Source organism: Parabacteroides sp. PFB2-10 (genome assembly GCF_029893085.1).
Classification (GTDB): domain Bacteria; phylum Bacteroidota; class Bacteroidia; order Bacteroidales; family Tannerellaceae; genus QVMG01.
The window spans coordinates 115,344-346,029 of record NZ_JARXWI010000002.1 but is presented as its reverse complement, the minus strand read 5'-3'; the positions used below and the strand labels follow the sequence as shown (position 1 = coordinate 346,029).

The 230,686-nt window shown below is 45.1% G+C and carries 192 protein-coding genes, 1 tRNA gene and 3 pseudogenes (1 of these 196 running past the window's edge); 109 read left to right on the top strand and 87 right to left on the bottom strand.

From position 1 onward, the window contains the following. The 8 genes and pseudogenes from M2137_RS03295 to M2137_RS03260 form a co-directional block, all read left to right on the top strand. A protein-coding gene (locus M2137_RS03295) for a M16 family metallopeptidase (protein ID WP_280765055.1) crosses the window boundary here: on the top strand, positions 1-2,593 show its 3' portion. The gene continues 260 nt to the left of window position 1, outside the view; 2,593 of the gene's 2,853 nt are visible here — the last part of the coding sequence; its start codon lies beyond the left edge, outside the window; it ends in the stop codon at positions 2,591-2,593. Beyond that, positions 2,593-3,045, top strand: coding sequence for a DUF4268 domain-containing protein (locus tag M2137_RS03290; protein WP_280765030.1), 453 nt, complete (start codon positions 2,593-2,595; stop codon positions 3,043-3,045). The genes M2137_RS03295 and M2137_RS03290 overlap by 1 nt, the downstream gene beginning before the upstream one ends. Before the next feature lie 55 nt (positions 3,046-3,100). Further along, positions 3,101-5,626, top strand: a complete 2,526-nt coding sequence (locus M2137_RS03285; protein WP_280765029.1) for a M1 family aminopeptidase — start codon at positions 3,101-3,103, stop codon at positions 5,624-5,626. Positions 5,627-5,674: 48 nt separating this feature from the next. Continuing rightward, positions 5,675-6,394: a DUF3784 domain-containing protein gene (locus tag M2137_RS03280; RefSeq protein WP_280765028.1), complete on the top strand. Its 720-nt coding sequence runs from the start codon at positions 5,675-5,677 to the stop codon at positions 6,392-6,394. Between the two features lie 120 nt (positions 6,395-6,514). Continuing rightward, positions 6,515-8,659 carry a hypothetical protein gene (locus M2137_RS03275; RefSeq protein WP_280765027.1) on the top strand — a complete coding sequence of 715 codons (2,145 nt, stop codon included), beginning with the start codon at positions 6,515-6,517 and terminating at the stop codon, positions 8,657-8,659. 129 nt (positions 8,660-8,788) lie between these two features. After that, positions 8,789-9,868: pseudogene (locus M2137_RS03270) on the top strand (glycoside hydrolase family 88 protein); the annotation flags it as partial. Positions 9,869-9,921: 53 nt separating this feature from the next. Continuing rightward, positions 9,922-11,571 (top strand): glycoside hydrolase family 28 protein, encoded by a 1,650-nt coding sequence (locus M2137_RS03265; protein ID WP_280765054.1) that lies wholly within the window; start codon positions 9,922-9,924, stop codon positions 11,569-11,571. A 17-nt stretch (positions 11,572-11,588) separates the two neighbouring features. Further along, positions 11,589-12,047 (top strand): VTT domain-containing protein, encoded by a 459-nt coding sequence (locus M2137_RS03260; protein ID WP_280765026.1) that lies wholly within the window; start codon positions 11,589-11,591, stop codon positions 12,045-12,047. Positions 12,048-12,062: 15 nt separating this feature from the next. On the opposite strand, the gene M2137_RS03255 is transcribed toward M2137_RS03260, so the two are convergent. Beyond that, positions 12,063-13,565 (bottom strand): hypothetical protein, encoded by a 1,503-nt coding sequence (locus tag M2137_RS03255; protein WP_280765025.1) that lies wholly within the window; start codon positions 13,563-13,565, stop codon positions 12,063-12,065. A gap of 207 nt (positions 13,566-13,772) precedes the next feature. Next, a complete protein-coding gene (locus tag M2137_RS03250) occupies positions 13,773-15,311 on the bottom strand; it encodes an alpha-L-arabinofuranosidase C-terminal domain-containing protein (RefSeq protein WP_280765024.1) in 1,539 nt (512 codons plus the stop codon). A 312-nt stretch (positions 15,312-15,623) separates the two neighbouring features. Between M2137_RS03250 and M2137_RS03245 the strand changes: the two genes are divergently transcribed. From M2137_RS03245 to M2137_RS03220, 6 genes are all read left to right on the top strand, one after another. Beyond that, entirely contained in the window at positions 15,624-18,050 is a 2,427-nt protein-coding gene (locus M2137_RS03245; protein ID WP_280765023.1) for a DNA translocase FtsK, read from the top strand. 45 nt (positions 18,051-18,095) lie between these two features. Continuing rightward, the gene (locus M2137_RS03240) at positions 18,096-18,749 is read left to right on the top strand and encodes a LolA-like putative outer membrane lipoprotein chaperone (protein ID WP_280765022.1); all 654 of its coding nucleotides are present in this window, start codon (positions 18,096-18,098) and stop codon (positions 18,747-18,749) included. Positions 18,750-18,812: 63 nt separating this feature from the next. Beyond that, positions 18,813-19,766 (top strand): thioredoxin-disulfide reductase, encoded by a 954-nt coding sequence (gene trxB / locus M2137_RS03235; protein ID WP_280765021.1) that lies wholly within the window; start codon positions 18,813-18,815, stop codon positions 19,764-19,766. Then, a complete protein-coding gene (locus M2137_RS03230) occupies positions 19,766-21,244 on the top strand; it encodes a family 10 glycosylhydrolase (protein ID WP_280765020.1) in 1,479 nt (492 codons plus the stop codon). Before trxB ends, M2137_RS03230 begins: the two co-directional genes overlap by 1 nt. 90 nt (positions 21,245-21,334) lie before the next feature. Further along, on the top strand, positions 21,335-22,765 hold the full coding sequence (locus M2137_RS03225) for an RNase adapter RapZ (protein WP_280765019.1): 1,431 nt from the start codon (positions 21,335-21,337) through the stop codon (positions 22,763-22,765). Continuing rightward, positions 22,762-23,499 (top strand): nucleotidyltransferase family protein, encoded by a 738-nt coding sequence (locus tag M2137_RS03220; RefSeq protein WP_280765018.1) that lies wholly within the window; start codon positions 22,762-22,764, stop codon positions 23,497-23,499. The genes M2137_RS03225 and M2137_RS03220 overlap by 4 nt, the downstream gene beginning before the upstream one ends. 76 nt (positions 23,500-23,575) lie before the next feature. Here M2137_RS03220 and M2137_RS03215 read toward each other — a convergent pair whose 3' ends face one another. The 6 genes from M2137_RS03215 to uxuA all read right to left on the bottom strand — a co-directional run bounded on the left by M2137_RS03215 (position 23,576) and on the right by uxuA (position 31,848). Next, the gene (locus M2137_RS03215; RefSeq protein WP_280765017.1) at positions 23,576-25,063 is read right to left on the bottom strand and encodes an IMP dehydrogenase; all 1,488 of its coding nucleotides are present in this window, start codon (positions 25,061-25,063) and stop codon (positions 23,576-23,578) included. Positions 25,064-25,436: 373 nt separating this feature from the next. Beyond that, the gene (locus M2137_RS03210; protein ID WP_280765016.1) at positions 25,437-26,252 is read right to left on the bottom strand and encodes an SDR family oxidoreductase; all 816 of its coding nucleotides are present in this window, start codon (positions 26,250-26,252) and stop codon (positions 25,437-25,439) included. 30 nt (positions 26,253-26,282) lie between these two features. Continuing rightward, positions 26,283-27,689 (bottom strand): glucuronate isomerase, encoded by a 1,407-nt coding sequence (uxaC, locus tag M2137_RS03205; protein WP_280765015.1) that lies wholly within the window; start codon positions 27,687-27,689, stop codon positions 26,283-26,285. A 41-nt stretch (positions 27,690-27,730) separates the two neighbouring features. Next, the gene (locus tag M2137_RS03200; protein ID WP_280765053.1) at positions 27,731-29,221 is read right to left on the bottom strand and encodes an altronate dehydratase family protein; all 1,491 of its coding nucleotides are present in this window, start codon (positions 29,219-29,221) and stop codon (positions 27,731-27,733) included. Next, on the bottom strand, positions 29,218-30,657 hold the full coding sequence (locus M2137_RS03195) for a tagaturonate reductase (protein ID WP_280765014.1): 1,440 nt from the start codon (positions 30,655-30,657) through the stop codon (positions 29,218-29,220). The genes M2137_RS03200 and M2137_RS03195 overlap by 4 nt, the downstream gene beginning before the upstream one ends. A gap of 15 nt (positions 30,658-30,672) precedes the next feature. Continuing rightward, entirely contained in the window at positions 30,673-31,848 is a 1,176-nt protein-coding gene (uxuA, locus tag M2137_RS03190) for a mannonate dehydratase (RefSeq protein WP_280765013.1), read from the bottom strand. 343 nt (positions 31,849-32,191) lie between these two features. Between uxuA and M2137_RS03185 the strand changes: the two genes are divergently transcribed. Continuing rightward, the gene (locus M2137_RS03185) at positions 32,192-33,397 is read left to right on the top strand and encodes an L-serine ammonia-lyase (protein ID WP_280765012.1); all 1,206 of its coding nucleotides are present in this window, start codon (positions 32,192-32,194) and stop codon (positions 33,395-33,397) included. 30 nt (positions 33,398-33,427) lie between these two features. Here M2137_RS03185 and M2137_RS03180 read toward each other — a convergent pair whose 3' ends face one another. From M2137_RS03180 to M2137_RS03165, 4 genes are all read right to left on the bottom strand, one after another. Further along, the gene (locus tag M2137_RS03180; RefSeq protein WP_280765011.1) at positions 33,428-34,270 is read right to left on the bottom strand and encodes a histidinol-phosphatase; all 843 of its coding nucleotides are present in this window, start codon (positions 34,268-34,270) and stop codon (positions 33,428-33,430) included. Between the two features lie 34 nt (positions 34,271-34,304). Then, positions 34,305-34,661, bottom strand: coding sequence for a four helix bundle protein (locus tag M2137_RS03175; RefSeq protein ID WP_280765010.1), 357 nt, complete (start codon positions 34,659-34,661; stop codon positions 34,305-34,307). A gap of 48 nt (positions 34,662-34,709) precedes the next feature. After that, the gene (kbl, locus tag M2137_RS03170) at positions 34,710-35,903 is read right to left on the bottom strand and encodes a glycine C-acetyltransferase (RefSeq protein ID WP_280765009.1); all 1,194 of its coding nucleotides are present in this window, start codon (positions 35,901-35,903) and stop codon (positions 34,710-34,712) included. 167 nt (positions 35,904-36,070) lie between these two features. Continuing rightward, complete coding sequence (locus tag M2137_RS03165) at positions 36,071-37,186, bottom strand: 6-bladed beta-propeller (protein WP_280765008.1); 1,116 nt, start codon at positions 37,184-37,186, stop codon at positions 36,071-36,073. 239 nt (positions 37,187-37,425) lie between these two features. Here M2137_RS03165 and M2137_RS03160 point away from each other — a divergent pair, with 239 nt between their 5' ends. The 5 genes from M2137_RS03160 (at position 37,426) to M2137_RS03140 (ending at position 43,760) form a co-directional block, all read left to right on the top strand. After that, positions 37,426-38,376 (top strand): NAD-dependent epimerase/dehydratase family protein, encoded by a 951-nt coding sequence (locus M2137_RS03160; protein WP_280765007.1) that lies wholly within the window; start codon positions 37,426-37,428, stop codon positions 38,374-38,376. A gap of 410 nt (positions 38,377-38,786) precedes the next feature. Next, positions 38,787-41,582: an ATP-binding protein gene (locus M2137_RS03155; protein ID WP_280765006.1), complete on the top strand. Its 2,796-nt coding sequence runs from the start codon at positions 38,787-38,789 to the stop codon at positions 41,580-41,582. A gap of 127 nt (positions 41,583-41,709) precedes the next feature. Further along, positions 41,710-42,453 carry a hypothetical protein gene (locus M2137_RS03150; RefSeq protein ID WP_280765005.1) on the top strand — a complete coding sequence of 248 codons (744 nt, stop codon included), beginning with the start codon at positions 41,710-41,712 and terminating at the stop codon, positions 42,451-42,453. Beyond that, positions 42,440-42,817, top strand: coding sequence for a GtrA family protein (locus tag M2137_RS03145; protein WP_280765004.1), 378 nt, complete (start codon positions 42,440-42,442; stop codon positions 42,815-42,817). Before M2137_RS03150 ends, M2137_RS03145 begins: the two co-directional genes overlap by 14 nt. 4 nt (positions 42,818-42,821) lie before the next feature. Then, on the top strand, positions 42,822-43,760 hold the full coding sequence (locus M2137_RS03140; RefSeq protein ID WP_280765003.1) for a glycosyltransferase family 2 protein: 939 nt from the start codon (positions 42,822-42,824) through the stop codon (positions 43,758-43,760). A gap of 3 nt (positions 43,761-43,763) precedes the next feature. On the opposite strand, the gene msrA is transcribed toward M2137_RS03140, so the two are convergent. Continuing rightward, entirely contained in the window at positions 43,764-44,261 is a 498-nt protein-coding gene (gene msrA, locus M2137_RS03135; protein WP_280765002.1) for a peptide-methionine (S)-S-oxide reductase MsrA, read from the bottom strand. A 243-nt stretch (positions 44,262-44,504) separates the two neighbouring features. Between msrA and M2137_RS03130 the strand changes: the two genes are divergently transcribed. After that, positions 44,505-44,579, top strand: a tRNA-Pro gene (locus M2137_RS03130). A gap of 153 nt (positions 44,580-44,732) precedes the next feature. Here the strand turns inward: M2137_RS03130 and M2137_RS03125 are convergent. Next, on the bottom strand, positions 44,733-50,714 hold the full coding sequence (locus tag M2137_RS03125) for a choice-of-anchor J domain-containing protein (RefSeq protein ID WP_280765001.1): 5,982 nt from the start codon (positions 50,712-50,714) through the stop codon (positions 44,733-44,735). Positions 50,715-51,519: 805 nt separating this feature from the next. Here M2137_RS03125 and M2137_RS03120 point away from each other — a divergent pair. Then, positions 51,520-53,166 carry a diphosphate--fructose-6-phosphate 1-phosphotransferase gene (locus M2137_RS03120; RefSeq protein ID WP_280765000.1) on the top strand — a complete coding sequence of 549 codons (1,647 nt, stop codon included), beginning with the start codon at positions 51,520-51,522 and terminating at the stop codon, positions 53,164-53,166. Positions 53,167-53,242: 76 nt separating this feature from the next. Here the strand turns inward: M2137_RS03120 and M2137_RS03115 are convergent, their stop codons facing one another. From M2137_RS03115 to M2137_RS03105, 3 genes are all read right to left on the bottom strand, one after another. Further along, positions 53,243-53,443 carry a hypothetical protein gene (locus tag M2137_RS03115; RefSeq protein WP_280764999.1) on the bottom strand — a complete coding sequence of 67 codons (201 nt, stop codon included), beginning with the start codon at positions 53,441-53,443 and terminating at the stop codon, positions 53,243-53,245. Between the two features lie 32 nt (positions 53,444-53,475). Continuing rightward, entirely contained in the window at positions 53,476-53,676 is a 201-nt protein-coding gene (locus tag M2137_RS03110) for a hypothetical protein (protein ID WP_280764998.1), read from the bottom strand. A 154-nt stretch (positions 53,677-53,830) separates the two neighbouring features. After that, the gene (locus M2137_RS03105) at positions 53,831-54,232 is read right to left on the bottom strand and encodes a hypothetical protein (protein ID WP_280764997.1); all 402 of its coding nucleotides are present in this window, start codon (positions 54,230-54,232) and stop codon (positions 53,831-53,833) included. Between the two features lie 136 nt (positions 54,233-54,368). On the opposite strand from M2137_RS03105, the gene M2137_RS03100 reads away from it, so the two are divergent. Both M2137_RS03100 and M2137_RS03095 read left to right on the top strand, forming a co-directional pair. Further along, positions 54,369-55,265, top strand: coding sequence for a 1,4-dihydroxy-2-naphthoate polyprenyltransferase (locus M2137_RS03100; protein WP_280764996.1), 897 nt, complete (start codon positions 54,369-54,371; stop codon positions 55,263-55,265). A gap of 140 nt (positions 55,266-55,405) precedes the next feature. After that, complete coding sequence (locus M2137_RS03095) at positions 55,406-56,623, top strand: 6-bladed beta-propeller (RefSeq protein WP_280764995.1); 1,218 nt, start codon at positions 55,406-55,408, stop codon at positions 56,621-56,623. 69 nt (positions 56,624-56,692) lie between these two features. On the opposite strand, the gene fldA is transcribed toward M2137_RS03095, so the two are convergent. Next, the gene (gene fldA / locus M2137_RS03090; RefSeq protein ID WP_280764994.1) at positions 56,693-57,205 is read right to left on the bottom strand and encodes a flavodoxin FldA; all 513 of its coding nucleotides are present in this window, start codon (positions 57,203-57,205) and stop codon (positions 56,693-56,695) included. Positions 57,206-57,430: 225 nt separating this feature from the next. Between fldA and M2137_RS03085 the strand changes: the two genes are divergently transcribed. Continuing rightward, positions 57,431-57,922 (top strand): GNAT family N-acetyltransferase, encoded by a 492-nt coding sequence (locus M2137_RS03085; protein ID WP_280764993.1) that lies wholly within the window; start codon positions 57,431-57,433, stop codon positions 57,920-57,922. A 5-nt stretch (positions 57,923-57,927) separates the two neighbouring features. On the opposite strand, the gene M2137_RS03080 is transcribed toward M2137_RS03085, so the two are convergent. Beyond that, positions 57,928-58,857 (bottom strand): cation diffusion facilitator family transporter, encoded by a 930-nt coding sequence (locus M2137_RS03080; protein ID WP_280764992.1) that lies wholly within the window; start codon positions 58,855-58,857, stop codon positions 57,928-57,930. A gap of 206 nt (positions 58,858-59,063) precedes the next feature. On the opposite strand from M2137_RS03080, the gene M2137_RS03075 reads away from it, so the two are divergent. The 3 genes from M2137_RS03075 to M2137_RS03065 all read left to right on the top strand — a co-directional run bounded on the left by M2137_RS03075 (position 59,064) and on the right by M2137_RS03065 (position 61,362). Beyond that, entirely contained in the window at positions 59,064-59,852 is a 789-nt protein-coding gene (locus tag M2137_RS03075) for a DUF3108 domain-containing protein (protein WP_280764991.1), read from the top strand. A 236-nt stretch (positions 59,853-60,088) separates the two neighbouring features. After that, positions 60,089-60,598: a hypothetical protein gene (locus tag M2137_RS03070; protein WP_280765052.1), complete on the top strand. Its 510-nt coding sequence runs from the start codon at positions 60,089-60,091 to the stop codon at positions 60,596-60,598. A 311-nt stretch (positions 60,599-60,909) separates the two neighbouring features. After that, positions 60,910-61,362 (top strand): thioredoxin-like domain-containing protein, encoded by a 453-nt coding sequence (locus M2137_RS03065; RefSeq protein ID WP_280764990.1) that lies wholly within the window; start codon positions 60,910-60,912, stop codon positions 61,360-61,362. An 81-nt stretch (positions 61,363-61,443) separates the two neighbouring features. On the opposite strand, the gene M2137_RS03060 is transcribed toward M2137_RS03065, so the two are convergent. Then, positions 61,444-62,817, bottom strand: coding sequence for an aminopeptidase P family protein (locus M2137_RS03060; RefSeq protein WP_280764989.1), 1,374 nt, complete (start codon positions 62,815-62,817; stop codon positions 61,444-61,446). A 209-nt stretch (positions 62,818-63,026) separates the two neighbouring features. Between M2137_RS03060 and M2137_RS03055 the strand changes: the two genes are divergently transcribed. The 5 genes from M2137_RS03055 to M2137_RS03035 are packed head-to-tail and all read left to right on the top strand — an operon-like array spanning position 63,027 to position 66,339. Next, positions 63,027-63,371, top strand: coding sequence for a hypothetical protein (locus M2137_RS03055; RefSeq protein ID WP_280764988.1), 345 nt, complete (start codon positions 63,027-63,029; stop codon positions 63,369-63,371). A gap of 24 nt (positions 63,372-63,395) precedes the next feature. Continuing rightward, positions 63,396-63,809, top strand: coding sequence for an ATP-binding protein (locus tag M2137_RS03050; protein ID WP_280764987.1), 414 nt, complete (start codon positions 63,396-63,398; stop codon positions 63,807-63,809). Between the two features lie 21 nt (positions 63,810-63,830). Next, complete coding sequence (locus M2137_RS03045; protein WP_280764986.1) at positions 63,831-65,210, top strand: [Fe-Fe] hydrogenase large subunit C-terminal domain-containing protein; 1,380 nt, start codon at positions 63,831-63,833, stop codon at positions 65,208-65,210. Beyond that, the gene (locus M2137_RS03040; protein ID WP_280764985.1) at positions 65,197-65,541 is read left to right on the top strand and encodes a serine kinase; all 345 of its coding nucleotides are present in this window, start codon (positions 65,197-65,199) and stop codon (positions 65,539-65,541) included. Before M2137_RS03045 ends, M2137_RS03040 begins: the two co-directional genes overlap by 14 nt. Positions 65,542-65,598: 57 nt before the next feature. Further along, entirely contained in the window at positions 65,599-66,339 is a 741-nt protein-coding gene (locus tag M2137_RS03035; RefSeq protein ID WP_280764984.1) for a PHP domain-containing protein, read from the top strand. A gap of 279 nt (positions 66,340-66,618) precedes the next feature. Here M2137_RS03035 and M2137_RS03030 read toward each other — a convergent pair whose 3' ends face one another. After that, entirely contained in the window at positions 66,619-67,806 is a 1,188-nt protein-coding gene (locus M2137_RS03030) for a DUF4861 domain-containing protein (RefSeq protein ID WP_280764983.1), read from the bottom strand. A 164-nt stretch (positions 67,807-67,970) separates the two neighbouring features. On the opposite strand from M2137_RS03030, the gene M2137_RS03025 reads away from it, so the two are divergent. Next, positions 67,971-69,008, top strand: coding sequence for a DUF6383 domain-containing protein (locus M2137_RS03025; protein WP_280764982.1), 1,038 nt, complete (start codon positions 67,971-67,973; stop codon positions 69,006-69,008). Positions 69,009-69,038: 30 nt separating this feature from the next. Here the strand turns inward: M2137_RS03025 and M2137_RS03020 are convergent, their stop codons facing one another. Further along, the gene (locus M2137_RS03020; protein ID WP_280764981.1) at positions 69,039-70,328 is read right to left on the bottom strand and encodes an AAA family ATPase; all 1,290 of its coding nucleotides are present in this window, start codon (positions 70,326-70,328) and stop codon (positions 69,039-69,041) included. A 225-nt stretch (positions 70,329-70,553) separates the two neighbouring features. Here M2137_RS03020 and M2137_RS03015 point away from each other — a divergent pair, with 225 nt between their 5' ends. The 10 genes from M2137_RS03015 (at position 70,554) to glmM (ending at position 80,955) form a co-directional block, all read left to right on the top strand. Next, the gene (locus M2137_RS03015) at positions 70,554-71,432 is read left to right on the top strand and encodes a DUF3078 domain-containing protein (protein WP_280764980.1); all 879 of its coding nucleotides are present in this window, start codon (positions 70,554-70,556) and stop codon (positions 71,430-71,432) included. A 141-nt stretch (positions 71,433-71,573) separates the two neighbouring features. Beyond that, entirely contained in the window at positions 71,574-72,083 is a 510-nt protein-coding gene (locus tag M2137_RS03010) for a TlpA disulfide reductase family protein (RefSeq protein WP_280765051.1), read from the top strand. A 52-nt stretch (positions 72,084-72,135) separates the two neighbouring features. Continuing rightward, positions 72,136-73,866, top strand: a complete 1,731-nt coding sequence (locus tag M2137_RS03005) for a bifunctional metallophosphatase/5'-nucleotidase (RefSeq protein WP_348538024.1) — start codon at positions 72,136-72,138, stop codon at positions 73,864-73,866. An 11-nt stretch (positions 73,867-73,877) separates the two neighbouring features. Continuing rightward, positions 73,878-74,543 (top strand): lipoyl(octanoyl) transferase LipB, encoded by a 666-nt coding sequence (gene lipB / locus M2137_RS03000; protein ID WP_280764978.1) that lies wholly within the window; start codon positions 73,878-73,880, stop codon positions 74,541-74,543. Positions 74,544-74,747: 204 nt separating this feature from the next. Beyond that, positions 74,748-75,341 carry a sigma-70 family RNA polymerase sigma factor gene (locus M2137_RS02995; protein ID WP_280764977.1) on the top strand — a complete coding sequence of 198 codons (594 nt, stop codon included), beginning with the start codon at positions 74,748-74,750 and terminating at the stop codon, positions 75,339-75,341. Positions 75,342-75,672: 331 nt separating this feature from the next. After that, a complete protein-coding gene (gene rpe / locus M2137_RS02990; protein WP_280764976.1) occupies positions 75,673-76,323 on the top strand; it encodes a ribulose-phosphate 3-epimerase in 651 nt (216 codons plus the stop codon). 39 nt (positions 76,324-76,362) lie between these two features. Next, positions 76,363-77,607: a ComEC/Rec2 family competence protein gene (locus M2137_RS02985; RefSeq protein WP_280764975.1), complete on the top strand. Its 1,245-nt coding sequence runs from the start codon at positions 76,363-76,365 to the stop codon at positions 77,605-77,607. A gap of 246 nt (positions 77,608-77,853) precedes the next feature. Then, positions 77,854-78,903, top strand: coding sequence for a bifunctional oligoribonuclease/PAP phosphatase NrnA (locus M2137_RS02980; protein WP_280764974.1), 1,050 nt, complete (start codon positions 77,854-77,856; stop codon positions 78,901-78,903). 72 nt (positions 78,904-78,975) lie between these two features. Next, the gene (locus M2137_RS02975; RefSeq protein ID WP_280764973.1) at positions 78,976-79,557 is read left to right on the top strand and encodes a DUF4827 family protein; all 582 of its coding nucleotides are present in this window, start codon (positions 78,976-78,978) and stop codon (positions 79,555-79,557) included. Between the two features lie 9 nt (positions 79,558-79,566). Further along, positions 79,567-80,955: a phosphoglucosamine mutase gene (gene glmM, locus M2137_RS02970; protein WP_280764972.1), complete on the top strand. Its 1,389-nt coding sequence runs from the start codon at positions 79,567-79,569 to the stop codon at positions 80,953-80,955. 81 nt (positions 80,956-81,036) lie between these two features. Here glmM and M2137_RS02965 read toward each other — a convergent pair whose 3' ends face one another. Next, complete coding sequence (locus M2137_RS02965; RefSeq protein WP_280764971.1) at positions 81,037-83,322, bottom strand: cation:proton antiporter; 2,286 nt, start codon at positions 83,320-83,322, stop codon at positions 81,037-81,039. Between the two features lie 384 nt (positions 83,323-83,706). Between M2137_RS02965 and M2137_RS02960 the strand changes: the two genes are divergently transcribed. The 3 genes from M2137_RS02960 to M2137_RS02950 all read left to right on the top strand — a co-directional run bounded on the left by M2137_RS02960 (position 83,707) and on the right by M2137_RS02950 (position 89,199). Next, on the top strand, positions 83,707-85,440 hold the full coding sequence (locus M2137_RS02960) for a T9SS type A sorting domain-containing protein (RefSeq protein WP_280764970.1): 1,734 nt from the start codon (positions 83,707-83,709) through the stop codon (positions 85,438-85,440). 124 nt (positions 85,441-85,564) lie between these two features. Next, entirely contained in the window at positions 85,565-87,046 is a 1,482-nt protein-coding gene (gene proS / locus M2137_RS02955) for a proline--tRNA ligase (RefSeq protein ID WP_280764969.1), read from the top strand. Between the two features lie 299 nt (positions 87,047-87,345). Then, complete coding sequence (locus M2137_RS02950) at positions 87,346-89,199, top strand: biotin/lipoyl-containing protein (RefSeq protein WP_280764968.1); 1,854 nt, start codon at positions 87,346-87,348, stop codon at positions 89,197-89,199. A gap of 84 nt (positions 89,200-89,283) precedes the next feature. On the opposite strand, the gene M2137_RS02945 is transcribed toward M2137_RS02950, so the two are convergent. Together M2137_RS02945 and M2137_RS02940 are read right to left on the bottom strand one after the other, a co-directional pair. Next, positions 89,284-91,368, bottom strand: coding sequence for an insulinase family protein (locus M2137_RS02945; protein ID WP_280764967.1), 2,085 nt, complete (start codon positions 91,366-91,368; stop codon positions 89,284-89,286). 32 nt (positions 91,369-91,400) lie between these two features. After that, complete coding sequence (locus M2137_RS02940; protein ID WP_280764966.1) at positions 91,401-92,723, bottom strand: pitrilysin family protein; 1,323 nt, start codon at positions 92,721-92,723, stop codon at positions 91,401-91,403. Positions 92,724-93,670: 947 nt separating this feature from the next. Between M2137_RS02940 and M2137_RS02935 the strand changes: the two genes are divergently transcribed. The 13 genes and pseudogenes from M2137_RS02935 (at position 93,671) to M2137_RS02875 (ending at position 105,250) form a co-directional block, all read left to right on the top strand. After that, positions 93,671-93,871: a hypothetical protein gene (locus M2137_RS02935; RefSeq protein WP_280764965.1), complete on the top strand. Its 201-nt coding sequence runs from the start codon at positions 93,671-93,673 to the stop codon at positions 93,869-93,871. Positions 93,872-94,131: 260 nt separating this feature from the next. Next, the gene (locus M2137_RS02930) at positions 94,132-94,710 is read left to right on the top strand and encodes a hypothetical protein (protein WP_280764964.1); all 579 of its coding nucleotides are present in this window, start codon (positions 94,132-94,134) and stop codon (positions 94,708-94,710) included. Positions 94,711-95,072: 362 nt separating this feature from the next. Beyond that, positions 95,073-96,362 (top strand): L-serine ammonia-lyase, iron-sulfur-dependent, subunit alpha, encoded by a 1,290-nt coding sequence (locus M2137_RS02925; RefSeq protein WP_280764963.1) that lies wholly within the window; start codon positions 95,073-95,075, stop codon positions 96,360-96,362. 100 nt (positions 96,363-96,462) lie between these two features. Next, complete coding sequence (locus M2137_RS02920; RefSeq protein ID WP_280764962.1) at positions 96,463-96,849, top strand: LytTR family DNA-binding domain-containing protein; 387 nt, start codon at positions 96,463-96,465, stop codon at positions 96,847-96,849. Continuing rightward, positions 96,846-97,496: an FHA domain-containing protein gene (locus M2137_RS02915; protein ID WP_280764961.1), complete on the top strand. Its 651-nt coding sequence runs from the start codon at positions 96,846-96,848 to the stop codon at positions 97,494-97,496. Before M2137_RS02920 ends, M2137_RS02915 begins: the two co-directional genes overlap by 4 nt. A gap of 183 nt (positions 97,497-97,679) precedes the next feature. After that, positions 97,680-97,940 carry a hypothetical protein gene (locus M2137_RS02910; protein ID WP_280764960.1) on the top strand — a complete coding sequence of 87 codons (261 nt, stop codon included), beginning with the start codon at positions 97,680-97,682 and terminating at the stop codon, positions 97,938-97,940. After that, positions 97,937-98,032: pseudogene (locus M2137_RS02905) on the top strand (zinc-ribbon domain-containing protein); the annotation flags it as partial. The gene M2137_RS02910 and the pseudogene M2137_RS02905, both read left to right, overlap by 4 nt. A 39-nt stretch (positions 98,033-98,071) precedes the next feature. Next, positions 98,072-98,452 carry an FHA domain-containing protein gene (locus tag M2137_RS02900; protein WP_280765050.1) on the top strand — a complete coding sequence of 127 codons (381 nt, stop codon included), beginning with the start codon at positions 98,072-98,074 and terminating at the stop codon, positions 98,450-98,452. A gap of 14 nt (positions 98,453-98,466) precedes the next feature. Next, positions 98,467-99,273, top strand: coding sequence for a protein phosphatase 2C domain-containing protein (locus M2137_RS02895; protein ID WP_280764959.1), 807 nt, complete (start codon positions 98,467-98,469; stop codon positions 99,271-99,273). A gap of 43 nt (positions 99,274-99,316) precedes the next feature. After that, positions 99,317-101,170 carry a serine/threonine-protein kinase gene (locus M2137_RS02890; RefSeq protein ID WP_280764958.1) on the top strand — a complete coding sequence of 618 codons (1,854 nt, stop codon included), beginning with the start codon at positions 99,317-99,319 and terminating at the stop codon, positions 101,168-101,170. Positions 101,171-101,176: 6 nt separating this feature from the next. Then, a complete protein-coding gene (locus M2137_RS02885) occupies positions 101,177-102,121 on the top strand; it encodes a hypothetical protein (protein WP_280764957.1) in 945 nt (314 codons plus the stop codon). 12 nt (positions 102,122-102,133) lie between these two features. Continuing rightward, positions 102,134-104,359 carry a hypothetical protein gene (locus M2137_RS02880; protein ID WP_280764956.1) on the top strand — a complete coding sequence of 742 codons (2,226 nt, stop codon included), beginning with the start codon at positions 102,134-102,136 and terminating at the stop codon, positions 104,357-104,359. Positions 104,360-104,362: 3 nt separating this feature from the next. Continuing rightward, the gene (locus M2137_RS02875) at positions 104,363-105,250 is read left to right on the top strand and encodes a serine acetyltransferase (protein WP_280764955.1); all 888 of its coding nucleotides are present in this window, start codon (positions 104,363-104,365) and stop codon (positions 105,248-105,250) included. Between the two features lie 121 nt (positions 105,251-105,371). Here M2137_RS02875 and M2137_RS02870 read toward each other — a convergent pair whose 3' ends face one another. Together M2137_RS02870 and M2137_RS02865 are read right to left on the bottom strand one after the other, a co-directional pair. Beyond that, positions 105,372-105,944, bottom strand: a complete 573-nt coding sequence (locus tag M2137_RS02870; protein ID WP_280764954.1) for a transposase — start codon at positions 105,942-105,944, stop codon at positions 105,372-105,374. Positions 105,945-106,104: 160 nt separating this feature from the next. Next, positions 106,105-106,482: a transposase family protein gene (locus tag M2137_RS02865; protein ID WP_280764953.1), complete on the bottom strand. Its 378-nt coding sequence runs from the start codon at positions 106,480-106,482 to the stop codon at positions 106,105-106,107. A gap of 777 nt (positions 106,483-107,259) precedes the next feature. Here M2137_RS02865 and M2137_RS02860 point away from each other — a divergent pair. From M2137_RS02860 to M2137_RS02775, 18 genes are all read left to right on the top strand, one after another. After that, positions 107,260-108,441 carry a 6-bladed beta-propeller gene (locus tag M2137_RS02860; RefSeq protein ID WP_280764952.1) on the top strand — a complete coding sequence of 394 codons (1,182 nt, stop codon included), beginning with the start codon at positions 107,260-107,262 and terminating at the stop codon, positions 108,439-108,441. A 96-nt stretch (positions 108,442-108,537) separates the two neighbouring features. Next, positions 108,538-109,677 carry a carboxynorspermidine decarboxylase gene (nspC, locus tag M2137_RS02855; protein WP_280764951.1) on the top strand — a complete coding sequence of 380 codons (1,140 nt, stop codon included), beginning with the start codon at positions 108,538-108,540 and terminating at the stop codon, positions 109,675-109,677. Positions 109,678-109,766: 89 nt separating this feature from the next. Further along, on the top strand, positions 109,767-110,720 hold the full coding sequence (ftsY, locus tag M2137_RS02850) for a signal recognition particle-docking protein FtsY (protein WP_280764950.1): 954 nt from the start codon (positions 109,767-109,769) through the stop codon (positions 110,718-110,720). Positions 110,721-110,723: 3 nt separating this feature from the next. Next, entirely contained in the window at positions 110,724-112,022 is a 1,299-nt protein-coding gene (rimO, locus tag M2137_RS02845; RefSeq protein ID WP_280764949.1) for a 30S ribosomal protein S12 methylthiotransferase RimO, read from the top strand. Between the two features lie 54 nt (positions 112,023-112,076). Next, on the top strand, positions 112,077-112,367 hold the full coding sequence (locus tag M2137_RS02840) for an HU family DNA-binding protein (RefSeq protein ID WP_280764948.1): 291 nt from the start codon (positions 112,077-112,079) through the stop codon (positions 112,365-112,367). Then, the gene (locus M2137_RS02835) at positions 112,360-113,364 is read left to right on the top strand and encodes an HU family DNA-binding protein (RefSeq protein ID WP_280764947.1); all 1,005 of its coding nucleotides are present in this window, start codon (positions 112,360-112,362) and stop codon (positions 113,362-113,364) included. Before M2137_RS02840 ends, M2137_RS02835 begins: the two co-directional genes overlap by 8 nt. 161 nt (positions 113,365-113,525) lie before the next feature. After that, entirely contained in the window at positions 113,526-114,521 is a 996-nt protein-coding gene (locus M2137_RS02830) for an AAA family ATPase (protein WP_280764946.1), read from the top strand. Positions 114,522-114,612: 91 nt separating this feature from the next. Then, entirely contained in the window at positions 114,613-115,482 is an 870-nt protein-coding gene (locus M2137_RS02825) for a DUF58 domain-containing protein (protein WP_280764945.1), read from the top strand. Between the two features lie 7 nt (positions 115,483-115,489). Continuing rightward, on the top strand, positions 115,490-116,497 hold the full coding sequence (locus M2137_RS02820) for a hypothetical protein (RefSeq protein ID WP_280764944.1): 1,008 nt from the start codon (positions 115,490-115,492) through the stop codon (positions 116,495-116,497). Positions 116,498-116,499: 2 nt separating this feature from the next. Further along, on the top strand, positions 116,500-117,486 hold the full coding sequence (locus M2137_RS02815) for a VWA domain-containing protein (protein ID WP_280764943.1): 987 nt from the start codon (positions 116,500-116,502) through the stop codon (positions 117,484-117,486). A gap of 12 nt (positions 117,487-117,498) precedes the next feature. Next, positions 117,499-118,515, top strand: coding sequence for a VWA domain-containing protein (locus M2137_RS02810; RefSeq protein ID WP_280764942.1), 1,017 nt, complete (start codon positions 117,499-117,501; stop codon positions 118,513-118,515). 8 nt (positions 118,516-118,523) lie between these two features. After that, positions 118,524-119,255, top strand: a complete 732-nt coding sequence (locus M2137_RS02805) for a tetratricopeptide repeat protein (RefSeq protein WP_280764941.1) — start codon at positions 118,524-118,526, stop codon at positions 119,253-119,255. Between the two features lie 27 nt (positions 119,256-119,282). Then, positions 119,283-121,115 carry a BatD family protein gene (locus tag M2137_RS02800; protein WP_280764940.1) on the top strand — a complete coding sequence of 611 codons (1,833 nt, stop codon included), beginning with the start codon at positions 119,283-119,285 and terminating at the stop codon, positions 121,113-121,115. Then, on the top strand, positions 121,115-121,888 hold the full coding sequence (locus tag M2137_RS02795; protein ID WP_280764939.1) for a tetratricopeptide repeat protein: 774 nt from the start codon (positions 121,115-121,117) through the stop codon (positions 121,886-121,888). Before M2137_RS02800 ends, M2137_RS02795 begins: the two co-directional genes overlap by 1 nt. A 27-nt stretch (positions 121,889-121,915) precedes the next feature. Continuing rightward, entirely contained in the window at positions 121,916-122,623 is a 708-nt protein-coding gene (locus M2137_RS02790) for a phosphatase PAP2 family protein (RefSeq protein ID WP_280764938.1), read from the top strand. Between the two features lie 115 nt (positions 122,624-122,738). Then, on the top strand, positions 122,739-123,014 hold the full coding sequence (locus M2137_RS02785; RefSeq protein ID WP_280764937.1) for a DNA-binding protein: 276 nt from the start codon (positions 122,739-122,741) through the stop codon (positions 123,012-123,014). Positions 123,015-123,132: 118 nt separating this feature from the next. After that, positions 123,133-124,248, top strand: coding sequence for a universal stress protein (locus M2137_RS02780; protein WP_280764936.1), 1,116 nt, complete (start codon positions 123,133-123,135; stop codon positions 124,246-124,248). Positions 124,249-124,878: 630 nt separating this feature from the next. Further along, a complete protein-coding gene (locus tag M2137_RS02775; protein WP_280764935.1) occupies positions 124,879-125,559 on the top strand; it encodes a queuosine precursor transporter in 681 nt (226 codons plus the stop codon). On the opposite strand, the gene M2137_RS02770 is transcribed toward M2137_RS02775, so the two are convergent. Both M2137_RS02770 and rplS read right to left on the bottom strand, forming a co-directional pair. Then, positions 125,554-126,177 (bottom strand): HAD family phosphatase, encoded by a 624-nt coding sequence (locus M2137_RS02770; protein ID WP_280764934.1) that lies wholly within the window; start codon positions 126,175-126,177, stop codon positions 125,554-125,556. The genes M2137_RS02775 and M2137_RS02770 overlap by 6 nt on opposite strands. Positions 126,178-126,268: 91 nt before the next feature. Next, entirely contained in the window at positions 126,269-126,616 is a 348-nt protein-coding gene (rplS, locus tag M2137_RS02765; RefSeq protein ID WP_280764933.1) for a 50S ribosomal protein L19, read from the bottom strand. 225 nt (positions 126,617-126,841) lie between these two features. Here rplS and M2137_RS02760 point away from each other — a divergent pair, with 225 nt between their 5' ends. Continuing rightward, entirely contained in the window at positions 126,842-127,351 is a 510-nt protein-coding gene (locus tag M2137_RS02760; protein ID WP_280764932.1) for a TlpA disulfide reductase family protein, read from the top strand. A gap of 676 nt (positions 127,352-128,027) precedes the next feature. On the opposite strand, the gene M2137_RS02755 is transcribed toward M2137_RS02760, so the two are convergent. The 5 genes from M2137_RS02755 to M2137_RS02735 all read right to left on the bottom strand — a co-directional run bounded on the left by M2137_RS02755 (position 128,028) and on the right by M2137_RS02735 (position 132,839). Then, the gene (locus M2137_RS02755) at positions 128,028-128,936 is read right to left on the bottom strand and encodes a dihydroorotate dehydrogenase (protein ID WP_280764931.1); all 909 of its coding nucleotides are present in this window, start codon (positions 128,934-128,936) and stop codon (positions 128,028-128,030) included. Continuing rightward, entirely contained in the window at positions 128,924-129,706 is a 783-nt protein-coding gene (locus tag M2137_RS02750; protein WP_280764930.1) for a dihydroorotate dehydrogenase electron transfer subunit, read from the bottom strand. Before M2137_RS02750 ends, M2137_RS02755 begins: the two co-directional genes overlap by 13 nt. Positions 129,707-129,765: 59 nt before the next feature. After that, entirely contained in the window at positions 129,766-130,209 is a 444-nt protein-coding gene (locus M2137_RS02745; RefSeq protein ID WP_280764929.1) for a helix-turn-helix transcriptional regulator, read from the bottom strand. Positions 130,210-130,996: 787 nt separating this feature from the next. Beyond that, positions 130,997-132,019, bottom strand: a complete 1,023-nt coding sequence (holA, locus tag M2137_RS02740) for a DNA polymerase III subunit delta (protein WP_280764928.1) — start codon at positions 132,017-132,019, stop codon at positions 130,997-130,999. A gap of 43 nt (positions 132,020-132,062) precedes the next feature. Beyond that, positions 132,063-132,839, bottom strand: a complete 777-nt coding sequence (locus M2137_RS02735) for an AMP nucleosidase (protein ID WP_280764927.1) — start codon at positions 132,837-132,839, stop codon at positions 132,063-132,065. 115 nt (positions 132,840-132,954) lie between these two features. Between M2137_RS02735 and M2137_RS02730 the strand changes: the two genes are divergently transcribed. Further along, on the top strand, positions 132,955-133,416 hold the full coding sequence (locus M2137_RS02730) for a type I restriction enzyme HsdR N-terminal domain-containing protein (protein WP_280764926.1): 462 nt from the start codon (positions 132,955-132,957) through the stop codon (positions 133,414-133,416). 52 nt (positions 133,417-133,468) lie between these two features. Here the strand turns inward: M2137_RS02730 and M2137_RS02725 are convergent, their stop codons facing one another. The 9 genes from M2137_RS02725 to M2137_RS02685 form a co-directional block, all read right to left on the bottom strand. Continuing rightward, a complete protein-coding gene (locus tag M2137_RS02725) occupies positions 133,469-133,675 on the bottom strand; it encodes a hypothetical protein (protein WP_280764925.1) in 207 nt (68 codons plus the stop codon). Between the two features lie 416 nt (positions 133,676-134,091). Beyond that, the gene (gene nqrF / locus M2137_RS02720; RefSeq protein WP_280751644.1) at positions 134,092-135,351 is read right to left on the bottom strand and encodes an NADH:ubiquinone reductase (Na(+)-transporting) subunit F; all 1,260 of its coding nucleotides are present in this window, start codon (positions 135,349-135,351) and stop codon (positions 134,092-134,094) included. A 28-nt stretch (positions 135,352-135,379) separates the two neighbouring features. Next, positions 135,380-136,000: an NADH:ubiquinone reductase (Na(+)-transporting) subunit E gene (gene nqrE, locus M2137_RS02715; RefSeq protein WP_280751645.1), complete on the bottom strand. Its 621-nt coding sequence runs from the start codon at positions 135,998-136,000 to the stop codon at positions 135,380-135,382. Positions 136,001-136,026: 26 nt separating this feature from the next. After that, a complete protein-coding gene (gene nqrD, locus M2137_RS02710; RefSeq protein WP_280764924.1) occupies positions 136,027-136,656 on the bottom strand; it encodes an NADH:ubiquinone reductase (Na(+)-transporting) subunit D in 630 nt (209 codons plus the stop codon). A 4-nt stretch (positions 136,657-136,660) separates the two neighbouring features. Then, positions 136,661-137,344: an NADH:ubiquinone reductase (Na(+)-transporting) subunit C gene (nqrC, locus tag M2137_RS02705; protein WP_280764923.1), complete on the bottom strand. Its 684-nt coding sequence runs from the start codon at positions 137,342-137,344 to the stop codon at positions 136,661-136,663. A gap of 18 nt (positions 137,345-137,362) precedes the next feature. Further along, complete coding sequence (locus tag M2137_RS02700) at positions 137,363-138,565, bottom strand: NADH:ubiquinone reductase (Na(+)-transporting) subunit B (protein ID WP_280764922.1); 1,203 nt, start codon at positions 138,563-138,565, stop codon at positions 137,363-137,365. 23 nt (positions 138,566-138,588) lie between these two features. After that, a complete protein-coding gene (locus M2137_RS02695; protein WP_280764921.1) occupies positions 138,589-139,962 on the bottom strand; it encodes a Na(+)-translocating NADH-quinone reductase subunit A in 1,374 nt (457 codons plus the stop codon). 175 nt (positions 139,963-140,137) lie between these two features. Beyond that, on the bottom strand, positions 140,138-141,439 hold the full coding sequence (locus M2137_RS02690) for a type II toxin-antitoxin system HipA family toxin (RefSeq protein WP_280764920.1): 1,302 nt from the start codon (positions 141,437-141,439) through the stop codon (positions 140,138-140,140). 1 nt (position 141,440) lies between these two features. After that, positions 141,441-141,794: a helix-turn-helix transcriptional regulator gene (locus M2137_RS02685; RefSeq protein ID WP_280764919.1), complete on the bottom strand. Its 354-nt coding sequence runs from the start codon at positions 141,792-141,794 to the stop codon at positions 141,441-141,443. A 148-nt stretch (positions 141,795-141,942) separates the two neighbouring features. Here M2137_RS02685 and M2137_RS02680 point away from each other — a divergent pair, with 148 nt between their 5' ends. Further along, on the top strand, positions 141,943-143,205 hold the full coding sequence (locus tag M2137_RS02680) for a DUF5103 domain-containing protein (protein WP_280764918.1): 1,263 nt from the start codon (positions 141,943-141,945) through the stop codon (positions 143,203-143,205). Positions 143,206-143,207: 2 nt separating this feature from the next. Here the strand turns inward: M2137_RS02680 and M2137_RS02675 are convergent, their stop codons facing one another. Both M2137_RS02675 and dnaB read right to left on the bottom strand, forming a co-directional pair. After that, positions 143,208-144,140: a DMT family transporter gene (locus M2137_RS02675; RefSeq protein ID WP_280764917.1), complete on the bottom strand. Its 933-nt coding sequence runs from the start codon at positions 144,138-144,140 to the stop codon at positions 143,208-143,210. A 5-nt stretch (positions 144,141-144,145) separates the two neighbouring features. Beyond that, entirely contained in the window at positions 144,146-145,669 is a 1,524-nt protein-coding gene (dnaB, locus tag M2137_RS02670; protein WP_280764916.1) for a replicative DNA helicase, read from the bottom strand. 415 nt (positions 145,670-146,084) lie between these two features. On the opposite strand from dnaB, the gene M2137_RS02665 reads away from it, so the two are divergent. Both M2137_RS02665 and M2137_RS02660 read left to right on the top strand, forming a co-directional pair. Next, positions 146,085-146,549 (top strand): META domain-containing protein, encoded by a 465-nt coding sequence (locus M2137_RS02665; protein ID WP_280764915.1) that lies wholly within the window; start codon positions 146,085-146,087, stop codon positions 146,547-146,549. A gap of 182 nt (positions 146,550-146,731) precedes the next feature. Further along, the gene (locus tag M2137_RS02660; protein WP_280764914.1) at positions 146,732-149,020 is read left to right on the top strand and encodes an NADP-dependent malic enzyme; all 2,289 of its coding nucleotides are present in this window, start codon (positions 146,732-146,734) and stop codon (positions 149,018-149,020) included. A gap of 68 nt (positions 149,021-149,088) precedes the next feature. Here M2137_RS02660 and M2137_RS02655 read toward each other — a convergent pair whose 3' ends face one another. Continuing rightward, entirely contained in the window at positions 149,089-150,276 is a 1,188-nt protein-coding gene (locus M2137_RS02655) for a pyridoxal phosphate-dependent aminotransferase family protein (RefSeq protein ID WP_280764913.1), read from the bottom strand. 187 nt (positions 150,277-150,463) lie between these two features. Here M2137_RS02655 and M2137_RS02650 point away from each other — a divergent pair, with 187 nt between their 5' ends. Together M2137_RS02650 and M2137_RS02645 are read left to right on the top strand one after the other, a co-directional pair. Beyond that, positions 150,464-151,435 carry a diacylglycerol kinase family lipid kinase gene (locus M2137_RS02650; protein ID WP_280764912.1) on the top strand — a complete coding sequence of 324 codons (972 nt, stop codon included), beginning with the start codon at positions 150,464-150,466 and terminating at the stop codon, positions 151,433-151,435. Positions 151,436-151,509: 74 nt separating this feature from the next. After that, positions 151,510-152,214 carry an MgtC/SapB family protein gene (locus M2137_RS02645; RefSeq protein WP_280764911.1) on the top strand — a complete coding sequence of 235 codons (705 nt, stop codon included), beginning with the start codon at positions 151,510-151,512 and terminating at the stop codon, positions 152,212-152,214. A 5-nt stretch (positions 152,215-152,219) separates the two neighbouring features. On the opposite strand, the gene M2137_RS02640 is transcribed toward M2137_RS02645, so the two are convergent. From M2137_RS02640 to M2137_RS02630, 3 genes are read right to left on the bottom strand one after another with little or no spacing between them, the layout of a single operon-like run. Continuing rightward, complete coding sequence (locus M2137_RS02640) at positions 152,220-152,522, bottom strand: Dabb family protein (RefSeq protein ID WP_280764910.1); 303 nt, start codon at positions 152,520-152,522, stop codon at positions 152,220-152,222. Positions 152,523-152,558: 36 nt separating this feature from the next. Next, complete coding sequence (gene serB / locus M2137_RS02635; protein ID WP_280764909.1) at positions 152,559-153,791, bottom strand: phosphoserine phosphatase SerB; 1,233 nt, start codon at positions 153,789-153,791, stop codon at positions 152,559-152,561. After that, a complete protein-coding gene (locus M2137_RS02630) occupies positions 153,731-154,072 on the bottom strand; it encodes a hypothetical protein (RefSeq protein WP_280764908.1) in 342 nt (113 codons plus the stop codon). Before M2137_RS02630 ends, serB begins: the two co-directional genes overlap by 61 nt. A 223-nt stretch (positions 154,073-154,295) precedes the next feature. Here M2137_RS02630 and M2137_RS02625 point away from each other — a divergent pair, with 223 nt between their 5' ends. The 5 genes from M2137_RS02625 (at position 154,296) to M2137_RS02605 (ending at position 159,693) form a co-directional block, all read left to right on the top strand. After that, a complete protein-coding gene (locus M2137_RS02625) occupies positions 154,296-155,417 on the top strand; it encodes a PCMD domain-containing protein (protein ID WP_280764907.1) in 1,122 nt (373 codons plus the stop codon). A gap of 39 nt (positions 155,418-155,456) precedes the next feature. Then, positions 155,457-156,230: a porin family protein gene (locus M2137_RS02620; protein WP_280764906.1), complete on the top strand. Its 774-nt coding sequence runs from the start codon at positions 155,457-155,459 to the stop codon at positions 156,228-156,230. A gap of 48 nt (positions 156,231-156,278) precedes the next feature. Then, a complete protein-coding gene (locus tag M2137_RS02615; RefSeq protein ID WP_280764905.1) occupies positions 156,279-157,424 on the top strand; it encodes an iron-containing alcohol dehydrogenase in 1,146 nt (381 codons plus the stop codon). 190 nt (positions 157,425-157,614) lie between these two features. Continuing rightward, the gene (locus M2137_RS02610; RefSeq protein ID WP_280764904.1) at positions 157,615-157,974 is read left to right on the top strand and encodes a BlaI/MecI/CopY family transcriptional regulator; all 360 of its coding nucleotides are present in this window, start codon (positions 157,615-157,617) and stop codon (positions 157,972-157,974) included. A gap of 12 nt (positions 157,975-157,986) precedes the next feature. Then, positions 157,987-159,693 (top strand): M56 family metallopeptidase, encoded by a 1,707-nt coding sequence (locus tag M2137_RS02605; RefSeq protein WP_280764903.1) that lies wholly within the window; start codon positions 157,987-157,989, stop codon positions 159,691-159,693. 41 nt (positions 159,694-159,734) lie between these two features. Here M2137_RS02605 and M2137_RS02600 read toward each other — a convergent pair whose 3' ends face one another. From M2137_RS02600 to hisG, 10 genes and pseudogenes are all read right to left on the bottom strand, one after another. Further along, on the bottom strand, positions 159,735-162,059 hold the full coding sequence (locus tag M2137_RS02600; protein ID WP_280764902.1) for a UvrD-helicase domain-containing protein: 2,325 nt from the start codon (positions 162,057-162,059) through the stop codon (positions 159,735-159,737). Between the two features lie 45 nt (positions 162,060-162,104). Next, positions 162,105-162,578, bottom strand: a complete 474-nt coding sequence (locus tag M2137_RS02595; protein ID WP_280765049.1) for an NAD(P)H-dependent oxidoreductase subunit E — start codon at positions 162,576-162,578, stop codon at positions 162,105-162,107. 6 nt (positions 162,579-162,584) lie between these two features. Further along, positions 162,585-164,333 (bottom strand): annotated as a pseudogene (locus M2137_RS02590) (NADH-dependent [FeFe] hydrogenase, group A6); the annotation flags it as partial. Between the two features lie 8 nt (positions 164,334-164,341). Next, on the bottom strand, positions 164,342-166,135 hold the full coding sequence (locus tag M2137_RS02585; protein ID WP_280764901.1) for an NADH-ubiquinone oxidoreductase-F iron-sulfur binding region domain-containing protein: 1,794 nt from the start codon (positions 166,133-166,135) through the stop codon (positions 164,342-164,344). A gap of 29 nt (positions 166,136-166,164) precedes the next feature. Continuing rightward, on the bottom strand, positions 166,165-166,563 hold the full coding sequence (locus M2137_RS02580; protein WP_280751657.1) for a (2Fe-2S) ferredoxin domain-containing protein: 399 nt from the start codon (positions 166,561-166,563) through the stop codon (positions 166,165-166,167). A 502-nt stretch (positions 166,564-167,065) separates the two neighbouring features. Beyond that, positions 167,066-167,500 (bottom strand): lipocalin-like domain-containing protein, encoded by a 435-nt coding sequence (locus M2137_RS02575; RefSeq protein ID WP_280764900.1) that lies wholly within the window; start codon positions 167,498-167,500, stop codon positions 167,066-167,068. A 13-nt stretch (positions 167,501-167,513) separates the two neighbouring features. Continuing rightward, positions 167,514-168,644 (bottom strand): bifunctional histidinol-phosphatase/imidazoleglycerol-phosphate dehydratase HisB, encoded by a 1,131-nt coding sequence (gene hisB / locus M2137_RS02570; protein ID WP_280764899.1) that lies wholly within the window; start codon positions 168,642-168,644, stop codon positions 167,514-167,516. Then, positions 168,641-169,681, bottom strand: a complete 1,041-nt coding sequence (gene hisC, locus M2137_RS02565) for a histidinol-phosphate transaminase (protein ID WP_280764898.1) — start codon at positions 169,679-169,681, stop codon at positions 168,641-168,643. The genes hisB and hisC overlap by 4 nt, the downstream gene beginning before the upstream one ends. Positions 169,682-169,741: 60 nt before the next feature. After that, on the bottom strand, positions 169,742-171,055 hold the full coding sequence (gene hisD / locus M2137_RS02560) for a histidinol dehydrogenase (RefSeq protein WP_280764897.1): 1,314 nt from the start codon (positions 171,053-171,055) through the stop codon (positions 169,742-169,744). A gap of 2 nt (positions 171,056-171,057) precedes the next feature. Next, positions 171,058-171,909, bottom strand: a complete 852-nt coding sequence (gene hisG / locus M2137_RS02555) for an ATP phosphoribosyltransferase (RefSeq protein ID WP_280764896.1) — start codon at positions 171,907-171,909, stop codon at positions 171,058-171,060. A 556-nt stretch (positions 171,910-172,465) separates the two neighbouring features. On the opposite strand from hisG, the gene M2137_RS02550 reads away from it, so the two are divergent. The 5 genes from M2137_RS02550 (at position 172,466) to M2137_RS02530 (ending at position 178,376) form a co-directional block, all read left to right on the top strand. After that, on the top strand, positions 172,466-173,725 hold the full coding sequence (locus M2137_RS02550) for a phosphoglycerate kinase (protein WP_280764895.1): 1,260 nt from the start codon (positions 172,466-172,468) through the stop codon (positions 173,723-173,725). A 205-nt stretch (positions 173,726-173,930) separates the two neighbouring features. Next, on the top strand, positions 173,931-174,902 hold the full coding sequence (locus tag M2137_RS02545) for a phosphatidylglycerol lysyltransferase domain-containing protein (RefSeq protein ID WP_280764894.1): 972 nt from the start codon (positions 173,931-173,933) through the stop codon (positions 174,900-174,902). Next, complete coding sequence (locus tag M2137_RS02540; protein ID WP_280764893.1) at positions 174,850-175,794, top strand: GNAT family N-acetyltransferase; 945 nt, start codon at positions 174,850-174,852, stop codon at positions 175,792-175,794. The genes M2137_RS02545 and M2137_RS02540 overlap by 53 nt, the downstream gene beginning before the upstream one ends. Before the next feature lie 324 nt (positions 175,795-176,118). Beyond that, positions 176,119-176,637 carry an FHA domain-containing protein gene (locus tag M2137_RS02535; RefSeq protein WP_280764892.1) on the top strand — a complete coding sequence of 173 codons (519 nt, stop codon included), beginning with the start codon at positions 176,119-176,121 and terminating at the stop codon, positions 176,635-176,637. Positions 176,638-176,648: 11 nt separating this feature from the next. Further along, positions 176,649-178,376 carry a tetratricopeptide repeat-containing serine protease family protein gene (locus M2137_RS02530; protein WP_280764891.1) on the top strand — a complete coding sequence of 576 codons (1,728 nt, stop codon included), beginning with the start codon at positions 176,649-176,651 and terminating at the stop codon, positions 178,374-178,376. Between the two features lie 52 nt (positions 178,377-178,428). On the opposite strand, the gene M2137_RS02525 is transcribed toward M2137_RS02530, so the two are convergent. After that, complete coding sequence (locus M2137_RS02525) at positions 178,429-180,027, bottom strand: ABC-F family ATP-binding cassette domain-containing protein (RefSeq protein ID WP_280764890.1); 1,599 nt, start codon at positions 180,025-180,027, stop codon at positions 178,429-178,431. Between the two features lie 277 nt (positions 180,028-180,304). On the opposite strand from M2137_RS02525, the gene M2137_RS02520 reads away from it, so the two are divergent. Then, the gene (locus M2137_RS02520) at positions 180,305-181,351 is read left to right on the top strand and encodes a mechanosensitive ion channel family protein (RefSeq protein ID WP_280764889.1); all 1,047 of its coding nucleotides are present in this window, start codon (positions 180,305-180,307) and stop codon (positions 181,349-181,351) included. Positions 181,352-181,362: 11 nt separating this feature from the next. Here the strand turns inward: M2137_RS02520 and M2137_RS02515 are convergent, their stop codons facing one another. The 10 genes from M2137_RS02515 to nfo form a co-directional block, all read right to left on the bottom strand. Then, positions 181,363-182,049 (bottom strand): hypothetical protein, encoded by a 687-nt coding sequence (locus tag M2137_RS02515; protein ID WP_280764888.1) that lies wholly within the window; start codon positions 182,047-182,049, stop codon positions 181,363-181,365. Positions 182,050-182,051: 2 nt separating this feature from the next. Beyond that, a complete protein-coding gene (locus tag M2137_RS02510) occupies positions 182,052-182,627 on the bottom strand; it encodes a sigma-70 family RNA polymerase sigma factor (protein ID WP_280764887.1) in 576 nt (191 codons plus the stop codon). Positions 182,628-182,633: 6 nt separating this feature from the next. After that, positions 182,634-185,165 carry an ATP-binding protein gene (locus M2137_RS02505; protein ID WP_280764886.1) on the bottom strand — a complete coding sequence of 844 codons (2,532 nt, stop codon included), beginning with the start codon at positions 185,163-185,165 and terminating at the stop codon, positions 182,634-182,636. A 33-nt stretch (positions 185,166-185,198) separates the two neighbouring features. Further along, on the bottom strand, positions 185,199-185,552 hold the full coding sequence (locus M2137_RS02500; RefSeq protein ID WP_280764885.1) for a hypothetical protein: 354 nt from the start codon (positions 185,550-185,552) through the stop codon (positions 185,199-185,201). A 191-nt stretch (positions 185,553-185,743) separates the two neighbouring features. Continuing rightward, a complete protein-coding gene (locus M2137_RS02495; protein WP_280764884.1) occupies positions 185,744-188,119 on the bottom strand; it encodes an ABC transporter permease in 2,376 nt (791 codons plus the stop codon). A gap of 23 nt (positions 188,120-188,142) precedes the next feature. Beyond that, complete coding sequence (locus M2137_RS02490) at positions 188,143-190,488, bottom strand: ABC transporter permease (RefSeq protein WP_280764883.1); 2,346 nt, start codon at positions 190,486-190,488, stop codon at positions 188,143-188,145. 207 nt (positions 190,489-190,695) lie between these two features. Next, positions 190,696-191,730, bottom strand: coding sequence for a Fic family protein (locus tag M2137_RS02485; RefSeq protein WP_280764882.1), 1,035 nt, complete (start codon positions 191,728-191,730; stop codon positions 190,696-190,698). Between the two features lie 205 nt (positions 191,731-191,935). After that, positions 191,936-192,430 (bottom strand): porin family protein, encoded by a 495-nt coding sequence (locus M2137_RS02480; RefSeq protein WP_280764881.1) that lies wholly within the window; start codon positions 192,428-192,430, stop codon positions 191,936-191,938. Positions 192,431-192,460: 30 nt separating this feature from the next. Next, entirely contained in the window at positions 192,461-194,116 is a 1,656-nt protein-coding gene (locus M2137_RS02475; RefSeq protein ID WP_280764880.1) for a C69 family dipeptidase, read from the bottom strand. Between the two features lie 253 nt (positions 194,117-194,369). Next, positions 194,370-195,206 carry a deoxyribonuclease IV gene (nfo, locus tag M2137_RS02470; RefSeq protein WP_280764879.1) on the bottom strand — a complete coding sequence of 279 codons (837 nt, stop codon included), beginning with the start codon at positions 195,204-195,206 and terminating at the stop codon, positions 194,370-194,372. A gap of 199 nt (positions 195,207-195,405) precedes the next feature. Here nfo and M2137_RS02465 point away from each other — a divergent pair, with 199 nt between their 5' ends. The 3 genes from M2137_RS02465 to M2137_RS02455 all read left to right on the top strand — a co-directional run bounded on the left by M2137_RS02465 (position 195,406) and on the right by M2137_RS02455 (position 198,342). Continuing rightward, on the top strand, positions 195,406-195,981 hold the full coding sequence (locus tag M2137_RS02465; protein WP_280764878.1) for a superoxide dismutase: 576 nt from the start codon (positions 195,406-195,408) through the stop codon (positions 195,979-195,981). A 431-nt stretch (positions 195,982-196,412) separates the two neighbouring features. After that, positions 196,413-197,789 (top strand): MATE family efflux transporter, encoded by a 1,377-nt coding sequence (locus M2137_RS02460; protein WP_280764877.1) that lies wholly within the window; start codon positions 196,413-196,415, stop codon positions 197,787-197,789. Continuing rightward, the gene (locus tag M2137_RS02455) at positions 197,761-198,342 is read left to right on the top strand and encodes a Crp/Fnr family transcriptional regulator (protein WP_280764876.1); all 582 of its coding nucleotides are present in this window, start codon (positions 197,761-197,763) and stop codon (positions 198,340-198,342) included. Before M2137_RS02460 ends, M2137_RS02455 begins: the two co-directional genes overlap by 29 nt. A gap of 1 nt (position 198,343) precedes the next feature. Here M2137_RS02455 and M2137_RS02450 read toward each other — a convergent pair whose 3' ends face one another. The 5 genes from M2137_RS02450 to M2137_RS02430 all read right to left on the bottom strand — a co-directional run bounded on the left by M2137_RS02450 (position 198,344) and on the right by M2137_RS02430 (position 204,250). After that, positions 198,344-199,600: an ABC transporter permease gene (locus tag M2137_RS02450; RefSeq protein WP_280764875.1), complete on the bottom strand. Its 1,257-nt coding sequence runs from the start codon at positions 199,598-199,600 to the stop codon at positions 198,344-198,346. An 11-nt stretch (positions 199,601-199,611) separates the two neighbouring features. After that, positions 199,612-200,790, bottom strand: coding sequence for an ABC transporter permease (locus M2137_RS02445; protein ID WP_280764874.1), 1,179 nt, complete (start codon positions 200,788-200,790; stop codon positions 199,612-199,614). Beyond that, positions 200,787-201,794, bottom strand: coding sequence for an efflux RND transporter periplasmic adaptor subunit (locus M2137_RS02440; RefSeq protein ID WP_280764873.1), 1,008 nt, complete (start codon positions 201,792-201,794; stop codon positions 200,787-200,789). The genes M2137_RS02445 and M2137_RS02440 overlap by 4 nt, the downstream gene beginning before the upstream one ends. Positions 201,795-201,835: 41 nt before the next feature. After that, positions 201,836-203,179, bottom strand: coding sequence for a TolC family protein (locus tag M2137_RS02435; RefSeq protein ID WP_280764872.1), 1,344 nt, complete (start codon positions 203,177-203,179; stop codon positions 201,836-201,838). A 165-nt stretch (positions 203,180-203,344) separates the two neighbouring features. Further along, the gene (locus M2137_RS02430) at positions 203,345-204,250 is read right to left on the bottom strand and encodes a hypothetical protein (RefSeq protein WP_280764871.1); all 906 of its coding nucleotides are present in this window, start codon (positions 204,248-204,250) and stop codon (positions 203,345-203,347) included. 158 nt (positions 204,251-204,408) lie between these two features. Between M2137_RS02430 and M2137_RS02425 the strand changes: the two genes are divergently transcribed. The 3 genes from M2137_RS02425 (at position 204,409) to M2137_RS02415 (ending at position 207,480) form a co-directional block, all read left to right on the top strand. Continuing rightward, positions 204,409-205,266, top strand: coding sequence for an MBL fold metallo-hydrolase (locus M2137_RS02425; RefSeq protein WP_280764870.1), 858 nt, complete (start codon positions 204,409-204,411; stop codon positions 205,264-205,266). Between the two features lie 272 nt (positions 205,267-205,538). Next, on the top strand, positions 205,539-207,062 hold the full coding sequence (gene guaA / locus M2137_RS02420; RefSeq protein WP_280764869.1) for a glutamine-hydrolyzing GMP synthase: 1,524 nt from the start codon (positions 205,539-205,541) through the stop codon (positions 207,060-207,062). A gap of 151 nt (positions 207,063-207,213) precedes the next feature. After that, the gene (locus M2137_RS02415) at positions 207,214-207,480 is read left to right on the top strand and encodes a hypothetical protein (RefSeq protein WP_280764868.1); all 267 of its coding nucleotides are present in this window, start codon (positions 207,214-207,216) and stop codon (positions 207,478-207,480) included. A 59-nt stretch (positions 207,481-207,539) separates the two neighbouring features. Here the strand turns inward: M2137_RS02415 and M2137_RS02410 are convergent, their stop codons facing one another. Genes M2137_RS02410 through M2137_RS02395 form a run of 4 tightly spaced genes read right to left on the bottom strand, consistent with a single transcriptional unit; the run spans position 207,540 to position 211,194 of the window. Continuing rightward, positions 207,540-208,238 (bottom strand): 16S rRNA (uracil(1498)-N(3))-methyltransferase, encoded by a 699-nt coding sequence (locus M2137_RS02410; RefSeq protein ID WP_280764867.1) that lies wholly within the window; start codon positions 208,236-208,238, stop codon positions 207,540-207,542. 12 nt (positions 208,239-208,250) lie between these two features. Continuing rightward, positions 208,251-209,567: a nucleoside transporter C-terminal domain-containing protein gene (locus tag M2137_RS02405; protein ID WP_280764866.1), complete on the bottom strand. Its 1,317-nt coding sequence runs from the start codon at positions 209,565-209,567 to the stop codon at positions 208,251-208,253. Beyond that, positions 209,564-210,235, bottom strand: coding sequence for a bifunctional nuclease family protein (locus M2137_RS02400; protein ID WP_280764865.1), 672 nt, complete (start codon positions 210,233-210,235; stop codon positions 209,564-209,566). Before M2137_RS02400 ends, M2137_RS02405 begins: the two co-directional genes overlap by 4 nt. 35 nt (positions 210,236-210,270) lie before the next feature. Then, entirely contained in the window at positions 210,271-211,194 is a 924-nt protein-coding gene (locus tag M2137_RS02395) for a DUF5106 domain-containing protein (RefSeq protein ID WP_280764864.1), read from the bottom strand. Positions 211,195-211,768: 574 nt separating this feature from the next. Here M2137_RS02395 and M2137_RS02390 point away from each other — a divergent pair. From M2137_RS02390 to M2137_RS02375, 4 genes are all read left to right on the top strand, one after another. Next, on the top strand, positions 211,769-213,214 hold the full coding sequence (locus M2137_RS02390; RefSeq protein WP_280764863.1) for a carbohydrate binding domain-containing protein: 1,446 nt from the start codon (positions 211,769-211,771) through the stop codon (positions 213,212-213,214). 104 nt (positions 213,215-213,318) lie between these two features. Then, positions 213,319-215,022, top strand: a complete 1,704-nt coding sequence (locus M2137_RS02385; RefSeq protein WP_280764862.1) for a glutamine--tRNA ligase/YqeY domain fusion protein — start codon at positions 213,319-213,321, stop codon at positions 215,020-215,022. A gap of 29 nt (positions 215,023-215,051) precedes the next feature. Beyond that, complete coding sequence (locus tag M2137_RS02380; RefSeq protein ID WP_280764861.1) at positions 215,052-216,527, top strand: tetratricopeptide repeat protein; 1,476 nt, start codon at positions 215,052-215,054, stop codon at positions 216,525-216,527. Between the two features lie 6 nt (positions 216,528-216,533). Beyond that, complete coding sequence (locus tag M2137_RS02375; protein WP_280764860.1) at positions 216,534-217,397, top strand: DUF368 domain-containing protein; 864 nt, start codon at positions 216,534-216,536, stop codon at positions 217,395-217,397. Positions 217,398-217,486: 89 nt separating this feature from the next. Here the strand turns inward: M2137_RS02375 and M2137_RS02370 are convergent, their stop codons facing one another. From M2137_RS02370 to M2137_RS02350, 5 genes are all read right to left on the bottom strand, one after another. Beyond that, on the bottom strand, positions 217,487-217,894 hold the full coding sequence (locus tag M2137_RS02370) for a DUF5856 family protein (RefSeq protein WP_280764859.1): 408 nt from the start codon (positions 217,892-217,894) through the stop codon (positions 217,487-217,489). A 125-nt stretch (positions 217,895-218,019) separates the two neighbouring features. Beyond that, positions 218,020-219,330, bottom strand: coding sequence for a threonine synthase (gene thrC, locus M2137_RS02365; protein ID WP_280764858.1), 1,311 nt, complete (start codon positions 219,328-219,330; stop codon positions 218,020-218,022). A gap of 33 nt (positions 219,331-219,363) precedes the next feature. Continuing rightward, positions 219,364-220,569: a cofactor-independent phosphoglycerate mutase gene (locus tag M2137_RS02360; RefSeq protein ID WP_280764857.1), complete on the bottom strand. Its 1,206-nt coding sequence runs from the start codon at positions 220,567-220,569 to the stop codon at positions 219,364-219,366. A gap of 62 nt (positions 220,570-220,631) precedes the next feature. Beyond that, positions 220,632-223,070, bottom strand: coding sequence for a bifunctional aspartate kinase/homoserine dehydrogenase I (thrA, locus tag M2137_RS02355; RefSeq protein ID WP_280764856.1), 2,439 nt, complete (start codon positions 223,068-223,070; stop codon positions 220,632-220,634). A gap of 252 nt (positions 223,071-223,322) precedes the next feature. Further along, entirely contained in the window at positions 223,323-224,255 is a 933-nt protein-coding gene (locus M2137_RS02350) for a DMT family transporter (protein WP_280764855.1), read from the bottom strand. A gap of 79 nt (positions 224,256-224,334) precedes the next feature. Between M2137_RS02350 and M2137_RS02345 the strand changes: the two genes are divergently transcribed. Further along, positions 224,335-225,066 carry a copper homeostasis protein CutC gene (locus tag M2137_RS02345; RefSeq protein WP_280764854.1) on the top strand — a complete coding sequence of 244 codons (732 nt, stop codon included), beginning with the start codon at positions 224,335-224,337 and terminating at the stop codon, positions 225,064-225,066. On the opposite strand, the gene tatC is transcribed toward M2137_RS02345, so the two are convergent. Together tatC and tatA are read right to left on the bottom strand one after the other, a co-directional pair. After that, on the bottom strand, positions 225,061-225,903 hold the full coding sequence (gene tatC, locus M2137_RS02340; RefSeq protein WP_280764853.1) for a twin-arginine translocase subunit TatC: 843 nt from the start codon (positions 225,901-225,903) through the stop codon (positions 225,061-225,063). The genes M2137_RS02345 and tatC overlap by 6 nt on opposite strands. Positions 225,904-225,912: 9 nt before the next feature. Then, entirely contained in the window at positions 225,913-226,110 is a 198-nt protein-coding gene (gene tatA, locus M2137_RS02335; RefSeq protein WP_280764852.1) for a twin-arginine translocase TatA/TatE family subunit, read from the bottom strand. A 138-nt stretch (positions 226,111-226,248) separates the two neighbouring features. Here tatA and fabD point away from each other — a divergent pair, with 138 nt between their 5' ends. Continuing rightward, positions 226,249-227,127: an ACP S-malonyltransferase gene (fabD, locus tag M2137_RS02330; protein WP_280764851.1), complete on the top strand. Its 879-nt coding sequence runs from the start codon at positions 226,249-226,251 to the stop codon at positions 227,125-227,127. Between the two features lie 129 nt (positions 227,128-227,256). Here fabD and lon read toward each other — a convergent pair whose 3' ends face one another. Next, complete coding sequence (gene lon / locus M2137_RS02325; RefSeq protein ID WP_280764850.1) at positions 227,257-229,710, bottom strand: endopeptidase La; 2,454 nt, start codon at positions 229,708-229,710, stop codon at positions 227,257-227,259. 110 nt (positions 229,711-229,820) lie between these two features. On the opposite strand from lon, the gene M2137_RS02320 reads away from it, so the two are divergent. Further along, positions 229,821-230,534 carry a methyltransferase gene (locus M2137_RS02320; RefSeq protein ID WP_280764849.1) on the top strand — a complete coding sequence of 238 codons (714 nt, stop codon included), beginning with the start codon at positions 229,821-229,823 and terminating at the stop codon, positions 230,532-230,534. Positions 230,535-230,686 lie beyond the last annotated feature (152 nt).

Genomic DNA, 230,686 nt, shown 5'->3' with positions numbered 1-230,686 from the left:
CATCGAAGTAAAATATGAAGCATTAGCCCAGACGACAGATCAGGCAGAGCGCGCACAGATACAACAAGAGATTAATGCCTTAAGCGTAAAAGCTGCCGACTATGTGGTGCCGAATGAGTTCGACCGATTGATCACGCGTTATGGCGGTTCCGGATTGAATGCCGGCACTTCCTATGATTATACGGTCTACTTCAATACCTTTTCTCCGCAATACTTCGCTCAATGGGCAGAGATCAATAGCGAACGGTTGCTGTCGCCTGTTTTTCGTCTTTTCCAGAGTGAACTGGAAACAGTTTATGAAGAGAAAAATATGTATAGCGATATGATGGGTAGTCAGGCAATAGAGCGGTTGACAGAACGTTATTTCCGCCCGCATCCCTATGCGTATCCAATACTGGGAAATACCGAAAACCTGAAGAATCCAAGCCTGAAGGAGATGCGGAAGTTCTTCGAAACCTATTATGTGGCTTCCAACATGGGACTCATTCTTTCCGGCGATTTCGATGCGGAAGAGGTGATGCCTATCCTTGAGAAAACATTTTCACGTATTCGACCGGGCAATATCCCTCGGAAAGAACCTGTCGAGCTGCCCGATTTCAAGGGAAAGGAATCGGTCGATATAAAGTTTCCTGTTCCGGTAGTAAAGGCGGTAGCCTTGGGATTTCGTGGTGTCCCGGCGAATCACAGTGATCAGGTGGCACTGAATATAGCCGTAGGTCTGTTGAATAACTCCAATGGTACCGGATTCTTAGACAAACTGATGGTCGACGGCCAGGTTTTATCAACCATGGCGTTGAATGAAAGCATGAATGAGGCAGGCATCCTGGGTGTTGTTGTTATCCCGAAACTTCTTTTCCAAAGCAATAAAAAGGCGGAGAAGCTGGTGTGGGAAGCTATCGATAAAATTAAAAACGGAGACTTCAGCGAGGAAACATTCCAAAGCCTCAAACTGGAACAGAAGCGGGACTATATCTCCAGCCTGGAAGATATCAACTCGCGTGCGCAGTTGATGATGCGTATCTACTCACAAGGCAAAAGCTGGCACGACTATATGGAAAGCCTGACGGCTATCGACCGGCTGACGCGGGAGGATATCAGTGCGATTGCTCGCAAGTATTTTTCCGACAACCATCTGCATGTCACGAAGAAGACGGGGAAATACCCGAAAGAATATCTGCCGAAGCCTGCATTCACACCGGTTACTCCACCGCACAGAGACTCTTCTTCCGTGTATGCCCGTGAGCTGGAAAAGCTTCCGGTGAAAGAAATACAACCGCGCTTTATCGATTTCAAGAAAGATGTAGAAAGAATCACCCTGCAGGAACAGGCCACCTTGTTTGCAACCGAGAATCCGGTTAATAACATCTTCACCTTGAACCTTTCGTATGGTGTGGGCACACTGGAACGTCCGGTATTGCTCTATCTGGCGAGTTACCTGAATTACATCGGGACGGAGCAGAAAACATTCAATGAGTTTCGCGAACGCTTGCAGGTATTAGGCAGTACCCTCTCGTATGAAGCAACCGATCAGGAGTTTATTGTGAAGGTAACAGGCTTCGACGATCATTTTAAAGAGACCGTAGCCATGGTTTCCGAATTCCTTACGTCACCTAAAGCGGATGAAAAGAAAATCAAGCAGGTGATCGATGAAGCGAAAATAATGGAGAAGGGCTTTGTGAAATCGAATGACAACCTGGCCAAAGCCCTACTTGAGAAAGTGAAATACGGGGAGCGCTCCCGCTACCTGAAGAAGCTGCCCCTTTCCGATGTGAAGAAACTGAAAGGAGCGGATCTGTTAAAAGAGTTTTCCTCCGTACAGAAAGTGGCTTGTCATTTCCATTACACCGGGACACTTGCGGCAACCAAGGTGGCCGATGTATTGAAGACAACCATGCCCCTCACCATGCAAACCGCGAGCCAATCGCCCATATACCGCGAGTCGTTGGAATATGATAAACCAACGGTCTTCTTCCTAAATATGCCGGATCTCTCGCAATCCATTATCTATGGATACACCAAAGGGGATCAGATAACCGATATGCACTTGCGCCACGCCTCCAGGCTTTTTGCCGGTTATTTCGGTGGCGATATGTCTTCTATTATGTTTCAGGAGATCCGTGAGTTTCGTTCGTTTGCCTATCGTGTATCAGCCTCTTTTGTTGTTCCTCCGTTTAAACAGGCCGGACAGCCTGGTGAGTTCATTACCATGCTCTCCACGCAGGGCGATAAAACCCTGGATGCTCTGACCGTATTGGATGAACTGATCAAGAATATGCCGGAGAGACCGGAGAGATTGGATGCATTCAAGCAGACGTTGAACAACTATATTAGCAACGATTACCCCTCTTTCCGGCGCATATCCTCCAAACTAGCCTCTTATTTGCGCGAAGGATACAGCGAGGATCCGAACAAAGCCTACCTGGCCGATATCCAGCAGATGCAAATGGATGATATCATCCGTTTCTATGAATTGAATGTAAAGGATAACCCAATGGTTTATATGATTGTTGGAAACTCCAAACATATTGATATGAAACGCTTGGCACAGTTTGGCACCATTGTAGAACTGAAAAAGAAAGATATCTATCGTTAATGTATAGCCGCGAAGAACTGAAGCAGTTGAAAGTAGAGTTTTGGGAGGGTTTTGCCGCCTACTGTGAGGTGCAACCCTATCTGCATGGACGAAAGAAGATGTGGAGACTCTACGATACAAAGGTGAAAGGGGTGGAGCTTAAGTTTGACGCCAACCGCCAGGGCGCTTATGTTATTCTTGAAGTGAATCATTCCAAAGAAGAATCCCGGCTCGAGATGTTTGAAAAGCTGACCTGGTATAAAGAGTCATTGGAGAAGGGCATGGAAGAGTTGATCTGGGATATCTGCTTTGTACGCGAATCAGGTGAACAGGTTGCCCGGGTTTATACCGCTCACGAAGGAATAGACATACACCGGCGTACGCATTGGGGAGATTTCTATCGCTTTATGGCAACGCAGATGTATCAATTGGAGAAGAACTTTCTGGCGATAGCCGACTATCTCAGAGACTGAAAGATACTTGGCTTTCCTGAAAGACTACATAGTTTAATCCGTAAATCTAACCGGTATGACAAAGACAAATAGCCTTTTAGGCTTTTTATTGGTGTGTGTATTTATCTCTTGCAAACCCTCTGTGGAAGAGGATAAACACGGTCATTTATTAAACCAGGGCGTTAGCGCAGAACTAGCTGAATTTCGAAAAGAAAACTACCGGGAAATAGCCTATTCACTACACTTCGATATTCCCGATTCACTCGGACAACAACTCCAGGGCAATGCAAATATTTCGCTTGTTATAGCCAACAACCAGCCACTCATTCTTGATTTCTTTACAAAAGAAGAGTGGATAAAAGAAGTTGTTTTGAATGGCGAGTCGATTGATTACCGGTTTAAAAACGGACATATATTTATCTATCCGCCGGAAGGCCGGGAAGTGTCCAAGCATACGTTATGTGTCCGCTTTGCCGTCAACAGCCACTCCCTAAACCGTGAGAATGAGTTTCTGTACACCTTACTTGTCCCCAATAAAGCCCACACGCTCTTCCCCTGCTTCGATCAACCGGATCTAAAAGCGAATTATACCCTTTCCCTGCATCTGCCCAACGGATGGGAAGCCGTTAGCAACAGCCCGGTAGAGTCTGAAAAAGACGGAGTGATCCGTTTCCGGGAGACAGAACCGCTTAGCACCTATCTCTTTGCCTTTGTTGCCGGAAAGTTCGATAAGGAAAAGCAGGAACGCAACGGTCGTGAAATAACCCTTTACCATCGGGAAACCGATCCCAAGAAGGTTGCCCAATGTCCTGACATTGCTAAAGAGGTCTTTGATGCTCTGGAGTGGATGGAAGAATACACCACGATCCCTTACCCATTTGCCAAATATGACCTGATTATTCTTCCCGGCTTCCAGTTTGGTGGAATGGAACACACAGGAGCCACACTCTATAACGATCGCCGTATGTTCCTAAACGAACAACCTACATTAAATGAAAGACTTAGTCGGAGTTCCCTGATCGCTCATGAGACGGCACATATGTGGTTTGGCGATTATGTCACCATGAAATGGTTTGATGACGTATGGACCAAAGAGGTCTTTGCCAATTACTTTGCGGCACGCATGGTTGAACCATTGTATCCGACTGTCAACCACGACCTGAACTTCCTACGCAGCTATTACCCGGCCGCCTATTCGGAAGACCGAACCGCCGGTACCACCTCTATCAAGCAGGAGCTCGATAACCTCACAAACGCTGGCCTAATCTACGGACAGATCATCTACAACAAATCGCCGATAGTCATGGAAAAGCTGCTCGGCAGGCTGGGGGAGGAGTCTTTCCGTAAAGGCATTCAGGAGTATCTTCATACCTATGCCTATGGCAACGCTACCTGGGAGGAGTTGGTAGCTATTTTTGATAAATACACGGAGGAAGACCTGGAAGAATGGAGTCATGTGTGGATACATGAAAAAGGTATGCCGGAGATCGAGGCACATATCGAAAACAAGCAGTTGGTTGTTACTCAATCCGATCCTCTGAACCGGGGACTTATCTGGCCACAGGAAATAAGCTATACCCTGGTGGATGGGAACAGCCGGAAAACCATCCCCATTGTCTTTAAAATAGATTCACCCTCCATACGCATCGATTTTCCAGAGGCAAACAACCCCATTATATTGCCTAACAGCGACGGAAAGGGATATGGCTATTTCCCACTTAGCGAAGCCGACGCCCGTCATGTCATGATGAAGTTAAAGAGAAGCCGGGATGATGTCTTCTGTGGTTCTCTGTTGATCACCCTGTATGAAAATGTGATCCGAAAAAACATAGATCCTCAATGGTATGTGCAAGAGATACTGAGTTATATCTCCCAAAAGAACAACCCTTTACTAAATGCCATGGCACTAAGTAATATGGCTCGTTGTGTACAGCTATTCTCCATCGATACCCCTCCGGTCGAAAAGGCTTTGTGGCAGATGGTACATACGCATCCCGACCGCTCATTCCGCCTGCAGGCATTCCGTACCTATGCATCCCTGGCCGATAGCAACACAGCCATCGACCGCCTCTATACGGTATGGAAAAACAAAGAGCAACCGGGCGCTTGCCTGTTAAGCGAAAATGATTATACCGACCTTTCTTATAAGATGATGATGTATAAGCCCGACCTCTTGTCGGATATTTATCAGGAACAAATTAATCGGATTACTAATCCTGACCGCCGGGAACAATATGCCTTTGTCTCCACATTCATCCGTCCCAAAGAGGAGGAGGATCGTTTATTATACTTAGTAAAACTGTCTTATGCCATATCTAATTATAGCGAACCCTGGATCGTAAGTGCATTGAACTACCTTTACCATCCCAAGTTGTTGAAAGAGGAGGAAATAGAAAGGCTTGTGCATATGGGAGTCTATCTGGCAGAAGTAGCTAAGGAGCAGGGTGATATATTTCTTCCCACCAACTGGTTGCATGCTATCCTCTCTGATCAAACATCAGAAAATGCGCGCAAAGCCGTTGATAATCTTTTAGACCGTGGTGAAGAACACCCCCTACTGGTTAACAAAATTCTGCAACAGGCAGACCATTTGTATAGATAATAGGATATCAGGCACAACATATAATCACACAGAAAAAGAGAAAAGGGTATGGATAAAATAGCATTTATTATCATCGGGTTGTTCTTTATCGGCTTAGGCTTCATGCTCCACAAATGGCCTATGTTGATATCGGGGTATAATACCATGCCCAAAGAGCAGAGGGATAAGATTGATATTAAAGCGATTGCCCGCATTATGCGCGCCTGTTTTGCAGGGATGGGTGGCATATTGATTGTTATGCCGTTTCTGTTTGACCTGATCGGCCTTTCTTCCTGGAAAGATTCCCTACTATTGGTGGTTGTTTTTGGCGGAATAGCCATTATGATGGTCTTGGTCAATATGAATCCTTCTGTTAGGGCCATTGTACATACAAAAGCCCAAAAGATCACATTTTTGGTCGTAATTCTTTTCCTATTACTGATTTTCGGTGGTTTATATAAAACGGCTCAGCCGGCCCATATAACGGTTGCAAACAATCGATTAGTGATAGAAGGATCGTATGGCATATCTATTCCGCTGGAGCAAATAAAAGAGGTAGAGGTGACCAATACAGCCCCTTCGATGGATTATAGAAGGAATGGTTTGTCCTTCTCCCGTTATCACAAAGGGCATTTCCATTCAAAAGAAAAGGGTGCCCATCTGCTCTTTCTTCATAGCGGGCAACCTCCTTATCTGATTATTACCACCGAGAAGAATCAACGCATTGTGATTAACCGCTCCACCCCGGAGGAAATTTATCAACTCGAGCAGCAGATTAAGCGGGATTGAAAGAGGAATCTCTATAAATGCATCATTTTACAGGTAATTGTACATATTTACGTGTCGCGATTTGGGGTTTAGCTTACTTTTGTATTCTTCAACGAAAACTACATAAAAGAAGAAATACAAATGAAGAAACAACTGAATGTAACAAAATGGATATGGGCTGTTAGTGTGCTGTTCCTACTGGCCTGTACCGAAAAGGCATCCGAGAAGATCGACCGCTATGCCCTGGTAGAGCGAAATAACCCGCATGTAACAGAGTTTGAAGAATTATCTTCTCTATCGGTCGGTAATGGGAATTTTGCTGTGACAGTAGATGCCACCGGCTTGCAGACCTTTCCGGAACTATATGCTGCTGGTGTGCCGCTGGGAACACAAGCGCAATGGGGCTGGCATAGTTTCCCTAATACAGAAAAGCTGACACATGAAGAAACATTGAAAAACTATAATTTTCGGGGTTGGGAAGAGCCATACGCGGTACAATTCAATGACCCGGGACGCCCGCAAGACGCTGCCAACTATTACCGGATCAATCCCCATCGTTTGCATCTGGGGTATATCGGATTAGAACTGACGGACGAAAATGGCCAAAAGCTGAAAGTAGACGCCATCCAATCAATTAACCAGGAACTAAATCTCTGGGATGGAAGAATCGACAGCCGTTTCTCTATCGGTAACGACTCTGCCAGTGTAAGAACCGCCGTAGACCCGGTGAAAGACCGCTTGGCAGCTGAAGTGAATTCCGCAATGATCAGCAAAGGAACAATGCAGTTAAACCTGCGCTTCCCTTACCCTACCGGTCAGCACTCCGACGACGCAAGTGACTGGAATTCTCCGCAAAAGCATAAAACAGAGATTGTCTCCCAAGATGAATCCTCATTCGTATTGAAAAGAACATTAGACGAAACGGTCTATTATCTGACTGTTACATACAGCGGAAAAGCGACTGTTATAGAGAAAGAGGCTCATTATTTCGTTATTACTCCCGAAGCAGACAACTTCCATATCGCCTGTGAATTCACCGATCAAAGTCCGGCAAACAAAGTATCCATGGTAGAGGAAACCTTTACCGCTTCGGCAGCCTACTGGCAGGATTTCTGGCAAAGAGGGGGTGCTATTGATTTCTCTCGTTGCACAGACGAGCGTGCACCGGAACTGGAACGCCGGATCCTACTTTCACAATACATCATGGCCATACAGTCGGCCGGTATGTATCCTCCGCAGGAGACCGGATTGACCTATAACAGCTGGTATGGGAAATTCCACCTGGAGATGCACTGGTGGCACGCGGTTCATTTCGCCTTATGGAACAGGGCGGATCTGTTAGAGAGAAGTATGGACTGGTACACGCAGGCCTATCCTGTGGCAAAGAGTATCGCTGAGCGGCAGGGATTCAAAGGTGCTCGTTGGATGAAGATGACTGATCCTTCGGCTACCGAAGCGCCCTCCAAGGTAGGTTCCTTCCTGATTTGGCAACAGCCCCATTTTATCTATATGGCCGAACTGATCTACCGCAATAATCCTTCGCAGGAGGTGATTGACAAGTATGCTTTTCTGGTTAACGAAACAGCCGAATTCATGGCTTCATTTGCTACTTACGATGAACTGGAAGGCCGTTATATCCTGAAGGGTATTATCCCCGCGCAGGAGACCCTAAGGGCATCGGAGACCATCAATCCGCCCTTCGAATTGTCCTATTGGCATTACGCCATGTCGGTTGCCCAGCAATGGAGAGAACGCGAAGGCAAGAAACGTAAGCCGCAATGGGATGAACTCATTGACAAACTATCGCCTCTGGCTTATCAGGATGGATTGTATCTGGCTTCGGAAGATGCCGTCGATACCTACATCGATATTCGCTTCACTTCCGATCACCCGGCCATATTAGGGGCGTTGGGTATCTTACCACAGTGCAAATTGGTACGCCCGGATTATATGAAAAATACGCTCAACTGGATATGGGATAACTGGAACTGGGGGAAGACCTGGGGCTGGGATTACCCAATGACTGCTATGAGTGCTGCCCGTCTGGGGGATACCGAGAAAGCGGTAGGTGCTCTGTTGATGGAGAAACGTACCAATACCTATCTGGTGAATGGGCATAACTACCAGGATTCCCGCCTGCGCATCTATCTGCCTGGCAATGGAGGATTACTGACGGCTGCCGCCATGATGTGTGCAGGTTGGGATGGCAACACGGTGAAGACCCCGGGATTTCCTAAAGATGGTACATGGAATGTGGTGTGGGAAGATTTGCAACCTATGCCCTAAGTGACGGAGAGTAATATAAACGAACGTAAAGATTCAAAAGCCATAGATAATATGAAACGACAGATATTATTAATAGGATTATTTGTTCTAACGACATGCGCTATAAATGCCCAGAAAACAGCCATTCACTTTGCTGAATCGGAAATGAAACGTTTCCCCGAAGCCTGGCAACTGGATCATGGCAAACGCCTTTATTTCGGATATGGACAGGGGTTAGGATGCCGTGCGATGCTCAAGGTATGGGAGAAGACAAACGACCCTAAATACCTGAACTATGTGATTGCATGGGCTGATACCATCATCAATGAGCAGGGCGAAATTCATCTATACGATGTAGCCACCTATAATATCGATTACATCAATTCCGGAAAGGTATTGTTCGAAGTCTATAAGCAGACCGGAGACAAGAAATACCGCCTGGCTATGGATCGGCTGGTTGCTCAAATGAAGGTGCATCCCCGTACCCATGAGGGGGCTTTCTGGCATAAATTAATCTATCCTCATCAGGTATGGCTCGATGGACTCTATATGGGTTCTCCTTTTCTGGCGGAATATGCTGTCACCTTCGATCAGCCACAATGGATAGATGATGTGGTGAATCAATTCCTTGTTTGTGCGCGGCACACATACGATGCCCAGACCGGACTCTATTACCATGCCTGGGATGAGAGCAAAAACCAACGTTGGGCCAATAAAGAGACCGGACAGTCGCCTAATTTCTGGGGACGGAGCATCGGTTGGTGGTTTATGGCCTTGGTAGATGTATTAGACTTTATCCCGGCTGATCATCCAAAATGTCCGGAACTTATTCGTATGATCGAAAGATTGGCAGAAACACTTCCCCGCTATCAGGATAAAACGGGACTATGGTACCAGGTGGTCGACAAGGGTGATAAGGCAGGCAATTACCTGGAAGCCTCCGTTTCCTCCATGTTTATGTACAGCTATGCCAAAGCGGTAAACAAAGGATATATCGATCCAAAATACAGGAAGATAGCCGAAAAGGCGTACGATGGATTAATGAATACGCTTATTGTGACCAATGATGATGGCACCCTGACATTGACACAATGTTGCGCTGTGGGCGGCTTGGGAGGAAACCCTTACCGTGATGGTAGTTTTGAATACTATATCAATGAACGTATCCGTGAGAATGATGCCAAGGCAAATGGTCCCTTTATTATGGGTTGCCTGGAGTTAAACAAATGATGTATCTCAAAAGAAAGAATATGAAAAAGATACAATTTATGATGGCAGTCCTGATGGTGATGGTCTGCTTTTCATGCGATAAGAAGGTGTCGGATAGTCCGTATGCCTATCTATACAAAGACCTGCCGTTTGATATGCCGGTCATAACACCTCCTGTTTTCCCTGATTATAGTATCTCTATTACCGAATTCGGCGGCATTGGGAACGGCATTAACCTGGAGACAGATGCTTTTGCCCGGGCTATCGACCACCTGTCGGAGTGCGGAGGAGGACGCCTTGTAGTGCCTGCGGGTGTTTGGTTTACCGGTCCTATTGTATTGAAAAGCAATATCAATCTACATCTGGAAGAGAGGGCTATTATTCTCTTTTCCCCGGATAAAGATTTATATCCATTGGTAGAAACCTCTTTTGAAGGATTGGATACCTATCGTTGCCAATCACCTCTTTCCGGAAGAAACCTGGAGAATATCGCCATTACCGGCGAGGGGGCCATCGATGGAAACGGCCATTACTGGCGCCCGTTGAAGAAAGACAAAGCCACAGAAAGCGTATGGGAAGCGACCATTGCCAGAGGAGGCGTATTTAAACGGGATGATTATTGGATGCCTTCGGCCGCCTATCTGCATGGCGATACGACCAGTAATATGAATGTGCCGCAAAATCTTCAGACTCCCGAAGAATGGCAGGCATTGCGCGACTTCCTCCGGCCGGTCATGGTTAGCCTGATTGACTGCAAAAATGTATTCCTGCAAGGGGTAATCTTTCAGAACTCACCGGCCTGGAACATCCATCCGTTAATGTGTGAAAATTTGATTATTGACGATATACAGGTGCGCAATCCATCGTATGCCCAGAACGGCGATGGGCTGGATCTGGAATCGTGCAAGAATACCATTGTGGTCAATAGTACCTTTGATGTGGGTGACGATGGCATCTGTATCAAATCGGGCAAAGATGAAGATGGGCGCAAACGTGCCCGCCCCTGTGAGAACCTGATCGTACGCAACTGCACCGTATTCAAAGGCCATGGCGGCTTTGTTGTCGGAAGTGAAATGTCCGGAGGTGTAAAAAACATATCTGTCTCTCATTGTCAGTTTCTGGGTACCGACGTTGGATTGCGATTTAAAAGCCGGCGGGGACGCGGAGGTATTGTGGAGAATATCCATATATCACACATCAGTATGTTTGATATAGCCACCGAACCTGTTTTGTTTAATCTCTATTATGGCGGAAAATCTGCCGTAGAAACTCTGGAAGATAATGATCAGCCGGAAGCAGTAAAAGAGATCTTACCCCCGGTCGACGAAACTACCCCAGCATTCAGGGATATCTATATCCGGGATATTGTGTGTCATAATGCGCGCCGTGCCATGTACTTCTACGGATTGCCCGAACAAATGATCAACAATATACAAATAGAAAATTTCATTGTTTACTCCAAACTGGGAGCAGAATTGATAGAATCTGAAAACATAACCCTAAAGAATGTACAGATCTATACAGAAACAGCCCCGGCTATTCTTTTCAACAATGTAAAGAATGTTACGATAGAAGGATTCAAAACAGACCCTTCTTTAGGAACTATCTTTGCCGTTGGCGGCACACGGACGGAAAATATAACAATCAACACCACCTACAAAAAAGAAAAACTACATATCGCATCCTATCTCGATCCGGATGTTGTAACTTGCGCGAAAAAATAGAATAAGCGACAAGAATCATGGAATGGCTGCTTAACTTAGGCTACGTAGGCCTTTTTATCGGATGCTGCCTGGCGGGAAGCTTTATTCCGGTCAGTTCCGATGTGTTTCTGATCGGGATGCTACTCGCCGGAGGCAATGCCTGGATATGCCTGATTATCGGAACCATCGGATACTGGATCGGTAGCATGACCTCTTACGGCATTGGTTGGTTAGGCAAACTGGAATGGCTGGAACGACTGAAAATAAAGAAAACAAATATTGCTAAACAAAAGAAATACATTGACAAATATGGTGTCTGGGTAGCCCTCTTCGCCTGGATTCCTTTCCTGGGAAGTATGTCGATCTTTACATTAGGCTTTTACAAAGTAAAACCCAAAACCTCAGCTACCCTTATGTTAATCGGTTGCTTCTTCCGCTTTTTCCTTTGGACATTTATCCTAAAAGCTGCTCTGGGAGAACTGACAGAACTGGTGTGATAGTAGCAAAAGCGACTACTTCCCAAATATCGATTCTCGTATACACAAAGGCAATCCACTGCATGATTCTGAGATAGAAATATTCCAGTTCTCATCGATTTCTAAGCCGGCATAGGCCGCATACTTTGTATAGTCTATCGCACACGTAGTTTCCACATAACGACGCATTTCCGTCAAAGGCTGGCCGGCGACTTCAGTACATATCTGCCAGAATTCTTCCTCCGTAAAGCCACGGTTTTTCTCTTTGTAATATTGCCAATAGAGGGCTCGCATAACATCATCTAAGCTCCGGCGGTTATCCGTCATCTGCCTGATCTCTATATCCATCAATAGGCCAATAATAGGCCCCTTATCATAGTAAGATATACGGGTATCCGCGCCATTGGCATTGCGATTAAAGAAGTTTAGCCATATATCATAGCTGCTTTGCCGGAGGCTCATATGATTTTTACCGGTGTTGCCCTCAACCTTCCGGATAACGGCACTCATCTCTTTCAGGAAATAATCTTTATTGATAATACCTGCCCGCAAAAGGATCGGTAGCTCATAATAGACAGTAAACCCTTCGGATATCCAGAGTAGTGGCGTAAAAACCTCTCTATCATAATCAAAGGGACCTAATTCGATAGGGCGTATGGTTTTTACATTATAGAGGTGAAAATACTCATGTGTAATAAAAGAGAGAAAACCATGATACATCTCTTCTGTTTCAAAATGATAAGTTCCATAGGTAAAGCAGGCTTGCGAATTGAAATGTTCCAGGCCACCTCCGCCTCTTCCCATCAGAATAAAACAATAATCTTCATAAGGGACATCACCGATCAGCGCCGTACAGGTAGATATAATCTTCTTTAGATCACCCGTGAAGTCTTGTTCCTCTATTCCTTCCGGCGTTTCTAAAGCCAGTTCGTAGTGGTGTCCTTCATGCGTAAAATAACTGACCTGCTGGGTTCCGATATAAACAGGAGAGTCATAAAGAATATCAAAGTCAGCTGCATAAAATGTATTAGCATCTTCTGTTCTTTTTAGTCCGGTAGATATCTGTTTCCATCTGTCAGGTAATGTAAAACAAACCGATACGGGAGATTCCTTTTTCCCCTCAATATGCATATAGACACCATTTCCAGGGATAAAAGCCTTATCAGAGGTAACCATACATTCGGCTACACTTTGCGTATTGGCATACACACGATAGGAGAGGGTTATATCACGAAAAGCGCCATTGTTTATTACCCAACCATTCTTACCTTCTTTTTCCCAGGAAATAGGATTACCTTCTGAATCAAAGGCATTAAAGTCAACCACATTTTTGGGATAATCAATAATAATATAATAACCGGGTGCCCAGACCGGCATACGTAAAGTGGTTGTCTCTTCCGAAAGACCGGAAAGGGAAAGATTGAGATGAATATAATGCTCTTCCGGATCAAAAGAAACATCATAATGTATTCCCGTTTGCGAAAAAAGAGAAAGGGAGAAGAATATCCCCAACAGAAAAAGATAAACAGACCTTTTCATTTGTGTATATTTGTTTGTGTTTTTATTGTAGTTATCAGCCGCTTCGTTCCTTACAATCTCTGTATCACCCACAAATGTAAATATTCTCTTCAATCCATCAAATAATAAAGAGAATGATCTCACGATAATATAAAAGAAAAGGACGGGAGAGGTATAAAAACCATCTTCCGTCCTTTTTGTTATAAGGTGTTTATATGCGGAGTTTGTTTATTTCAAACTAAATACCACTACGCTCATAGGAGGCAATTGGGCTTCGATAAGATCACCTTTCTGTTTGAAATCTTTGTATTCGGTTGCTTTGATCTTATTCGGCTGATCGAAGGAGTTATGATCGGTGAATGACTTAGATGTCAGGACTTCTCCTTTTACACTCTTCGCATTGTAGCCGTTTAGATTAACCTGGGTAGCCAGGGTTGTTGCCGGATTCAGATTCACTAATGAAATATGAACAACGCCATTCTCATCAATAGAAGCAGAGGCATTCAGTCCGTCTATTTCCTCTTTCCCGTAAGTATATTTAGGAGCATCTACGAAGCTCGGCAACAATTTAGCATCCTGATGTACCTTATACATTTTGAATACGTGATAGGTCGGTGTCAATAACATCTTTTCCTTATCGGTCAATACCAATGACTGCAATACATTGATGGTCTGTGCCAGGTTAGCCATACGTACACGGTGGGAGTAGTTATTGAAGATGTTCAATGTTGATCCGGCAATCAGTGCATCGCGAAGGCTGTTTTGCTGATAGAGGAATCCCGGGTTTGTGCCAGGCTCTACGTCGGTCCAGATACCCCATTCGTCAACCACCAGGCCAACACGCTGTTGACGGTCATAACGATCCATAATCGCGGTATGCTTTTGCAGGAGTTCTTCCATAAAGAGACAGCTCTTCATGGCACCGAAATACTCATCTTCTTTAAAAGTAGTTGCTGAACCTTTCTTGCCCCAGTTGCCTGTGGCAATGGTATAATGGTGCAGAGAGATACCCCACATCGAACGGATATTCTTCATGCAGACTTCCATCCAATTGTAATCCGCGCCGTTCGGGCCACAAGCGATCTTGCGTATTCTATTTCCTGAATAGTCGCGGGCATAGGTCTGGAACAGGCGATACTGATCGGAATAGAATTCCGGTGTCATATTACCACCACAACCCCAGCTTTCGTTACCAATGCCCCAGAAGCTAACGCCATACGGTTCCGGATGTCCATTGGCCGCGCGTTGTTTAGCCAGGGTAGATTCTCCGGCAAAATTGAGGTATTCGATCCAGTCGCGCATCTGTTCCGGCGTGCCAGAACCCACATTGGCAGAGATATAAGGATCACAGCCCAATAGTTCGCAAAGTTCAAGGAATTCATGTGTTCCGAAGCTGTTGTCTTCCGTTACGCCTCCCCAGTGGCTGTTGATCGTAACAGGACGGTCTTCCGGTTTTCCAACCCCGTCGATCCATTGGTATTCATCGGCATAACATCCACCCGGCCAACGCAGGTTGGGGATGTCGATGTCGCGCAAGGCTTTAACGATATCCATACGGATTCGTCCTTGTTTTTCTACTGGTAGATTAGGATCCACCCAGAACCCGTCGTAAATACAACGTCCCAAATGCTCTGCAAAGTGGCCATAAACGTGTTTGCTGATCTGTTGTTTGGGTTGAGTCACCTGCACGGTGACATGGGCTGTTTTCTGTCCAAACATACTGATAGAAAAACAGCCAAGCATCAGTAAGATAATTCCTTTTTTCATGTTATTAAAAATTTAAATAAGAGTGAGTAATAGAAATAGACTATAAAGTGGCTATATCCTTTTATTTTCAGTCGCTAAAGGTAAGTAAAAGTAATTGTTTTTTCAAAATAAAAACAAGGTTGTCTGCCTATAAAGAGAGATAGTGATATGTACAGAGTGAGATGATAAAATTGACTTCTTAAAGGAGTAATTTGACAATCGGGGAAAACTCCCGGATGTTCTCAGCGGCGTATTCCAATAATTCTATTTACCTTTGTAGGTTAGATGGGCGGCGTGAGACGGCCCATGGTTCTAATATTAAGCATTGGGTTGATGGCAAAGAAAAAGAATACGAAACAGGATAAGCGAAAAGAGAAGAAGGAGGGTGGATTTTTCAAATCGTTGAAGGCCTTCTTTACGAATGAGCGTACGCGGTATATTACCGGATTGATCATTTGCTTGTTTACGATATATATCGGTTTAGCGTTGATCTCCTTTTTCTTTACCGGAGGGGCGGATCAGAGCAAAATAGAAAATGTGCCTCTGACCGATCTGGTTAATAACAAAGGTTCGGTGGCGAATTGGACAGGAGTGCGGGGAGCCTACCTGGCGGATCTGTTGATGAATCAATGGTTTGGTATCTCCTCTTTTATGATTTTGCTGTTTTTCGGTACGTTGGGCACCCGCTTGATGAAACTGACAAGAGCCAAGCTACTGAAGCGTTTCCTGTTTTGCGCGGCCACGATGATATGGGGTTCGGTATTCTTTGCTTTTGTCTTTGTCGCCGGCTATGAAGATACCTTTATCTATCTGGGCGGTTTGCATGGGTATTATATTTCCGAATGGCTGATCAGTAATATCGGTATTCCGGGCACGCTCCTGTTGTTGTTGGGTAGCTTCCTGATTATCGCGATCTTTTCAAGCAAACGGACTGTGCCTTTCTTGCAACGAATGCTTTCGTTTGGCTGGTTGAAACGGAAAAAGAAGGCGAAAAATCCGGATGAACCGGAATTTCAGTTTGGCGGATTCGATCCGGAAGTGTTAACGGAAAATCCGGAAAGCGACGCCTATCGGTTTGTGGAGAATAACGATAAAGAGGTAACCTTCGAGGTGAATGTGCCGAAAGACGAAGAGTATATCCCGGAGATCGAAGAGGAAGATAGTGAGAATGAGGATGATGAGGAAGAAGATCCGGCTTTCACCATAGAAGTGCCCGAAGGCGATATCGAAGAGGCCAATCCGGACGAGATGGAGCCATACGATCCGAAATTAGACCTGTCGAGCTACCGTAACCCTTCGGCTGAATTGTTGAAGAAATATGAAATGAAAGATTACCAGGTCGATATGGAAGAGCAGACCGCCAACCAACGCCGTATCAAACAAACACTGGAGAACTTTGGTATCAATATATCTTCTATCAAAGCAACCGTAGGCCCGACGATCACCCTCTATGAGGTGATCCCGGAAGCGGGGGTGCGCATCTCCAAGATCCGTAATCTGGAGGACGATATCGCTTTGAGTCTGTCGGCTTTGGGTATCCGTATTATCGCGCCTATGCCCGGAAAGGGAACCATTGGGATCGAGGTGCCGAACAAAGATCCGCAGATCGTATCCATGCAATCGGTTATTGCCTCCCGGAAATTTCAGGAATGTAAATATGAACTCCCGATCGCTTTGGGTAAGACCATTACCAATGAGATCTTTATGGTCGACCTGTGTAAGATGCCTCACCTTCTGGTGGCCGGGGCCACCGGACAGGGGAAATCGGTCGGGTTGAATGCGATCATCACCTCATTGCTCTATAAGAAACATCCTTCGGAACTGAAGTTTGTACTGGTCGATCCGAAGATGGTAGAGTTTAGTATCTATGCAGAGATCGAGCGCCATTACCTGGCCAAACTGCCGGATATGGACAAAGCGATCATTACCGATTTTACGAAAGTGATCCATACGTTGAACTCGCTTTGTAAACTGATGGACGACCGCTATGACCTGTTGATGAAGGCGCATACGCGTAATATCAAAGAATACAATGAGAAGTTTATCAATCGCCGGTTGAATCCCAACAAAGGCCATATGTTTATGCCCTATATCGTGGTGGTGATCGATGAGTTTGGCGACCTGATCATGACAGCCGGAAAAGAGATCGAATTGCCGATCGCCCGTATTGCCCAGAAGGCGCGTGCGGTAGGTATTCACATGGTGATCGCGACCCAGCGCCCGACCACCAATATCATTACCGGAACCATCAAAGCCAACTTCCCGGCACGTATGGCGTTCCGTGTGACCTCGATGATCGACTCACGTACGATCTTAGATGGGCCGGGCGCTAACCAGTTGATCGGGCGTGGTGATATGCTCTTCTCGCAAGGGAATGATATGATCCGTGTGCAATGTGCCTTTGTCGATACCCCCGAAGTGGAAAGTATTGCTACCTATATCGGAGAACAAACGGGTTATCCGACCGCGCACCTTTTGCCCGAATATGTGCCTGAGGGTGAATCGTCTGCTCCCGGCAATATCGACCTGTCGGATCGGGATCCGTTGTTTGACGAAGCTGCCCGCCTGATTGTTATCCAGCAGCAAGGATCCACTTCGTTGATTCAACGCAAATTTGCTATTGGGTATAACCGCGCCGGACGTTTGATGGATCAACTGGAAGCGGCCGGTATCGTAGGGCCTTTCGAAGGCAGCAAGGCACGGCAGGTGTTGATTCAGGATGAGTATTCGTTGGAACAGTTGCTGAATGGACTTAAGTAATTATTAATGGTTAATTATTAATTATTAATTGAAGAGGGGTGTAAAATGATGAAGAATAAATTAATACGATATATAATAGCTGTTGTCCTACTGGGTGTTGTTGTTTTGCCGACAGCGGCACAGTGTGGGGGAGAGGTGCTTGATAAAGCGGCAGCGGCTTTTGAAGAGGCGAATGGTATCTCAGCCCGCTTTGCGATGAATATGCGTGCCGAAGGGGCAGGTCTCATAGAGAGCTTTGAAGGGCAGTTGCAGATGAAGGGCGATAAGTTCACCCTGTTTATGCCCGATGTGCGTATCTGGTTTGACGGGAAAACCCAATGGGCGTATATGGTGGGAAATGAAGAGGTGAATGTGACAGAGCCTACGGGCGAAGAATTGCAATATCTCAATCCGGCGCTCCTGTTGGGTTCTTATAAAAAGGAATACAAAGCGGAGTTGAAAGGCGAAAGCAGCACAGCAAGTGGGCGAATGGCTTATAATGTCGAATTGACTCCCAAGAAAAAAGGGGATATCACACGTGTGACCCTGCAAATTGAGAAAAAAAGTTATTTGCCCGCGCGTATTGAAATTGATATGAAGAATGGTTCCCGAACCCTTATTCAGATTGATGAAATAAAAATGGGGATAAACCAACCGGATGCCTTTTTTGTTTTTAATACAAAGGACTATCCGGATGCGGAGGTTATCGATCTTCGCTAACTATCCGCCACCGCTTGAGACTGAAAAACACAAAATAAAAACAATTAACAGAGATTATTGAATATGGAACATCCGTCGATAGAAAAGGTACGTTGCCTGATTATTGGTTCCGGCCCAGCCGGATATACCGCAGCGATCTACGCTGCCCGTGCAAACTTAAGCCCTGTGCTTTATGAAGGAATTCAACCGGGAGGTCAGTTGACCACCACCACTGATATAGAAAACTTCCCGGGTTATCCGGAAGGTATATCCGGTTTCGATATGATGCAAGACCTGAAGAAGCAGGCCGAGCGTTTTGGAGCTGATGTGCGTATAGGTATTGCAACAGGAAGTGATTTCTCCCAGATCCCGCTGCGGGTGACGATCGAGGGCGAAAAGATCATCGAAGCCGACACGGTTATTATTGCCACCGGAGCAAGTGCAAAATACCTGGGTCTGGAGGATGAAGCGAAATATGCGGGTATGGGCGTATCGGCCTGTGCGACTTGCGATGGCTTCTTCTACCGGAAAAAGAGAGTAGCGGTTGTGGGTGGAGGCGACACGGCTTGTGAAGAGGCGCTCTACTTGGCGTCGCTGGCCGAAAAGGTTTACCTGATTGTGCGCAAACCTTTTCTGCGTGCCTCAAAGGTGATGCAACAACGCGTGGCAGATAATCCGAAGATTGAGGTCTTGTTCGAGCATAACGCGATCGGACTCTTCGGTGAACATGGCGTGGAAGGCGCCCGTCTGGTGAAACGCAAAGGCGAACCGGATGAATCAATTGTGGATATTGATATCGATGGCTTCTTCCTGGCGATCGGTCATACGCCCAACTCGAAGGTGTTTGCCGACTGGCTGGAGACCGATGAAACCGGCTATATCAAGACGATAGCGGGAACGCCGCGTACGAATGTGCCGGGAGTCTTTGCCGCGGGTGATGTGGCCGATCCGGTATACCGTCAGGCTATTACGGCTGCCGCGTCAGGTTGCAAGTCTGCGATCGAAGCGGAACGCTATCTGATGGAAAAAGGCATTTGATGAGAAGAATCTGCTTCCTCTTTCTTTGTTTTTGGGCTGTTGTTTCTCTTTGGGCGGTGGATCCTCCCCGCACAGAGATTAGGGCGGTGTGGCTGACCACGATCTACGGGTTGGACTGGCCGACCTGTCCAGCCACCACTCCTGCCGGGGCAAAAATACAACAGGAGGAATTGATTCATCTATTGGATCGTCTGGAAGAGGCGAACTTCAATACCTTGTTTGTGCAGGTTCGTTTGCGGGGTGATGTGATCTACCCATCGATTATAGAGCCCTCCTCAAAGGTTTTTTCCGGAAAATATGGGCAGTCGCCCGGCTATGATCCATTGCAATTTGCGATCGAAGCATGTCATAAGCGGGGCATGGAATGTCATGCCTGGCTGGTGACCTTCCCGGTAGGGAATGACAAAACCGTCGGGGAGCAGGGCGCGCGTTCTGTTGTGAAGCGATATCCTAAAATGGTTAAGCGTCATCGCGGGGAATGGTACCTGGATCCGGGTGTTCCTGAAACGACTGATTATCTTCTTTCTTTAGTGCGTGAACTGGTCTCTTCGTATGATATTGATGGGGTTCACTTTGATTATATCCGCTATCCCGATCAGGCACAGACTTTTCCTGATAAGGTGGCGTATACGGTGTATGGGAAAGGAAAATCGCTGGCGGAGTGGCGGCGGGATAATATAAACCGGCTGGTTGGTCGCCTTTACGACGAAGTGAAACAGTTGAAACCCTGGGTGCAAGTCAGCAGCTCCCCTTTGGGGAAATACAGTTCGATCGAGCGGATGCCAAATGCCGGGTGGACGGCCTACGAGACCGTGTTTCAGGATCCCAAGCAATGGATGGACGCAGGAAAGCATGACATGATTGTGCCGATGATGTACTATCAACATGATCATTTCTTTCCGTTTGTGGACAATTGGGCGGAAATAGCGGGAGAGCGTTTGTTTGTTTCCGGGTTAGGTGCTTATCGAACGGATAAAGAGGAGGCCAACTGGACGGTTTCGGATATTACCGATCAGATAGACTACAGCCGTTATAACGGAGCGGAAGGTTCTGCCTTCTTCCGGTGCGCGCATATTCTGGACGACAGGAAAGGGCTCTATTCCGAAATCAGGGACAATTACTATCAATATCCGGCGCTTTTGCCGCCTTTGACCTGGCTCGATGACCGCGTGCCCGCTTCTCCTGAAGAGGTTTTTGTCGAGCGAAAAGAAAATCAATTGCGTCTTTATTGGGAAAAACCGGAAAACGAACCGGAGGCGTTGACCTATACCCTTTATTACTCTTTGACTGATAGCTTAGATACAAACAAGGCACAACATATTTTATCCACCGGAATATATGGGACGGAAGTCTTTTTACCCATTGATCCGGCCATCGAAAGAGGCTACCTCTTCCGGGTAAGTGCCTCCACCCGTTACCATATAGAAGGGAAACCGTCGAAGGAAACATATTACTTTCAAACTGAATATGTTAAGTGACTTGCACCTGAATGTTGAAAAGTAATTGCCGCAGGGGAGGCGGGATATTATGTAAATATATTGTACCTTCGCGATGAAAACGCGTAGTTTATGATAAAAGACGAACTTTCCAGGCTCTACAATCAATATACCGGGCATCCGGTTACCGATCTGATCGAATTGCCTTCCTCTGGATCCAACAGGCGCTACTTCCGGATCACAGGTTCCATACCGGTGATTGGGGTAAGCGGTACGACACCGGAAGAAAACAATGCTTTTCTTTCGATGGCTACTCATTTTCGGGAAAAAGGATTGCCGGTGCCGGAAGTGTATGCCGTTTCGGATGACAAACGTTTCTATTTGCAGGAAGATCTGGGTGATACCCTGCTCTTTGATGCGATAGAAAAGGGACGTAAAAGCTGTGTGTTTACGGAAAAAGAACGGAATCTGCTTTTTCAAACGATCGCATTGTTGCCTAAACTGCAATATGTCGGTGCCGAAGGATTAGACTTTTCGCAATGTTATCCGCAACCGGAATTCAATGAACGTTCGATATTATGGGATCTTAATTATTTCAAATATTGCTTCCTGAAAGCGACCGGCATGGAGTTTCAGGAGAATCGTTTGGAGGATGATTTCCAGAAGATGTGTGATGTGCTTCTGCAAGATAAGACACCTACATTTATGTATCGCGATTTTCAGTCGCGTAATGTCATGGTGAAGGACGATAAGCCGTGGTTTATTGACTTTCAAGGAGGGCGTAAAGGGCCGGTCTATTATGATGTAGCCTCTTTCCTTTGGCAGGCAAAAGCCATGTATCCCGAAGGGTTACGCCAGGAGTTGCTCGAGGCTTATATGGAGGCGCTTGCTGAATATACAGTGGTTGATAAGGCGTTGTTCCGTCATCGCTTGCGCCATTTTGTTCTTTTCCGTACGCTTCAGGTGTTAGGTGCTTATGGTTTTCGTGGCTATTTCGAGAAGAAACCGCATTTTATGCAGAGCGTACCATACGCTATAAAGAACCTGAAAGAACTGCTCCGCGAAGACTTTCCGGAGTATCCTTATCTCTATCAGGTATTGAAAGAGTTGACAGGACTGAAACAGTTTACAGACGATATACGTCGCCGCACGCTGGAAGTGAAGGTGATGAGCTTTGCTTATAAGAAAGGCATCCCCAATGATACGACCGGTAATGGCGGTGGATTTGTATTCGATTGCCGCGGAGTGAATAACCCTGGCAAGTATGAACGCTACAATCAGTTTACGGGATTAGACGAGCCAGTGATCGAGTTCCTGGAAAAAGATGGGGAGATCACCACCTTTTTGGAGCATGTCTACACCATCGTCGATTCTTCTGCGCAGCGTTATTTGGATCGTGGATTTACGGATCTGATGGTGTGCTTTGGCTGTACCGGCGGGCAACATCGTTCGGTTTACTCGGCACAACACCTGGCTGAGCATCTGCATAAGCGGTTTGGTGTGAAGGTGACCTTGATACACAGGGAACAAAATGTGGAACAAATTTTTGACTCGACAATATGAAAGCGATGATCTTTGCGGCTGGTATGGGAACACGCCTGAAGCCGATGACAGACAAGACCCCTAAGGCTTTGATAGAAGTGGATGGAAAACCCATGTTGGAACATATTATCCTGAAGCTGAAAGGTGCCGGATTTAATGAACTTGTGATTAATATTCATCACGAAGGGCAGCAAATTATTGACTTCTTAGAAGCGAAGAATAACTTTGGTGTTCATATCGATATATCCGATGAGCGCGATTATCTATTGGATACCGGAGGAGGCATTAAACATGCTGCTCGTTTCCTGCAAGGGAACGAACCTTTTTTGGTGCATAATGTAGACATCTTTTCCAATGTCGATTTGATGAAACTCTATACGGATCATGCCAAAACCAATCCATTGGCAACCTTGTTGGTGAGTAACCGCAATACATCGCGCTACCTTCTCTTTGATAACGCGCATAAGCTATGCGGATGGCGTAATAGGGAGACCGGCGAGGTGAAATCCTATTATCCTGATTTTGATCCGTCGATGTATACCGAATATGCTTTTGGCGGCATTCATGTGATATCGCAGGAAATATTCGAATGGATGGATGAATGGACCGGGAAGTTTCCTATCATTAACTTTTACCTGTCGATCTGTGCCCGCGCAACTATTCAGGCCTATCCGATGGAAGACCTAAAGCTATTGGATATCGGTAGCCTTGAGTCTCTGGCAAAAGCAGAAGAGTGGGTGGTAGCTAATAGATAACGTTGAATTACATGATAAAAGAAAAGGGGAAGTATTTTCGAATACTTCCCCTTTCTTTTTTATATGGATAATCCTCTTATTCTTTGAGAATCACATCATGCGCGCCACCTTCCACAATACTGGTGGACGATACCAAGGTGATCTTCGAGAAATGTTGCAGATCGGGTATGGTCGTGGCTCCGCAGCTACACATCGTAGCCTTCATTTTGCCCAGGGTAAGATTCAGGTTGTCTTTCATCTTCCCGGCATACGGCACATAGCTGTCGACTCCCTCTTCAAATTTCAATGACTCATTGCCGCCCATATCGTAGCGTTGCCAGTTCTTCGCGCGGTTTGACCCTTCGCCCCAGTATTCTTTCACGAAGCTATTGCCAATCTTTAGTTTCTTGGTAGGCGATTCGTCGAAGCGGGCAAAATAGCGTCCCATCATCAGGAAGTCGGCGCCCATCGCCAAGGCCAATACCATGTGATAGTCGTGTACCAAACCGCCGTCGCTACAAATCGGGATATAAACTCCTTTTTTGCGGTGGTAGTTGTCGCGTGCCTGTGCTACGTCGATCAGGGCTGTCGCTTGTCCGCGTCCGATACCCTTCTGTTCGCGGGTGATACAGATCGATCCACCGCCAATACCCACTTTTATGAAATCGGCTCCGGCATCTGCCAGGTAGATAAATCCTTCTTCGTCGACTACGTTACCTGCGCCCACCAATACCTTGCCGTCGTAGGTCTCTTTGATCCACCGCAGGGTTTCGTATTGCCATTCGGAATAACCGTCGGACGAGTCGATACAAAGCACATCAACCCCGGCTTCTACCAACGCGGGTACACGTTCTTTATAATCCCTGGTGTTGATACCAGCTCCGACAAGCAGTTTTTTATCTGCAGCAGAAAGCTCGTATGGATTCTCCTTATGGCTGTCGTAGTCTTTGCGGAAGACGAAGTATTGCAGACGCTGTTCATCATCGATGATCGGCAGTGTGTTCAGTTTGTTATCCCAAATGATTTGGTTAGCCTCTTTCAATCCAATACCCACTTTGCCGACTATCAATTCGGAAAACGGGGTCATAAAATCTTTCACCGGAGTGTCCGGTGCATCTTTTTCGATGCGGTAGTCGCGGCTGGCCACGATACCCAATAATTTCCCGTTGGGTTTACCATCGTCTGTGATACCGATGGTGTTATGTCCTGTCTTTTTTACCAGATTGATCACATCGGCTAACGTATGAGTAGGCGTCAGATTGGAGTCGCTGATCACAAATCCTGCCTTAAACTTCTTAACCTTTTTGACCATCTCAACCTGGCTTTCGATCGGTTGCGATCCAAAAATAAACGACAATCCACCATTACGCGCCAACTCAATGGCCAGTTCCGGTCCGGAAACAGATTGCATGATCGCAGAGACAACCGGAATGTTCAGGTTGATAGCCGACGGACCCTCTCCCGTGTAGCGCACCAAAGGTGTTTTCAGGGAGACATTGTCTGGAATGCATTTTTTTGTTGTTAAACCGGGAATAAGGAGGTATTCTCCAAAAGTTCTTGATACATCTTTTAAGTAGATAGCCATATTGTGTCCTTTCTTTAGGTGGAGATGAAATAATCGACAAAGGTAGTTATTTTCTATCTATTATAAAACAAGTGGAATATCGAAAAACTCAAGTGTAAGCAGAAAGGGGCATTTTTTAGTTAAAACGAGAGTTGTTTGCTTACACTTCAATTGTTAACAAATGTTTACTCCCGGGAGTTTGTCAAAAAAGTCCTGCCTTTTCTCCAACATTCTCGGGCGGAAATATCATTTTGTCATTTTATGATTTTCAAAAAAGCCTGCCAGGGGAGCATCCGATCTTCAACTGTCAGGGGTGTGAAAAACGAATAAAGTGGATACAAAAAAGCCCGGACAATATCTATTAGTCCGGGCTTTTTCTATAAATGGATAGGGTTTACACACCGCTAAAGGCAGAGAATCCTCCGTCGACAGGCAATACCACACCGGTAATGAAGCTGGCTGCTTCACTGCACAGGAACTGCACGGCTCCATTCAGTTCGTTGATATCGCCGAAGCGTTTCATCGGGGTTTTTGCCAATACCTTCTGGCTGCGTTCGGTCAGCGAACCGTCGGGGTTGATCAATACCGCCCGGTTCTGGTCGCCAATAAAGAAACCCGGAGCAATCGCGTTTACGCGTACGCCTTCTCCATATTTCAGCGCCATCTCGGTAGCCAGCCACTGGGTGAAGTTGCTTACGGCCGTTTTTGCGGCAGAATAACCCGGTACACGGGTAATCGCCGAATAGGCTGCCATGGAGGAGATGTTGATAATGCTGCCCGACTTCTGCTCAGCCATAATTTTGCCGAACACCATAGAGGGATACACCGTTCCGTTCAGGTTCAGACTGGTCACCTTTTCCCATTCGGCCACCGGCATATCGAAGAATTCCTGGTCGGGACGCAGGGTGCCGCCCGGGGTGTTTCCTCCGGCAATATTCAATAGGATGTCGATCCGTCCCCATGCATCCATAATCTGTGCGGCCACTTTCTTCAGGCTCTCGATATCAAGCGCGTTGCCGACAAAGCCGATCACCTCGCCACCCTCTTTCCGTAACTCTTCGATACGGGTGTCTAATTGCTCCTGACGGATGTCGATGGCTACTACCTTTGCTCCGGCTTTGATAAAGCTCTTGGCAATGCTGCCGCCCAATACGCCACCGGCTCCGGTGATCACGGCTACTTTTCCTTCTATACTAAAAGAACTATTCATACTTTTTATTTTATAAATGATAAGTGGTTTTTAATCGAAATTGAAATATTGTTTGGCATTGTAGTAACTGATATTCTCAACTATTTGTCCAATAAAATCCATCTCGCTTGCGGGAAGCTCTCCGTTTTCGATATCGTTGCCGAACAGGTTACACAGGGTGCGGCGGAAATATTCATGACGCGGGTAGGAGAGGAAGCTGCGCGAGTCGGTCAGCATACCTACAAAGCGGCTTAACAATCCTAAAAGCGATAGGGCATTCATCTGTTTTTCCATGCCGTCTTTCTGATCGAGGAACCACCAACCGGAGCCAAACTGTATCTTACCCGGTACACTGCCGTCCTGGAAGTTGCCCAACATGGTGGCAATCATTTCGTTTGCGCATGGGTTGAGGTTGTAGAGGATTGTTTTTGCCAGTTTACCGTTCACGTCTAAGCGATCCAGGAACTTCGACATCGCTTTGGAGGTGTTGAACTCACCGATGGAGTCGAATCCGGTGTCGGCGCCAAGTTGACGGAACATGCGGGTGTTGTTATTGCGGATCGCTCCGTAATGGAACTGTTGTGTCCAGCCTTTCTCCCAATCCATTTCAGCGAAAATAACCAGCATGGCTGACTTGAACTTCAAAATTTCTTCTTTGGAAAGCATTGTTCCACCATATACTTTGTTGAAAATCGCTTTAATCTCCGCATCGGTATAGTCTTCGGCGTAGAACTCTTCGATGCCGTGGTCCGACAAACGACAACCATTTTCGGCAAAGAAATCATGGCGTTTGCGCAGGGCTGCGATCATATCGTCAAAAGCAGCGATCGTTACACCGCTCACTTCAGACAACTTTTCTACGTAAGCCCGGAAGTCGGCAGGCACTTCTACTGCCATTGCCTTATCGGGACGCCAGGTGGGTAGCATTTTTATTTCAAAGCCCGACTCGCGGGTCTGCTTGTGGTACTCGAGGCTATCGATCGGATCGTCGGTGGTACAAACGGCTTCTACGTTGTAGCGTCTCATCATACCACGAGCGGAATATTCCGGTTGCTTCAATTTATCGTTACACTCGTCGAATATCTCACGAGCGGTTTTCGGATTCAATACCTTATCGATACCGAAGGCTGTCTTAAGCTCCAGGTGCGTCCAGTGATAGAGTGGGTTGCGCATGGTGTAAGGGACTGTTTCCGCCCATTTCTCAAACTTTTCCCAATCGCTGGTGTCGCCGGTGATAAAACGTTCGTCGATACCATTCGTACGCATCGCGCGCCATTTGTAATGGTCGCCACCCAGCCATATTTCCGTCATGGAACGGAACTGATGGTCGTCGGCTACCATTTGCGGTATCAAATGGCAATGGTAGTCGATGATGGGTAATTTGGCGGCATGATTGTGATAGAGATCCTGCGCTGTTTGTGTTTTCAGTAGGAAATCTTTGTCCATAAATGTCTTCATACTATTATCTTTTAAGTGTATTTATAATTCAAAAAATAGGATTACAAGGTGACGCCGGATTTAAAAATAGCTATTTCCCGGTACTCACTCTTCTCGTTGTTGGTGCGTGCGCCGTTGGCTACATCCAAGATGAATTGGGTGAAGCGTTCGCCCAACGCCTCCATAGTCTCTCCTTCCAATAAGCTGCCGGCGTTGAAGTCGATCCAATTGGGCTTATGTTGGTAGAGGTTGCTGTTGGTTGATATTTTGGCCGTAGGTACAAAGGTGCCGAAGGGTGTGCCTCTTCCGGTGGTGAATAATACCATATGGCATCCTGACGCCGCTAAGGCCGTACTGGCTACCAAGTCGTTGCCCGGCGCGCTCAACAGGTTTAACCCCTTTGTCTTCAAGCGTTCGCCATAGAGTAATACATCTTTCACCATGGATGTCCCCGCTTTTTGGGTACAGCCTAAGGATTTCTCTTCCAGGGTTGAGATGCCTCCCGCTTTGTTCCCCGGCGAAGGATTTTCGTAAATGGGTTGTTTGTTCTCGATGAAGTAGGACTTGAAATCGTTGATCAGATGCACTGTTTTCTGGAAAATGGCTTCCGATTGGCTGCGGTTCATCAGGATCGTTTCCGCCCCGAACATCTCGGGCACCTCCGTCAATACGGTGGTGCCGCCCTGAGCTACCAGGAAATCGGAGAATACGCCAAGCAAAGGATTGGCCGTAATACCGGAGAATCCATCCGAACCACCGCATTTCAGGCCGACACGCAGCTCACCAAAAGGAATATCTGTCCGCTTATCCTGTGATGCCAACGCGTAAAGCTCGCGGAGAATCTGCATGCCTGCCTCTATTTCATCATCGACCTTTTGCGATTCCATAAAACGAATACGCTCGGTGTCGAAGTCACCCAGGAACTCCCGGAAAGCGCCGATCTGGTTGTTTTCGCAACCCAATCCGACAATCAAGACGCCTCCCGCGTTGGGATGGAGCGCCAGGTCGCGCAATATCTTACGCGTATTCTCATGGTCATCACCCAATTGCGAACAGCCGTAGTTGTGCGGAAAAGCAACGATAGCGTCAACGCCTTTATCATCACATTCCTTGCGGAAGTTCTTTTCCAGGGCAGTCACAATGCCATTCACGCAACCTACCGTCGGGATGATCCACAATTCGTTGCGGATCCCCACATCACCGTTCTTTCGGCGATAGCCTTTGAAGGTGATCTCTTGGGAGGGGAGTAGGGTGGGTTCCGGCACAGGGCTAAAGGTATACTCCTGCAGCCCTTCCAGGTTCGTTTTGATATTCTGTTCGTTTACCCAACTTCCTGCCGGAATCTCTTCACGGGCATGACCGATGGGTGAACCGTATTTGATGATATGGTCGCCTGTCTTAAAGTCTTGAAGCGCTATTTTATGCCCGGCAGGTATCTCCTCTTTGAGCACCACCGACAGGTTGCCTGTTTGCAGTGTTTCGCCGGCTGCCATCTTTTCGATGGCAACCGCTACATTATCTGCCGGATTGATATGAATAAATCTTGCCATCAGATAATCTCTTTAACAACTTCCAGCATTCCTTTTTCCGCAATCGCATCCAGGTAACCGGTCAACAACTCGGTCAGACTGGAAATCAGATTCAGGTCTTCATTCCAGATAAAGGAGGCAGCCAATACCCCTTCGGCTACCTTTTGTGTGGAACCGGTTGCCCAAAGCTCGTTCAGTAACTGCATGATTTCCGGCGCATCGTTTGGTGTGCAAGGCGCTCCGTCGGCACGGGTTCCCCCTTTATAATAGGTAATGATAGCCGCTAACCCCAACACCAGGCCTTTCGGCAGTTCGCCTTTGCGCTTGAGATAGGTCTTCAGACCCGGTAGATCGCGTGTTTCAAATTTGGGGAAGGAGTTAAGCATAATAGAGACCACGGAGTGATCCACAAAAGGATTGTTGAAACGTTCCAGTACATCGTTGGCAAATTGTTTCAATTCTTCTTTCGGCAGATCAAGTGTTTCCATCAATTCGTCGAACATCACCTTATGGATATACTTCCCTAACACCTCGTGTTGGCAGGCATCGCGCACGATGTCCACGCCGGAAAGATAGGTGACCGGAGCCAGTACCGTATGCGGACCGTTCAACAGCGTCACTTTCCGTTCGTGATAAGGCGCTTCGCTGGGCACGAACAATACGTTCAATCCTGCCTTGTCGGCTGGAAACTCGTTGGCTACCGATTCGGGTGCCTCGATTACCCAGAGATGGAACACCTCGGCCTGCACCACCAGGTTGTCGTTGTATTGCAGTTTTTCTTTGATGGCATCGATATCTTTCCGCGGGAATCCGGGTACGATGCGGTCGACCAAGGTGGCATACACACCGCAACATTCCGTAAACCAGGATTTGAACTCCTCTTCCAGGTTCCAATGTTCGATGTATTGATAGATTGTTTCTTTCAATTTATGCCCGTTCAGGAAGATCAGTTCGCAAGGCAAAATGATGAATCCTTTACTCTTATCGCCCTGGAATGTTTTGAAACGATGATAAAGCAGTTGTGTCAGTTTGCCCGGGTAAGAAGAAGCTGGTGCATCGGACAGCTTGCATGCCGGATCGAACACGATGCCTGCTTCGGTCGTATTGGATATGACGAAACGCATTTCGGGTTGTTCCGCCAGTTGCAGGAATGCCTGGAAGTCAGTGTAAGGGTTCAGGGCGCGACTGATCACGTCGATGCGCGTCAGGCTATCTACCTTTTCGCCTTTATCCAATCCTTGCAGATTCACGTGATACAGGCAGTCCTGTTTGTTCAGCATGTCGATCATCCCTTTATCGATAGGTTGCACTACGACAACGCTGCTGTTGAAATCTGTCTTTTCGTTCATCACCTGGATCATCCAGTCTGCAAAAGCACGCAGGAAGTTTCCTTCACCAAATTGAATAATACGTTCCGGATAGGCCGGTTTGTTCATGGTTTCTTTGTTTAATTCTTTCATGATTAATAGATATACTTATGAATTTGTTTTACATGTGCGGACGGTAGCAATCACCCCGTCCATTTGTGCCAGGGCATACATTCTTCCATAAAAAGAATAGCCCGGATTATAATTTTTTTCTTTATCGTCGAGCATAAGTTTGCCGTGGTCGACCCGCATAGGCAGCGAAGGCTTCTCTTGTTCAAAGATGCGAACCAATTCGATCAAATGGCCACGCCCCTGCAAATGGGAGGCTTCGATGAAATTGCCGTTCGGTTGTATGTCTGTGCTTCTCAGGTGTACGAAGTGGGTACGGGAGGCAAAGGCACGAGCCAGGGCGGGTACGTCGTTTTGCAAGCCGGAGCTCAATGAACCCGCGCAGAAGGTCAGTCCGTTGTGCGGATTATCAACTGCGGAAAGGATCCATTCGATGTCTTCTTTGTCGGTTACAATGCGAGGCAACCCCAGTACTTGGCGTGGCGGATCGTCAGGGTGTACGCACACATCAATGCCGTACAAATCGCAAACCGGCATGATACGAGTCAAAAAATACTTCATATTTTCGCGTAACTGATCTTTTCCAATGCCGTCGTAAAGAGCCAGTAAGCGGTTGAAAATAGCCACCGGATTCTTATCGCCTTCTTTGATATTTCCGTTGATGAAGCCTTGCGTTTTTACGATGATTGTATCGATAAGTTCGTCTTTCTCGGCTTCCGTAATGGTTTTGTCCAAGGCATATACCTGTTCCATCTCTTCGGGAGTATAGTCTTTTTCGGCTCCTTCGCGTTTCAGGATGAAACAATCGAAGTAGGCAAAACGGATCTTATCGAAAAAGAGGGTAGAGGTGCCGTCTTCCAGCGTGTACTCCAGCTCAGTCCGTATCCAGTCGATCACCGGCATAAAGTTGTAACAAACTGTTTTTACACCCGCCTGTCCCAGATGGGTAAGGCTTTCAATGTAATTGTCGATCAGCCGGTCGCGATCCGCTCCCCCATACTTAATGGATTCGCTCACCGGAAGGCTTTCCACAACCGACCATTCCAAACCATGCGATTCGATATAATTCTTGAGGTCTTCAATAGCTTCTAAAGTCCATACTTCCCCATTAGGAACATCATGTAAAGCGGTAACGATACCTTCAACGCCAATCTGGCGCAACATCGAAAGAGTTATTTTATCTTTCTTTCCAAACCATCTCCAGGTCTTTCTCATCTTTTGTTAATTATTTATGTTATTGCAAATGTAGGCAGTTTGAACAGACAAAGGTGGTAAAATATGTGGAAAATAGTGGAAAAATTGTTCACATAACTCTTTTCTTGTTCCTTTTCTTTCATCTTTTTCACGCTTTATCTGTAAATGAGTATTTTTCGTATGTATGATCAAGTATTGGAATATTCGATTTTCAAATTGACCAATTTGTTTTACACTGGGCTAAGCGAAATATCATTTTGTCAATTCCTTGTCGATCTGTTTCCTTTCCGCAGAAAAGGGCTTGTAATAGTAAGAAAATGATATCTTTGCACCGGTAAACACAAATAATGAAACAAAGGTATTTATGGAATCAATCAGACAGATTTTTCGCATAGGCTTTGGGCCTTCAAGCAGCCATACGATGGGACCGCGTCGCGCCGCTCAGATTTTTTTAGATCGGCATACCGATGCTGCCTCTTTTCAGGTGACTTTATATGGTAGCCTGGCGGCTACGGGCAAAGGGCATATGACCGACCAGGCTATATTGGATGTGCTTAAGGCGGCGGCTCCTACGGAAATCGTATGGGAACCGAAGATATTCCTTCCTTTCCATCCGAATGGGATGTTGTTCAAAGCCTTCAATGGGAAGGGCGATCTGCAGGAAGCGTGGACTATCTACAGCATCGGAGGTGGCACCCTGGCCAATGAAGAGTTCAATGAGCAGAAGACGGAAGAGATCTATGACATGAATACCATTCATGATATTCAGCAATGGTGTGAGAAAAAGGGCTTTTCTTACTGGGAGTATGTGGAACAATGCGAAGGGGAAGCCATCTGGGATTATCTGATGGAAGCATGGGAGGTGATGCAGGAAGCTGTTCGCCGTGGTCTCGAAGCCGAAGGCGTGCTTCCCGGAGGTCTGGGCATACGGCGCAAAGCCTCTGACTACCTGATCCGGGCGAAAGGCTATGGTGGCAGCATCAAGAGTCGGGGCAAAGTGTATGCCTATGCCTTGGCTGTTTCCGAAGAGAATGCCTGTGGTGGTCAAATCGTGACGGCTCCTACCTGCGGCTCTTGCGGTGTCTTGCCGGCTGTGTTGTTTCATCTGAAAAAATCGAGGGACTTCCGTGATTCGCGCATCTTACGTGCCTTGGCTACGGCCGGTTTGTTTGGCAACGTTGTGCGTACGAATGCTTCTGTTTCGGGTGCTGAGGTCGGATGTCAGGGTGAGGTTGGTGTGGCTTGTGCCATGGCAGCCGGAGCGGCCAACCAATTGTTTGGGGGAACACCGGCGCAGATCGAGTATGCTGCCGAGATGGGCTTGGAGCATCACCTGGGACTGACCTGCGATCCGGTTTGCGGCTTAGTGCAGATACCCTGCATCGAACGAAATGCCTTTGCCGCTGCCCGCGCGTTGGATGCCAATACTTTTTCAACCTTCTCGGATGGGAAACACCGGGTCAGCTTCGACCAGGTGGTGGAAGTGATGCGCCAAACCGGAAATGACCTCCCAAGTCTTTACAAAGAAACCTCGGAAGGTGGTCTGGCAATCAATGTAAACGAAAGATAAAGATAAAAAGAGATAGGTGTCTCTCTCTTGTCAGAGAGGCCTATCTTCCCATTTGCCTTGCAGGAGCTCACGGGTGTGGGTGAACCCAGCCTCTTTCAGGAGTGCCAGGGCTTCCTCCCGGCCATCATTCACCAGGTGAGGAAAGTGTGTGTCGGAATTGACCATAACAGGTATCTTCTTCTCACGTAACAAAGTCAGAAACTGGTTGTGTGGAAACAGTTGTTGCTTACGGTGATAGTTCTTGGTGTTGAGTTCTACCATCAGTCCTTTTTTAGCGATCAATTCTATACACGTATAAAAAAGATCTTTGTACCAGTCAGCCTCCAAAGAAAAACCGGGATAGCGATGACCATTCTGGTATATCTTATCCACATGCCCTACGATATCAAATCCCCCTAATTCCACCATCTGGCAAACAGCTTGGTAATATTCTTCTGTCAACTGGCGGATATCTCCATTGTAAAAGCGATCGACAGCTGCCGCAAACTCCTCATACGGACCATCGATACAGATCATATTCTCCTCCGTTAACACCTCTGATTGTGGAATGAAATGAACGGAACCAATGCGGTAGTCTAATGGCAATTGCCGAAAATAGTCGATCGAAGGATTATATGTGTCGTCCAAAAAATCAATTTCAAGCCCGGTATATACCTCTATCTGATCTCCATATTCCTTTTTCAAACGATCGATTTCCGACAGGTAAGCCGGCATATCTTTGGCCGACATATTCCAAAAGGTCTCGAAAGGAAGCGGAGCATGTGAGGAAAAACCATACGCTCTGAATTCCTGATGAATGGCTTCTTTCAGAAACTCCTCCGGAACGTCACGCCCATCACAATAGGTGCAATGACTGTGAAAATTGCTTTTCATAATGGATAATTGACAATTGATAATTGATAGCTGTTTACCTGTCTCTGGTGTTCTTTGCTGTTTTTATTATGCATGTTAATAATTTGATTAACTCCTGGCAATCAGGCAATATGGATTCATATTCTGTTTCTTTTATGTATGTTGTGTCTTTTAACAACATGATCCAGTATTCAGACTCGCATGCCTCTTTTAGAGCAATACTCAATTTGTGGATGAAATCAGCTTTCGATTGAGCCTGTAAGCCCTCCTTTATCATTGCTCCGACAGCTGTTCCAGATCTTAACAACTGTTTTGATAATACATACTCATGCCTTTCGCCTAAAACTTTATAGAGATTCACTATTCTAATAGCAAATCTATATGATTTGTCTTTCACAACATTCTCTTTCATGTTTAATCATAGTTAAGGTTTTGTAATAAATCTATCAATTATCAATTGTCAATTATCAATTACCCGAAGCTCTTTCCCAATTTTAATAAACGCTTCAATCGCTTTATCTAAATGTTCGCGTTCGTGGCCGGCGGAGAGCTGTACGCGGATGCGAGCCTGGTCTTTCGGAACGACCGGGTAATAGAATCCGGTAACATAGATACCCTCTTCCTGCATACGGGCAGCAAAGTCCTGAGAGAGTTTGGCATCGTAGAGCATAACGGCACAAATAGCCGATTGTGTCGGTTTGATATCAAATCCAGCCGCAATCATTTTGTCGCAGAAGTAGTTCACATTCTCCATCAGTTTGGTGTGCAACACATCGCTCTCTTTCAATATGCGGAACATCTCCAGGCTGGCTCCGATAATGGCGGGAGCCACTGAGTTAGAGAAGAGATAGGGGCGTGAGCGCTGGCGCAACATATCGATAATCTCCTTTTTGCCGGTGGTAAAGCCACCCATAGCGCCACCAAAGGCTTTGCCCAGGGTGCCGGTAAAGATATCGATGCGTCCGTAGCAATCATACTGTTCGGCCACGCCGTGTCCGGTTCTGCCGACCACACCGGCAGAGTGCGATTCGTCGACCATCACCAACGCGTCATACTTTTCAGCCAGGTCACAGATCTTATCCATTGGTGCCACATTTCCGTCCATCGAGAAGACTCCGTCGGTGGCAATCACGCGGAAACGCAGTTCCTGTGCCTCCTGCAAACAACGCTCCAGGTCGGCCATATCTGCGTTGTTGTAGCGATACCGTTTTGCTTTACACAACCGTACGCCATCGATAATCGAAGCATGATTCAATGCGTCAGAAATAATGGCATCCTCCGGGCCAAACAAGGGTTCAAACAGACCGCCGTTTGCATCGAAGCAGGCCGCATAGAGAATGGTGTCTTCGGTTTGGAAATAATCGGCAATGGCCGCTTCCAATTCTTTGTGCAGATCCTGGGTGCCGCAGATGAAACGCACCGACGACATACCGAATCCATGGGAGTCCATTGTGCGTTTGGCTGCGTCAATAAGGCGTTGGTTGTCGGATAAACCTAAATAGTTGTTGGCACAAAAGTTCAATACATGACCGCCTCCGCTCACTTCAATATCCGCGCGTTGAGGGGTAGTGATAATACGTTCCTTCTTGTAAAGACCTGCCGACTGGATATTATCCAGCTCCGTGGTCAGGAATTCTTTCATTTTTCCGTACATAATCTGTCTTTTATTTAGTGTTTAGTTAGAATGTATTTGAGAAACAAAGATCCTGTTTTTTTCTTGAAATCGGGTGAAAAAAGAGATAAAAAATGGCGATCTATTCAAGTCTATACCTGAGAACCAGCTCGGTTCTCTTTCCCTGTTATGCGTTTTTTGAGAAAGGTTTACCAATCTTTCAATCTATAAAAGAACAGGACCGGGTTGTCTTCTTCAGATATTTTTTCTTTGAAGTGGGATTGTGATATTATCTCCTCAATATGTAATAATGAATTTGCATTGACGGCAGAAGTAATATATCCATTTTGAATTAATTTCGGATTCGAAAAATAAGGAAATTCAGGATCTCTTTTGTCTCCAAGCCGGATATGTTTTATTTCCCCGTTTTTACAATTAATTACAGCCAAATGATTTCGAATGGCATATTCCTGATGAAACAGCGGAAATGTCAAAGCAATGAAATCATCTGATTTATTAAAGCATCCTACACGGGTCACCACAGAAGAAAAGGATAATTGACTATGTAATTCCATTCTTTCCGTCTTTTCGTAGTCTTCAGGTAGTTTGTTTTTTGTATTGAAATCAAGTGTGTACACAGCCGTCAGATCATTGTCGGTTAACGCATATATATTGTAATCATACTCATTAATTATCATCAACTCCTTTGAATCTGTTTCGTAGAATGGAGAATGATGAGGTAGATAGCTGTCTATTTTGTCATAGGGAGAAATCCTGTTAATGAAAGAGTTAGACGTGAGGTCGAACAGTGCGAAGTCATACATGGAAGGGTTTGACTTTCCCGAATACAGATACGCTAACTTGTCATTTATTAAATGAAAATAGTTGTAATAGGTATCTAAAGGCGTCGTTTTTATCCATTTGCCATCTTCGCTGTACACAATAATGCGATCTCTTGCTAATATATAGATATGCGAGTTTGCGATTGCTATATCAGTGAGTGAAGCGTATTCTCCGGGACCTTGTCCGATTTTGTGTATTCGATTGATAAATTTCCCGTTTTTGTCGAAGATGACAATTGCTCTACTTCTCGCATCTAAAATATAAATACGATCTTTTGTCAGCTCTATTTTGGTGATCTCATTGATAAGACTTTCGTCGCAGGTCTCAAGAATAGTATAGGTGTAATGACTATCCAACATGGAGGATAATTCATCCTGTTGATTTATATCTATGGAAAGAATACTTTTCTCCGTATGTGCGTTTGGAGAATGGCAGGAAGTTATTCCGACTATCAGTAATATGAAAACAATAAATTTCTTCATCCCCTATGATTTATTTGAATTTCGAAAGATAATGAAATATATTGACTTCGCAAATACTGATTTCGATCCCCAGACAGAGAGTGTTACCTTTAGGATGTGATCTTTATATAGACGATCCAGTTGCAGGGCTTTTTCTTCGATTCAGGTGAAAAAAGAGGGTAAAAAAGAGATAAAGAATAGAATTCTATCTACCTTTGTAGAGGAAAAAACTTAAAACTAAATTTTAAACGCATAAACGCATGAAGAATGTATTAGTGATTGGAGCTACTGGTCAAATAGGCTCTGAACTGACAATGAAGTTGCGCAATCTTTATAGTGGAAACATTGTGGCAGGATATATTCCCGGGGCTGAGCCTAAAGGAGAATTGAAGGAGTCGGGTCCCTCTGCCATTGTGGATATTACAAACGAACAACTTATTGCCGAAACGGTATCGAAATACAATATCGATACGATCTACAACCTGGCAGCATTGCTCTCTGCTGTCGCTGAAATCAAACCTCAATTAGCTTGGAAAATCGGAATGGACGGTCTGTTCAATGTGTTGGAAGTAGCGCGTGAAAAGAAATGCGCCGTGTTTACTCCCAGCTCTATCGGTGTGTTCGGAGAAAATTCACCGAAGGACAAAACGCCGCAGGATACGATTCGTAATCCGCACACGATGTATGGTGTGACGAAAGTCTCCGGCGAATTGTTGAGCGATTATTATTATGTACGCTTTGGGGTCGATACCCGTTCGGTACGTTTTCCGGGACTGATCTCTTATGTGACCCCTCCGGGCGGAGGAACGACCGACTATGCCGTGGATATCTATTATTCGGCCGTCAGAGGCGAAACTTTTGAATGTCCTATTGCTGCCGGTACCTTTATGGATATGATGTATATGCCTGACGGTTTGCGCGCGGCTATCGAAATTATGGAGGCTGACCCGACGAAGTTTGTACACCGCAACTCGTTTAATGTGACGGCCATGAGCTTCGATCCGGAGATTATTGCCGCCAGCATCCGTCAGTATATTCCGGATTTCAAGATGGAATATAAGGTAGATCCCCTGCGTCAGAAGATTGCCGATTCGTGGCCAAACTCGTTGGATGACACCTGTGCCCGCGAAGAGTGGGGCTGGAAACCGGAGTACGACCTGGACAGTATGACCAGAGATATGCTTGCCAAATTGCGTGAAAAAGGAATTTGATTCTCTTTTTTCGAAGAGATAGAAAAGCCATCCTGCTTTTGCGGGATGGCTTTTTTTGCCTCTGTTTCGGAATGGATCGGATTGGATTGTGCGAAATGTTAAAATCGCGATTGTAAGCAAAACAGCCGTTTTACTTACAAATCCATACGTTAAAAAGTGTTTCTCCCGGGAGTTTGTCTTCAAAGTCCCGCTTTTTTGCGCGCAAAATCCCGCTGAAATTACAAAATGATATTTGTGGGTTTTGATGAAAATGTCAATTTTAACATTTGCAAACAAATGGGTATTTTTTATTTATGAATGAACATAACAGGATTTTTATACCTTTTTTTTAGATAAATTGTTGAGAAAGAACGCTGAAATGTTAACTTTGTGCCTTGAAAAACAAAGTGTGTGAACTAATTTATTACAGTATGAGTTTATCCGGTGTGAACGAAAACACGAAAAACAACCCTGAGTCACAAAGAATACAGGCGATAAGCGATATGCTTGATCTTGGCTGGTGGGAAATAAAACTAAATGAAAAACAATTTATCTGTTCGGATTCTATTGTCGATCTGTTGGGCTTGCCATCGAATGAAATAGATTTACAGGAGTTTTATAAAATGATACGTGAAGACTACAGGGCGCGTGTTGTTGAGAAGATTACGACTGATTCCGAGTTGCAAATAGTTCACCTGGCTTTTCCTCTCTATGTGAACGATCATATCGTTTGGGTAAATAGCCGCTTTAAGAAAGATGTCGACAGAGATGTCGTAGCCGGTTTGTTGCATCAGGAAAAACGGCAGGATGATGAACAGGTAGGTATTGCTAACGAAACCGTCAGCAACCTGATCTATCAGTTGAATGGTATATCCAAGTCGTTGTTTACTTTCCTGCAGAGCGAAAACCTGGATGATATGGTAAATAATATCCTGCAGTCTTTGGTTAATTATTATAGTGCGGAAAGGGCGTATATCTTTGAGTTCAACTGGAAAGATATGAACCAAAGCAATACCTACGAAGCTGTAAGCCGTCCGGGACTGGAGGAGATCCATAACCTACAGAATGTGTTCTTTGAGCCCGATACTTGGTGGAATCAACAAATCCTGACCCAGAACCCGATCATCCTGAACACTCTGGATGACCTGCCCGAATGGGATATAGTCGATAAAGAGTTTCTGGCCGCGCAGAATATCAAATCGCTGATGGTCGTTCCTTTTGTGAACCAGGACAATACGATCTGGGGCTATGCCGGTATCGATATCGTAGACAAGCAACGCAACTGGGCGGAAGAAGACTACCGTTGGTTCTCCTCATTGATGCATATTATCAATATCAGTTTTGAATTGGCCAAGTCGAAGGCACGGATCCAGGAAGATAAGGAGTATCTGCAGAACCTCTACCAGCACATGCCGATAGGCTTCCTGCCGGTCGAGCTTGTGTATGACGAAGAGGGCACGCCGGTTGATTTTATCTATACTAATGCCAATAAAGAGATAGAGCGCATCACCGGACGCAAGGCGGAAGAAATAGTCGGACTGAAAGGCTCCCAGTCAAGAGCTTTTGGCGATCTTCCGCATTTGGTAGAGGTGGTCAATACCGATAAGCATATCGAATTGGATTATCCGATGCCTGATATCGATAAGCATTGCCGGGTTATCAAATTTTCTCTGAAGGAAAACGAAGTGATCTCCCTTGTATTGGATGTAACCGATATAGAGAAGGTACATAAGGCTTTAGAGGATAATGAAAAACTATTACGTTCGGTCTACGATAGCCTGCCTATCGGGTTTGAGTTGTTTGACAAAGACGGCTACTTGATCCAGAACAACGAAAAAGCGCTTGAGATACTTGGATTGGATAAAGCAGGGCCAACGGAAGGGTTTAATATCTTCATGCATCCGATGATTCCGCTGGAAGAACAGAAGAAAGTGAAGCGGGGAGAGATTGTCGATTTCAAGATTAAATACGACTTGAATCAACTGCGAAGTGTCTATGATGCTGATTTTACAGAAATGCCGATGCAAGACCTAACGGTAAAGATGGCACCTGTTATGGACGATCAGGGGCAAATACAATATTACCTCTGTCTTATCATAAATAATACAGAAACCACCAATGCCTATCTGAAGATCCAGGAGTTTGAAGAATATTTCTCCTTGGTTGCCAATTTGGCGAAGGTGGGTTACTTTAAATGGGACCTAAACAGCCGGACAGGATTTGGCATCAGTCAGTGGTTCCTCAACCTGGGCATGTCGGCCCAGTCTGCGTTGAATGACAATCTGATGGATGTATATCAGCATTTGCATCCGGATGACTTCAGGGATATCCAGGCCTTCTATGAAAAGGCGGTTGCGGGCGAAGCAAATAGCTATGAAAAAGAGATTCGTGTACTCAGCGATGAAGAGAAGATGAAGTGGCTGCGTTGCACCTTTATCGTGAAGAATAATTTGCAGGATGAGACACGCGAACTGATCGGTGTTAGCTATGATATTACAGAGTTGAAAGAGATGATTCTGGCCAAGAACAAAGCGGAGGCGTTAGACAAATTGAAATCGGCCTTCCTGGCGAATATGAGCCATGAGATCCGTACGCCGCTGAACTCGATCATCGGTTTCTCCGACCTATTGGCTGAAACGGAGGATGAGAAGGAACGCAAAGAGTTTATAACCATTATCCAGAAGAACAACGAGCTGTTGCTGAAGCTGGTAACCGATATCCTTGACCTGTCGAAGATTGAGTCGGGCACTTTCAATTTTGCCAAAAAAGAATATGGCGTGCGTGCATTGTGCGAAGAGGTGATGCAATCCTTTCAGACGCGGGAACTGCCGGTGGGCGTCGAATTGCAGTATGATGACTCTGAGCCGGACAGCATGATCTATGCCGACTCAAGCCGGGTGAAGCAGGTGCTTATGAACTTCATCACCAACTCGCTGAAGTTTACCGAACAGGGACATGTCAGATTAGGCTATCACCTTGTTGAGGGCGGATATATCAAATTCTATGTCGAAGATACCGGCATGGGTATTTCGCCGGAGAATATTGAAAAGATATTCGACCGCTTTGTGAAACTGAATGACTTTGCGCAAGGCTCAGGCCTGGGGTTGTCTATCTGCCGAAGCCTGGTGGAAGGGATGAACGGACAGATCGGCGTAGAATCGAAACCGGGCAAAGGCTCCTGTTTCTGGTTTACGATCCCTGTCTACGAAGCCGTTTCTGTGGAGTAATTCCTTGCTTCAACAATTCAATAAACAAAAGACTATCTTTCGAGGTAGTCTTTTTTATTTGGGAAAAAGGAGTACCTTTGTTATAATTTCAGGTTTGTGGCGAAGTGATAATTAAAAAGTGAGATCTATGAAGAAAGATGAAGATGTTTTTAAAGAATTTCGCGACTCCTTCAGCAAAATGGAAGGGCATTTCCATGTTTTAGAGCAACGTGTGCCTGTCGACAGACAGATGGAATACTTCAAATACGCGGAGAATATGCGCAAGAATGAATCACCGGATCCTTTAAACGATGAAGAAAGTGAAGGGGTTTATCAGTTATTGATGCGCGAAGACATCCCGGAAGAAGAGAAAAAACATCTTTTGACCACTTTAGCTTCCGCGAAATCTGTGAGAGCTTATCGTCTGTTGGAAGAATATGTGCAACATCCCGACACGGCTATTGCCGATTGGGCCTATATGGCCTTGATGGAGTCGCGCATCTCGTTAGAGTCAGAACTCTCGGACGAAAAACAAATCTATATATCGACCGGATTGGGCGGAAAAGAGGAAAAACTTCGTTTCTATGTACTTATCCTTTCCAAAGAAAAGAAGACGTTTGAGGAATACCAACGGCAGGTGATCGAGCGGGAATTTGCTTACCTGTTGCCTAAGCAGGATTGCGATATCGAACGGCTGACGATTGAAGACCAGTACGTAGAGCTACTCTTTTTAGTACCGATACGCGCCGATATTAAGCGGGTATTGGATAGTCTCATTACAGAATGTAACCAGTATGGCGACTTTCTGTCGAAAGGATTTACTATTACCAACGTGAAAGAACTGACAAAAGAAGAAATCACAGATATGATCATGCAGGATGGAGACAATTAAGCAGGCATTGAAATATGGTGTTGTCGGCGTGAGCAATACCTTAATTACGGCTGTTGTTATTTGGGTTATGATGAAAGTGTTCGGAATATCGGATGTGGTGTCCAATATTACCGGATATGTGGCAGGAGTATTGAATAGTTTTATTCTCAATAAGCAATGGACCTTCCGGAGCACACAGGGTTGGCTGGTGAGTGCCTTGCGTTTTGGTGCTGTTTTTGGCGTCTGCTACCTGCTTCAATTAGGTTTGTTGTTATACCTGAACCGTACACTTACGATCGATCCCTACTACAATCAATTGATCGCTATGGTGTTTTATACGGTCATCAATTTCATAATGAATAAATACATTACCTTTAAATCATAGAATCATGAAGAAACTGGCGCTTATCATACCGTGCTACAATGAGGAAATGGTAATAGCGGAAGCCTACCGCCGCACCAAAGCGGTACTTGATACCATACAAAATCCGACAGAAATTATATTCATAAACGACGGTAGCCGGGACAAGACCCGTGAGTTGCTCGAAGAAATAGCGAAAAAAGACGCTGAGGTCAAGGTGATTCATTTCTCCCGTAACTTCGGGCATCAGCCGGCTGTGACGGCCGGTATTCACCATTGCGATGCCGATCTGGCTATTATCTTAGACGCTGACATGCAAGATCCACCTGAATTGATTCCGGACATCTTAGCCCTACAGGAACAAGAAGAGGCGAATGTGGTTTACTGCGTCCGTAAATCCAGAGCCGGAGAAAGCCGATTCAAGCTATTGACGGCAAAAATGTTTTACCGAACCATGAACTCCATGAGTGAAGTGGATTTCCCCTTAGACACGGGTGACTTCCGCCTGATCGACCGAAAGGTGATGGATGAGTTCGACCGCCTGAAGGAAAAAGGGAAGTATATCCGCGGGCTGATCAGTTGGGTTGGCTTCAAACAGGTACCGTTCTACTACGAACGCGAAGCACGGATTGCCGGAGAGACAAAGTATCCGCTGAGCAAGATGTTTAGTTTTGCCTCCAACGCGCTGCTCTATTTCTCGAAACGTCCGTTGAAGCTCGCACTCGGACTGGGCTTTGTGGCGGTGGTTGTAGGCATTATCCTGGCCGTTTGGTTTACACTGGGGAAGATTTACGGCTTCAGCAATGCTGAGTCGGGCTGGACCTCCATTATGTTTACTATCATCTTCTTTGGCGGTGTCCAGCTTATTACGGTAGGGGTCTTAGGCACTTATATCGGGATTCTCTTCGATGAGATCAAGGCGCGTCCCGAGTATATCGTCGATGAGAAAAGAAATTTCAACGAGTAATTATCAGAAAATCTTCCGGTAGATGTGGCAATAGGGCGTTCCGTTCGATTTGTCGTAATACTTTTGGTGATACTCTTCCGCGATCCAGAATACGGAGGCCGGTTCCATAGCCGTTGCCACAGGGTGTCCCATAGCGTTTAATGTCTCCATAACCTCTTCGGCTATCGTTTGCTGGTAATCATCGCCCGGGAAGATAACCGAACGGTATTGGCTGCCGATATCCGGTCCCTGCCCACCGATCTGGGTGAAGTCGTGCGTTTCGAAGAAGAGTTTCGTCAATTGGCGGTAGGTTGTTTTTTCGGGATCGTAGACCACCATGATCGTTTCTACATGGCCGGTATCGCCGGTTTTCACCTCTTCGTAGGTCGGATTCTCTTTCCGGCCGCCCATATAGCCGACAAAAGTCTCCACTACGCCGGGAAATTTATCAAAATGATACTGTGTTCCCCAAAAACATCCCGATGCGAAATAAGCAATCTCTGTACTATCCGGATAAGCCATAAGTTCTCTCTATCTGTATTTATAGGAAACAAAAATACGGAATAAAAGCGAAATAAGGTAGGTAAACGTTATTCTCATAATCTTTTTTAAATATGAGAAAAAATTCTCACCGGCGTGAGAAAAGATTCTCTGCCGATAAGAATTAAAAAACAAAGAAATTATTTTGACTTTTAAAATAAAACCCTACCTTTGCAACCGCATTGAGGAAGCGACCTTTTTGCGAAAGAAAAAAACAAAGATATTCGGGGTGTAGCGCAGTCCGGTTAGCGCACCTGCTTTGGGAGCAGGGGGTCCCAGGTTCGAATCCTGGTACCCCGACAAAAGAAAGGTCAGACAGTAACAAATACTGTTTGACCTTTTTCTTTTATTCCCTCTCTTCTTCAGGAAAACGAAACGAGACTGCCTCTGATGAGACAGTCTCGTTAATATAAGTAGAGTATGTGATAAGGGGAAACCCTTATCAAGTTCGTTTTACTTCACAATCACTTTAAAGCTTTCGCCGTCGACAACCACGATATAGTTGCCTGCCGGAACCTGGCATACGGTTTCGCCTGCTTTGAGCGGTGCAATCTGAAGCGTCTGTCCACCCATTGAATAAACGCGGATATCACCATTTTCTGTCTTGCGATTTCCTTTATGCTCGATAAAGATATGTCCTTCGGTAGTCCATACTACATTATCTGCATTCTCTATCTGGCCAATAGAAACCGGATCACCGTACAGACTGATAGTCATATCTTCTGTCACAGGAACATTAAAGGTATAAAGAGTTGCTCCATCCTTCTTTTCAATCGCCGTAGCTTCTTTTATATCCTTTTCGTTGATCACCAGGTAGGGTTCATCGAGTTTAACGTCGTCATCCATCCGAAGAGTCAACACAAAGTTTTCTCCATGGTTGAATTTATAAGTACCCGGTGTCGGATCGGTCGTGATTAATTCAGCAATAGCCGGATCATCCAGGCTGAATGTTACCATATGAGTGGCTACAACACCGTCGATAGATACTGTCACATCACTAATCACTCGCTTGATAACATAAGACTGATTCTGATTGTCAACCAAAGTATGTCCCTTATCAACCGTAACGTTCATTTCAGAAGCGTCATAATCATCAGCAACAAGCACTTTGAAAGGATAGTCTCTACCACGCAACACCTTGCGATTGTCTGTGTTATAAGAGATACCATCGAGGGTTGGCAGTGTGATGTTATGAACCGCATACGTTACCATAGCTTCTTTGCTTGGCAATGATTCCAAATCATACAGATTGGTTGCAGTCACCCTGTAAGCATTTACTTCCGAGAGAACCTGGTCGGTATAAGTCAATTTATCTGTTGAACCTACCATCCGTCCATTGCGATAGATCGCATAGCGCGTCGGTTCGTTCGGAATATCCTCTACCGATACAGTGATCAACCAGTTGTAATTTAATCCCATAGCCCCAATACTTTCGAATGGTTCTCCTGGCACTGCAATTAGGTCTCCCTTGCCTTGAACGGCAGGTCCTACATCGACTGTCGGAACATAGTTGACTGCATCACCACTAGGAAGTTTCTGAGTAAATGCATATCCAATATACATATCTTGGGTTGCATCGATTTCAACATCTTTATCCAATTCAATACTTATCACTTCGCCTACTGTCGGGTTGGCTACCTTTTGCGAATGAATAAGTTCTTCACCACGACGAATATTTATGGTAATACCGTCTTCTGGTTCTGACGTAAGATGCAGATTAACTGATTTGATTTTCGCACCATTATATTTATACGTTTCTAAGCCTGTCAATTTTATTGCCACTTCAAAGTCACCTCCAGTAGCTGATCCAATCGAGTTACTTGTTGGTATACCGTCCGTAAAGGCCAACTCGGCTGTTGGAATCTCAGTTGTTACACCCGTTGCTTCTCTTTCCACCGGCTTGATACTGGCTGCTGTAGGAAGAGACATCACAGCGACCTCCAGATTACTTTGTGTTTCTTCAGAGAACAGATTTTTGAAAGTCGTTTTAATGACTTTGTTTGTATCCTTATCCCTAAGTAGCATAGGCTTGCTAATATCAATCTTTCCTGATTTGATATCATCAATCATCTGTTGTTCTTCCGGTGTATAGGTAGGAGCAATGCTTGTGGCAGGCGCCTTTTTAACGAATGAACCAGCAGTCGCCTTTGTTTGAACAGGAGCATTAATCATATTATATTCTATATCCGGAGCGGATCCTGTACCAATATAAATATCATCCACACCCAACATGAAACAATCTGATGAAACACAGTTGATGGCTACATATTTAGCATCAGCCGGTATAGTATAGCTATAATTTGTCCAGGTCGTAGAAGGTTCTACATATGCACCTTCAGAGATAACCGTAAAGTCTTGCTGTGCTTTGCCGGTAGTTGAATAGGCTACTTTGAACCGCTCTAACCCGAATGAACCAGAAACAGATTTTGCCCAGAACGAGAAGGTAAATTCAGTATCGAATTCTAACAGCGGACTAATCAGCCAGTCATTATTTTCAACACCAGCCGAGTTTGATGCGCATCCTAAGTAATTCTTACCACTATGCGGCGCAAAGCTATCAGACGTACTAGCAGCCGGTGTCGTCTCTGACGGAGTATAGACAATAAAGGCACACGGCTTTTCGGAATTCGGATAGTCATAATCTGGATCCTCTGTTATTTTAAAAGGAATGCCTTCATCACCATCGATAAAGCTCCATCCAATAGCGCTTTGTGGATCGAGTGTAAACGGTACGTAATTCTCTATATCGTCGAAATACTCCACCTGAGGCAAGCCCGTTTCCCAGTTTAATTCAACATGTCCATCCACATCCATTACTTTAGCTGTCAAGTTGGTTGGAGTGGTCGCTGCCTGTTCCACAATGACATATTTCGAAATAAGACCACCAGCCAATGACACAGTGATTAAACCACGTCTGGCACTACCGGTATTCTCTTGCACCGTATAGGTAAAGCCTCCATCGCCTGTACCTTCCTCATTTTGAATAGTTATCCATGAGCTCGCAGTTGCTTTCCAAGGTATAGAAGTGTGAACTTCAACCCTACCTGTTCGCGAATCCTTATTCTTCCATTTCGTAGACAAATCACCATCTAACTCAAAGGGAACATAGGTAAACTTAGGTACAATATTCATTGAGATAGCTACATCTGTGAAGATATCACTATATGGCATCCAACCCAAAGGCAAATAAAAAAACCCAAATACATCAAGATAATACTCCGCATAGGCCGTATTCTTAGGAGTAGCACCTCCTCTGATCACAGAAGTGGTAATGGCACCAACAGCCTTGTTTTGCCTAAACCCATCTACCACAACATAAAATGCTTCGTTTATAACTAATGGTTCATCGAAGGTAACGGTAGTATACCCATTGAGGTTGATTGCGGCAAGTGGCAATACTTTCTCTACCAAAGTAGCGCCCGGCAGACCGCCCGCTTCACGAGCAATTTTTACTGTCAGATCGTTACCACCCGATATACTTCCAACTGAAATCGAAATATCGACAGATTCGATCTTTCCCAGTTCAACCGGCGCATCGAACCTTTCCGCCATAGCACCAATATCCCCTTTATTTGTACCAGAGAGATATGCATTCTCCGCGTAACTATACACCGTCATACCCTTTTCTCCTGGCAGCAGATTCCATATATCACCTGTTGTATAACCGATCTTGGCAAAGTTTTCAATTTCGACCTTATCGCTTCCTTTGCTGTTGGAAATGCCCAATTCAAAATCAAAATCACCCGTTTTGTCGTATACAACCTTGCCGGGGTTTTGCTTTTTAGAGGAAGCTGGTGTTGCACCGTAGAATTTCCAATTCCACTTGGTAGGATACTTATTCGATTTATCGGCAAAATAGACATTCGCTTCTTTCGGAGCAAACGGACCGAAAGTGGTCAAGGTATATCCTCTTTCCACAATAGCTTCAAAATTTGCTTCGGGCGTTTCTGCCACTACCGTAACAGCATCCTCAAGGGTGTAACTATGCTCTCCTTGATAGTTCTTCACAAACAGGGTGATATCATACGTACCTGGGGTGAGGTATTGTACCTTTGGTTCCTCCACTGTGGATGTTTCAGTAACAGCTCCCTCGAATCTCCAATCATAAAGGATAGGAGGCCCTGTAGACAAATCGGTCAGTTTGATATAATCACCTACGTTGATGGTTATTTTTTCTCCTGGGAAAGCCTGTGTTAATTGAACGCCATCGAGCCCAGCCAGGTTTCCACCCTGTCCATAATATTGCCAGGCTATCTGAACCTCTTTGCCTGCAAAAGCTGATAAGTCAACCCTTTGGTGATACCAATTCCAGGCGAATGACCCACCAATCTCGGTTGCATTGCTCCACACTGACACTGGTTCATTTCCGTCTTCTATAATATAACAAGTCAGTATACCATTTTCCAAAGCAAATGACCCATATCCAGCGTAGAATTCCATTCGAGCATTATTTGGTATCATCACGGTTGGCGTTTTCAGCCATGTGTTAACAATATTTTCCTCATCACGATTGACCATTGCGGAATAGCGGCTATTCGGATCGATTGTACTGAAAACAGGAGCAGAACCACCCGGGTTAGCTGAAATCCACTGATTTGTACTTGTGCTTGCTGCATCATTCTCTATAGCCCATCCTTCTGGCAGAAAATTAGTACTTGATATTCTTTCATCAAACCCTTCTGCCAAAACTATATCTTCCTTTATAGCAAATAAGGCCACCGGGGCTTCCGGATTATCTCCTTTTTCGATAACATTAACTTCTAAAGTTAAAACAGACTGATTCGCTGTCCCTTTATTAATCGTCAGGGTTGTTGTATATTTACCCGGTTGGTTATAAGTGATCGTATGCGGTCCTTTCTCAGTTGATGAGGTAATATTTCCTCCCACGAAGCTCCACTCGTACGTATCAGCCTTATCTGAGAGGTCTTTATAAGTAATGGAAGTCAGCACATAAATAGTTGTTCTACTTGCAAAGAAATTAGCAGCTGGGCGTCCGTTTTCCACATAGGTACCTTTTAATGTGGTTGCTCCTGTACCTTCCGGATCGAGATAGCCAACCATTTTTTCTTCGGCCTGATCCCAGTGATAATAAAGCTTACCATAGAGGTTTCGACCATACGGATTAGAACAAGAAGAACTCCCTCCACTTAGTGTGCCGACAACCAAACCATTTTGATTAAACAGAGGAGAGCCAGACGAACCTCCTTCGGTCACACTATGTCCATTTTTCGTGGCTGCAAAAAGCACATTCCAATGCGCATTTTCTGCACCGACCGAACCGTCACTTCCGTTCCAGGAAGCATTGGTCGCGGCTGTCGTTACCGTTGATATCTTTTTCACATCCCCTCCAGGATGATGGATACCTACACCGCTTGTCATAGGCGTGTTTGTTCTATCCCAACCATTGAAATAGACTGGCCAGTTAGGTTGCTCATCCAGCTTTAACAAAGCTCCGTCAGAAGCCCCATTGATCGGAATACTTACTAACATCTCTGATCCAATAAGAGTTTTTACATCGTCACGAACGGCAATGCTGCCACAAGTATCATATTCATAATCAAAATAGTATTGCGCCATTTTAAGATCGTCTGCTGAAGCAACATTATTGCCGGATGTAAAACAATGGAATGCCGTAAGGTAGTATGGGGTCAGATCCTGAGCCGTGTTATTGATCAGCGTACCGGTACAAAGATACATTCCGGTGCCAATAGGTGTTAACGATTTGGCAACCCCGGTTTTCTGCACCTGCCAGTTATCGCCTTCTTCACAATTGATATCTACCATACAACTACCGGATTCACCAGCCCGGAACTGGGGACGGGTGTCGTAGGTCTCCATGTAGTTATATCCGTAGCCAATGCTGGAAATATGGATACGTGGCTGGTATTCCAACGGTATCAATATGTCTTCCTCCGCCTTGTTCGGACTCACATACTCCAACGTAAATTCGTCGCCCGACAGCAGCTGGGTAGAGAACACACCTCCTGACGGATTTGTACGGCTGGTGTATGCTCCCAACACCTGTGTCTGGTCGGCATTGTAGATGAATAACTTGCCACCTTCAGGAATATAGAATTCCTTGTAGGTCAAAAGCGTAGCGATAGCACCCGGAGCACTGATCGTGTACCGGAGTATCCGCTGACCGTTCGATAGCGTTGTCCACTCCCCGCTTTGCAGCAGGTTGATATTCTCAGGAATCAGCATGGCCGCGCGAAGCGGTACTCCCAACGTCTCTCTTTCGAGGTCTTCGCGAATAAGTTCATTCACGTCGAAGTCGATCTTTGCCTCATAAGGCACCGAAGCCTGGCGCAAAGAAAGAGAGGGGTATTCAAAACTGGGAGGAAGTCCTCCTTCGCTGATCTGCGCCGTAGCGCTGAACTGTCCTGTAATAAGTAGGAATAACAGGAACGTAAAAAGTGTTAGTCGTTTCTTCATATATCTATGAATTAAAAATGAAAAAATGGTTTTATCTTATTCGCTGATAGTCTTAGAGTTTGTATTGAAACAGAGACAATAACAAAACCTTTTTAGTCCTTACACAAATAGTAAAGTAGAGATTGTTATTCAAACAATTTAGCCAAATGTAAACATTATTTTCATAAAAAAAATATGTGGCATGATTTTTTAAAAAATATATGAAGTAGCCGAATGAATTATCAAATCAATTGCGCCAAACCCGCATGAATTGCCGAAACTTCGTCTATTTTATGGTATGTAAGTATTCTGTTTACTCTCTTTCAAGTCCTTACAATCATTACGATCGTTAAAGTATCTAAAATGATTTTGTCTAAAATGTAAGTAAATGCCGTGTGTTTGTTTCAATTTGACACAGTGAATAAATGTTAAATTACTCGTTTTTACCCGAAATGCCAATTGATATTTGGCCGTTTGGGCTCATTTTCCTGCCATAATTCTATCGTCGATGCGCCTCGACAGTACTGTCGAAGCGCATGGACAGAACTGTCGATGGGCATGGACAGTACTGTCGAAGCCCATCGACGATAGAATTCTCCGTATGCTTTGGCCTTTCCGACTATTCGATTGCTTCGTTTTTAACATATCGTTTTGTAAAGCAAAAGAGGGTTTTAGCTTACACTTTGTTTTTTAACATTTGCTGTGGGCGGTGTGAACAAATACTCTTTCTATTGTTTGGCTTATCCTTTTCAGAATGAAAAAAAAAAGCGATATTTGCAGCGTTTTTAATAGATGTAAGCAATTCTAACTAACAAATTTGATAAAAATGACAAAAAGTGCATTACAAATTGCCAGAGCGGCCTATCAGCCGAAGGTGCCTGTGGCATTAAAGGGTGCGGTAAAGGCTGTGGATGGCGAATACACCCAGTCGGTTGCCGATCAGGAGGATATCAAGGCTCTGTTCCCGAATACCTACGGGATGCCGATCGTTACGTTTGAAAAAGACAATGCGCCGCAAGCGATGCCTGCTATCAATGTGGGAGTGATTCTTTCGGGCGGCCAGGCTCCGGGCGGACATAATGTGATTGCCGGGTTGTTTGACGGTATCAAAGCGGTGAACGCTGGTTCCCGTTTGTATGGTTTTATTTTAGGACCTGGTGGTCTGGTAGATCATAAATACAAAGAACTGACAGCCGATATCATTGAGGAATACCGCAATACCGGTGGTTTCGATATCATCGGTTCGGGACGTACCAAATTGGAAGAGAAGGAACAATTCGATAAAGGATTGGAAATTCTGAAAGAACTGGATATCAAAGCCCTTGTTATTATTGGTGGGGATGATTCAAATACGAATGCTTGTGTATTGGCAGAATATTACAAATCGATCGATGCCGGTGTGCAGGTGATCGGATGTCCGAAAACAATCGATGGCGACCTGAAGAACGAACAGATCGAGACCTCTTTCGGGTTCGATACGGCTTGTAAAGTGTATTCTGAAGTGATTGGAAATATTGAAAGAGACTGTAACTCAGCTCAGAAATACTGGCACTTCATTAAACTGATGGGCCGTTCGGCTTCTCATATTGCGCTGGAGTGTGCTCTGCAGACGCAACCTAATATCTGTATTATTTCGGAAGAGGTAGAGGCTAAGAATCTGTCGCTCGACGATATCGTTACCTATATTGCTTCGGTGGTTGCCAAACGGGCGGAACAAGGAGATAATTTTGGTATTATTTTGATCCCCGAAGGATTGATCGAGTTTATCCCGGCCATGAAGCGCCTGATTGCCGAATTGAATGACTACCTGGCCAAACACGATGTAGAATTCAAGATGATCAAAAAGAGCGAGCAGCGTGCTTATATACTTAGCAAACTGACTAAAGACAATGCAGATCTCTACGCCAGCCTGCCGGAAGGTGTGGCACGTCAGCTGACGTTGGATCGCGACCCGCACGGAAACGTACAGGTATCGTTGATCGAAACAGAAAAACTGCTGGCAGAAATGGTTGGAAAGAAACTGGCTGAATGGAAGAAAGAGGGCAAATTTGTAGGTAAATTCTCTTCTTTGCATCATTTCTTCGGTTATGAAGGACGTTGCGCGGCTCCTTCCAACTACGATGCTGACTATTGCTACTCACTGGGATATACCGCTTCCTGCCTGATTGCAGCGGGTAAGACCGGCTATATGTCGTCTGTACGCAACACAACGGCTTCGGCCGATAAATGGATCGCCGGTGGTATTCCTGTGACCATGATGATGAATATGGAACGTCGCCATGGCGAAATGAAACCGGTTATCCAGAAAGCGTTGGTGAAACTGGATGGGGCTCCTTTCAAGGCATTCCAGGCTAAACGCGACGAATGGGCATCGAAAACAAGCTATATGTACCCGGGACCGATCCAATATTTTGGACCTACCGAAGTATGTGATGCACCTACTAAAACATTACAGTTGGAACAAGCGAAATAAATTGTTCCCGACATAAAAAGAAAACAGGCCGTTTCAGTATCGAAACGGCCTGTTTTTCTTTTATAGAACCAATATCTTATTCTTCGCTTATCTCCGGCTCTTCTTTCTTTTTGGAACCAAAGAAACGTAAAGCGATAGACAGGACTGCCGTTACACACAGAATACCGATGCTGGTATTTCTTGTTGTCATATTTTCAAAATCGGAAGTGGCGACTAATACCAGACCAATAAATGACAACATCATGATGGCATCCATCAGATCTTTGTTTATCTTCATTTTCTTTTTTTGATTTAGGGGTGAAAAGTCGCTTATTCTTCAATGGCCTCTTCAGTGTTTCCTGATTTACTCAGGCCTTTCATTACACCGAACAAGCCGCCGCAAAGCGTTGCCATCACAATGATCAGTTTCAGATAATCATTGGTGATCAATGAACTACACGCCAATACACAACCGGCAATGATGAGCAGAATATACAGATAGATGCTTATTTTATTATTTTTCTTAGACATACTGTTTGTTTTTTAATCGTTAATAATACATGTTGTTAGGTTGGTCGAATCGAAATAAGAGTTTACGAAAATGCACGATCAAACAACCATAGGCCGGGTGTTTTAATGTTGCGGCATACGGCTATTCAGGATAGCATAAGAATGAAAATATGTACTAAATAACGATTTTCCGAAGGGAAAATACATGAGATCCCCATCGGCAAAACAGGGAGGAGTTTAGGGTGGTTTGACAAAGAGATCTGTATTCCGAAATCTTTTGGATTTGTTCGGCTCCTTTGATACGTGCCTCATGCAGGATGCGTGTGGCTGTTTTTATGACACGGATGTTAGGAATATGAAAAGTCGACTGAATATGTCGGCGAGGTGTCAGACAGTTGCTGTTTTTCATATCTTTGCTGATCATCTCGAACCGATGTTGCAGGTCGGCAGCTTCACTCTTCTCTTCGATATAGGATTCGCTCATAGCCATACGGCTTTCACCCTCGATGATCTCTTCCGGAGTCGAGAACATGAGCAGCGTCAAAAGAATTCCCATAAAGTATAGAAAGTGCTTCATGCCTGCAAAGATAGCTTTGTTTTATGATATAACAATTTATAAACAGTATTGTTTAGATATAATTAAAATAGTAGATGATAGCACACTATAATTTATTCCCGGGGAATGGACTATCTTTGCAATATAAATATAGATAATGGAAGATGTTTTGAAAAAAAATAGGATGAAGGCATGGGTAGAAGCGGCCCGTCCGCGTACCCTGTTCGCCTCTCTCAGTCCGGTTCTTGTTGGCTGGGCGTTGGCTGAGCACGATGATACATTCTTTTTTATCCCGGCTATTCTATGCCTTTGCGTTGCGTTATTGGCTCAGATCGCCAGTAATTTCGCCAACGACTATTTTGATTTTAAGAAAGGTGCCGACCGGGAAGATCGCCTTGGCCCCGACCGGGCAGTCGCTTCCGGGTGGATCTCGCCCAAAGCGATGCTGGTGGGGACGTTTCTTACGCTCGGAGCGGCCTGCCTATGCGGTTGTCTTTTATTGTTTTATGGCGGGTGGATCCTGTTGCCGGTAGGTCTATTGATGGCGATCACCGTACTAGCCTATTCGGCGGGTCCCTTTCCGTTGGCTTATAATGGATTGGGCGATGTGTGCGTGTTGCTGTTCTATGGCGTCGTGCCTGTTTGTTTTACCTACTTTGTGCAGGCGGGGACGTTTACGCTCTCTGCTTTTTTATTATCATTGGCGGTGGGTTTTTTGTCTATCAATATATTGGTTGTTAATAATTACCGGGATTACGAGCAGGATAAAATATCGCAAAAACGAACCACAATTGTTTTGTTTGGCAAGCGTTATGGGCGCATCATCTACCTTGTCAACGGTCTATTGGCTGGAATATTAACAATACCTGTTTTCTACAGAAAACCATGGTGGGTCATATTATTCTTTATTCTTTATTACATTTTATTTCTCAGAATCTGGCGACTCTACATGCGACTGGAAGGCAAAGCCCTGAATAGTATACTGGGGCGTACCTCCATGATGGTTTTCCTTTACACCTTATTGGTAAGCATTTTATTATTGTTTTTTGCCTGAAGATAAACTAATCGGTCAAAACTGATTGACTCAATGTGAAGTACGAAATATTGTTAAAAGAATAATTAAACCGATTGTTGTTAACTTATTAACTGATATATTGCATTCATATTGAAAATATCCACAAGCAATTAAACTATATGATCAAGAACAATTATCTTTTCTTATTGTTAGCCTTTATTCTCGTGTGTGCCTCCTGTAGTAAAAAAAATACCTCCCAGGCTTATTGGGAAGATGCGCCGGTCGTAGCTGAACGTGTGATGGTGGAAGGAAATGAATTAATTAAACTAAATCCGGATCTATTGACTGATACGATTGTTTTCCCTTTGAGCTATTTTACGGAAGAGCTCGAGATCATAAAATTGGACGATCGTGATGAAGCCTTGGTTTCGCCTCAACAGAAAGCGATTATTTCGGACAATTATATTCTTATTCTTGCTGAGCAGAATAATCCCTGTAAGTTGTTTGACAGGAATGGGATGTTCATTTCAGATATTGGAGGAGTAGGAAATGGTCCCGGTGAATATAGAAATGTTCGCTCCTATCACCTGGACGAAGCCAACAATCGGATCTACCTGTTTGGCGGTTATAGCTCATCTATTCTGGTGTATGATTTTGCAGGGAAAGTATTGGATCCGATCACATTACCGCGTCAGTTGACCGAATGTGCCTTCCGTGTGAAGGGCGATCTGGTGGAAATCGTTGCCAAACCGAATGATCAACCGCAAACTATTGCCTGGATGCAAACGCTGAATGGAGAGATGCTCGATTCGATTCCCGCCGAACATCTTACCTTAAATAAAGGAGCCTGGGCGCTTCGTTTTTATTCAGATAAACAAGAAGACCTGTTTGCTACCCATTTTATGACACTGCCAGGTCGTGCAGATACCTTATATCATATAGATTTTAATGCGATGAAGGTCATACCTCGTTTTATGATGGATTACAGTAACCGGGAGATGCAACCACATAGCTACGAGGAGTGGAAGGATTACTTTGTCGGAAGCACCAGTGAACAGATACATATTGTCACGATGAGTGAGGATGGCACGAGCGACAGAAGGACTGAAGGCGAAAAACCTGCTCACTATATTGTGGACAAGAAAACACTGAAAGGCAATTGTTTCCGGATTGAGAATGATTTTATGGTTGGGCAGGATATTGTCTATCAGCCAGTCTATCTGTTCGAGAATGGTTATTTTGTCCGCAATGTAGATCCGGGAAATCTGGAAGAGATGCTGGAGAAAATGCTTCAGTCAGAAGCCTTAAGCGACAGTATGCGTAAGAAATTTACACGCGTCCAGGAACAGATGGGCGACGACGATAATAATTATATTCTATACGCCAGGGTGAAATAAATCGTTTCGCACGATGTTTATCATAGAAAACAAGAGAGGTTGACCCTAAAAAGTCAACCTCTCTTGTTATTATCCATTCAGGCACTCCTGCTTGAGTTGTTCGATCCAACGGCTTATACGCCCGTCGGTCTCGTTGCCTTCATTGTCTTCATCGAGAGGGAGACCGACAAATTTGTCACCCTCCAGCGCTACCGAATCATCGAATGAATACCCCTCGGAAGAAACCGCGCCGCAGAAAGTGGCTCCTGTACCCTGCAACTCTTTATAGATAACGCCGACCGCGTCGCAGAAAGAATCGCTGTATGACGAGCTGTCGCCCACGCCGAAAATGGCCACCGCCTTGCCCGAGAGGTCGGCTTTCTTCAGTTTGGGGAGAAAGCCTTCCCAATCGTCCTGCAAATCGCCCACACCCCATGTGGAAGAACCTAATATCAATACATCATAAGCCGCCGCATCGTCAACACTTGCTTCGCCTACATTATACACATCCGATGAATCTATTCCTAATTGACCGGCCATACGTCCGGCGATATCCTCCGTTGTTCCGGAAGATGAACCATAAAAAATTGCTGTTTTCTTCATTCTATATTTTTTTAATGACTATTTACAAAGAGCCGTTTTCCGTATCTCTCCGGAAAAGAGCTCCTTTGACTCTATGCAAATGTCAGATAAACGCGCATGGCGGGCAATACCTATTAATATGTATTCTATCCGTATTATTTGCTTAGATATAGGTATGTTTTCCGCTGTTTTCGCTTTGTCAACTCTCCGGGAAGAAATATCTTTACTCCAAATAAACCGAATGATATGTTTACAATACGGAAAACAACCGAAGAGGATATCCCTTTGGTTCTTGATATATTTGCTTACGCCCGTCAATTTATGGCGCGGACGGGTAATCCGAATCAGTGGATCAATGGCTATCCGACACGCGAGCATCTGTTGCAGGATATGACGGAGGGCAACAGCTATGTATGCCTGGATAGTGAAGGAGAACTTGTCGGCACCTTCTATTTTAAGATAGGAGAGGAGCCAACCTATGCGCGGATCTATGAGGGCGAGTGGTTGGATTGCGAGCCCTATGGCGTAGCGCACCGGATCGCCTCCTCGGGCAAACAGAAAGGGATCGCTCTCTATTGCCTGGATTGGTGTTTTAGGCAATGCGGCAATATGCGTGTCGATACCCACCGGGAGAACCTGGTGATGCAATCTATTCTGCAAAAGATGGGCTATAAAAGGTGCGGAATTATATATTTGTTAAACGGAGCGGAGCGTATTGCCTTTCAGAAAAACAGCTAAAGCGCTTATTCAATCATCTTCTTATCGATACCGAATTTCTCGATCGCATGGCATTTGCCTTCGGGTTCAACATGTACCACAATATCATAGACATTCTCCACGTACTCCTTGATGCTGCATTCAACGGCATCCGCAATCTCATGCGCCTCGTTTAGGGTAATCTCGCCATCCACCTCAATATCGAGCGCAATCATATACATGCTGCCGATCTGGCGGGAACGTACGCGGTGGGGATTATGCGCCCCCGGCACGCGTTCGACGGCCTCGAATATTTTTTCATAAATGGTTTCATCTTTCACACCATCCATCAATTCGATATTCGATTCCATAAAGATGCTGATCGAAGTCTTGATAATAAAGCCACTGATCACTAACCCGGTGATGGCGTCTAAGATCGGTAGGTGCAATATAAAGGTGAAGAAGAGTCCCAATAAGACACTGATAGAGATGATCACGTCGTTCTGCATATTCTTTGCGTTGGCAATAAGCATAGAGCTGTTGATCTTCTTACCCTGCTTGATCTGATACCAGGCCAGTCCCCATTTGCCGACAATCGAGAAAACCGTTACATACAAGGCCAGCATACCGGGTAGTTCGCGGGGCTCGGTGGAGAATATACGTTGGATAGAAGAGATCAGCATTTGAGCTCCGGCGTAGAAAATCACCAGCGACAGAATCTTGGTGGCTATACTTTCCGCCTTCTCGTAGCCGTAGGCATATTTCCGGCTGGGCGGTTTGTTGATGATCTTCGCCGTGAATATCATCACAATGGAGATAATCACATCGGTGGCCGAGTCGATCCCGTCTCCCAATACCGCCAGGCTTCCGGCAACCAGCCCGATAACGATTTTAGCAATGGAGAGAATCGAGTTGCCGATCGTGCTGATCCATGATGTACGAATGAGTATTTTTTCTCTTGATTCTGGCGGTGTCATTTCTTTTGATTCTGGAATAAGTCTGCACAAAGATAGCTCTTTTCCGGCAGGCAGGATGAACATTCCCTACTTTCTTTGGTTATTATAACAAGCCGTGTGTTGTGTTACATTTTAAAGAAACAGGTTAAGAATAATTAATCACACCTGCTTTTTGACGCTTAATCACGTCTTATCTATATAACTGGAAAACAAATAGAAGATCGAATATGAAGAATAATAGCTGTTTTATATTGGTTGCCCTGTTGCTTTTATTGGCCTCTTCGGCAAACGCGCAACAGAACAACCGCCCTTTACCCTTCCGCCCGGGTGAAGAGCTAACCTATGATATGCACGTGAAGGTTGGTATTATCAGTGCCAAGGCAGGTACTTCCCAGCTGACGGTCAGTGAAGATGTGTATAACGGGCAGAATGCTTTTCGTTTTAACTTATTGGCTAAATCGAGTGGGATAGCTAAAAGCATCTTTTCTATGGAAGACACATTGACCTCTTATACAGCAAAGGATCTGAAGCCGCTGGCTTATCTGAAGGATGCACACGAAGCCGGTGATCACACGATCGAGCGGGCTTCCTATATCCATTCCTCAGAGAATATAGAAGTGAAGGCACGCCGGATCAGAAACGGTGAGCTGCGTTTTGATACGCTTTTGGTGTCCAAACGTCCGGTGTACGATATGCTAAGCATTCTTTATTATGCGCGGACGTTTGATTATTCGTCTATGAAAAAGGGAGACCGCCTGCCTGTCGCTTACTTCACGGGCCGCCGGATGGAAAATATGCTGATTGAACATCAAGGCTTTCAGAGCATCCGGGCGAATGACGGGCGCGATTATGATTGCATCAAATTGGTGTTATTGTTGGATGAAAAGGTTTTTGAAGACGGGGATGCTGCTATGACGGTTTATATTTCAAACGACCAGAACAAAGTTCCTATCCGTGTCGATTCCAAACTGAAAATAGGGACAACCCGGATTGTGATCAATAAATATAAGCTATAAAGAAGAAAATCGTCTGATTGTTGTCGGATTCCAGATCCTCAATAAAACCAACATTGATCCTTTTCTGTCTGGGGGGCTTTGATTGTTTTTCAAACTCTTCTGTTGAAATCTATAAAAAAGGACAAAACAATTGAAAGAAATCCATACATTTGGCTATATTTGCGTATAGCCTTACTATTTAATGTCTCATAGAGAACCTGGAACCTTAATAAGTCCTGACTGGCAGGCAATACATGATGCGTATACAATTTGAAATAAGAGAAGAGTTGGCAGATATTGTCGCGGAGATTCTTGATTCTGAAAAATGGCATGCACACATTTTGGAAGAGGGGGATGGCTTCAAAAGAGTATCCATCAAAGATCCCCAGTTTGATTCAAAAGCCAATATCGAGATCTGGCGTGAAGAAATACACATACGAACCGCCTGGTCGAATTATACCTATCGTATATTTAAACAACATAGAGGGGTCTGGTGTGAATACATTGGCGCTTACAGGGGATTGCTCGAACAAACATTGCTTCCGCAGCTTACTCCCAAAGAAAATATCCTGGATGTCCTGGTGATGGATAGCACCCTGGTGCAGGATGGTGAGAGCGAAACATTGCGGAAATATGGTGAGAAACACATGCGGCGTAAGCAGCTTGCGGAAGACAGGGAGGAGGAAGCGTCCGTTTTGGCCTACCATCCGCAGGTGGTCTATGATGAATACATCAAGACCGGTGTTCCGATGCCGCCTGTACGCTAAGGAAACGTCGGTTCTTACCTGTTGTAAAACATATTCCCGGGTGAAATAATGCCGGGTGAATCACTTGTGGGATTCCATAAAAAGTGTATAAAATTTGGTTTGTGCCTCCCTTTTGTTGTATCTTTGCCACCGTTTTGTAAGGGAAAATGCCTTGGAGAAGGATACGTTCCTACAATTATATCCTGAAAATCAGGAGTCGGTGAACATAAAACAAGACAAATACTACTAAGGTTCCCGATCAAGTTAAACGTAAATAGAACATTATGAGGGTAAGAACTTATGTTCTCGTTGCTCTGGTTGGCCTACTTTTTATGTCATCCGGATCAAAAGAGTCTGTATTGACGGTGGGTATTAACCCCGGCGATATAGCTCCGGGAATAGAGTCTTTAGAAAACGGAAGAGTTGTTGATTTCCGGAATCAGTCGGGACGCTACACATTAGTGAATTTCTGGGCGGCTTATGACGCTGAATCACGTATGCGCAATGTCCGTCTGATGCATGCAGTCAACCGTCTTGGCACAAGCCAGGTGGATGTTTATTCGATTTCTTTGGATACCAAACAATCGATTTTCTACGAAACAGTGAAATCTGACGGGTTAGACAGCATGGCACACTTCCAGGCGGAACCGGACAAACAATTCGCTCTACGTAAGGCGTATAAATTAGATCGGGGCTTTAACAGCTATCTGATTGATGACAAAGGAATGATCGTTGCATCTGATGTTACGCCGGAAAAATTAGCTGAAGTATTGAGAACAATTTGATCCTTAATAAGGGTGAACAAAAAAGAAAGAGTCATCTCCATAGTGGGGATGACTCTTTCTTTTTTATAGCAGTTAATGTAGTTAGCGCAATGCCTCTACCTCTTCCGCATGCAACGGAATTTTCTTTCCTAAAAGACGGGCGCCATCGGCTGTGATCAGGTAATCTTCTTCGTTACGCAGGCCGCTGAAGCCTCTGTAGGTCTCCACTTTGTCGTAGTTGATGAATTCGGCAAAACGTTTTTCGCTATGCCACATATCGATCAGTTCGGGAATGAAATAGATGCCCGGCTCGATAGTTAATACGAAACCCGGTTCCAGTTCACGGCCCAAACGAAGAGACTTACGACCGAATTGTGTGCTCTTCGCGCGTCCGTTATAGCCTACGTACACCTCTCCGAGGTTTTCCATATCATGCACATCCATGCCCATCATATGTCCGAGTCCGCAAGGCATAAACAGGGCGGCAGCTCCCGCTTTCACAGCCTCTTTCGTATCTCCTTTCACAAAGCCCAGCTCTTTCAGCCCATCCATAATAACAGTCAGGGAAAGATCGTACACCTCTTCAAAATTGACTCCCGGACGCAAGGCGGCAACCGCAGCTTCATGAGAAGCTACCTGGATATCGTAGATCTCGCGTTGGCGGGTAGTGAACTGCTTATCGGCCGGAATCGTAGACGACATATCACCGCAGTAGCCCATAGGCGTTTCGGCACCGGCATCTAATAACAGCATATCACCGCTCTTGATCCGGTTCCCGTGGTAATGGTTGTGAAGTGTTTGTCCGTTGATCGTCGCAATAATAGGGAAGGAGAGCTGGTAGTCGTTTTTCAAAGCTGTTTGGGCAACGATGGCTGCTATTTCGGCTTCAAGCATACCCGGGCGCACCGCTTTCATCGCTTCGATATGCATATCGGCAGTCACATTGCAGGCTTTCTCTAACTCAATGATTTCTTCTTCCGTTTTATAGTTACGCTGGTTAGCAACGCCATAGATGAATTCCACCGAAGGCTTTTCCGTTCCCGGATATATGCCTAACCAGTCTTGCAACTTAATCTGATGTTCTGGACGGTAAACAGGCAGGTAGTGAATAGGCTGCTTCTTGGCCTGAGCCGCTTTCAGGTAGTCGGCAATCTCTTTATAGGGACGTACCTCGGTGATACCTGCCGCTTCGCTCTTTTCTTTCAGCGTAGGTTGGGTGCCCATCCATACGATGGCATCGATTGTCAATTCATCACCGAAGATAATCTCCCGGTCATTGTCAACGTCGATAATTGCGTTGAGTCCGGCATAGGAGAGTCCGAAAAAGTAAAGAAAAGTGGAATCCTGTCTGTAGTGGTACGTGTTATCGGCATAATTCATACCCGATTCATCATTTCCAAGGAATAACAGCAACCCGGATCCGAGGGTTTGTTTTAGTTTAGCGCGTCTGGCTACATAAGTTTCTTTTGCAAACATGGCATTAAATGATTTTAGTTTGTTCTTTTCAAGATAGTGAAAGCCGAACACAGTGTTAAGCTCGCTTAGACTATGCGAAGGCATATCCTACCTTTGTGTAAAGGTAAGAATTAATTAAGAAATGGCTTTAAAATTGACAATTATTAGTATATTTCGAAACTTAAGCGTGATGTGAAATGCGAAATGCATAAATTAGTTGACGAAAAATTATGAAAATACAACAAGTAAAGGAATTGACGGAGGCAAACATTGTTTGCGGTGCTACCCAGTTAGATAAAGAGGTTTCATCGGCTTTTGCCAGCGATCTGATGAGTGATGTGCTCACGTTGGATTGCAGTGAAGTGATGCTTATTACCGGTTTGTGCAACTTGCAAACCATCCGGACGGCGGAGATGGCGGAAGTATCCTGCATTCTTTTTGTCCGTGGGAAAAAAGTAACTCCTGAAATGATCGAGCTCGCAACGGAGAATCAGATGATTCTGCTTGAAACCCCTTATTCCATGTATCGTGCAGTTGGTTTATTGTATAATAACAATCTGCGGCCGGTTTACTAAACAAAAAAGAATGGAGGGCGGACTATGCGATTCAGATACGAACTGGAAGGTGGCAACTTCTCGAGAGCCGGATATGCTTCGAGTGAGATCAAGAAAACTCTAAAGCAGTTATCGGTTGATCCGAAGATCATCAAGCGGATAGTCGTGGCTTTGTATGAGGCGGAAGTGAATGTGGTAGCCCATGCCTGGCGAGGCGAAGTCCTGGCGGAAGTCGATGCCGAGAAGATAACGATACGCTTGAAAGACGAAGGACCGGGCATACCCGATATACCGCTGGCTATGCAGGAGGGCTATTCCACCGCTTCGGAGGCGGTGCGGGAGATGGGATTCGGTGCCGGTATGGGACTGCCCAATATGAAGAAGAATGTGGACGAACTAACCGTCGAAAGCCAGGTAGGCATAGGAACAGAGGTGTATATGCTTACCAGGTTCTCATAAGATTAGAGGAGGAAATGTAACATGAAAGAAGATAATTTTTATCATGCGCTCGAGATCGACAATGATCTTTGCATGGGGTGTACGCGCTGTATGACGAAATGCCCGACGCGTGCTATCCGTATCAAGGATGGCAAAGCCACGATACACAAAGACTGGTGTGTGGATTGCGGAGAATGTCTGAAAACATGTCCGGTTCATGCTATCTATGTGGGGCAGGACGACTTCCAACGCATTTTCGATTATACATGCCGGGTGGCTTTGGTGCCGACCGTTTTTACCGGACAATTCTCCAAGTATACAACGGAGAAAGAGATCATGAGCGCGATCTATGAATTGGGCTTTACGCATATCTTCCCGGTGGAATTTACCACCGATATGGTCTGCCGGGAGATGATCCGACAGATGGAGAATGCCGATGAGAAGCCGGTGATCAGCTCTTTTTGCCCGGCTATTGTACGCTTGATACAGGTACGATTCCCGGTGTTGGTAGATAATATCCTTTTGGTGAAGCCCCCGGTGAATGCCTCGGCTACCTATTACCATAAGGTGTTGGAAGACGAAGGGTTCACACCGGACGAGATCGGTATATTTTACGTCACTCCCTGTGCGGCGAAGATTGCCGCCCTGAAAAGCGAAGAGGGCTATGAAGCAGCCATTCGCGGGGTGATTAATATGGATACCTTATATAATAAGGTGTATCATGTTTTGAAAAACCGCCCTAAAGATCATAAGTCCGATTGCGAATTACCTCCTTCACTTACCAAGAAAGAGATGCGTTGGAGCCAGACCGGTGGCGAATCCAAGCATTTTCCGGGACGTAGCCTGGCGATCGATGAGATACATAATGTGATTGATTTCCTGGAACGCATGGAGACGACGGATGAGGTGCGCAATGTGGACTTCCTGGAGTTGCGTGCCTGTAGCCGTAGTTGTGCCGGTGGGGTATTGACGGTGGCCAACCGTTTCCTTACCGCCGAGCGTATGATGAAGCGATCGGTCAACCGCGATAAGGTGCCGATGATCTATGCTGCCGAGAATATCGATGCGTTGGCTTATCTGAAGCAGCACATTATGATGCCGCCGATACCACCCAAACCCAAACTATTGTACGACGGACCGCGGGAAGAGATTCTGAAAAAGATGGAACAGGTACGCAACCTGATGTGCTACCTTCCGGGAATCGATTGCGGCGCCTGCGGCAGTCCGAACTGCCGGAGCCTGGCGGAAGATATTGTTCGTCATGAAGCGCAGTTCAGTGATTGTGTCTTTATGCAGCGTAATATGGAAAAACACGGAAAGCTGGATAAAGAACATGCTTTCCGCCTGATAGAAAAAACATGGGGCAAAGATCGCCTCAATAAAGATTGTTATAAGAAAGGAGCCAAATATGAAGGTCAATGAATTAGTAAACAAACTTCACCTTACCCTTTTTTGCGGAGAAGGTGGCATGAATAATAAGATAACCGGAGGGTACACCAGTGACCTGTTGAGCGATGTGATGGGGAATGCCGAAGAGGGCATGATATGGATCACCTTGCAAACCCACCAGAATGTAATGGCAGTAGCCGCCTTGAAAGATATGGCGGCTGTCCTGTTAGTCAACGGACTGAAACCCGACAAAGAGATGTTGGAAAAAGGAGAGAGTGAAGATGTGCCCATTCTGGGAACCACGCTTTCGGCTTTTGAGGTGAGTGGGAAAATCTATGAGATAATTATGAATTATGAATTATGAATTATGGATTTCAGGGATATTATCTTCTTTCATAATTCATAATTCATAATTTCTTTCATGACCCAATACAAAGTAGACCTCCACATCCACACCTGTCTTTCTCCCTGCGGGAGCCTGGAGATGAGCCCGTCACGGATTGTCGACAGAGCTATCGAGCAGGGATTGTCTGCCATTGCCATCACCGATCATAATGCCACGCAGCAATATCCCGCCATCAGGGAGTTGGGAGAGGAGAGGGGATTGGTTGTTTTTCCGGGAGTAGAGGTCGCTACCCGGGAGGAGGTGCATTGCGTGGTCTTGTTCCCTTCCGATGATGTCCGGGTCGAATTTCAAGCCTATATAGACAGGTATCTGCCTCATATACCCAACAACCCCGAACGCATGGGCGATCAGGTATGGGTCAACCGCAACCAGGAGATCGAAGGAGAGATTCCCTGGTCGCTCATCTCCGGCATCGATCAAAGCATCAATGAGGTAGCTACCTATGCCAAACAGCAGGATTGCCTGTTTATTCCTGCCCATATCGAACGACCTTCGTATAGCCTTATCAGCCAGTTGGGTTTTATAGACCCGACGCTTCTCGTCGACGCCCTTGAATACAATAATCAGGAACGTTTTGATTCTCTGATAGGAAAAAACAATTATCTCAAACACTATGTTTCCTTCACTGCCTCCGATGCCCATTTCCCTTCGCAGATAGGCGAGAGACCCTCTTTCCTCGAAGCCGATAGCCTCTCTTTTGATTCTCTCCGGAAAGCTTGCCGCAAAGACAACGGTTACCTTTTACGGAAAACCTGATTTAGACATCTCGCAACAATGTGAATGAATGTTAATATATTCATTTTTGCCAAAACAACCAACTTACGATTTGTAATTTCGGCAGGACTTTGCGCGCAAAAAAGCGGGACTTTGAAAACAAACTCCCGGGAGAAACACTTTTTAACGTATGGATTTGTAAGTAAAACGACTGTTTTGCTTACAAACGATATTTTAACATTTCAGTATGGGTTGTTCTAAAACAAAAGGCTCCCTCCTGAATGAGAAAGCCTTTTGTTCTGAACTATTATAGCAAGGATCTTATTTAACGGATACGCTTAATGGGTTGTTTACTTTTTCTGTGAAGTTGCGCATGTAAGTAAACCAATTTTCGGCTGATTCGAAGCCATACTTGCTCCATCCGCCACCAAAGTAATAGGTATAGTCGCTGCCCGGTTTGTAATCGCTGATGGCTAATACATGGCCATACGCAGGAGCTGCTTCTTTCAGCGGTTGGGTGCGCGGAACAACAGCACCAACAAAGATCTGGCCATTTAGCGGATCGATCGGATCGGCATAGGCAATGTATCCCTTTTCTGCATTGGCTTCGTACACCTCACTCGGAGCATGCATAACAAGTCCTGTGGCCAAAGGGGTTGTCTCCGTCAGGTTCTCGAACCGGATAGTTGCTTTATTCAGCTGCGAACCGGCATCGAGTGAAATGATACGGTTTTCGATCACGTTTTCGTTTTCGCCTACTTTCAACGGGTTATAGGTCAGAGAAACGGTGAAACGCAACGGTCCGTTATCTAAAATGGTATAGGTTTTATAGGCATACGGCATGATAAGTCCCTCTGCGTTCATCAAAGCGGAGGTGCCGGCTCCCAGTGTCGGGCCAACGGAGTAATAATCGAGTCCGTCGCCATGATCCACATGATAGGAAACCGACTGGGCAAGTTCCTGGGCTGCTTTCGGATCACTTTTGCGTAGTTCGGCTATCTGAGCGAGCGTCTCAGGGTTCAGCTCTTTTGCGTAACGGGCTTCTACCACCGGATAGGCCACCTTCTTAGCCCAGATATCATAACCAAATGCGCGTTCACCGGTAGCCTGAAGAGCTGGTCCGTAGGCACGGAAGGCCACCCGGTCGTTCTCCCAGGCTATATCATCGACGCGCTCGGGATATTGTTTTCCGGTTGCAATCGTTTCGTATGCCTGAGGTGTTCCGGCTTTTAGGGTATAGACACGCTGTGCATCGGCTTCTACGGATGCCTGGAGAATAATCATCTGATCATGAGTGATCTGATAAGGGATTTCAAGGCCGTCGGCATCCGTAATGATAAACCCGTCGGCATAGCGTGCCTGGATTGCGGCTGTCTGGGAAGCCGAGATTTCAATCATTTCCTGTTGTCTGTCTAAAGCAAGGGGGTTGGCAACCGTGATTTGCAGATCTTTTTTCTCACCACAGGCAGTAAGCATGGCCACTACCAGGAGCATAATCATTTTCTTCATACGTACACTCTGTTTTAAAAAGGTAAATTTATGGGCGCAAATATACGAAGAAGCTAAGATTTTACTGGGCTAAAATTAGGACAAACTGCAAGAAAAGGGTGGGGGATACAAAAGAATTACCTAATTTTGCTATTCAGATTAATCCTACATGAAAATATATGTTTATGAATAAGAAATTATTTTATGTGGTTATGGCCGGATCTCTCCTGATGGGATCTACTGTTTATGGCCAATTCAATCCATCAGCCACACGGGCTGGGAGCTCCTCTGAGTGGGTGATGGAATTCTTTCGGGTAAACGATCCGGCTTCGTTCCTTTATGAAGATGCCAACAGCAACTATTCGAAAGAGAAAGGGATGAATTATTTAGGCGTAGAAAGTAAAGGCAACAAGAGTAATAATGCCATGATTGTTAAGTACACACGGGGAAAGATCATGCCGCAATACCTGGTGATGCTTGGAAAATCAATCGAATACGAAACGGAGATGCTTTGTTCGATCTGTCACGATCCGGCCTGCAGCCACTCCAAAGAGGAGGTCAATTATACATCTGCCCGTTTCCTGGTCAGCTTGAAAGACTCTGTTGATTATTACCAAAATAATAAGGCCATGTTGGAAAAGTTTCTCTGGAATGGCTATACCCGCCTGGCTTTTGTGGATGGGAAACTCTATGGTGACTCGGTGTTGGTGATACAAAACTCTTCGTTGCCGGCCAAAGCCAACCGGATCAATGTGGTCGATGTCGATGAAAAGGGCGAAGGCAAACACTTACCGGTACTCTTCTCATTCCGCCTGCTTTCGACAGATAATGAGGATGGAGAATTTATGATTGAGTCGCATGCCGACCGAGTGGGTGCCGGATGGGCAGAATGGATCAAAATACAGAATGGGGTGCCGGTTCTTGTGGAAACGGTTTTCGGCGCCAATCAGGTGAGCGAAAGCGAAGTGTTCGATGTGGTTTATTCCCGGGAAGACCCAGTGGCTACCCTGGAGGTGCCCGAAGCGCGCATAGCTGTGCTGTCGGATTACGGCACGGTGACGGTGAAAGGGGCTGCCGGGAAGCGGGTGACGCTGGTGAATCCGGCCGGACAGGTGATCATTAGCCGCCGGTTGGCATCCGACGAAACGGTTATTTCAGCACCGGCAGGCGTTGTGATCGTGTCGATCGATGACCAGTTCTCAACCAAGGTATTGGTGAAATAGCAAACAAGGTTCACTTTGTCTGTGCTAAATTCATGAAGGAACAGCGATTGCATATAAAGGAATATTGACAAGCCATTCTTCCAATCTATAATCAGACATGGAACAACGCAAGGCTACTTCGGGATCGTATTTTTCGCAATAGGACTTCAAGCTCTTAGCTTTTAGATTTTCTTCGGCTTTCACCTCTATAGGGATAAGATTTCCTTCGTGTTGCACAACAAAATCAACCTCCGCCAAGCCTCCATCGGCCGACCAATAAGCGACAGGTATATCTCTATTTACGATTTGTTGTAATACGTATTGTTCTGTGAGTGAACCTTTGAATTCTTCAAAGATAGCATTACCGTTTAATAATGTTTTTACATCAATATCACCCATCGCTGCCAGCAATCCTACATCAATTATGTATAGTTTGAATGCAGAACTCTCTTCGTACGCTTTCAGTGGAATGCCAGGTTTCGATATTCGATTGATTTGATAAACCAAACCACAATCGATGAGCCATGACAATGCCATCTCGTATTCTTTGGCACGGGCTCCTTTTTTTATTAAACCGTAAACAAATTTCTTATTTTCTTTGGCAAGTTGGGTAGGAATCGAGTTCCATAGCATTCGAATACGAGGCACTATTTCGTTGGGCGCGTGTTTCGAAAAATCCTGTTCATAGGAGATTAGTATATCCTTTTGAATCCTTCTTATTTCATTAAAATCATTTTCTTGAATAAACGTAGACACAACTTCCGGCATGCCTCCTACATAATAATATTGACGTAATAAATGGATGTATTTATCTTTAAAAGTCTTGATAAGTATCCAGTCTTTGTTCTTTAACAGGTCTAATAAGTCCTCTTCTTTGACAGCCAACAGGAATTCTTCAAAGTTCAACGGATAAAGATCCATAAATTCAACCTTGCCAACAGGAAAGGATTTGGTACTATGCAAAGCTACTCCCAACAAAGAACCGGCTGCTATGACATGATACTCTGGGGCATTCTCCTGAAAATACTTCAATGAGGTAAGTCCCCCTTCAGCTTCTTGTATCTCATCAAGAATAATTAGAGTATCCGTCGCATTGATTCTTACCCCGGTCTCGATTTGCAAGGCGGCAATAACACGTTGAATATCGAAGTCTGAAGAAAAAAGAGATTGTAATCCTTTTGAACTTTCAAAGTTGACATACGCAGTTTGTGCATATTCTTGCTTACCAAACTCCTTAATCAACCATGTTTTGCCCACTTGACGAGCTCCCTTGACAATAAGGGGTTTTCTGTTTACCTTTGCCTTCCACTTTTTGAGTGTCTCTATGGCTAATCTTTCCATATTTTAGTCAAATTACATTTTATCGAACGAATAATTGCGTAAATATACAAAATATCGAACGAATAATCTCGCTATCACACACAAAAGTGAACGAATAAAACAAAAAAGAAGAGGTTTGTTTGTTTCCACCTATTGCTTGGAAGTCTCATTTCCTTAAACAAATGGTTATTTAACTTGTTTTATAAGTAGATAAATATAGATGTATAATTTAAGAAAAATAGAAAGATGAAACGTTTACTGTTTACACTGGTGATGATTTTTTCCGTTGTAGCATTGTATGCACAAGATGACAAAGGGTATAAAGATGGTGAGTGGGTGCTTTCGGGCGTGACGGGCTTAAACCTGTCTCAAACGGCTATGAGCAACTGGTCGGCCGGGGGAGAGAATTCGGTTGCCGGAAATGCTTACCTGAATGGCTCCTTGTTGCACAAAAGTGGAAACTGGCTTTGGCAAAACACCTTGGTGTTAGATTATGGCTTGTCGCAAAACAAGACCAACGGGACACAGAAGACTAATGATAATATCAATTTCACGACCCAGCTGGGGTATTCCACCAATAATAAATGGTTCTACACCCTGATGGGCGACTTCAAGACACAGTTTGCCCATGGCTACAAGTATCCTGACCGGGACAACTATATTTCCACCTTTATGGCTCCTGCCTATTCGAATATCTCGTTAGGTCTGGAGTTCCGGCCGAAGGCTAATTATTCGATCTATCTATCTCCCATTTCCGGAAAGATGACCTTTGTAAACGATGATTACCTGTCGGATCTGGGGTCGTTTGGTGTGGATCCGGGAAAGCGTTTCAAAGCTGAATTCGGTGCCTATCTGAAAGCACGTGTTGAGCAACCGGTGATGGAAAACGTAAACCTGGTATCTACGGTTGATTTCTTTACTCCGTATAATGATCAGTTTGGCAATGTGGATGTTAACTGGGATATATTAATCAGCATGAAGGTTAATAAGTTCCTTTCTGCCACCCTGAATACAACCTTGAAATACGATAACGATGTGAAGACGGTCGATGCTGAAGGTAATCGCAAAGGGGCGAAGGTACAATTGAAAGAGGTGTTAGGAGTTGGCATAGCCTATCATTTCTAAAAAACAGACATTACTTTCTTAGTCCTTGATTTTGTTGGCTTGCAGAGAAAAAAGAATCTGCAAGGTTAATTTTATGTATTCTAATTGAAGTGATTTTGTTTGATTACCATTATCTTTGTGGTAAATAACACCATGAAAAATATGAAAGCGTATGTATTGACTCTTTGTCTGTTTTTGGCAACTGTCATGGCAAAGGCACAAACCTCCGAACAGGATATCGTGAAAGTAGGCGACGCCATGCCGTCATTTACTATATCCCTTGACGATGGAAAAAAGATCAACTCCAATATTTATGCAGGCAAAGTAGTTCTGATTAACTTTTTTGCCACCTGGTGTCCTCCCTGCCAGAAGGAACTGGCAGAAGTACAAGCAACCTTATGGCCAAAATATCAAAACAATAAAGACTTCATCCTCCTGACAATCGGACGTGAACATTCGGTGGCAGACCTGCTTACCTATAATGAAAAGAAAGGATTTACGTTTCCTTTGTATCCGGATAAAGACCGGTCGATTTATGGAGCCTTTGCCAAAAGTCTGATCCCCCGTACCTATCTGATCGATAAGAAAGGGAAAGTAGTCATGGCTACGGTTGGTTTCAATCAGGAAGATTATCAAAACTTATTAGCAAAAATAGAGGAGTTACTTAAATAAAAAGGGAGAATTATCTCCCTTATTTTGTTTATTCATGAAATATAACCGAAACATAAAACGATTGTTCTTTTATATTCTATTATGTTCTATTTCTTGTGGCATATCAGCACAGACAGAGACGATAGAGTTAAAGTTTATAGAGACCAGCGATATACATGGGAATTATTTCCCTTTTGATTACATAGAACAACAGGAGTCAAAGGGAGGATTGTCACGTGTCCATACGTATGTAGAGCAACAACGCACGCTGTTTGGAGAGAATCTCCTCTTGTTTGATAATGGCGATATCCTTGATGGCCAGCCTTCTGTTTATTATTACAATTACATGGATACGGTATCTGCGCACCTATGTGGCGAAGTGATGAATTATATGCGTTATGATGCCGGCAATTTCGGGAATCATGATATTGAAACCGGAGAAGCAGTGATGAATAGATGGGCACGGCAATGTGCGTTTCCGATCCTCTGCGCGAATCTGTTGCAAAAGTCAGATAACAGTATCTATACGCAGCCTTATGCTGTGTATGAAAGGGAAGGAGTCCGTATCGCTGTACTGGGATTGACCACGGCTGCAACTCCGGCCTGGGTATGTAAAAGCCTTTGGGAGAATCTATATTTTGAAGAAATGGAAGAGGCGGCTCAGAAATGGATGCGAACCATTCGTGAAAAGGAAAAGCCTGATATTGTGATAGGTCTCTTCCATTCCGGGAAAGACACCCGTATCCTGTCCGATCGGTATACGGATGATTTCTCTTTGCAAATAGCCCAGCAGGTTCCCGGATTCGACATTATCATGATGGGACACGATCATATTCCTTATTGTGAGAAGATTGTCAATATCGCAGGCGATAGTGTGTTATTAGTGAATCCCGGACATAATGGGATGAAGGTGGCCGATATTTCGATGAAACTCCACCGGGTTGACGGACAAATCACCGGAAAACAGCTGAAAGGAGCCCTGGTTGAGATGGATTCTATCGAGCCGGATAAGGCTTTCCTGGAAAAGTTTAACTCGGCTCACCAGACTATTCAGCAGTTTGTTTCTAAGAAGATCGGAGTCTTTACCGAGACGATCACCACACGCCCGGCCTATTTCGGCTCTTCCGCCTTTGTAGATTTTATTCATGAGCTGCAATTAGACATAAGCGGGGCTGATATTTCATTTGCTTCTCCTCTATCTTTTGATGCGCAAATCGAAAGAGGGAATGTGCGTATCGGGGATATGTTTAAACTCTACAAGTATAAGAATCTCATTTATACAATGGAGCTGACAGGCAAAGAAATACGGAATTACCTGGAAGAATCGTACGGTATATGGACACAGCAGATGACATCTCCCGAAGATCATATGTTACTATTAAAAAACAGTACCTATGGCGGAAAAGAGCAGTTTGCCAATATGTATTATTATTTTGATTCGGCTGCCGGTATTATCTATACGGTGGATGTGACGAAAGAAAAAGGAGAAAAGGTGAATATCCTCTGTATGAGCGACGGACGGCCGTTTTATGAAGATAAACTTTACGATGTAGCATTGACCTCATACCGGGGAAATGGAGGAGGAGAACTCTTAACGAAAGGCGCCGGTATCTCTGTCGATGAACTGGATAATCGCATTAAAACGATCTCGGAAAATGATTTCCGTTATTACCTGATTAATTATATCAAAGAAAATAAAGTCATACATCCGCGCGAATTGAATCACTGGAAGTTTATACCGGAAGATTGGGTTACCATTGCTACGGAAAAAGATTACCAGTATTTATTCGGCGAAAAAGACTGACCCACCTGTTTATGGAACCATATAAATATATAGACTTAGGACGCATCGACTATGCGGAAGCACTGGAACGGCAGACGGCTACATTCGATCTTTTATTGGATGCCAAAAGAAAGGAGGAAGAAGGCGAGTCGATCCTCTATTTCTGCGAGCATCATCCGGTATTCACCTTGGGGAAAAGCGGAAAGAAAGAGAATTTGTTGATTCCGGAAGAGGTATTGAAAGAACGGGGAGCCTCGCTCTATTATATCAACCGGGGAGGGGACATCACCTATCATGGCCCCGGGCAGATTACCGGATATCCGGTATTTGACCTGGAGAGATGGTCTATTGGCTTGAAGGAGTATATCCACCGCCTGGAGCAAGTAATCATTGATTTCCTTGCGTTGTACGGCCTGAAAGGAGAACGCTTGGAGGAGGCGACCGGGGTTTGGATAGAGCCGGAGGTAAAAGGAAGAGCGCGTAAGATCTGCGCTATCGGTGTGAAAAGCAGCCGCTTTGTAACCATGCATGGCTTTGCCCTGAATATAAATACCGACTTATCCTATTTCTCATTGATTAATCCCTGTGGATTTATCGATAAAGGGGTGACCTCTTTAGCGCAAGAACTGGGCGAAAAACAAGACTTTGAAAAGGCAAAAGAGGAGCTGCAGAAGTGTTTTTCGACCTATTTTACGTAACTAAAACAGGGGAGTTTGTACTGAAAACCGTCCGTTTTGTTGTGGAAACCGGGGTAAAAGGGACAAATTGAGGACTTTCCGGAATAAATAATTTGCCCGATTGAAATAGTTTTCTTTAATTTGTATTCGAAATAATCTAAGTTTAACTAAAAAACAAATTGCCTATAGCATATACATTACTCTATAAATCAAATTATATAAGTAATGAATACATTGAAATCAATGACCGACGAGCAGTTGGTTGTTTTGTATGCTAAAGGTGAAAACGCAGCTTTTGACGTATTACTTAATCGTTATAAGAAAAGCATCCACTCCTATATTTATTACATCGTACACAACAGAGACCTGACAGAAGATATCTTTCAGGAAACTTTCGTGAAGGTAATCATGACCATCAAGCAGGGACGTTATACGGAAAACGGCAAGTTTAAAGCCTGGATTACCCGTATTGCGCACAACCTGATTATTGACCATTTCCGCCAGGAACGCAGTGAAAACACCCTTTCCAATGATGATGTAGAGGTTGACTTGTTCAACAATATCAAATTGTGCGACCGCACGATCGAAGACAAAATGGTACGCACACAGGTGCTTTCGGATGTAAAGAAACTGATCCGCTTTTTGCCGGAAAGCCAGCGCGAGGTATTGGAAATGCGCTATTACCAGGATTTAAGCTTCAAAGAAATTGCCGATCTGACCGGTGTTAGCATAAATACAGCACTGGGACGTATGCGCTATGCCATCCTGAATATGCGCCGCATGGCTGAAGAGAACCGGATGGAACTTTCTTTAGCATAATAAGTTAAGAAATTATGATTTTCATGCAATAAAGTTGAGGCGGTATCGTTTTATAGGTAAACAACAATAAAACAAGGTTTGCCTATGAAGAGAATATCTACTCAGCGTATGTTTGAAAATAGTAACATAAGAAAAAGCAGCCGTAAAAAGGCAACAGGCACTCCACGTCAGCAGACGTTGGATTTTTTAGCTCAATTTGCACGGGTTTACAGAGTTGAACCTGCCTTACGACAGGATCTCTGTTCGTTCGTTTTGAACTAAGAAGCTGCAAAAAGAGGGTATCCATGAGGGTATCCTTTTTTTGTATATCTTTGCAAAAAACTTTAATGAAATGAAACATCTGATAGCTCCGTCTCTGCTTGCCGCAGATTTCCTTCGTTTACGTGAGGAGATAGAAATGATTAATAAAAGTGAGGCTGATTGGCTTCACATGGATATTATGGACGGGGTATTTGTTCCCAATATCTCGTTTGGTTTCCCTATTCTTCAGGCGGTGAAAGAGATTTGCACCAAACCGATAGATGTGCATCTGATGATCGTTGAGCCTCATAAATATATCAAAGAGGTAGCTGCATCCGGCGCCTATATGATGAATGTGCATTATGAAGCCTGCACGCATCTTCACCGGACTGTGGAAGCCATCAAAGAGACAGGCATGAAAGCGGCGGTCACCTTGAATCCGCATACGCCCGTGCATCTATTAGAGGATATATTACAGGATTTGGATATGGTTTTATTGATGTCTGTGGATCCCGGTTTCGGCGGACAGGCATTTGTAGAACGTTCTTTAGAGAAGACAGCCGCTTTGAAGTCGATGATCCGGGAGAGAGGATTAGAGACATTGATTGAAGTGGATGGCGGAGTCAACCTTTCAACCGGCAAGCAGCTTATTGAAGCCGGAGCCGACGTCTTGGTTGCCGGTAGTTTTGTCTTTAAAGCAACAGATCCGATCCGATCTATTAAAGCACTGAAAGACTTATAATAACGGGGCGTTCAGGCTCGAGAAACCTGACACTTAACTATGATTGCAGAGATACAAAAGCGGCCTTTTGTACGATTACTGCTTTTCTGGACAACGGGCATTCTATTGGCGATGAATCTTCGCTCCAATCTTCTTGTGGGCGGGCTGTTATTGTTTCCCTTTTGTTTATTTATTTCAACTATTCTAATTCCCTTGTTCTACAAACCCACCCTTGCCTATGCCCATCGCTGGAGGTGGGGATGTGTGATAGCCTTTTTAATCATGGCGTTGGCCGCTTTGCATACCATCCCCCGCGACGACACACTTTCTTCGCCACCCTCCCTGGTGGAAGAGAATGCCATCTTGCTTCGACAGGGTTTTGTTGAATCGATCGACGAACTCTCGTTATCAGAGGAAGAAAAATCTTTTCTGGCAACCATTCTCTTAGGCTATAGAGAGTCCCTGCAGCGAGAGACACGCGAAAAATTCGCCGCAACGGGCATCTCCCATATCCTTGCCGTAAGCGGTTTTCACGTGGCCATTGTCTGTGGTTTTATAACCGCCCTTTTCGGCTGGCTGCCGAAGTCTAAGGCAGGCATATGGATACGCTACTTATTAACCATGGCGTTGTTGTGGGTTTTTGTCGTGACAACGGGCATGGCACCCTCTGCCATACGCGCCGGGATTATGCTTTCGTTCTATCTGACAGGGCGTGTACTCCGGCGCGAATCCGATTCATACAACACATTGGCAGCGGCCGCCTTTTGTATGCTGGTGTATAACCCACATTACCTTTTCGATATCGGCTTCCAATTGAGCTATACGGCTGTCTTTTTTATTTTATATCTGCGTCCTTTTTTTGACCGAATCGGTCAACTACGCAATCCAATTATCAGGACGTTATGGCAATGGCTCACCGTTTGCCTCTCGGCACAGCTTGGCACAACATTCCTCTCACTCTTTTATTTCAAACGGTTTTCACTGGTGTTTGTCCTGGCCAATCTGCCTGTTATGTTGTTCTCTACATTGTTGATACCCATGGGGCTGTTATGGTTGCTTCTGCCTGGCTTTATTCCTCTGCAGATAGGCGTAGAAAAACTAACCCATTGGACAATAGAGTTTGTATATCTTCTGTATGAACTGCCGGGGGCTTCCGTCCTGATTCCTTTCGATCTGTTTTCTTTGATTACAGGCTATTCGGCTCTTATCGCCGGCTTGGTCTACCTCTTTAAGGGGCGTCCCTGGCAATTGATTTTGAGCCTCTCGCTTTTTGCCCTCCTTTTAATCGAACCACTTATTCACTGATCGCCCCAAAAAGTTTCTTTGAGCCCCTTTTTTTCTCTATTATCAAAATAAGCGATTGTAAGCAAAATAGCCCTTTTGCTTACAAATCCATACGTTAAAAAATGTTTCTCCCGGGAGTTTGTGAAAAAAGTCCTGCCTTTTTGCGCGCAAACTCCCCCGAAAATTACAAATCGTAAGTTGGGGGGGGTGACCTATAGCATGGGAAATAAAAAAACCGTACATTTGCTCTCTAAATAATTTTTAGACATGATTACCAAAATTCTACCCGAAGAGAAAATTCAAAAAGCCCATAAATACATTGAAAAAGGAAACAGCTTTGTGATTGTTTCCCATGTCTCACCGGATGGAGATTCGTTGGGATCTTCGCTTGCGTTGTATCATTTCCTGTTGAATTATGGGAAAGACAATGTTTCGGTTATTGTACCCAATGAGTTTCCCTCGTTCTATAACTGGATGCCCGGACGGAAAGAGATTATCATCTATGAGAAATATACTGAATTTGCCGATCAATTGATTCAAGATGCGGATGTAATATTCTGCCTCGACTTCAACGAACCCAAGCGAATGGACAAGATGGCTCCGGCGGTATTGGCTTCGGAAGGCCGCAAGGTGATGATCGATCATCATCTGAATCCGGCTGATTTCTGCCGCGTGGTGATCTCACATCCGGAGATGTCGTCGACCAGCGAGATGATCTTCCGTTTTATCAGCCGGATGGCTTATGTGGAGTTGATCGATAAGAAAATTGCCGAATGTATTTATACCGGCATGATGACCGACACCGGTTCGTTCACCTACAACTCCAACCATCCGGAGGTCTATTCGATCGTGGGTGAGCTTATCAAGCGAGGCATCGACAAGGATAAAATCTACCGGAATGTGAACCACGTCTATTCCGAATGCCGCCTTCGCCTGATGGGTTTTGTGTTGTATGAAAAGATGAAGGTTTACCCTGAACAGCATGCGGCGCTTATCACCCTGACTGAGGAGGAGTTGGCACGTTTTGATTATCAGGTAGGCGATACGGAAGGCTTTGTAAATCTTCCTTTGAGTATAGACGGTGTGCATTTCACGGTCTTCCTGCGCGAAGACAAGGAGTATATCAAAGTATCACTGCGTTCGGTGGGTAGCTTCCCTTCCAATCAGTTCGCAGGCGAATATTTCAATGGAGGCGGTCACCTGAATGCTTCCGGAGGGGAATTTTATGGCAGTTTGCAAGAAGCCATCGCTGTTTTTGAAAAAGGATTAAAGGAATTTAAACCTAATAATTCGGAAGAAATGGTTAATCGTGACTGAGATATGGGAGATAATAATTACATTTGCAGTCAATTACTTCTAATTAGTTATACTTAAAATAATAGGGTACAGATGAAAAAAGGTTTTAATATCTTGTTGATGATGTGTGCAATACTGTTTGTATTGTCGTGTAGTAACCAGAAGTCATTCACAGATATGTTGAATGCAGAGAAGAAAGCTGTTAAAAATCTATTGGCAGACAGTGGATATGTGGTACTGAAAGATTACCCGAAAGATGGCAAATTCAAGGCAAATGAGTTCTACAAACGGGAGGATGAAATCTATATCCAGGTAATTGACTCGGGCAATGGCGAACGGGCGAAAGCACGGCAAACCATTTTGGCTCGTTTTAGCGCCAATCGCTTCACCTTAGATTCAACCGAATACCTGACACGTATATCCAACTATCGGGTAGGAGGAACATACCCGGTCGAATTCTTTTACGGTTATACCACTGTAAACGCCCAGAAAGCTCCCACCTCTTACCAGTCAGCGCTTGAATCGTTTATGAGCGAAGGGCTGGCTGTGGGTTTGGAATATGTTGGTAACGGAGGGGTTGTGAAGCTAATTATCCCCTTCAAGAAAGGTTCAGAATATGATATGAACCAGGGAAATCCGGTCTTTTTTGAAATATTAGAATACAAATTCGATTAAACAAACCTTATGACGCTGATTAAATCTATTTCCGGTATCAGGGGTACTATCGGTGGAACCTCCGATGACGGCCTGAACCCCTTAGCTATTGTTAAATTTGTGGCGGCTTATGCCACCTTTATCCGAAAACAAACTAAAGCAACAACAAACAAGATCGTCGTAGGACGGGATGCTCGTATATCCGGTCCTATGGTGAAACAGATCGTACTGGGCACCTTAACCGGTATGGGCTTCGATGTGGTCGATATCGACCTGGCAACGACTCCTACCACCGAACTGGCTGTTGTTTGGGAGAATGCCTGCGGGGGGATCATCCTGACGGCCAGTCATAACCCGAAACAATGGAATGCTCTGAAATTATTGAACGAGAAGGGTGAGTTTCTTAATGCGGCGGAAGGTGCCGAAATATTGGCGATTGCCGAAAAAGAAGAGTTCATCTTTGCCGATGTTGATCACCTGGGCACGGTCACAACAAACACCTCTTACAAAGATAAACACATCCAGAGTATTCTGGATATGGAACTGGTCGATGTGGAAGCTATCAAAGCGGCTAATTTCCGCGTGGCTATCGATGCGGTGAACTCAGTAGGAGGTCTTATCTTGCCTGATCTACTGCACGCGTTAGGTGTGGGAGAGATCTTCAAACTCCACTGCGCGCCTCATGGCAATTTCGCGCATAACCCGGAACCGCTTCCTGAAAATCTGACGGAGATATCCCGGTTGATGACGCAATCCAAGGCGCATGTCGGCTTTGTGGTCGACCCGGATGTGGATCGTTTGGCAATTGTTTGCGAAAATGGCGATATGTTTGGCGAAGAATATACCCTGGTAGCTGTGGCCGACTATGTATTGAGCCATACGCCCGGTAATACGGTAAGCAACCTGAGCTCCAGCCGCGCGTTGCGCGATGTTACGAAACAGCATGGCGGCAACTATACCGCAGCGGCCGTAGGAGAGGTGAATGTAGTTGCCAAAATGAAAGAGACGCATGCTGTGATAGGCGGAGAAGGCAATGGCGGGATTATCTATCCGGCAAGCCATTACGGGCGGGATGCGCTGGTGGGTATCGCCTTGTTTCTGACTCACCTGGCTAAGAAAGGCATGAAAACAAGCGAATTGCGCGCCACTTATCCTCCCTATTTCATTTCGAAACAGAAGGTGGAACTGACGCCCGACATCGATGTAGATGCTATTCTGCTCCGGATAAAAGAGCAATTCGCGCAATATGACATTACCGATATCGACGGTGTGAAGATCGATCTTCCCGACAAATGGGCGCATTTGCGCAAGAGCAATACCGAACCGATCATCCGTATCTATTCCGAAGCCCCCACCATGGCGGAAGCGGAAGCCTTTGGTGGAGAAATCATCAAGATTATTCAGGAATTGAGCGTGTAAGCTGTTCCGATATCTTATTAAAGCAACAATCCCGCAGGACAAACGTCTTGCGGGATTGTTGCTTTATGGCCTTATCATTTTTCACTTCTGGTTTAAGATCAGTGTAGACGGCATGGTTTGCAACGCCTCTTTTCTGTTTTCCGAAATAAGGTTCCATGTTTCATAACTAACCAGCATGAAATTGTAGTTATCCAACAGATCCTCCGTAATATCTTTTTGGGAAAGGAGCTTCGTATTGTTCTTTTCAGACACAAAGGCTTGGATCTTTTGATCGATCAATTCGCGACCGGGAGTAGCAGCCGTCGTTCGGTCGAGCACAACCGCCTGCCCATGCGTCGACTTCAATAGGGTCTGGGCATAGTCGAACAGGAACAAATCGTCCACTCTGTCGATGAGAATAATCACCTCTGTCGCCTTTACGAAATTACGATTGACGAATACCCCCACCGGACAGCGCGCTCCTTCGATGAAATATTTCGTTTTGTCTTTCAGTAAAGCACCCGGAAAGAACCACGACTCCGCCTTCAAACGCCGGAGATAACGCCCTTGTCTCTCCCTGTATTCCGTGGCAGCTATATCATCCGGCAGGTCGCTCCAGGTGATACCGGCACCGACCAACAAGAAGTCATAGCCCTCTTGGTTGACGATATTACAAATATCCTGACTGGCATTATTGGAAATCTCATAGCGCGTTTCGATCTGCATATTCAATTTCTTAGCCCCGTAGAGGATAGGACCAAAGCTCACCTCCTCGAAATTGTCGGTATGCAACGGATTCACATCGGGGCCAATCGTCAGGTGAAGCGCCGTTACGTCCAGTTTGTTTTCTCCTTTTGAAAACATCTGATGGGCAACATCAAGCATCACCTGCCCGTTGCTGGCTCGCCCGAAGGATATCAATATCCGGAAAATACCCGCCAGGTGTTCCAGCCGTTTTTGTTCCACAAACTTATCGTGCGTGCGGAAGCAAAACTTAATGAAAGAGATCAAAGGTGTTGTCATAAAGGTTGTTACCAATGTCATCAACACCAGCATCACGAAGATAGTGGGGGAGAGGATGCCCATATCCAGACCAATGGTCAGGATAATCAACTCCATCAACCCGCGCGTATTCATCAGGGCGCCGATATAAAGGCTGTTTTTCCAGCTTTCGCCCACCACACGCGCAGAGATCGTCGCACCACCAAATTTACCAATGATCGCTATCAATATAAACAAGAGGCACATACCCCATAAACCCGGTGTATTCAAAAGTCCTATTTGAGTGCGCAATCCCGACGAAGCAAAGAAGAGAGGAAGGAAGAGGGAGAGCGAAACATCTTCGACCTTTTCCGTCATGATCTTACGGAATTTGATATTGCTCGGCATGATCACCCCGGCCATAAAGGCGCCAAACAGGGCATGCAATCCAAGTATCTCCGTCAGGTAGGAAGAGGCCAACAGGATAAGAAACATAAAAGCAACCAACCCTTTGTCGATCACCTCTTTGTTGTGATAGACTTGTCCGATCATGCGCAGGAAAGGACGTACCACGAAAAACATCACTGCCATATAGACCCCGGAGAAGAAGATGTTATAGACCGCGCTCAGCATGCTTCCGGCTTGCGCGATGGAGATCACAACAGCCAACAGGCACCAGGCAGTGATATCGCCATTGGCAGCACTGGCCAGCGAAATGGTTCCAAGATGTGTCTTGGTAAGCCCCCTTTCCTGAATGATACGCGCCAGTACCGGAAAGGCCGTAATGCTCATGGCAATACCGATAAACAAGGCAAAGGAGAGGAAAGGTGTTGCCGGATCGGCATATTTATCGTACACAAAATAGGCGGTAAGCATGCCCAAAAAGAAGGGAACCACCGTGCTGGTATGGCTTATCAATATCGTCTCTTTGAGCTTTTTTCGCACCTCGTCCAAGTCTAATTCCATGCCAATGGCATACATAAAAAGGATTAAGCCGAACTGACTGAGCAGCGTGATATTGGCAAGCGACTCTTCGGGAAACAAAAATCCGTTTATTTCCGGAAACCAATGCCCCAGAATAGAAGGTCCTAAGATAATACCCGCCAGGATTTCCCCAATAACCGTAGGTTGCCCAATCAGTTTAAACAGCCAGCCAAACAGGCGACAGGCAAGAAGAATAACGATGATTTGCAATAGGAGGAGTCCGAAGTCGGATTGTATGTGCTCGAGAATAATGTGGCGGAAAACAGCAAAACCATCTGTAAGTGTAGTCGGCGTATCTTCATTAAAGATCATCAGATCATCCATCTGCTGGCTTTCCCCTTTGACTGCTATAAAATACATCAGGGATCCAAAGACAATAATCATCACCAGATAAAATGCTAAGCCCTTTGTTCCTTTGCTCATATATCCACACCACTTTTCGCAAATATAGTAAAAAATCACTATTTTTCTCTAAAATATAGTAGAAACTATTCTTTGTAAATCGACAATGTAAATAAATGTTAATACGCTCGTTTTGGAGAAACCCCCAATTTACGATTTGTAATTTCCACGGGACTTTGCGCGCAAAAAAGCGGGACTTCGGAGACAAACTCCCGGGAGAAACACTTTTTAACGTATGGATTTGTAAGCAAAACGGGCGTTTTACTTACAATCGATATTTTAACATTTCAGTATGGATTGTTCTAAAACGGATCTTTTTCTTTTGTTTTTCGGCCATTATTAGTCGAGTTTTACCATTTTATTCTTATTTTTGGAAAAGATAAACGCCTATTTAAATAATGTACTATGAAAAACTTTCTTTTACCTAAAGGTATCCTGGTCTTACTGTTCGTTTTAATGGCGGGCACTGCTTTTGCGCGACCCTATGATGGGGAAGTGTTTTCCCTGAAACAGCCCGACGGCTCCTCTGTTACCGTAAAGATATTCGGGAATGAATTCTATCAGGATGTGGAGAGTATGGATGGGTATACCCTGATTCGTGATGAAGTGACTCATGAGATTTGTTACGCTTTGCTCTCTTCCGACGGCAATGAATATGCCTCGTCGGGTATACGGTACGCCGGAGGTGAGACACCTGCTGCCGTTAAATACCTTGTGCATCCGGGCATTCGGATATCAAAAGAGAGTATCAAAAGAAAACAGGAGGAGACCCGGCGGGAGCTTCATTTCGATAAAAAGCCGGAAGTTTCTCTGCGTTCGGCAAGAGTCTTACCCGATACGGTGTATGGGGTGGTTGTCCTGGTGGATTTCCCGGATGTAAAATCGGCTATCACCCGGGAGCAGGTTCTTGCTTTTTGCAATGGTGATAACTACAAGGAGTTTGGTAATTACCAGTCTATCAAAGAGTATTTCCAATGGATCTCCAACGGGAAATTGACTTACCTGAACTATGTGACCGACTTTCACACCACCACCAACCGGAAAAGCTATTATGATACGGTGAACGGCTATACGGATGATCGCTTTATGCCAACGGTGGAGGCGGCATTGAATCAGGAAAAAACGGTAAAACTCAGCGAACTTACCTCCCTGGAAGGCAGGCTGCTTGCTATAAATATCTTTTACGCCGGTACGCCGGATGCCGGCTGGGCGAACGGACTCTGGCCTCACATGGGCTGGTATAACTTCCATTTGAAGGGATTCCATGAAGATGCCTGGCATACGTTTCAGATGACCAACCTGGGTAATAGCCTCTCCATCGGCACATTTATTCATGAAAATGGGCACTTAGTTTGCAACTGGCCTGATTTTTATTCATACGATGGGCACGATGATAATAATGATAAGTACAATATGGGTGCCGGAAACGACCGCAATCCCGGCTATCCGAGTCCCTGGTGTCTGGATCAAATGGGGTGGTTGAATAAAACGGATCTGTCGGCTATGACTGAAGAAACCACCATTACACTGCACCATCGGGTGGGAGAGGCCGCCGTCTATTATGGCTCTGCAAACAACAACGCAGCTCCAAACGAAGCTTACTATATCGAGGTAAGGAAAGGCACACCTAAGCACCCTGAACCTTATGATGGGATCTTTATCTGGCACATTAATGAATTAGGCGATAACACGACTGCCGGAAACCCGGAACTGCAGGACTGCCGTCCGGCCAACCTGACGGATCCCTGTTTCAAGAAAGGGAATGCTACCCGTTTTAATGATGACACCTTTCCTTCAGCGATTTGGTATAATGGGGAGCGATCGGGCATAAACATCTGGGATGTGAGTGCTGCCGGGGCGACTATGACCTTCAGTTACACTCCTCCCATAACGGTAGGTATAGAGAGAGTAGGGAAGGAGGAGACCCTATTCTACCGGGATCCGTCCGGAGGCTTTGGGGTTGTCAATCAGGATAATGAGGTCGAAAGCATTGCGGTATATGATATACATGGAAGGTTGATCGAGAAAATCCGCCCGGTTTCCGGCAATCACCTGTTCGGAACGGGGTATTCACCCGGCATGTATCTGATCAATATCCGGACAAAAACGGGGCAGCAAACCTTCAAAGCTGTGAAATAACCGAAACAGAACATATCTGCTACATCGAATTTTCATTTTGCGATGCGCAAGAGGCGTGTCAGCCAGTTTTTTTTGTACCTTTGCGCCTTATTATTAATCAGTTTAATTTTAGAATAAAGGAAAAATGGCAAAAGAGCTGAAAGAACTTACCAAAAGAAGCGATAATTATTCGCAATGGTATCAGGACCTGGTCATTAAAGCCGAGCTGGCAGAGAACTCTGCGGTACGCGGTTGTATGGTGATTAAGCCATACGGATATGCCATCTGGGAGAAGATGCAACGTGTGTTGGACGATATGTTCAAAGAAACCGGTCACGTCAACGCTTACTTTCCCTTGCTGATCCCCAAGTCTTTTTTAAGTAAGGAAGCGCAACATGTGGAAGGATTTGCCAAGGAGTGCGCCGTGGTAACCCACTACCGTTTGAAAAACGACCCGGAAGGGAAAGGTGTGGTGGTCGATCCGGCGGCTAAACTGGAAGAAGAATTGATTATCCGTCCGACATCGGAAACAATTATATGGAATACTTACCGCAATTGGATCCAATCCTACCGTGATTTGCCAATCTTAGTGAATCAATGGGCAAATGTGATGCGTTGGGAGATGCGTACGCGTCTGTTCCTTCGTACGGCAGAGTTCCTATGGCAGGAAGGCCATACGGCTCATGCTACGCGTGAAGAAGCAGAGGTGGAAACACGCCAGATGCAGGATGTATACGCTACTTTCGCCGAACAATATATGGCTATGCCGGTGATCAAAGGGGTGAAATCGGAAAGCGAACGCTTCGCCGGTGCGGAAGATACCTATACGATCGAAGCGATGATGCAGGATGGTAAGGCGCTTCAGGCAGGTACATCCCACTTCCTTGGACAGAATTTCGGGAAGGCTTTCGATGTGACATTCATTGATAAAGAAGGCAAACAGGAATATGCCTGGGCTACCTCCTGGGGCGTTTCTACCCGTTTGGTGGGCGCGTTGATTATGGCTCATTCCGATGATAACGGTTTGGTATTACCTCCGCTGTTGGCTCCCACGCAGGTGGTAATCGTTCCGATCTACCGCAGCGAAGAACAGCTCGACGCAATTCGCGAGAAGGTAGGCGGTATTGTGGCCAACCTGAAGAAGCGGGGTATCTCGGTTAAGTTTGATGATGCCGACAATAAAAAGCCGGGCTGGAAGTTTGCCGAATATGAATTGAAAGGGGTACCCGTTCGTTTGGCGATGGGTGGACGCGATTTGGAAAACAATACGATCGAAGTGATGCGTCGTGATACACTCGAAAAAGAGACCATTACCTGCGACGGTATCGAAGAATATGTGCAGAATCTGTTGGATGATATCCAAAAGAATATCTTCCAGAAGGCATATGACTTCCGTGAATCGCACGTGATCTCGGTAGATACCTACGAAGAATTCAAGGAAAAGATCGAAGAGGGCGTATTTATCCTGGCTCACTGGGACGGCACACCGGAAACAGAAGAGCAGGTTAAAGCGGAAACCAAAGCCACCATCCGTTGTATTCCTTTGGAAGGCGATAAGACACCGGGCGTATGTATGGTCACCGGTAAGCCATCCAAGCAACGCGTTGTATTCGCAAGAGCTTATTGATAAAGAAACCGAAAGAGAAGCAATTCTCCAATACAATACAAAAAGGGATCCCGATCAGGATCCCTTTTTTTGTGGAAGTCCAGCAATAACAGCTGGCTTCGCATCTATATTTTGCCTGTTTCTACCGACTGAAAATGCGAAGATCCGACAAACAAAAAACTCTTCTGCAAGTTAGTTAATATGGGGCAAATATAGGACTTTAAATCATATGTTTGAGATCATTGTGGAAATATTTCTTTAATATAATTTAATCCATACATTTATGCCGTCAAAAGACTAACTAAACTAAGAATTAAGAGATGAAGCCAAAATTGAAAATCAGGGATTTAACCCTTCGTGATGGTCAGCAGTCTTCCTTTGCGACGCGCATGACCCAACAACAAATTGACCGGGTGTTACCTTTCTACAAAGACGCAGGTTTTTACGCGATGGAGGTATGGGGCGGAGCCGTTCCCGACTCTGTCATGCGCTATCTGGAAGAGAACCCCTGGGATCGATTGGAGAAGATTAAAGCGGCCGTAGGCGATGCTTCTAAACTAACGGCATTATCGCGCGGACGTAATCTTTTCGGCTACAATCCATATCCCGACAGTGTGATCGACGGCTTTTGTAAAGAAAGTATTGATTCCGGTTTGGGGATCATGCGCATCTTCGATGCCTTGAATGACATCAACAACATTCAATCGACCATTAACTCGGTAAAGAAGTATGGTGGTATGGCCGATTGTGCAGTCTGCTACACCATTGATCCGCATTTTACGATGGCAGAGCGCCTGAAAGCGCAACTGAAAGGCAAAAAACTTCCCCATCATATCTTTACGGATGATTATTTTCTCCGGAAGGCGAAGCAGATGGAGGCCTTAGGCGCCGATATGATTACGATCAAAGACATGAGCGGACTGATCCCACCGAGTCGGGTAGCAGCGCTGATTTCGCTCTTCAAAAAGCACTTATCTGTGCCGATTGATTTCCATACCCATTGTACACCCGGCTACGGATTGGCCTCTGTATTTTCTGCTATTGTGCATGGTGTGGATATTATCGATACCAACATATGGTATTTCGCCGGCGGTCCGGCAGCTCCAGCCGTTGAGTTGATCTATGTTTTCTGCCAGAAATTAGGCATCGAACTGGATCTCAATATGGAAGCCATCGAAAAGATCAATGGCGAATTATTTTATATCCGGCAGGAATTGGAAGACTTTGATGTGGTGAAGCAGTTCCCCAATAAATTCTCCCCGTTACGGGATCAATTGCCTGAATCGGTCGACAGCCTGTTCGACGTAGCTATAAAAGCGGCGAAAGAGAACAACGAAGAGGGCTTGTTGAGAGTCTGTCATGCCATTGAAGCCTATTTCGGATTCCCCAAACCGGACGAACTGGTGAAGAAGGCGGAAATTCCGGGCGGTATGTATACCAATATGGTTGCGCAGCTCAAACAGTTGAAGAGCGAATTCATTTTGCAACGCGCCATGGAGTTGATACCGCATGTTCGCTTAGATGCCGGTTTGCCTCCTTTGGTGACGCCTACGAGCCAGATTGTCGGGGTACAAGCGGTCAATTGTGCGCTCGATGAAAAGAATGGAAAAGCCAAATACTCGAATGTATCCAATCAGTTCCGTAACTTAGTGAAAGGAGAATATGGAGAGACACCCGTTCCTGTTGATCCCGAATTCCGTTTTCAGATTGCCGGAGTACGCGAGGAAACGCCTTACGACACGTCGGCTTACGAGATGCAACCCAACCCGGTTCTGGAGGATTGTGGCGGTGTGAAGCTGGCAGAAAATGATAAAGAGCAATTATTGTTGGAACTATTCCCCATTGTTGCCAAAGATTATCTGATGAAAATCAAAAAAGAACGATACCAAAAGGAACATGCTGAAGCCCTGAACGGACAGGATCATTTGACAGAATCCACCAAACAGGCCACACAAATAACCGGTCGTGTCATCACTTCGCCCATGCCGGGGCGCGTTTTCCAATTATTGGTAAAACCCGGTGATACGCTCAGTGGCGGAGAAAACGTTTTGATTCTCGAGGCTATGAAGATGGAGAATAATATCTCTTCTCCCTATGCCGGCAGGGTAAAGCAGGTATTGGTCAACAGAGGCGACTTTGTGCCGGAAGGAGCTCCTATGTTGGAAATAGAATAAAAGCGTATATAAAGAGAGTAGGGGCTGTCCAACTTTTTGGACAGCCCCTACTGTTTATCGTAAAATCCTTAAGGACTTCTCTGATTACTTAAACACCGAATCTTGCAAGCCTGTGTTTACCTCCACCGTTTTAACAACCGTTTTCATGGCTTGTCCCATAACCGATTGCGTCATCTCATACGGGAACTTCACGCCATTCACCTCACGGTAGTCGCCGACATCGCTCACGGTCTGCATCTCACCCATGGCAGACTGAATGGTTTGCACGCTGCGCAGTTTCAATCCGCTGGCTACGCTGTAATACTCCGTTGTGGCATTTCCGTCGCGTTCCACCTTCAGGGTGTAAGCTTTTTCGCCATTTACCTCTTCTACAGCACCTACAGTCAGGGTATATCCGTTCTGCAGATAGGTCATTTCAGGCGCAAGACCCACACCGCTCTTTATTGCGTCGAACTCTTTGCCTTCGGTTAGTTCCTGGCTTCCCTGCAGACCTGATACGCGAAGCGTCGTGCCGTCGAAAGCCATTTTCTGAATCACCATTCCTTGCATAGACATAGATGTCACAGACATATTCGGTTTCTTGAAGTATTGCTCCACGGTTCCAGTCTGTCCCATCATATCCATCTCGCCAACGATCTTATAGTCGTTCACCTTTTCGATAGCCTCTTGGCCACCCAGTGCTTTCACATAGTTAGCAATGATTTCTTCAGCGCTTACGTTGGCTGCTTCCGCCTTGGGCGTTTCGATCGGGTTCACATCGTAATCATACCATTGCACCTTTCCATCACCGGCAAAACGTGCCAACGCATCAGCGTATTGCTTGTCGCCGGTTACCACGATCCAGGCATTCTCCGGTTTGATATATTTCTTTGCAGCAGCCTGAATATCGGCAGGAGTCAACGCTTCCAGACGTTTCAGGTAGTTACGGTAATAATCTTTCGGCAGGTTATATTTGTCGATGTTTACCGCAAACTGAGCCATCGTTTCCGAATCGGCTAATGAGCGAGAGAAGTTACCCGCACGATAGGTTACAGCATCTTTCAGTTCCTGTTCGGTTACCGGTTCGTTGATAATGCGTTTGAACTCTTTCAATACTTCAAAAACAGCGCTGTCCGTAGCCGCTGCCTTCACCGAGGCTGCTCCGCGTCCGCTTGTCAGCGACATAGAACCTACCTGTTCGCCGGAAGCCAAGCTGGTATAGATACCGTAGGTCCAGCTTTTGTCTTCACGCAGGTTCATAAAGAGATGGCCTGTTCCGCTACCGCCCAAGATCTGGCTCATCACCGAGGCTGCGTCGTAGTCAGCTTCTTTCACGTTGAACTGGATAGGATAACAAACATCGATAGCCGATTGCACCGCGCCCGGTTTGTTAGCAAACGCCACTTTCAATTGTTCCGGCGCAGTCGGAATGGTATATTCAGCCACAGGCACATTCTTTTTTGTCCATTTGCCGAAGTATTTCTCTGCCTGCTTTTTTGCCTCTTTCAGGGAGATATCTCCAACAATCACCAGACGTGCTACATTCGGTGCGAAATAGGTATTGTAATAACCTTCCAGGTCTGCCAGGGTAATGTTATCCAATGTTTCCAATGTTTCCACTTCACCCGCAGGATATCCTTTGCCGTAAATAAGGGCGTTGGCCATACGGTTTGTGATCTGTCCCGCGTCATCTCCCAGTGTGTTGAGGGCTGTTTTGTATTTCCCTATGTTCAGGTCGAATTCTTCCTGTGAGAACACCGGGTTGAAAAGCATATCTGTCATAATATCCAATGCCTTATCATGGTATTTTTTCAGGAAATAGGCATATCCGCCGCCACGGTGTACACCACCCCGCATCGCGATCATGTCGATATCTTTGTTGAGTTGCTCTTTCGTGCGATTTTTGGTAGCTGTGCCAAACACATCCGAGAAGAGACCATTCATGCCCGCTTTCTCACCCTGCAACTCTTGTTTCACGTCCAACTGCAAGGAGTAATAAACCAAAGGAGTGTTTTTGTCCTCTACTAAGAACACTTTCAGTCCGTTCTTAAGCGTGAAGATCTGAGCATCTTTAATGTTTACCTCCTTAGCCGGAGCCGCCTCAGGGCGGATGCTTCTGTCGAGAGTCTGCGCCTTAACACCTATAGAGCAGATAAGGACAAACAATAAACTATATATAATTTTCTTCATGTTATATTCTTTTTTTAGGATTATCGTTGGGATTATTCTTTCTCAGCCATCGGCAGGTAATGAAGCACCACCCGTGAATTAGTTTGCAGGTATTTCTTAGCAACCGCCATCACATCTTCCCGCGTCACCGCTTCATACTGTTCCAGTTCCTTGTTCACTAAGCTGGCATCTTTAAAATAGGTATAGCAATTGGCCAGAGCTTCTGCTTTGCCCGACAGGGATTGCAATTGAGCAGCCACGCTATATTCTTTCGCTGCCATAGCCATCTGGAACTCCTCTTCCGATACCAGTTCCTTCGACATCTTTTCTATTTCAGCCGTAAGAATAGCCTCTACCTCTTCGAGCGACTTGCCCATATTCGGGATAGCCAATACATAGAGCAATCCGGGATCCTCACTGCCCATGGCCATAGCCAACGACTGAATAGTCATCCCTTTATCGTCTAAGTTCGTTTTGAAACGGGAAGAAGCGCCCCCATACAGAATCTGATTCAGGATTTCCATGGCAAAAAAGTCTTTTGTTCCCATAGCCGGCACATGGTAAGCCATGAATATCGCCGGAAGCTGAATGTTATCATATACGATGTCGCGGATCTCTTTTGTCTGTTGTGGCTCTACTACATTCGGACGGTGCATAGGAAGGGTTCCTTTGGGTATGCTTCCGAAATATGTATCGATCCATTCACGTGTCTGCTTCTCGTCGTAATCACCGGCAATCACCAATACACAGTTGTTGGGGACATAATAGGTGTCGTAGAAATTTTTGATATCATCGAACGTAGCCGCGCGGATATGCTCCGGATCACCGATCGTTTGCCATCTGTAAGGATGTTGGGTAAAGGCTCTTTTGCCCAACTCTTCGATGAAAGTACCATACGGCTGGTTGTCGTAAGACTGCTTACGCTCTTCAATAACCACACCCTTTTGTGTTTCCACCCCGATCTCATCTATTTTCGCATGAAGCATTCGTTCCGATTCCATCCACAAAGCCAGTTCCAATTGGTTGGAGGGCATGGTTTCGAAATAGAACGTTCTGTCTTGTGATGTGTTGGCATTCAGAGAACCTCCTGCAGCCTGAACCAATTTAAAATACTCGCCTCGGTCGATATTTTCAGATCCTTCAAACATCAGATGTTCAAAGAAATGGGCAAATCCTGTACGAGAGGGGTTTTCATTTTTGGCGCCTACATGATACATCAGCGATACCATTACGTTTGGCGTGCGGTCGTCCTGATGAAGAATAACATGCAATCCGTTCGGTAGATCGTATTCCACGAACTTGATTTTCTCCGATTGTCCATTTGCCGTCAGAATACTGGCAAAAAAGACAAATAACAACATAAATTTACTTTTCATACTTTTGAATTAATAAATATTTAGGATGCAAATGTAACAAATTAAAGGCGGAAGAAACAACATAGTAAGAGAAGATTTTTCAAGAGCTTGCGACTCATCTTCCAGCCCCCAAAGCATGGCTGTACCAAAGTGATCGACCTTTTTCGACCTCCCGCTTCCAATCCGAAGAGCTCTTAGGCGAGCCATTCCCGGCAAATGTTAAAATATCGATTGTAAGAAAAACAGCCGTTTTACTTACAAATCCATACGTTAAAAAGTGTTTCTCCCGGGAGTTTGTCTCCAAAGTCCCACCTTTTTGCGCGCAAACTCCCGCGAAAATTACAAATCGTAAGTTGGGGGTTTTGACGGAAATGGGTATTTTAACATTTATTTACATCATTATAAGGGCTGAAAATTATTCAGCGATCAGCCTTGGTCTTCGAATGTAGAGAAATTGGAAGATTATTTGTGTAACTGGAACGGTTACAAATCTTTGTAGGCCGTTGCTTTAGCATCGGTATAAACGCATTACATTCCATTTTATGCGTGCCGCAGGTATGTAATCTGTATGATGGCATACCTGCGGCACGCCCGGATTGAATTTGGCTCATATATACCGATGCTAAAGCAACGGCCTACAAAGAGGATGTCCCTTTTGGGACACCTGTGAATATCAGATATAATTTTATTATGAAACAAAAATAACCTGTTGAAAATGTTGTTATTTACACATCATATATACGATATCACCCACAGGGGAAAAACCGTATCTTATCTTAGATCTTGGAGAGTGGTCTTTCCCTCCCGGAACACAATATGACCTGAAAGGGTGCGAAAAACGTATTTATATCGACTATCTGTTAGAAGGGGAAAATACAATATACATTCATTTCCAGACTGGAGTATATGGTAAAGAGAGTCTTTCGTATAGCGCCGTTTATGATAAACGCACACATAAAACAAAAGTAATGAAAGGAAATGAGCTGGCAAATGATATGAATGGGCTCATGCCTGTTCAACTTCGTAAAGCCACATCCCAGGGAGAATATGTTGGGCTACTACAACCCTGGGAGATCCTTACATACTTAGAAGAGCATGAAATAAACAACCCCATCTTCAAACACTTGAAAGAAGAGGATAATCCCTGGGTAGTTATTATATCGGAGTGATTATTGACTACCTCACGACTTTTCAAAAAAACAAAATACAAAATAAGGTTTAGTTTCCCATAAAAAGCGTGAACGATAAAGAAATGACATAGAAACATGTAACATACATATAGATTTGTGTAACATACATATAGATTTGTGTAACATAGTGATGGTGATTGATCGTCCGTTTTGGTTAATTTTGTATTATGATTTATTGACACTGTTAAGGATTGTTGTCTTTGTTCCGAATTGTTTAATTTTTAAATATAATAATTATTATGAAATTGATTGTCATTTTGTTTTTTGCTTTCTTGTTTATTGAGTCGTATGCTCAGGAAACAAACCATCAGCCGTCTACATTATATAGTGTAAATGTAGAGAGTGCTCCTGAATCTTGTGAGTGCAATTTGGATAATTTATTCAAAAATTGGATACAGGATAATATTACCAATGCAGGGGAGTTGGAGTTGCTTTCTTATGATTATGTAGGGATTATTGAAGATGCCGCAGACATTGCTCTTTACGCTGAACGTATGACTCAATTGGATTCTCCAATGTGGGGGTGGGGTGGGCATAACTCAGATATAGTACGGACAAAATATTTTAAAATAACTTCATACATAGATCGCTATAAAGCAGCAGATGTTACTGAAGCCGATAAAGCTTTGTTCTTGGAAGAAATAAATACAGAAAGAGCCTCATCTCGATTATTATTAACTAAGATGATTAAACGAGGTGATAAAGTATTCTCTATCACAGCGAGATATAAAAAAGAACAGGATTTTGTGTTTTTTGTTTTTTGTAATCCTCAAAGCTTTGAAATGAAAGATATCTATTTTGGTTTTGTAACACTTTAGTTTTGTGGTTTTATTGTCGTCATATGATATAGGATCGCTTTGACGAAGTTTTAACTAAAAAAATACAATTATGGTAGTGTATGTTATCCTTATTCTCATTTTTCTGATGGACTTTCTTGCTATTTTGGATATAGTAAAAAATAGAGACAGTAAAGAATCTAAGTTCTTATTTATTCTTTTAGTTCTATTCTTACCTATTATAGGTTTCTCTTTGTACTATTTCAAAAAAAGCATAAGTCGTCCACTTTGATTTATAGCTTGCAAATCACAATAAATAGGTTGTAAATGCATTCTAAATTCGTTGTAGGAAAGCGTATCTACCAAAAAGATATTATCTTTGCCTGGCCTAAACGTCAAAAAGAATGAAAACACAAACACAACAACAGATCATCCGTCTTATCAATCGTGAAGTGATTCCGGCAATCGGCTGCACAGAACCGGTGGCGGTTGCTTTGGCAACGGCACGCGCTTCGGAAGTGTTAGCTCAAACCCCAGAGAAGATTGAGGTACAATTAAGCGGAAATGTATTAAAAAACGCGATGGGCGTAGGCATTCCCGGAACCGGGATGGTCGGATTGCCTATTGCGATTGCTTTGGGCTCACTGATTGGCAAATCGGCTTATGGGCTGGAAGTATTACGCGATATCACTCCTGAAGCGTTAGAAAAAGGAAAACTCTTTATCGAGGAAAAGAGAATATCCATCAGCCTGAAAGAAGAGAAAGTGGATAAATTATATATAGAGGTGATCTGTTATGCCGGCGAAAGTCAGACGCGGGTGATTATTTCCGGAGGACATACTTCGATTGTCTATGAAGAAAAAGACGGAGTGGTGTTGTCTGACAAACGCAGTTTGGCTTCTGAAAATAAAGAGGAGGAGCGAGAAGAAGATATTCCACTTACGTTTGCGATGGTTTATGAATTTGCCAATACCATGCCATTGGAGGATATTCGTTTTATACTGAAAACGGCGGAGGTAAACAAGAAAGCCGCCGAAGAATCGATGAATAACCACTTCGGGCATACGGTGGGGCGCATTGTATCAGGCGAAACGGGCAAAAAATGGTTGGGAGAATCCTCTTTCACCCGTATGCTTGCTATGACGGCTGCCGCTTGCGACGCCCGTATGGATGGGGCAATGATCCCGGTTATGAGTAATTCCGGCAGTGGAAACCAGGGATTGGCAGCCACTTTGCCTGTATTATCATTCGCAAAGGATGTGGATTGCTCGGAAGAAGAGTTGATCCGTGCGCTTATGTTGAGCCATTTGATGGTTATTTATGTTAAACAAAGCTTAGGCAAATTATCCGCCCTCTGCGGATGTGTTGTGGCGGCAACCGGTGCCAGTTGTGGTATTACCCAGTTGATGGGAGGAAGCCGCGAACAGGTGATCTATGCAATCAAGAATATGATTGGTAACCTGACCGGCATGATTTGCGACGGAGCCAAACCCAGTTGTGCCATGAAGGTGTCGAGCGGCGTTTCCACCGCCATGCTCTCCGCACTTATGGCTATGGAAAACAAGGTGGTATCTTCTGTTGAAGGAATTATAAACGAGGATGTGGATCAGAGCATTGCCAACCTGACACTGATCGGTTCCAAAGGCATGGAAGAGACCGACAAATTGGTTCTTTCCATTATGACCAAGCAGTAAGGAGCAACTCCCTATTGTTGTCGTTTGTTTTTTATTTTTGCGGTTTGCAGAAAAAACCCTATTTTTGTTATCCTTTGGAAGGACAAATAAAAATCAAGTCATGGAGCGATATTTAATTATCAAAACACGGGATGAATTATTACGTATCAGAATTGGTCAAATACTTTATTTCGAGGCAGATCGCAATTATACAAAACTCTTACTGACCAGTGGTATCCAATTTACTTTCGCGATCAACATCGGCAAAATAGAAGAGATGTTGGAACGCCAGGTAGAGGGAAGCAAAAAGATTCTGATGCGCGTAGGTAAAAGTCATATCATCAATAAGAATCATATCTTACAGATACATTTGCCTAAACAGCGTTTGATTCTGCTCTCCAGCGAAGGAAAACCCCGGGAGTTGAATATCTCCAAAGATCCTCTGAAAGCCCTGAAGGAATCTCTTGAAAAAGAAATGGGTAAAGCCGAAGTGAAGACAGACGCATGATAAACATAGGAAAAGAGAATGACAATCACTATATAGTGGATGACCCGCATGTGAGTCGCCATCATGCCCGCCTTGAAAAGCAGGAGGATGGGGTATGGTTGCTTGTTGACCTGGATTCAACGAACGGCACCTATGTGAACGACCAGCAGGTAGCTCGCAAAAGGGTAAATCTGAAAGATGAAATCCGTTTCGGCGGGCAGTATATCTGCTCGCTTTCCGACATCCTCAATCAACATAACGACTACAGCGAAGAGTTCGCTCAGTTGAAAAAAGTATACGATCGGTATATTGAATCGAAAGTTAAGATCCAGTCGTCTAACCAGTTTAAGATAAGATTGTTACAATCACTCCCTTTTGCCTTATTGGGGGTAGTCGGTGTGGCGTTAAGTTTCCTCGACAAAGGGAGTCCGCTACTGATGACCATCAGTTTGTTTATCATGATATGCGCTCCGACAATCGGTATTTTTCTCGGGGCAAAACAGTCGGCAAAAGTGCCACGGCAATTACAATATATAGCGAATCAGTTTAAGATTGATTATGTCTGTCCGAAATGCGGTACGTTTCTGGGCGAAATACCCTGGGAATCGCTACGAAACAGGAAGCAATGCCCTGTTTCTTCCTGTAAAGCCAAATGGATTAACGAATAAAAGGGTTTTTGTCATGCAAAGGAGATACTTTCGTACAATAAACCCAAGTCTTTGATTATAAGAGATTGTTATTAGTTTGTTAATCTAACACTTTTTGTATTTTTGTATAATGTATGATGCGCTTCGGCAATTTTCAAGCAAGCTTGATTGCGCTCAGCTTTCAATACATTTGTTTTGTATTATATGTCTTATTTAAAGTTTAGTATGCAAGAAGAGGAATATACATTCGTTACCATTGACAGTGATGAGGCACAGATAGAAGATGCTGTTATCATTGTAGATAATGATGATGCGCTTGAAGCGGTCGTCGTCGATGAGAATACGGATGAGAATTACGGCTTCTTTACCTTATCGGATGAGACGGTGATGTTGTCGGATGCAGATATGCTTGATTTATCCTCCGACGATTTGAATATTGACAGTTCTGACATTATAGTTCTATGATATCCATTAGATGTCCACATTGCCACGTTGGGTTAAAGGTTGACGAAGGAAAACTGCCTCCGGGCATTTTGTCTTTCAAATGCCCTAAATGCAAAAAGTCTATACCCATCTCTTTGTTGAAAGAAAATAATATGACCGATGATTCTTCGTCGGACACGACCCTTTTGCAGACAAGTAAGTCGACTCTTGGGCAAATAACCGTGTTGGCCGACGAGCATACCCGGGAGCAAGTATTTCCTCTGTATGAAGGGGTTAGTTTGATCGGGCGCAAGTCGTCCGCTTCGAATGCAACGATCGGCATTGTGACCGACGACCGCTCCATGAGCCGGGAGCATATTCGCATCGAAGTAAAAAAAGAGGCCAAAGGAGGATATAAACATTACCTATCAGATAATAATAGTAAAAATCATACGTTATATAATAGCAGTTTCTTAGAAAAAGGAGAGGTTATTGTACTCAAAGATAATGACGAGATCATTATTGGCCGTACGGTGCTTCGCTTCAACGACTAAATCTCGTGCCTGTTATGAATATAACGATTGGAAAACCGTGTGCCATCAGTGAAAAAGGTGGCCGGTTAAATAATGAGGATTCTCTTTATCCGCAGCCGGAAACAGTTACCTCCAACCAACGCTTATTTATCGTTTGCGATGGAGTAGGAGGAGCCGACAAAGGAGAAGTAGCCAGTGCCTTGGCTTGTGAATCCATACAATCCTACTTTTCCACCTTCCTGGAAGAGGGGGATCCTTCAAAAGAATTTATTCAAAAAGCCATCCAGTATACGGAAGCACGCTTTGAAGATTATACCGAGCAACATCCTGAAGCCAAAGGAATGGCTACCACATTAACATTGCTCTATATCGGTTCTAAAGGGGTAACGATAGCCCATGTTGGCGATAGCCGCATCTATCACTTCCGGGATGGTCAGATCATGTATCAAACAGAAGATCATTCACTGGTGAATTCCCTTGTTCGCCTGGGAAAAATCACTCCGCAAGAGGCCACGGTGCATCCGCAAAAAAATGTGATTCTTCGCGCTATTCAGGGGACGTCCCGTCCGGCAGAGGTAGACGTATTTCTTTTACAAGACATTAAGGAAGGAGATACCTTCTTTATGTGTACGGACGGTGTGTTGGAAAACCTTTCCGACGACAGGCTATCTGAAATCTTTAAAAATCATCAGGCAACGGATGCAATCAAAGACTCCATCGTTGACTATTGCAATGGGCGCACACGTGATAATTTTTCATTTTATATCATCCCTGTTCAACATGTACATGATAATGCGGGATTGAAACAAAATCTTCTTTCTTTATTTTATTCTTTTATATAATTAATGTATTTTTGGCAAATAAATAAGTATTGCCAAAGTAATTATGAATTTACCCTACGGGCACCTACTACAAAATGGAAAATACCGTCTTACTCACGTAGTGGGGCAGGGGGGATTTGGCATTACCTATAAAGGAGTCTGGAACACAGAGGTAAAGGGATCGTTGGGTACAGTAGACACCGAAGTACCCATCGCTGTCAAAGAGTATTTTTTCAAAGATTACTGCTATCGCGACTCCGAAACCAAGGAGGTAAAAGTTCATTCTGAGACCGGAAACAATCTCTTTCATAAATTCAAAGAAAAGCTTATAAAAGAGGCTCGTATACTCTCTGATGTACACCATCCGCATATCGTAAATGTATTGGAAGTGTTTGAAGAAAACAATACGGCCTATATTGTGATGGAGTATATTTCCGGGCTATCCTTGAAGGAGGTGATGGAACGCGATGGCGTGATGCCTGAAAATAGAGTGCTCCGTTACATTCATCAGATAGGCGAAGCCCTTCAGTTTGTGCATGATAAAAACATTCTTCATCTGGATATCAAACCCAGTAATATACTGATTGATCAAAGAAACAATGCCCGCTTGATCGACTTTGGTGTAAGCAAACGCTACGATACGGAACAGCAGGAGACCAGCACGACGATGCTTACGCTTTCCAAAGGTTTTGCCTCCATTGAACAATACGATAACGAAGGAACCCAGGTATTTTCGCCCTACCCGGATATCTATTCCTTAGGAGCCTCCCTCTACAACCTGTTGACCGGGAAAATACCGGTTGAATCAATTCTTCGGGCAACGCGCCCAATGACTAAACCAACGGTTGTCAATAAGGCCATCTCTGCAAAAACAGAAAGCGTTATCCTAAAAGCAATGGAGATTGTGCCGGCAGATCGCTATCAGACGGTAAAAGAGATGATGGACGCTTTAGATAAGCCATCGGATGAAGAATGCACTCCAGTCAATCCAACGGAAGGAACTACCGGAACAGGCATTGGTAAAGAGGGAGACACAACCCTTCTTTACCCTACCAACACTCCGGAACAGCGAATTGGTGATACCGAAGATCAGACTATCTTAAATCCTCCCTCCCAAGAGATCCTAAAGCCAAAGCGTAAGAAAAGGGTAGCAACAATGACCGCGCTGTTTGCCGTTATTGCCCTTGTTGCTTCCGCAGTAATATATACTTTCTATTTCCAAAAGGGAGCGGAGGTAACACCGGAGAATGACAATTTGCCTACAACAGAGCAAACAATAACAAATGAAGAACCTGCTCTGACGGAAGAAGAAGCAGATAATACCCCACTTGCTATAACAGAGAGTAATCCAGCACCCCAAACAACTTTACAAACAGAAAGCGATGAAGAAAAGATACCAGAAAGAGAACCTCAGGGAAAGCAGGAACAGGTTGTTTCGGAGCCTGTCGAATCGCAAGACGCTCCGGCTGCAAAAGAAGTAATAGAGCCCCAGCCTCCAACAAAAGAAGAACAGAACGCAGCGGTTTCTGCCCTGATCGCATCCGGAAATGAAAAGATGCTTCTGTCGGATTTCAGAGGAGCAGAAAACGACTATACCGAAGCTTACAAGATCTCTCTCAATGATAATTTACTGAATCAGATTAAAGAGGCCAGCAAAAAGGCAGAAGAGAAAGATGTTGAAGATAGAAAAGCGCAGTATAACACGATGATGACCATAGGGAATGGCGAGTTGACAGTGGTAAGAAAAAAATCAACCGGCAAAGTTGGCGCTATCAACAATGCAGGTGTAGAAATTATTGAGTGTAAATATCTTGTGGCCGATTGGCATGAAGAAGGTAGAGCTTTCCAACGTGAAGATATGCTCTATGATATATATGATGAAAATGGTAAACCGATTCGCGAAGGCGTAATCTTATAAGAAATTATGAATAGAATTTGGATTATGATGGTATTGCTTTTGTTTGCTTTCTGCCTGAAAGCACAACAATATACAACATACAATCAAAAAGGAGATGAAGCTTTACAGCAAAAAGACTACACCAGCGCCCGTATGTGGTATGGGGAAGGTATTGGACATTGTGATCTGTACAGCATAGAGAAGCTGACTGAAATCTGGTTGGAAGACGAAGAAATGCGTCCTTCCATGCGCAATCTGATGACACGCTGCCTAAAATGTCTGAATGACAAAGCCGAGCTTAACGACACGGCAGCTATTAAATTATTAGTTACCTATCACACAAAAGGAATTGCTACCCCAAACAGTGATACCATAGCCGAGCATTGGCAGAACAAGTATGAGGAATTAACAAATCCTTATGCTATTTATGCCAGAAACCTGATTGAGAAAAGACCGAAAGAACGCATGCGTTTCTTTGTCGGTTACACCTATTCAATAGAGATGCCGGTTGGTTTAACCTTCGGTGGTGTACAAGAAAAGGCCGGTTGGTATGTCCGTGTGAGATCCGATCTTTCATTCAGAACGACGGATCATACCTGTAAACTGGAAAATGACCTTAGCGCAATTGTTGATCCGGATAACGACAAGACGTATCAGGCATTAGATATACCCAATAAGAAAACCACATTTGCCGGTACGGCTGGTTTTATTTATCGATTCACTGATTGGTTATATGGCTCTGTCGGAGTGGGCTATGGAGAAAGGAATCTGCTTTCGCCATTTATGATGACAGATAATACGTCGGGTGCGAAAGAGTTTATCTGGTGTAATAATCAAACCTTTTCCAGCAAAGGACTTGTTGGAGAAATAGATTTCACACTAAGGTTTAACTACTTGTATTTGACTGCAGGAGCTCATACAATGAATTTTGATTATATTGATTTAAATGCAGGCATCGGCCTGTTTTTCTAAAAGGTTACAAAAATGAGAAAAGAGATTTTATTCCTATATATAGCTTTAGTCACTCTATTTGTTACCGGATGCGCTGAAGATCCGCAAATGCCCGGTAATCTGATTGGAGCAAAGGGGCCGGTTGCTACCACAGAGAAGGTGGAAGGGATAAAAGCAACCGAAGCCACTGTATTTGGAAAAGTTGATAAAGAAAACGGGACAAGAGTGACAGAAAGAGGTTTTGTCTGGTACAAAGAAAGTAACCCGGAGGAAAAACATACGCAAGTTGTTACCGAAGGATCAAATGAATCATTCTCTTTCAAAATAACATCCCTGGAAGATAGCACGAAATATATGGTGCAGGCTTATGCTAAAAACAGTATCGACTATGGCTATGGTACCCCTGTTTCTTTCACAACGATCGAAGGGCTTGCCCGTGTTGCTACGCTGGAAGCGCTGGATATTAAGTCCACCTATATAATGATAGGCGGTAAAATCACCGACAAAGGAGAAGGAGAAATCCAGGAAAGAGGTATTTATTATGCCAAAACATCGCTTGCCGAACCGGGTGTTGAGAAAGATTCCGTAGCAAGCGTTATGCAAACAGACTCGTTTACCTGTACGATTCCGGATCTGGAACCTCTTACGACCTATTATATACAAGCTTATGTAAAGAACAACTTCGGCACCTCCGTAGGCATAGAAGAAGAGGTGAAAACAACCGACGGACTTCCTATTGTACAATACCTGACAAGAGGTACTGTCACAACCTCGTATGCAGAGTTCAGCGCGGAGGTAACTTATCCGGGTGATACCGATATCACACTTCGGGGTTTCTGTTATGGATTGTCAGAGAATCTTGAAATCGGAGCAGCCGGCACGGATACGATCCAATGCGGCTCAGGAATGGGAGTCTTTACCGGAAGAATCACCGATGTCGAGCAACAACGTCCATACTATGTAAGAGCTTTTGTTAGCAATGCAGGAGCACTTGTTTACGGTACGGAAATTTTCTCTTTTACCCTATTGAGTGAAAAGCCGACTGTTTTGACTGCCTCACCTGTCGTGGGAGACGGAACAGTAATTGTTGGCGGAACAGTTGTTGACTCGGGAGTGAATGATGAAGGGCAACAACTCTCGATCGTTGAAGCAGGTATTGTGTGGTCAACAAACGAAAATCCAACGATAGAGGATACGAGAATTGATCTCTGGGGAGGTTATAATTCGTTTACTATTTATATAACCGACTTTCCTCCCGGAAGCACATATCACGTAAGAGCATTTGCTATAAATGAAGGAGGATTCATTTCATATGGCGATAACAGCGAATTTACTACTGGAAGCATATTCTCAACAATACCAACAGGCTATTTTAGTGGCGAATTACAAGAGCCTAACTCGGCAGCTTACCTGACTTTGGCCGAACGAAAAATCGGCTATTTAGTGGGAGGTGATAAGAATTCCTACGGAGACCAAACCAATCAGTTTTGGAAGTTTGACATGAATCCGGGAAGTGATTATTATCTTACCTGGCAAGAAAACACAAGTCATCTTCCGGCAAAACGAAGCATGATGGCCATAGCCAGCAATAAGGATGGCATCCATGTTTGGGGAGGTTTTGACACCCATCGCCAACCGTCAAGTAATCATTACTATAATGTATTTCGTGAAAACGACTGGAAGCTATCATCAGAAATAGGCCCTACGCCTATGTTTGGCTCGTTTGCCTGTTATCAAATTGATATAATTATGATTGGCGGTGTGCAGCGGACAGCATCAGGCGACTCTATCGTCAGCGAAGTCTGGAAGCAAAGAGTGATGCAAATCCCCGGATGGGTGCAAGAAGCCGATTTCCCTGAAGCACAATATTGCGGATATGCATTTGCCGTCGGCGATTATATCTATGCTGGATTAGGCTTAACATCTACAGGGTTCAATCCTGATTTCAGCAATAGGTTGTGGTCAACGAGAAAAGCCGTGTACGACAGTGATGTCTTCAACTGGGAAGAGCAGGAACCTATGCCCGGAGATTATGCAGCCAAAGCCGGAGTTGCTATTGGATCTTCAATCTACATTGTCGACAGTGAAGGGTATATTAGAGTCTTTGATACCATAATGAAGACCTGGAGTACAGCTAATTCACGTGTGCCTGACACCCACCGGAATATTCATTGTGTGTTTTCCGATGGGAAGAAAATGTACATAGGCTTTGGTACAAACCGAACAACCATTTGCTACGACCCATCATGGGATAGATAAATAATGGACAAGAACAACATCCTCCAACAGATACTGGAAAATAGCGAAAAGCTGGCGGCAGCTGATCTGCCGGAGTATCGATACATCCCATTACACCAAAAGCCATCGCCATCGACAGCCTCCTTAGAGGAGGTGATGCACTTGTTGCGTTTGGTTATTTTCCCCGGCTTTTTTGGTACGACCAAGGAAGCCCAACCCGATACAATCCGTTACTATATGGGCGTTTATCTTGAAAAGATGTATGACCTCTTATTGGAACAGATCTATCGGGGACTTTGTTTCGAGTCGGAAATATGTTGCGATTCGAAACAAAAGGCATCCGAAATAGCCATTTCTTTCATCAATAGAATCCCTGAGATAAAAGCGTTGTTATCGACCGATGTAAAAGCCATGCTCGATGGAGACCCCGCAGCAACCAGCGCCAGTGAAGTGATATTCTCCTATCCTTCCATCGTCGCTATCCTGCACCAACGTGCCGCCCATCAACTACTTAAATTGGGCGTTCCGGTTATTCCCCGTATCATCACAGAAATGGCACATTCCAAGACCGGAATCGACATTCACCCGGGCGCACAAATAGGCGAATACTTCAGCATCGATCATGGCACAGGCGTTGTAATCGGAGGTACCGCGATTATAGGCAACCATGTTCGTCTTTACCAGGGAGTCACCTTAGGAGCCAAAAGCTTCCGCCTCGACGAAGAGGGATTACCCGTTGATATTCCTCGCCATCCCATTATTGAAGACGACGTCATTATTTACTCCAACACATCCGTATTGGGACGGATCACCATTGGCAAAGGTTCCATTATCGGTGGAAATATCTGGTTGACACACGACGTCCCCCCTTATTCTAAAGTATTGCAATCCCGTATTGTGGAAGATAAATAGTCGTTATTCCTTTTTTGGGGGGTACGGGTTAATTCAAATTATGTAATAATTGAAGGTTTGTAGAGATAAATGGCCGAAGGCCACCCGGGCCTGCAAGGCCGAGTTCCGGAGGGACGAAGACTTAGCCCAGGGTAAGCAGGCCGAAGGTCTGTGTCACCCTGGGTATTATAATATAATAAGTGGAGTTCTGAAGGAACGATAGATATAAGGTGTTGATACTATAAAATACGAGGTGATAGGATGTAAGTGCCCGCCTTCCCTGTTTGTGCTTGACGCGCCCATGCTTTTCTCGTTCCTGTTGCCGTCTTTTTCTATTTTCTTCACTATTTTTGAGTTTTATCTTGTGTTCCCGTCTTCGTATTGCATCGTTGGTCATTGCTTTGCGTTTGTGCTTTGTTCGGATCTCATTCATTGCCGAGGTTGCCAGTTGAACGATGTGGAAGCAGTCTATAACAATCTCGGCATTTGGAAACGATTTAGCCACTGCTCGGTGCATGCTGTCTGAAAAGTCCATAGTAACTTCCTTGACCATCAGCCGTTTTTGCTTGGGAATACGGTTGAATACAGTAATCAAATCCTCACTCCTGGTGCCTCTGACTGTAGCAGCAATAGTACCTTTTCGACCGTGTCCGTCTTTGTTGCTGAGAATAGTGAACAGATCACCACGACTGGGTGCGGTTTCGTCAATACTCATATACGCACCGACATTTTCCTCCATCAATATCCAGTCGGTGGCGTGATCTTTCTGACTCCACGTTCGATAGTCGCTCAGGCGTTCTTTGTATGCCTTAGACAGGGTTGACGAGTTAATGCGGTAAGTATCGGCAACAGCCTTGAACGTGACAGGATTGTTATCAAGGACACTCTTTTAAAAAAGCAGCGAACTCACGGGAGAATTTTGTGCCGTCTGCTCCCAGTAGATCGCCGTAGTCAAGAACTTCATTATGACCCTCCGCGTTTATCCATCTGCGACGGCGAATATGCAAGATCGCCTTACGGTCACGTATTGGGAAATCATGCATCACTTTCTCTTCCGTGAAACCATTAGGACGGTACTTCTTGCTCCCGCAAGGGGGCATATCCTTTTCATCTAAATATAGGTGTAACTCTTTCTCGGGATAGTCGCCGAAAAAGGTTTTCCCCGTGTGTATCTCCTCAAAGTTGACTACATCGAAATAATCTAAGACCTCGTCAGGTAAAAATAGACGAGCTAATGACTTGTATATATCCATTGGGTTTGTTCTTTACCGCTAAGATATAAAATTCATGTATCGTATTGCTACTGTATTTGGTTAATTCTGCCACGGACTTTTGCCGCTGACCCGGCAAAGGCCAAAATGTTAAAATATCGATTGTAAGTAAAACGGCCATTTTGCTTACAAATCCATACGTTAAAAAGTGTTTCTCCCGGAAGTTTGCCTCCGAAGTCCCGCCTTTTTGCGCGCAAAGTCCTGCCGAAATTACAAATCGTAAATTGAGGGTTTCGTCGGAAATGGGTAAATTAACATTTGTTCACATGATTGTGGGGTAGCTGATACAGTTGCATAATAAGGGGAATTCAATTTCTGTAAGAAGGGAAGACTTACGATCATCAGATTTTGTAAAATGTGAAGATATGTGGTCGCAGATGCCGCATAGCGGCAGCCTGTATCCAGCCCCGTGCGGAAGCGCGGGGAATAAGGAATAAACAAAAAATGCGCCGCGTAGCGGTGCTATGTAATATTACACAAACACAGCAATATAGCACCGCTATGCGGCGCTATTGACTGTACGATCCATTCCCCCGCGCTTCCGCATGGGGCTGTATAAAGGTCACCGCTATGCGGCTTTTAGCACACCCTCACACGCCTTCCAATTCTTCCCTTTTAAAGATCAAAGCTAATGGTTAGTTACTATGATTTTGATACATGCTGCATCTTAGCTATTGTAAATGTCCCGGATGATAGTTATATTTGTTTTACTTGCATTTAATGCAAAAGATATGAAACGTACTCCTTAAAATCTATCACATGAAAAAAGAAATCATTTTTAATCTGTTTCTTTTATCTGTTCTTGCAGTGAGTTGCTCTTCCGACAAGCAATCTGCTGAAGGGTTGCCCTATTTTGATGTTACGAAAAACTATTCGGAAAAGGTGGTTGATTTGGCTGATATAGCAGATCTGCGTTATGTGTATTTAAGTACAAAAAATGAAGATTTTCTGTATAGAGGAACTATCGACTATGTGACTCAAAATACGATTGTTGTTGCGGATCGCACTTCGAGTAGTGTATTGTTTTTTTCAAAAGAGGGAGATCCCAAGTCGTGTTTCAACCGAAAGGGGCAGGGGCCGGAAGAGTATTCGAGCGCAGGTTCTGTCATGTATGATGAAACAGAGGATGAAGTCTATATTATTCCTGATTTTAATAATTATATAAACGTCTATTCTTCTTCGGGCGAATTCAAAAGGAAATTAACCTTACCGCAAGTAAATATCGGAAATCAAATGCTTCTTTTCGATGATCAATCCATATTGGTGTATGACAATACAAATTTATGGCAAAATCTGAGAAAAGTACATGTGGGGGATCGTACCGCTGTTACGCAAGTGAATGATTCTTCTTTCTATCTTCTTTCCAGAATGGATGGAAAAGTGTTGGAATATATCGAGATGCCAACGAATGATATAGATGTGAGTACGATTAATAAGGAGGGCGCTTTTGGTCAGGTTGGTTATGGGCGGATGAGGTGGTCACCGGACGGACTTCTTTTATACAATCCGGAAACCGATACGGTATTCTTTTATAACAAAGACAAAACGCTGACTCCTTTTATGCATAAGAAGCCTCTGTTGAGTGACTTGAACCCCATGATGGTTATGGATATATGTATGGATGTGGGAGATTATCAATTTATATCTGTTCATACCTACCAGAAGAGTGAATTTCCTTCTCCAATCTATTATATGCGGGATAAGAAAACAGATGAAATTTTTCGTCCGAAGGTAGTTCTCGCTGATTATAAAGGAAAGGATTTTACGTTTGATCCCCGTCTTCAGAATTATTATGAGAAAGGCTACCATTTCGAATTAGATTTTGTAGAACTTCAAGAGGCCTATCGTGAAAACAAACTAAGTGGGGAGTTGAAAGAGCTGGTAGCTACACTGGATGGAGACGAAGGCAACAATATCTTCCTGTTAGTTGATTTTAAATAAAGCGGGAGTTGTGCCGAAGAGGCGGTTTGTGTCGCCGGCAAAAAAGATTACTAAAAAAACGGTATATTTGCCTTCTATTCTAAAAACAAATACGGAATGATATTGATTGATCAGATCCCATCGCCATGTTATGTGTTGGAAGAAAGGTTGTTGCGGGAAAACCTTAAGTTGATAAAAGAGGTAAAGGAGCGTGCCGGTGTAAGTATTATATTGGCTTTTAAGGCATTTGCGCTCTGGAAGGCCTTTCCCGTTGTACGCGAATATATTCCCTATTCCACGGCCAGTTCCATCTATGAAGCCCGGTTGGCATACGAGGAGATGGGGAGCCTGGCGCATACCTATTCGCCGGCTTATACCGAACAGGATTTCCCGAATCTCCTGAAATACAGTAGCCATATTACCTTTAATTCACTTTCGCAGTTTGATCGTTTTTATCCGATGGTCGTAGCCGATGGGAACAAGGTGTCATGTGGCTTGCGCATCAATCCGGAGTTCTCGGTCGTAGAAACAGATCTCTACAATCCTACGGCTCCCGGTTCGAGGATGGGCGTGGTAAGTAATTTATTAACAGACGGTTTGCCTGCCGGAATTGAAGGTTTACATTTTCATTCGTTGTGTGAATCCTCTTCGTATGACCTGGAGCGTACATTGGAAGCAATTGAGAAGCGTTTTGGGGCATTACTCCCGCAGGTGAAATGGCTGAATATGGGAGGTGGACATCTGATGACGCGCAAGGGATATGATGTGGAGCATCTGATCCGTTTATTGAAAGGTTTTAAAGAGAAATACCCGAATCTGGAGATCATTATGGAGCCGGGGAGCGCCTTTGCCTGGCAGACCGGATTCTTGTTGACGACCGTGGTGGACGTGGTGGAGAATCATGGCATTCGGACGGCTATAATCGATGCCTCTTTTACCTGTCATATGCCCGACTGCCTGGAAATGCCCTATCAGCCGGTGATACGACAGGCGGTGAGTAAAGAAAAGGGTGCCTATGCCTACCGTATTGGCGGAAATAGTTGCCTGAGTGGTGACTTTATGGGTGACTGGTATTTTACGAAGCCGTTGCGTGTGGGCGACCGATTGATCTTTGAAGATATGATCCATTATACGATCGTGAAAACCAATATGTTTAACGGTATTCCGCATCCTTCGATCGCCATGTGGACCCGGGAGGAAAAACTGGTGATGCTTCGTGAGTTTGGATACGAAGACTATAAACATCGGATGAGTTGAGTGCTATGCAGCAATTATGAATTGTGAATTATGAATTATGAGTTTTAAGTAGTAATTTCGCACTCTATATATAAATTAAGGTAAAACAGATGGCAATTTTTGGTTTTTTCAATAAGAATAAAAAGGAGACCTTAGATAAAGGGTTGTCTAAAACAAAGGAGAATGTTTTTTCGAAGATCACACGGGCGGTTGCCGGTAAAAGCCGGGTTGACGATGATGTGTTGGATGATCTGGAGGAGATTCTGATCACATCGGATGTGGGAGTGGATACGACGTTGAAGATCATCGAACGGATAGAAAAGCGCGTTTCTAAGGATAAATATGTCAATACCAGTGAACTAACCGCCATTCTCCGGGAAGAGATAGCGGCCTTATTGACCGAAAACAATACCCAGGACGGGGATGGCTTCGAACTGCCTGTCGACAAATCGCCTTATGTGATTATGGTGGTTGGCGTCAATGGCGTAGGCAAAACGACAACGATCGGTAAGCTGGCCTATCAGTTCAAAAAAGCAGGCAAAAACGTTTACCTGGGAGCAGCTGATACGTTCCGTGCTGCCGCCGTAGAACAGTTAGTTATCTGGAGCGAAAGGGTAGGGGTTCCCATTGTGAAACAAAAGATGGGTTCGGATCCGGCTTCAGTAGCCTTCGACACCCTGACCTCTGCGAAGGCCAATCAGGCGGATGTGGTTATTATCGATACGGCAGGGCGCTTGCATAACAAGGTGAACCTGATGAACGAATTGACCAAAATCAAGAATGTTATGAAGAAGGTGGTGCCGGATGCTCCGCACGAGATCCTGTTGGTGCTTGACGGATCGACCGGGCAAAATGCCTTTGAACAGGCTAAACAATTCACAGCAGCAACCGAGGTCAATGCGTTGGCTGTTACTAAATTAGACGGAACGGCAAAAGGGGGCGTAGTGATTGGTATTTCCGATCATTTCCGTATCCCGGTGAAATATATCGGATTAGGCGAAGGAATAGAAGATTTGCAGGTATTCCGCAAGAAAGAATTTGTTGATTCGTTGTTTGGGGAATAACAGATGCGTAAGAATAAAGTAGATATCCTAACCTTAGGCTGCTCCAAAAACCTGGTTGACTCGGAACAATTGATGCGCCAGTTTGTGGCCAATGGTTATCAGGTGACGCATGATACGGATAAGATAAACGGGGAAATAGTTGTAGTCAATACCTGTGGTTTCATTGGCGATGCCCAGGAAGAATCCATCAATACCATTCTGGCGCTTGGTGAAGCTAAGCGAAAAGGGAAAATAGGGAAGCTGTTTGTTATGGGTTGCTTGTCGCAACGCTTTCTGAAAGAGATGAAAACGGAACTGCCCGAAGTGGATCGTTTTTATGGAAAGTTCAATTGGCAGGAGCTGATTACGGATTTAGGCAAGTCGTACCACCAGGAGCTGGCTTCGCATCGTATCATCACTACCCCGAACCATTATGCCTACCTGAAAATAGCTGAAGGCTGTAATCGTACATGCTCTTATTGTTCTATCCCTTTGATTACGGGACGTTATCAGTCGCGCTCGATGGAAACACTGGAAGAAGAGGTGCGCCTGTTGGTTGCGCAGGGTGTGAAAGAATTTCAATTGATTGCCCAAGATCTGACCTATTATGGGCAAGACAATTATAAACGCCTGGCTTTGCCGGAACTGGTCGAACGTTTGTCGGATATACCGGGAGTGGAATGGATCCGCTTGCATTATGGCTATCCGTCGCAGTTTCCTTACGATCTGTTGCGGGTGATGCGTGAGCGTGACAATGTCTGTAAATATATGGATATCGCATTGCAACATATCAGTGACCATATGCTGGAGGTGATGAGGCGCAAGATCAGTAGCCAGGAAACCTATGACTTGATTTCCCGCATCCGCGAAGAGGTGCCGGGCATTCATTTGCGGACAACGTTGATGACCGGGCATGCACAGGAAACAGAGAAGGATTTTGAAGAACTGATTGATTTTGTACAGAAGGTTCGCTTCGAGCGTTTAGGTGCCTTTGCCTATAGCCATGAAGTAGGAACTTATTCCTATAAGCATTACACCGACGATGTTCCTCAGGAGGTGAAAGAAGAGCGTTTGGATCATCTGATGCGCATACAGGAAAGGATCGCGGCGGAAATAAACGAAGCGAAAGTAGGGAAGCTGTTCAAGACGATTGTCGATCGCGAAGAAGATGATTACTATATCGGACGGACAGAATTCGATTCACCGGAAGTAGATCCCGAAGTATTGATTAGTAAAGATAAAAAACTGATACCCGGAACATGCTATCCGGTATATATGACAGATGCCCAACCTTTTGAATTATATGGAAATGTGCAAGAATGATTTGGATGATTCCAAAATTATCATTAATATTTGCACATCACAAGAGAATAAGGCATGAAAAACAAAGAGCTTGTCATAGAATTATCCAAGCGCCTCGAATGGACACAACAGGAAGTGGCTGATATGATGTCGGCTTTGAGCGCTGTGGTGGGCGATTCGTTAGTTGGTGGTGATTCTATTTACTTCCAGGGATTTGGGCAATTTGAAGTAAAGAAGAAGGCCGAGCGCATCACCGTGAACCCGGCTACAGGCAAGCGTTATCTGGTGCCCCCCAAATTGGTTCCCGTTTTCAAATCGGGTAAGACCATGAAAAATAAACTAAAAGAATTGAAAGGCGATGAATAACCGGCTATCTATCTCAGATCTGGCCGGTTTGTTGGCAGAGAAAACCGGACGGAAGAAAAAAGAAACGGAAGAATTTCTGAAAGAATTTGTTTCGCTTGTCTCGCATGGCGTTTTTGAAGACAGGATAGTTAAAATCAAAGAGATCGGGACTTTCAAGATCATCGAAGTAGAAGACCGGGAAAGTATACATGTAAATACCGGAGAGCGGTTTGTCATTCCGGGACATTTTAAGTTGACCTTTACACCGGATAAAGAACTGAAAGAACTGGTTAATGCTCCTTTTTCCTTTTTCGAGAGCGTAGAAGTGGAGGATGAATCTGCATTGATTGAATCGGAAGAGAAAAAAGAGGAGGAAATCTCTCAGGAACCGGAAGTGGTGGAAGAAGTTGAAATAACAGTGTCGGAGGAACCGGAAGAGCCCGAACCGACCGTACCGGAACAAATAGAACCTGAACCAATAGTAGCGGAGCCCACTCAGGAAACTGACGTGACGGAGCCGGAGAAGCCCCGAAATAAACGTTTTAATTGGGTTTTATTCATCACGTTGATATTTTTGGTTCTTGCCGGAGCATTTGTTTATCATTTCTTGATAGACTCACCCTCTGTACAGGAAACGTTGCCGGTAGCGGCCGTTGCCCCTCAGCCGGAGGTCGTTCCGACAGAAATGCCGGAAGAGAATGAACCAACGGAAGAGATCGAAGATTCGGAAACAGTAATAGCGCCTGTAAAAGAAAAGCAGGAAGAAGAGGTAATTGCCCGTGTGGTTATAGAGCCAGGTCTAACATTGACTATGATAGCGCTGGAGCATTATGGACATAAGTTCTTCTGGGTCTATCTGTATGATTATAATAAAGATCATATTACCAATCCGAATAATATCCCGATAGGGACAGAGATAAAAGTACCACGGCCGGAGCTTTATGAAATAACACGAAGCCGGGAAGCCATTGAAAAGGCGGCGGCTATTCAGGCTGAAATTGTCGGAAGCACTAATTAAAACGTTTGTACGTTTTATAATTTAAATAAACTACGCACGTTAGTTATAATAATTTAACGGCAAAAGTTCCGTATGCGTCTTTAACATTTCTAATTTTGTGCAACTAAAGAGCGGACATAGTAAACACAAGGAAAAAATTATAACACAATAACTATTTATTTATGAGTCAAACAGTCGATATTCGAGAGTTGAATGAACGAATAGAAAAGAAGAGTTCGTTTGTGAATTTGATTACAGTAGGAATGGACCAGGTAATCGTTGGTCAGAAACATTTGGTAGAATCATTGTTGATAGGTTTGCTTTCGGATGGACATATCTTGCTGGAAGGGGTTCCCGGATTGGCAAAGACGTTGGCTATTAAAACACTGGCTTCGTTGATTGATGCGAAGTATAGCCGTATTCAGTTTACGCCCGACCTGCTTCCTGCCGACGTGATCGGAACCATGATCTATAGTCAGAAGAACGAAGAATTTATGGTAAAGCAGGGTCCTGTCTTTGCGAACTTTGTATTGGCGGATGAAATAAACCGTGCACCGGCGAAAGTGCAGAGTGCTTTGCTGGAAGCAATGCAGGAACGTCAGGTCACGATCAGCGAGCATACTTATGCGCTGCCTAAGCCTTTTCTCGTGATGGCAACGCAGAATCCAATTGAGCAGGAGGGTACTTACCCGCTTCCTGAAGCACAGGTTGACCGTTTCATGCTGAAAGTGGTGATCAACTATCCGAAGAAAGAGGAAGAAAAGCTGATCATTCGTCAGAATATATCCGGCAAGGCTCCGGAAATCAAACCGGTATTGTCGAAACAAGAGATATTGGAAGCACGCGAGGTGGTGCGCGAAGTCTATCTGGATGAGAAGATCGAACGTTATATTGTCGATATTGTGTTTGCAACCCGTTTCCCGCAAGAGTATGGCATGGCAAACCTGGCCAATATGATCTCATTCGGAGCTTCTCCGCGTGCGTCGATCAACCTGGCGCTGGCTGCCCGGGCATACGCCTTTATTAAACGCAGAGGATATGTGATTCCGGAAGATATACGTGCCGTATGTCATGATGTGATGCGCCATCGTATTGGGCTTAGCTACGAAGCGGAGGCCAATAACCTTACCTCAGAAGAGGTGATTAGCGAGATTTTGAATAAAGTAGAAGTACCTTAAGTAAATGGAAAATTGAAAGTTGAAAATGAGATTTGCATTGTTATGAAGTCTTTAGTTTTTAATTTTCAACTTTCAACTCTCAATTGATAGCATGGAGACAAGTGAACTATTAAAAAAAGTACGTCAGATAGAGATAAAGACCCGGGGACTTTCGCGGAATATCTTTGCCGGGCAATACCATTCTGCCTTTAAGGGTAGGGGGATGGCCTTTAGCGAGGTGCGTGAATACCAGTTTGGCGATGATGTGCGTGACATTGACTGGAATGTGACGGCACGTTATGCCCGTCCCTATATCAAGGTTTTTGAAGAAGAGCGGGAGTTGACGGTTATGTTATTGATCGATGTCTCCGGAAGCCGTGAGTTCGGCTCGGTTCATGTGATGAAGAAAGAGATTATCACTGAAATAGCGGCTACACTGGCCTTCTCTGCTATTCAGAATAATGATAAGATCGGGGTGATCTTCTTCTCAGATAAGATCGAAAAATTTATTCCTCCCCAGAAAGGGAAGAAACACATTCTGTATATTATTCGCGAACTGATCGATTTCCAACCAGAAGATACACAGACAGATATCAGTCTTGTGTTAAAGTATCTAACGAACGCGATTAAAAAGCGGTGTACCACTTTCCTGATCTCTGACTTTATCGATAAGGGGAACTTTAAGGATGCGTTGACTATTGCAAACCGTAAGCATGATGTGGTAGCTATCCAGGTGTACGACCGGCGGGAAGCAGAGCTTCCTTCGGTTGGTTTGATGAAGATCAGGGATGCGGAAACCGGTAAAGAACGTTGGATCGATACCTCTTCCTCTAAAGTGCGTGAAGGATATCAGGAATGGTGGAATCGCCGGCAAAACGTGATGAATGATTCCTTTAAAAAGAGCCGGGTAGACGCAGTCTCTGTCCGGACAGAAGATGACTACGTGAAAGCGTTGATCGCTCTTTTTAACAAACGTAATTAAGCAAACAATGAAATGTATTAGTAAAAGTATATTGTTTCTTTTATTTCTTGTTTCCGGGATAAATCTGTTTGCGCAACGGACACTGATCGATGTGTCGTTGCAACCTTCAGAGATCCTGATCGGGCAGCAGGCTGTTTTGAGTCTGACTGTCACTTCGGATCCTGATCGTCCGGTGCAGATTGTCCTTCCGGTTGATACGCTGATGCAGGGGATTGAAGTGCTTGCTTATTCTCCAGCCGATTCAGCGATTATAGAAAACAACCGACTGGTTATCAAACAGGATATTCTTATTACCTCCTTTGATTCTTTGCTTTATCTATTGCCGCCTATCCAGGTGATTGATGGTACTGATACGATCGCTTCCCAACAGGTAGCCCTAAAAGTGTCGACTGTGCCTGTAGATGTAGAGAATCCGGAGAATTTCCATGATATCAAGGATGTCTGGAAGCCTCCTTTTGTGTTAGCTGACTATCTGCCTGACAGGATGTTGGTGATGGGAATTTTGTTGGTGATCTTCCTGATATGTGTTGTTGGCTATATCATTCAGCGCAAACGAAACCAGCAACCGCTTATACCGGTGCGAACAGAACCTCAGTTACCTCCCCACGAACAAGCGGTGAAGGAATTGAATGAGCTTAAGAAATTGAAATTATGGCAACAGGGACGCCACAAAGAATACTATACGCAGCTTACGGACACGCTTCGTCGCTATATCGAAGAGCGTTTCGGAACCAATGCGATGGAAATGACTTCCAGTGAGATCCTGGATGTGATGCGTTATGAAACCGAATATAAAGCGGCTCAGGATAACCTGGCGCAGATACTTCGTTTGGCTGATCTGGTGAAATTTGCCAAGCTGCATCCGCTACCGGACGAGAATGATCTGAGCATGGTCAATGCTTACCTGTTTGTGAATCAGACAAAGATCGAAGAGGTTCCAAAACCGGAAGAAGAAGAAAAACCGGAAGAGGGAGAAGATGAAGTGGAAGGAACAAACAATTCTAAAGAAGATTAACAATGGTATTTGCAAATCCTACATATCTCTATTTATTATTGCTGCTTATTCCGTTGATCGGATGGTACATCTATAAATTGCGTAAAAGCCAGGCCAGTTTGCAGGTGTCTTCTTCGGAAGCTTTTGATTTGCCTAAAACGGCTTCTTGGAAAGTCTATCTAAGGCATTTGCCTTTTGTGTTCCGTATGGTGGCAATCGCTTTATTGATCATCGTGTTGGCACGTCCGCAATCGACCAACCGCTGGGAGAATAGCTCGACGGAAGGAATCGATATTATGCTGGCATTGGATGTATCGACCAGTATGCTGGCAGAAGACCTGAAACCGAACCGCCTGGAAGCAGCGAAAGATGTAGCGGCCTCCTTTATCAACGGCCGCCCGACAGATAATATCGGTTTGGTGGTGTTTGCGGCAGAGAGCTTTACACAATGTCCACTCACGACTGACCATACGGTGTTGTTGAATCTATTTAAAGATGTTCAGACCGGCCTGATCAATGACGGTACGGCTATCGGACTGGGACTGGCCAATGCTGTCAGCCGTATAAAAGACAGTGATGCTATTTCTAAAGTGATCATACTATTGACCGACGGGGTGAATAACCAGGGTGAAATTGCTCCGGTGACAGCGGCAGATATTGCCCGTACATTTGGCGTGAGGGTGTATACCATCGGGGTTGGAACACAAGGCATGGCGCCCCATCCTTTTCAAACGGCTTTTGGTGTGCAATATCACAATATAGAGGTGCAGATCGATGAACCTGCTTTAAAGCAGATTGCCGCGACAACAGGTGGACAGTATTTCCGCGCTACGGATAATTCCAGTTTGAAACAGATCTATGCGGAAATCGACCAGTTGGAGAAAACGAAGATCAGCGTACAGCAATTCAGCAAAAAACAGGAAGAGTATAAGTTTTGGGCTTTATTAGTTTTTGCTCTGTTACTGATCGAAATATTGTTGAGAAATACATTGTTGAGAAATATTCCATAAAAGAAAAGGCTTATGTTTCGTTTTGCTAATCCGGATTATCTTTATTTACTATTTATACTTCCCGTACTGATAGGGTTTTATATCTATTCGATGACGTCGAAGAGGAAAGCTATTAAGCGATACGGGAACCCGGCCTTGTTGTCGGAGTTGATGCCAGAGGTGTCGCCTAAAAGACAACATCTGAAATTCTGGTTATCGTTTAGTGCGATAGCTATTATGATTTTTGTGATAGCTGGTCCACAGTTTGGCTCCAAGTTGGAAACGGTTAAACGGCAGGGTGTTGAGATTATGGTGTGTCTGGACGTTTCCAATTCTATGTTGGCAGAAGATGTAGCTCCCAATCGCCTGGAGAAAGCCAAGCAGATGCTTTCACGGTTGACAGATGGTTTTACAAATGATAAAGTGGGACTAATTGTTTTTGCCGGAGATGCCTTTACGCAGTTGCCCATTACGTCCGACTATGCTTCCGCAAAGATGTTTCTCTCGTCGATTAATCCCTCCATGGTATCGAGTCAGGGGACGGCTATAGGAGCTGCTATCAATCTGGCTTTGCGGTCATTTACACCGAATGAGGCATCCGATAAGACTATTCTGTTGATTACGGATGGAGAAAATCACGAAGATGATGCCATCGGAGCGGCTAAAAAGGCGGCCGAAAGAGGGATTCATATCAATATTGTCGGCATTGGTTCTACTCAGGGTGTTCCCATTCCGGTAGGAGGGAATAATTTCCTGAAAGACAAAGAGGGAACGGTAGTCGTTACGAAATTGAATGAGCAAATGTGCCAGGAAATTGCGGCGGCAGGAAGTGGAATGTATGTCAGGGCGGATAATACGAATTCGGCTCTGAAAGCGGTTCAGAATGAGATTGAAAAGATGAATAAAGCAGAACTTGACAGTAAGGTCTATTCGGAGTATAACGAACAGTTCCAATTACTGGCATGGATTGTATTGTTTCTTTTAATTGTTGAATTACTGACGTTAGACCGGAAGAACCGGGTGTTCAGAAAAGTCAGACTATTTTCATAAGTAGAAGGATGAAACAGATGAAAAAGATAGGATGGTTGATAGTAGCCCTGTTTCTCTGTCATGGGGTATTGTTTGCTCAGAAAGAAGAGCGGAAGAACGTACGGGCGGGAAATAAGCTTTTTGCAAAAGAACAACTGAATGAAGCGGAAATAGCCTACCGGAAGAGTATGGATGTGAATCCCCGTTCGCTGGAGGGAAACTATAACCTGGGGAATGTTCTTTACAAACAAGAAAAATACGAAGAGGCAGCCCAACAATATGAAATGCTTGCCGGACAGGCGCAACAGATGATTGGTGTCAAAGGAGGGCAGGAGCGTGCAGCAGAGGTATTCCATAATATGGGAAATATTGCTATGAAAGAAAAAGATTATGTCAAAAGCATTGAGTTCTATAAACAATCGCTGCGCCTGAATCCTAACGATGAAGAGACACGTTATAACCTGGCTTTAGCACAAAAACTACTTGAAGATCAACAGAACGAGGATCAGAGTCAGGATAATCAGGAAGAACAAGAAGAGAATCAGGATCAAAACCAGGATCAGCAGCAGCAACAGCAAAATCCGGATGATCAAAAAGAGGATAAGACCCAGGAAGAACAGCAGTCCAATGAGCAAATGAGCCAGGATAACGCACAGCAAATTCTGGATGCCTTCCTGCAAGATGAAAAAGATACGCAGGAGAAGGTGAAAAAAGCACAGCAGCAACAACAGCAGCGTCGCAGAACAGAAAAAGAATGGTAACTTTGTAGCAAAATGAGATACAAGCATATGAAATATATACGAAGGAATTTGATTTTCTTATTTATACTATTTGTCGTGTCCGGTGTGTCCTTGTTTGCGCAGGTAGAATTTAAAGCCCTCGCACCGGAGGCCGTAGTAGCAGGATCACAATTTAAGGTTGTCTATACGATCAATTCGGAGGCAAAAGACCTGCGGGTGCAGCATCCGGCTGACTTTGATGTACTGATGGGACCTTCGCAGATGACTTCCCAAAGCACCTCATTTGTCAATGGAAAACGATCTGATGAATTGACTATCAGTTATACCTATATCCTAATGGCAAAAGCGGAGGGGACTTTTAAGATCCCTGCTGCAACCATTAAAGTAGCCAATTCGACGTATACATCCAATGAACTATCTATTAAAGTATTACCACCGGATAAAACAAGTGATGCCGGACAGCAGAGCGGGCAACAAAATGGAGCTTCCGCTTCTTCGACAGGCGTATCTGATAATGATATCTTTATGCGGATGATTGTTTCGCGGAATAATGTGTACGAACAGGAAGGTTTTTTGGTCACCTTTAAGCTCTATTTCACACGTTGGCCTTCTGTTACCAATTATAAATTCCCGGAATTTGAAGGCTTTCATAAACAGGATATTGAGTTGCCAGAGCAAAAGAATGCTGTTCTAGAACAATATAATGGCAGGAATTATCAAGCAGTTACACTTTATCAGGTAATACTTTTCCCACAACGAACCGGAAAGATAACGATAGAGAAAGGTAGTTTTGATGCCGCTATTCGTGTCCCCATCCAGCAAAGAAGCCAAAGTATTTTTGATGACTTCTTTGGGCCGCAAACCAGAACGGTTAATAAGACATTGACAACCTCTCCGGTTACGATTGATGTCAAACCTTTGCCCAGTGGGAAACCGGCCGATTTTTCGGGTGCCGTAGGTAACTTCACTATGAATACCAATATCAATGCCACTGAACTGAAAGCAAACGAAGCCGTCACCATAACGACTAAGATCAGCGGAACGGGAAATATTCGTCTGATGAAGAATCCGGAAGTGAAATTTCCCAATGATTTTGATATCTATGATCCGAAAATATCTGTCGATACACGGGTGTCGACGGGTGGCGTCTCCGGCTCAAAGACGATTGAATACATGGCTATCCCTCGCTTTGGTGGGGAGTTTGAAATACCGGCGATTCGTTTCTCTTATTTTGATCCTAAATCGGCTACCTACAAAACGCTTACATCCGAATCCTATACATTGAAGGTAGAACGGGGCGAAGAGGGCGAAAATAGCCCTGCCGTAACAAATTATAATAACCGGGAAAGCGTTCGTTTCTTGGGACAGGATATTCGTTATCTGAAAGTGAAAGGTATCCACTTTGAGTCGCAGGAAAGCCTGTTCTATGGCTCATTATTGTTTTACCTTTCTTATATTGTTCCTGCATTGCTTTTCATTGTCTTCTTCTTTATATACCGGAAGCAGATGAAAGAAAATGCCAATATCGCATTGAAACGTACCAAAAGAGCCAATAGAATGGCTGTAAAACGTTTGAAAAATGCAGGTAAGCTTTTGAAAGAGAATAAGAAAGAAGCATTCTATGAAGAGGTACTTCGTGCTTTATGGGGCTATTTAAGCGATAAATTGAATATCCCTCAATCGGATCTTACCAAAGATAATGTGGCCAATGAATTGTCGAAATATGGAGTAGGGGATGAGCTTATCAGCGAGTTTATGGCTATCCTTAACGATTGTGAGTTTGCGCGTTATGCTCCTTCTCAGGCGCCGGATGCTATGGATAGGATCTATGGACAGACGGTGGATGCAATTGGTAAAATGGAAAATACAATTAAAAAGTAATGAAAATGGCTCGATATATATTCATGCGGAAAACCATTCTTTTTGTGCTTATGCCATGTCTGGTGTTTTCCCTGTTTGCACAGGAGAGTGCCATTAAAGAGGCTGAAGCGGCCTATACACAGGAAGACTATATTTTAGCAATTGAGAAATATGAATCCATCTTAGCGGAACAGGGACAATCATCCCAAATCCTTTATAATCTGGGAAATGCCTATTATAAGGCAGGGCTTGTAGCGCCGGCTATTCTCAATTACGAGAGAGCCTTATTACTTGATCCGGGCGACAGCGATATCCGTTTCAACCTGCAAATGGCTAAACTCCGTGCCGTCGATCAGATAGAACCGGTCGGGGAGTTTTTCCTGAAGAAATGGTTTCTCAGTATACAGGATATGGGCTCGTCGGATTCATGGGCCAAACTGGGTGTGGTCTGCTTTCTGGTTTTCATTGTGTGCTTGTTATTTTTCTTCTTCTCCCGTTGGATACGCATGAAGAAGGCTGGCTTTTACCTGGGATGTGTTTTCCTCGTATTAGTTATTGTTTGCAATATTTTTGCGCGAAATCAAAAGAATGAATTGATCAACCGCACCCATGCGATTGTGTTTACCCCGACGGTAACGGCTAAAAGTTCCCCTTCGGCAAGCGGAACGGATCTTTTTATATTGCATGAAGGAACGAAAGTATCTGTTAAAAGTGAGATAGGCGAGTGGAACGAAATTGAGTTGGAGAGTGGAAGTGTAGGATGGATACAGAAAAAGGATATAGAAATCATTTAATGTTCATAAAAAACCACCTAACATCTAATGCTCGAAAAAATTTTAGACTACGAACGCGAACTATTCTTAGCTCTTAACGGTAGTAATTCCACCTTTTGGGATCACTTTATGTGGTTGTATTCGGGGAAAATAGTTTGGCTGCCATTGGCTGTTGTCATTATTTTCCTCCTGGTGTATAAGAAAGACTGGCGTGAATCGATTCTGATTCTTATCGCCATTGCCTTGGTGGTCACCCTTTGTGACCAGTTTGCTTCCCATTTTATTAAGCCGACCTTTATGCGTCTGCGTCCGACTCATCATCCAGCCTTTATGGATGAGGTAGATACGGTGTTCGGATACCGGGGTGGGCGATATGGCTTCATATCGAGCCATGCGGCCAATGCCTTTGGTTTCGCAATGTTTATGACATTATTGTTTCGCTACCGTCCGCTATTCTCGACTACTATTTTTATCTGGGCGTTTATCACCGCCTATACACGTATTTACCTGGGTGTTCATTTTATTTCGGATATTATTCCCGGTGCGCTTGTCGGGATCGGATTTGGCTTTTTGGTCTATGTGATTTATTCACGTGTACGAGTGAAAATCATAGGAAGGGGTGGGAGAGAGGTACCCCCGGCCTCCTCTTTATATTCTGTCAGGCGTGAACGAATGATCGTGATCGCCATTCTCGTTACCGTAGGGATCATCATGCTCTTAAATGTCCAGTTGGTTAATTTATTAAGAGATGTATAAAATGCCGTAAAGCATGTTAATTAAGGGATAAGGAATTTGTTCCACTGGTGGATAATCCTTAAGTTCGTACATTATTGATCTGTACAAGTAATCATTTAATTAGAAAAATAGCACCATGACAAAGACAATCACATTTAACGAGTTAAGACGTTTGAAAGACAGCCTGCCTGACGGAAGTATTCATCGCATGGCCGATGAATTAGGTATCTCTGTAGAGACCGTGCGCAACTATTTCGGAGGGCAGAATTTCAAGGATGGTAAAAGCTGTGGTATTCATATAGAACCAGGACCAGGTGGAGGCATTGTGGTTTTAGATGATACAACCATATATGAACGTGCTCAGCAGATTTTAGCGGAAAGTCGTCCGCAGCCTGTTGTTTCTGAAGAGTAATTTTTAATAAAATAATCAAATCATAGAAGTCCCAATGCAAACTAAATGAATGCTTTGGGACTTTCATGTAAGAACTATATGTATATCCTATTTGTTTTATAAAAAAACGTAAAGCCTTATGGAAGAAAAATTGGTTACAGTTGCTATTCATACCTATGAAAAAGCACAAATTTTAAAGACATTATTGGAAACGGAAGGCATCGATGTGTATATTCACAATGTAAATCAGATTCAACCGGTTGTTTCAGCAGGAGTGAGGGTACGCATTAAAGAGAGTGATCTGCCTCATGCTCTGCGGATTATAGAAGATAGCCACTGGCTGGATGAACCGAAAGAAGCCGAAGTGAAAGTAGAAGATAAGCGGAAAAAGATCCTGGTACCGGTCGACTTCTCCGATTATTCGATTAAAGCCTGTGAGATAGGTCTCAATTATGCCTATACGATTCAGGCGGAAGTCATGATTATGCATGCCTATTTCAGTCCCTATTTCCCTTCGGCCATACCGATGGGCGATACCCTGGCCTATCAGGTTAATGAAGAAGAATCTGTGCATCATATTATGCAACGGGTGCAGAAGGATATGGACAATCTTTGCACGCTGATAAACAGGAAGATAGAGGCTGGAGAGCTGCCAAGGGTGAAGTATAACTACATTCTGCGGGAAGGCTTGCCGGAAGAGGAGATTGTAGCCTATAGCAAAGAATATCATCCGACATTGATTGTCATGGGTACACGTGGGAAAAACCAGAAAGAGGTGGATCTGATCGGTAGCGTAACGGGTGAGGTGTTTGAGGCGGTTAAGGTTCCTATTCTGGCTGTGCCTGAGAATGTTAGGTTCCGAAACCTGGATCTTGTGCATAATATTGCGTTTGCGACCTCTTTCAATCAACGCGACCTGGTCATATTTGATAAATTCATGGATCTTATGAAGGAATTTAACTTCCGCATCCATCTGTTTAACATATCGACAAGCAAGGATGAATGGAATGAGATCCGGCTGACTGGGGTGGAGGAATACTTTAAAAAACAATACCCGGATGCGAATATTGTGCATAATGTACTGGCAGATGGCGACCTGTTATTGGCTGTCGAAAAATTTGTCAGGGAAAATGAAATTGAGATGATTGCGCTGAGTACGCAACGTCGCAATATCCTGGCACGTATGTTCAATCCGAGCATTGCCCGGAAGATGTTGTTCCATACGGATACGCCTTTATTGGTGATGCACGTATGAACAAGTAAAAAAATATTTTTACAAATGAACATTTCCAATACTACTTTGTTCTATATGAAAGAATTTGTTAGTAGTATTTGTTTTTTCATATAAGTAGAGTTTGTTATTTGTTTGTCCGTATATGGCTGTGAAGTTGTATACGGATTTTTTTTTTGTGCGTAGGGGAAGACGAATATCTATTTCGAAAACGCAATTAAACATAATCGTAATTATACAAAACTACGATTTTGAACTCATAGAGCCACTTAAAGCCCGAAACCTATTTTGACAAAATGATAGCAAAATTGCCATTTTGCTTTACAATATGATACGTTAAAAAATGTTTCTCCCGGGAGTTTGTCTCCAAAATCCCGGGGTTTCGGAAAAAAACTCCCGTGATTTTGACAATTTGTCAAATCGTCTTGAACCAGGATTTCGCTGATTTGGGGATTTTCCGGATGTGATTTCTTAAGATTAATCAGATTTACAAGGATTGCCTCTAAGCTATAGAAGCAATCCTGTAAATCATTAAAATCAGCCTAATCACATCTGGAAAATCATCCAATCAGCGAAATCCTGGTTCAAGAAAAAGAAAATAATCACTACCTTTGTAGCCGAGTGCTTGATAAACCTCGTTAAAAACAAGAAAACATGCAAAAAAAAGTTTCTGTACCCTTCATGCTGTTGGGTATTCTCTTCAACATCTGCCTTGTGGCAGCCAACTTGCTTGAAACCAAAGTCGTGCAAGTGTTTGGTATCACCGCTACCGCCGGTTTAATCGTTTTTCCCATCTCGTACATCATCAATGACTGTATTGCTGAAGTCTGGGGGTATAAAAAGACCCGATTGATTATCTGGAGCGGATTTGCCTCCAATTTTTTAGTGATTATTTTCGCGCAGATAGCTATTCATCTGCCGGCTGCGCCTTATTGGGAAGGCGAAGAAAGTTTTAATTTCGTATTCGGCATGGCACCGCGTATCGCTGTGGCCAGTTTGGTGGCTTTTCTGGTTGGCTCGTTTCTTAATGCCTTTATTATGAGCAAGATGAAGGTGGCTGCGAAGGGAAAACACTTTTCGCTTCGGGCGGTTGTTTCTACCTTGGTTGGCGAAAGTGCGGATTCGTTGATTTTCTTCCCGATAGCTTTTATCGGATTAATTCCCCTACCCGAGCTGTTTGTGTTGATTGGGACGCAGGCACTGCTTAAATCCCTTTACGAGATCATCATTCTCCCTCTTACCATTCTGGTGGTGAAGTATATTAAAAAGGTGGATGGTAGCGATGTGTACGATACGGATACTTCTTATAATATCCTGAAAATAAAGGATTTATAACGAAGCGTTACCATTGGATAGGAAATGCCATTCTTCCCGTGGCTGGGCATTGTAGGTGTGAATTCCCAAGGCTTCAGCGGCTTTGCAATTCACCAGGGCATCATCGATAAAAAGGGTTTCTCTGGGGTTTAGACCGGCATCCTGCAGAACATATTCATAGATTTCGGCATTGGGTTTCAACATATGAAGTTCAAATGAAAGGTATGTTTTGTGAAAGAAATCCCGGATGGTGTGCCCCTTGTAGGAAAAGATCTCTTTTTCAGCCCATTCCCAATGGATCGTGTTGGTATTGCTTAAGAGGTAAACGTTGTATTGTTGATGGAGTTGTAGTAATATATCGAGTTTGACAGGGGAAACATCATCCAACATATTGATCCAGGCCTTATCGATTTGAGCATCTGTCATGGGAAGATTCGATCGGAGGCGTATGCCGTTGCGGAATTCGGAAGTGGAAATGGCGCCCAGCTCCAATTGCATAAACAACTCTTTGTGATTGTAGCCTTCCAGCTGCTCATGTACATCAACGCCTAATTGCGCAAACTCTTCAATGCAACGATTGCGCGTCAGATTGATGATTACACCTCCAAAATCAAAAATCAGGTTTTTTATCCCTTCCATACATTCTCCCTTCTCCATTATGAAGCAAATATAAAGAAAAAAGGTGAATTCTTTTTGAATCCACCTTTTTCTACTATTTGTGAAATAGTTGTTAGAATCTTCTTTCTTTGATTCTGGCCTTCTTACCGGTAAGCGCACGTAAATAATACAATTTAGCGCGACGAACTTTACCATGTTTGTTAACCGTAATACTTTCGATAAATGGAGAATTCATAGGGAAGATACGTTCAACACCTACGTTTTCAGACATTTTACGCACAGTAAAACGTTTTTTGTCACCATGGCCAGAGATACGGATTACTACACCACGATACTGCTGGATACGCTCTTTGTTACCTTCTTTGATACGATAAGCAACAGTGATTGTGTCTCCGCTTCTGAAGGCAGGATGCTCTTTCTCAATAGCAAATGCCTCTTCTGCAATTTTAATTAAATCCATTGTTTATAGCTTTTTAATTGTAATTAATAGTGAAACGCAATATAACGGGCCACTTTGATCCCGACAGAGATTACGTAAAGCGGTTGCAAAGGAACGAAAGTTTTGTGAATTAACCAAGAAAGTGCTTGGTTATTTTCGTGTTAGACTCACAAAGATACAGGAATTAGCTGATGAATTAGAAAACCTTTCTTATATTTGTATACAATAACTAAAAAACAACCTTTTATGAAATACATCACGTATACCGTAACCCTGTTGATATCTCTATTTCTTTTATCTTCTTGCATAAAAGAAAATGATGAACCGAATGATGGAATAGAGGTCGTTGTCGGTGATAAAGTCCCCTATTTTTCAGTAGAAGATGGCAAGGGAAATACCTTTAAATCCGATGATTTTAAAGGGAAACGTTCCATACTTGTTTTGTTTAACACCACATGTCCGGATTGTAAAGCGGCCAAACCGATCATAGAGGCGGCCTGGCAGGAGTTGAAAAAAGAAAAAGGTTATCAGGTTGTGGCGATAGCAAGAGGAGAAACCGGTGATGATTATTGGACAGATCCGGATATTCAAGTGTTCCCGGATCCCCAAAAAATTATCTACAACAAATTTGCGAATAGTTATATCCCTCGTATTTATTTGATTGATAACGATGGAATTGTGCAATGGATTGCGGTAGAAAAGCTGGGATCAACCACCGCCGCCGACCTGGTTAGCCTGGTGAGGTTTCTTCCTTAATAGTTGATATTAGTATTCTTCTTTTTTATTATAGCGGAATCAATTTTTCGAATTGTGATTCCGAATGATTGTGATTGGGAAGAGCCTTTTGAATAACGGATCCATATAAAGCAATAAGTGAGGGGTATCCATCTCGGACCCCCCTCACTAGCACAAGTAAAACAAAGTGTGTGCATGTGCGCCATAGTTCCAATTCACTACAAAGTCATAATTCAAAAGTTAGTTAAGGTTTTGGTGAAATCATATTTGCCTAAAAAACCATATATAAAAGATCTAAAGTCAAATTCCCCAAAAGGTTCATTGTTCTTTTCTCTTTTGTTATGTATCAAAAATAGGCATAGCCCTTGAAAATTTTGTACTCCTGGATGACTATTTTAGAAACTATTTCAGTAAAAGCCATAAAAATAATTATGATTCGACACGAAAAATGAAACAAACAAGAGGCATAGTACTGTTTTTTCACTTTTAATAAAAATAGAAGCCGGTTAAATGCGAAAAAAAATGGCTTAAAATCAAGGAATCCCATGTTTTTTATAGCATGTCGATTTTCTTAAAATGACACGAATGTATAAAGAAAATCCACCATTAGGCTATTTACCCATAGCCTAATGGTGGATTTCTTGTAAGTTGTTTTATATCAGATTTGCTTGAGTAATCAGCGTGTTTGTTTGAGCAATCAGCGTAAGGCACCTGTTAACTCCCGTGCAGACTGTAATCCATGGCGATCGCAATAGGCATTGATTCCTTCGATTACCTTAATAGATACAGTCGGGTCGATAAAATTGTAGGTGCCAATTTGAATGGCAGTTGCACCGGCAAGCATAAATTCGATGGCGTCTTTTGCATTGGAAATGCCTCCCAGACCTATAATTGGTATTTTGACAGCCTTATAAGTTTGCCATACCATGCGCAAGGCAATTGGTTTTACACAGGGACCGGATAATCCGCCGGTGACGGTGGAAAGGATGGGTGTTCGCTTCTCCGCATCGATAGCCATGCCCAGTAAAGTGTTGATTAGTGAAACTGAGTCGGCTCCTTCAGCCTCCACGGCACGGGCAATTTCCGTTATATCCGTTACATTGGGCGATAGTTTGACAATCAATGTTTTAGGATATACCTTGCGAACAGCCTTCACTACTTCGGCAGCTCCCGCGCAGGTCACCCCGAAGGCCATACCGCCTTGTTTTACATTTGGGCAGGAGATGTTCAGTTCGATGGCCGGAATCTGTTCCAACGTAGCCATTTTCTCCGCACATTCCACATATGAATCAACGGAAGAACCGCTTACATTGACGATCATCCGGGTGTCGAGATCCTTGATGATCGGGTATATCTGTTCGATGAAGTAATCCGCCCCCTTGTTTTGTAAGCCTACGGCATTCAGCATTCCTGCCGGAGTTTCTGCCATACGCGGATAATTATTTCCTTCGCGTGGTTCGGCCGTCGTGCCTTTTACGATGATTCCGCCTAAGCGTTCAATATCCATAAAGTCGGCATACTCTGTTCCGTATCCGAATGTGCCGGAAGCGGTCATCACCGGATTTTTCAGGGAAAGGCCACCTATTTGTATATTTAAATTTGCCATGATAATTGATTCGTATTAAAAACAGGACCTTCTGTACACACACATACGTGGTGATTCTCTTTCGTTTTCTCAACACAACAGAGGCAAGCGCCAATACCGCAAGCCATCGTATTCTCCAAAGAAACTTCACACGTGATAGATTGAGCAGATGCATAACGGGCTACTGCCATCATCATGGGTTTCGGGCCACAGGTATAAATTCTATCGAAATGGTTGCTTTTCAATAGGGAATGATCGGTCACATATCCTTTCTCTCCCATTGAGCCATCTTCGGTGGTCACTGCTACTTCACCAATCGCATTAAATTGATCCAGCTGTAACAGATCGGCAGCCGAGCGTGCTCCCAACAGGAATGTCACTTCAAAGCCGGCTTTTTTCAGACTTTCTCCTAAGAAAAGCATAGGGGCTGTGCCCACACCACCGCCAACCAATAGCAACTTTTCAGATGTATTGCCTGAAGGAATGGTGAAAGTATTACCTAATGGCAATAGAAGATTTACAATATCTCCGGGTTTGTATGCCGCCATAGCTCGTGTTCCGTCACCAACCAATTGAACAAGTAACCATAGTTGGTTATTTTCACGATCGACATAGTTAATGGAGATGGGACGACGTAAAAAAGTAGTAGGTGAGTTATCGACCCTGACCTGAACAAATTGTCCCGGGAGCATTTCGGGTAAGGATTCGTCGGTAGTCAGTTTCAGTAGGCAATAATTTGAATGAAGGTGTTGATTTTCGACCACCTTCAAATCCAACATGTATTTCTTCATATCCACATTATTTGTGGTACAAAGATAGGCATTCTATTCTAAATTATTTGCCCGTGAGGCTATTTGTCCTCCTGATCCTCGGGAATGAAGGTGTCGTAGGTATTGTCTGAATAGAAAAGCATTATTCGGCTCACATTTCTGGTAGGCTTTTCAATGACCTTAACCTCCTGCATTTGTGGAGATTCAGGTATTATTTCAGGCTGTTTTGATTCGATTTCCTTGCGATATTCCGGAACTTCCGGCTCTTCGTCGGGAAATAGTGAAGTGGTAGTAAACAAATTTCCCATTGTTTTTTCTTCAAACATCCTGCCTTTCCCAAATAACAACCAATCGGTATTGATCTCCGGAAAGCGCTGAAGAATTTTGGTAATCACATCAAGACTCGGATTGTTTCGCCCATTTATGATATGCGACATGGCCGCCCGCTGAATACCGATCTCTTCTGCAAAACGTGAATAGCTTAGCTTTTCTTGCTCCATGATCTGAATAATACGCTCCCTCATGTTCTTACTTGTTTACTGATATAACTTATTCTGTCATTTTGTCTGTACACGAATGTATATTTGTTGTACAGGTGGGTTGTTGCAAATGTATAAAATAATAACATAACAAATGTATACTATGCAGAAAATGTTTACATTAATATTTGTAAACAAAAATATAACGCGCGGTACATTTGTTTACGAGGAATCAATTAGATAGGCAAAATACGATTATACCTAAACTTTAGAAATATGCATTAAATAACTGGTTTATATGTCAATATTACTGCTTTTGTCGATGTTTTAAGCCCATCCCCTACCCTATCCGTACATTTGTATACTTGTATTGAAATGAAAACTACAATAAAGTAATCTAAATAGCTGGGTTTTAGGTATATATTGATATTATTTATGTTGTTTTATCGTATTGTTTTTTGTAATAGTGAAATTGTTAATCGATCGATATTATTGTATCGATTCTGCTCCATATACAAAAGTAACCAAGCATTAATGTGTCTATATGTAAACAAATGCCTTGCGATACTTCTGTATACTTCCGGTATATGTTACAAATATATCCATATACAATTATAACAAGTATACTCCTCTTTAGGCAATCTGTCATTAAGGCAGTATACAAGTATCCCCTTACTATAACTTATGTAAATTACAGTTGTATAATTAATGTGGTTGATATATTTGTGAACAAGTGGCCGGTAAGCGCAGAAAATGCGACTCTTAATCGCTTAAAAAAAGAGTAAGTGATTGATTATCTTACCGAAAAAGGCAAAAATGTAGTTGGTAGAAATTAGTGTAATATTTTATAAAGGAGTTCTTTCAATAATTCGCCATCCGGCGCGGAGCTGTTGTCCACTCCTTTTGATCGCGCATCGGTAAGTCGTATATCGGTGATTAGATTGAATACCTTCATGGCCGGGTAATGGCGCATCCCGGTCAGATAATCTTTCACCTGGAAGGCATTCCGCATACCCAATGCATTCATCAGTCCATATTCGGATCGGTCTTTGGAATAGTAGCAGATCAACAGGTTGGAGAAATAGTTGAAAAGCACCGTTAATGTCACCTGTATCGGATTGTTTTTGGGGTTTTTCTCGAAGTATTGTATAATGCGGTTGGCCTTCAACACCTCTTTGTTTACAATGGCGCGTAATAGCTCATAATTATTGAATTCCTTGCTGATCCCGATATTCTGTTCGATCAGTTCCGGTGTGATTCGTTTTGTGCCCGTTGAAGGCATCAGGAGGATCAGCTTTTCCAACTCTTTATTGAGCCGGGTCAGGTCGTTCCCCAGGTAATCGGCAAGCATTTGTGTAGACTTCTGATCGATACTGATCTGGCGCATCTGCATCATCGTAGAGATAAACCCCGCCATTTTGTAGTCAGGAATCTTCTTACAATCGAACAGGATTCCGTTTGCATCCGCTGCGCTTGCTAACGTTTTACGCCGGTCTAACGTCTTGTATTTGTAGTTGACCACAAGCACCGTCTTCTCCAATGGCTTTTTGACATAGTTGGTCAATAGTTCGATATCGCGGATCATTTGCGCTTCCCTGACGACCACCAGTTGGTATTCCGACATCATAGGAAAGCGTCGGGCAGCATTCAAAACCTTGGCAGCGTCCGAGTCGGCTCCGTAGAGGATCGTCAGGTTGAAATCTTTTTCTTCCTCTGTCAAGACATTTTCCAACAACAGATCCGTGATCTTATCCATGAAATAGGGCTCTTCCCCCATCAGAATATAAACAGGCGCAAATTGCTTTTGAACAATATCCCGACAAATTCCTTCAAATGTATGCTCTTTTTTAGCCATTTCTATCTATCAATTATCCATGATCCCTTGTCGATTCCGGTTTTTACCAACTGAACCGAATATGCTGGATGGTCTTTTTTTCTTCAATAATCTGCTGAAGCGTCTCCACTCCCAGCAACAGATGTTCTGATGCAAACTGCTGCGTGACCTTCCTGTCGCTTTCTTCCGTTTTTACACCATCTTCTTCCAGCGGCTTGTCGGAGATCATCAACAGGGCTCCGGTTGGTATCTTATTGGCGAATCCGGCCGTAAACAGGGTGGCCGTTTCCATATCCACGCCTGTCGCATGCGTTTTCACTAAGTATTCTTTAAATGAGCTATCGTATTCCCAGACGCGACGATTGGTCGTGTAGATCGTGCCTGTCCAATAATCCTTTCCCTGGTCACGAATGGCCGAAGAGATGGCACGAAGCATGGAAAAGGCAGGCAACGACGGCACTTCCGGCGGCAGATATTCATTGGATGTCCCCTCACCCCGGATAGCGGCGATAGGCAATACATAATCGCCCAACGCGTTCACCTTCTTGATTCCGCCACATTTCCCGAGAAAAAGAACCGCTGTCGGCTTGATGGCCGAAAGAAGATCCATGATCGTCGCGGCGTTGGCGCTTCCCATACCGAAATTGATGATGGTGATGCCATTAGCCGAAGCATTCGGCATGGACGACTTCAGTCCCATAATGGGCACATTGAAATGGCTGGCAAATATCTCCACGTATTTCGTGAAATTTGTCAATAATATATGATTGGTGAAGTCTTCCAGTTTTCGCTCGGTGTAACGCGGCAACCAATTCTCAACGATCTCTTGCTTAGTTTTCATAATTACCTACCTTTGCTCTATCATGCAAATATAGTGAAAGCCGAGCGCAATCCAAGCTTGCTTGAAGATTGCCAAGGCGCATCCTATATTCTACAAATATAGTGAAATATAAGAAATGCTCGCATTAAATCTACCAACATACGCTTTTAAAGTAACCGAACGAGAAGGAAAGAAGCTGATATTTGATGAGATACGAAACAAATATGTGGCACTTACTCCTGAGGAATGGGTGCGGCAGCATTTTGTGCAATATCTTATCAGCGAGAAGGGCTATCCGAAGAATTTAGTGGGGAATGAAATTGGTATAAAGGTGCATCGAACCTCCAAACGATGCGACACGGTGGTCTATGATCGTTTTTTAGCCCCTTTGATGGTTTTGGAGTACAAAGCCCCCACTGTAGAGATAACGCCTGCCGTATTCGATCAGATTGTGCGCTATAACATGACCCTGCAGGTGAGATACCTAATCGTAAGCAATGGCATGAACCACTATTGCTGTCGTATCGATGATGATCAATCCAATTATGAGTTTTTAGAGGAGATTCCCAGGTACGAGGAGATGAAGAATGAAGAATGAAGAATTGGAGCGAAGCGGTCGCTTAGCCGAAGGCGTAAAGCAATGAAGATTGTTATGAGTTCTTCAATATCATAGGGTAAACAATCTGTTGTGCAAACAGAACTGTCGAGTCTGTAGTTTCTGTATTATCGATGATGTTGAGATGAATAGTTTGGCTATTGATGTTCACAGGGGTGGTCTCCTGCGGCTCTTCTTTCTTGTCCAGAAAAAGCGAGTAGGCTAAAATAACCAGGAAAAATGATATTATCAAAGGCTTCATGTCAACAGTTTTTATTTAATACATAAGCTTAGATGTAATAAGAACGAATAATGTTGCATGATATTGTGTAAAAGATTGTTTTTTATCTTTTTGGTGGGCAGATGGCGGGCTTTTCTAATCGAATTTCAATCGTTATGTAACGATTCAACAAGTTTGCAGTAATGTAAACAAATGTTAAATTACCCATTTCCAACGAAACGTCCAATTTACGATTTGTAATTTCCGAGGGACTTTGCGCGCAAAAAAGCGGGACTTTGAAGACAAACTCCTGGGAGAAACACTTTTTAACGTATGGATTTGTAAGCAAAACCTTCATTCTACTTACAATCCGTATTTTAACATTTTGGTGTTTGTCATGACAAAAAAAAGCTGCAGAGGTGTTCTCTGCAGCTTTTTTATTCAGTATGTTGTTCTTATTATCCGAAGTCGTCGAAATGTAACATTTCACGGGGTACACCCAAGCTGTCGAGCATGCCTTCAACGGCTTTCGCCATCGGACCGGGACCACACATGTAGTATTCGATATCTTCCGGTGCATCGTGATCTTTCAGGTAGTTGTCGTGGATCACCTGGTGGATGAATCCGACAGGGCCTGTCCAGTTATCTTCCGGACGTGGTTCCGACAAGGCAATATTAAACTTGAAGTTCGGGAATTCCTTTTCGATAGCACGGAAGTCTTCTTCGTAGAAGATTTCGTTCTTGGAACGGGCACCATACCAGTAAGAAACCTGACGGTCGGTGGTTTTCAGTGTCTTGAACAGGTGCAACAGGTGAGCACGTAACGGAGCCATACCTGCACCACCACCGATATATAACATCTCCCGTTTCGTGTCGAGGATATGGAAGTCACCATAAGGACCTGACATAGTCACCTTATCACCCGGTTTGAGGTTGAAGATATAAGAAGAACCGATACCCGGTTTGATGCCTGCTTTCCACGTTCCGGTATTGCGATCGAACGGAGGCGTAGCGATACGCACGTTCAACGTGATGATATTTCCTTCCGCCGGATAGTTGGCCATCGAGTAGGCACGGATGGTTTCTTCGTCGTTCTTACAAGCCAGATCCCACATCTTGAACTTATCCCATTCTTCTTTGAAGCGGTCTTCCACGGCAAACTCGGTGAATTTCAAATCGTATTTAGGAATCTTGATCTGAGAGTAGCTACCCGGTTTGAAGTTCATAGCTTCGCCTTCCGGCAGACGTACGGTGAATTCTTTGATGAAGGAGGCTACGTTATGGTTGGAAACCACGGTACACTCCCACTCTTTCACACCGAATACCTCTTCCGGTACGATAATCTTCATATCCTCTTTCACCTTTGTCTGGCATCCCAGTCTCCAGTTGTCTTTGATCTGTTTGCGTGAGAAGAAGCCCACCTCGGTCGGAAGAATATTTCCACCCCCTTCCGGGATCTGGCAACGGCATTGGCCGCAGCTACCTCCACCACCACAAGCGGAAGACAGGAAGATGCCTTGGCTTTGAAGCGTATTCAATACGGTTCCTCCCATAGGGACGTCAAACTCTTTTTCATCATTGACCACCATCTTGATATTTCCGGATGGTATCAGTTTTGCTTTCGCGAACAAAAGGACGATAACGAGTATCAGTGTAATCACCAGGAATACTACTGCACTCACTACGATCGTTTGTCCGCCTGCCATTAATAAAATCATCTCTATATTCGTTTAGTCGCGTTAATACTTAAATATTCATCCCTGAGAAACACATAAATGCCATTCCCATCAACCCGGTGATGATGAAAGCGATACCTAAGCCTCTCAAGGGCTTCGGAATATCCGAATACGTCAGCTTCTCACGAATAGCTGCCATACCAAGGATAGCCAGCAACCAACCGATACCGGAGCCCAGACCGTAAACAGTCGCTATCCCCACATTAGGGAATGCTTTCTGCTGCATAAAGAGTGAACCACCCAGGATGGCACAGTTTACTGCGATCAAAGGCAGGAAGATACCCAAAGAGGCATACAGGGTGGGTGCAAATTTCTCAATGACCATCTCAACCAACTGTACGAAAGAGGCGATAATGGCAATGAATATAATCAATGACAAGAAACTCAGATCGACTGTGGCAAAAGAATCACCCAGCCATTTCGCCAGGGCGCCTTCGGTCAGTACGTAGTTTTCAAGCATATAGTTGATCGGCAGGGTGCAAACCAATACAAACGTTACTGCAATACCCAATCCTAATGCGGTCTTTACGTTCTTGGATACGGCCAGGTAGGAACACATCCCCAAGAAGTAGGCAAAGATCATATTCTCAACGAAGATTGAGCGGACAAATGTGCTTAATGCTAATTCCATTCTTTTATCGTTTTATTCGTTTTGTATTAATTTTCCTGAAGTTCTTTGTTCTTCGCCCGGTGGACCCAGATAATGACCGCAATCACAATCAATGCCATCGGAGGCAGAATCATCAACCCATTATTTACATATCCCCAATCATAGAATACCTGCGGTATGACCTGGAATCCCAAGAGTGTACCCGAACCCAAGAGTTCGCGGAAGAAACCAACAATCACCAGGATCAGACCATAACCCAAGCCATTACCGATCCCGTCGAGGAACGATTCCCACGGGCCATTGCCTAAAGCAAATGCTTCGAGGCGTCCCATCAGGATACAGTTTGTAATGATCAACCCTACGAATACGGAAAGTTGCTTGTTTACATCGTAAGCAAACGCTTTTAACACCTCACTTACGATCGTCACCAACGCGGCAACGACCACCAATTGCACGATAATACGGATACGGTTGGGTATCGTATTACGCAACAAGGATATAATGACATTGGCAAAGGCAACAACAACGGTCACTGAAATAGCCATTACAATAGCCGGTTCCAGTTTGGAAGTTACAGCCAGGGCCGAGCAAATACCAAGCATCTGAATGATTACCGGGTTGTTTTTGCTCAACGGGCTTACCAATACTTCTTTATTTTTATTCGATAATAATCCCATCTTCTTACTGTTTTTGAGAAGTTAAAAATTGAACATATCCGCCGAGGCTGTCAAAAAGCATTTTGTCAACTCCCTGGCTGGTAATGGTACCGCCGGATATGCCATCCACATAATCCTGGTCGATAGCCGATTTTCCGGGTTTAACGACCGCCACCGATTTGAAGGTGTCGTTTTTGAAAATCTTTTTCCCGATAAACTGTTGGCTAAAGCCCGGATTGGTGATTTCAGCTCCCAGCCCCGGAGTTTCGCCGGCGTGGCTGAAGTCTGTACCGAAAATCGTGTTTGTGTCGGCATCCAGGGCGATATATCCCCAGAGAGGCCCCCAGAGTCCGGTTCCTTGCAGCGCCATGACATATTTGGTTTGTCCATCTATCTCAGCGATGAAAACCGGATAGGTCTTCTGTGCAAACGACTTGGTATAATCGGCAGCGAAGGCATCGCCTTCTACCTTTTCGCCTTTATCGTTGACTAAAAAAGCCTCTTTGATCAGTTCTTCGTATTTTGCTTTCGCTTCGTCTGCCGTAGCTGTTACATTGACAGATCGCAATATCTGTTGTCTCTTATCGTTATCTTCGTTTTCCTTCTGGTAGCTCTTCAAAGCCTGTGATGTGAAAGCCAGTAAAACGGCTACCAGCAACACCATGATTGAGGCGTAGACAACGGTATATACATTACTATCTCTATTCATAATCTTCTTCTTATAAAGTTATTTGGCAGCTCTTTTCAAGCGACGGTTCACATTTCCTTCTACCACATAGTAGTCGATCAACGGAGCAAACGTATTCATCAACAGGATAGCAAGCATCATACCTTCCGGATAACCAGGGTTCAATACGCGGATAATAATCGCCATCGCCCCAACCAGGAAACCATAGATGTATTTTCCAGTTTCGGTACGTGCCGATGTAACCGGGTCGGTAGCCATAAAGACAGCACCAAAAGCAAAACCTCCCAACAGAATATGATCGAGGGGCGACACGCTCATCGGAACGGTTGTGCCAACCAGATTAAACAAGAAGGCCGTTGCAGCTCCTCCGATAAAAACCGAAACCATCGTTTTCCAGCTGGCTACCCCGGTAAACAATAATATAACCGCACCGAGCAGGATCGCGATAACAGATGTCTCACCGATCGATCCTGGGATCAATCCCAGAAACATATCCCAGGTTGTCAGCGGATTGCCTAACACATCGACTGTCTGGAACGAACCGATCAGTTCCTTACCGGCAATACCGATCTGTCCGAGAGGCGTAGCGCCTGAGAAGGCATCCACTACCTGTCCACCGCCAATACCGAACGTACTGCTGGTACGCACAAACACCTGGTCGCCCGACATGGCTGCCGGATAGGCGAAGAACAGGAACGCGCGGGTCACCAACGCCACATTAAACACATTATATCCCGTACCACCAAACACCTCTTTGGCAAAGATCACCGCAAAAGCCGTAGCTACCGCGATCATCCATAACGGTGTATCGATGGGCACAATCATCGGGATCAATATACCTGATACTAAGAATCCTTCCTGAATCTCTTCATTTTTGAATTGGGCAACCGTAAACTCAATACCCAGACCTACCAGATAAGAAACAATGATCTTAGGCAATACAGCCAACAGACCATACACCATAGTCATCCAGAAGCCTGGATCTGCCCCGATAGCCAGGTTGTGCTGGTAGCCGGTATTGTACATACCGAAAAGCAACGCCGGCAATAAAGCAACGACAACAATAATCATCGTCCTTTTGGAGTCTGCACTGTCATGAATATGTACGCCTGATTTCGATGTGGTATTCGGCACAAACAAGAATGTTTCGAAACCATCGAATACAGAACGGAACATCGACAGCTTTCCTCCTTCTTCAAAATTGGGCTTAATCTTGTCGAGAAAATTCCTTAACGCTTTCAATGTATTCTAATTTTTTAATGTTATTAATTCATTTCCTTGTATAAAAGATCCAAGCCGTTGCGGACGATCTTCTGAATTTCTATCTTAGAGGTATCCACGAACTCACATAATGCAAAGTCCTCCGGAGCAACCTCATAGATACCCAGATTTTCCATCTTGTCGATGTCGAATGCAATGATCGCTTTCAACAGATATTCGGGAAGAATATCCATCGGGAACACTTTATCGTATTCGTTCGACATAATCATGGCTCTTTTTCCGCCGCGGATACGGGCGTCGATATCATATTCTTTCTTTTTGCCAAGCAACCAAGAGAAATAGGTGCGGGTGGTACTGAATTTATCCAATCCCGGCATACCCCATCCTAAGAACTCATGCACGTTATCTCCTTCCGGAATAACAGAAAGCTGGTTGTCGTAGGCCATTAGCCAACCCGAACGGTCTACCTTCGTGCCCGACAGCGGATTACCGCTGATAATGCGCGCGTGGTCAAGCCCCTGGAAGCCATTGAGGAAGGTCTCCTCCTCTACTCTGTCTTTTACTAAGCTCTCGATCGTACAGCCGGCAATCGCTTTGATATATCCGCGTTCCTTCGTTTTGGAACCGGCGATAACGATCAAGCGGGTAAAATCAGCTATACCATTATTAAACAGGCGTCCCATCAAAATAACATCATGTGGATTCACCGTCCACACGACCTCGCCTTTATTGACAGGCTTGATGTGATTAATCTGCACCCCGACATTGGCAGCCGGATGCGGTCCCACGAATTCAACAATCTCTACCCCTTTCGGCTTCACAGAAGAACCTGGGCGTACACCTACATACACCTTTCCGTCGGTCAATTTGGCCAACGCGTCCAAACCTGTTTGGAAATCGCCTTCCTGTCCACGTACAACAAAGTCGAAGTCAGGAGCCAACGGCGCCGAATAGAAAGCCGAAACAAAGATGTCGCGCGGCGTATCTGTCGGTGTAGCGATCTGGTCGTACGGACGTTGTTTGATGTAAGGCCAGAGGCCTGCATTGAGAAGAGATTCTTTGATTTCCTCCCGACGAAAAGAAGAAACATTCTTTTTGCCGAATGGCTCGTACTCGTTTTGGGCGTCAGGCTTCACCACGATGCTAAGCACTTTACGCTTCTCTCCACGATTAACGGCAATTACTTCGCCGCTGACGGGCGAAACAAACTTGATTTCGGGACGGTTCTTATCTATCATAAGAACTGAGCCGGCCTTGACCTTATCTCCCACTTTGGCTACCACCTTCGGATAGATACCGTTGTATGAATCAGGAACAATAGCGTAGGTCGCGCTATTACGCCCGGTCAACAGTACTTCGGAAGCTTTGCCTTTGAGATTAATGTCCAAGCCTTTTTTAATCTTAATCACATTTGCCATGATATACTTAAGTTGGTATTTCAAAATTTCCCGCAAAAGTAAGCAATTTTTTATGCTTTACGGCAGAGAATAGTAAATAATTAAAGAAATAATTCTCTAATTTTTAGAATGAACGAAAAGATGGTTGAAAATACTTTCCTTTCTCTTCTTCTTGCAGTATGTTTACTGTTTGTAACTATAAAGATATAAGTGTATTACCAATGGACTCTTTTTTTTCTTTATCTACACCGGCATGCGTTGCATACGAATGCCAGGAGTGGACTCTCTCATTGATCTCATCGATAATCTCTTTTGATTTTTTGTTACGGATGGATTTACCAATAACCATCAGGTCTTCCCGTGTAATCTTTTCTCTTTTTCCATTGATGCTTAATGCGTGCCGGCTAACCCATTCGCTCCCGGGACGATAGGCGTGGCAAACATCGTATGCCGGTGCCAGTTCCCAACGGCCGCCCTGCTTCAGAAGAAAAGAAAAATTTTTGGTATGGTCGTCACAGTTACGGGCAAGAACATTAAATACCATCCGGCGGAACATCTGTTCAGCATCGGCATAGGTTAATTTAAGCTCCCGCATCGTTTGGTATAATTGCTCATAACTATAACTGTTTATCCGGTTATAATCATAATGTTTCATAGCACAGAAGGTTTGTGTATGATGCTTTGTATAATGTCCTTCCCTATCAAATCGTTTGGTCATAAAATGTGCACGTCCGTTCTCTTCCAGCAGATGACAAGGCATCATCTCTATACCACAGTCAATTGCCATAAGATAATAGGCGTACTCTACCCGTCCAAAACCATGCGTTGCACCGAGTTGCACTTCGCTTACTCCATCGAGCTTAAGCAACCAATGTTCGAACCCTTCAGGAGCGCGTGTCTGCCCGGAACGAATTTCACCTGTTTTTTCGTTATAGGCTATCACAGCTTTTGGGCGTGCTCCACCTGCGGAGGTTCCGATCTTCAGAATATCACGCACCGCTTTTTCTTCATCCGACTTTAGATTGGTCACAAAAGTCTCTTTCCGGGAAAGCATCTTGCCTGCAATTTCTACCAGGCTATCGACCTCTATAGAAAAAGTATTGACATATTGTTTCTGAAAAGCGGGTTCAAACTCCAAGGCTCCCATCCCTCTTTTGCCGATAAAACATAACATTTCCACCGGATTCATGCTGTCTGCCGGGCGTCCTTGTTGTGCCAGCCACAAATTGATCAGTTCGTTACCATAACGGTCGGGCAACATATCGGCAAGCAGTCCGGGCAATCCTTTAAAGGTGTCATAAGCGGCGTTCCTTTCTTTACGTAATTCGGGATATGTATATATTTTTGTTTCCTGGGTAATAGGCATTTTTAATGGCGAAAGCTCCCAGCCAAGTCGCTTAAAAGCAGGTGTGTACTCAAAAGAGGCTACACCACTTCCTTCATCCCAGGCTACAGCGCCTACCTCCTTATCCCATATTTTTACTATTGCCGTATTCATTTCACCAGTCCATTCCTTCAATTATATCTGTATCTTTTTTCCGAGGAGAAGCTACCCGTTGTCTTTTCTTTTTCTCCGCTTTAGCAAGCATAATAGGACTGGGTTGGGAGATGATCGTAAAACTATTAAAAACATCTAATTGATCCAATACCCGCAATACCTGGATAAGTGTAGTAAGCGTCACTGTTTCGCCTTTTTCAAGCAGACTTAGTGTTGATCGGCTTATTGCGGCTTCTTTAGCCAGTATCTCCTGAGTTTTATTCTGCTCTATACGATGGTGTTTAATAAATACCCCAACTCGCCTGGCAATTGCGTCGTCACTTATCTCTCTTAAATTGTATGAAATATCATTCATAATAGGCTGTTTTTGTTTATAACGAATGAAATACTAAACAAATATACGGAAAATATTGTATTCTTTGTTCGGCTTTGAGCCAATTCTTTCTGATTTTCTCTATCTTTACGCGATTCTCACTATATTTGTCTCACAACATAAGTAAAATATGAAGAAATTAGGTTTTATTCTTGTTTTCTTACTTACCATTTTGTCCCTGAAAGCGCAGGAAGTTTACCGAACGCAGGTCTTCAATAATAAGATACATACACTTCAGGTGAAGGTAGCTGATGAACTGCTTTCCAGCCCTTATATACACCTGAATGGAGACCAGCAGATTGAGATCAATTTTGACTTGTTAGATCCCGACTTTCATCGTTTTACCTATTCCATTGTGCATTGTGATGCTAACTGGCAGCCATCGACGCTTATACCGTTTGAATACATGGACGGTTTCCAAGGGCTTCCTATAGAGGATTTTGCCAATGGCATGGGAACGACTGTTGATTATACCAACTATCGTCTTTTCCTGCCCAATGAAGAGGTACGATTTAAGGTTTCCGGCAATTATGCCGTTCGTATTTATGATGAAGACAATCCGCAAGACGAGGTATTGACTGCCTGTTTTTATGTTTTCGAAAACGCTGTACAACTGGCTGCTGAAGTAACAGGTAACACGTTGATTGATACCAATCTTGCACATCAACAGTTAAACTTCAACATCAATACCTCCCGGTTTCCGATTCCCTACCCGCAAACCGATCTAAAGGTATATGTCTATCAGAATAATCGCCGGGATAATGCTGTCTCAGAGTTTATGCCTTCGGGAATCAGCAACAACCGTATCGATTATGTGAATGTAAAGGAATTAATCTTTGAAGCAGGTAATGAGTTTCGTCGTTTTGAATTTCTGAGTCCCACTTACAACGGAATGAATGTGGAAGATATCTCCTTCCATCATCCTTATTATCATGTGACTATTATGATGGACGAGTCACGAGCCAATTATGTGTATCAATACGATCGCGATCAGAATGGTCATTTCCTGATCAATTGCCGCAACTGCACCGAGCCCGACACACAGGCCGATTATTACATGGTGCATTTCGCCTTGGATCATCCCATTCTCTTCGATGGTAACATCTATCTTTCAGGAGATCTCAGCAATAATCTCCTGAACGAACGAAGCCGTATGCTCTACAATCCTCAGACAGGATTCTATGAAAAGAATATCTTCCTGAAGCAAGGTAATTACAACTACCAGTATCTCTTCCAGAAGAAAGGAGAATCAAAAGCTACTACCCTGCCGATAGAGGGCAGTTATTATCCTACCGAAAACGAATACCGCATCCATGTGTATTACCGTCCGATGGGCGAACGCTATGACCGCTTGATTGGAATGGGGATGATAAAAAGTGATCAGTTGTTGTGAGATTACACAAAAAACAACGCCACCCCTAACACGCTGATAATAGCTCCGATAACTTCCCGTATGGTTATTTTTTGTTTAAAGAAAAGCCAGGTGGGCAATAGGATGATAATGGGGGTTAATGCCATCAGTGTAGAGGCGATTCCGGCTTCGGTATATTGAACGGCCATAAGCGAAAAAGAGACACCCAGGAAGGGACCGAATATGGTTCCAGCAGTAGTGAAAGCCATGCCTCGCTTATTTGTCAGGGCGGAGATCAGCGCTTTGCCCTGTTTTGTCCACATCATCATAATAAGGAAACCAGCAACACCGACAATCGCACGTACCTGTGTAGAGGCAAAAGGAACCAGAAATACGGCTGTTTGATTGGCCAGATCGATGTCCTGCATATAATGCTCCATGCCCAATTTGCTAAAAACCAATCCTATCCCCTGTCCTACTCCGGCGCCAACTCCTAAAAGAACACCTTTGATCGGCAACTTTAGGCTAAGTCTTTTACGGCTACCATCCGGTTTACCGACAATCGACAGCCCTATTCCGAAAAGTGTAACAGCCATGCCCAGCCATGCGGTCAAGGCAAGTTTTTCTCCTAACACAAAATAGCCTGCAATAGCTGCCGACGGAGGCGCCAGGGTCATAAACAGTTGTCCGAAGCGCGACCCGATAATCATATAGGAGTTAAAGAGGCAATAATCCCCCAGTACATACCCGATAAAACCGGAGATAGCCAGCCAGAACCAGGCCTTTGCGCCCATATCGACAGGTAAAAAGTATCCGGTGAAATAAAATAATGTAAGTCCCAGCATCACAATGGCTAACGACAAGCGCAAGATGTTCAGTGAAAGGGTTCCGATCCTCTTTCCGGCATATTCGAAACAAAGTGCTGTAATGGTCCAGGAGCAGGCAACTCCCAATGAGATGATCTCACCAGTGTACATACGGATCAGAAGGGAGGATCGTTGTAATTATTTGTCTGCTGCAGAAAATCCGCCCCTGCCGGTGAGATAGGTGGCGGCATATGGTCGACGCCATTGATGCCCGAAGTATATTCTTTGACATCATAATCATCGCCCACATTCATAAACTTGGCAAAATCACCTTTGAACTTCAATCGCACATCGCCGGTTGCCCCGTTACGGTGCTTGGCTATGATGATTTCAGCCAACCCACGAAGGTTGTTGCCCCGTTCATCTTCGAATATCTTATAATATTCCGGACGGTGGATAAAACAAACCATGTCGGCATCCTGCTCGATCGCTCCCGACTCACGCAAGTCGGCCAATTGTGGGCGTTTTCCTTCGTTTCCCTGTCGGTTTTCTACCCCACGGTTCAACTGTGAGAGTGCGATGATAGGGATATTCAGTTCTTTCGCCAATCCTTTCAGGGAGCGGGAAATCGTACTCACCTCCTGTTCGCGGCTTCCGAAATTCATACCGCTGGCATTCATCAATTGCAGGTAGTCAATGATAATACATTTGATACCATGTTCGCGTACCAGACGGCGCGCTTTGGTCCGCAATTCAAACACGGAAAGACTGGGCGTATCGTCTACAAAGATGGGCGCGTCATACAATTCTTTTAGTTTGAAATCGAGCTGTTCCCATTCGTGGCGTTCCAGGCGTCCACTCTTGATCTTTTCCCCGGGAAGCTCACACACATTGACAATCAGGCGGTTTACCAACTGCACATTACTCATTTCAAGCGAGAACAGGGCTACCGGGATATTAAACTGAACCGCCATGTTTTTTGCCATGGAAAGCACAAAAGCCGTTTTACCCATAGCCGGACGGGCGGCAATAATAATAAGGTCGGAATTCTGCCATCCGGAAGTGATCTTGTCCAATGCATCGAATCCGGTACGCTGTCCGCTCAATCCCTCCTTCTGGTTATAAGCCTTCTGGAGCAATTCCAAGGCCTCCCCGATTACCGGATTGATCTGTGTCACATCCTTTTTCACATTGCGTTGCGAGATCTCAAAAAGCTTCCCTTCTGCTTCCTGCATCAGGTCATCCACATCCTGTGTCTCATCGAAGGCCTTATTTTGTACACCTGCCGAGAAAGAGATCAATTCTCTCGCCAGGTATTTTTGTGCAATGATACGGGCATGATATTCAATATGGGCGCTACTGGCCACCTTGGTCGTAAGCTGGGAAATATAGAAAGGGCCTCCCACGACATCCAGATTGCCTTGTTTCTTCAATTGCTCTGTCACCGTCAGCATATCCACCGGTCGCTGCGTAAGCGCCAAGTCGACAATAGCCGAATAGATCAGTTCATGTGACTTTTCGTAGAAACATTCCGGTTTGAGTATCTCACTCACCATCGAATAGGCATCTTTCTCCAACATGAGAGCGCCCAATACGGCCTCTTCCAATTCACGTGCCTGGGGTTGCAAACGCCCCATCTCCGGCACGACAACTGTCTTTTGCCGGCTTCTGTTTGTCGTCGATCTTCCTTTTTCTGCCATGGTAAATAGAATACCCTCTTTATAGGGACACCAAAATTACAACTATTTTCCGATACTGAAAGCGGAGAACAACGAATAGTTATCAACTAAGAATGAACCGGACAACCGACCTCCCTTCACTTCGTGGCGAATCACCCGGGGTATGTTTTTTTTTGAAATGTTAAAATCTCGATTGTAAGCAAAAAGGCTGTTTTGCTTACGAATCCATACGTTAAAAAGTGTTTCTCCCGGGAGTTTGTCAAAAAAGTCCCGCCTTTTTGCGCGCAAAGTCGGGCGAAAATTACAAATCGTAAATTAGGGGTTTGGGCAAAACAGGGTGATTTAACATTTGTTTTCATTTATTTCCTTTGCGGAATGGGGGGTGCATAGGTAAATTGGTTACTTTTACCTGTATCAGAAACAAAACAGAAATGATATGAAAACGAAAAAAATAGCTGCAGCGTTCGTAGGTTTTTTCCTTTTCGCTCTTTTAGGTGTGCAAGGATGCGGGGTGACCCAACAACCCATAAAACTCAATGAATTGGAGGGGGTATGGGTTTTGAAAACTATCAATGGTCGGGAGGTTAGTGCCTCATTTTCCAAGACGCTCCCAACGCTTCAGTTTGATTTCAAAGAGAAATTGCTTCATGGATCGGGCGGATGTAATCGATATAGTACTCGTTTCGTATTGGTGAACAACCATATGACCACATCGCCTGTTCTTTCTACCAGAATGATGTGTTTGGATCCGAATATTGAAAACGAATTTTTCCGTACATTAGAGACAGAGAGCTGGCTTTTTGTAAAAAAAGGCATCCTGACCTTTCGGAACGAAAAGAATGTCGTTATAATGGAATTTCAACCGAAACGAAGCCAGACGATGCTGGCGGAAAAGGAATAGTTGTGTACTGACAAATTGTAACCAAAACGCTATTTACGCTGACAAATAGTATATAAATCCGCTATTTATCCGTATATTTGCACGTTTTTTCGCAATTCTCACAGAGGCTTGCTCTGAATAACAATGTCTCTAAAGAGACAAAAATAGGTATTATATATATGTATAATTGAAAATGAATAACTATGGCAAAATCGATTAAAGAAGAGGCGTTGCGGTATCATGCCGAAGGAAAGCCCGGGAAGATAGAGGTTATCCCTACCAAACCATATAGTACACAGAATGATCTGGCATTGGCCTATTCGCCGGGCGTGGCGGAGCCTTGCCTGGAGATAGAGAAAAATCCGCTGGATGCCTATAAATATACAGCGAAAGGAAATCTGGTCGCGGTTATCTCTAACGGGACGGCCGTATTGGGGCTGGGTGATATTGGCGCGATGGCCGGCAAGCCGGTGATGGAAGGAAAAGGACTTCTGTTCAAAATATTTGCCGGGATCGATGTGTTCGACATTGAAGTAGACGAGAAAGATCCTGAAAAATTCATCCAGACCGTGAAAGCGATTGCTCCGACTTTTGGAGGAATCAACCTGGAAGATATCAAAGCACCGGAATGTTTCGAAATAGAGCAACGCTTGAAGGCGGAATTAGATATCCCGGTGATGCACGACGACCAGCACGGAACGGCGATTATCTCCGCCGCCGGATTATTGAATGCCCTGGAGTTGACAGGCAAAAAGATTGAAGAGGTACGGATCGTAGTGAACGGTGCCGGTGCTGCCTCTATCTCCTGTACCAAACTGTATGTCTTATTAGGCGCTAAGAAAGAGAATATCGTCATGTGCGACAGCAAAGGAGTGCTCTCTGTTCACCGCACAGATCTGAACGCCTCCAAGAAGGAATTTGCCACCACCCGTGATATCAAAACATTGGCTGAAGCGGTGGTTGGTGCTGATGTATTCCTGGGGCTTTCCGTAGCCAACGTGCTTACGAAAGAGATGGTGCGCACAATGAATAACAATCCGATTGTCTTTGCCTTAGCTAATCCGAATCCGGAGATCTCCTATCAAGAGGCGATGGCTTCGCGGGAGGATCTTATTTTTGCCACCGGGCGTTCCGATTATCCGAACCAGATTAATAATGTATTGGGATTTCCTTATATTTTCCGCGGGGCATTAGACACGCATGCCAAAGCCATCAACGAAGAGATGAAGGTGGCTGCCGTATACGCCATCGCGGAACTGGCCAAAGAACCGGTGCCGGATGTTGTCAATGCAGCCTATAAACTAAAACGCACTTCGTTCGGAAGAGATTATATTCTTCCCAAACCGCTGGATCCTCGCCTATTGACATCCGTATCGGTGGCCGTTGCCAAAGCGGCTATTGAGTCGGGTGTAGCTCGCAAGGAAATCACCGACTGGGAGGGATACCGGCGCCACCTGAAGGATATGATGGGCTACGACAACAAACTGATCCGCTCGTTCACCGATATGGCGAAAGCCAACCCCAAACGCGTCGTGTTTGCGGAAGCCAACCATGCCAATATGCTAAAAGCAGCAGTGGAGGCGAAAGCAGAAGGGATTTGTATTCCTATCCTATTGGGCAACGAAGAGCGTCTTTATAAAATTGCCGCCGAAGAAAATATCAGCCTCGAGGGCATAGAAATAGTGAATATGCGCCACGACCGCGAAAACGACCGTCGTGAACGCTATGCCCGCATCCTGAGCGAAAAGAAAGCGCGGGAGGGCATCACCTATACGGAGGCCTACGAAACAATGGTCGACCGCAATGCCTTTGGTATGATGATGGTGGAAACGGGTGAAGCCGATGCCTTCATGACGGGGGTATACAGTCGTTACACCACCATTACCAAGTTGGCGGAACAGATCATTGGCATCCGTCCGACGTATAATCACTTTGGAGCGATGAACATTATCTCCTGCAAGAAAGGAACACTCTTTATTGCCGATACGTTGATCAACCGCCATCCTTCGACCGAGGTATTGGTTGATGTGGCTCGTCTAACCCATGATGCGGTCAACTTCTTTGCACACGATCCGGTAATGGCTATGGTCTCCTATTCCAATTTCGGCGCCGACAAGAAAGGAAGCCCGCGGAAAGTACATGAAGCCATCGATTACCTGCACAAGAAACACCCGGAAATCATGATCGACGGGGAGATGCAGGTCAACTTTGCACTCGACCAAAAACTGCGTGACGAGACCTATCCATTCAATAAGATGAAAGGCAAAGAGGTGAATACGCTTATTTTCCCGAATCTGAGTTCGGCAAATGGCGCTTATAAATTATTACTTGAAATGGGCGTCGGAGAAACCATCGGCCCGATCCAGATGGGGTTGAACAAACCGATTCACTTTACGGATATAGCAAGTTCTACCCGTGATATCCTGAATCTGACGACAGTAGCGGTGGTTGATGCCATCGTGCAGGAGCAAATCGAGAAAGGAATACGTTGATAAGATGTCTATAGAATAGAAAAGGGCTGTCCGATTGGGCAGCCCTTTTGTTTTGGTATCTTGTTATCTTATTCGATAATATGATGCTTTTTAAATACTTTTTCGATCGCTTCCAAAGCAAAATCCAATTGCTCTTTCGTATGTGTCGCCATCAAAGAGAAGCGGATCAGGGTATCTTCCGGAGCCACAGCCGGGGTAACCACCGGGTTCACAAACACACCTGCCTCAAACAACTCCTTCACGACTAAGAAGGTCAGGTCGTTATCACGGATAAACAACGGGATGATAGGTGTGGAGGTATGCCCGATTTCACAACCCATATTCCGGAAACCATCCAGAGCATAATGCGTCAAATCCCATAAGTGCTGAATGCGTTCCGGCTCGCTGATCATGATATCCAGGGCGGCTCCCACGGCAGCTGTTGCCGAAGGCGTATTACTTGCACTGAAGATATAGGATCTGGAGTTATGACGTATGTAGTTGGTTACGGTCTCATCGGCCGCGATAAAGCCACCAATAGAGGCAAGCGACTTACTGAATGTTCCCATAATCAGGTCGACATCCTTGGTTACTCCGAAGTGATCACACGCGCCACGTCCCTGACGCCCTAAGACACCTAAGCCATGTGCTTCGTCAATCATAACGCTTGCATTATACTTCTTAGCCAGAGCAACGATTGCTGGTATATCGGCCACATCTCCTTCCATACTGAAGACGCTGTCGGAAACAATCAGTTTCACCTTGTCAGGCTCGCATTTCTGGAGTTGTTTTTCCAACGACTCCATATCGTTGTGTTTGTATTTCAGCTTATTGGAGAATGACAAACGATGTCCTTCGATAATCGAAGCATGATCGAGTTCGTCCCACAAGATATAGTCTTCGCGGCCGGTCACGCAAGAAACAACCCCGAGGTTCACCTGGAATCCGGTAGAATAGACAATCGCATCCTCTTTACCCACAAACTCTGCCAACCGCTTTTCCAATTCAAGATGGATGTCTAACGTACCGTTCAGAAAACGTGAACCGGCACAACCTGTCCCGTATTTCTTAATAGCTGCGATGGCTGCTTCTTTTACTTTGGGGTGGTTTGTCAATCCTAAATAGGCATTGGATCCGAACATCAAGACTTTTTTCCCATCAATAACGACCTCTGTATCCTGGTCGCTTTCTATCTTACGGAAGTAAGGGTAAATTCCTATGGCTTTAGCCCTTTGTGGTGCATCATACCGTGCCAGTTTCTCTTGTAAAAGTTTCATATTCGATAAAGAGAATTATTTCTTACTTTTATTTTTATGAAAAGAACTTCGGTTTCACCGCTGCTAATTGGTTATGCTTCGGTAAATCCAGGCGCAAAAGTACTAAAAAAATAACTCATAAACTGATTCATACCCCAAAAGTTTAACAAAAGCACTATTTTTGCTTTGTCATAATTTAAAAAGCATCATGGAGAAAAAGCCCATTCAGATACAAGCCATTATAAATCCTATCTCCGGCGTTGGCTCGAAACGGAAAATACCGAAAATGATCGAGGAGGCATTTGCCTCCGAGAGCTGTTCTGTAGAGATCACATTTACGGAATATGCCGGCCATGCCAGCGAATTGACAAAGCGGGCAGTCGAAGCAGGCGTGCATACCATCCTGGCGGTCGGAGGCGACGGCACGGTGAACGAAGTGGCCAGTTCCATGCTCCACTCGGATGCCATACTGGGCATCATCCCCAAAGGATCCGGTAATGGATTAGCTCGGGAATTGTTTATTCCAATGGATGTAAAGAGGGCGCTGGATGTGATTGCCAAAGGACATGTCTCCACTATCGACAGCTGTTCTGCCAACGGACGTGTCTTCTTCACCACTTGCGGAGTTGGTTTCGATGCGGCAGTAAGTGAGAATTTTGCCCATGAAAAGCACAGAGGCTCCGTGACCTATATCAAAAGTGCAATAGAAGAGTACCTAAGTTATAAACCCGAAGAGTACGAACTCTCGATCGACGGTACGATCCGTGCCGAGAAAGCCTTTCTGGTGGCCTGCGCCAACGCCTCCCAATACGGAAACAATGCCTTTATCGCTCCCAACGCAGATATTGAAGACGGCAAGATGGATATCACCATCCTCTCCCCTTTCACCCCACTGGATATCGGCCCTTTGGCCATCCAACTGTTCACAAAGCAGTTAGACCGGAACAGTAAGATCAAGATCATAAAAGGAAAAGAGGTGATCATCACCCGTAAAAAGCCCGGTATTATGCATATCGATGGCGAACCGATCCAGGCAGAAGCCGAGATTCACATCTCCATGGCTCCCCATTCGTTGAAGGTTTACACCCCCACGGAGGTGCCGTTTACGGAAGAGGTCTATCACTTCTTTGGCAAAGTAACCCGCTTTTTCGACAAGAGACTGCCCTATATCTTCACGTAAAGGAAAAGTTCTTCCCTTGTGTTTGAATGGATTATTTCACTATTTTTGTACGAAAGCAATAAAACAACTGCCTTATGTTGGAAGAATTAAAACTTATTCTTGAAAGCACCACAATAACTCCTTATACGATTATTGTCCGGTTGTTTGTCAGCTTCTTCCTCGGAGGACTGATTGGAGTGGAACGGCAAATGCGCCGCCGTGACGCGGGTATGCGCACATTCACGCTGATCTGTCTCGGATCGACAGCCGCTATGCTGATATCTATCTGGATTCCGCAGACCTATCCCGACTTTCTGAATGGTGATCCGGGGCGTATTGCTGCACAGGTCCTGACCGGTATTGGTTTTCTGGGCGCCGGAGCGATCATACAAAACAGGGGAGGTATTCAGGGATTGACAACAGCCGCCTGCATCTGGGTAGTTGCCGTTGTGGGACTGGCTGTCGGAGCGGGCATGTATCTTGCCGCGGGTGTTACGACCCTCGCCACACTCTTCGTATTGCTCTCGATGGAAAAATTAGAGAAACGCATGTATCTCGACGGCGTGAACAAGATCCTTACCATACACTGCTCCATCGCTTCGCCTAACCTGAAAGCGATCCGCACCATTCTGGAGAACCAGAATGTCTACATTGTCAGCTTCTCTTATGAAATAGATTACGAGAAAAATAAATCGACCATTACCTATAAAGTCAATGTACGGTCGAAATCCTCTTACAGCATCCTGTTTGCAGAGGTCTACCGTTTAGGCTATATCTCCCAGATACGCCTGTTGGCCTGAGAGGGTCAACACGGATAATCCACACAAGCCCGATCGGCCTTGACCGCTGCAATCACCTCTTTCGACACGGCTACATGATCCGGATGAGCGGCATAACGAGCCACATCTTCCAGCGAATCAAGCTCTGTGGTTAAGATAAGGTCCCAGCTTTCTGCCGGATTCGCATTGAAGTCGACCCGGATAGCCCGGAGGTAGTCGATCTTTTCTTTCAATGCTTCCAGTCGTTCTTTTATCTCCTGCATCTTCGCCTGCTTCTCTTCTGCCGAAGGAAAATCGATCAATTTGAACATCACTACGTGCTTTATCATCTTTTCTTTCTTTATTTAGTCCTGTTTATTTCGTAATCAAAACAACTCCTGCTCTTCCAGATAAGAGTCTTTATAGCCAAGGAAATAGAGGATTCCGTCGAGCCCGATAGTCGAGATCGACTGTTTGGCCGTCGCTTTCACCTTTGGTTTGGCATGGAACGCGATACCCAAGCCGGCAATACTGATCATAGGCAGGTCGTTCGCCCCGTCACCCACCGCTACGGTCTGGCGGATATCCACATTTTCAACCTGTGCAATCAAGCGGAGCAATTCAGCCTTGCGCTTTCCGTCGACTATATCGCCTACGTAGTTGCCGGTTAGTTTACCACCTACTACCTCCAGTTCATTCGCATAGACATAATCAATATTGTATTTGTTCTTCAGGTAATTCCCGAAATAGGTGAATCCCCCCGAGAGAATGGCAATCTTAAAACCGATCTTTTTCAAGACCGACATCAGACGGTCTACCCCTTCGGTGATTGGCAAATTCTCCGCTATTTCCTGCATCACAGAGACATCCAGCCCTTTCAACAGGGCGCATCGCTGGCGGAAACTTTCCGAGAAATCGATCTCCCCGCGCATAGCCGATTCCGTTATCGCTTTCACCCTGTCCCCTACCCCGGCACGTATGGCCAGTTCATCGATCACCTCCGTATCGATCAGGGTGGAGTCCATATCGAAACAGATCAGGCGACGCATACGGCGAAACATACTGTCTTCCTGGAACGAGATATCCATTTCCAACTGAGCCGATAAGCGCATAAAGTCGGCTTTCATCTTTTCCTTGTCATTCGGCGTGCCACGTACGGAGAACTCTACGCTGGCCTTCGGCGTACGTTCACTCTCTTCCAACGGGATACGTCCCGTAAGACGTTTGATATCGTCGATATTCATACCCTGTTCGGCTACAATCTTCGAAATAGCCGCAATCTGGCGAGCGGTTAGTTTACGCCCCAGGATGGTGATGATATAGCGATGCCGCCCCTGCATACCGACCCATTCGCTGTAAGCTTCCCGCGAGATCGGATCGAAACGGATATTGACATTCAATTCATTGCTTTTAAACAATAATTCTTTAAGCGTCTGCCCGGAATCTTTCTCCGAACTCTGAAACATAATCCCTAACGACAAATGGTTATGAATATCGGCTTGTCCGATATCTAAGATTACTGCGTTGTTTTGAGCCAGGATTTCAGTTAAAGCGGCGGTTACGCCCGGGCGGTCTGTCCCATTGATACTGAGAAGGATAATCTCGTTGTTTTGTTCCATAAAGCAATCAAGTTAGCATGATCCGGATGCGTTATTATTGAATCGTTTTTGCATTTTTTAGCGCATCCGCCCGCAAAGGTAAAGAAGAATTTGTGAATTAAAAATCCTACAAGGGATGTTTCTGTTCCCATCATAAGAAAGAACTCATAATACAGATCTTTTAAATCCAGATAAAATAAGATCGAGAAAAAGAGAATAGGAAAAGGTATTTTTGGCACAGATGCACAGATGACACAGGATTTGAAATCAGATTCCAAAGGCTGCAAGGCGACTTTTTCCACAAAAATGCCGGGTTTTAATTCGTTTGACAATTGTCGATCAATTGTTTGATAATTATCGTTTAATTGATTGACAATTGTCAATTAATTCGTTGACAATTGTCAAACGAATTAAAACCCAGCCTGTTTATCGGATCACCCCATCAACCTCAATAAATGTATAACCGATTTCATGTATAGTTCAAAAGAAAGTCATACTTTTGCAGTCACTTAAAATGAATAAAGAATGAACGCTACAAAGATTTTACTCTCCACAGTCATTGTCCTTTCCTATTTCTTTCTTACCTCATGTATTCAGCCGGAAGCGTTGAATACCGAGGCCGACATCGAATCATGCCAGATAGAGGGAGATCTATTGATTACTCCTCCGAAGATCGAGAACAACCGCGTGACACTTATGCTCAGCCCCAAGGCGGACATTACCCGCCTGGCGCTTGATTTTGTGCTTACACCGGGGGCAACGATCGTGCCTGCCAGCGGAACAGTCTTAGATTATCGCCAGCCGCAAAGCTTTGTCGTTACCTCCGAAGACGGCCAGTGGGAAAAGACCTATACGATCAGTTGTATGGTCGATAAGATGGGAACTACCTTTGGCTTCGAACATTACCGTACGGCTGTCGACAAGAACGGCGTGGAACTGTATCATGAGTTCTATGAGGTGGCTGTTGAAGAGGAAAAACTGGTTGAACAGAATATATGGGCAAGTGGAAATACAGGCTTCAAGATCGTAGCCGCCGGAAAAACACCGGAGGAGTATCCGACCGTTTCTTCACCGGACGGCATGGTTGGACGCTGCCTGAAATTAGAAACTCAATCCACCGGAAAAGCGGGCGAAGTGCTTAAGATGCCTTTGGCGGCCGGCAACCTGTTTATCGGTTCCTACAGCGGAAGCCTGAATGCCCTGAAAGCGACCCACTTTGGTCTTCCTTTCTCCCGTGCTGTCCCTATCGCGTTATGCGGGTATTATAAGTACAAAGCCGGTGCGGTTTACACCGACAAGCAATTGGCAGAACATCCCGACAAAAAGGATAATTTCGACATTTACTGTGTTATGTATGAAACAGATGACAAGGTAACATACTTAGATGGAACAAATGTAAAGGAGAGCCCTAACCTGGTGGCGATGGCTCAGATGCCCGAAGCGGATAAAATAGAAACCGACGAATGGACCTATTTCTATCTGCCTATCGAGGTATTGCCCGGTAAGACGATCGATCCGGCCAAACTGGCAGACAATAAGTATAACCTCTCGATTGTCTTTTCGTCCAGTAAGGACGGTGCCGCGTTCAGCGGCGCAGTCGGCAGTACCCTCTATATCGACCAGGTAGAACTATTGGAAGAAGAATAAAAAAGATTGATTAGTCACACACATTGAAACAAATATAATATGAAACTCAGATATATCTTATTAGTTACCGCATGCGTTTTGTTACAAACTGCCCGGGCGCAAGAGGAATCTACCAGAGCCTTGGAGTGGTCGACCACCCACGGCTTGGAATACAGTCTCAAAGCGGGATTTAACTTCGGCGGTACCGCCCCCATCCCTTTCCCCGAAGAGATACGGGAGATCAAAGGCTATAGCCCGAAACTGAATCTATTGATCGAAGGCGATGTCACCAAATGGTTCAACTCACATTGGGGTGCCCTGGTGGGGATTCGCTTAGAGACAAAAGCCATGGATACCAAAGCACAGGTAAAGAACTACGGCATGGAACTCTCTATCAGCGGCGAACCTCCCGTGACCGGTCGCTGGACCGGTATGGTTAAAACAAACGTGAGCCACACCTACCTGAGTGTACCCCTGCTTGCTACCTATAAAATCAGCCCGCGCTGGAAACTGCAGGGAGGCGCCTTCCTTTCCTATATGTTCGATGGAGACTTTTCCGGAGAGGTCTACGATGGATACCTGCGCGACGGAGATCCGACCGGAGAGAAGACCGTGATCGACGGCGAGCAGAAGGCATTTTATGACTTCTCGGACGAATTGCGTCCCTTCCAATGGGGAGCCCAAGTGGGTGCCGAATGGCGAGCCTTCAAGAAGTTTACGATCAACGCCAACCTCACCTGGGGGTTGAACGATGTGTTCAAACGTGACTTCAAGACTATCACTTTTGCCATGTATCCGATCTATCTCAATGCCGGGTTCGGGTATGTGTTTTGATTTATTGGGAAACCATAAGTTATTCATCTTATAAAGTAAAACAACGTTATGTATAATTTTAGCTTTCAGAATCCCACCAAACTGATTGTGGGTAAGAACATGATTGCACGCTTGCCGCAAGAGATTCCTGCCGGGAAACGTATATTGCTCACCTTTGGCGGAGGCAGTGTGAAAAAAAACGGTGTATACGAACAGGTAAAAGAGGCGTTGAAAGACTATGCAACCGTAGAGTTTTGGGGAATTGAACCTAATCCGACCGTAGAGACCTTGCGCGAAGCGATTGCTTTAGGTAAGAAAGAGAAGGTCGATTTCCTATTGGCTGTCGGTGGAGGATCGGTGCTCGATGGAAGCAAATTAGTGGCTGCCGGAATCCTTTACGACGGAGATGCCTGGGATCTGGTGAATACCCCCGAGCCGGTTACCCACACAGTGCCGATGGGCACTATCATCACCCTGCCGGCTACCGGTTCGGAGATGAACAACAACGCGGTTATTTCACGTAAAGCCACGAAAGAGAAATTGCCAAGCAATTACAATAATCCCCTGTTTTCGATCCTCGATCCGCAGGTCGCTTTCAGCTTGCCGGCCAATCAGATTGCCTACGGTATAGCCGATACGTTCGTACATGTGATGGAACAATACATGACAGTAACCGGCGTATCCCAACTGATGGATCGCTGGGCGGAAGGTATCTTATATACATTGGTCGATATCGCCCCTAAACTAAAAGAAAACCAACGCGACTACAATGTGATGGCCGACTTTATGCTGGCAGCCACCATGGCACAAAACGGCTTTATCTCGATGGGCGTTCCGCAAGACTGGGCAACACATATGATCGGGCATGAACTAACCGCGCTGCACGGCTTATCACACGGACATACGCTGGTGATCGTGCTTCCCGGCACCATGAGCGTGATGCGTGAGAGCAAAGGCGACAAGATCCTGCAATACGGAGAACGCATCTGGGGCATTACCGAAGGTAGTCGTGAGGAACGTATCGACCAGGCAATTGCCAAAACAGAAGAGTTCTTCCGTTCACTGGGACTGACCACCCGCCTGAGCGAAGAGGGAATCGGTGAAGAAACGATCCGGGAAATCGAAGATCGTTTCAACAAAAGGAATGTTGCCTTTGGCGAAGGGAAAAACATTACAGGCGCCGTAGCTGCACAGATCCTCCGGGAAAGGCTTTAATCTATTCATTTACATACAATAAAAAGTTCGGTATCGCTTGTTTGTGATACCGAACTTTTTTGTTTTTCTCTTCTTCCTAAAGAGGCTCTCCCACTCTTTTAACAATTATTATCTACGAAATTATTGCAGCCCTACTAAAATTAAGTAGGTTTGCGTAGAAATAATACGAAACAATTGTAATTTGATGGTTATGGAACGATTAACGATACAGGAAGAAGAGATTATGCTTCATGTTTGGAAGCTGGGACCTTGTTTTATACGGGATATCCTGAATGAGATGGAAGAACCTCGTCCTCCCTATACCAGTGTGGCATCTGTTGTACGCAACCTGGAACGCAAAGGATATGTTTCGGCAGAGAAACTGGGAGTGATTACCCGGTATGCGCCCATAATCAAGGAAAAGCAATATAAACGTGTCTTTATGTCGAAGGTGGTAAGCGATTATTTCACCGGTTCCTATAAAGAGATGGTTTCGTTTTTTATACACGACCGAAAACTCTCACGGAGTGATCTGCAGGATCTGATGAATCAAATTGAGAATGAAGAATAAATATTGCCGATTATGAATGTAGCCTGGATATACTTCCTGAAAATAAACCTGGCATTTTCCATCTTCTATTTGGTTTATAAGCTGTTGTTTCGCAATGATACCTTCTTTCAGTTACGGCGGATCACGCTTTTAGCCATTTTGCTGCTGGCGTTTATCTATCCGTTCCCTGATCTGAACGGTTGGATTTCGGAAAAGCCTGTATTGAATGAGTTCGTAGTTACCTATTCCTCTTGGTTGGATACGTCGCAACCGGCCGAACAGGAAATCGTCTATATGCCTGTGTTGGAAGCGAACGAAGTTATTGCAGCGGAAATCCCTCCGGCAAGGAATTGGAAAGAGATCGGGACAATGACTCTTTCTATTCTATATGGAATAGGTGTTTTATTATTATTGTTTCGCTGCCTGGCAGAGATCCTATCCGTCGTCCGCACGCGCAGACGTTGCCGGCAAGAGGTACTGGCAGACATCAGGATTTATGTTTCAGAGGAAATAGAAGAGCCCTATTCTTTTTTTGAATGGATATTCATTGATCCCAAGAAATATAATAATCAGACACTGCACGAAATACTCTTGCACGAACATACCCATGTGCGCCAATTCCATTCGTTTGATATTGTTTTGGCGGAATGTATATCGGTCATCTGTTGGTTCAACCCCTTTGTCTGGCTCTTAAAGAAAGAGATTGGAATAAATCATGAGTATATTGCAGACCAAAGCGTTATGCGTTCCGGATGCAATAAGAAAACTTACCAATACCACCTGATTGGTATGGAACACGATCATTCTCTGGCTACAGCAAACCTATATAATTATTTTAGTGTTTTACCTTTAAAAAAGCGAATTGGCATGTTGAATAAAAAAAGAACAAACCGTGTTAGGATATTGAAATACCTGGCACTTATTCCCATTGTTGCCGGGCTGTTGATACTCAACAACCTGGATGCGATGGCCCGAATGGTCACAGGTGAATCTACAAAACCTGTGGTGACAGAAGAAATCAGAGAGACGGCTTCCCTGAAGACCGTGACTCTCCCTATCCTGCAACAGGAGGATTCGATTTATACCGTAGTAGAAGTAATGCCCCGGTTCCCGGGAGGCGACAAGGAATTATTGAATTTTATCAATAACAACATCTCCTATCCGGAAGTGGCCAAGGAGAAAGGCATCCAGGGACGTGTGGTGATTAGTTATGTGGTTGAGAAAGATGGCTCTATCACCAATCTGAAAGTGGTAAGAGGACAGGATCCTTCTCTTGACGAGGAAGCCATGCGTGTTATAGCATCTTCTCCCAAATGGACACCGGGACAAGAAAAAGGGATAACGGTTCGGACTAAGTACACGATGCCAATACAATTCCGTTTAGGGGAAAAGACGGACAGGGCTCTTAGCGCTCCGTCGTCTGAAAGCGATGTTTTTCGAGTGGCAGAAAAGACAGCTCAGTTCCCTGGTGGCGAGCGGGCTTTGTTGAAATACTTGTCAGACAATGTGAAATATCCGCAGATTGCGAAGGAAAAAGGCATTAAAGGGCGGGTGATTGTTTCTTTTATCGTGGAAAAGGATGGAAGCGTTACGAATGCGGAAGTATTGAACGGAGTGGATCCGTCGCTTGATAAAGAAGCCATACGCGTGATTGGAACCTTCCCTAAATGGACACCGGCTGAAAATGATGGCAAGCCTGTTCGGATAAGATACGCAATGCCGATTATGTTTAATCTATAATATAGAAAAAAGACCTTAATGACTTTAAGGTCTTTTTTTTATCAATCAAGAATAGTCAATCGGGCAAACTTCAATAGCAGGTTTTTCTGCCCTGCATGGGTAAACAGAACGGTTGCTTTCGCATTGTTCCCCTCTCCTTCGAGGGCTGACACAACACCTTCCCCAAAGCGTTCGTGCTGAACACGGGTGCCAACCTGCAGACCACCAATAGAAACAGGTGAAGGTGTTGGCACGACTTCTGCTGCCGATGGCTTGGATTCCACTTTGCGGAAACGTGTGGGAGGCTCAACAGGTGCCACTTCTTCTTTGGGTTGTGGCTGCCGAAAGAGCGACTGGAAGGCTGGCTTTTGGTAACGGCTGCGTTCGGTAGCGAAATCGTCTTCGGTTGCCGTTGTAGTCTCTTCCGGAAATTCCAGGTAGGCTTTATCTATATCGCGCAGGAAACGGCTGGGCGGACACACATTGGTTTTGCCATTGCGGAAACGGCTTTTGGCAAAAGATAATACACAGTTCTCCTCCGCCCGGGTAATAGCGACATAAAACAGACGACGCTCTTCTTCAATCGCCCGGGGATTATCCTTCGACATCTGGGAGGGGAAAAGGTCTTCTTCCAAACCGACAATGAATACATTCTTAAACTCCAACCCTTTGGCTGAATGGACAGTCATCAGGGTTACTTTATCGTTGTTCTCTTCTTTTTCATTGTCCTGATCGGTCAAGAGGGCAACCTCTGAAAGGAAATCCGCCAGGGTGACACGTTCGATTCCCTCCTCCTGACGAACCTGCACGAACTCAACGATACCATTCAATAATTCGTCTATATTCTCCTTCTTGCTGGTTCCTTCAACCGATTGATCGGTCAGATAGAGGGCGTATATACCGCTTTTCTTAATGATATGGGCGGCTGTCTCTTCGGCGGTATTCTCCTGGCTGAAATTGATAAAGGAGAGAATCATATCGCGGAAGGTATTCAGCTTCGTGGTTGTGCCTTTATTGATTGAGATACCATATTCCAAAGGCTCACGAAGTACCGACCAAAGGCTCACAGTATGCTGCGATGCGGCAGCCGTTAGTTTGCCGACGGTCGTATCGCCTATGCCACGTGCCGGGAAATTGATCACGCGCTTCAATGCCTCCTCGTCGTGGGGATTTATGATCAAGCGGAAGTAAGAGATCACATCTTTGACCTCTTTGCGCTGATAAAAGGATAAACCGCCATATATTTTGTAGGGAATGCCGCGTTTACGAAAGGCTTCTTCCAAGATACGCGATTGGGCATTCGTACGGTAGAGCAGAGCAAAATCGGCGTAGTCGTACTCCTTTTTCCGTTTCATTTCAGCCAATCGGGCGGCCACAGCATAGGCCTCTTCATAATCGGAATAGGTAGAAAAGGCGAATACCTTATCCCCGTGCTCCTTCTCCGAATAGATTGTTTTGGGAATTTGCTTTTGATTCTTATTGATCAGGCTGTTAGCCGCGTTGACAATGTTCTGTGTCGAACGGTAATTGCGCTCCAGTTTGAATGTTTTACAATCGGGATAGACCTGCTTCAACTGAAGGATATTATCGATATTCGCCCCACGGAAAGAATAAATACTCTGAGCATCATCGCCAACAACCGTCAGATGTCCGTGGTGTTCGCTCAGGCGTTGCACGATCAGATGCTGGGCAAAGTTGGTATCCTGGTACTCATCGACTAAGATATACTGAAAGAAACCGCGGTATTTTTCCAACACTTCGGGATGATCGCGGAAGAGAATATTGGTTTGCAACAACAGATCATCGAAATCCATGGCACCGGCCTGCTGACAACGCAGCTGATAACGCTTGTATATCTCACGAATAAGTGGCACTTTCCCTTTCGTATCGATATCGATCAGTTCCCGGTTTTGCTCATACGCGCGCCAGGTGATCAACGCATTCTTGGCATTGGAGATACGACTCTGTACCATACCGGGGCGATAGGTCTTATCGTCTAATTGCATCTCCTTGATGATTGCTTTCAATAAGCTCTTGGAGTCGGTGGCGTCGTAGATAGTGAATTGGGCGGGATAGCCGATATATTGCGCTTCGGAGCGAAGTATACGCGAGAAGATCGAGTGGAAAGTGCCCATCCAGAGGCGGCGAGCCGTCTGTTCGCCCACAACAGTAGCGATCCGTTCTTTCATCTCACGAGCCGCTTTGTTGGTAAAGGTCAATGCCAGGATGGCATAAGGAGACACACCTTTCTTTAACAAATAGGCTATTTTATAGGTGAGGACCCGGGTTTTCCCGGATCCTGCACCTGCTATTACCAACGATGTTCCTTCGGTATATGTGACAGCTGCACGCTGACTTTCATTCAGTTGATTCAGATATTCTTCCACTTTGCTTTTCGTTCAAAAAACAAAGGTAGTAAGAAACAGATTAAATCATCCCTCTTTCTCGTAATAATCGCTCAGGATATCTTTCACCTTTTCAGGCGTAACCCGTCCGTACACCTGGTCGCCGATCATGGCTACCGGAGCCAGTCCACAGGCACCTACGCAACGCAGGCAATCGATCGAGAACAAACCGTCTTTGGTGGTTTCGCCCACCTTGATGTCTAATTGGCGTTCGAACTCATCCAATACCTTTTCCGCTCCGCGCACATAACAGGCCGTACCCATACAGATTGAGATCGGATATTTACCTTTCGGTGTCATCGTAAAGAACGAATAGAACGACACCACGCCGTAGACTTTCGATACGGGGATATTCAATTCGGCTGCAATCACCTCCTGTACCTCCTGCGGAATATATCCGAACTTGCCCTGTGCGGCATGCAATACATTGATCAGTTCTCCCGGATCATTGTTGAATCGGGCACATATCTCTTTCAACTCTTGCGCCTTTCCATTCGGCAACTTCGAACGACGATCGTAATAATGCGTATGCAACAATTTATGCGAAAGCGGTCCGCAGGGCTCGCCCAGATACTCTTTGTAGAGAGAGATGATATAGGGGTTCTCATGGCTCTTGCGTCGTGCCTTGTCGGCATCTTCTTTATATAAAGCGGATGCCCGACGTTTGATCACATTGATGTCGCCATGGTGGAAAGGTTGTCCTCCGCCATTGATACATCCACCCGGACAAGCCATAATTTCGATAGCATGATACGGAGAGGTTCCATTCTTTACCTCTTCGATCATGGCTCGGGCATTACCCAATCCATTGGCGATTCCTACCTTGACCGGCACGCCATCGAAATCGATTGTCGCGCTTTTGATACCGTTCAGGCCGCGCAGACATTCAAAATTGACATCGCCTAATGTTTTCTTGGTATGCACCTCGTACGCCGTACGGCAGGCTGCTTCCATCACGCCACCGGTCGTTCCGAATATAACCGAAGCACCGGTCGATTCGCCAAGTGGCTGATCGAAGTCGCTATCCGGCAGATTGCGGAAGTCAATATTGGCATAACGGATCAGGCGTGCCAACTCACGGGTGTAGATCGATACATCCACATCGGGATTTCCATCGACAGCAAACTCCGGACGGCTGGCTTCGTATTTCTTAGCCAGACACGGCATGATGGAGACAACCACCAGGTCTTCCCGTTTGATACCCAGCTTCTCAGCAAAATAAGTCTTGGCGATGGCGCCAAACATTTGCTGCGGACTCTTGGCTGTCGACAGGTGATCGCTCAGTTCCGGATAGTTCTTTTCCACAAAATTAACCCATCCCGGACAGCAACTGGTCATCAAAGGTATCTTCACCTCTTTGTCTCCGTTGAGATAACCACCCAGGCGGCCCAACAATTCCGTTCCCTCTTCCATAATGGTCAGGTCGGCAGCGAAATCGGTATCAAATACATAGTCGAAACCAAGCTGACGCAGAGCCGTCACCATTTTACCGGTCACCAAGGTTCCCGGAAGGAATCCGAAGTCATTCCCCAATGCCGTACGAACGGCAGGCGCAGTTTGCACGATCACTGTTTTCGTCGGATCAGCCAGCATATCGAGTACATACTGCGTATGGCTGCGTCCGCTCAAGGCACCTACCGGACATACCGCCACGCATTGTCCGCAATAGGTACAACTGCTGTCGGCTATATTGCGGTCGAAAGGCGTTTGCACAAGCGATTCAAAGCCACGGTCGACAGCCGACAAAGTGCCGACAGTCTGGATGGAGTTACACATCGTTTCACAGCGACGGCACATGATACATTTGCTCATATCGCGCACAATCGACTCCGAACGATCCTTTCGATGGCTTATGCGATGGCCGGAGAAGCGTGATTCACGCATATGCAGGTCGTAGGCAACCTTCTGCAGCTCGCAATTTTCATTCTTGCTGCAGATCAAACAATCCGACGGGTGATTCGACAGAATCAGCTCCATTACTGTTTTGCGTGCGTTGATCACACGCGGACTATAGGTCTGCACCACCATACCTTCCGTGCAGGTGGTCTTACAGGCAGGCGCCAGGTTGCGACGTCCTTCTACTTCCACAACGCATATACGGCAGGCGCCCGGTTCGTTTTTATATTCAAACTCATGCAGATTCAAATGGCAGAGTGTGGGAATACGTATCCCTATCTTTTTCGCTGCGTCTAAGAGGGTGGCTCCTTTTTCTACTTCAACAGCTTTATTGTCTATCGTTAATTTAATTGTTTCCATGGTGATGTTTAGATGATATAGATGGCGTCGAACTTACACTTCTCAATACAAGATCCACAGCGGATACACTCTAAGGTGTCGATCACATGCGGCACTTTACGCTCTCCCGTAATGCAATGCACCGGGCAGATACGGGCACAGACAGTACATCCGCGGCATTTCTCCGCATTTATATAATAATGGATCAATTTGCGGCATTGGTGTGAAGGACACTTTTTGTCCACCACATGCGCCAGGTATTCATCATGGAAATGCTCCATGGTCGACAAGACCGGATTAGGCGATGTCTGTCCCAGCCCGCAAAGCGCGGTGTCTTTGATCACATGCCCCAGGTTTTTCAGCAGTTCCAGATCTTCCATCTCTCCCTTTCCGATTGTGATACGGTGCAGGATCTCCTGCAGACGTTTGTTTCCAACGCGACAAGGAGTACATTTCCCGCAAGATTCCTCTACGGTAAAGTCCAGATAGAATTTAGAAACGGCCACCATACAGTCGTCTTCATCCATCACGATCATACCACCCGACCCCATCATAGAGCCGGCAGCCAACAGGTTGTCATAGTCGATAGGCAGATCCAAATGCTTTTCCGTCAGACAGCCTCCCGAAGGACCTCCCGTCTGTACGGCCTTGAACTTCTTTCCATCTTTGATGCCGCCTCCGATGCCGAAGATTACTTCGCGGAGCGTTGTTCCCATCGGTACTTCGATCAGGCCGACATTATTGACCTTTCCGGCCAGGGCAAACACCTTGGTGCCCTTGCTGCGTTCCGTTCCGATGCTGCTGAACCATTTAGCGCCTTTCAATAGGATCACGGGAATATTGGCGTAGGTCTCTACATTATTCACATTGGTCGGTTGCCCTTTGTAGCCCTGTTCGCTGGGGAAGGGAGGCTTGCTGGTTGCTTCGCCCCGCTGTCCTTCCATACTATGTATCAAAGCAGTCTCTTCGCCGCACACAAAGGCGCCGGCACCATAACGAATCTCGATTGAGAACGAAAAGTCGGTTCCGAAGATACGATCTCCCAGAAGTCCGTATTCCGTTGCTTGTGCGATAGCAATCTTCAGGCGCTCTACCGCCAGTGGGTATTCGGCGCGGATATAGATCAATCCCTTATCTGCGCCCGTACAATAGCCATTGATAGCCATTGCCTCCAATATGGAATGAGGGTCGCCTTCGAGAATCGAGCGGTCCATAAATGCACCCGGGTCGCCTTCGTCGGCATTGCAGACCACGTATTTCTGGTCGGCAACCACCTTACGGGTGATTTCCCACTTCATGCCGGTAGGGAATCCGCCTCCTCCCCGACCCCGCAAGCCGCTGTCTTTAATCTCCTGGATCACCTCTTCGGGCGTCATTTCCGTCAAGGCTTTGCCTAAGGATACATATCCGTCGCGGGCAATGTATTCATCGATGTTTTCCGGGTTAATGAAACCGCAGTTACGCAAAGCAATACGGTATTGCTTTTTATAAAAATCCATGTGTTTGGAGTCGGAAATATGTTCTTTGGTTTCCGGATTCGTGTATAACAATCGGGCTACTTTGCGCCCTTTAACCAAATGTTCGCGAACGATCTCATCGGCATCTGAAGGATACACCTGTACATAAAATGTGTTGTCGGGAACCATTTTAACAATCGGTCCCTGTTCGCAAAAGCCGAAACAGCCTGTGCGAAGCACTTGTACTTTCTCCTGCAATCCTTGTTGCAGGATAGCCGATTTCAGCGAATTGATCAATTGTTCGCTTTGAGATGCACGGCAACCGGTACCTCCACATACCAGTATGTAATCTGTGAATGTCGTCATATGTGTTTTCTATTAGTAAAGATTCTTGTTTATTCCGGATTCACTGCATTGTATGTGATCGGCATAATACCGTCGACCAGTATGCCCTGCTGGATATACTGATTGATCAGTTCGTCGACTTTCTCTTCCGTAAGATATCCGAACACCAACGGTTCTTTGCCGGGCAGGATAATCTCTGCCGTCGGTTCGGCATAACAATAGCCCATACAGCCGGTTTGTGTAACTAACGCGTCGATCTGACGCTTGTTGAGTGTTTGTACAAAATAATTCATAATCTCTTTAGCACCGGAGGCAATGCCACAGGTGGCCATAGAAATTTTGATCTGAATCATTTGTTCCGGATGATTGCTCTTTTCGCGAAGATCGATGTCGGCTTTGAAAGCCTCCCGCATTTTACGCAGGTCATCTAAGGTCTTAATTTTATTCATGGCGTACTTTAAATAAGGATAAATAACTGATTTATGTTTGCGTTTTTCAATACAAACATACAAATTTCTTTGATAGTACAAGCATGATTTAGTGGGAAATAGAAGGTTGGAAAACGATTTTGACAAAATGAAAGCAAAACGGTTGTTTTGCTTTACAAAATGATACGTTAAAAATAGCACCCCTTCTTATACGATTTAGTCAATCCACAACAGTGTAAACAAATGATAATATATCCATTTTGGACGAAACCCTCAATTTACGATTTGTAATTTCAGCGGGACTTTGCGCGCAAAAAAGCGGGACTTCGGAGACAAACTCCCGGGAGAAACACTTTTTAACGTATGGATTTGTAAGCAAAACGGGCGTTTTGCTTACAATCAATATTTTAACATTTCGGGAACTTATTGTAAAAAACAAACGCCACGTAACGGTATTACGTGGCGCTATTCGAAGTGATCGATCTTGCATCCCACGCCTTCATTCGCATGGGACGGGTATCGGTCAATATTTATCAAAGCGATACTCTTTTCCTTCGCTATTCAGAATAAGCCTATTATCTGTTTTTTTGTCGATCGTAAATTCACGCGTGCCATTTTCCCAGTCTGACTTTAGCAAAAAATCGCTTACCGTATATGCATACGATTTCATTTCCAGCCGAATATGTTTCTCGTCCATCTTGGTCTTAAAACCAAAAAAATAGGGATAGTTGTCGGTTGCCGCATCATAGAGTTGATACATAAACAAGGTGTTCTGAAAGTTATACCAAACGGTATCCACCTGCTGAATAGATCCGTCGACCGCTACCACCTCCCTCAGAATCCATTTGCCGTCTAATTCGGTCTCTATATCCTTCGTGCAGGAAAACAACAAGCTGGCGGCAAGTAGCACCATCAGAGGCTTTACGATGAAGACAGATTGCTTAAAGAAGGTATTCATACATCTATCGAGATTAAAGTGACCCTTTGGTAGTTGGCAATTCGTACTTGTAAATATTACGCTTGATGGCCATCCTGATAGCACGTGCCAACGCCTTGAAGATACTCTCTATTTTATGGTGTTCATTCGTTCCTTCGGCTTTGATATTCAAATTCATTTTTGCTGCATCGCTCAGGCTTTTGAAGAAATGAAAGAACATTTCTGTGGATACATCGCCAATCCGTTCCCGGAAAAAGGGAGCATCCCATACCAGCCAGGGGCGACCGCCAAAGTCGAGAACCACACTCGCCATGCAATCGTCCATCGGAAGAGAAAAGCCGTAGCGTTCCGTTCCGCGCTTGTCTCCCAAGGCCTTCGCCAGGGCTTCGCCTAAAGCCAACGCCGTATCTTCTATGGTATGATGCTCATCTACCCGCAGATCACCTTTCACCTGTATGGTCAGATCCATGCCCGAATGGCGGCCAATCTGTTCCAGCATGTGATCAAAGAAGCCGAGTCCGGTGGATATCTCCGACTTGCCGGTGCCATCCAGATTCAGTTCAATATGAATATTTGTCTCTTTGGTGACACGGTCGATCGTGGCGGTACGTTCACCGGCAAAAAGAAATTCGGTAATCTTATCCCAGTTATCGGTTGTCAACACCGGCCAAAGGTTACAATGATACGCCATTAATTCCTCATCGGCTCCCTCTTTGCCATGCAGCCAAATGCCTTTTGCTTCCAGATTGAGAGCCAACTCCATATCTGTCAACCGATCGCCAATGACATAACTGTTCTCCAGGTCGTACTCATCGGTCATATACTTCTTCAGCATGCCGGTCCGGGGTTTGCGATTGGGTGATTTATCCTCCGGAAATGAGTCGTCGATCAGTATATCATCAAAGGCAATCCCTTCATTGGCAAAGGTCTGCAACATCATGTTATGCGGCGGCCAGAAGGTTTCTTCCGGGAAAGAGGTCGTTCCCAAACCATCCTGATTGGTGACCATGACCAATTCAAAATCGAGGTTCTTACGAATAAAATACAGATTACGGATCACACGCGGAATAAACTCCAGTTTCTCCAGGCTATCCAACTGATAATCTCCGGCCGGCTCTTTCACCAGCGTACCATCGCGATCGATAAATAAGACTCGTTTCTTCATGAGAGTATTGTTTTCAATGAGTTAAGCAATATATTATTTTCTTCGGGTGTACCAATCGTAATGCGCAAGCAACCGGCACACAAGGCCACGTTATGGCGGTTGCGCACCACCACCCCGTCGTCTGTCAATGATTTATAAACCCCATTCGCATCGCCCACTTCCACCAATAGGAAATTGGCTTCCGAGGGATAGACCTTGAAGTTATAAGGCGCTTCCGACAATGTCTTTTCGAGCCTTTCGCGCTCTTGAAGTATTCGCTTTAACTGATCCTGCATAACAGATACATTATCAAGTACTTTTAAAGCATACTCCTGGGTCAGCTGATTGATATTGTAGGGGTATTTTATTTTGTTCAATACCCCAATGATCTCGGGCGAAGCAAACGCCATGCCCATACGGATAGCTGCCACTCCCCAAGCTTTCGACAGGGTTTGCAATACCACCAGATTCGTATGGCTGACAAGCTCCCGCAAATAGGAATAAGAAGAGGCAAAGTCGATATAGGCTTCATCTATAACCACTATGCCGGGGAAGTATTTCAATACCTTATACACTTCTGCCCGATCGAGCAGATTGCCGGAAGGATTGTTGGGCGAACAGAGAAAAATAATCTTCGTATGTTCGTCGACTGCATCTAATAAAGCGGCCGCATCCAGTTGGAAATCCTGCTTCAACGGCACTTTTATACATGGAATATTATTCGTATCAGCCGACACTTCATACATTCCGTAGGAAGGAGTAATGGATGCAATCGTGTCTATACCCGGCTCACAAAAGGCGCGGATAAGCAGGTCGATCGGTTCATCGCTTCCGTTTCCAAGAAAGATATAATCCGGATCGATGTCTTTCAACATCGAGATCTTGTCTTTCAAGGCACGTTGCAAAGGATCCGGATAGCGGTTGTATGGCGGATTCCAGGGGTTCTCATTGGCATCCAGAAAGACAGATGCTTCTCCATGAAACTCATTTCGTGCCGATGAATAGGGCTTCAAATCCCGTATATTAGGCCTTAGTATTTTATTTATATCAATTTTCATACTGATTCTTTTAATTGCTTTACGCCTTCGGCTAAGCGATTCTCACTTTGTTCGAATTCTTCACTCTTCATTTTTCATTGCTTTACGCTCCGCTAAGCGATTTCCGATTCGTAAAGTGACCGCATACCGATGCGCCTCCAGTTCCTCATTGCGTGCCATCACACGAATGGTTTCGCCCAGGTTTTGAATGCCCTCTTCCGTAATCTCCTGAAAGGTGATCTTCCGAATAAAGCTGTCTAAGTTCACACCACTGTATGCTTTAGCATATCCGTTGGTCGGCAAGGTGTGGTTAGTACCCGAAGCATAGTCGCCGGCACTTTCCGGTGTATAGGGACCCAGGAATACGCTTCCGGCATTTTCCACCTTTTCCGCCAGTTCGGCATAGTCGGCTGTCTGGATAATCAGATGCTCCGGCGCGTAGGCATTGGTAAAATCGATCACCTCCTGGCGGTCTTTCAACAGTATGATACGGCTGTTTTTCAATGCCTTTTCTGTGATCTCTTTGCGGGGCAACATTTCCACCTGCTCCTTTATTGCCTCTACCACCGGATCGATCAGGGCTTCCGATGTCGTAACCAATAATGCCTGGCTGTCCACCCCATGTTCAGCCTGCGAAAGAAAATCGGAAGCGATATAACGGGGGTTCGACGTTGCGTCGCCAATCACCTGCACCTCTGATGGACCCGCCGGCATATCGATAGCGACATCCTTCAGACTAACCCACTGCTTGGCAGCGGTGACATACTGATTTCCCGGTCCAAATATTTTATACACTTTCGGAACAGACTCCGTGCCGTAAGCCATAGCGGCTATCGCCTGAATACCTCCAGCCTTGCAAATCAGGTTCACACCAGCCTCTTTGGCGGCAAAAAGAATAGCCGGATGTATCTTCCCCTCCCGATTGGGAGGCGAACAAAGCACAATCTCACGGCATCCGGCAATACGCGCCGGTACAGCCAGCATCAACACGGTGGAAAACAAAGGCGCCGTTCCGCCCGGCACATAAAGGCCTACCTTTTCAATCGGCACCGCTTTCTGCCAGCAACTGACGCCCGGCATGGTTTCTACCTTGACGCCGGCGAATTGCTGTGCCTTATGGAATGTTTCGATATTTGCTTTCGCCCGGCGAATAGCCTGTTTCAACTCGTCAGAGACAAGCGCTTCCGCCTCACTCAGTTCTTCATCGGTTACAAGCAAAGCCGATAGTTTCACTTTGTCGAACTGATCCCCAAAACGACACACCGCTTTGTCGCCCTCGCTGCGTACAGCTTCGAGCACTTCGCGCACCTTATCAAACAGCCCTGTCACATCCAACGAAGGACGACGTGTCAGTTCTGCCCATTGTTCCCGGGGAGGATAGTGTATGATTTCCATTGTTATACTATCATTTTTTCAATCGGTATCACTAAAATACCTTCAGCACCTAACGCTTTGAGTTTGCTAATTATTTCCCAAAAATGACTCTCGGCTATCACCGACTGAACCGACACCCAATCTTTTTCTGCCAAAGGGGTCACCGTAGGGCTTCGCATACCCGGCAATAATTTGATAATATCGTCTAATTTATTCTTAGGCGCATTCAAAAGTACATATTTTTTGCCTTCCGCAAGCTGGATCGCTTCAAAACGAAACAATAATTCATCCAATATAGCTTGCTTTTCATCGTCCAGATTATTATTCGCTATCAAAAGAGCTTCGCAGGGCAATACCAGCTCCACCTCTTTCAGGCGGTTGCTTACCAACGTGCTTCCTGAGCTGACAATATCAAAAATAGCATCCGCCAGGCCAATGCCCGGAGCAATCTCCACTGAACCACTGATCACATGCAGATGGGCGTTAATCTTGTTCTTCTGCAAAAAGCCCTCCAGGATTTTTGGATAAGAGGTGGCGATTGTTTTCCCTTCAAACCATGTTACATCCTTATAGTCTTCATTTTTGGGAATAGCCAAAGCCAGGCGGCAACGGCTGAAGCCAAGGCGTTTGATCAATTTCGCTTCCGCCCCCTTCTCCACATATTCGTTTTCCCCTACGATACCGACATCGGCCACGCCATTGGCTACCGACTGAGGAATATCATCGTCGCGCAGAAAGAGTAATTCCACCGGAAAACCTTTTGCCGAGAGCAGAAGAATGCGCTTTCCCCTGTTCAGTTTAATACCTGCTTCCTGAAGCAGAAGCATTGTTTCATCATATAAACGACCTTTTGATTGTACCGCAATTCGTAGCATATTATTTCTAAATTATCAATTTTCAATTTCCAACTATCAATTAACAAAAAAAGGCTCACCCTATAACGGCAAGCCTTTCCTAATTCTTTATATATGTAATACTATATACACACACCTAAGCCCACCGAACTACTGCTCGTTGCAATGATGATGGTGGTGATGTAGTATAGAATATTTCATTTTTCTACTATTTCTGGCCACAAAGTTACACTATTTCTTTATTATAGCAATAAAACAAACAAAAAGTTTCAAATTCCGCCTGCTTTGTGTCGCTTTGATGTGAAAATAATTGCATAGTAACAGGCAACCTCGAATTTACAAATTGTCAAAAACGCGGGAGTTTTTTTCCGAAATCCCGGGACTTTTTTCACAAACTCCCGGGAGAAACATTTTTTAACGTATCATATTGTAAAGCAAAACGACCTTTTTGCTATCAAAATGATAATTTTGAAAAACACAATTATCACTGTTTTTTTAAGGGGTGGAAAGAATATTTTTTGTAAGTTTGCAAGCGCAAAAAGGTTACAGATTTCTACACTATCAAAATAATAAATTTATGGTATCCATTGAAAATTTCAACTTTGCCGGTAAAAAGGCATTTGTGAGAGTTGATTTCAACGTTCCTTTGGACGAGAATTTCAACATTACTGACGACACACGTATCCGTGCTGCCCTTCCTACATTGAAAAAGATTTTAACCGATGGCGGCAGCCCTATTATCGGTTCACACCTTGGACGTCCGAAAGGCCCGACCGATAAATTCTCCTTGCGCCACATCTTGGGGCATGTTTCGGAATTGCTGGGTGTTGATGTGCAGTTTGCCAATGATTGTATCGGGGAAGAAGCGGCTGTGAAAGCGGCAGCCTTGCAACCGGGAGAAGCTCTTTTATTGGAAAACCTGCGTTTTTATGCCGAAGAGGAAGGCAAACCGAGAGGTTTGGCTGAAGATGCGAGCGAAGAAGAAAAGAAGGAAGCGAAGAAAGCCATTAAAGAGAGCCAGAAAGAATTTACAAAAACATTGGCTTCGTATGCCGACTGTTATGTGAACGACGCGTTCGGTACGGCTCACCGCGCGCATGCTTCAACGGCTCTGATTGCCGACTATTTCGATGCTGACCATAAGATGTTTGGATACCTGATGGAAAAAGAGGTGAAAGCGGTTGAGAAGGTGATGAAAGACATCGCCCGTCCGTTCACAGCTATCATGGGTGGTTCAAAAGTATCTTCTAAAATCGATATCATAGAAAACCTCCTAGGTAAGGTTGATAACCTGATCATTGCAGGTGGTATGACCTATACATTCACCAAAGCACAGGGTGGTAAGATTGGTAAATCATTGGTTGAAGACGACAAATTGGATCTGGCTCTTGAGTTGATCAAAAAAGCCAAAGAAAAAGGAGTGAACCTTGTTCTGGCGGTGGATGCCAAGATTGCCGATGATTTCAGCAACGATGCCAACACAAAATTCTGTCCGGTAAACGAAATTCCTGACGAATGGGAAGGCCTGGATATCGGCCCCGAAACAGAAAAGAAGTTTGCCGCAGTGATTGAAAACTCAAAAACCATCCTTTGGAACGGCCCTACGGGTGTATTTGAATTCGATAACTTCACAAGCGGTTCACGCTCTGTAGGCGAAGCCATTGTGAAAGCAACTCAAAACGGCGCCTTCTCACTCGTGGGTGGTGGTGACTCGGTTGCCTGCGTAAACAAATTCGGCATGGCCGACAAGGTATCTTACGTTTCAACCGGTGGTGGCGCCCTATTGGAAGCCATCGAAGGGAAAACCCTTCCGGGAATCGCAGCGATTGAAGCGTAAGCGTATTGTATTAATTGATAATTGTCAATTTATAATTGATATAAAAAGAGCCTGGAGTATTCTCCGGGCTCTTTGTTGTCGGTAGCGCAATCACCAAAATCGGGTTGTCCAAAATGGTGGATAGTAAAATACTGTTTCCCTTTTAAACTATTTCTATGGGTAAAACGTTATTTATATGTACTCAAAAATAACACGATAAGATTATATGTCCATCCAATTCAAACCGATCACTCTTGAGGATAAAGAACTGATCACCTCCTACACCATGCCGGCCAATTACAGTAATTGCGACTTTTCATTCGCGAATATGTGTAGCTGGCGTTTTCTTTACGATAGCGAATTTGCCATTGTAGACGACTTTCTGGTCATACGTTTCAAGATAGAAGATAAAACCCGCCCGGCTTATATGATGCCTGTTGGCGATGGAGATCTGAAGCAGATACTCCACAAAATGGAGATCGACTCACGGGAACTGGGACATCCGTTGTTGCTCTTGGGCATCACTCCGTATGCCCGTTTGAAACTGGAAGAGGCTCTGCCCGGAGAATTCCATTATATCCCCGAACGTGACTATTTTGATTATATTTACCTACGGGAAGATCTGGTAAACCTGACGGGAAAGAAATACCAGGCCAAACGCAATCATATCAACCGCTTCAAGAAGGAGTATCGCTATGAATATATGCCGATCACGCCCGAACTGGTGCCCGAATGTCTGGCATTGGAAAAGAAATGGTATAAAGCCAACCAGACGGAAGAAGATGAAGAAGAGTTGAGCTATGAAAGGCGATCTATCACCTATGCACTCAATCATTTCAATGAACTGGGTCTCACTGGCGGAGCAATCTGCCACAACCACCAGATCATTGCCTTCTCTTTCGGCAGACCGATCAACCATAATACGTTTGGCGTACATATTGAAAAGGCGGATACCCAGTATGAAGGCGTCTACGCAGTGATCAACCAGGAGTTCGCCTCCCATCTTCCGGAACAATATATGTATATAAACCGGGAAGAGGATCTGGGCATCGAAGGATTGCGCAAAGCGAAACTCTCCTATCAACCAATCATTCTTTTGGAAAAGAGTGCTACCGTAAAGCGAACTCCCTTAAAAGCAAACCAACATGAACAACCGGAAAGAACAGATAAAGGAGTTGTGGCGGACGTGCTTTCATGATCCGGAAGACTTTATCACTCTCTATTTCGACCGTGTATTCAAAGAGGAACAGGCATATACGATCGAACGCAACGGGCGCATTGTCTCTTTTCTGCAAGTTATTCCCTACACGCTAATTTGGTATGGTAGGGAGATCCGGATGGGTTATATCTCCGGTGCCTGCACCGATCCCCGCGAACGGGGCAAAGGATTGATGCGCGAACTGTTGGAAAAAGCGTTCACCGGTATGCGTCGCGAAGGATATGACATCACCGGATTGATCCCGGCGGAACCCTGGTTGTTTGATTATTATCGCGCCCAGGGTTATACGGAAGTGTTCGACTACTCCTGGGAAACCTATCTGTTATCCAATGAAGAGACAGACGCCGGAACGATCAAACCGATCAGTTCTGAATCGAAAGATTTGGAGAAATGGTATCGTTATTTCGACAGCCAACTACGATGCCGAACCTGCTCTGTTTTGCACACCCCGGAAGATTTCAAGACCAACCTGATGGAATTTGAGCGAACCGAAGGCCTTGTGGCCGGTATGGAAGACCGACAAGGCAACCCGATTGGCTTACTCTTTGCCGTGACCAGCGAAAAGGAGCCACTTATCAAAGAGATGGTTTATGAGAATATCTCCGTTAAAAAGGCCTTATTGCAACACACCTGTCGCTTCTTCCGCTCGGAAAAGGCTGTATGGAAGTCGACTCCTCTCCTACCCGACACCCATCGTTTGGGCATGGCGATGGTTCTTAACCGAGAAAAAATGACCAGACAATGGCTGGAAAGCCATCCTAAACAACCGTTCACCGCCGAAACATTAGAGCAGATGGACGACAAAACCCTGACCTCCCTTCTGATGGGTTACAGCAAAAGAGATGCCATTATGAGTTTGATGCTCGACTAAATGCCACTATCCGGCGCACCTCAAAAAGCAAAATGTTAAAAAACTAAATGTAAGTAAAACGGGCGTTTTGCTTACAAATCCATACGTTAAAAAATGTTTCTCCCGGGAGTTTGTCTTCAAAGTCCCGCTTTTTTGCGCGCAAACTCCCGCAAAAATTACAAATCGTAAGTTGGAGGTTTCGGCGAAATCAACCGAATTTGACATTTGTTCACAATCCAATCATACAAGGAAAAGTAGTAGGCTGTAAATCAGTAATACTTACTTTTAAAAAATTTCATGTACATTTGTACACAAACAGCGTATAATATTGAAAAGGAAAGAGGAATGAAGCGCATATTCTGTCCGAAATGTGATAATCAGTTGACATTCGATGAAACGAAGTACCCGAAAGGGAAAGTGCTTGTTTTTGTTTGCCCGCAGTGTACGCATCAATTCAAGATACGTCTGGGGAAAAAGATAGTAAAAACAGAAACAGGTGAAGAAAAAGAGGTGAACGAAGCCGATTTCTCCTGTGGATATATCACTGTGATCGAGAACAACTTTGGCTATAAGCAAGATCTCCCCTTGGTAGAGGGAGACAATGTGATCGGTCGCCGCAACAAAGACACCGACGGAGTGCATGTCGCTATTATCACCAGCGATCCGAGTATGGGAAGAAAACATTGTGTGATCCATGTAAAACCCGATGGAAACGGGCATTATATCTACACATTGCGTGATTTCCCCAGCCTTACGGGCACTTTTGTCAGAAACGTATTGGTGGGGAAGAAAGAACAGGTAGTGATCGAAGATGAAGCGATCGTTACCATTGGAGCAACCACTTTTATTCTACATGCCAAATAAAGAAGAAACCTATGATAAGAAAAATTTCATTATTGATGCTGGCCGCCTGTGTTACTCTGCTGGCCACAGCCCAAGGGAAAGCGCCTAAATGGTTAGAAAAACAGCGCAAAGCGCTATTGACCGTATCCACTTATGGGAAAGATAATCAACGTTTGCAAACCGGTACCGCTTTTTTTGTCAGCGAAACGGGCGAAGCCTTGTCGGGTTATAAGCTTTTTCGCGGAGCTGAACGTGCAGAGGTAACAGACACCGATGGCAAGATCTATCCGGTAACAGCGATTCTGGGTGCCGACGATATGTATGAGGTGATCCGTTTTCAGGTTGAAACAGCGAAGAAGGTTCCCTATCTCTCCATCGCTACCGAGCCATTAGCGAATGAAACAAAAATATATGTTGTTCCCTATACAAGAGAAAAGAAAGGGAGTTTCAAAGAAGGAAATATTACGGAAGTAAATAAATTAAAGGATCCGTATGCCTATTATAAAACCTCTATCCCGTTTGAATCGGTCAACCTGCCGCTGTTGACAGAAGACGGAGAGGTATTTGCCCTGATGCAGGACGATACGGCCGGAGATACAAACATCTCTTACGGAGTGTCGGCCGGTTATGCAAACAGCCTGCGGGTGACCTCCCTCGATGCACTCAGCCGTACCTATAGCAGCATCGGTATCCGCAAAGCCTGGCCGGAAGATATCGAGCAGGCTGAGGTGATGCTAATGATCATGAGTACAGGCAAAACCGCATCGGAATACCTGGAACTTATCAACGACTTTATTACAGCTTTCCCTACCGCACCTGAAGGCTACCTGAACCGGGCTTCGCACTATGCGCACAACCGCACACTGTTTAGCCAGGAAAAGGGCGAAATCGCACAAGCCTACTTAGATAAAGCCATAGCCGACTGGGAAACCGCTTCACGTCAGACAGACAATAAAGCAAATGTATTATTCAACAAAGCACGCGTCGTGTTTGAAATGGCTGCTGCCGATACGACATTGACTCAGAAGGAATGGACAATCGCCGGTGCTATGAACACACTGAAGGATGCGATCGAACTGGACGACCAACCCTCCTACCGGCAATTGGAAGGCGATATGTACTTCACGCTGGGCATCTATGATATGGCTTACGATAGCTACACCAAAGTAAATGAAAGCGAATTAGCCAGCTCCCTCTCCTACTATATGGCTGCCAAATCGTTGGAACAAATAGCCGGCACAAACATCAGCGAGCTTATCGCGTTGCTCGATAAAGCAATAGAAAAGAGTCTAAAGGTTCCTTCCGAAGAGACCCTGACTTACATTCTGGAGCGCATAGATATGAAAATAAGCCTTTCCCAACACGAGGAGGCTGTAAAGGATTACGACCTCTATTATGATTTGACCGGTGGCAACGTAGGTGATAACTTCTATTATCTGCGGGAACAGTCTAAATTCCGCAGCGCTGATTATGCCGGTGCTATGGAAGATATCCAAAAAGCCCAGCAAATGGCTCCCGACAATCCGAATTACATAGCCGAAATGGCTTCAATCTATATGCGTCAGGAAAACTATACCGAAGCGCTTACAACCCTTGAAAAAGCCTTGGCATTGGCTCCCGAATTCAATTCCTGTTACCGCTTGAAAGGGGTTTGCCTCGTTCGCTTAAACAAGAAAGCGGAAGCCTGCGAAGCCTTCGCCAAAGCAAAAGAGCTGGGCGATCCGGTTGTAGACCGGTTGATACGGGAACACTGTAAGTAATTGATAATTGATAATTGAAAGTTGAAAATGAAGGATTGAAAGAATATAATTTTCAATTTTCCATTTTCAATTTTCCATTAATTCCGCTTTCCTCCAGAAAGCGGGCATCGTGTGAGACGGCGATGATGGTGCCTTGGTAGTCACGGATAACAGAGGTCAGGATCTCTATGCTGGCGATGTCTAAGTTGTTTGTCGGTTCATCTAAGAGAATCATATCGGGCGTCTGGTTGCCAATCATCAAACAGCAGATGGCCAGGCGCATTTTCTCTCCCCCGCTTAATGCTGCGCAAGGCTTGTTCCAACTCGCTTGTGAGAAGAGATAACGCGAGAGAAGCATTTTAATCTCATGCTCCGGCAGATGACGGTCGTTGTACTCTTCCGCTTGCTCATACACCGTCAGTTCGTTCCGGATAATTGCATATTCCTGGTCAATATAGATATAATCAAAGTCTGCCCGTTCGATGGTTCCTTCCTGCGGTTGCAACCGGCCTACGATCAATTTCAGTAAGGTCGTCTTACCGGATCCGTTGTTACCACGCAACATCAAACGTTCGCCGCTCTTAACAATAAAATCAAGAGGAGCAGGAAAGAGCGGATCGGCTCCTTCGTAGGCAAAATTCACCTGCTGCGCTTTGACTAATATCTTTCCCGTATGCAGATGGGAAGCATTCAGATCGACCTTCATGGTGCGTTTGTCCGGCAGGATTTTGCGCAACTCATCAATGTTTTCCGTCAGTTGCCGGGTTTTCTCCACATGGGTATCTTTCAATTTGGACGCGCTCTTCTCAGCCCGATCCTGAAGTGTATCCAATGCCATTTTGCCAACGCCTGCTTTTATCTTTTGCTTCTTGCCTCTCACTTCGTGTTTCTGCTTCCGTTCCAGCGCCTCCCGGGCTGTTTTCTTGGCCAGGCGCAACTCTTTTTCCTTCTCATCCAGTGATTCCTGCAGAGCCTCCAGTTGCAATTGCTTTTGTTCTTTATAGAAATCATAATTCCCGCCATACGTCGTGATGCCCGTATGTCCTAATTCGTAGGTAAGCGGAAGTAGGTTGAGCAAGGCGCGGTCGTGGCTGACAATCAACAGGGTGGCATTTACCGATTGTATATACCGGTAGAACTGTTCACGGCTGGCAGCATCCAGGTGATTGGTCGGTTCATCAAACAGGATAATCTCCGGCGTATGGATCTGCAGTCCCGCCAAAAAGGCTTTTGTCTTTTCGCCTCCGCTCAGGGTTTCAAAGGATTGTGCGAGGGAGATATGGGACAAACCCCAATGAGCCAGCGCTGCCAGACTGCGCTCCTCGATGCCCCAATCGTCGTCGAGCAAAGCAAAATTATTTTCAGAGGCATCTCCATTTTCAATAGCGTGCAAAGCATGCAGTTTTTCGTGGATACGCAACGCCTCGGCAACCGTCTGATGATCGTATTGTCCAAAATGCTGGGGGATATAATAAGGCGCGGTTGACACAATGATTTCGCCGGAAGTAGGCAACAGATCTCCTGCGATCATACGCAACAGGGTCGACTTCCCCGATCCGTTCTGTCCGATCAGCGATACTTTTTCTCCTTTATTGATGGTAAGATTGATATCAGAAAATAGCGCACTATTGTCTGTATGCACGTATGCAACTTGTTGAATTTGGATACTCATGTTCTAAATATTTGTCGGCGTCAGGCAGGTGTAGTAAATTTGCCCTCGCGCGGTAATGAATAATAAACCGATTCTTATCTCTCTATTGGCAGATATGCAAGCCGGTTTCTGTGAACCGACAACTTATTTAGACATTCTCATTGGAGTAGTTTTAAATGAATACTGCTGCAAAAGTAGGTAAAATATTTGAAAATGAAAGAACAAACAGGGAATTAAACAATTGAAGGGGATCGATAGTTTTACTAATAGAAAGTTAAATCAATAAATAAAGAAAAGTATGTTTGAAAAAGTTATTTGGGGAAATACGCTGGAAGAATGGGGTATTTTCCTTATCATTTTGGTTTCTACTCTTATCATTACCAAGTTAGTTTCGCTATTCAGCAAAAAGGTATTAAAGCCTTTTACTACGAAAACGAAGAATAGATTCGATGATATCATCTATTATGCTTTGGAGTCGCCTATTCTGTTTGGCATCATGCTGCTTGGTATCTGGATCGCTATTCACCAGTTGGAGACACCGGAAAAGTTCGTCAAAGCCATCGATGATGCCTACCGGATCCTGATCGTCCTGAATGTCACCTGGATATTTACCCGCTTGTCGTCGGGCTTATTGGATAACTATTGGGGAGATCGTTCGGACGGACATGCCAAAAAGATGATGCCGGTAGTGAAAAGAGCCCTGTTGACTGTGGTCTGGGTGATTGGTATCGTAACAGCATTGAGCAATGTCGGGATCAATATCAGTGCTTTGTTAGGGACTCTCGGTATTGGTGGTATTGCTTTTGCTTTGGCGGCTCAGGATACGGTCAAGAATATATTCGGTGCCTTTACTATATTTACCGACAAACCGTTTAGCATCGGCGATACCATCCGTGTAGACAGCTTTGAAGGAACGATTATCGACGTAGGCGTGAGAAGCACCAAACTGATGGACTACGACAAGCGTATCGTTACCCTTCCGAACTTTAAGATCACGGACGCTTCTATTATCAATATCTCCTCCGAGCCGATGCGCCGGGTAGTGATGAAACTCGGATTGACCTACGATACGACTCCGGAAAAGATGCAGGAAGCTCTGGATATATTAAGAGGCATACCGAAGAAGGTAGAGTTTGCTTCCAAAAAGGCGGATAATATAATTGCTAATTTCAGCAATTATGGCGACTCCGCCTTGGAGATCTCCTTTATCTATTTTATCGAAAAGAAAGGAAACATCCGGAAAGTCACGTCGGACATGAATATGGAGATCCTGAAAGCATTCAACGCGGCCGGGCTGAACTTTGCCTTTCCTTCCCAGACGCTTTATCTTCAGAAAGAGGGATAACGAAATATAAATCAGAATACAATCGTATACAAGACCTCTTCATTTCCAGTTGTCCATAAAGGGCCCTCCTCTATCAGGCGGTAGGCCTCTTTATCGGCAGCGGGAGATAGAGGTTTTTTTACGGTGATACGATAGGGTTTTCCCTGCTCATTGATGAAAAAAGAGAGGGTTACCTCGCCTTTTATCTCCTTGCCTGTTTCGTCGGACGGGCGGATCAATGCCTTTTCTATATACTTCTTATAAGCCTCCCAGCCGTCAACAGGCGACGGTGTCACGACCCTGGCCTCTTGACTGATCGTCATTTCTTTGGCCTGATCGGCTATCTCTTCGTTATCATCTATTATCGCTTTACTCAATGCCAACGAACGGGTAGCAGCCGGTATACTGACCTCTTCGGTACTGTTTTCCATCTGATCGGCAAGCATTTCGGGAGACTCTTTCTTCTGCAGACCAAAATAGACGCTGAAGGCGATAATAAACAAAAAGCTCGCCGCCATCCCTCCATACTTAAAGACATCAAGCCGTCGCTGATTCTTCCGTCGTATCCGGCGGCGCAGGATATCGATATGAGGAGAGGGATCGCCCTTCATCTTCTCATATCCTTCGAGCGCTTCCGCCAGAAAGGGATCACGCATGGCCTGACGTTCGATGCGATTAGCCTCTCGTCCCTTTCGGTCGCCTTGTATGTATCGCCTCATTCTCATGTCCGTTGTCTCTCCATACAAATTTTCAAATTCCGTTTTCCGTTTTGAATATAGCTTTTGACGCGACTCAATGTGTAGCCGGTCGAATCGACAATATCGGCATACGACATATCGTCCATAAAGAAAAGCGTAATGCTCTGCTTTTGCTCTTCCGGCAATTTCTCCAGACAATGCTTCATTATCTCCAGGCGTTCGCTATCCGCTTCCTCTTCATCTAATAGATACATTATTTCGTCGGATTCCATACGGTCGATGTCAATATCAGCTATAATCGCGCGACTTTCTTTGCGTAGTATTTGCAGGCAATGATTTTTCACCACTGTATGCAGCCAGGTACGGAAAACAGCTATCTCATACTGGTTGACTTTAGGAAGCAGCTGTTCGAATAGTTCCATCACGGCATCCTCCGCCCGCTCCGCATTATTCAGGTATTTGAGGCAAACCCCATACAAAAGAGGCGTATAGCGGTTGTATAATGTACCGAAATAATCTGAATTCCCGGTGCGCTTATATGCCGCCAAGAGTTGCTCGTCTGTCAGTTTGGCATTGTTTCTTTTAAATAACAAAGTCATCCCCCCTTACGCCTTTTCATCCGCATCCACGATCGATCCCACCTGCTCTATCACATCCTGCATCAATCGCTTCCAACCCGAGTCGGTCATTTCCGGCGTGTTCAATTGCAGAATACGCAACTGCTGTACGATCGTCTCTGCCTGCAACATGGAAAAGAGCGGGATCATCCGATGCGCCATTTTAGCCACTGTTTCCCGGTCGGTATCCACCAACGCATCGCGGAATATCTGCAAACTCCGACGGGTCTCCTCAAAAAAGGTCTGAATAATCACAGAAGAGGCCTCTTCATCGCCGGAAGCAAATTCCGTCAAGGCGGAAAAATCAACCACTCCTACCGGTTTGGCCTCCGTTCCACCTTCGCCTGCGAGCGGCCGCTGTTTATTTTTGCAGCACGGTATATATTTATTAATCTTTCCTATAAGCTGATCGATGGTGAAAGGCTTGCCCAACGCATCGGTAAACCCTGCGTTTATGAATTCCTTTCCTTCCAGATCGACCGAACCGGAAATAACAATAACCGGTATGTCCGCTGCATGAGGTATATCCGATTGGCGCAATTGTCGGATCATCTCTATCCCGTTCATGCCGGGCATCTGCACGTCAGACAAGATCAGATCCACCTTGCTTTTCCGTAAGATCTCTTCCACATTCGACGGATCCGTAGAAGATATCACCTGAACATGGCATTGCTTCAACACCTCTTCGATCAACGCAATTTGCAACAGATCATCGTCCACCACCAGACAGGTCGGTCGCTCTTCGGAGTTCCATTCTTTTTCTTCCACTGGCTGATCCGTTTCCGTTTGAGAAGGGATAGTTTGGTTCTCGGCCAACTCCAGAGGCAGGGAAACAATAAAATCGGATCCTGTTCCCGGTTCGCTCTCTACTGTGATGGTGCCGCCCAGTAGCACAACCAAACGGGAGGTGATGGAGAGCCCCAAACCAAAGCCTTCTATTTTCTCTGTGCCCGGCACGCGTGAGAACTCTTTGAATATTCGTTGCTTTTCCTCCGTGGGAATGCCCGATCCCGTGTCACGAACAGTGATAATTAGTTGCGAGGGCTGTAATTCCTTCTTCCCTTTAACCGGTTCCTCCGTCTTTCTCTCTAACGCCAGGCCGCTGCAATCCACCAAAATGGTAACAGATCCTTTCTGGGTGAACTTCAAAGCATTATTGATCAGATTGCCGACTATTTGTCTGATTCTGACAGAATCCCCCATATATACTTTATACGACTCGCCTTTCATTTGCAAAGAGAGACCCAGCCCTTTTGCCGCGGCAGCGGGTTCGAAGCTGGCATAAATGTCCTCAAAGAAAGGAGGCACCTGAATGGGTATCTGATGCATTTCGATCTGTCCGGTTTCCAGACGTTCGTAATCAAGCAGATCATTGACAAGAGCCAGGATATGCCTGGAAGAAACGCCCATATTCTGTAGATAGGTATGTTGTTGAGGGGTTAGTTTGGAACGCTGAAGTAATTCGGCATAGCCGATAATCGACGAAAGCGGAGCGCGCACGTCATGGCTGATGGTCAGGATCAATTGCTCGCGGCTCTTATTCACATGTTCCAACCGCTTCCGGTAATAGCGGCTCTTTAAAAGATCGCGTCCGATAAAAATCAAAAAGAATATCACCACAATCAAAGAGACGACGGCAATGAAAGTGATCAGATAAGACATCTGACGCAGCATCTCCTGGCGTCCCTGCATGCGATCCAATGAAGCATTCATCTCCTCCTCTTCCATGTCCCGCAATATCTGATTGATGCGGACATTGATCAAACTACTATCATAACGAATAGCCGAAGAGCGTTCAACCAACAATTGCTGAATACGCTGCCGCTCGCTTAATACGTTACTCTGAATATCCCGAAGCGTTTTAGCCACCTCCTCATTCGGGTTATAGGTATTCAACAGGCTGTCTTTCAATAAATGCTCATTGGCTGAAACCACAATACTGGTATCCTGGGATGTTGGCACAAACACTTCCGCCAGCCGCTGAAAAAAAGAACGTTTTTTGGGTGTAATAACCACCGAGGTATCTTTTTGAGTGATGATCTGCTCCTTCACCCCTTTCTCTTCCACCATGGCGCGCTCCCTTGAGAGCTCACTTTCAATGTTTTTCGCGTAAAGATCCTGTCCGGCTTCCTGCCATATCTCGAGTAAAGCCTCCGTGTTTTTGCGCTTACGCTCAATCAGCATATCAATGGTATCCAACTTTTGACGAAACTCATCGGTTGGCGCCAAATGCCGCAATGCTTCAATATTCTCACGGGCTTTATCCAGGGTCTCGTTGAAATAGGTATAATCTTCCTCTTGCATATTGAGCAATTGCCCCATGGCTTCACTCTCATACAAAAGGGTCTGGGTGTTCGACACCAGATAAAGTTTCTGACGGGGAACATCGTTCATCTCTTCGCCCTCGGTCACCCCTTCCACCATCCGGTACATATAGGCCAAAGAAGCCAAGGCTATGACCATTAACACGATATAACCGATAATTACTTTCCCACCAATGTTTCCTGATATTTTTTTCATGTGTAGAATTCTTTAAGGTTTGAAACCGGACTTTTAGGTCAGCTTAGACACACGTTGAATCATGTTGATAAACTCATCATTCGTCAAGTCCATTTCTAATTCTTTATAATTGACAAAATCTTCAAAATAATCGCTCCCAATATCGGCAACAATCTCTTCTCCGTCTAACCCATAGCTGTTCAATAGTTTTTCAATCCTATGCTTTACCTCACGGATCACCTGCAGGCGCTCTTCAAAATATTCCGGCTTGTCCTGCTCGGTAGCATGCTCGTTACGGACAATCAGATAAACGACTGTGTAAAAACGCTCGATGGTTCCAAATATCGGAACAAAGCGTTTTTTCTGCTCGTCCGGTAAAGAGGATAAATAATTATATACCTTGCTCATCTCTGTTCTATTTTTAGTATTTAGTCGTTTACGGAACACATCATTTCTCATTTTGTTCGCATAACAGCCTGAATCCATAAAATAATTATACAAATCTATAACTTTGATTTAAATAATAGCCAAACAAGGTATGAAAAATAAAGATAAACTGTAAACCTATTTCAGGAAATGTCAGAAACAGAAAAAGGGTCCTATTCGCTCTTAATACTGTCGACCGGATTGGCATGAGCCGATTGGAGGTTCTGAAAAGTGATCGTACAGATGGTGATGAGTGCTACTAAAAGGAATGCCATCGGGAACACCCACCAATAAAGAGGTGTTTTATAGGAGAAGTTCTCCAGCCACTTCCGTACGAAATAGTAGCCGATGGGCGCGGCCACGACAAAGCTGATACAAACAATATACAGATATACCTTATTGAACATAAGGAGGATATCCCGGATCCGCGCACCCATTACTTTACGGATGCCGATCTCTTTTTTGCGAAACTCTGTCTCAAAGAGGATCAAGCCGAACACCCCGACAACAGAGATCAGGATGGCCAAGATGCTGAAAAGGGTAACGGCATTGGTCATCGAGAGCTCCGCCTGGTAGAGTTGGTTGAATATCGTATCATAGAACTCCAGTTCAAACGGGAAGGTCGGGTCTATTTCGGCAACGACCTGCCGGATATGATCGATCGTTTCATGCATATTCGCACCGGCATGTATCCGGATATACGAAACCGGAAGCGGCACACCGGTATTGAGCATAAAGTAGATCGGATCTTCGCCCTGCCGCAAAGAGGTGAATTTGATATCCCCGGTTATACCGACGGTCGAACCGGAAGCGCCCCATGTACCCATTTTCAGAATACTTCCCGGATGCATGCCTACCGCTTGTTGAATCGGCTGACTGAATATAAACCGGAGCTCGCCGGCCTGTTCATCCGTCGGGAGGAAATCACGTCCTTCGACTATCGGGATCCCCATCACGCGAGGAAAGGAGGCAGACACCTCCAAGGCATATCCATAGAAAGACTGGTCGTCATATTCCAAGCCATAGGTGGTATACCCATCCCGCGCACCTAACTTCTGTTTAGAGAAAGCCACATCTTCAATGCCGGGATGTTGCTTCAGCCGGTTCACGTAGGTATCCCTGTTGTTGGTATAAAAAGCGCCGTTCAGTTCCACAACCGCCAGGTGGTCTCTGTCAAAACCATAATCATACGAGCGCATATAGTAATTCTGCAACTGAATGAAAAGCGCGGCGATAATCAGTCCGATAGAAATGATATATTGAAAACCCACCAGTCCTTTCCGTAATAGACGCCCCGAGGGCGAGGTGCCGAAGTTGCCCTTCAGGGCGACTGCCGGTTGGAAAGAGGTCATATAACGAGCCGGATAATAACCCGCCACAAAGCCGATCAACAGAGCTATACCGGCAGAAAGCACAACCAATGGCAGATTCTGCGACAGGCTCAGGTCGGCATCGAGGAAACGAACCCAGTGATTCTTGTTCAACAGCCAAACGATAATCAGCGACAATAGCCAGGAAAAGAGGGTGATGCCGATAGCCTCTGTCAACAGCAGGCGTTGTTGTTCCGCACTCGAACTACCGAATACCTTTTTGGTATTCACGCTTTTGATACGCAAAGGCGCCAGGGCAATGCTGAAATTCGTGAAGTTGATTGCCGCGATAATGATGATTAACAGGGCTATCGTAAACAATAATCGCACCGTATTCTTATTGTTCAACTTAAACAAACTACTATCTTCCGACATGTAATGAATATCTGTAAGCGGAGTCAACGCAAGGCTCAATTTGTTTCCATTCGGATTCCAAACGGGAGAGAAATCAAACGATTTATTAAACTCTTCCACAAAGGGACCTGCCGCGTTTTTATCGCTTAAGAGAACATAACAAAGAAAATTGCCCGACATCCAATCGCCTTTCATCGTGTTGTCGATCGTCCCGTAGATCACATTATCGAGTTGGGTGTTTCCTGGGAAATCTTTATAGACGCCGCCTACGGTATAGTTCTTCAATGCTTTGGTCCAGACATGTTCATTCACATGAATCATTTGCCCAACAGCCGGGGCATCTCCATAAAAACGACGGGCCATCGATTCCGGAATAATCACTTTCTCCGGATCGTGGAGGCTTTCACCGCTTCCTTCCGTAAAGACAAAGCCAAACACCCGGATGATGTCCGGATAACAGGTTACCAGCTTTTCCTGAAAACCTTTCCGGCTCTCCCCTTCCCCCACCGCGATATAGATGTCGGATATAAACGGGTTATACAGAGTAGCCGCCTCTATCGCAGGCGATGAAGCGATGAATTCGTCGACAAAACCTCGTGTCTGTACGTTGTTCTCATACGCCGACTCTGCCGTATCATGCTTGATATTGACCAGAAAAACACGATCAGACTCCGGATGACAGGTATCGAAGCTTTGTTCATAATTCACCTGTATCAGAATCATTATAAACGCGGCGAAAGCAACCGAAAGCCCTAAGAGATTCAACAAAGTAGCAATCCGGAAACGCCGCAGGACGACAAAGAAGTTTTGTATAATACTTTTCATTTTCTTTAATTAATAATTGATTTTCATTCCCTCTTCAGCGAGTCCACCGGATTGGACGAAGCCACCCGCCAGCTCTGGAAAGTAACCGTAGCAATGGTAATGGCGGTGATCAAGAGGAAAGCAAGTAAGAATACCCACAGATACATAGGCGTGCGGTAGGCAAAACTTTCCAGCCAGCGGGCCACAGCATACCAGGCAATCGGTGCGGCAATAACAAAGCAAATCACCAGGATCTTAACATAACGCGTGTTGAACATAGTGAGGATCTGCCCGGTGGTCGAGCCCAATACCTTGCGTACGCCGATCTCTTTACGTTTGTATTCGCTCTCGAACACCACCAAACCAAATACACCCACCATAGATATTAAGACAGCGATCAGGCTGAACCAGGTGATCAGTGAGGTCATATGCTGCTCTTTCATGTAGGCAAAGTTTATCAGATCATCGTAGAAGGTCACATTAAAAAGATAATCGGGCGACATCTTCTCCAAAGCCTCCTCTATCAGCTTCATCTCTTTAAACAGATCCGAGCCTGCTTTTATCTTGATGTAAGCCCATTCATTTTGCCAGAGGTTATGGTCGTTTATCAGGTAGAAAGCCATCGGTTCAACCTCTTTGCGTAAAGTGGCCACATGCAGGTCGGGAATAAAACCGATCACCTCCCCGTCGCTTACATTATCGCCCAACGACAATTCAAGCTCTTTCCGAGCTCTCTCATTGAAGAGATACACAAAGTCCTCCGACTTCTTATCGGCTGGCAGGAAATCGCGCCCATCGAGTAAGGGAATATTCATTGTCTCCAAGAAATCCGTATTCACGGCAATGGCTTGAAACATGAATTTCTTTCCTTCATTTTCGCGCAACCAAGTGTTATGGATATCGGTTCCCGACAGGAGGGTGCCTGCGTAACTAACACTCTCAACCGCGGGAGATTCTTTGAGAATATTGGTGAAAGTCGGCAAAGAATTGCGCACATCGTTGCTTAAATTTGCTACAATCACCTGATCTTTATCATAGCCTAATGAGCTATTTTTCATGAAATGAATCTGTAAATACATAAACAAAGCGACAACGATCAGGGCAAACGAAGCAACAAACTGAACACCTACCAGCCCGTTGCGCAACTGACGTCCTTTAGGAGAAAGACCAAAAGAGCCCTTCAATACTAATGCCGGTGCGAAAGAGGTCATATAAAAGGCGGGATAGATACCTGCAATAAGTCCCACCAACAGGGCGATTCCCCCCATCCCCAGAATGATATCCGGATGCTGAGCGAGTGCCATATCCGTATTTATTAGCTGTGCGACGGAGGTCGACGCCAGCTGATGTGTTATGAAAAGAGCTATCCCCCAGGCAAACAGGCAGGTTAGCACTGCCTCAGCCACTAACGAGATCCGCAATCGGTCGTCTGCCGCCCCAAGCACCTTCTGGGTATTAATACTCTTGATACGTAAGGGGGTCAGGGCAATACTGTAATTGGTGAAATTGATCACCGCGATCAAAAGAATCACAAAAGCAATCCCCAGGAGTATGGCCACGGTTGAAAAGCTTGTCTTATCCGCCACCTCATCATATTCGGTATAGGTATTAAAATGTATATCCCTCAAAGGGACTACTTTATAGGTAACGGGCATGCCTCCCATCTCTCCATCGGTCTCTTTCGTCTTTTCCGTCCAATATTCCTCCAAGATCTGTTCGAGAGAGGCACCGGGCGTCACACGTACATAACCGGCATAATTCAGGTTGCCCCAGCTTTCCAGGTTTTCCTTATCATGTAATTTCCGGAGAATCACGTTGCGCACGCTGCTATTGGTCGGAAAGTCTTTGTATACGCCTCCGACAATCCATTTGTATCCTTCATTGATCAGTTGCTTGTCGATAGCCGGTTCCTCTCCAAACACTATATTGGCCAGGCTTTGTGGGATCAGTACATAATCGGGTTCGTGGAGTTTATCAATACTTCCTTCTATCATATCAAACTGAAAGACACGCATATAATCGAATGTGACACCCTTTATATGGCTCTTGAATGTATTTCTTGTCCCTGCAGTTTCTACGGTAAAGGGCCAATCAGATACAGCCTCCATCCCCATACTGATGGCAGAGGCTTCGATGTATGGCGAAAAAGTCTTCAGCTCCTCTATCAACGGGCGAGGTACGATAGCTATCTGACGTCCATTGAAAAGAGCTTCTACCCGGTAGATATTATCGGTATTCGGGTCATGGGTATCAAATCTCAGATCCCATAAAACCTGCATGATGATGATGATGACGGCCGTAAAAGCAACTGACAGGCCTAACACATTAAGCAATGTCGCCATTTTGAAACGGCGGATCACACTGAGGAAATTGCGAATGATGGTTCTCATTATATAAATGTTTTACTTATTTCTGTTTACTCTATCATTTGCAAAGCCTGTGCCAAAACAATATATCATTGATTAATAGCTATATAAACAAAACAACCATACCTTCACCCTGTCAAAAAAATGGACACCCCTGTAAAAGTATTAGACAAAAAAAGCGCGGATAGTTATATGCCGCACGCACAGCGATCAAAGTAGTAATAGAAATGATTAGAAATAGGTGTTCACCGCAAATTCAAACTGATCCATAAATATCTTCTTGAAAGCGGAAATATTATTTTGCTCATAAAAAAGAAGCATTGCTTTTTTATAATCTACCGAATCCACCGAACGGAAAGATATCGGACAATAGCTATTAGCCACTAAAATAGCATTGCTGGTAATACGGGCAGTACGCTTATTCCCATCTGCAAATGCTTGTATATAGGAGAGTAATAGCAACGTCAAAAGAGCTTTTTCAAAAACGCTTTCTTTATTATTTATTAAATTACAAGTGGCAAGAAGTGACTCACGTATTTGAAATTCATTGTCTAACGGACGATAATTAGTCCCTGTGATACCAACACGGCGACGACGTATATTTCGTTCAACTCCCAATTCCTTAATGAGAAGACTATGTATATCCTCTATTTTTTGAACAGATAAATGCATTAAATAATCCGGGTGATCCAAAATAAAGTCAAATGCCTCTTTGTGATTAAGCAGCATGATAGCTTCTTCTTTTGTTTTCCCACTGGCCGTTTGCTTCTCCTTAAGCAAGCGCTCAGTTTCTAATAGGGAGTAGGTATTGCCTTCAATCTGAGAAGATTTCCAGCTCAAATCAACACCCAATCGTTCCATTTCTTTGCGGTACTCTATGGGAGTCATATCAGAAATATTGTGTTCAAATTTCTTCTGTAAAGACATTAAAAGTTTTTCTTCTTCCGACGTAAACAGACGTACAGCAGGGAGGATATCACCGATTAAATCAAAATTAAATTCGGATTGGATTTGACGCTCATCCACTTCTTTCAGGAAATAAGTATCTAAATCAAGAGGCATAGTAACATGAGCTTGTGGCGATAGTTTATAGCGGGTAGATGGTCCCCGCCCCACTACTTCAACATCCCCTTTTGCCACTGCGCTTGCTAACAGGCGTTTTATTGTTGCCGCACTCGCTGTTGCCTGAATCCCATCCATCAATTCCGTTCTGGATGACAATGGATGAAAATGTAAATATTGCAATATTTCTACCTCAAGAGTCATTGTCAGTTATGTTTATCGGCTCAAATATATGTATTTATAGCCAAATATCGGTTCTTCGTGAGCCGATATTTGGCTATTTTAGATAAGATTTGAGCCAATAAGACTATCCTCAGTCCTTTTAAAATGGACACCCCTGTAAAAGTATTAGACAAAAAAAGCGCGGATACAACTATCCGCGCCTCTTATATGAAAGGTTTACCTATTCTTAGAATACGTATGCCGCGCGCACGGCAATCAAAGCCTGGTCGAAGTCTTTTATGATATGATACTTCACTTCAAGGCCTACCGTGATGTTTTGCGTGGCATAGACCTCGGCACCCAGACCAACATTCACGCCAAAACGATTTTCATTTCCATTGCCTTGAAAGAATTCTTCAAACCTCCCGAGATCAGCCTTCCAAAGAGATAAGGAAAGTCCTGCCAAAGGATAAAAGCCAAACATATCGCTTAGCTGCACCAGGTAATGAGCATTCACATCAAAATTCCACGCGCTCAGATTGTTATTCTTCACAAAGTGAGTAATGGAAGGCGCGATGCGCACTTCGTCCGTGATGGAATAACGATAATCAATACCTAAGGAAACATGTTCGCTATCGAACCCATACCCTACATTCGCGCCTACCGACGATTGCCCTTTCTCGGTCTGGGCAAAAACACTTGCGCTAACTAACATAAAAACCAATACCATCCATTTTTTCATACCTAAACCTTTTTAGTAAATAATAATATGTTATTTAATCTCTTTCACCTTCAAACGGTCGCCTGCCGAACGCACGATGCTGCGATAATACTCTTCATCGTAGCCCGGGAAATCGGGATAAGCCGAAAGACCATGGCCATTATCAAGGAATTTACCGTCTTTTTCTTTCTTTACATTGCCGTCGATGTATTTCACCACTAAGTATTCGCCCAGTTTCTTCCAACGCTCGGTGGCATTGTCGGCCGTAGTTGTGCTAAACCAGGTCAGGAACAACCGGGCTTGCATCGGATCTTTCGCATACAGTTCCTTCGCTGCCTGATCGATGGCCGGAAGGGCGGTTTCGAAATTATCTTCCAGTTCGCGCTGCACCTTACGGATATCTTCAATCATAAAACTATACTTATGATACGCCATATTAGCCACCCAGTTGTGGATCCAGAAAGCGGAAGTCCAGGAGAAGTTCATCATATCGCCGTTGCCCACACGGTAGCACTCCGGCGAATCCAGGATGCCGCAATAGAGCGGAGCGAATACCGCCATATCCGCATCGTCTACCCCAAACCACAGGATGCCACCGATCGCATCGGGCAACCAGTTGCGCATCTGGGGAACAATCACAAAGCCTGTCTGCTGTGTAGCAATAGCGCGTTCGTTCACGTATGTTTCGCCATCTACGGTGAAGTTCATCGGACGCCAACGGTAAGGCACCTTATAAGGACCGGCTCCGGCATCCTTTGTCATATCCAGGTCTGTTCCTTCGTAATGATCGCGCATGCCATCCTGCACATCGCGTACGGAAAGCTTACGGTCGGGCTTGATATAAAGAGGCATCGGCTCTTTTGTCGGATCGCCTTTCACAAAGTCCGCGTACTTATCCATCGTTTTATCGTATTTGCGGAAGAAAGACCATACGCGTGCCTCACAACCACGCAATCCGCTGAAATCATACGGATTATAGGCTTTCGCAAAGCTGAAATCCTTATCATTTCCTTTAAAATATCCCTTCTCACGCGCCAGAGATACCACATCCGGTGCGTAGAGACAGTTTTCTTTATCGTCGAAAGGAATTTGTTGAATACGTGCCTGATTGGCATGGGCCGAGATGCAATCGTCCGGAATGCGGATAGCCACCCATACGGCACCTTTCTTTCCCGGGCCTTTCCCGATCAGTTCCATCACCCAGGCTTCGTTCTTATCGGCAATTGAGAAGCTTTCTCCGCTGCTGCAATAGCCATAGTCACGCACCAGACCGGTCATCACCTCGATGGCTTCGCGTGCCGTCTTGGAACGTTGCAGAGCAATATAGATCAGGCTACCGTAGTCGATCAGGCCGGTAGGATCCACCAGTTCTCCTCTTCCACCCCAGGTGCTCTCCGTAATGGCCACCTGGTATTCATTCATATTTCCAATCACCGAATAGGTCTGTTCCACCTGAGGGATCTCTCCCAACGGCTTACCCGTATCCCACTCAGTCACTTTCAGCATACTGCCTTTAGGCCATACGGCTGCCGGCCAGCGATAAAGTTCTCCATACAGGGAGTGCGAGTCGGCTGAATAGCTGATCATCACCGATCCGTCTACCGAAGCCTTTTTGCCGACCAATAGTCCGGTACACGCTTCTGTTTTCACACTTGCGAATAAAAGGATTAACAGCGTAATCCCACATGTTGTCCATTTCTTTTTCATAATATATAACGTTTAAGCAAATAAAAGCATAAATACTCCTGCCCCACAAAGATAACCTAATAATGCTAAACCGATGAAGCGTTTGAGATAAAAGTAAAAACAAATCGCCGCTCAAAAAGTTTTTTGTAAAAAAATCTAAAGAAGAGGTAAACTATTGTAGATCTCAGGATTTGTCTTTATATTTGTACTTTCATAGTTAAGGTTTTGGTTAAATGTAGAGGGGGTGACTTGTGAAAGCCGTCCCTTCATTTTTTTATATACTATAGAGATAAGCTATCTCCTCTTTCCACAAAGACTCATCCGGCGTTTCAAGTATAATCGGCAGATCATCAAAGCGTTCGTCACGCATAATAAATGTAAAGAAGTCGTTCCCCATCACCCCTTTCCCAATACTGTCATGCCGATCGACATGCGTATTAAACTCCTTCTTGGAATCATTCAGGTGTATACCCATCAGGTACTTAAATCCTACCACTTCATCCAGCTTCCGGAACGTATCTTCAAACGCCTCCTTCGTCCTGATCTCGTAGCCGGCGGCCAGGGTGTGAGCTGTATCAATACACACACCAATCCGGCTTTTGTCTTCTACTTTGTCGATAATATAGGCCAAGTGCTCGAATGTGTACCCGAGGTTCGATCCCTGTCCCGCCGTATTTTCGATCACGGCGGCCACGCCTTCGGTCTGATCCAATGCCCAGTTGACTGACTCGGCTATCCGCGTCAGGCACGCCTCCTCACTTATCTGCTTGAGATGGCTACCCGGATGAAAGTTCAGACGGTCGAGCCCCAACTGTTCACACCGTTGCATCTCATCCAAAAAGGCCTCACGTGACTTCTGCAATCCCTCCTGCTCGGGATGCCCAAGATTGATCAGGTAGCTGTCGTGCGGCAGGATATGTTTGGCCTGAAAGCCATATTGCTCACAACGTTCCCGGAACAGCTTTATACTCTTCTTACTCAAAGGAAATGATTTCCATTGCCGTTGATTACGCGTAAACAGGGCAAAAGCCTTCGCCCCGATCTCGTGTGCATTCACCGGAGCATTCTCTACGCCCCCTGAAGCACTGACATGTGCACCGATATACTTCATTTCTCAATTTTTTTTACTTGAATTTGAAGGTCTAAAAATAAGAACTTCTTTTAGCATTAAACAATTTGAATTCCTATTCTGTTCTACTTACAAAGGAACAAATTTAATTAAAATCAATCTGGCTATGATAAGTATATGTTTGAGTGTGTTATTAACGTTGTCAACAACAAGTGAAATAATAAATAAAAATCAAGAAGTTATGAAATTTGAATTAATTCAATTACCGTATGAAGCCGATGCATTGGCTCCTGTTATCAGTAAAGAAACAATAGAGTTCCATCACGGGAAGCATCTGAACGCTTATGTGACTAAGCTGAATGAACTTATCCCGGGAACCAAGTTTGAAAACGCATCGTTGGTAGAGATTGTGAAAGGTTCCGACGGAGCCATCTTCAACAACGCAGGACAAGTATTGAATCATGAGTTATATTTCACCCAATTTTCGCCCCAGGGCGGTGGCAAACCTTCCGGAAGATTAGCCGATGCTATTCAGAAAGAATGGGGTTCGTTTGAAGAATTCCAGAAGAAGTTCGAAGCAGAAGGTGTTGCTCAGTTCGGTTCGGGTTGGGTATGGTTGGCTGCGGATAAAGACGGCAAACTGTCAATCGTAAAAGAAGCAAACGCAGGTAACCCGGTAACGAAGGACCTCAAACCTTTATTAGGTTTCGACGTTTGGGAACACGCTTATTATCTGGATTTCCAGAATCGCCGTGTCGATCACCTGAAAGATCTCTGGAAGATTGTCGACTGGAAGAAGGTAGAAGAAAGATACTAAGTGATTCTATGTAAGTTAATGTTAAGTTTTGTTGGGCTGAGCGGAAACGTTCAGCCCTTTTTTTTATTTATTTGCCCAATGCGTAATCGGAAAGGTTCACCTCAATCTCCGAAATGTTAAAATATCGATTGTAAGTAAAACGACCATTTTACTTACAATCTCATACGTTAAAAAGTGTTTCTCCCGGGAGTTTGCCAAAATACTCCCGCCTTTTTACGCGCAAAGTCCTGCCGAAGTTTCAAATCGTAAATTGGAGGTTTCTCCGAAAATAGACATATTAACATTTGTTCACATGAACATATATTAGTTAAATGAGTTAAGTAAAGCGTAAAACAATCGGAGATCGCCTCCTCCGAAGTTACCAAATGGTAATTTTCCTTCCCGGTATTGTCCGTACCTTTGCATCCTGAAAAAATAGAAAATTTGGAAGTATGCAAAGAGACAGTATTGATTTTGGGAGTATGAAGGTGGGGACATTGTTTCGCAAACAACTGGTACCTACTGTTCTGGGGATGGTATTCTCTGCACTTTTCATTATTACCGACGGAATATTTGTCGGAAGAGGTATCGGAAGCGATGCCCTGGCGGCGGTTAATATCGCGGCGCCGCTGTTTGTGTTTGCAGCGGGTGTAGGCCTGATGTTTGGTATGGGAGGGGCGATTGTGGCTTCGATCAACCTGTCGCGCAATAAAGAAAAGGTGGCTAATATCAACGCGACACAGGCTACGCTGGTCTCCCTATTGGTGATGTTGTCGGTATCTCTTCTTGTGATCGCGTTTCCGGCACAAACGGCACGCCTATTGGGTGCGCCAGATGATCTGATCCTGCTGGCGCGGGAATACCTGATCGCTTATGCGGCCTTTGCTGTGTTTCAGACTTTATTGTCGGTATTGACCTTTTTTGTGCGTATCGACGGACCCAATGTGGCGATGTGGTGCATGACCACCTCTACGGTCATCAATATCGTGCTCGACTACCTCTTTATATTCGTATTCAAATGGGGACTGACAGGAGCAGCTGTGGCTACCGGTATTGGCGAAGTGGTCGGGGTAGCAATGATGGTGATCTTCCTGTTGCGTTATTCACCGCGCATCAAACTGGGAAAACTGAAACTCAGTCGCAAAAGCCTGCTGCTGACTGTTCGCAACAGCGGATACATTGTTCGTTTGGGATTCTCTGCCTTTCTCGGCGAAGCGGCCATAGCCGTGATGATGCTTGCCGGCAACTATGTTTTTGTGCGCTATCTGGGCACAAACGGTGTGGCGGCATTCAGTATCGTCTGCTACTTCTTCCCTATTATCTTTATGGTATTCAATGCGGTGATCCAGTCGGCACAACCTATCATCAGCTATAACTATGGTTGCGAAGCCTACGAGCGTTCGCGACAGGCGTTGAAACTGGCTATCTGGACAACGGTTGGATTGGCTCTTTTTTTCGATTTTGTCTTCACCCTGTTCCGCGAACCGATTGTTTCGCTCTTTATCAGCGACCATACCAACCTCGCCTGGCAAATTGCCGTCGATGGCATTCCTTTCTTTGCGACCGGTTACCTTTTCTTTGGCATTAATGTCGTCGCGGTCGGTTATCTGATGAGCGTAGAGAAAACAGGAAAGGCTACCTTTTACACGCTGCTGCGGGGTATTGTTTTGCCTGTCGCATGCTTTTTTGCATTACCTTTGTGGCTGGATGTAAAAGGTATCTGGCTGGCGGTTGCCGTAGCTGAAGGCATTACCACCTGCATCATATTGTCAGGCCTTTTCGTCCGTAAAGGACAACCAAGTGCAAACGTTTATAAAGTCAATACATGATATTTATCCGCTTCCTGAAGACGATCTGAACCGGTTGTTTGAAGTAGGCAAAGAGGTCTTTATACCCAAGCGAACGATTCTTATCCGCAAAGGAGAGGTGAATCGTTCGCTTTATCTGTTAAAGAGCGGTATTGTGCGAGGCTATATCCGGGAGGGGAATCGCGAATCGACCATCTGGTATGCCGCTCCCGGCGAAGCGGTCTATTCTTCCTGGGGATTCACCAAAGGACTGCGGTCGCAGATCTACATTGCCACCTCTTCCGATTGCGAAGCACTGCACTTCCACAAAGAGGAAATCGAAGAGCTTGCTCTCTCCTCCCAGGCGCTCTCGATATGGGTGCGAAAACTGTTCGAACACCTATTGCTCACGACCGATCAATGGTTGATTGAATTGATTCAGCCATTGGCTTCCAGGCGATATGAAGCATTAATCAACAAATCGCCCGAACTGCTCCAGGCCATTCCATTAAAAGAGCTGGCCAGCTTCTTGGGCATTACGCCTCAGTCGCTCAGCCGGATCCGCGCCGAAAAGGGAAAAGAGAAAGAGGATTGATTTATCCCAAGCTCACTGCTTTCGTCCGGTTCTTCACGTGTTTGTGCAATCGATGGCTTATAACCCTTGAGCGGATAATCTGGTAACGATAAATAATACATGCCGTAAGGAAATAAATCCCTGTTTGCAGCCAGAGCACCTGATATTCATGCGTCACTTCCGAGAGGGTAGCCCCGGCAGTATTGATCCGAACAAAGCCCTGTATGGCCGGAGTCGACGGGAAGATATAACCGACAGCTTGCCAGAAAGGAGGAATCATCTCTTTCGGCCAGGAAACACCCGAGAGGAAAAGCAGAATGACTGAAGTGAATACAAATATCAGCATCGGCGATTCACGCGATACCATAAAGCCCGACAGCGTCATCGACAGGAATATGCAGGCAAACAGATAAGGCAACAGGAACAGTAATACCGTCCAGGGATGTCCCACCTGAGGCAAGCCGAACAGGCGCGGAACAATGGCAAAGATCCACACACTAACAATGCCATAAAGCACAATATAAGTCAACGCTTTCCCAAATACAATACGCAATGTCCCTTCATAATGCCTGTTCAAAGGCACCAGACTGCGGAAACGGTTCTTCTCACGGGCTGTTCCTCCCAGCATACAAATACCCAGAATCAGGGTTTGCTGAATAACCAATACCAGAATGGCAGGCACTAAGAAACTGGCGAAGCCGCTTTGGGTATTGAACATCGTGATCGCTTCGTAGGGGATAGGATCGACCGTGATCCGTTGCAGTTCGTCGGTCGACTGGGGATGATTGTGCGCAGTCCACTCTCTGCCCAGATCCAGCGACACCTCTGTAGCCGAAAGCAAAAAGGACTTATAGAAAAGCAGCGAACTCATATCGCTATAGAGAGACACCCGTGCCTGTCGGCCGGCATGCATTTCTTGGCTGAATTCGGGCGGGAAAGCAAGTATCCCGTAGGCTTTCTTCTCATCCAACATACGCTTTGCCTCCTCCATATCCGCCATTACGCCGACTACTTCCACATCGGCCGTCGCATTGACACGGCGGATAAACTCGCGACTCAGGTAGGTATCACTCTGATCGACCACGACCAATTTGGCCTCGCGCACGACTTCCGGATTATATATCAACGCATAAAGAACAGGATAGGCCAGCGGAACCAGAAAGAAAAAGATCATGACTCCCGAGTCACGGAAGACATGTTTCAGTTCTTCTATCCAGATATAAAAGGTATCCTGGATTCCCTGTTTGATCTTATTAGCTAAGCGGTGTTCTTGTTTCATCTCTTTTTTGTTTAAGGCACATACTTGAAGTGAAGCAAGGCCTCTTTCAGATTTTTACTGATCAGTACCGGCAGTATCAGAAAAGCTGCCAGCCATACATAGTGTGACCAACTGAATATCAGATCGCGTCCATTCAATGCCTGGTCGATATAAATAAGGAAATAGTGGCGAAGCGGGAAGAGCCTGGCCAATGCCTGTACCGAAGGATACATGGCTTGCACCGGGAATGAAAAGCCGACAACGGAAAACGCCAGCATACCAAACAGACTGGCAAAGCTTAATCCCAGACGCAAAGTGGGCAACACGCCTATCATAAAGACACCGACTGCCTGAGAAGCCAGAACTAATAGGAACATGGCTCCTATCATAGGCCCCCAACCACTATTCAACGGAAACGCATTAAAGCCATAAAGCACCGCTAACATAGCCAAACCTACCACCGTAAAGACCACCGTTTGCGGCAATAATTTACCCAAAAGGCTTGCAGAAAGGGAGTTTCTTCCCGTACGAAGCCATTCGCGTGAGGTGGAGAACTTAATCTCCGTACCGATACTATAGACCGTAATCAGGAAGATCATCAACTGCAATATGCCCGGTATCAGGGTATTATTGAGGTAAACCGAATAGTTCAGCCAGGGATTTCCTATGGCATGCGTATCGACAACGATCGGTTGCAGCTGCCCCATGATCTGTTCGGTCGTCAGTCCCTTGGCGGTTCCCGTCTGCAAGCCTACCGAAGCTCCTGCCAATACCGACATGGTCTTCATGTCTCTGAACAATAGGGATGCAGCAATAAGGTATGTGCCGTTGGTATAGAAAGAGAGCGTCGGCTGCTTACCTGTAGTCGCCTCCACCGAAAAATCGGCCGGTATATGAAAGATACCATAGACATTTCCCTTTTGCATCTCCGTACGGGCTTCCGTAAATGAAGCGGTAGTCATCACCACCTTCGTTTGCTCAAGCGCATTCAACTGACGGATCAGGTTACGGGAGGTCGCCGAATTATCCAGATCGACCACCGCAATAGGCAAATCGGTTGGCAATCCCTCCTGCATCAACGAGAGAAGAAACACCACACTGATAGCCGGAGCCAACAGCATACAGAACAGATAAAGAGGCTTATTCAATAACCGCTTTACCTCCCGCCTGGCCACCTCCCCGACAGATCCTATCCATTGCTTGAACGTCATAGTATCTCCGTGCCTTTTTTCTTCATAATAACCGACATACCCGGACGCAATCCTTCCACTTTTTCCAATGGACGGGCACGCACCTCGAATGTCTTTGAATCGTATTGCCCGGTTGTTTTGGTTGCTTTCCAGGCGGCATACGACCCCATATCCTTCATATAATAGACCTTTACACGAACCGGTTTGTCGTCTAACGCAGGGATAAACGCATTCATTTCCGAACCGATCTGTATATTTTTCAATAACTCTTCGCGCACACTGAAGGTGACCCAAAGATCATTCAGGTCGACAATATTCATAATCGGTGCTCCCGTACCGACCAGTTCGCCCACCTGCGGAAAGCGCTCGGCCACCTCACCATCGATCGGAGAAAGCAACGTGCTTTCGCCTATATAAGACTCCACCTCAGCAATAGCGCCTTCAGCCTGCCGCACCAAGGCTTCCGCAGCCGCTTTATCTTCCTGGCGGGCGCCCTCTTTGGCCATCTCGTATTGGGAACGAGCCGCCTTTTCGGTCGCAACCATCGCATGATAATTGGCGGCAGCCTCATCACGCTTCTGCGCCGACATCACGCCTTTATCGTATAGATTCTGCACACGTTCGTATGATTTCTTCGCAATATCCAAGCCTGCAATCGCCTTTTGCCACAACTCGTAAGCACCGGTTATCTCTTGTACACGGGCACCTTTCACCGCTTTATTACTCTGCGCCAGGGCTGCTGCACGCGCCGCTTCGGCCTGAAGCAGTTTGGCCTCTACCTCCGGGGTGTTCAGAAACACCAGCGTATCGCCGGCACGCACCTGATCACCTTCACCAACCCGGTAAGCATCAATCCGCCCGGGCACCTTACCGGATATACGCACCTGTGTGGCTTCCGCCTGCCCCATAATCACGTCATCGGGAGGTGTCAACAGGAAAAAACCGGCTAAAGCCACCAAAGCCACCACAACCAGTACGGCGATAAAGGCCAACATCATATTGCTCATTGAAAATTTCTTATTCATATCTTTTTAATTGATAATTGGTAATTGATAATTGATATTCTTCATTCCCCCAGCTTCCCCATCGTCTTAGCCAGATATACCTCGGTCAGTTTCACCTCTATCTGTGCATCTATCAGGCCGGAACGTGCCTGTACCCAGGCTGTTTGTGCCTCCATCAGGTTGAGAGCCGGTATAACACCCTCGTCAAATCCGTCATTGGCATGACGCAGGTTTTCTTCCGCCATCTCCATATTCCGGTTGGAAGCGATCAGTTTCTTCTTGGCTTCATTGGTTTGATAAAGCGATTGGTTCACCTGCAACTCTATCTTCTCACGCGCCTCTTCGTATTGTAAGCGTTGTATATTGGTCTCCGCCCGCGCCGCATTCCGCTTATGACTGCCTTCCCACCATCCGCTTAAAGGGATCTGAAGGGTCACCCCCACATGGAATCCTCCGGCAAAATCGTTCTTAAAACCGTTGCGGACGTTAGGATTGGTCACCATATAATTGCCCACTAAGGCCATCTGCGGCAACATATCCGCCAGGACTATATTTTCTTTCTTTTCGTATATACGTGTAGCCAGATCTAAGCTTTTCAACTCATTGCGATTCACAAATGCCTCATTGACATCAACAAGTACGGTTTGCTCTGTAACCGGGTATTGCTCCAACGACTCATCTGCTAATGCCAACGGTTCTTCGAGTGGCAGTCCGCATATCTGCGCCAGCAGCATACGGGAAAGAGCCAGTCCGTTATCCACCTTTGTCTGTGCCATCTCCGCCTCGTTCAGTTTCACCCGTACCGACAATCCATCCGATGGAGTGGCTACCCCCTCTGTTATCATCGCCTGCACATCGCTGTCCATCTTCTTCAATAGATCGACATAAGCGTCTGCCAGTTTCTTTTTATGAACTAAGGAGATCACCTGCCAATAGGTCTCATCCGTTTGATAAATAACCTCCTGCAGTTGCAGGTCGTTCATCGATTCCGCCAATTGACGGGCATACGACGTGATCTGATTATAAGAAACAATCTTACCTCCCATAAAAACTGGTTGCACCAAAGAGACACTACCGACCCAGACGTTCTGAATATCCAGATGAAAGACATCGGTTATGCCGGATGGTATAAGCGCCTCCAACGCACCCAGTTTGCCAAAATCAAATAGATTGATGTCGTGTTGATTCCATAAATAGGCTCCGGTAGCCGATACCTGCGGGAAATACTTCGTACGGGCAGCATTCCGTTCCTCGCCGGCCTGTTTTACTTTCTCGCCGGATATCCGCAGTTCTTTATTGTTTTCAATAGCTAATTGGCGACATTCTTCAAGCGTGAATACCTTTTGTGCTGAAATATTTCCAATCAAACCTAAACACATTGCCACTAATACAAACCTTCTTTTCATTCTATTATATATTAACCATATCCTTTTATTGAAACAAAGAACAAAATGGGTTTGTTTAATTATTTCAACTAAGATTCAAACCCTGGGGCAAAGATACAGCCGGTCGGTATAACAGGATTCGTCTGTTACACGACAATAGTAGACGTTTTGAAGGTAGGATGGGAATTAATTATCCAGCGTAAAAGATTTGCGGCCGATGTGGTTGCCGTCAGCAAATATATCGACTTGATACGTTCCGGGAGACAGGAATTCTTCGATATCCCAATACAGGGTCACCTGTGTCTCTTCTCCGGCGTATTCGATGATCCGCTTCATGGAGTAGTTGATGTGTTTGCCCTCAAACTCAAAGGTATCGCCACGGCTCTTTACCAACACATCGTCGTCGGGTTTCATGATGCGCACAAAGATCGTTTTCTCACCGACAGGCGCCGTGATGTTTTTGGTAATAAGGAAAGAGACAACAAACTGTTCCATCTGTTTGATCTTCTTAACCGTCTTTCCTTTTTTGTTTACGGGGTTGATCTGGATATTGGTGGCATCCAGTTTGCTGGCAAGGGTCACCCGTTCCGCCAACTGCTCTTTTTCTTTCTGTAGGTTGGCTGCCTGGGTGGTCGCCTGACGATAGCGGGTGGTTACTTTTTTGTTTTCTTCTTTCAGCTTCGTATTCTCGGTGTTCAACGAGTCGATCTGCGCCACGTATGTGCGCATGATGCTGCGAAGCGTTTCCAGTTGTTTCTTCAATTCGTTGATGCGGCGGGTATCCGTAGCGCGCACTGTGCGCAACTCTTCCTGCAACCGTTTTACCTTTTCCTGCTCCGTAGCAAGCTGGGCAGCTAACGAATCGTTATTGAATTCAAACTTTATATTCTCGTAGGTCAGAGAGATCTCATTATATTCATCGGCCAGCATCTCCTTGTCCAGTTCATAGCCCTCGACAAGTTCTTTCATCTGGCTTTGCTGATGAAATATATAATAGGCAGCACCTCCGATGATTAAGACCAGAACAATGATAGCGACGATTAGTAGTGAAAGCTTATTGATCTCTTTGTTTTCTTTCTTTTCTGTACTCATAACGGAATTCATAAATACCATACAAAAGTACAATTTAATCGATTGGCACGAAAGAATTGACACCTTTTATACATTTATTAACCAATAAACGCCGTATATTCGTAGCAAGAATGACGTTTTGCTCATTGTGTGTTTCACTTATCTAATTTTATGCAGCCATGAAAAAAATATGTATTGCCCTTTGCATCAGCCTTCTTCTTTTCAATTCGAAAACGATTGCTCAGGAAACCCCTGATGTGTACACCTATATTATCGGAGACTTTATGATCAGTCTGTTGTCGGAGTCGCAACGCGAAGCCAACACCGGCATCCTGGTTGGCGCGACGGAGGAGATGATCGCAACCTGCGCACCACAAGGCACTTTCCCCAATGCGATGAATGCCTTCCTGGTTCAAACGCCGGAACATAATATCCTGTTTGATACCGGTCTCGGACAGAAGCTTTTCGCCAACCTGGAAAGCCTTGGTATAACCGCCGAAGAGGTGGATGCCGTATGCATCACCCACATGCATGGCGACCACATTGGCGGTATGCTGCAATATGAAAAGGTGATGTTTCCCAACGCAGATATCTACCTGCCCCAACCGGAATATGACTACTGGATGAGTATGGAAGCTAAACAGGCGCATCAGGTGATCGAGGCCTATAAAGACCGGCTGAAACTATTCGCTCCCCAAGCGTTAGACACACCAGCGGAGCCACTGCTCCCGGGCGTTCAGGGTATAGCTGCCTATGGACATACACCGGGACATACCCTTTTTCTGCTCGATTCCGATGGCGAACAACTCCTGATCTGGGCCGACCTGACCCATGCCATGGCGCTTCAAATGCCCTACCCGGAGGTAGCCGTCACCTACGACGTCAACCCGACAGATGCCATCGCTTCCCGCCAGGCGGTTCTGCGTTATGTGGCGGAAAAGAAAATTCCTATTGCCGGTATGCATATCGCCTACCCGGGCATGGGTAAAGTAGAAAAACATGCCACCGGCGGGTATCGCTTTATTCCTTTTAAATAAAAAACGGCTCATCAGGGCTTCAAACTCCTTCAAGTCATTTTGACATATTGTAAGCAAAATCCCCCTTTTGCTTTACAATATGATACGTTAAAAAATGTTTCTCCCGGGAGTTTGTGAAAAAAGTCCTGGGATTTCGGAAATAAAGTCCCGCGATTTTGACAATATGATATTTTCAACTCTGTCTTTTTATCGCGTATAGCTGCTTCATGCTATTAGGCTAATTCAGATTTTTTTTCCTACTTTTGCATCGTCAAATTAAATAGATCTACAATATGCAAGAAAGAGTAGTTATTCTTGATTTTGGTTCACAAACGACTCAGTTGATCGGCCGTCGGGTACGAGAATTGAATATGTATTGTGAAATTGTTCCGTACAATAAGTTTCCGTTCGATAATGCGGAAGGTGTAGTAGGAGTTATCCTTTCGGGTAGCCCCTATTCTGTTTATGACGAGAACGCGTTCAAGCCAGATCTTAGCCAGATCCGAGGTAAATATCCGGTGCTGGGTATCTGTTATGGTGCTCAATACATCGCCTACACATCGGGTGGGAAAGTCGAACCTGTTCATACAAGAGAATATGGCCGAGCTAACCTGGCCACTTTGGAGAAACACGATCCTCTATTAAAAGGTATAGATTCCGGCTCACAGATATGGATGTCACATGGAGATACCATCACCTCTCTTCCGGAGAATTTCCGCATCATAGCCAGCACCGGCGATGTAAATGCGGCCGCCTATTATGTGGAAGGAGAAAAAACCTGGGGTGTTCAGTTTCACCCTGAAGTGTATCATACGACCGACGGCGTAAAACTGTTGGATAACTTCCTCAACATCTGCGGAGCTCCCAAGAGCTGGAGTCCGGCCTCCTTTATCGAATCGACTGTTGCCGATCTGAAAAAGCAACTGGGCGACGACAAAGTGATATTGGCGCTCTCAGGAGGAGTCGATTCGTCGGTAACCGCTGTGTTATTGAATAAGGCAATCGGAAAGAACCTGACCTGTATATTTGTGGATCACGGGCTGCTCCGCAAGAATGAATTCGAAAATGTATTGCGCGACTACGAACATTTAGGATTGAATGTAATCGGCGTTGATGCGAAAAATAAATTCTATGAAAAGCTAGCCGGTGTGACCGATCCGGAACAGAAAAGAAAAATCATCGGCAAAGGATTCATTGATGTATTCGATGAAGAAGCCCATAAGCTGAAAGATATAAAATGGCTGGGGCAAGGAACGATCTATCCGGATGTAATCGAATCCTTATCGATTACCGGAACAGTGATCAAGAGCCACCACAACGTAGGTGGGCTTCCTGAGAAAATGAATCTGAAGTTGGTAGAACCTCTGCGTCTGTTATTCAAAGACGAAGTACGCCGCGTAGGGATTGAATTAGGCATGCAGCCTCACCTGATCAAACGTCATCCGTTCCCGGGACCGGGTCTGGGTATCCGGATCCTGAGTGATATTACCCCGGAAAAAGTACGTGTATTGCAGGATGCCGACGACATCTACGTTTCTTTATTGCGCGAATGGGGATTGTACGACAAAGTATGGCAGGCAGGTGCTATTCTACTCCCTATCCGTTCGGTAGGGGTGATGGGCGATGAACGCACATACGAAAATACCATCGCGTTGCGTGCCGTAACATCAACCGATGCAATGACCGCAGACTGGGCTCAATTGCCTTATGAATTTCTGGCAAAAGTGTCCAACGAGATTATCAATAAGGTGAAAGGAGTGAATCGTGTGGTTTATGATATTAGCTCTAAACCACCGGCAACAATCGAGTGGGAATAATCTTTTTTTAATAACAAGAAGGGGGTTTTAATGCAAATAAGCATCAAAACCCCCTTTTTTATGAAAAAAATATTTCAAAAAAATTGGTTATTCTAATCAATATTATATATTTGCTGTCGAATTAAACTTTTTAATTAACAACAACTTTATTATGGGTAGAGTAAAAGGATCTAGAATGTCCGACGAAGCTAAAGCTGCTATGCGGGCAAAACGCGCTGCAAATAAATTAGGAAAACAGTCAGCGTTCAACTTAGTAGCAACAAACCTAAAACTTCTTGAATTTGAAGAATTAGAAAATGCAATTGCATTAGCATTGCGTTACAAAAAAGAGAGAGTAGGAGAAGTGGAACTTCGTTTGATCAAAGAAAAAGAAGAGATTGAACAAAAGTTGATGCGTCTGAAAGATATGGATAAATAATTTCAGCCAGAACGTAAGAAAAAGAGAAGGCTATTTCAAGATATTGAGATAGCCTTTTTTTATTGATTAATCAGTTGAATCGTATGACAGGCGACCAAGGCTGCCGTTTCCGTGCGCAGGCGGCTTTCTCCTAAGGAGATAGGGCGGAAGCCATTTTGCAGAGCCAAAGCGATCTCTTCCGGGCTAAAATCGCCTTCCGGGCCGATCAGTATCAGTGCATTCTCCCCCGGAGGACAGGCCTGTTTCAATATAGTTTTATCGTCTTCTTCGCAGTGGGCTATGAATTTGAGTCCCTCCCAGGGTTGTTCTACAAAGGCTTTAAACGGAGTCATACCGACAATCTCCGGCATCCAGGCCTTTTGGGATTGCTTCATAGCGCTTACGGCTATCTTATACAAGCGCTCCGTCTTGATCTCTTTGCGTTCGGAATGGCGGCATAACAGGCAGGTCACCCGGTCGATCCCTATCTCTGTCGACTTCTCCATAAACCACTCTATCCGATCCATATTCTTAGTGGGTGCGACAGCAATATGCAGCCGAACCGGAGAAAAGGGAGTGGGACGTGTTACTTCCTGCACCTCCACATAACATCGCTTCCCTTGTATATCACTGATCTTCGCGTTATAGAACGAACCTTTTCCATCTGTAATATGGAGCTTATCACCTATTTGTGCGCGAAGTACCCGCAACAGATGGCCGGCTTCCTCCGCAGGAAGCTCATTGTTCTGGGCAATATCCGGCGCGTAAAACAATGGCATATTTTTTCTTTTTTATCCTAACATCATACCTACCATTGTCGCAGAAAGGACAGAGACCAACGCGCCTCCTATCATTGCCGGAACGCCAAAGCGGGCAATCAGCCCCTTTTTCTCCGGCGCCAACACCCCCATACCGCCCAACAGGATACCGATAGAGGAGATATTAGCAAATCCACACAATATGTAGGTCGACATAATAATTGATTTCTCATAAATAAAGACCCCGGCATCTTTCCATTGCTGCATCTGTGCATAGGCGACAAATTCATTCAAGATCGTTTTCTGTCCCAGCAAGGATCCTACCGTCGCTATATCGGGTGTCGGCACACCAATCAGCCACATCAAGGGAGCCAGGATAATTCCAATTACAAACTGAAAAGTGAAGCCTTTCGACCGTCCGTCGGTTATCTCCACAATCCAATCATTCAGTCCGGTGTATCGCCCGATCACATCGCTCAAAAGATAATTCGCCAACGCAACAAGCGAAATAAAAACAAGCAACATAGCCGCGATATTCGTCATCAGCTTCACGCCGGTTACCGTTCCCGAAGAGATGGCATCTAATACGGTTGCCTTCTTTCCCTCCTTTTCTACGGCGACCAGATGATCGACCGCCTCTTCCGTTTGCGGACAAAGCATCTTGGCCACCACGATAGCGCCGGGAGCTGCCATCACGGAAGCCGACAATAAATGTTTGGCAAACAGGATGCGCGACATCGGATCATCGCCCGCCAGCATACCGATGTAGGTACCCATTACGGAGCCTGCAATCGTGCCCATGCCGGAAACCATGACAAGAAATATTTCCGATTTATTCATGGCCGGTAGGTAATTCTTTACCAAAACAGGCGATTCGGTCATGCCCATAAAGATATTACCGGAGACAACCAGCCCTTCCGCACCCGATATATTCATAAACTTACGCAAGAACCAGGAAAAAGCCCCGACCACTTTCTGAATGATTCCCCAGTGATAAAACATAGAAACCAGCGCAGAGAAGAAGATAACAATTGGCAAAGAGTGGATCAGAAAGCTAAAGCCATTGGCTTTGGAGGCGTAAGGCCCCAATAGAAAGTTGATTCCTTCCTGGGTGAAATCCATCAATTTGATAAATATTTTCCCGAGACTTTCAAACAAGGTGCCGACAAAGGGTACATAGAGCACAGCCAGCGCAAACACCAATTGCATGCACAACCCACCGCCAACCAGCTTCCAATCGATCTTTCTCCGGTCGGTACTCATCAGAAAACATACGGCAACAATGACTGCAATCCCCAACAATCCCCTCAACAAGGATACCCATCCAAAGCTAAATGGTTCTTCCATCATAATTCATTCTTTTCTTGTTCGCGATGATGCAATTCATCTTTTAATACTTTAGCCAGTTCATAGTTTTCCTTTTCTATGGCCTCTTGAAGGCGTTCCCGGATTGTTTCCGTATCGGCAAGTGCCAACCAGCTATCCAAGTCCTCCTCATTGGCGAACTGGGAGGGGTCGAGTTCGGATATAATCTCACCAATATCGCCCAAATCATCCAGATCATCCAGATCCTCTTCTTCCCCTTCTTCTGCAGATAGATCATCTTCTTCCAATACGACTCCGCAGGCTTTCACAACCTCTTCGGTCGTATAAATCAGACAATCCACCCGCAAAGCGATCGCAATCGCATCCGATGTGCGTGAGTCTATCCTCACTTCCCGTTCGTTATCAGCAAATACCAATTCGGAATAGAATACCCCGTCTTCAAATTTATAGATAAACACCTCCCGCAACTGTATCCCGTACGAGCGCATAAACGCCACAAACAGATCATGCGTCAACGGGCGTGGCGGAATAATATGCTCTAACGCAATAGCGATCGCCTGTGCCTCGGCCGTTCCGACAATGATGGGAATACGGCGGGGACCATCCTCTTCCGCCAGGATCAATGCATAGGCGCTGGATTGGATCTGACTGTTTGTTAATCCCTGAACACGTAATTGAACTCGATTATCCACAAATATCCTTTTTTTAGTAAGAAACAAAAGTACGATTATAATTGGGAATTATAAAGAAATGCTTCAACTTGCTCAAAGGGAGCATCTTTCAACAATACGACTTTGTTTTTATCCAACAGATAAAGACAAGGAATCGCCTTCAGATCATAGATCTCTTCATTTTTCAATTTCACCTCCTTGTCGTACGACAAAATCCAGTCGCCCGGCATTTCTTCCAGATGTTCTTTCCATGCCTGCAGATCTTCATCGGGATAAACGGCCAGGATTTTTACTTTTTTCTCCGCCATAAGCCCCTTAATCACGGTGGATTGCTGAAGCTCCCGCGTTGTTTCCCGGCAAGCATCGCAGTCCGGATTGTAAAAATAAAGAATAAGGCGTTCTGCCGACACGCCATAGAGTTTTCCCTTTTTCCCATCCGGCAGGGTATAGGCAAAGTCCGTTGCGGACTCTCCCAGGCGGTTTTTCAGCGCCAACTTCAATAGATGAGCCGGGCGTATCTTTTCGTCTTCGCCCAACAAAGGCGATTCAACTATGGTCTCCAACACGATGATATACAACTCTTCATTGCGCATCATCGAATTGGGATCGTATAGATAATGCTCATACAGGTCGGTAAAATAGGCATACATTTTAGGCTCTGCTTCCGCCTTTTTCAACATCTTCTTTATAGCCGGGGAAACCTTTTCCGGATGGGCGTAAGGCAAAAAGCCTAAGAAGTTGGAAAAGGCCTGCTCCGTCACCTCCGGATAATGTATATAGGTAGTATCCGTAAAATCAAACTTATCCCAATAATGATCGATCAAATAATCGGCTCGTTCCGTCTTATCTACAATAAGCGTAGGGACATCTACCATTTCAAAAACCGGTTTTTCCCCCTTTTCAGCGTTTACATTCTCTTTTGTTTTATTGTTACATGCCGTAAGAACAACCAAACAGATAAGGATATTGAACCATTTCATAGTGTTGTATTCTAAATCATTTTCTGTACAAATATAAAACATAAACTCGAAAACCACCGGACAAATGCCAGGTATGTTACAAAGACATATTAAAAGCCGCCCGATAGCGAGAGGAATCCACTGCCTATTTTCACACGCCCAACTCTCGAAATGTTAAAAACTCGATTGTAAGCAAAACACCCATTTTACTTACAAATCCATACGTTAAAAAGTGTTTCTCCCGGGAGTTTGCAAAAATACTCCCACGTTTTTGCGCGCAAAGTCCCGCCGAAATTACAAATCGTAAATTGGAGGTTTCGTCAAAAATGGATATATTAACATTTGTTCACATCGCTTCGTGGCATGGAAAACAAATTCCTATCTCCTCCCCTTTTCACTTTATTTGATATCAAACAGATAGAATAGAAGAGTCGTTTTTTAGGAGAAGAAGATGAATTAACCTATTTTAAGGCACATACAGACCAGCATGTAACCTATCGCAAGATTTATGTAACAAAACGATGGTGGTTGGATATGCTTACTCTCTATTTTTGCTCAATCATTTTTTTAGAGTAAAAACAAACATTATTTCATTATGAGAAATTCACTACTATTTTTTCTTTTCGTTTTTTTGTCATCCACTTTTGTTCCGACAATACAGGGACAAACAACCACCCTTGATTTCGAATCGGGTAATATTGATGGATGGACCCCGGTGAATATCGGCGAAGGGATCGATATTACACAGGAAGATAAACATGGCGGAAAATACGCCTTGAAAATGGTCAACGGAACAGGCACCGATGCCTGGAGCGTGCAGGTGGCAGCTCCGGCGGTCAAACTGACTTCCAGAAACACCTATAAGGTTTCTTTCTGGGTTCGCGCTGTCGGTGGCGGTGGTAAAGGGCGTATATCAACGCGCAGTAAAAATCAGTTGGGCGGTCAGTATTGGCCTGATTTTACTGTTTCGAATGAGTGGCAGCAGATCGAGTATAAAGATCTTACAGCTGGTGGCAATTCGGTGGAACTGGTGTTCGATATGGGTTACGTTGCCGGAAAAACATATTATATCGACGACATTGTTATCGAAGAAACATCCACTATAAAATCGGAGAACGAGCATGTCCGTATGAATTTAACGGTAAACGGTACCTCCCGTTCGATGCTGGTATATGAACCCCTCGATCTTCCGGAAAACCGTCCACTGCTTGTTGCTTTCACCGGCATGAATATGGATGCAAACGGCATGCTCGACGGAGGCAAATTTTGGATGGTTGCCGACACAGCAAAATTTGTTGTAGTCTATCCCGAACCACCCGCGAGTTCCTGGGATCAGACAGGCGATTCCGACCTGAATTTCTTCTCGGCTATTATCGACGATATGTACGCCCGATATAAAATCGACAAAAAACGGGTCTATATTACCGGCTTCTCCTGGGGTGGCAATTTCTGCTATCGCATCGCCAACAATATGGCAGATAAAGTGGCTGCCATGGCTCCTATCATGGGACATTCCTGGGGTCCCAATCCGAATATAGCCCAAAGCTCTCATCCGATGCCAATCCACCAGATAACCGGCAGGTATGACGATGTATTCAAGCCTGAGTATGTGCCAGCGATACTGGATAAATGGATTGAATGGAATAATTGCGCGACGCCTCCTGTCGTGACCAATCCTTATCCGGTTGGAAGTACGACCAGCACGGTGGAGAAAAAGTTCTGGGTGAATGAGGCTACCGGGGTTGAAATGATCCAACTCACAACACCTAACGGCCATTCCGTTCCCTACGACCCAAAACAGATCATGGCGAACCTGGAAATATGGAATTTCTGCAAACGATATTCACTCGACGGAAAGATCGGTGATGGAACTTCCAATGCAGGAATCAAGAAACCGGAAGCGATTGCCTTGTCGGAAGAGTATTACAACCTGACCGGACAAAGAATGCCCAACCCGGAAACCACCCAGCAGAAAGGCCCGTTCATCGTAAAAGTTAATATGTCGGACGGCACAAGCCAGTCGAAGAAAATCGTTCGGTAAAACAGGAGATTGGTTATTTACATTTTCATATAGGTAAGCAGGGGAAGAAATCAAAGAAATCACTACCTTTGTGGCTTGATTTAAAACGACAAAGAGTGAATTCTATGAGCGACATGATAATAAACAGTGAAGAAGAGAAGAAAAGCTTGAATTTCATTGAAGCTATTGTTGAGAAAGACCTGGCGGAAGGTAAGAACGACGGAAGGATACAGACCCGTTTCCCGCCGGAACCAAACGGCTATCTGCATATCGGTCACGCGAAGGCCATCTGTATGGACTTCGGGATTGCTGAAGACTATAACGGGAAATGCAAACTCCGTTTCGACGATACCAATCCGGTCAAAGAGGATGTAGAGTATGTGGATTCCATTATGGAAGACATCAAATGGCTTGGTTTCCAATGGGACGAGGTGGTTTATGCATCTGACTATTTCCAGCAGTTGTTTGACTTCGCTGTTGAACTGATTAAACAGGGAAAGGCCTATATAGATGAACAAAGCGCCGAAGTGATCGCTCAGCAGAAGGGCTCCCCTACCCAACCGGGAACGGAAAGTCCCTATCGCAATCGTCCGGTAGAGGAAAACCTCGATCTGTTTATGCGTATGCAGGCTGGTGAGTTCGAAGAGGGTAGCATGATCCTGCGTGCCAAGATCGATATGGCCTCTTCCAATATGCACTTCCGCGACCCGATCATGTACCGCATCATTAAAACACCGCATCACCGTACGGGCAGCGAGTGGAAAGTATACCCGATGTATGACTTTGCCCACGGACAAAGCGACTATTTCGAAGGGGTGACTCATTCGTTGTGTACCCTGGAGTTCGAGGTGCATCGTCCCTTATACGATTATTTCATTGATCTATTACAACAAGATAATAACTACCGCCCACGACAGATTGAATTCAATCGCCTGAACCTCACCTATACGGTGATGAGCAAGCGCAAACTATTGCAATTGGTCAAAGAGGGATTAGTGAATGGATGGGACGACCCCCGCATGCCGACTATCTGCGGTTTCCGTCGTCGCGGCTATACCCCGCAGTCGATCCGCAACTTCGTGAAGAAGATCGGTTATACCAAATATGACGGCATCATCGATGTGGCTCTGTTGGAACATGCCATCCGCGAAGACCTGAATGCCACGGCGCCCCGCGTGTCGGCGGTGATCGATCCGGTCAAGCTTATTATCACCAACTATCCGGAAGGGCAGGTGGAAATGATGGAAGCCATAAACAACCCGGAGGATCCGGAAGCCGGAACGCATGAAATAGCCTTCAGCCGTGAACTCTATATCGAACGGGAAGACTTTATGGAAGAGGCTCCGAAGAAATTCTTCCGTATGACGCCCGACAAAGAGGTGCGTCTGAAAGGTGCCTATATCGTGAAGTGTACGGGCTGCAAGAAGAACGAAGCCGGCGAGATCGAAGAGATCTATGCCGAATACGATCCGAACACGAAAAGCGGTATGCCCGATAGCGGCCGCAAGGTGAAAGGAACGCTCCATTGGGTATCTGTCGAACACAGCCTACCGGCAGAGGTGCGCCTGTATGACCGCCTGTTTATGGTGGAGAATCCTTCGGAAGAGAAAGACAGGGACTTCAAGGAGCTGTTGAATCCTGACTCGTTGCAGGTATTGACCAACTGCCGTGTGGAAGCGGAGCTGAAAAAGGCGAAACCCTATGATAACTTCCAGTTCCAACGCATCGGATACTTCAACCTGGATCCCGACAGCCGGGAAGACCGATTGGTATTCAACCGGACTGTTTCCCTGAAAGACAGCTGGAGCAAAGTAAAAGACAAAGCATAATTTATTTTACGGACTGAACTATCTTTTGGATGAAGAAAGACGAAATTTCACGTCTCTTGAATCGTTATCTGAGCGCCCGTCAGGAAGAGAAGGATATCTATTTCGATGCCGATGAAGTGGATGAGTTGTTGAACAGCCTGGAAGAAGAGGATGACTACACCCTGTATGATGATCTATTGGCGCTTGGGTTAAAGCTTCACCCGGGCAATATCGATCTGTTGATCCGCAAGAGCAGGAAATATATCATCGATGAAGATTACGAAAAAGCGCTCTCGCTCTTATCGGAGCTGGGCGATTCGTTGGGACAGGAAGTAGATCTCTTGACAATGGAATGTTATGCTTCATTGGATAACTACCCGAAAGTAAAAGCGCTGACCGAAAAACTGATCCGGGAAGAGGCCGATTATATGGAGATTGCTTTTGAATACATATCTCCTTTATTGAACGACCTGGACATGCTTGAGGAGGCATACGAATACATCCGCTGGGGACTTTCTCTCTTTCCGGGAAACATCATCCTGAAAGAAGAGTGGTGTTTTGTATTGGAAGCCCGGGGAGAGTATGAAGAGGCGATAGTTCTTTGCAATGAATTAATCGACAAGAACCCTTACTCTTTTGATTATTGGTTTGCCCTGGGGCGGATCCATTCGCTTTGTGGAGAATACGACAAGGCGATCGAGGCTTTTGATTTTGCCCTGACCTGTGACGAATCGGAAGTGGAAGTGAAGATTCTTCGCGCCTATTGCCTTGTCTTAAACGAAAGTTTCGACAAAGCATTGGAAGACTTCAATGATATCCTTGAGATGAACAAGGAGGACGAAGAGTTGACGGAGCGCCTTTTCCCGCTGATAACGGAATGTTATCTGAAGATGGACGAGGGAGAAAAGGTGTATGAATTACTCTACCCTTTTATATATCAAGAGGGACTAATCGACGATCCGACGATCTATATCCATTATATGAATGCCTGTGTCATGACCGGCCGCGAAGAGGAGGCCTACAAGGTTATTGAAAAAGCTGCTTTGCTGTTCCCGGAAAATATCCGTTTGCAGATATTGTTTTTCTTCCTTTATATGGAACAGAAGCAAGGCGACGGCGAATACCGGATCACGCTGGAGCAAATCGCAGCACGGGCGAAAGCGCTTATTGAAACGTATGAGACAGATAATATTCCGGAAAGTCTTTACAGCAAGGGCTTGTTCTTTATGATCATCAACGATATACCCCAGGCGATTCGTTTCTTTGAAAAGGCAGCTACGATACAACCGGATATGGAGCTGTTGCATATTTTCCTTTCCGTAGCCTACATGATGGCTGGCGACCAAGAGAACAGCAATCGCCATCTGCAACAGGCACCCGACGATGAAAAGAAATTATATATGCAAATGACGGATACGGGGTTGGATGCCTCTTTTCGCTTAGTAAACGAAGCGGTAAACAAGAAGCCAAGCGTGAACGATCTGCTTACGGAAGCTTTTTTCCGGAAAAAAGAAAATAAAAATTGATTCAATATGAAAAGGACAATCAAGGATTATATGGTTTTATTGCTGAAAGGGATAGGAATGGGAGCCGCGGATGTGGTACCCGGCGTATCGGGTGGCACGATTGCTTTTATTGTCGGCATCTACGAAGAATTGATCGAATCTATCAAGAGCATTAACGGAGCCAGCCTGAAACTCTTCTTTACAGGGAAGTGGGCAGCTTTCTGGAAGGCGGTGAACGGGAATTTTCTGCTTGCGCTGGTGACGGGAATCGCGATCAGTATCTTTTCTTTAGCAAAACTGATCACTTGGCTACTGGAAACGCATCCGATCCTGGTATGGTCATTCTTCTTCGGATTGGTACTGGCTTCTACCTGGTTTGTGTCGAAAGATATCCGCAAATGGGATTGGAAAACCATCCTTTGCTTTCTTATCGGTGCCGCTATCGCATTGTTTATCACCATTGCCACACCGGCAGAAACGCCCAATGGCCTTTGGTTTATCTTCTTTTCGGGAGCGATCGCTATCTGCGCGATGATACTTCCGGGCATCTCCGGCAGTTTTATTCTGGTATTGCTGGGCAAGTATTATTATATTATGGATGCGGTGAAGTCGTTTAATATTCCGGTTATGTTGGTCTTTATATGCGGCGCGGTTATCGGTATCACCAGTTTTGCGCGCGTTCTTTCTTATACGCTTCGCCGGTTTCATGATGTGACGATAGCCGTTTTGGCGGGATTTATGCTGGGATCGCTGAATAAGGTATGGCCTTGGAAAGATCAATTAACTGAATCAAACATTCTTCCTAACGACTATATCTGGCAGGGAGTTGCACTGATGGTGATCGGCTTCTTACTGGTTTACGTTTTAGAACGACTCTCCGGAAAGAAATAAACGTTTCTATTTGAAATGAAAAACGGAGTTCTTCTCGCGAGAGGAACTCCGTTTTTTGTTAGGTGTTTAGCTAAATGTATCTCTATCTTTTATTGCAATCTTTTCAATCTGTAAAGCAATTGCTGAAGCGCTTCCTGGAAATCATCCATCAAGCCGGCCGAGAAATCTTCTGTAAAGTGCTTACGGCCATCCTGTATGTGATCGTAGAATCCTTCGACATGTTTGATAATATTCTTCGGTGTCTTTATTTGCGGAACAACAATATCCAGGTCACCCACCAGGGCATAAGAAGTTTCTGCCACACTATCCAAGGTTTCATTCAATGAATCAATAGCCTGGTCTAACGCCATGTGTTGCGCATAGCTTGCCGGTCCGGTCACATGCCAGTGGAAAAGCTTCAGGCTTACATTGAAGGCATACAACTCACCGATAAAATTAGCTAACTCTTTCTTACTCTGACTTACACTCACTGTCTTTTCTTTTACTTTCGTTTCCATACTTCTTTTTGTTTATTAGTTATTCGATTTACTACTAATAGAACAGCAAGATGATGCGGAAGGTTTAAAAGAAAGACTGATCAGCTTATAGATAACCTCTATATTTCAATGGAAGCGAATAGATATCAACGACTTAACAGATAGCTTTTAAAAGCCGAAAAGTCCTTCGATAGCTCCTCGGATTGCTTTTCACCCTGCATAAACGCCTTGAGTTTGGCAGGAATTTCTATATCTGATTGAAGAATTTCATCGACCGTTCCTTTGAATTTAGCCGGATGTGCCGTTTCTAAGAAAACACCTGTTTCACCGGCTTGCAAGCCATCCACCAACGCCTGATAGCCACAAGCACCATGCGGATCTAACAGATAGCCATCGGATTCATAAACACGCTTCATCGTTTCCGCTATCTCTTCGTCTGTGTAGCGATAGCCCGAGATCAGGTTTGTTATACGGGTATGCGTATCTGTATCATGTCCATAGAGATCAATGATGCGAGCAAAGTTACTGGGATCGCCTACATCCATTGCGTTCGCAATGGTTGCTACGGAAGAACGCGGATTGTATTTCCCTGTTTGCAGGTATTCCAGAAAGACATCATTGCGGTTGTTGGCAGCGATAAAGCGTTTGATAGGCAATCCCATCCGGTGGGCAAACAGCCCGGCTGTGATATTCCCAAAGTTACCGCTCGGCACACAAACAACCAGCTCGTCTGCCTTCTCTATCCGATCCAGTTGCGCATAGGCATTGAAATAATAGAACGACTGCGGAAGAAAACGGGCTACATTAATCGAATTAGCGGAAGTCAGCATCAGGTGTTCATTCAGCTCCTTATCCATAAAGGCCGCTTTGACCAACGCCTGGCAGTCGTCAAACGTACCATCGATCTCCAAGGCCGTGATATTCTGCCCCAAGGTAGTGAACTGACATTCCTGGATAGGGCTCACTTTTCCTTTGGGATAAAGCACGTACACATGAATACCCTCCACCTCTAAAAATCCATTTGCCACAGCACTGCCCGTATCACCCGAAGTAGCCACCAGGACATTCACCTGTTTGAGTCCCTGTTTACGGATGAAATAGCCTAACAAGCGAGCCATAAAGCGTGCCCCTACATCCTTGAATGCCAATGTCGGTCCATGAAACAGTTCCAGGGAATAAATATATTTACTTACGGGAACCACCGGTGTTTCAAACGACAAGGTCTCTTTTACGATCGTATCTAATGTGTCGGCTTCTATATCTTCTCCGAAAAACGCGCGTGCCACTGTGCAAGCGATCTCATGAAAAGACATATTCTTCAGGTTTTCAATCACTGAAGCGTCCAACGGAATGATGCGTTCCGGCATATAAAGCCCTTTGTCTTCTGCCAATCCTTTTACGACGGCCTTTTCAAGGGTTGCCCAATCGGCTTGTTGATTTGTGCTGTAATATCTCATGATTAATGGAATGTTTCAATAGATAATAAAATGTCAGGATAATAATTCCCGAATAAACTGATCTCTTTCCAATAGGCCATACTTTCCATCTATGACCGATTGTTCGTCGTAACGGGTCACCTTATCGGGCGTTTCTCCCGGCTTATAGATCAGGAAAGGTACCGGCGTGTTGGTATGTGTGCGGATAGCGCATGGAGTCGGGTGGTCGGGCAATACAGCGATCGCCACCGATTCGTCCCAAGTTGCCAGCTCTTCGAAGATAATACGCACGGCGCGCCGATCTAAGTTCTCGATGGTTTTCACCTTTAGGTCGACATCGCCCTCATGGCCTGCCTCATCACTCGCTTCAATATGTAGATAAACCAGGTCGTTTGTCCGCAACGCTTCCAACGCAGCATACGCTTTTCCTTCGTAGTTGGTGTCGTACAAACCGGTTGCCCCTTCCACCGGAATATTGGTCAGTCCGGCATATTTGCCAATGCCCTGAATCAAATCAACAGCAGAGATCACCGCTCCATTCTTCAAACCATACATATCCATCAGGGTACGCATGGCCGGGCGGTAACCGGGCGACCAGGGCCAGATGCTATTAGCCGGATCTTTTCCTTCGGCGATACGTTTGAGGTTGATAGGATGATCTTTCAATATCTCCTGTGAACGCAGGATAAGATCATTCAAGAGTTCGGCCGTTTCGCGCGCCTCTTCTGCCAATGGTTTGACCAATAACGGGCGAAAAGGATGCAAAGGCACATCATGCGGCGGGGTACAATCCAATCGTTTATCGCCGTTTTTCACTACAAATAGATGACGATAAGAGACGCCGGTGTGAAATTTCACCTGCTCCGACCCCAGCTTTTCATCCAGAAACCGGATCAGTTCATCCGCCTCTTCGGTCGATATATGCCCGGAAGAATGATTCACTAAGATGTCGTCTTTCACGTAGACCAGATTGCATCGCATCGCCATCTCACCCGGCTTCAGGTCAACACCTATGCTGGCTGCTTCCAGCACACCCCGTCCTTCGTACACTTTCTCTAAATCGTAACCTAATACGGAAAGGTTAGCGACTTCACTTCCCGGATGAAATCCATCCGGTACTGTCTTTAGTTGCCCTGTCACTCCTAACGTGGCCAACTTCTCTAAGTAAGGTGTATGGGCAAATTCCAATGGAGTTTTGTTACCAAGCATTTCGATAGGCTCATCGGCCGCTCCATCGGCAAGAATTATAATTGTTTTCATATTGCATGTCTATTGGCAGTGCCGGATTCCTACAAACAAACCCTTTCCTGCCAATGCTAAATTTACCGAATATTAGCTATCGATATAATATCCGAAAATACCCCTGCTGCCGTCACATCGGCTCCGGCTCCATATCCTTTGATAACCATTGGATACTCATAATATCTTTCGGTGGATATCATGATAATATTATTGCTTCCTTCCAACTCATAGAAGGGATGATGGCTGTCGACCTCCTGCAGTCCCAACAGGCAAACACCCTGATCCATGGTTGCCACAAAGCGTAAACGCTTATGCTCTTTCTCCAGTTTTTGCCGGCGGGTTTCGAACAACGCATCTACTTCCTGCACGTTCTTCCAGAAATCATCCAAAGAGCCTTCAAAATATTTCTCCGGAATGATACACTCCTGTTTCACATCCTTTTGCTCCACCTTATAACCGGCTTCGCGCGCCAGGATCACCAGTTTGCGACACACATCCTTTCCACTCAGGTCGATGCGCGGATCGGGTTCGGCATAACCGGCCTCTTTCGCCATTCGGATCGCTTCACTGAAAGGGATATCCGCACTCAGCGTATTAAAGATATAATTCAATGTACCGGAAAGCACGGCGGCCAGTTTCAGTATATGGTCGCCACTATTGCGAAGATCATTCATGGTGTTGATGATCGGCAGGCCAGCTCCCACGTTTGTTTCAAACAGGAACTTGATATCCCGCTTGCGGGCTGTCTCTTTCAGCGTCTGATAATTCTCGTATGTAGAAGAGGCGGCCTCCTTATTGGCGGCGACAACGGAGACATTATCGTTCATTAACCGTTCGTATTGTGCTGCCACCTCCAGGCTGGCCGTACAGTCCACAAAAACGGAATTAAAGATATTCATATTCAATATCTCATCAGCCAGCTGCTTCGGACTGCTCGGATGCCCTTTCTCGTTCAGCTCCCCCATATAGTCCTCCAGGTTGATCCCTTCGCGACATAGATAGGCTTTCTTGGAATTGGAGATACCCACTACTTTCAGTTTCAATCCGTTTTGCTCCATCAATTTGGGTTGCTGCACGCGGATCTGCTCCAACAGATGCGCTCCCACCGTGCCTACTCCCGCGATAAAAAGATTCAACACCTTATATTCCGAGAGGAAGAAGGAATCGTGAATGGAGTTTAGGGCTTTGCGCAGATACTTCAGTTTGATAACAAAAGAGATATTTGTTTCCGAAGCCCCTTGCGCACAGGCGATCACACTGATCCCGGCACGTCCCAACGTACCGAACAGCTTCCCGGCTATCCCCGGCGTACGTTTCATGTTTTCCCCAACGATAGCCACGGTTGCCAGCTCTTTTTCGGCCGTCACATCGCTGATCTCGCCCACAGAACGCTCCAGCGCAAACTCTTCGTTCAACACATCGACAGCCAGATCGGCATCGGCATTTCGCACAGCGAAGGTGGTGTTGTTCTCCGAACTGGCTTGCGACACCATAAACACGCTGATGCCATTCTTAGCCAGTGTTTTGAATATACGGTAGTTCACACCGATCACTCCAACCATACCCAATCCCTGTACCGTGATCAGACAGGTATCATTGATCGACGAAATACCTTTGATCATCGCCTTCCCGCTCTCCTTGCCTTTCTCTTTCGAGATATAGGTACCGGGAGCTTCCGGGTTAAAGGTATTCAATATGCGGATAGGAATATTCTTATGGTAAACCGGATAGATCGTAGGCGGATAGATCACCTTCGCCCCGAAGTTACAAAGCTCCATGGCTTCGGTAAATGTCAATTGGTCGATCACATAAGCCGAGCTGATCACACGCGGATCGGCCGTCATAAAGCCGTCCACATCCGTCCAGATTTCCAAAACGGAAGCATCTAACGCCGTTGCCAGAATGGAGGCTGTATAGTCGGAACCTCCACGACCGAGATTAGTCACCTCACCCGTTTCAGCGCTTGTCGAAATAAAGCCGGGCACCAGCGACACCTTGGGTAGTGGAGAAAATGCTTCTTTGATCAACCGGTTGGTCTCATCAAAATCGACAATATGTTTATTAAATTGAGATATTGTTTTTACGAATTTGCGCGAATCAAACAGTTTCGCATCGATCACGCGGGATATAATAGTGGAAGAAATACGTTCTCCATAGCTTACAATCGCATCGGACGTCTTCGTAGAAAGGTCATTAATCAGATAAACACCCCGGAAGATATTACCCAGTTCATCCAACAGACGCATCACTTTTTCCTGCACCTCTTTGCGCTCTTGCGCATCGGGAATAACACCTTCCACCACATCTAAGTGGCGGGTCACTATTTCAGAAAATGCTTTTTCATAAGCCACATCACCCTTTGCGGCCAATTGGGAGGTAGCGATCAGTTTATCCGTGATGCCACCCAAGGCAGAGACGACTACTACGACGGGCTCTTCAACAGCCTCTACGATCTTTTTTACATTCAAGATACTATTTACGGAACCTACGGATGTTCCGCCAAATTTCAATACTTTCATCGTATTCTAATATGTTATGATTGAATAAGAACCGGACCTGCCGGTATGATTAAAAAAAGAGGCAATACTTAAATTGCTACAACCAAAGGGCCTGGCCGCCTTGCGTTGTGAAGTGTAATTTATACCCCCCAAGGGGTTGTTAATGCCCATGTATAATAGGCAAACGTCGTGTTACGGATGTGTAGTGTCTTATTTCTAACTTGCATAGTGAGGGCAAATTTACACATTTTGTCATGCAAACCAAAGAGAATATCATTTATTTTCCTCCTGCTCGCGTTCCAAATCAGCCCGGCTCTTACTCTGCGTTACCAGATAGACCCCGACAAATACCAAAGCAGCAGCCAACAGCTTCAATGGTCCGAAAGTGTCTTGTCCCACCAATACGGTGATAAGCGAAGCCACAATCGGCTGCACATAGTTATACATACTCACCGTGGTCGGACGTATCCGCTTCAGCGACATAGGGATAAGCAGATAAGGAAGAAACGTTGCTCCGAAAAGCACATACGCAATGGCGGAGACCTCCTTCAGATCGATCCCGCCATGCTGAAAAGCCGGTGATTCTGCTATATGGTTGAAAGTAAACGGCAACAACATCAGGCTCGCGAAAAGGAACATCCATTTCATGATGGTGACTGAAGAATATTTCTCGGTCAGCGGTTTAGAGAGAACGAGGTAGACCGAATAGGACAGACCGCTGGTGACAATCATCAGATTGCCCGCCAGGCTACTGGCTTTCGTGCCCCCATCCGCCGATTGCAGGATCAGCATCACCGCCCCGCCTATGCCCAGGAAAACACCGAATGCCTTCTGGCGCGTGATAGGCTCTTTTAGGATAATAGCCGCCAGAATCATGACAAAAATGGGCACTCCGGTGGCAATGATCGAGGCATCGATCGGCGAGGTCACATTCAACCCCTGAATGAATAATCCCTGGTTTAACGCGATCCCACAAAAAGCACAAATAAACAACAAACCTATATCTTTCAAGGGGACATGCTCTTTACGCACAAAAAGGGAGGTAATCCAGAACATCACGCAGGCAAAAAGCATACGCATAATCGTCAATGCTTCAGGTGTAAGATGCCCGGGTAAGAGGTATTTGGAAATCGGCATATTCACGGCAAACAGTACATTCGCCAAAAAGATCAACAGGTGACCTTTCATTTTTTCTTTCGACATCATTGCCTTGCTTTATAAGATAACGCAAAGGTAGTGAGACTTTTTATAAATCATTATCTTTACCGAATAAAAGAACCAGTACATGAAACGGATTATTGAAATATGCGCCAATTCAGCACAGAGCTGCGTGGAAGCGGAAGCGGGAGGTGCTGCCCGGGTAGAACTATGCGCGGCTATTCCGGAAGGAGGCACAACGCCCAGTTATGGAGAGATAAAGATGGCTAAGGCGCTTACGTCACACATCAGGATCCATGTGATTATCCGTCCGCGTGGCGGGGACTTTCTGTACACCGAAGCGGAAATTCAATCGATGCTACATGATATTGAATTATGCAAACAGCTCGAAGTGCAGGGGGTAGTCTTTGGATGTCTTACCCGGGAGGGTGATATCGACACCATCCTATTGAAACGGTTGGTCGATGCAGCCCGCCCCCTGTCGGTTACCTTCCACCGCGCCTTCGATGTATGCCGTGACCCCTTCATTGCCCTGGAGCAGCTTATCGAAGCCGGTTGTGACCGTATCCTCACCTCCGGACAGCAACCAACAGCCGAACAAGGCATCTCCTTGATCGCCGAACTGGTGAAAAGAGCTGGTGACCGCATTATTATCATGCCCGGATGTGGCGTGCGCGAAACAAATATCGCCCGGATTGAAATGGAAACCGGCGCCAAAGAATTTCACACCTCAGCCAGAAACACAGTGTATAGCCAGATGGAATACCGCAATGAACGTGTACCCATGGGAAGTAGCCCTGTCACCTCGGAGTTCGAGACAGTGCAAACGGATCGTGAAAAGGTAGCGAAGTATTTATGATTCGACTACAGCCGGTAGCATGTCATCCTCATCATCGTCGTCTTTCGGTTCAGGCCGCACAAAGAATGCGCTTAACTCGAAGAGTCCGTACAGTGGGATAAAGACAATAGCTAATGTAAACGGATCACCACTGGGTGTGATAAAGGCGGCTAATACCAATAAAGCAACAATGGCATGGCGGCGATAGCGATGGAAGAATCCACGATGAATCAAGCCTAACTTTGACAATAACCACGACAACAGGGGCATTTCAAAGATAACCCCCATCACAAATATCAACATCAGGAAGTTATCCATATAGGATTCCAGGGAGACCTGTTCGGTAATCGCCTCACTGATCTGGTAAGTAGCCAGAAAACGGAGTGTAACCGGGAACACCATGAAGTAGCCAACGGCACATCCTAAAAAGAACATACCCGTCCCGAAAAAGAATACCCAGCGGACATTCTTCTTTTCATTTTCGTAAAGAGCCGGACTGATAAACTTCCATACTTCAAACATCAAATAAGGAAAAGTCAACACCAACGCTACCCAAAACGAGGTAGTCATGTGGGTGAAAAACTGCGAAGCTAATTTGATATTGAATATATGAATACGGAACGTGGGATCACAAAAGTCGGTTACAATTTTCAGTAGCGACCCGGCCTTACAAAACAAGCGGTAAGTCCAGAAGTCACCACGGGTAGGCGCCATAATAATACCATCAAAAATACCATTTTCTCCCCGCATAAAAGCAAACAGGAGTATGGCAAACAGAAATAGCGCACCAATGATACGAAAGAGAGTCCAACGAAGTTCTTCCAGGTGATCCCAGAATGACATTTCATCTTGTTGCATCTCGTTCTCTTATTTCTTATCGTCTGTGTCGTCTAATTTGATGTCGTCTTCCAAACCTTTCACACCATCTTTGAAGTTTTTCACCCCTTTGCCGATTCCTTTCATCAGTTCAGGAATTTTCTTTCCACCGAAGAGTAACAAAACAATGATAGCGATGATCACAATCTCACCTGTTCCCAGGTTACCGATAAATGCTAAATGGTTCATACGTGTTGAATATTATCGTTAGTAATTTGTTCTAATTCTAACGCAAAGATACTATTCAAAAGCAAAGACGCCCAATTTATCAAGGAATTATTACCTTTGCACCGTCTTAAAAATCTGAAATTAGAAAATTATTAGAAAATGAAAGCGTATGTATTTCCCGGCCAGGGAGCACAATTTGTAGGGATGGGTAAGGATCTGTATGACAACAACCCATTAGCCAAAGAGATGTTTGAAAAAGCAAATGAAATACTTGGTTTTCGCATTACCGACCTGATGTTTGCCGGTACGGACGAAGATCTGAGACAAACCAAAGTGACTCAACCGGCCATTTTCCTTCACTCCGTTATATTAGCGAAGACATTAGGTGAAGAGTTCCAACCGGATATGGTAGCAGGTCACTCCTTAGGTGAGTTCTCTGCCCTGGTGGCTGCCGGCGCTCTTTCTTTTGAAGACGGGCTGGTATTGGTATCCAAGCGCGCCATGGCCATGCAGAAAGCTTGCGAACTGACTCCGTCTACGATGGCAGCCGTATTGGCCTTGCCGGATGAAAAGGTAGAAGAAATCTGTGCCGGCATAGACGATGTGGTGGTATGTGCCAATTATAACTGTCCGGGACAGCTTGTTATCTCGGGAAGTATGTCGGGTATTGAAAAAGCCTGCGAGTTAATGCTTGAAGCGGGTGCCAAACGTGCCCTGAAATTGAATGTAGGAGGCGCCTTCCACTCTCCGCTGATGGAACCGGCTCGTGCCGAACTGGCTGAAGCGATTGAAAAGACAGCGATCAACGCACCTGTCTGCCCGATCTACCAGAATGTAGATGCCAAACCGGCTACCGATCCGGCAATTATCAAAAACAACCTGATTGCACAATTGACAGCGCCGGTACGTTGGACACAGACAATCCAACACATGATTGCCGATGGTGCTGATCATTTCACAGAATTAGGTCCGGGAAGCGTCCTGCAGGGATTGATCAAAAAGATCGACCGTTCGGTAGCTACCGAAGGGAAGCAATAAGAAAGCAGCCCCTCCAAACCTCCCCCAAGGGGAGGCTTAAAGACAAAAACCCCGACTATCTGATAGTAGCCGGGGTTCTTTTTTGTATGTATCCTTCTTAAGCCTCCCCTTGGGGGAGGTTTGGAGGGGCTAAAACTGCGGATTATCTACCTTCTCATCCAACAGAGCCAGATTGATCACTTCGCTGATATCTTCCACATAATGGAAAGTGATTCCTTTCAGGTAGTCCTCTTTTATCTCATCGATATCTTTCTTGTTTTCACGGCATAGGATCACCTCCTTGATGCCAGCCCGCTTAGCTGCCAGGATCTTTTCTTTGATCCCGCCTACCGGAAGCACCTTGCCACGAAGCGTAATCTCGCCTGTCATCGCCAGGTTCTCTTTCACTTTGCGCTGTGTAAAGGCTGAAACCAACGAGGTTACCATCGTTATACCGGCGCTCGGCCCGTCTTTCGGAATAGCTCCCTGCGGTACATGCACATGCACATTCCAGTTTTCAAACATCTCTTCCGGAATATCAAACATGGAAGCATGCGCATGTATATACTCCAGCGCGAGCATAGCCGACTCTTTCATCACCTCTCCCAGGTTACCGGTCAAGGTAAGCTTGGCTCCTTTTCCTTTGCTCAGGCTGGCCTCCACAAACAGGATGGCACCACCCACCGCAGTCCAGGCCAGACCGGTTACCACACCCGCGTATTCATTCCCCTGGTATTTATCACGGGAATATTCCGGAGCACCCAGGTATTCCTGCAGCATATCGGGCGTGATCTGCGACGGTATCTCCTCTTCCGAGGCAATTTTGCGGGCAATCTTGCGAGTGACCTTGGCAATCTTTTTGTCTAATTCACGCACACCACTCTCACGCGTATACGAATCCACAATGGCCTGAATAGTTTTTTTCGGGAACTTCACACTCTTACGAGCGATGCCATGTGCATCCAATTGCTTTGGAATCAGGTGGCGGTTGGCTATCTCAATCTTTTCTTCCATGATATAACCACTCACCTCGATCAGCTCCATACGGTCGAGCAGTGGCTGCGAAATGGTATTTAGGTTGTTTGCCGTTGCGATAAACATCACCTTACTCAAGTCGTAATCGATATCTAAGTAGTTGTCATGAAACGCGCTGTTTTGCTCCGGATCGAGCACTTCCAGCAAAGCCGACGCCGGGTCGCCCTTGAAATCGCTCGATACCTTGTCGATCTCATCTAAGATAAACACCGGATTAGACGATCCGGCTTTCAATACATTCTGGATGATACGCCCGCTCATGGCGCCGATATAGGTGCGCCGGTGCCCGCGAATCTCCGCTTCATCGTGCAGACCGCCCAACGACACACGCACATATTTCCGGTTCAACGCCTCCGCAATGGATTTCCCCAGCGAGGTCTTCCCTACGCCCGGAGGGCCATATAGGCAGATAATCGGCGACTTCATATCACCTTTTAGCTTCAGAACAGCCAGGTGCTCGATGATACGTTCCTTCACCTGCTCCAATCCGTAATGGCCTTTATCCAATACCTTTTGCGCATGATTCAGGTTGAAATTATCTTTGGTGTACTCGCCCCAGGGCAGGTTTACAATGGTTTGTACATATTGTGTCTGAATAGAGAAGTCAGGCGACTGCGGATGCAGACGTTCCAGCTTGCGCACCTCCTTATCGAAAGCCTCTTTCACATAAGCCGGCCACTTCTTCTTTTCCGCTCTTTTCCGTAATTCGTTTACTTCCTGATCATTGATATTGCCGCCCAGTTCCTCCTGGATTGTTTTGATCTGTTGCTGCAAGAAATACTCGCGTTGTTGCTGATTGATATCCTCATGCGTTTTCATTTGGATAGAGGCTTTCAACTGCATCAATTGGTATTCCCTATTCAATATGAAAAGCAAGCGATACGCCCGCTCGCGCAGGTCGTTTATCTTGAGCAACTCCTGCTTTACGTCGGCTGATACCGGCAAATTGCTACAAGAGAAATTCACTAAGTAAACCATATTATGGTTATTCTTGATAGAGAAAATCAGATCGCGCGATGGATCATTGGCCACGCTCAGCATCTTAATCGTCAAGTCCTTGATGGTCGACAATAGCGCTTCGAACTCCTGGTCGTTTCTATCCGGACGGGTATCATCCAAGAGAGTTATCTTTCCGCTCAAGAAAGGTTCTGTTTCTGTTATCTCCTGTAGTTCAAAACGTTTCTTTCCCTGCAGGATAACGGTTGTATTTCCGTCGGGCATTTCCAATACCCGTACAATATTGGCTACGACCCCTACATTATACAAATCATCATACCCCGGATCCTCCGTCTCGATTGATTTCTGGCAGGTGACCCCAATCATTTTCTTTTTGCGAACCACCTCCCGTATCAACCGCATGGACTTCACACGTCCTACGATCACCGGCAGAGCCACGCCGGGAAACAGGATCATATTGCGTAAAGGAAGGATAGGCAGCGTATCGCCCACTTTTTCCAAACCCTGTGAAAAATCATCATCCATATCGCACTCCATAATAACCGGCAACACGATGGATTCGGTATCATCAAAATGATTTGTATGTAGCGTTCTAAATTTATTATTCTTCATTCTTCTTTTTACCTCAATTGGTTGTATAGCAGCTAAAACATAAAACGTGCCAAAGTTACATTTTTTCATTCAATAATAGTTAATTTTGTATTGTTTTAAAAATAAAGAAAATGCCTAATTCTTTTTTCCACTTCAAGCAGTTTACAATCCGACACGATAAGTGCGCCATGAAAGTCGGAACCGACGGAGTTCTCCTGGGCGCATGGGCTTATGCAGACAAGGCCAAACGCGTATTAGACATCGGTACCGGCAGCGGCCTGATTGCTTTAATGATCGCACAACGCAGCCAAGCCCTCATCGACGCCATCGATATCGATGAGGGGGCTTACGTTCAGTCACTTGAAAACGTTGCCGACAGCCCTTTCTCCGAACGGATAAGGGTGTTTCACCAATCTTTGGAGCAGTTTGCCTCAGAAAAAAGAGACAGTTATGACCTGATTGTTTCCAACCCTCCTTATTTTATCTCATCCCTGAAGCCACCTACTGAAAATCGGTCGATAGCACGTCATACCGATACCCTGGCGTTAGACGACCTGATCCGTTTGAGTCGATCCATGCTTTCCGACGATGGGCGCCTGGCTCTTATTCTCCCTTATGACCAGGAAAAACAGCTGTATGATCTGACAGAAAGTGAAGGTCTTTTTGTCATCCGCCAGACAAATGTTATTCCTGTCGTGGGAAGCAGCCCCAAACGCCTGTTGGTGGAGATAATACAAAAGCCCTCTCCCACCCTGACCATAGAGACTTTAACGATTGAAGTCGAAAGACACAAATACACTCCCGAATACCAAACACTCACCAGCGCCTATTATCTCAATATGTAAAATATTGTTAATTTGTCCATTTTCAGCGAAACCCCCAATTTACGATTTGTAATTTCCGCCCGACTTTGCGCGCAAAAAAGCGGGACTTTGGAGACAAACTCCCGGGAGAAACACTTTTTAACGTATGGGATTGTAAGCAAAATGGCCGTTTT

Excerpts from the sequence above, each read along its gene's own strand:
- M2137_RS03290 (WP_280765030.1), top strand. The coding sequence starts at position 2,593 with ATGTATAGCCGCGAAGAACTGAAGCAGTTGAAAGTAGAGTTTTGGGAG.
- M2137_RS03285 (WP_280765029.1), top strand. The coding sequence starts at position 3,101 with ATGACAAAGACAAATAGCCTTTTAGGCTTTTTATTGGTGTGTGTATTT.
- M2137_RS03280 (WP_280765028.1), top strand. The coding sequence starts at position 5,675 with ATGGATAAAATAGCATTTATTATCATCGGGTTGTTCTTTATCGGCTTA.
- M2137_RS03275 (WP_280765027.1), top strand. The coding sequence starts at position 6,515 with ATGAAGAAACAACTGAATGTAACAAAATGGATATGGGCTGTTAGTGTG.
- M2137_RS03265 (WP_280765054.1), top strand. The coding sequence starts at position 9,922 with ATGGTGATGGTCTGCTTTTCATGCGATAAGAAGGTGTCGGATAGTCCG.
- M2137_RS03260 (WP_280765026.1), top strand. The coding sequence starts at position 11,589 with ATGGAATGGCTGCTTAACTTAGGCTACGTAGGCCTTTTTATCGGATGC.
- M2137_RS03255 (WP_280765025.1), bottom strand. The coding sequence starts at position 13,565 with ATGAAAAGGTCTGTTTATCTTTTTCTGTTGGGGATATTCTTCTCCCTT.
- M2137_RS03250 (WP_280765024.1), bottom strand. The coding sequence starts at position 15,311 with ATGAAAAAAGGAATTATCTTACTGATGCTTGGCTGTTTTTCTATCAGT.
- M2137_RS03245 (WP_280765023.1), top strand. The coding sequence starts at position 15,624 with ATGGCAAAGAAAAAGAATACGAAACAGGATAAGCGAAAAGAGAAGAAG.
- M2137_RS03240 (WP_280765022.1), top strand. The coding sequence starts at position 18,096 with ATGATGAAGAATAAATTAATACGATATATAATAGCTGTTGTCCTACTG.
- trxB (WP_280765021.1), top strand. The coding sequence starts at position 18,813 with ATGGAACATCCGTCGATAGAAAAGGTACGTTGCCTGATTATTGGTTCC.
- M2137_RS03230 (WP_280765020.1), top strand. The coding sequence starts at position 19,766 with ATGAGAAGAATCTGCTTCCTCTTTCTTTGTTTTTGGGCTGTTGTTTCT.
- M2137_RS03225 (WP_280765019.1), top strand. The coding sequence starts at position 21,335 with ATGATAAAAGACGAACTTTCCAGGCTCTACAATCAATATACCGGGCAT.
- M2137_RS03220 (WP_280765018.1), top strand. The coding sequence starts at position 22,762 with ATGAAAGCGATGATCTTTGCGGCTGGTATGGGAACACGCCTGAAGCCG.
- M2137_RS03215 (WP_280765017.1), bottom strand. The coding sequence starts at position 25,063 with ATGGCTATCTACTTAAAAGATGTATCAAGAACTTTTGGAGAATACCTC.
- M2137_RS03210 (WP_280765016.1), bottom strand. The coding sequence starts at position 26,252 with ATGAATAGTTCTTTTAGTATAGAAGGAAAAGTAGCCGTGATCACCGGA.
- uxaC (WP_280765015.1), bottom strand. The coding sequence starts at position 27,689 with ATGAAGACATTTATGGACAAAGATTTCCTACTGAAAACACAAACAGCG.
- M2137_RS03195 (WP_280765014.1), bottom strand. The coding sequence starts at position 30,657 with ATGAAAGAATTAAACAAAGAAACCATGAACAAACCGGCCTATCCGGAA.
- uxuA (WP_280765013.1), bottom strand. The coding sequence starts at position 31,848 with ATGAGAAAGACCTGGAGATGGTTTGGAAAGAAAGATAAAATAACTCTT.
- M2137_RS03185 (WP_280765012.1), top strand. The coding sequence starts at position 32,192 with ATGGAATCAATCAGACAGATTTTTCGCATAGGCTTTGGGCCTTCAAGC.
- M2137_RS03180 (WP_280765011.1), bottom strand. The coding sequence starts at position 34,270 with ATGAAAAGCAATTTTCACAGTCATTGCACCTATTGTGATGGGCGTGAC.
- M2137_RS03175 (WP_280765010.1), bottom strand. The coding sequence starts at position 34,661 with ATGAAAGAGAATGTTGTGAAAGACAAATCATATAGATTTGCTATTAGA.
- kbl (WP_280765009.1), bottom strand. The coding sequence starts at position 35,903 with ATGTACGGAAAAATGAAAGAATTCCTGACCACGGAGCTGGATAATATC.
- M2137_RS03165 (WP_280765008.1), bottom strand. The coding sequence starts at position 37,186 with ATGAAGAAATTTATTGTTTTCATATTACTGATAGTCGGAATAACTTCC.
- M2137_RS03160 (WP_280765007.1), top strand. The coding sequence starts at position 37,426 with ATGAAGAATGTATTAGTGATTGGAGCTACTGGTCAAATAGGCTCTGAA.
- M2137_RS03155 (WP_280765006.1), top strand. The coding sequence starts at position 38,787 with ATGAGTTTATCCGGTGTGAACGAAAACACGAAAAACAACCCTGAGTCA.
- M2137_RS03150 (WP_280765005.1), top strand. The coding sequence starts at position 41,710 with ATGAAGAAAGATGAAGATGTTTTTAAAGAATTTCGCGACTCCTTCAGC.
- M2137_RS03145 (WP_280765004.1), top strand. The coding sequence starts at position 42,440 with ATGGAGACAATTAAGCAGGCATTGAAATATGGTGTTGTCGGCGTGAGC.
- M2137_RS03140 (WP_280765003.1), top strand. The coding sequence starts at position 42,822 with ATGAAGAAACTGGCGCTTATCATACCGTGCTACAATGAGGAAATGGTA.
- msrA (WP_280765002.1), bottom strand. The coding sequence starts at position 44,261 with ATGGCTTATCCGGATAGTACAGAGATTGCTTATTTCGCATCGGGATGT.
- M2137_RS03125 (WP_280765001.1), bottom strand. The coding sequence starts at position 50,714 with ATGAAGAAACGACTAACACTTTTTACGTTCCTGTTATTCCTACTTATT.
- M2137_RS03120 (WP_280765000.1), top strand. The coding sequence starts at position 51,520 with ATGACAAAAAGTGCATTACAAATTGCCAGAGCGGCCTATCAGCCGAAG.
- M2137_RS03115 (WP_280764999.1), bottom strand. The coding sequence starts at position 53,443 with ATGAAGATAAACAAAGATCTGATGGATGCCATCATGATGTTGTCATTT.
- M2137_RS03110 (WP_280764998.1), bottom strand. The coding sequence starts at position 53,676 with ATGTCTAAGAAAAATAATAAAATAAGCATCTATCTGTATATTCTGCTC.
- M2137_RS03105 (WP_280764997.1), bottom strand. The coding sequence starts at position 54,232 with ATGAAGCACTTTCTATACTTTATGGGAATTCTTTTGACGCTGCTCATG.
- M2137_RS03100 (WP_280764996.1), top strand. The coding sequence starts at position 54,369 with ATGGAAGATGTTTTGAAAAAAAATAGGATGAAGGCATGGGTAGAAGCG.
- M2137_RS03095 (WP_280764995.1), top strand. The coding sequence starts at position 55,406 with ATGATCAAGAACAATTATCTTTTCTTATTGTTAGCCTTTATTCTCGTG.
- fldA (WP_280764994.1), bottom strand. The coding sequence starts at position 57,205 with ATGAAGAAAACAGCAATTTTTTATGGTTCATCTTCCGGAACAACGGAG.
- M2137_RS03085 (WP_280764993.1), top strand. The coding sequence starts at position 57,431 with ATGTTTACAATACGGAAAACAACCGAAGAGGATATCCCTTTGGTTCTT.
- M2137_RS03080 (WP_280764992.1), bottom strand. The coding sequence starts at position 58,857 with ATGACACCGCCAGAATCAAGAGAAAAAATACTCATTCGTACATCATGG.
- M2137_RS03075 (WP_280764991.1), top strand. The coding sequence starts at position 59,064 with ATGAAGAATAATAGCTGTTTTATATTGGTTGCCCTGTTGCTTTTATTG.
- M2137_RS03070 (WP_280765052.1), top strand. The coding sequence starts at position 60,089 with ATGCGTATACAATTTGAAATAAGAGAAGAGTTGGCAGATATTGTCGCG.
- M2137_RS03065 (WP_280764990.1), top strand. The coding sequence starts at position 60,910 with ATGTCATCCGGATCAAAAGAGTCTGTATTGACGGTGGGTATTAACCCC.
- M2137_RS03060 (WP_280764989.1), bottom strand. The coding sequence starts at position 62,817 with ATGTTTGCAAAAGAAACTTATGTAGCCAGACGCGCTAAACTAAAACAA.
- M2137_RS03055 (WP_280764988.1), top strand. The coding sequence starts at position 63,027 with ATGAAAATACAACAAGTAAAGGAATTGACGGAGGCAAACATTGTTTGC.
- M2137_RS03050 (WP_280764987.1), top strand. The coding sequence starts at position 63,396 with ATGCGATTCAGATACGAACTGGAAGGTGGCAACTTCTCGAGAGCCGGA.
- M2137_RS03045 (WP_280764986.1), top strand. The coding sequence starts at position 63,831 with ATGAAAGAAGATAATTTTTATCATGCGCTCGAGATCGACAATGATCTT.
- M2137_RS03040 (WP_280764985.1), top strand. The coding sequence starts at position 65,197 with ATGAAGGTCAATGAATTAGTAAACAAACTTCACCTTACCCTTTTTTGC.
- M2137_RS03035 (WP_280764984.1), top strand. The coding sequence starts at position 65,599 with ATGACCCAATACAAAGTAGACCTCCACATCCACACCTGTCTTTCTCCC.
- M2137_RS03030 (WP_280764983.1), bottom strand. The coding sequence starts at position 67,806 with ATGAAGAAAATGATTATGCTCCTGGTAGTGGCCATGCTTACTGCCTGT.
- M2137_RS03025 (WP_280764982.1), top strand. The coding sequence starts at position 67,971 with ATGAATAAGAAATTATTTTATGTGGTTATGGCCGGATCTCTCCTGATG.
- M2137_RS03020 (WP_280764981.1), bottom strand. The coding sequence starts at position 70,328 with ATGGAAAGATTAGCCATAGAGACACTCAAAAAGTGGAAGGCAAAGGTA.
- M2137_RS03015 (WP_280764980.1), top strand. The coding sequence starts at position 70,554 with ATGAAACGTTTACTGTTTACACTGGTGATGATTTTTTCCGTTGTAGCA.
- M2137_RS03010 (WP_280765051.1), top strand. The coding sequence starts at position 71,574 with ATGAAAGCGTATGTATTGACTCTTTGTCTGTTTTTGGCAACTGTCATG.
- lipB (WP_280764978.1), top strand. The coding sequence starts at position 73,878 with ATGGAACCATATAAATATATAGACTTAGGACGCATCGACTATGCGGAA.
- M2137_RS02995 (WP_280764977.1), top strand. The coding sequence starts at position 74,748 with ATGAATACATTGAAATCAATGACCGACGAGCAGTTGGTTGTTTTGTAT.
- rpe (WP_280764976.1), top strand. The coding sequence starts at position 75,673 with ATGAAACATCTGATAGCTCCGTCTCTGCTTGCCGCAGATTTCCTTCGT.
- M2137_RS02985 (WP_280764975.1), top strand. The coding sequence starts at position 76,363 with ATGATTGCAGAGATACAAAAGCGGCCTTTTGTACGATTACTGCTTTTC.
- M2137_RS02980 (WP_280764974.1), top strand. The coding sequence starts at position 77,854 with ATGATTACCAAAATTCTACCCGAAGAGAAAATTCAAAAAGCCCATAAA.
- M2137_RS02975 (WP_280764973.1), top strand. The coding sequence starts at position 78,976 with ATGAAAAAAGGTTTTAATATCTTGTTGATGATGTGTGCAATACTGTTT.
- glmM (WP_280764972.1), top strand. The coding sequence starts at position 79,567 with ATGACGCTGATTAAATCTATTTCCGGTATCAGGGGTACTATCGGTGGA.
- M2137_RS02965 (WP_280764971.1), bottom strand. The coding sequence starts at position 83,322 with ATGAGCAAAGGAACAAAGGGCTTAGCATTTTATCTGGTGATGATTATT.
- M2137_RS02960 (WP_280764970.1), top strand. The coding sequence starts at position 83,707 with ATGAAAAACTTTCTTTTACCTAAAGGTATCCTGGTCTTACTGTTCGTT.
- proS (WP_280764969.1), top strand. The coding sequence starts at position 85,565 with ATGGCAAAAGAGCTGAAAGAACTTACCAAAAGAAGCGATAATTATTCG.
- M2137_RS02950 (WP_280764968.1), top strand. The coding sequence starts at position 87,346 with ATGAAGCCAAAATTGAAAATCAGGGATTTAACCCTTCGTGATGGTCAG.
- M2137_RS02945 (WP_280764967.1), bottom strand. The coding sequence starts at position 91,368 with ATGAAGAAAATTATATATAGTTTATTGTTTGTCCTTATCTGCTCTATA.
- M2137_RS02940 (WP_280764966.1), bottom strand. The coding sequence starts at position 92,723 with ATGAAAAGTAAATTTATGTTGTTATTTGTCTTTTTTGCCAGTATTCTG.
- M2137_RS02935 (WP_280764965.1), top strand. The coding sequence starts at position 93,671 with ATGAAAGGAAATGAGCTGGCAAATGATATGAATGGGCTCATGCCTGTT.
- M2137_RS02930 (WP_280764964.1), top strand. The coding sequence starts at position 94,132 with ATGAAATTGATTGTCATTTTGTTTTTTGCTTTCTTGTTTATTGAGTCG.
- M2137_RS02925 (WP_280764963.1), top strand. The coding sequence starts at position 95,073 with ATGAAAACACAAACACAACAACAGATCATCCGTCTTATCAATCGTGAA.
- M2137_RS02920 (WP_280764962.1), top strand. The coding sequence starts at position 96,463 with ATGGAGCGATATTTAATTATCAAAACACGGGATGAATTATTACGTATC.
- M2137_RS02915 (WP_280764961.1), top strand. The coding sequence starts at position 96,846 with ATGATAAACATAGGAAAAGAGAATGACAATCACTATATAGTGGATGAC.
- M2137_RS02910 (WP_280764960.1), top strand. The coding sequence starts at position 97,680 with ATGTCTTATTTAAAGTTTAGTATGCAAGAAGAGGAATATACATTCGTT.
- M2137_RS02900 (WP_280765050.1), top strand. The coding sequence starts at position 98,072 with ATGACCGATGATTCTTCGTCGGACACGACCCTTTTGCAGACAAGTAAG.
- M2137_RS02895 (WP_280764959.1), top strand. The coding sequence starts at position 98,467 with ATGAATATAACGATTGGAAAACCGTGTGCCATCAGTGAAAAAGGTGGC.
- M2137_RS02890 (WP_280764958.1), top strand. The coding sequence starts at position 99,317 with ATGAATTTACCCTACGGGCACCTACTACAAAATGGAAAATACCGTCTT.
- M2137_RS02885 (WP_280764957.1), top strand. The coding sequence starts at position 101,177 with ATGAATAGAATTTGGATTATGATGGTATTGCTTTTGTTTGCTTTCTGC.
- M2137_RS02880 (WP_280764956.1), top strand. The coding sequence starts at position 102,134 with ATGAGAAAAGAGATTTTATTCCTATATATAGCTTTAGTCACTCTATTT.
- M2137_RS02875 (WP_280764955.1), top strand. The coding sequence starts at position 104,363 with ATGGACAAGAACAACATCCTCCAACAGATACTGGAAAATAGCGAAAAG.
- M2137_RS02870 (WP_280764954.1), bottom strand. The coding sequence starts at position 105,944 with ATGAGTATTGACGAAACCGCACCCAGTCGTGGTGATCTGTTCACTATT.
- M2137_RS02865 (WP_280764953.1), bottom strand. The coding sequence starts at position 106,482 with ATGGATATATACAAGTCATTAGCTCGTCTATTTTTACCTGACGAGGTC.
- M2137_RS02860 (WP_280764952.1), top strand. The coding sequence starts at position 107,260 with ATGAAAAAAGAAATCATTTTTAATCTGTTTCTTTTATCTGTTCTTGCA.
- nspC (WP_280764951.1), top strand. The coding sequence starts at position 108,538 with ATGATATTGATTGATCAGATCCCATCGCCATGTTATGTGTTGGAAGAA.
- ftsY (WP_280764950.1), top strand. The coding sequence starts at position 109,767 with ATGGCAATTTTTGGTTTTTTCAATAAGAATAAAAAGGAGACCTTAGAT.
- rimO (WP_280764949.1), top strand. The coding sequence starts at position 110,724 with ATGCGTAAGAATAAAGTAGATATCCTAACCTTAGGCTGCTCCAAAAAC.
- M2137_RS02840 (WP_280764948.1), top strand. The coding sequence starts at position 112,077 with ATGAAAAACAAAGAGCTTGTCATAGAATTATCCAAGCGCCTCGAATGG.
- M2137_RS02835 (WP_280764947.1), top strand. The coding sequence starts at position 112,360 with ATGAATAACCGGCTATCTATCTCAGATCTGGCCGGTTTGTTGGCAGAG.
- M2137_RS02830 (WP_280764946.1), top strand. The coding sequence starts at position 113,526 with ATGAGTCAAACAGTCGATATTCGAGAGTTGAATGAACGAATAGAAAAG.
- M2137_RS02825 (WP_280764945.1), top strand. The coding sequence starts at position 114,613 with ATGGAGACAAGTGAACTATTAAAAAAAGTACGTCAGATAGAGATAAAG.
- M2137_RS02820 (WP_280764944.1), top strand. The coding sequence starts at position 115,490 with ATGAAATGTATTAGTAAAAGTATATTGTTTCTTTTATTTCTTGTTTCC.
- M2137_RS02815 (WP_280764943.1), top strand. The coding sequence starts at position 116,500 with ATGGTATTTGCAAATCCTACATATCTCTATTTATTATTGCTGCTTATT.
- M2137_RS02810 (WP_280764942.1), top strand. The coding sequence starts at position 117,499 with ATGTTTCGTTTTGCTAATCCGGATTATCTTTATTTACTATTTATACTT.
- M2137_RS02805 (WP_280764941.1), top strand. The coding sequence starts at position 118,524 with ATGAAACAGATGAAAAAGATAGGATGGTTGATAGTAGCCCTGTTTCTC.
- M2137_RS02800 (WP_280764940.1), top strand. The coding sequence starts at position 119,283 with ATGAAATATATACGAAGGAATTTGATTTTCTTATTTATACTATTTGTC.
- M2137_RS02795 (WP_280764939.1), top strand. The coding sequence starts at position 121,115 with ATGAAAATGGCTCGATATATATTCATGCGGAAAACCATTCTTTTTGTG.
- M2137_RS02790 (WP_280764938.1), top strand. The coding sequence starts at position 121,916 with ATGCTCGAAAAAATTTTAGACTACGAACGCGAACTATTCTTAGCTCTT.
- M2137_RS02785 (WP_280764937.1), top strand. The coding sequence starts at position 122,739 with ATGACAAAGACAATCACATTTAACGAGTTAAGACGTTTGAAAGACAGC.
- M2137_RS02780 (WP_280764936.1), top strand. The coding sequence starts at position 123,133 with ATGGAAGAAAAATTGGTTACAGTTGCTATTCATACCTATGAAAAAGCA.
- M2137_RS02775 (WP_280764935.1), top strand. The coding sequence starts at position 124,879 with ATGCAAAAAAAAGTTTCTGTACCCTTCATGCTGTTGGGTATTCTCTTC.
- M2137_RS02770 (WP_280764934.1), bottom strand. The coding sequence starts at position 126,177 with ATGGAAGGGATAAAAAACCTGATTTTTGATTTTGGAGGTGTAATCATC.
- rplS (WP_280764933.1), bottom strand. The coding sequence starts at position 126,616 with ATGGATTTAATTAAAATTGCAGAAGAGGCATTTGCTATTGAGAAAGAG.
- M2137_RS02760 (WP_280764932.1), top strand. The coding sequence starts at position 126,842 with ATGAAATACATCACGTATACCGTAACCCTGTTGATATCTCTATTTCTT.
- M2137_RS02755 (WP_280764931.1), bottom strand. The coding sequence starts at position 128,936 with ATGGCAAATTTAAATATACAAATAGGTGGCCTTTCCCTGAAAAATCCG.
- M2137_RS02750 (WP_280764930.1), bottom strand. The coding sequence starts at position 129,706 with ATGAAGAAATACATGTTGGATTTGAAGGTGGTCGAAAATCAACACCTT.
- M2137_RS02745 (WP_280764929.1), bottom strand. The coding sequence starts at position 130,209 with ATGAGGGAGCGTATTATTCAGATCATGGAGCAAGAAAAGCTAAGCTAT.
- holA (WP_280764928.1), bottom strand. The coding sequence starts at position 132,019 with ATGGCTAAAAAAGAGCATACATTTGAAGGAATTTGTCGGGATATTGTT.
- M2137_RS02735 (WP_280764927.1), bottom strand. The coding sequence starts at position 132,839 with ATGAAAACTAAGCAAGAGATCGTTGAGAATTGGTTGCCGCGTTACACC.
- M2137_RS02730 (WP_280764926.1), top strand. The coding sequence starts at position 132,955 with ATGCTCGCATTAAATCTACCAACATACGCTTTTAAAGTAACCGAACGA.
- M2137_RS02725 (WP_280764925.1), bottom strand. The coding sequence starts at position 133,675 with ATGAAGCCTTTGATAATATCATTTTTCCTGGTTATTTTAGCCTACTCG.
- nqrF (WP_280751644.1), bottom strand. The coding sequence starts at position 135,351 with ATGATTTTATTAATGGCAGGCGGACAAACGATCGTAGTGAGTGCAGTA.
- nqrE (WP_280751645.1), bottom strand. The coding sequence starts at position 136,000 with ATGGAATTAGCATTAAGCACATTTGTCCGCTCAATCTTCGTTGAGAAT.
- nqrD (WP_280764924.1), bottom strand. The coding sequence starts at position 136,656 with ATGGGATTATTATCGAATAAAAATAAAGAAGTATTGGTAAGCCCGTTG.
- nqrC (WP_280764923.1), bottom strand. The coding sequence starts at position 137,344 with ATGAATAGAGATAGTAATGTATATACCGTTGTCTACGCCTCAATCATG.
- M2137_RS02695 (WP_280764921.1), bottom strand. The coding sequence starts at position 139,962 with ATGGCAAATGTGATTAAGATTAAAAAAGGCTTGGACATTAATCTCAAA.
- M2137_RS02690 (WP_280764920.1), bottom strand. The coding sequence starts at position 141,439 with ATGAATACGGCAATAGTAAAAATATGGGATAAGGAGGTAGGCGCTGTA.
- M2137_RS02685 (WP_280764919.1), bottom strand. The coding sequence starts at position 141,794 with ATGAATGATATTTCATACAATTTAAGAGAGATAAGTGACGACGCAATT.
- M2137_RS02680 (WP_280764918.1), top strand. The coding sequence starts at position 141,943 with ATGAAGAAATTAGGTTTTATTCTTGTTTTCTTACTTACCATTTTGTCC.
- M2137_RS02675 (WP_280764917.1), bottom strand. The coding sequence starts at position 144,140 with ATGTACACTGGTGAGATCATCTCATTGGGAGTTGCCTGCTCCTGGACC.
- dnaB (WP_280764916.1), bottom strand. The coding sequence starts at position 145,669 with ATGGCAGAAAAAGGAAGATCGACGACAAACAGAAGCCGGCAAAAGACA.
- M2137_RS02665 (WP_280764915.1), top strand. The coding sequence starts at position 146,085 with ATGAAAACGAAAAAAATAGCTGCAGCGTTCGTAGGTTTTTTCCTTTTC.
- M2137_RS02660 (WP_280764914.1), top strand. The coding sequence starts at position 146,732 with ATGGCAAAATCGATTAAAGAAGAGGCGTTGCGGTATCATGCCGAAGGA.
- M2137_RS02655 (WP_280764913.1), bottom strand. The coding sequence starts at position 150,276 with ATGAAACTTTTACAAGAGAAACTGGCACGGTATGATGCACCACAAAGG.
- M2137_RS02650 (WP_280764912.1), top strand. The coding sequence starts at position 150,464 with ATGGAGAAAAAGCCCATTCAGATACAAGCCATTATAAATCCTATCTCC.
- M2137_RS02645 (WP_280764911.1), top strand. The coding sequence starts at position 151,510 with ATGTTGGAAGAATTAAAACTTATTCTTGAAAGCACCACAATAACTCCT.
- M2137_RS02640 (WP_280764910.1), bottom strand. The coding sequence starts at position 152,522 with ATGATAAAGCACGTAGTGATGTTCAAATTGATCGATTTTCCTTCGGCA.
- serB (WP_280764909.1), bottom strand. The coding sequence starts at position 153,791 with ATGGAACAAAACAACGAGATTATCCTTCTCAGTATCAATGGGACAGAC.
- M2137_RS02625 (WP_280764907.1), top strand. The coding sequence starts at position 154,296 with ATGAACGCTACAAAGATTTTACTCTCCACAGTCATTGTCCTTTCCTAT.
- M2137_RS02620 (WP_280764906.1), top strand. The coding sequence starts at position 155,457 with ATGAAACTCAGATATATCTTATTAGTTACCGCATGCGTTTTGTTACAA.
- M2137_RS02615 (WP_280764905.1), top strand. The coding sequence starts at position 156,279 with ATGTATAATTTTAGCTTTCAGAATCCCACCAAACTGATTGTGGGTAAG.
- M2137_RS02610 (WP_280764904.1), top strand. The coding sequence starts at position 157,615 with ATGGAACGATTAACGATACAGGAAGAAGAGATTATGCTTCATGTTTGG.
- M2137_RS02605 (WP_280764903.1), top strand. The coding sequence starts at position 157,987 with ATGAATGTAGCCTGGATATACTTCCTGAAAATAAACCTGGCATTTTCC.
- M2137_RS02585 (WP_280764901.1), bottom strand. The coding sequence starts at position 166,135 with ATGACGACATTCACAGATTACATACTGGTATGTGGAGGTACCGGTTGC.
- M2137_RS02580 (WP_280751657.1), bottom strand. The coding sequence starts at position 166,563 with ATGAATAAAATTAAGACCTTAGATGACCTGCGTAAAATGCGGGAGGCT.
- M2137_RS02575 (WP_280764900.1), bottom strand. The coding sequence starts at position 167,500 with ATGAATACCTTCTTTAAGCAATCTGTCTTCATCGTAAAGCCTCTGATG.
- hisB (WP_280764899.1), bottom strand. The coding sequence starts at position 168,644 with ATGAAGAAACGAGTCTTATTTATCGATCGCGATGGTACGCTGGTGAAA.
- hisC (WP_280764898.1), bottom strand. The coding sequence starts at position 169,681 with ATGAAAATTGATATAAATAAAATACTAAGGCCTAATATACGGGATTTG.
- hisD (WP_280764897.1), bottom strand. The coding sequence starts at position 171,055 with ATGGAAATCATACACTATCCTCCCCGGGAACAATGGGCAGAACTGACA.
- hisG (WP_280764896.1), bottom strand. The coding sequence starts at position 171,909 with ATGCTACGAATTGCGGTACAATCAAAAGGTCGTTTATATGATGAAACA.
- M2137_RS02550 (WP_280764895.1), top strand. The coding sequence starts at position 172,466 with ATGGTATCCATTGAAAATTTCAACTTTGCCGGTAAAAAGGCATTTGTG.
- M2137_RS02545 (WP_280764894.1), top strand. The coding sequence starts at position 173,931 with ATGTCCATCCAATTCAAACCGATCACTCTTGAGGATAAAGAACTGATC.
- M2137_RS02540 (WP_280764893.1), top strand. The coding sequence starts at position 174,850 with ATGAACAACCGGAAAGAACAGATAAAGGAGTTGTGGCGGACGTGCTTT.
- M2137_RS02535 (WP_280764892.1), top strand. The coding sequence starts at position 176,119 with ATGAAGCGCATATTCTGTCCGAAATGTGATAATCAGTTGACATTCGAT.
- M2137_RS02530 (WP_280764891.1), top strand. The coding sequence starts at position 176,649 with ATGATAAGAAAAATTTCATTATTGATGCTGGCCGCCTGTGTTACTCTG.
- M2137_RS02525 (WP_280764890.1), bottom strand. The coding sequence starts at position 180,027 with ATGAGTATCCAAATTCAACAAGTTGCATACGTGCATACAGACAATAGT.
- M2137_RS02520 (WP_280764889.1), top strand. The coding sequence starts at position 180,305 with ATGTTTGAAAAAGTTATTTGGGGAAATACGCTGGAAGAATGGGGTATT.
- M2137_RS02515 (WP_280764888.1), bottom strand. The coding sequence starts at position 182,049 with ATGAGGCGATACATACAAGGCGACCGAAAGGGACGAGAGGCTAATCGC.
- M2137_RS02510 (WP_280764887.1), bottom strand. The coding sequence starts at position 182,627 with ATGACTTTGTTATTTAAAAGAAACAATGCCAAACTGACAGACGAGCAA.
- M2137_RS02505 (WP_280764886.1), bottom strand. The coding sequence starts at position 185,165 with ATGAAAAAAATATCAGGAAACATTGGTGGGAAAGTAATTATCGGTTAT.
- M2137_RS02500 (WP_280764885.1), bottom strand. The coding sequence starts at position 185,552 with ATGAGCAAGGTATATAATTATTTATCCTCTTTACCGGACGAGCAGAAA.
- M2137_RS02495 (WP_280764884.1), bottom strand. The coding sequence starts at position 188,119 with ATGAAAAGTATTATACAAAACTTCTTTGTCGTCCTGCGGCGTTTCCGG.
- M2137_RS02490 (WP_280764883.1), bottom strand. The coding sequence starts at position 190,488 with ATGAGAACCATCATTCGCAATTTCCTCAGTGTGATCCGCCGTTTCAAA.
- M2137_RS02485 (WP_280764882.1), bottom strand. The coding sequence starts at position 191,730 with ATGACTCTTGAGGTAGAAATATTGCAATATTTACATTTTCATCCATTG.
- M2137_RS02480 (WP_280764881.1), bottom strand. The coding sequence starts at position 192,430 with ATGAAAAAATGGATGGTATTGGTTTTTATGTTAGTTAGCGCAAGTGTT.
- M2137_RS02475 (WP_280764880.1), bottom strand. The coding sequence starts at position 194,116 with ATGAAAAAGAAATGGACAACATGTGGGATTACGCTGTTAATCCTTTTA.
- nfo (WP_280764879.1), bottom strand. The coding sequence starts at position 195,206 with ATGAAGTATATCGGTGCACATGTCAGTGCTTCAGGGGGCGTAGAGAAT.
- M2137_RS02465 (WP_280764878.1), top strand. The coding sequence starts at position 195,406 with ATGAAATTTGAATTAATTCAATTACCGTATGAAGCCGATGCATTGGCT.
- M2137_RS02460 (WP_280764877.1), top strand. The coding sequence starts at position 196,413 with ATGCAAAGAGACAGTATTGATTTTGGGAGTATGAAGGTGGGGACATTG.
- M2137_RS02450 (WP_280764875.1), bottom strand. The coding sequence starts at position 199,600 with ATGAAACAAGAACACCGCTTAGCTAATAAGATCAAACAGGGAATCCAG.
- M2137_RS02445 (WP_280764874.1), bottom strand. The coding sequence starts at position 200,790 with ATGACGTTCAAGCAATGGATAGGATCTGTCGGGGAGGTGGCCAGGCGG.
- M2137_RS02440 (WP_280764873.1), bottom strand. The coding sequence starts at position 201,794 with ATGAATAAGAAATTTTCAATGAGCAATATGATGTTGGCCTTTATCGCC.
- M2137_RS02435 (WP_280764872.1), bottom strand. The coding sequence starts at position 203,179 with ATGAAAAGAAGGTTTGTATTAGTGGCAATGTGTTTAGGTTTGATTGGA.
- M2137_RS02430 (WP_280764871.1), bottom strand. The coding sequence starts at position 204,250 with ATGAGTACAGAAAAGAAAGAAAACAAAGAGATCAATAAGCTTTCACTA.
- M2137_RS02425 (WP_280764870.1), top strand. The coding sequence starts at position 204,409 with ATGAAAAAAATATGTATTGCCCTTTGCATCAGCCTTCTTCTTTTCAAT.
- guaA (WP_280764869.1), top strand. The coding sequence starts at position 205,539 with ATGCAAGAAAGAGTAGTTATTCTTGATTTTGGTTCACAAACGACTCAG.
- M2137_RS02415 (WP_280764868.1), top strand. The coding sequence starts at position 207,214 with ATGGGTAGAGTAAAAGGATCTAGAATGTCCGACGAAGCTAAAGCTGCT.
- M2137_RS02410 (WP_280764867.1), bottom strand. The coding sequence starts at position 208,238 with ATGCCATTGTTTTACGCGCCGGATATTGCCCAGAACAATGAGCTTCCT.
- M2137_RS02405 (WP_280764866.1), bottom strand. The coding sequence starts at position 209,567 with ATGATGGAAGAACCATTTAGCTTTGGATGGGTATCCTTGTTGAGGGGA.
- M2137_RS02395 (WP_280764864.1), bottom strand. The coding sequence starts at position 211,194 with ATGAAATGGTTCAATATCCTTATCTGTTTGGTTGTTCTTACGGCATGT.
- M2137_RS02390 (WP_280764863.1), top strand. The coding sequence starts at position 211,769 with ATGAGAAATTCACTACTATTTTTTCTTTTCGTTTTTTTGTCATCCACT.
- M2137_RS02385 (WP_280764862.1), top strand. The coding sequence starts at position 213,319 with ATGAGCGACATGATAATAAACAGTGAAGAAGAGAAGAAAAGCTTGAAT.
- M2137_RS02380 (WP_280764861.1), top strand. The coding sequence starts at position 215,052 with ATGAAGAAAGACGAAATTTCACGTCTCTTGAATCGTTATCTGAGCGCC.
- M2137_RS02375 (WP_280764860.1), top strand. The coding sequence starts at position 216,534 with ATGAAAAGGACAATCAAGGATTATATGGTTTTATTGCTGAAAGGGATA.
- M2137_RS02370 (WP_280764859.1), bottom strand. The coding sequence starts at position 217,894 with ATGGAAACGAAAGTAAAAGAAAAGACAGTGAGTGTAAGTCAGAGTAAG.
- thrC (WP_280764858.1), bottom strand. The coding sequence starts at position 219,330 with ATGAGATATTACAGCACAAATCAACAAGCCGATTGGGCAACCCTTGAA.
- M2137_RS02360 (WP_280764857.1), bottom strand. The coding sequence starts at position 220,569 with ATGAAAACAATTATAATTCTTGCCGATGGAGCGGCCGATGAGCCTATC.
- thrA (WP_280764856.1), bottom strand. The coding sequence starts at position 223,070 with ATGAAAGTATTGAAATTTGGCGGAACATCCGTAGGTTCCGTAAATAGT.
- M2137_RS02350 (WP_280764855.1), bottom strand. The coding sequence starts at position 224,255 with ATGATGTCGAAAGAAAAAATGAAAGGTCACCTGTTGATCTTTTTGGCG.
- M2137_RS02345 (WP_280764854.1), top strand. The coding sequence starts at position 224,335 with ATGAAACGGATTATTGAAATATGCGCCAATTCAGCACAGAGCTGCGTG.
- tatC (WP_280764853.1), bottom strand. The coding sequence starts at position 225,903 with ATGCAACAAGATGAAATGTCATTCTGGGATCACCTGGAAGAACTTCGT.
- tatA (WP_280764852.1), bottom strand. The coding sequence starts at position 226,110 with ATGAACCATTTAGCATTTATCGGTAACCTGGGAACAGGTGAGATTGTG.
- fabD (WP_280764851.1), top strand. The coding sequence starts at position 226,249 with ATGAAAGCGTATGTATTTCCCGGCCAGGGAGCACAATTTGTAGGGATG.
- lon (WP_280764850.1), bottom strand. The coding sequence starts at position 229,710 with ATGAAGAATAATAAATTTAGAACGCTACATACAAATCATTTTGATGAT.
- M2137_RS02320 (WP_280764849.1), top strand. The coding sequence starts at position 229,821 with ATGCCTAATTCTTTTTTCCACTTCAAGCAGTTTACAATCCGACACGAT.